Origin of the sequence: Methylobacterium sp. PvP105 (assembly GCF_017876975.1) — a bacterium.
GTDB lineage: Bacteria > Pseudomonadota > Alphaproteobacteria > Rhizobiales > Beijerinckiaceae > Methylobacterium > Methylobacterium radiotolerans.
Genome location: NZ_JAGIPA010000001.1, coordinates 4407798 through 4638483, shown reverse-complemented (window position 1 = coordinate 4638483; position 230686 = coordinate 4407798). Strand labels below are relative to the sequence as shown.

The window sequence follows — 230686 nt, the reverse complement described above, 5'->3', positions numbered from 1 at the left end:
GTCCGCGTGGCCCGTCATGACGATGACCGGCGGCAGGCCGCCCCGTTGGCGCAGACGGTGCAGGAGCTCGACGCCGTCGATGCCGGGCATCCGCACGTCGGTGACGACGCACCCGACGCGCTCGGTCTCCGCGGCCAGGAAGGCGGTCGCGGAGTCGTGGACGCGGACGGCGAGCCCGTCGGTCGCCAGCAGGAAGGCCAGCGCCTGGCGCACCGCGAGATCGTCGTCCACGATGTGCACGGGCGCGTCACTCGACATGAGCCATCTCCTCGCGGTCGAGGGTGCGCAGGGTGAAGCGGAAGGTGGTCCCGCCGTCCGGGCCGGGGCCGGCCTGGATCTTGCCGCCGTGGGCCTCGACGATGGTCCGGCAGATGGACAGGCCGACGCCCATGCCGTTCGCCTTCGTGGTCACGAAGGGCTGGAAGAGCTGCTCGGCGATCTCTGGGGCGATGCCGGGTCCGGTATCCGACACGCGCACCTCGACCAGGCCCTCGGCGGGGAGCGCCCGCGTGGCGACGGTCAGGTCGCGCCGAGCGACATCCTGCATGGCCTCGATCGCGTTGCGGATCAGGTTGAGCAGGACCTGCTGCACCTGGATCCGGACCGCCATCACGAGGGGCGCGTCCGGGTCGAGGTCGAAGCGGACGCGCACGCCCTTCTCCTTGGCGCCGACGAGGGCGAGGGCGCTCGCTTCCTCGATCAGCTTGGGCAAGCCCTCGATGTGCCGCTCGCTCTCGCCGCGCGACACGAAATCCCGCAGGTGCCGGATCACCTGCCCGGCTCGCAGGGCCTGATCGGCAGCCTGGTTCACCGCGTCGGCGAGCAGGGGCACCTCGGGACCTTCCATGCGCCCGAGGAGGCGGCGGCAGCCTTTCAGGTAGCTCGCGATCGCCGTCAGCGGCTGGTTGATCTCGTGGGCCAGGGTCGATGCCATCTCGCCGAGGGCGGTGAAGCGCGACATGTGCACCAGCTCGGACTGCAGCTCCTGCAGGCGGGTCTCGGTCTGGTTCCGCTCGGTGAGGTCGCGGATGAAGCCGGTGAAGTAGCGCTCGCCGCCCGAGCGCATCTCGCCGACCGACAATTCCATCGGGAAGGTCGAGCCGTCCTTGCGCTGCCCGACCACGACTCGGCCGATGCCGATGATCCGGCGCTCACCCGTCACGAGGTAGCGGGACATGTAGGCGTCGTGCTGGCTGCGGTACGGTTCCGGCATCAGCAGGCTGACGTTCCGGCCGACCACCTCGTCCGAGCCGTAGCCGAACTGGCGCACGGCGGCCGCGCTGAACGATTTGATCTGCGCCTGCTCGTCGATGACGATCATCGCATCGGGCACCGTGTCGAGGATCGAGCGCAGGTGGGCCTCGCGCGCCCGCAACTCCTCGTCGGCCTGCTTCTGCTCGTGGATGCTGAAGACCACGCCGCGGTGCCGGCACGGCCGACCGTCGGCACCGACCTGCACGCGCCCGCGCGAGCGCAGCCAGTGAACGCGTCCGTCGGGATGCACGGTGCGGAAGTCGATCTCGTAGCTCCCGCCGTCCGTCAGCGCCCGCCCGATCGCCGCCGCCCTGGCGGCGCGATCGTCCGGATGCACGAAGGCCTGCGTCTCGGCAAAGGTGGTGAGACGCTCCGGCGGCACGCCGAACAGGCGGATGCAGGACGGGAGGATCGTGACGCGCCCGGTCGGGATGTCGAGGGCCCAGCCGCAGATGCCGGCTTCGTCGAGCGTCAGCCGCAGGCCGTCCGCGTCGAACGGGTCGCCGTTGCCCGCGGCGGGCACGTATGGGGGTTCAGGCGTCGTCATGTCGGCCGCGCAGGGGGACGGCACCGTCATCCGTCCAGGTCGTCGGCGCCCGTCTTACACCGCCGGTTGCATCGGAAAACAGCCGGCGCGCGGGGATGTCCGCGGTCCGGCGTCATCACCGCGCGCGGCGCTGCCGGCTAGGCCGCGCGGCTGTGCATCGCGGCAGAGGTGCCGAGATGCGCGTCGAAGGCGGCGGCGACGCTTCTCACGAAGGCCCTCGCGTCGTCGGGGACGTGGAGGGTGGCGCCTTCCCGGCGGACCAGCCCGTCGGCCAGGAGCCGCGGCAGGCGAGGCAGCGCGGCGAGGAGCGCGTCCGGATCGCGCCGATGCGCGCGGCACACGGCACCGACGTCGACTCGGAACTCGCACATGACCCGCTCGATCAGGTCGGCCCGGAGACGGTCGTCCGGCGTGAGGGCGTAGCCCTTCAGCGTCGCGAGCGCCCCCCGGGCGACCCGGTCCGCGTAGCCGCGCAGGGCCGGGTCGTTCTGGGCGTAGCCCTGCGGCAGCCGCCCGATCGCCGATGCCCCGAAGCCGATCAGCAGGTCGCTCGGATCCGTCGTGTAGCCCTGGAAATTCCGGCGGACCGCACGTCCCGCCCGCGCCAGCGCATCCCCCGGCAGCGCGAAGTGGTCGAGCCCGATCCGCGCGTAGCCGGCCTCACCGAGCAGGGCGGCGATGGCCTCGGCTTGGGCCTGCCGGACGCGGCCATCCGGCAACGTCGCGTCCTCGATATGGCGCTGATGCTTCTTGAACGTCGGGACGTGGGCGTAGCCGAACACGGCCAGGCGATCGGGCCGCAACCGCAGGGATTGCCGGACCGTCTCGACGCAGGACGCCACCGACTGATGCGGGAGGCCGTAGATCAGATCGAGATTGATCCCGTCGACGCCAGCGGCCCGGAGACCCGCGACGGCCGCCGCGGTCTCCGCGAAGCTCTGGCGGCGCCGGATCGCGTCCTGGACCACCGGGTCGAAGCTCTGGACACCGAGGCTGGCCCGCGAGACGCCCGCGGCGCCGAGCGCCCGCGTCATCGCGGGGGTCAGGGTGCGCGGATCGATCTCGACGGCGATCTCGGCGTCCGGGTCGACGGGGAAATGGTCGCGGAGGAGCGCGACGAGCTCGCGGAAGCCGTCCGGCGTCACGATGGTGGGCGTACCGCCCCCGAAATGCACGTGGCGGACGCGCGGAGCCCGGTCGAGGTGGCGCGCGACGAGCACCGTCTCGGCCCGCAGGGTGGCGAGGTAGGCGGCGATGGGCGCGTCGTGCTGGGTGATGGTCGTGTGGCACCCGCAGTACCAGCACATCGACCGGCAGAAGGGGACGTGCAGGTAGAGCGACGCGGTCGCGTCCGCGGGTATCCCGCGCAGCCAGTCCCCGTAAGTTCCGGCATCGACCGCGTCGGTGAAATGGGGACTCGCCGGGTAGCTCGTGTAGCGAGGCAACCGCTCCGCGCCGTAGTGCGTCCGCAAGACCTCGCGCATGCGCGTTTCCTCATCGTCCGCGCCGGGACCCGCACGGGCCCGCGCTGTCGAAGCAGCCGTATCGTCTGGCTGCCTGCGCGACCTTGATCTGACGCAATCGCCCTGACGGCAGGACGTGCGGTGGCGCGCGCCTCCGGGTTGGCAGACTGAACCGCTCCGGATGCCGCGGCCGCGTGACGTCGGCCGTCGTGCAGGACGCGGGACTCCGCGCCTCGGCGATTTTCGCCAGCGCGGTCGCCATCGGGCGCCGGCCGGAGAGGGCGATCCGGTGAGGGCCTCTGGCTGTCCGCTTCAGCGGAGTCCTACCGAGGGACCACGGTTGCGCATCTGATTAGGGACATCAGGCCGAGGGTCTGAAATTCTCCTGTCCTGTGCCGAACAAGGCCCGTCATCGCGTCGACAGGGCGTCCCGCTTCGGCGCGGTGACCTGCCGGAGCAGGCGTCCGAGCTGCTCGGCCGAGTACGGCTTGTGCAGGACGGAGAACCCGTGCGTGCCGTCCTGTGCGAGGACGTGGCTGTAGCCCGAGGCCAGGAGCACCGGCAGTCGCGGCATCCGGCGCCTGAGCTCCTGCGCGAGGGCCAACCCGCCCATCCCCGGCATGACCACGTCCGAGAACACGACGTCGAAATCCGCCCCCTCGGATCCGAGCCGGTCCAGAGCCTCCTCGGCATTCGCCGCCCAGCTGGTCTCGTAACCGAGATCCTCCAGGATCTGGGTGGCGAAGGTGCCGACCTCGACATTGTCCTCGACCACGAGAACGCGCTGTCCGGAACCGATGGGAGAGGCCGGCTCCGCGGCGGCGACGGCCACGTGCGGCAGGGTCTCGGCCGCGACTTCGGGCAGGTAGAGCGTGAAGGTCGTCCCCGCGCCGAGCACGCTCTCGACCGCGACATCGCCGCCCGATTGCTTCGCGAAGCCGAACACCTGGCTCAGGCCCAGGCCCGTCCCCTTGCCGACCTCCTTGGTGGTGAAGAAGGGCTCGAAGATCCGGTCCAGCACCTCCGGGGCGATGCCGGAGCCGGTATCGGTCAGCGCGATCGCGGCGAAGGGCTGGGCGCTGGCCGCGTGGCCCCGGATCGCCGGCAGCGGGCAGGTGCAGGTCAACCGCAATGTGAGGGTGCCTTCGCCGTCCATCGCGTCGCGCGCGTTGACGGCGATGTTCACCAGCGCCGTCTCGAACTGGCTCAGGTCGGCGCGCACGGCGCAGGAGATTTCTGGGACCTCGGTGACGACGCGGATCCGCGCACCGGTCACCGTGTCGAGCAGCTCGGCCACGGCCCGCAACCGGTCACCGAGGTCGAAGACCTGCGGGGCCAGGGTCTGGCGGCGGGCGAAGGCGAGAAGCTGGCCGGTCAGCTTGGCGGCGCGATCGACCGTGTCGGACACCGCGTCGAGGTAGCGGGCCTTGCGCGCCTCGGGCAGTTCGGGCCGGCGCAGGAAGTCGACGGACGAGCGGATGATGGTGAGCAGGTTGTTGAAGTCGTGCGCGACGCCGCCCGTGAGCTGACCCACCGCCTCCATCTTCTGCGACTGGCGCAGCGCTTCCTCGGTCTTGAGCAGCTCCCCGGTGCGTTCCGCGACACGGCTCTCGAGCGTCTCGTTCAGCTCGCGCAGACCGTCTTCGGCGAGCTTGCGGTCGTGGATGTCGGTCGACGTCCCGAACCAGGCGGTGATGGTCCCGCCGGGATCGCGCAGCGGCTCGGCCCGGGCCATGTACCAGCGATACGCCCCGTCGTGCCGGCGGTAGCGGACCTCGATCTCGTAGGTGACGCCGCGCTCGCGCGCGTCCGACCAGACCGCCGCCGTCCGCGCGCGGTCGTCCGGAGAACCGCCTCGATCCAGCCATCGGGCAGCGACGCCCGCGTGTCGAGGCCGGTATACGCGCACCAGCGGTCGTTCAGGAAATGCAGCTGGCCGTCCGGCGAGGCGAACCAGACGAAGGCTGGCACGACGTCGGTCAGCGTACGCAGCCGTGCCTCGGCCTCGCGGCGCTCGTCGATGTCGATCACCGACCCGAAGTAGCCGAGAAACGCGCCGTCGGCGTCGAATCGCGGCGAGGCGGCGTCGAGCGCCCAGCGGTAACGTCCGTCCCTGTTCCGGAGGCGGTATTCGAGGCGGAACGACGTCCGGTCCGCGTTCGCCGCCAGGAACGCCTGTTCGGACCGGATGCGGTCGTCGGGATGGATCGCGTCGAGCCAACCGAGCCCGAGTGCCTCGGCCTCGGCCTGCCCCGTGAACTCGTACCAGCGGCGGTTCAGGTAGATGCACGCGCCGCTCTCGTCGGTGATCCAGGTCATCACCGGGGCGTCGTCCGCCATGGCGCGGAACCGCGCCTCGCTCTCCCTGAGCCGCGCGTCGGCCTCGTGCCGGAACGTGACGTCGCTCGCCATCCCGAACCACTCGGTCACGGTCCCGTGCCGATCGATCACCGGCACCGCGCGCGACAGCGTCCAGCCGACGCGGCCGTCGGCGCGCCGGACCCGGTGCTCGAGCTCGAACAGGCCCTTGCGGCGGACCGCGTCGTTGACCGCAGCCTTGACCGCCGGCCTGTCGGCCGGATCGACGTAGTGATCGAGCCAGCGCACGCTCGGCTCCGCCAGGTCGGACAGGAAGCCGCGGCCGTCGAGCTGGCGCATCTCCTGCCAGTCCGAACTCATGTGGTAGACCACGTCGGAGGTGGCGTGGACCAGGGCCCGGAGCCGCGCCTCGCTGACCCGCAGGCTCGCCTCGACCCCGACACGCTCGATATGCGCCCAGCAGCGCTCGGTGACTTCGCGGATGAGCGCGAGCTCGGCGTGCGACCAGCGGTGGGGGTGCGCGTGGTGGATGGCCATCAGGGCCGCGAGCCGGCCGTCCTTCACCAGCGGCATGCAGATGGTGGCCGCGATCCCGATCGCCCGGAAGGTCTCGGCCTCGTGCGGGGCGAGCTCGGCGACGTTGTCGTTGACGATGAGGGGCCGACCGGCATTCAGCTCCCGGACGGCCAGCGCGCCGAAATCGGCGAGGCTGTAATGCCCCAGGATCGAGGGCGATGTCGGGGCGTGCCAGTTGCCGCGGATGGTGAAGCCGTCGCCGTCCGGATCCATGTCGGCGTAGGCGCAGTTCGACAGGTTCAGGTGCGCGCCCACGCAACGCGTGGTGATCTCCAGGATCGCGCCGGCGTCGCGAGCATTCGCGGTTGCCTGACCCAGCTGGTCGAGGAAGCGGAAGCGGCTCTCGTTCTCGGCGATCCGGCGCGCGCTGAGGACGCGTTCGGTGATGTCGAGCGCCGTGGCGAGCGTGCCGATCGGCGTGCCCCGATCGTCCAGGACAGGGGTGTATTCCAGGTCCATCCAGGCCGTCTCGGCGCGCCCGTGCCGCCAGAGCTCGAGTTCGTGGGCGCGGAAGCTGAGCGGGCGACCGGACAGGCCGCTCGCGATCACGTGCGCGTTGAAGGCGCGGGCTTCCGGCCAGAGCTCCAGGAGGCGCCCGCCGAGGGCCTCCGGATGATGGGGGCCGCAGATCTCCGCGTAGCCCTGATTGTAGACCAGGATGCCGTCCCGGCCCCAGATCGCCACAGTCGGGACCGGCGAGAGCAGCAGGGTCTGGACGATGGTGCGGACGGGCGCGGGCCAGGTGCCGATGGCTCCGAGCGGTGTCGCCGCCCAGTCGTGGCTGCGGATCAGGTCGCCGAGCGCCCCGCCTCCGACCGGAGACCAGTTCTGCGGGACGGCCGCGCCCGTCATCGATGTGAATACGGAAACCAATGCATCGCGGTGCTTGTCGACGCGCGGGCGCGCGTCGTCAACGGGGCGGGCGCCTCGGGGCAGGCGGCGCCCTGATGGCGCGCCGCGCGAGTCCCGCCTTCGCACCCAGCGGGGCGACCGGTCGGCCTCGGGCGTCCCGACGTTCCCTCCCGGGGGCGAATCCGCTAGGCGTGGTCGCCGGTCCAGAACGCGCTTTCGCTTTCCCACGACGCTGGCGCGCTCGCACCGAAAAGGGTTTCGTTTTCGTCGCGCGGAGGTCTGCCGGTATGCTCTCGGAGCGTCAGAACGCGATCATGGACATCGCGCGGACCGAAGGGCGCGTCTCGGTCGACGCCCTGTCCGGTCGGTTCGCGGTCAGCGTGCAGACCATTCGGAAGGATCTCAACGACCTGTGCGACGCGCGTCTGCTTTCGCGCATCCACGGCGGGGCTGTGCTCGGCGCGGGGGCCGAGAACCTCGACTACGAGGCCCGCAACGCGCTGGCGGCGCCCGAGAAGGCGGCGATCGCGCGCGCGGCCGCCGACCTGATCCCGGACCGCTCCTCGCTGTTCATCAATATCGGTACCACCACCGAGGCCGTCGCCCGGGCGCTCCTCGGCCATTCCGGGCTCATGGTGATCACCAACAACCTCAACGTCGCGCTCGCCCTGCGGCCGAGCCCCGAGATCGAGTGCATCGTGGCGGGCGGCCTGATCCGTCGCTCGGACGGCGGGATCGTCGGGGAGGCGGCGGTGGACTTCATCCGCCAGTTCAAGGTCGATTTCGCGGTGATCGGAGCCTCGGCGATCGACGAGGACGGGGCGCTCCTCGATTTCGATTATCGCGAGGTCCGGGTCGCCCAGGCGATCATCGCCAACGCCCGCCACGTCGTGCTGGTCGCGGATTCCACCAAGTTCGAGCGGAGCGCCCCGGTCCGGCTCGCCCAGCTCGGCCAGATCGGAACCTTCGTCACCGATCGCTGCCCCAGCGAGACGCTGCGCGACCTCTGTCGCGCGTCCGGCGTCCGCCTCGTCGAAACCGGTCGTTGAGCGTATCGCTTTCGATTGACTTTCCTTTGGTTTCGTATTCAATTCCTCTGCTTTCGCAGTCGCGCGCCGGACGCCGCGACACGAAAGGGGGAGGATCATGCGCACGTTCGACGTTGCCGTCATCGGCGGGGGGATCAACGGCTGCGGGATCGCGCGGGACGCGGCCGGCCGCGGATACTCGGTCTCGCTGACCGAGCAGAACGACCTCGGCAGCGGCACCTCGTCATGGTCGACCAAACTGATCCACGGCGGCCTGCGCTACCTGGAGCACTACGAGTTTCGCCTCGTGCGCGAGGCGCTGGCCGAGCGCGAGGTGCTCTGGGGCATCGCGCCCCACATCGTGCGCCCGCTGCGCTTCGTCCTGCCGCTGCATACCGGCCTGCGTCCGGCCTGGCTGCTGCGGATCGGGCTGTTCCTCTACGACCATCTCGGCGGCCGCAAGCGCCTGCCCGGCACGCGCCCCGTGGACCTCTCCGGCCCGATCGGCGCCCCGCTCAAATCCGAGTTCCGGCGCGGCTTCGAGTATTCGGACGCGCGCGTCGACGACACGCGGCTCGTGGTGCTCAACGCGCGCGATGCCGAGGCGCGGGGCGCCGAGATCGCGGTGGGAACCCGCGTCGTCTCGGTCCGCCGCGAGGGCGATCTGTGGCGCATCGTCCGGCGCGAGCTGCAGACCGGCCGCGAGGACGAGATCGCCGCGCGCTTCCTCGTGAACGCGGCCGGACCCTGGGTCGACCGGGTGATCCAGGGGCCGCTCGGCCGGAGCGAGGCGAAGCACGTGCGCCTCGTGCAGGGCTCGCACATCGTGACGCGCAAGCTCTACGACCACGACCGGGCCTTCATCTTCCAGAACGCGGACGGGCGCATCATCTTCGCGATCCCCTACGCGAACGACACGACCCTGGTCGGCACGACGGACCGTGATTTCTCCGGCGATCCCGCCGACGCGGCGATCACCGAGGAGGAGACCGCGTATCTGCTGAGCGCCGCCAGCGAATACTTCGCGACGCCGCTGCGCCGCGACGACATCGTCTGGTCCTTCTCGGGCGTGCGCCCCCTCTACGACGATCACGCCTCCGCGGCGCAGGAGGCGACGCGCGACTACGTGCTGAAGACGGACGGCGCGGCCGGCGAGGCGGCGGTGCTCAACATCTTCGGCGGAAAGATCACGACCTACCGCAAGCTGGCCGAGGATGCCCTGAAGGAGATCGGTCAGCGCCTCGGCGCGCGCGGCCGCTCTTGGACCGGAAGCGCCGCGCTGCCGGGCGGCGATTTCCCGGTGGACGGGGTGGCCGAGCTCGAGGCGCGCCTCGCCCGCGCCGCGCCCCAGCTCGCGGCCGCCACGGTCCAGCGCCTGGTGGCCGCCTACGGGACGGACGCGCTGCGCATCGCCGCGAATCTCGGGCCCGACCTCGGGCACGGCCTCCACGAAGGCGAGCTGCGCTGGATGATGGACCGGGAATGGGCCCGCACCGCCGAGGACGTGCTCTGGCGTCGGTCCAAGCTCGGCCTCGCCTTCTCGGCCGACGAGGTCGCGGCGCTGCGGGCGCGGATCGCGACCATGACCGGCCGGCACGCCGGCGCGATGGCCGCCGGCTGAGCCGGCCGCCCCGCGCGGGCGGCAGGGGAACCGCACGACGGCGACCCGGCCGAGCCGGAGATGCGCCGCACCACAAGGAGGAAACGATGCCGCGACCGGACAACGCCGTCCACCATCGCCAAAGGTCGAGACCGGACGCGCGGATCGCGCGTCGGCACGCCGCGGGATCCGCTTCGGCGCGACGCTGAGCGCGGCACGTCACCACCCCGTCCAATCCGAGATGCGCCCGGGATGAGCCCGGGCCCGTCCGCGATCTCACGAAGGCGCGCCATGATCGGCTTCCTCGCTCCCGCGGCCCATCGGCCACCCATTCAGACGGATCGCGTCGATCCGACCTACCGCAAGCTGCGTTGGCAGATCTTCGCGGGAATCTTCCTGGGCTACGCGGGCTATTACCTGCTGCGCAAGAACTTCTCGCTGGCCATGCCCTACTTGGTCGAGCAGGGCTACAGCCGCGGTGAGCTCGGCACCGCGCTCTCCGCGGTGGCGATCGCGTACGGCCTGTCCAAGTTCCTGATGGGCATGGTCTCGGACCGCTCCAACCCGCGCTACTTCCTGCCGATCGGCCTCGTGCTCTCGGCGCTGGTGATGTTCCTGTTCGGCTTCGTGCCCTGGGCGACGTCCAGCGTCGGCATCATGTTCGTGCTGCTCTTCCTCAACGGCTGGTTCCAGGGCATGGGCTGGCCGCCGAGCGGTCGCACGATGGTGCACTGGTGGTCGCAGAAGGAGCGCGGCGGCGTCGTCTCGGTCTGGAACGTGGCGCACAACGTCGGCGGTGGCCTGATCGGGCCGCTCTTCCTGCTCGGCCTGGCCTGGTTCAACGACTGGCACGCGGCCTTCTACGTGCCCGCCGCCGTGGCGCTCGGCGTCGCGGTCTTCGCCTTCCTGACCATGCGGGACACGCCGCAATCCTGCGGGCTGCCGTCCGTGGAGACCTGGAAGAACGATTATCCGGAGGGCTACGACGCCAACCACGAGCGCGAGTTCTCCACGCGCGAGATCTTCGTCGAGCACGTGCTGAAGAACCGGATGCTCTGGTACATCGCCTTCGCCAACGTGTTCGTCTACCTGCTCCGCTACGGTGTGCTGGACTGGGCGCCGACCTACCTGAAGGAGGCCAAGCACTTCTCGGTGGACAAGACCTCCTGGGCCTACTTCCTCTACGAGTGGGCCGGCATCCCCGGCACCCTGCTCTGCGGCTGGCTGTCCGACAAACTGTTCCGCGGCAATCGCGGCGCGACGGGCGTGGTGTTCATGTTCGGCGTCATGGCGGCGACGCTGGTCTACTGGCTCAACCCCGAGGGCAACCCGGGCGTCGATCTCGCGGCCCTGATCTGCATCGGCTTCCTGATCTACGGGCCGGTGATGCTGATCGGTCTCCAGGCCCTCGAGCTCGTGCCCAAGAAGGCGGCCGGGACGGCGGCGGGCTTCACGGGCCTGTTCGGGTATCTGGGGGGCTCCGTCGCGGCGAGCGCGCTGGTCGGCTACACGACCGACCATTACGGCTGGAACGGCTGCTTCATCCTCCTGCTGGCGGCCTGCGTGCTCGCGATCGTCTGCCTGGCCCTGACCCTGCGGCACACCGGCACGGCGGCCCCGCAATTCGCCTGACCGCCGGTCCTGTCGGCGCGGCAGGGAGGCTGAAGCCCCCCTGCCGATCCCGTGCCGGCGGATCAGGCCGGAGCGCCCAGAGCGGCCGACTGGCCCGCGCGGCGGTCGATCAGGCGCGTGGTGACGGGGCCGCAGGTGCCCCTGATCGCCGTCCACAGGCCGCGCGGTTGCCGTCGGCTTCGGTGAGCCACGTCGTGACCGGGGGCGTGAAGCCGCCGGGCAGGGCGGTCGCCAGCGGGTCGGCGAGGACGAAGCCGGCCGTGCGCACCCTCGCCGGGACCACCTCGGTCGGCGCCACCACCATCGCGCCGTTGCCGCTGCCGTACAGGAAGGACAGCCGAGGAGCGCGATCAGCACGTTGCCGACGCTCGCGTTGGCCGCGGGCCAGCCCAGCACCGGTTAGGCGGTGCGCAGGGTGGGCGCCGAGATGACGAGCAGGATCGGCTTGCGCCCGATCCGGCCGGACAGCGCCCCCATGACCGGCAGCCAGAACAGGTTCGACAGGGCGGTGCAGAACGGCAGCAGCAGGCTGTCGGTCTCGGACAGCTCGGATCGGCGGAGCGGTCGCGCTCGCATCTGCTGCCGAGCGGGCGGGGCCGGTGGCGCGCGTCGATCTGCGCGTGCCCCGGGCGCCGCAACGCCGGCCGAGCCCGGGGCTGCACCCGCGCGGCGCGCGCCCGTCACATCGCCCCGAGCGCCCGGGGAAGCCACAGGGACAGGGCGGGCCAGTAGGTCACCAGGACCAGAAAGGCCAGCATCGTCAGGAGCCAGGGCAGCACCGCGACCGTCAGCTCGGAGATGCCCATATGGGCGATGCCGCTGGCGACGTAGAGGTTGAGCCCGACCGGCGGATGGCACAGGCCGACCTCCATGTTGACCGCCATGATGATCCCGAAATGGATCGGGTCGATCCCGAGCTTGACGGCGATCGGGAACAGGATCGGCGCCATGATCAGCAGGATCGAGGACGGCTCCATCACGTTGCCGGCGATCAGCAGGATGATGTTGACCACGAGCAGGAAGATCAGCGGGCTGAAATTCATGGCGATCAGCCACGCCGCCATCGCCTGCGGGATGTTCTCCGAGGTCATCAGGAACGAGAACAGCACCGCGTTGGTGATGATGTAGAGCAGCATCGCGCTCATGTTGGCGGAGGCGAGGAGCACGCGCGGCACGTCCGACAGCTTCAGGTCGCGGTAGACGAACACCGCGATGACGAAGGCGTAGACGGCGGCGGTCGCGGCCGCCTCGGTCGGCGTGAAGATGCCCGCGTAGATGCCGCCGATCACCATCACCACGAGGAACAGGCCCCACGCGCTCTCGCGGAAGGCGCGCAGGCGCTCGGCCCAGGAGGCCTTCGGCATGCGCGGATAGCCGCGGCGCTTGGCGATGACGAAGGTGACGGTCGCCAGCATCGCCGACAGGACGATGCCGGGCATCACCCCGGCGAGGAACAGGTTGCCGATCGAGGAATTCGTCGACACGCCGTAGAGCACGAGGATGATCGAGGGCGGCACGAGGATCCCGAGCGCCCCCGACGTGGTGATCACCCCGGCGCCGAAGCGCTTTGGGTAGCCCTCGGCCACCATGGCCGGCAGGATGATGGAGCCGATCGCCACGACCGTCGCCACGCTCGATCCCGACACGGCGGCGAACAGCGCGCAGGCGACCACGCCGGCGAGGCCGAGGCCGCCCGGCCAGTGCCCGACGAGCGAGGTCGTGAAGGCGATCATCCGCCGTGCCACGCCGCCATGGGCCAGGAAGTTGCCGGCGAGGATGAAGAACGGGATCGCCATGATCGAGAAGTTCTCGATCCCGGTGAACAGCTTGAGCGCGACGCTCTCGATCGGCACCTGCGTCAGGGTGAACAGGAAGGTCAGCACCGTCAGGCCGAGCGCGATCGAGATCGGCATGCCGGTGAGCATCAGGGCGATGAGCAGCCCGAAGATGATCAGGCCGCTCATGCGGGGCCTCCCTCGCGGCCGAGCTGGACCGGGTCGACGCCCTCGACGGTCGGGACGCCGTCGACATGGGCGTGGTCGCGGGCGGGCAGGTGCCCGGTCGTCCAGTAGCCCCACGCGACCTGCAGGAAGCGGAAGCACATCAGGTAGGAGCCGAGCGGGATCGCGAGGTAGACGATCCAGACCGGGATCTCCATGTCGGGCGTCGTCTGGTCGGTGTGACCGATGCGCCAGACGAAATTAGCGCCGAGCGTGCCGACGATCCCGGTGAACAGCGCGCCCGCCGCGAGGCTGACCAGGACCATGATCCGACGCGCGCCCGGCGGCAGCCGGTTGACCAGCACGTCGACGCCGACATGGATGCCGGTGCGCACGCCGTAGGCCGCGCCGAACTTCGCGACCCAGATGAACATGTAGATGCACAGTTCCTGCGACCAGCCGAAGTCGATCCGGTCGGTGTAGTCCTGGAGCGCGGGGATGCCGGAGAGGAACCGGTGCACCACCGTGGCGAAGGTGATGACGGTCGCGGCCGCCATCAGCGTTCCGATCAGCACCTCTTCGAGCCGATCGAGAAGTTTCAGCAACATGGTCGGTCCGGGCGGCGCGGCGGCAGGATCAGTTGTTCGGCGCCGCCTCGGCTTCCTTGTTGAGCGCCGTGACGAGATCCTTGCCGACGCGGGAGGCCATCTCGCGCTGGACCGGTGCGAGCGCCTTGCGCCACGCGGCGTTCTCGGCCTCGGTCGGGGTGTAGACCTCGGTCTTGCCCGTGGCGCGGATGTCGGCGAGCGCCTTCTCGTTCTGCTTGTCGGCGATCTCGTGCTCGTAGGCGGTCGCATCCTTCATCGCGCCCTCGAGCGTCGTGCGGATGTCGGCGGGCAGGCCGTCCCAGAAGCCCTTGTTCACGATCACCGCGTAGCCGATGTAGCCGTGATAGGTCAGCGTGGCGTGCTTCTGCACCTCGTTGATCTTCTGGGTCGTGACGTTCGACGGCGGGTTCTCCTGGCCGTCGACCACACCGGTCTGCAGCGCCTGGTAGAGCTCGGAGAAGGCCAGGACCTGCGGTAGCGCGCCGAGCTGCTTGAACTGCGCCTCCAGCACCTTCGAGGACTGGATGCGGAACTTCAGGCCCTTCACGTCCTCGGGGGCGTGCATGGGCTTGTTGGCGGTGAGGATCTTGAAGCCGTTGTCCCAGTAGCCGAGGCCCTTGATCCCCTTGGATTCGAGCTTCTTGAACAGGCCCTGGCCGATCGGCCCGTCCTGGACGCGGCGGAGCACCTGCTCGTTGGGGAAGATGAAGGGCAGGTCGAAAGCCTCGAATTCCTTCACGCCGAGGGGGCCGAACTTGCTCGTGGACGGCGCCAGCATCTGCACGGCGCCGAGCTGGAGCATCTCCACCTCTTCCTTGTCCTTGTAGAGCGTGCTGTTCGGATAGATCTCGACCTTGACCCCGCCCTTGGTGCGCTCCTCGGCGAGCTGCTTGAACCGCTCGGCGCCCTGACCCTTGGGCGTGTCCGTGGTGACGACGTGGCTGAACTTGATGACGATCGGACTCTGCGCCGCGGCCGGCGCCGCGAGGGCGAGCGCACACACGAGCGCACCGAGAATCCGAGCCATCATCGCGTCCTCCCAGACTGATTCCGCGTCGTTGCGCGGATTGAATTTTGGATAGACTTGCAGGTAGTCGCGGTGGCGACAAGCATGAAAGCGTGATGCCCGGGGGGAGATGTTGTTCGCGCCGGTGGTTCAGCCCCTGTCGCGCTGGCCGATAAAGGCCTGCACCGCCTCCCGATGCTCGAGGGTCGCGGTGACGACGGCGTAGTGCGAGGAGATCAGGTCGAGGTTGGTGCGCAGGTCGTTGCGCAAGCCCTGATAGACCGCGCGCTTGATCAGGCTCAGCGTCAGCGGCGGCGCCTGGGCAATCTTCCGCGCCAGCGCCGCGACGGCCGGCATCAGGTCGGCGTCGGCGTGAACGCCGTTGACCAGACCGATCCGCAGGGCCTCGTCGGCATCGACGAAATCGCCGGTGAAGAACAGCTCCAGCGCCTTCGCGGTCCCGACGAGCCGGGGCAAGAAATGGGCGCCGCCCGCGCCCGGGACCAGGCCGACCCGCACGTAGGTCTCGGCGAAGCGGGCGCTCTGCGCGGCGTAGCGCAGGTCGCACATCAGGGCGAGGTCGAGGCCCGCGCCGGTGGCCACGCCGTTCAGCGCGGCGATCACCGGCTTGTCGAGATCCTCCAACGTCAGCGGGATGCGCTGGATCCGCCCGTGGAGCTCGTCCTTGCGCCGGGCGGGCGGCTGGTCGAGGCGCTCGCCCATCTCGACGATGTCGCCGCCGCTGCAGAAGGCCGAGCCCGCTCCGGTCACGACCACGACGCGGATCGCCGCGTCGGTGCGGCAGCGCTGCAGGGCCGCCGTCCAGGCCTCGATCATCGGGAAGGTGAAGGCGTTCTTCCGCTCGGGCCGGTTCAGCGTGATGGTCGCGACCCCCTCGGCGACGGAGAACAGCAGGTCCTCGCCCGCGTCGCGGGTCCTAGTCTCGGCACTCATCGGGCGGCCTCCAGGGGCGCGGGGTGGGTTTCGCCCGGCGCGTCGATCAGGGCCGCGATCTCGGCCGGGTCGAGCCCGGCCTCGGCCAGGACCTCGGCGGTGTGCTCGCCGTGCCGCGGGGCGTGGCGGCGGATCGCGAACCGGCTGCCGCTGAACGAGACCGGCCGGCGCATGGTCCGGTAGGCCCCCTCGCTCGGGTGCTCGGCGGTGCCGAAGAAGCCCACCGCCCTCAGGTGTTCGTCCTCCGGCAGGTCCTCCAGCCCGAGGACCGGCATGCACGGGATGCTCACCGAGTCGCAGAACGCGACCCACTCGGCGGTGGTCCTGCGCGGCGCCTCCTCCTCGACCAGCGCGTAGAGGATCTCGATGTTCTCCACCCGCACGGCGAGCGGCGCGAAGCGCGGATCGTCCACGAATTCGAGCCGGCCGGTATGGATGAAGAAGTCGCGCCAGTTCCGGTCCGAGTAGGGCAGGATGCAGGCGTAGCCGTCCCGGGTGCGGTAGGGCTTGCGCTTCGGGCTCAGCACCCGGTTGAAGCCCGGCGGCCCCAGCGGCGGCTCGAAGGCGTAGCCGACCATGTGCTCGACGAAGTTGAACTCGACCATGGTCTCGAACATCGGCACCTCGACCGCCTGCCCGCCACCGCCGGCCCGGCGCTCGTAGAGGGCGGCGAGGATCGCGCAGGCGATGGCTTGGCCGGCGATCTTGTCGCACAGCACGGTGGGCAGGTAGCCGGGCCGGCCGGTGGCGGCCGTCTGGAGCGCCGCGAGGCCCGAGCCCGCCTGAATCAGGTCGTCGTAGGCCGCCTTGTGGGCGTAGGGGCCGTCGGCCCCGAACCCGTAGGCGCCGCAGAAGACGATGTCGGGCTTGAGCGCGCGCACGCGCTCGTAGCCGTAGCCCAGGCGCAGGATCGCGTCCGGCCGCATCGAGTGGACGAACACGTCTGCGGTGGCGATCAGCTGGTCCAGGGCGGCCCGCGCCGCGGCCCGCTTCAGGTCGAGGCGCACGCTGCGCTTGTTGCGGTTGAGGTGCAGGAAGTTGCCGCCCATCCCGGCGCCCCGGGCGGGCCGGTAGTGCCGGAAGGAATCACCCTCCGGCGTCTCGATCTTGATCACGTCGGCGCCGAGATCGGCGAGGATATGCGTCGCCGAGGGGCCCATGATCACGCTGGTCAGATCGACGACCCGCACGCCCGCGAGCGGCCCGGCCTTGTTCGTCTCGGCAGAGTGAGTCTCGGCGGAGTGATCCGGCACGCAAAGGTCTCCCATCTCAGCCGGCACCGCCCCGGAGCCGGACCAGCATCGGCCAGAGGGCCGCGCCGCCGCACGCGCAGACCGCGCGCCCGATCCGCTCCTGCCAGAGGGCGTCGGATCCGAACTCGTCGCGCCAGGACCACAGCCGCCGCGTCGCGCGGTGGAGCGGGTGCTCCTGAGTGAAGCCCATGGCCCCGTGGATCTGATGGCCGATCGCCGCGACGTGGCCCGCCGCCTCGCCGCAGCGCGCCTTCGCGATGGCGGTGGCGAGGACGAAACGCGGGTCGCCCCAGCAGGCGGCCGCGAGGTCGGCGGCCGCACTCGCCGCCGCGACGTGGCCCGCGGCCTCGGCCAGCATGTGCTGGATCGCCTGGAACTTGGCGAGCGGCCGGCCGAATTGCTGCCGCTCCTGCGCATGATCGAGGGCGGAGCCGAGACAGCTCTCCAGGGCACCCACCATCTGCTGCGCCCGGACCCAGGCACCGACCGCCTCGACGGCCGGCACACCCGCTCCGGTGGCCCAGCCCGGCGCAGCCCGGACTTCGTCGGTGGAGACGGTGCAGCCGGTCAGGTCGAGCGTGTCGCGCGGCTCGCCGGCGAGGTTGTGGTGCGTGTCTCGGATCGTGCCGGGCGCGGCGATCCGCACGAGGTGCGGCTCGCCCGTCGCGTCGACGGCATCGAGGAGCAGGGACGCGACTGAACCGCCCCAGGGCACCTGCGCGACCCGGCCGTCCAAGACGAAGCCGTCCGTGTGGGGTGCGATCCGCACGGGGCCGCCCGGGACAAGCGACAGGGCGTCCGCGTTCGCGTCCCCGCCTGCCGCGCTCCAGAGCGCCGCGCCCACGACGGTCTCCGGCAGCGGCAGGGGCAGGGCGGCCCAACCGCAGCGCCGGATCAGCCGGGCGGCCGTCGTCGCGGCGAGGCCGATCCCGTCCTCCGCCTCGGGCACCAGCGCCAGCGGCAGGCCGCTCTCGGCGAGCGCCGTCCAGAGATCCGCCGGCCAGGCTGTCGCGTCCACGGCCCCATCGCACGCCGCCAGCAGCGCCGGCGTGAGGTGCTGGGCGAGCAGCCGCTCGACCTGATCGAGGACGATCCCGTCGACCATGTCGCCGGCCTCCACCGCGTGGTCCATCCGGCTCATCGCAGCCCCAGCCCCCGGGCGATGACGCCGCGCAGGACCTCGCGGGTCCCGCCGCGCAGGGTGAAGGACGGCGCCCGCAGGGTCACGCCGCCGAGCGCCTCGCGGAAGGCGTCGCCCTGCGCCGACAGGCTCGGCTCGACCGGCACGAGCCGCCGGGCGATCTCCGGCACCGCGCGCTCGAAGCCGTTGCCGACGTCCTTGACCAGGGCCGCCTCGACGCCCGGCACGATGCCCTGGTCGAGGAGGCGGGCCACCGAGGCCGACATGCCCAGCAGCGCGGTGAGCTGCGCCACCATCCGCCCGGTCTCGACCGCCTGGAAACGGTCCGGTTCCGGCCCGATCCGGTCGACGAGTTCGACGAGCAGGCGGTAATCCGACAGGAACCGGTCGGGTCCCGAGCGCTCGAAGGCGAGCTCCTCCGTGACGAGATTCCAGCCATCGCCCTCCGCGCCGACCCGCATCGCGTCGGGAACGCGGTAGTCGGTGAAGAACACCTCGTTGAACTCGTGATGGCCCGACAGGTCGAGGATCGGGCGCACCGTCACCCCGGGGGCGGCCATGTCGACGATGAACTGGGTCAGCCCGCCGTGCCGGTCCGGCCCGGGCTCGCCCGTCCGAACCAGGGCCAGCAGATAGTCGACCTGATGGGCGTTCGTCGTCCAGATCTTGGAGCCGTTGATGACCCAATCGTCGCCGTCGCGCACCGCGCGAGTCCGCACGGCGGCGAGGTCCGAGCCGGAATTCGGCTCGCTCATGCCGATGCCGAAGGCGCACTCGCCCCGGCAGATGCGCGGCAGGATCGCCCGCTTGGCCGCCTCGGTGCCGTGCCGCAGGATCTGCGGGCCGGATTGGCGGTCGGCGATCCAGTGGGCGCCGCAGGGCGCGCCGGCCGCCAGCATCTCCTCGGTGACGACGAAGCGGACGAGGCCGGAACGGGCGTGGCCGCCATAGGCCTCCGGCACGGTCAGGCCGATGAACCCGGCCGCCCCGGCGCGCCGGCTGAAGGCGGCGTCGAAGGTCGTCCACGAGGTCCGGTGCGGCACGAAATGCCCGGCCTCCCGTTCCGCGTCGAGGAAGGCGCGGATGGACGCGCGGGCGGCCTCGACCTCGGGCGGGAGCGGCTCGGCGCTGAAGCGGAAGCTGTGCATCCGAGGTTCCATGAGCGATGGGACGTGTGGGCGGCGCCGGATCCGCGTCGCTCAGCTCCCGTCGCGGCCCTGGAGGCCGGGGAAGAAGATCTCCTGCCAGTCGCCCGGCACCTTCCGCAGGAAGCCCTGCGTCGCCATCGCCTTGGCGAGGTTCACCATCCCCTTGGGCGCCACGTCGTAGACGATGGAGCCGTCGGTCAGGATCGTCTCGACCTGCGCGCGGTCGATCTGCACTTGTTCGGAGGCGAGGTAGATCGTCGCCGCGCGCTTAGGGTCGCTCCGGATCAGCGCCACCGCGTCCTCCATCCCGGCGCGGATCGCCTGCGCGACCTTCGGGTTCGCGTCGACGAAGCCCTGCTTGGCGTTCAGGGTGGCGGCGGTGATGTCGCCGCTGCCGATCAGGCCGGTCGAGGTCATGATCGCCCGGATCTTGGGGTCCGCCTGCAGGACCTGCGTGAACGGCGGCGTCGCGAAGTAGCCGGCGATGCCCTGTCCGGCGCGCATCGCCGCGGTGGCGTCCGGATGGGGCAGGCTCACCATCAGCGCGTCGGCCTTGGCCGCGGCGCCGAGCTGCTGGGCCGCCGCGACCCGCAGCAGGATCGCCTGGGGCGAGTTGAAGGCCGGGACCGCGATCTTGTCGCCGAAGGTGAAGTCCTTCAGCGCGGCGACGCCGGGCTTGCCTGTGAACAGCGTGTAGACGACCGAGCTCAGGGCGGTGAGGCTCTTGATCTGCTGGCTCCCGCGCGTCTTGTCCCAGGCGATCAGGGCGCCAGCCGAGCCGAGGGTGCCGAGCTCGACGCTGTCGGAGAGCAGCGCGTCGTTCATCGCCGTCGAGCCGCTGAAGCGGGTCAGCGTCACGGTCAGCCCTTCGAGCCCGGCTTCCTTGGCGCGCTTGTCGAACAGCCCCTCGCTCTGCGCGATCATCACCGGCAGGTAGACGAGGCCGTATTGCAGGCCGATGCGGACGGAGGCCGTCTCGGCCCGCGCCGCCCCGGCGAGGGCCGGAAGCGTCAGCGCGGCGACGAGGAGGCGCGCGGCGACGGCCGCGTGGCGGATCGACATCGGCATTCCTCCCGGACAGGGCCGCGCTTGCCGCGCGGTCTCCCGGTGCCGGTTGGTCAGACCGACGCGACACCGCGGACGAATAGGGCAGAGCGCGGACCCGGCTTCAACCGCCATCGCCCATCTGCTGAAGAATATCACATCCGTGATGGTGGCCACCGATCGTGCCGGCGCTATACTGCCGATCGACGACGATCCGGGGTCGCGTCGCAGCAACGGGGACGCGCCGGCGATGCGCCGCGATCACCACGGCTTCGGGCAGGGACGCGCAGGGCCGTCTTGCGCCATGCGGCTTCCGGGGACCCCGTTCCGCGGGTCCCGGCATGGGTGAGCGCGTCGGCGAGCGGGGCGCCGCGTGCACGGATCTGACGGTCGGGGCCGATCCCGCCGGCTCGGATCTGGCCCTGGTGAAGTCCGCCGGACGGGTGCTCCAGATCCTGGAGATGTTCGACGAGATCCAGCGCGAGGCCCGTGTCTCCGAGATCGCCGAGCGGCTGAAGGTCCCGCAATCGTCGACGTCGGTGCTCCTGAAGAGCCTCGTCCGGCTCGGGTACCTCGACTACGACCCGGCGAGCCGCAGCTTCCTGCCGTCGCCTCGTGTGGCGCTCCTCGGCGCGTGGCTCGACAAGGGGCCGGTGCGCGACGGCAGCCTCGTGCGCATGCTCGAGCACCTGTCGGAGCGCACGGGCGGCACGGTGATCCTCGCCGCGCGCAACGCGATCTTCTCGCAATACGTCCACGTCCTGCAGGCGCGCACCGCCATGCGCTTCCACGTCCCGCCCGGGACGCGCCGCCTCGTCGTCTGGTCGGCGACCGGCACCGCGCTCCTTGCCGACAGCCCGGAGGCCGAGATCGGTCCGCTGGTCCGCCGCACGAACGCCGAGGCGCCGGCCGGGCAGCCGCCGATCGCGCTCGCGGCCGTCCTGGCCAATCTGGCCCAACTGCGGCGGGACGGGCATTTCTTCTCCCGCGGCCTCGTCACGCCGGGCGCCGGCTCGATCGCGGTCCCGCTGCCCAAGCGCATCGACAGCAGGGGCCGCCCGCTGGCGGTCGCGGTGTCCGGCCTGCTCGATGAATTCGAGCGTCGGGAAGCGGAGTTCGCCGCGACGATCCACGACGCGGTCGCGCGGTTCCTGCCCGAGGATCCCTTGAGGTCTTGAATCCCAATTGCCGTCGCAATCGCCGCGACCTCCGAAGCGCGCGCACGGCTGCAGATCAAGGATTGCGGGGCTGGAGCGCCCGGCGGCGCGCTAGTGAAGGGTGAGGCCCTGCAGCCTCGAACGCGACCCAGCGGAGACATCATCATCGTGCCCGGCGCCCCATTTGCGCGCAGTTCCGAGCCAACCGAGGTGCCGCCGCGGCCGACCCTCGCCGGCAACACCGCCCTCGGCGTGACGCAGATCGTCCTGTGGGGCGGCACCTTCTTCCTCACCGCGGTCGTCTCGGACCCGGTCGTCGCCGAGACCGGCTGGCCGCAGGCGATGGTGGTGGGTGCCCTATCGCTGGCGATCTTCGTGTCGGGTCTGCCGGCGCCCTTCGTCGGCCGCATGATCCGGCGCCACGGCGGGCGGCCGGTCCTGGTCATCGGTGCCACGATCATCGCGGCCGGCCTCGTGCTGATGGCGGTCGCCCAGACCCTGCCGGTCTTCCTGCTCGCCTGGGTGGTCGCCGGTCTCGGCATGTCGGCCGCGCTCTACGATCCCCTCTTCGCCGCGATCGGCCAGGCCTACGGCCCCGCCGCACGCGGGGCGATGACGCAGATCGCGATCTCGTCGGGCTTGGCGGTCTCGCTCTGCTGGCCGGCGACGCGGTTTCTGGTCGATCATGTCGGCTGGCGCGGGGCCTGCCTCACCTACGCGATCCTGTCCGTCGCCTTCGTGGCCCCGCTCTTCGCCTGGGCGCTTCCGGCGCGGAGCCGGGCTGCTGCAGGACCGACGCCGCCGCGGCCTGCCGGGCCGGCGGGGTCGGCCGAAGCCGCGCGCCTGCCGGCCGAGCGCCTGCTCGCGGTGACCTTCACGATGGCGGCGATGATCATGACCGCCGCCTCGGTGCAATTGCTCAACCTGCTCCAGACGCTGGGCGTCGGCGGCACCGCCGCCGTGGCCCTGACCGGCCTGATCGGTCCGGCCCAGGTCGGCGTGCGCGTCGTCGAACTCGCCTTCGGCCGCCGCGCCCATCCGGCCTGGTCCCTGCTCCTGTCGAGCGCCAGCGTCGGGCTCGGCCTCCTGCTGCTGGCGACTTTGCCGTCGCTGGCGTGGCTCGCGATGCTGCTCTACGGCGCCGGCAACGGCATGCGCACCGTCGTGCGGGGCATGCTGCCGCTGGCGCTCTACGGACAGCGCGAATACGCGGCCGCGATGGGCCGGCTCGCCCGCCTGCCGCTCCTCGGTCAGGCGGTCACCCCGCTGGCCTGCGGCTACATCGCCGAACGGTTCGGCCTCATGCCGCTGCTGGACGTCATGCTGGCCGTGGCGGCGATCAATCTCGGCCTGTCCCTCTGGGTCTTCGGCTTCGCGATGCGCCGCCCGAACGAGCAGGCGTGATCGGCTCCGCGGGCCGGTCACGGAATCGAGGCAGCATTCCGCGGCAGCTCGCCCGGGCCGTCCGTCGCGATTCCTGATGCCGCGTCCGGGAGTGCCCGCGGGGTGCTGACAGCCGCCATCCCCGTCGAGCTAGCCGGTTCCACCCCACGCGAACGATCTGATGGCGCTTGGCATCGCTGAGCGGGGCGATCGACTGGGGCTGTCAAAATCGGTATCGCCTGATTGACAGATTGTCGGACGATATGCTCAATTCGAGTCGCGGATGAGATGCACCCGCGAGGAAGAGCCGGTTCAACCGGCCGCCTGAAGGAAACGCCCGCATGGACGCAGAGATCTACAAGATCTACGCGATCAAGTACGCGCATCATCACCGTATGGCCCGCGAAAACTTCATCGGCGGGGACATCCACGATGGGCCAATGCCGATCGACTACTTCGTGTGGGTCGTCGCGGGCGCTGGCCGAACGATCGTCGTCGACACGGGCTTCGACCGGGCGATGGCGACGAAGCGGGGTCGCGACATCGTCCGGCCGGTCGAGGAGGGTCTGGCGCGGATCGGGGTCGACCCGCTTCAGGTCGAGGACGTCGTCCTGACCCACCTGCACTACGACCATGCCGGCAACCACGACCTGTTCCCGAAGGCCCGCTTCCATGTCCAGGAGCGCGAGATGGCCTTCTGCACCGGCCGCTGCATGTGCCACCCGGAGGTCCGCCACCCCTTCGCCGCCGAGGACGTGAAGGCGATGGTGGACCGGCTGTTCGAGGACCGCGTCCGCTTCCGCGAGACGACCGACACGCTGTATCCGGGGATCACCCTCCACCGGGTCGGCGGGCACTCGGATGGCCTGCAGATCGTCCGGGTCCGCACGGCGCGCGGCTGGGTCGTTCTGGCCTCCGACGCCGCGCACTTCTTCGCCAATATCGGCCGCCGGCTCGCCTATCCGATCGTCTTCAACGTCGGCGACATGTTCGAGGGCTACCGGACCGTCCGGCGCCTGGCCGAATCCGAGGATCACATTGTCCCGGGCCACGATCCGCAGGTTCTCGCGATCTACCCGCCGGCGGCCGAGGATGTCGCCGGATGGATCGCGCGCGTCGACCTGCCCCCGACCGCTTCACCGACCTATTGACCGGAGGATTCCATGATCGTCGAGATGCGTGTCTACTACTGCGCCCCGACACGTCTGCCGGCCCTGCTGGAGCGGTTCCGCTCCACGACGCTCGGCTTCTTCCAGAAATACGGCATCGAGCAGATCGGTTTCTGGACCACGCTCGTCGGTCCCGACAACCACGCGCTCACCTACCTGCTCAAGTGGGACGACATGGCCCAGCGCGAGGCGCGCTGGAACGCCTTCCAGGCCGATCCGGACTGGATCGCCGCCCGCGCCGAGACTGAGAAGGACCGGCCGATCGTCGCCCGGATCGAGAACACCTTCCTCACCCCCACGGACTTCTCCGCCCTGCGCTGACGGGGACACGCGGCGTCGGGCCGCTCCGGCTGTCGCTCAGAGGGACATTCACGGCATGGAACAGAGAACCATCGGCGTCATCGGTCTCGGCATGATGGGCGACCCCATGAGCCGGTGCCTCGCCAAGGCGGGGCACGTGCTCCGCCTGCTCGACGCGGACGTAGGCCGGACCGACGCGCTCGCCCGGGACCTCGGCGCGACGGCGCTCACGCGGGAGAACGCCGCCGGGCTCGACCTGCTGATCACGATGCTGCCGAACTCGGCCATCGTCGAGGCGGTGCTGCTCGATGATGGCTGGGCCGACGCGCTTCCGGCCGGCGCCACCGTGATCGACATGAGCTCGTCGGAGCCGGTGCGGTCCCGCGCGCTCGGCGAGACGCTCGCCGGGAAGGGGCTCGGCTACCTGGACGCGCCGGTCTCGGGCGGCGTGAAGCGGGCGGTCAACGGCACGCTCGCCATCCTCGTCGGCGGCGCGGCGGACCTCCTCGCCCGCTGGCGGCCGGTGCTGGAGGCGATGGGCACCTCCGTCCTGCATATCGGCCCGGCGGGATCGGGCCACGCCGCCAAGGCGCTGAACAACTTCGTCTCCGCCGCGGGCCTGCTCGCCACCGTCGAGGCGCTCCACGTGGCCCAGCGCTTCGGCATCGCGCCGGAGGCCATGACCGACGTGCTCAACGCCTCGTCCGGGCGCAGCAACACCTCCGAGAACAAGGTCAAGCAGTTCATGCTCAGCGGCAGCTTCGCCTCGGGTTTCTCGCTGAAGCTGATGGACAAGGATCTCGGCATCGCCGGGGCGCTGGCCGAGTCGGTCGACTACCCGCTCGGCTTCGGCCGCCACTGCATCGAGACCTGGCACGCGATCGCCGGGGAGGTCGGGCCCGCGGCCGACCACACCGAGATGTACCGCCTGCTGGCCAAGGGAGCCTGAGACGATGGCACTCCCGGACCTGAGCCGCTTCTACATCGACGGCGCCTGGGTCGAGCCGGTCGCGGCCCGGCCGTTCCCGCTGATCGATCCCGCCACCGAGACCGCGTTCGGCACCCTCGCGCTCGGCAGTGCCGAGGATGTCGACCGGGCCGTCCGCGCGGCCCGCGCCGCCTTCCCGGCCTTCTCGGAGACGGCGCCCGCCGCGCGCGTCGCGCTGCTGCGCCGGATCCTCGCGCTGTTCGAGGAGCGGTTCGAGACCTTCGCCGAGACGATCCGGCAGGAGATGGGCTCGCCGATCGGCTTCGCCCGCAAGGGGCAGGCGGCGCGGGGACCGGCGCACCTCAACGCGCTCATCGAGGTGATGGAGCGCTTCGCCTTCGAGGAGGACCGCGGCACCACCCGGATCCGGCGCGAGCCGATCGGCGTCTGCGGCCTGATCACCCCCTGGAACTGGCCGATCAACCAGATCGTCGTGAAGATTGCCCCCGCGCTCGCGGCCGGCTGCACGATGGTGCTGAAGCCCAGCGAATACTCGGCCGTCAGCGCGATGCTGTTCGCGCAGGTCCTGCACGACGCGGGCGTGCCGCCGGGCGTGTTCAACCTCGTCAACGGGGACGGCCCCGGCGTCGGCGCGGCGATCGCCGCGCATCCGGGGATCGACATGGTCTCGTTCACCGGGTCGACCCGCGCCGGGATCGAGATCGCCCGGGCGGCGGCCCCGACCATCAAGCGCGTCGCGCAGGAGCTCGGCGGCAAGTCCGCCAACATCCTGCTCGAGGACGTCGACTTCGATCAGGCGGTCCGGCGCGGAGTCGCGGCCTGCTGCACCAATTCCGGCCAGTCCTGCTCCATCCCGACGCGGATGCTCGTGCCCAGAGACCGGATGGACGAGGCGGCCGCCATCGCGGCCGAGGCGGCCTCCGGCTTCCGGCTCGGCCCGACTGCGGACCCCGAGACGGATCTCGGCCCGGTGGTCAACCGCACCCAGTACGAGCGCGTCGTCGGGCTGATCCGCACCGGCATCGCGGAGGGCGCGCGGCTCGTCGCCGGCGGCCCGGAGCGGCCGGACCACCTGGACCGCGGCTTCTACGTCCGTCCGACGGTGTTCGCCGACGTGACCCCCGACATGACCATCGCGCAGGAGGAGATCTTCGGCCCGGTCCTGTCGATCCTCGCCTACGACAGCGAGGACGACGCCGTCGCGATCGCCAACGGGTCGCGCTACGGGCTCGCCGCCTACGTGCAGGGGCGAGACCGCGACCGGGCGCGCGCCGTGGCGCGGCGGCTGGTCGGCGGCCAGGTCCACATCAACTACCCGCCCCCGGACGTCCACGCGCCGTTCGGCGGCTACCGCCAGTCCGGCAACGGCCGGGAATGGGGCGAGGCCGGTCTCCAGGAATACCTCGAGACGAAGGCGATGATCGGCTTCGGCCTCGACTGATCCGTCCCGCGTGATGCGGCCGGCGTCTTCGCGCGTCGGCCCCGACCAGGAGAAGTAGATGTCCGACGAGAGCGAGCTGTTCGGTAAAGGTTTCGAGAACCGCAAGACCGTCCTCGGCGCCGCCCATGTCGAGAAGTCCTGGGCCAATGCCGACGCGTTCAACCGTCCGGTCCAGCGGCTCGTGACCGAGTATTGCTGGGGCGCGGTCTGGGGCGACGAGACGCTGCCGTTCAAGACCCGCAGCATGCTCAACATCGCCATGCTGACCGCGATGAACCAGCACCACGAGCTCGGCGTCCACGTCAAAGGCGCGCTCAACAACGGCGTGACCAAGGACGAGATCCAGGCCGTGCTGATGCAGGCCCTCGTCTATTGCGGCGCCCCGGCGGCCCTGGCCGCCTTCCGCACCGCCTCCGCGGCGATCGCCGCGTGGGACGCGGAGCAGGCCGGCGGGCGCTGATCCCGCGGACGACCGCGCGGGCTCGGCGCCCGCGCCCACGCTCCGACGCAGTCAAAAAAGTTGCGCGGCAGTACAACAGGGAGGGAGACGCCATGTCGGTCACGTCGGCGGCCTTGGCAACGGACGCAGCGGGCGCGCGCCCGGCCTCGTCCCAGTCGATCGAGGAGAAGCGGAAGAGCGCCATCCGCGGCGCGTTCTTCTCCGAATACATCGACATGTTCGACATCTACCTGCCGGTGGTCGCGCTGGCGCCGGTGATGTTCATGTTCCAGCCGAAGAACCTGTCACCCCAGATGGAGACGGTGCTGGCGTCGCTGGTGTTCATCACCACGCTGCTCGGCCGCCCGATCGGCGCGCTGATCTTCGGGCTGATCGCCGACAAGGTCGGGCGCCGCGCCGCGTCGATCTACTCGGTGGCGGGCTTCGGCGTGATCACGCTGCTGATCGGCCTGCTGCCGGGCTACGAGACGCTTGGCCTCGCCTCGTACATCCTGCTGGTCCTGCTGCGCTTCCTCGACGGGATCTTCCTCGGCGGCGGCTACACCGGGGCGATGCCGCTCGCCATCGAGTACTCGAAGAAGGACAAGCGCGGCTTCGTCGGCGGCCTGATCATCGCGGGCTTCCCGGCCGCCTATGTCAGCATCAACCTCATCACGATGCTGATGTTCTACCTGTTCCCGCTGGACGGGCCCGGGTCGCCCTACACGGTCTGGGGCTGGCGCATTCCCTTCATCGTCGGCGCGGCGCTCGCCGGCCTGCTCGCCCTCTACTACGTCCACAAGGTCTCGGAATCGGAGGTCTGGAAGAAGGAGGCGGCCGGCGGCGCGGCCCAGGCCGAGACATCGCCCATGGCGGGCCTGCTTTCCGGGAAGGGCGGGCGCGACCTGCTGCAAGTCCTGCTGCTGATGACCGGCTTCTGGACGACGCAGAACATCATCACGATCTACATGCCGACCGGTCTGCTGGTGAAGACCCTGCACCTCGACGGCTTCGCGCTGACCGCGACGCTGATGATCTGCTACACGATCCTGTTCTTCAGCTACATCGGCTCCGGACTGCTGGGACAGCTCATCGGCCGCCGGCGCTTCTTCGTGATCGTCGGCCCGCTGATCGCGACCGTCGGCGCGTACATCCTCTACACGCTGACCGTCACGCCCGGGATGGCGTTCGGCACCCGCGTGCTGCTGGTCAGCTTCCTGGCGGTCATCGTGACGTCGCCCTGGGGCGTCATCGTCACCTACATCAACGAGCGCTTCGCCACGGATGTCCGCGCCACCGGCTTCGGCATCGGCTTCAGCCTCTCGGTGGTGATCCCGTCCTTCTACGCCTTCTACATGGACTGGCTGAGCGCGCTGATGCCGCTCGCGCTGACGCCCGTGGCCCTGCTGATCGTCGGCGGGCTGATCGGCACCGTGGGCGCGCTCATCGGGCCGGAGACCAGGGACGTCGATTTCGGCACCGGGCACTGAGCCGGACGCCGCGCGGAGGTTGCAGCATGAACGGGAACCGGATCGGCTTCATCGGGCTCGGCAACATGGGCGGCCGCATGACGCGTCGCCTGACCGGGGCGGAGATCGACGTCGTCGGCTTCGACACCGACCCGGAGGCCGCGGCGCGCTGGGGCGCGACGGAAGCGGCCTCGATCGCCGCGGTCGTCGAGGCGGCGGACGTGGTCCTGATGTCCCTGCCCGACAGCAAGGTGGTCGAGCGCGTCGTGCTCGGCGAGGGCGGCGTCCTCGCGGGCTGCCGGGACGGGCAGATCGTCGTCGACCTCAGCACGGCCGCGGCCAGCTCGACACGCCGCATCGCCGGGGCCCTGACGGAGCGCGGCGTCGCCTACGTCGACGCGGGCATCTCCGGCGGCGCCGCCGCGGCCGAGACGGGCACGCTGACCCTGATGGTCGGCGGCGATCCGGCGATCATCGACCGGCTGGGCTGGGTGTTCGCGCCGATCGCCCGGAAGGTCGTCGTGATGGGCGGCTCCGGCGCCGGCCACACGACCAAGCTGCTCAACAACTTCCTGAACGCGGTCAGCCTCGCCGCCACCGCGGAGGTCATGGTGGCGGGCCGGAAGGCCGGGCTCGACCTGCACCGGCTCCTGGAGGTGCTGAACGCCTCCAGCGGCGTCAACTTCGCGACGCTGAACCGCTTCCCGAAGATCGTCGACGGCGACTACCTGGAAGGCGGCCTGACCGGCAAGCTGATGACCAAGGACGTCGTCCTCTACACCGACCTCCTGCACGAGCTCGGCGTCGCCTCCCTCAACGCGTCCGGCCCGATGGCGAGCTTCGGGCTCGCCACGGCGCTCGGCTACGGCGACGTCATCTCCAACCGCGTCGTCGACGCCATCGGCGACGTCTCCGGCGGCGTCCGGCTCCACGAGAACTGACACGAGAACTGAGAGGATACGATGCAGATCTTCCACGGTCGCGAGAACAGCGCGAGATCCGAGAGCCGCGGGCCGACCTTCACCGGGCAGGTCTGGGCCGATCCGGTCATGCCGTCGACGGGCGGCGTGATGATCAACAACGTCTTCTTCACGCCCGGCGCGCGGACCTTCTGGCACGCGCACGCGCAGGGTCAGATCCTGCAGGTCACCGCCGGCAAGGGCTGGATCTGCGTCGCGGGCCAGCAGGCGCAGCCGATCCGGGCGGGCGACACCGTCTGGATCCCCGCGGACGAGCGGCACTGGCACGGCGCGGCCGCCGACAGCTACCTGATCCACACGGCGATCTCGCTCGGCAAGACCGACTGGCAGGACGAGGTGGTCGAGGCCGATTACGCCGGAGCCACGGCATGACCGGAACCGCCCCGAACCCGGAGAGCCTCCGGCACACCGTGCAGGGCGAGCTCGGCTACTGGGATCCCGAGCAGGCGGCTCTGGCCGAGCTGGCCCCGGGCTTCCTCGACGCCTGGGCGCGGCTGGCGACGGTCCCGGTGCGCAAGAACCATCTCGGCGCCAAGGACCGCGCCCTGATCGCGCTCTCGGCCGCGACGGCCGCGACCCATCTCTACGCGCCCGGAACCCGCCGCCAGATCCGCAACGCCCTCGATGCGGGCGCGACGGCCGACGAGATCACGGAGGTGCTCGCGCTCACGGCGACGCTCGGCATCCATGCCTGCAACATCGGCGTGCCGCTGCTGCTGGAGGTGCTGGAGGAGGCCGGTCAGCGGAGCGGCCCCGAGCCGCTGACGCCGCGCCAGGAGCAGCTGAAATCCGACTTCACCCGCGACCGGGGCTACTGGCACAGCTTCTGGGACGGCCTTCTCGAACTCGATCCGGACCTGTTCGAAGGTTATCTCGATTTCTCGGCCTGGCCCTGGCGTCACGGCGTCCTCACGCCGAAGATGAAGGAGTTCGTCTACTGCGCCTTCGACGCGGCGGCGACCCATCTCTACGTGCCGGGACTGAAGATGCACATGAAGAACGCCATCGGCTACGGAGCGACCAAGGAGGAGATCATGGAGGTTCTGGAGATCGTCAGTCTGATCGGCATGCACGGCGCGGAACTGGCCGCGCCGATCCTGCGCGACGAGCTGGAGGCTCGGGGCCGGGGCTGACGGGCGCGCTGCGGGGCATGCCTTGCCACCCGAGGCCGCGCCATGTCACCCGTGCGGCCCAGCCGCGATCCCCGAACACCCAGCGATGAACAAGATCAGCGCCATCCAGCCGGACACGCTCCGTCGCAAGGTCGAGGACGCCGTCCGCGAGGCGATCACCTCGGGCGTCTACGCCCCCGGCGAGCGGCTGATCGAGCGCGAATTGTGCGAGGGGCTCGGCGTCAGCCGCGCCTCCGTGCGCGAGGCCCTGCGCCGGCTCGAGGCCGAGAAGCTCGTCCACACGGTGCCGCATCGCGGCCCGGTCGTGGCCTCGATCTCGGTGGAGGAGGCGCGTCAGCTCTACGCACTGCGCGCCGTCCTCGAGGGCTACGCGGCGCACGAATTCGCCACGCAGGCCGCGGATGCCGCCATCCTGCAGTTCGGGCGGGCCGCGGCGGATCTGCGCGAGGCCGCCGGCAGCGGCGACACGGACCGCGTCCTGCGCGCCAAGGGCATCCTGTACGACGTCATGCTCAGCCATTGCGGCAACGATCTCGTCCGCGAGATCCTCCGCGGCTTCTACTCCCGGATCAACCTGCTGCGGGCGACATCCCTGATGCATCCGGAGCGGCTGCCGCACAGCCTCGCCGAGATCGACGCCCTCGTGGCCGCTTTCCAGAAGCGGGACGCCGCGCAGGCGGAGCAGCTGGCCCGCCTCCACGTCACCAACGCGTGCGCGGTCGCCCTGAAGCAGCTCGCGTCTCGGACCGCGCAGACGCCTCTCGACGCGGTGAGCTGAGCCGAAGCCCCTCGGCCGCGAGCCCGCCCGTCCTTCGGCCGACCCGCTGACAGGATCCGGTGCCAGTCGCCGGCGATGGCCGACCAGCCATGCCGCCAGGCCGGGGAGAGGCGGCGGGGCGCGCCGCAGCGCGCGTTCGCCGCCGATGCGCCTCCCGGCGACCCATGGAACGCGATGATTTGTGCAGGGGATGCTACCGGAAGCGGCAGGTCTCGGCTTGCAAATGATCTAAAAGTTTCTCAATCTCGGCTCAGTTGAGAATTTTCGATCGGGCCTGGCGCCGTGGCACTGCAACCTGGGGAAGCATCTGTCGCCCAGCGCATCGCGCAGGCGTACCCGTCCCTCAGCGCCGCCCATCGGCAGGTTGCCCGCTTCGTCCTCGATCACCCGCTCCGCGCCGCGACGCTCCCGGTCAACGAGCTGGCGGATCTCGTCGGCGTCTCCGTCGCGACCGCCAACCGGTTCGCCCGCGCTGTCGGCTACGCAGGCTACGCGAAGTTTCGCGCGGCCCTCGTCCTGGGCTACGAGAAGGCGCTCGCCCCGGTCGAGAAGCTGCGCGGCGGCCGGGAGCAGCCCACGACCGTGTCCGGGATCCTCGACGGGGCCCTGGCCGACATCGTCCGCAACATCGAGGCGACGCGGCGGGGGCTCGACGGCGAAACGTGCGGCCGCGCGGTCGAGGCGATCCGGCAGGCCCGACGGGTCTACGTCGTGGGCCTGGGCAGCAGCAGCTGGCCGGCCGGCATCCTCGCGCGCAACCTCGACGTGAACCGCGAGGACGTGCACCTGCTGGCGACGCTGGAGGGGCCGGGCTTCGCCGCGCGGACCCTGCGCCGGCTGACGGCCGACGACCTCGTCATCGCCCTCGCCACGCCGCGCTACTTCGCCGACACGGTGCGGCTGGCCGAGATCGCCCGGAAGCACGGCGCCGCGGTGCTGGCGCTGACCGACGGCCCGCACTCGCCCCTCGTGGCGACCGCCACCCTCGCGCTCTACGCCCAGACGGACTGCCACTACTTCGCGGCCTCGGATGCCAGCCTGACGGCCCTCGTCGAGGCCCTCGCGAGCGCCTTCGCCCACGCGACCGTGGATCTCGTCCCGGCCGCGACGCGGGTGACGGAAGCGGTGCTGCCCTGGCTCGACCGCGACTACGCCGCCTGGCCGCCGCAGGGCGGAGCCGACGACCTGTCCGACACCCCGCCTCCGGGAACCGTTCCATGAGCGACCACCGCCCCGTTCTCGTGATCCACGGCGGCGCCGGGACGATCGCGCAGGGTCAGGATGATCCGGGCGAGGCGCGCTATCACGCGGCCCTCGCGGACATCCTGGCGGCCGGAGCGGCCTGCCTCGCCGACGGCGGCAACGCCCTCGACGCCGTGAGCGTCGCCGTAGACCTCCTCGAGGAGTGCCCGCTGTTCAACGCCGGCCACGGCGCCGTCTTCACCAGCGCCGAGACCCACGAGCTCGACGCCGCGATCATGGACGGTGCCACCCTGCGGGCCGGCGCCGTCGCGGGCGTCGCGCGGGTCCGCCGGCCCGGCCGCGCGGCCCGCGCGGTGATGGAGGCGGGCGAGCACGTCCTGATGGCCGGGGCCGGCGCCGAGGCCTTCGCGGAGCAGCACGGCCTGGAGATGGTCGAGCCGGACTTCTTCTCGACGGAAGCCCGCCGCGACCAGCTCCGCCGGGCCCGGGCCGCCGGGCAGGTGGCCCTCGACCACGACGCGGCGTCGGGCCCCCTCGACGAGACCCGCAAGTTCGGCACGGTCGGTGCCGTCGCCCTCGACCGGGACGGCCATCTCGCCGCCCTGACCTCGACCGGCGGCATGACCAACAAGCGTCCCGGCCGGATCGGCGACTCACCGCTGATCGGCGCGGGCACCTACGCGGACGACCGGACCGCCGCAATCTCCTGCACCGGCACGGGGGAAGCCTTCATCCGCGTCGCGGCGGCGCACGATGTCTGCGCGCGCATGGCCTACGGGGGCCAGGACCTCGCGGCGGCGGCTCGGGCGGTGGTCGAGGACGCTCTCCCGGCGGTCGGGGGCCGCGGCGGATTGATCGCCGTCGACGCGCGCGGCCGGGTCGCGATGCCGTTCAACACCGAGGGCATGTATCGCGGTGTCGTCCGCCCCGGCGAGGTGCCAACCACCGCGATCTTCGGCGAATCCCGCCGCGTCCCGGCTCCCGCGCGCTGAGATCCGCCATGCCGACCATCCCAGCCGGAACCGGCTCTCCCACCGCGATGCCCGACGGGCGGGTCGTCTCCGTCAGCGGCCTCACCGTCCGCTTCGCGACCTCCGAGCGGGTCGTGGAGGCGGTCCGCGACCTGTCGTTCCACGTCGATGCCGGCGAGACCCTGGCGATCGTCGGCGAGTCCGGGTCGGGCAAGTCCGTGACCTCGCTGAGCCTGATGCGCCTCGTGGAGCACGGCGGCGGCCGGATCGCGGCCGGGCAGATGCTGTTCCGGCGCGGCTCGGGCGAGGTCCTCGACCTCGCCGCCGCCCCGAACGCCCGGATGCGGGCGATCCGCGGCGCCGAGATCGCGATGATCTTCCAGGAGCCGATGACCTCCCTGAACCCAGTCTTCACCGCCGGTGACCAGATCGCGGAATCGATCCGCGTCCATCAGGGAAAGAGCGCCTCGGCCGCCCGGGCCGAGGCCCTGCGGATGCTCGACCTCGTGCGCATCCCCGAGGCGCGCAACGTCCTCACGCGCTACCCGCACCAGCTCTCCGGCGGCATGCGCCAGCGCGTGATGATCGCCATGGCCCTGTCCTGCAAGCCGCAACTGCTCATCGCCGACGAGCCGACCACGGCCCTCGACGTCACGATCCAGGCCCAGATCCTCGAGCTGATCCGCAGCCTTCAGGCCGAGATGAAGATGGGCGTCGTCTTCATCACCCACGATATGGGCGTCGTGGCCGAGATCGCCGACCGCGTGCTGGTCATGTACCGCGGCGACAAGGTGGAGGAGGGGGCGGCGCCCGCGCTCTTCGCCGCGCCGCGCCACGCCTACACACGGGCGCTGCTCGCGGCCGTGCCCCGGCTCGGCGCGATGGCGGGCAGCGACCTGCCGCGGAAGTTCGACCTGCTGCGGGCCGGAGCCCGGGAACAACCGGCAGGGGAGGGGGTGCCCGCCGCGGCCGATGCGCCCCACGATACCGTCCGCGTCGGCGCCGGGCCGATCTTGCGTGTGCGCGACCTCGTCACCCGGTTCGACATCCGCGGCGGCCTGCTCAACCGCGTGCGCCGCCGCGTCCACGCGGTGGAGCGGGTCAGCTTCGATCTCCATCCCGGCGAGACCCTGGCCCTCGTCGGCGAATCCGGCTGCGGCAAGTCGACGACGGGCCGCTCGCTCCTGCGCCTCGTTGAGAGCGAGAGCGGCCTGATCGAGTTCGACGGCGGCAACGTCCGCGACTTGCCCCCCGGACGGCTCCGCGGCCTGCGGCGCAACATCCAGTTCATCTTCCAGGACCCTTACGCGTCCCTCGATCCGCGCCTGACCGTGGGCTTCTCGATCATGGAGCCGCTGCTGGTCCACGGGATCGCGACGCGCCGGGAGGCCGAGGCGCGGGTGGCGTGGCTTCTCGAGCGCGTCGGGCTGACCCCCGACCAAGCCCAGCGCTACCCGCACGAATTCTCGGGCGGGCAGCGGCAGCGCATCGCCATCGCCCGGGCTCTCGCCCTGAACCCAAAGGTCATCGTCGCCGACGAGGCGGTCTCGGCCCTCGACGTGTCGATCCAGGCGCAGATCGTGAACCTGATGCTCGACCTCCAGCGGGAGTTCGGCCTCGCCTACCTGTTCATCAGCCACGACATGGCCGTGGTCGAGCGGATCAGCCACCGGGTGGCGGTGATGTATCTCGGCCAGATCGTCGAGATCGGCCCGCGCCGGGCGATCTTCGAGAACCCGCAGCACCCCTACACCCGCAAGCTGATGGCGGCAGTGCCGGTCGCCGACCCGGCCCGCCGGCACCTGCGCGCCCGCCGGCTCCTGACCGACGAGATCCCGAGCCCGGTCCGGGCCATCGGCGACGAGCCGCAGGTCGCGCCCCTCGTCGAGATCGGCCCCGGCCATCTCGTCGCCCGCCACACCGTCGGCGGCCTCGCCGCCTGACATTGCCTATCCCCGCCAGCAGGATCGTCCCATGCCCCGAGGTCTGACCATGTTCGAGCGCTTCCTCCTCGCCGCCGGCCTGCTCGCCGTGGCGGCCGCGCCCGCCGCCGCGGCGGGCGACCCGATCCTGGCGATCAGCGGCCAGCCCGAGACTCTCGACCCGTACAACACGAACACGACGCTCACGACCGCCGTCACCAAGTCGTTCTACGAGGGCCTCTTCGGCTTCGACAAGGACCTGAAGGTCCGCAACGTCCTGGCCGAGAGCTACGAGACCTCGCCCGACGGCCTGGTCTACACGTTCAAGCTGCGCGAGGGCGTCAAATTCCACGACGGCACGACGTTCGACGCCGCTGCGGTGAAGGCCAATCTCGACCGCGTCCTCGACCCGGAGAACCACCTCGCGCGGTACAACCAGTTCAACCGCATCAAGACGATCGAGGTGCTCTCGCCCACGAGCCTGCGCATCACCCTGAAGGAGCCCTTCGGGCCGTTCATCAACTCGCTGGCCCACGCCTCGGCGGCGATCATCTCGCCCACGGCCCTGAAGAAGTACGGCAAGGACATCGCCTTCCACCCGGTCGGTACCGGGCCGTTCACCTTCGTCGACTGGAAGCAGACCGACTACGTCAAGGGCGCGAAGTTCGCCGATTACTGGCAGGCCGGCTTCCCGAAGGTCGACACCATCACGTGGAAGCCGGTGCCCGAGAACGGCACCCGCGCCGCCATGCTGCAGACCGGAGAGGCCGACTTCGCCTTCCCGCTGCCCTACGAGCAGGCCAAGATGCTCGAAGCCAGCAAGAAGCTGAAGATCGAGGTCCACGCCTCGATCATCGAGCGGTATCTCAGCATGAACGTGCTGCAGAAGCCGTTCGACGACCTGCGCGTCCGCCAGGCGATCAACTACGCGATCAACAAGGAGGCGTTGGCCAAGGTCGCCTTCTCGGGCTACGCCTTCCCCGCCCAGGGGATCGTCCCGCAGGGCGTGCGCTACGCCCACAAGATGGATCCCTGGCCCTACGATCCGGCCAAGGCGCGCCAGCTCCTGAAGGAGGCCGGCTACGCCAACGGCTTCGAGGCGACCCTCTGGAGCGCTTACACCACCACCACGGCCCAGAAGGCGATCCAGTTCCTCCAGCAGCAGCTCGGGCAGGTCGGCATCAAGGTCCAGACCCTGGCCCTGGAGCCCGGCCAGCGCACCGAGTGGGTGCAGACCGCTCCGGATCCGAAGACCGCCCGCGTCCGCCTCTACTATGCCGGCTGGTCGTCCTCGACCGGCGAGGCCGATTGGGGCCTGCGGCCGCTGCTGGCGACGGAGGCGTGGCCGCCGAAGCTCAACAACACCGCCTATTACAGCAACGCCGAGTTCGACGCCCTCCTCGCCAAGGCGCTGGTCTCAACGAACGACGCGGAGCGGGCCGAACTCTACGCCAAGGCCCAGGAGATTGTCATGAAGGACGCCCCCTGGGCGCCGCTGGTCACCGAGCAGAACCTCTACGCGACCTCCGCGCGGCTCTCCGGCGTGTACGTCATGCCCGACGGCAACATCGATTCCGGCGCGATCGCCGTCGCTCAGTAGCCGCCGACAGCGGACCTCCGCGCCCGGCGGCCCGGACGATGGCCGTCCCGGCGCGGAGGTCCCGCGCGATCGCTTCACGAAAACCCCGGATCGCGGGCGCGAGCCTATGCTGACCTTCCTGCTCAAGCGGCTCCTCGGGCTGCTGCCGACGCTGCTGATCGTCTCGGTGCTGGTCTTCCTGTTCGTCCACCTGCTGCCCGGCGATCCGGCGCGGCTGGCGGCCGGGCAGGATGCCGACGCCCAGACGGTGGCGCTGGTGCGCACCGAACTCGGCCTCGACCGGTCCCTGCCGGAACAATTCGTGCGCTACTTCGCCAACCTCGCCCGCGGCGATCTCGGCGTCTCGATCCGCACCCGCCGCCCGGTCTCGACCGAGATCGGCGAGCGCTTCCTGCCGACCCTTCTGCTCACGCTCACCAGCATGGCCTGGGCGGTCGCCTTCGGGCTGATCATCGGCATCGTCTCGGCGGTCTACCGCAACGAGTGGCCCGACCGGGTCGGGATGACGCTCGCCGTGTCCGGCATCTCGTTCCCCGCCTTCGCGCTGGGCATCCTCCTGATGCAGATCTTCTCGGTCGAGCTCGGCTGGCTGCCGACCGTCGGCGCCGACACGTGGCGGCACTACGTGCTGCCGTCGCTGACGCTGGGCGCGGCCGTGGCCGCCGTGATGGCCCGCTTCACCCGCGCGGCCTTCGTGGAGGTCATCGGCGAGGATTTCGTCCGCACCGCGCGCGCCAAGGGGCTCAAGGAGCGCGTCGTCATCGCCAAACACTGCCTGCGCAACGCCCTGATCCCGGTCGTGACCATGATGGGCCTGCAGTTCGGCTTCCTGCTCGGCGGCTCGATCGTCGTGGAGGCGGTGTTCAACTGGCCCGGCATGGGCCGCCTGCTCGTCGATGCCGTGAACCAGCGCGACTACCCGGTGATCCAGGCCCTGGTCCTGCTGTTCTCCCTGGAGTTCATCCTGATCAACCTGGTCGTGGACGTGCTCTACGGCCTCATCAACCCGACCATCCGCTACAGGTGAGCCGGCCGTGACCGACATCCTCGTCCCCGCCGCCCCCACCGTCGCGCCCGTTCCCACCGGCATCCGGACGCCGTGGTCGGAATTCTGGCGCAAGTTCCGGCGCCAGCGCGTCGCCGTCGTTGCCCTGGGCTTCATCGGCCTGCTGGTCGTGGTCGCCGTGCTGGCCCCGTGGATCGTGCCCTACGACCCGGTCAACGACTTCGACTACGACCGGATCAACGAGGGCCCCTCGCTCGCGCACTGGCTCGGCGTCGATCCCCTCGGGCGCGACATCCTGAGCCGCATCGTCGAGGGGGCGCGGATCTCCCTCGCGACCGGCTTCCTGTCGGTCGCCGTCGGCGGCCTCGTCGGGACCGTGCTCGGTCTCCTCGCGGGCTATTACGGCGGCTGGTGGGACCGGATCGTCATGCGCATGTCCGACGTGCTGTTCGCCTTCCCGGGCATCCTCCTGGCGCTCGGCGTCGTCGCCATCCTGGGCTCCGGGCTCGTCAACGTCGTCGTGGCGGTCTCGGTCTTCAGCGTCCCGGCCTTCGCGCGCCTCGTGCGCGGCACGACCCTGGTCCTGAAGAACAGCACCTACATCGAGGCCGCGCGGAGCATCGGCGCCCCCGACCGGACGATCCTCCTGCGCCACATCCTGCCGGGCACGATCTCGGGCATCGTGGTCTACTTCACCATGCGGCTGGGCACCTCGATCATCACGGCCGCGAGCCTGTCGTTCCTCGGCATGGGCGCGCAGCCGCCGACGCCCGAATGGGGCGCCATGCTGAACGAGGCGCGCGCCGACATGGTCTCGGCGCCGCACGTCGCGCTGTTCCCGAGCCTCGCGATCTTCTTCACGGTGCTGGCCTTCAACCTCCTCGGGGACGGCCTGCGGGACGCCCTCGATCCGAAGATCGATCGCCTGTGACGCCGACCGCCCCTCCGCGCCCGGCGCCCCGCGTCGGCCGCCTGCCGCGGGGCCCGCGCGATGCCATCACGGACGTCCCGGGCGTGACGGTCGGCCATTGCACGCTGGCCGAGGGCGACGTGCAGACGGGGGTGACGGTCGTGCGCCCGCACGGCGGCGATCCCTACCGCGACCGCGTTCCGGCGGCCGGCGTCGTGCTCAACGGCTTCGGCAAGTCCGTCGGCCTGATGCAGGTCGAGGAGCTCGGCGTGCTCGAGACGCCGATCGCCCTGACCAACACCTTCTCGGTGCCGGCGGTGGCCGCCGCCCAGATCCGCGCCGCGATCGCCGACAATCCGGAGATCGGGCGCGCGCTGCCGACGCTCAACCCGCTCGTGTTCGAGTGCAACGACGGTTACCTCAACGACATCCAGCGCATGGCGGTGTCGGCGTGCCACTACCGCGACGCCCTTGACGCGGCCGGTTCCGCCGTCGCGGAAGGGTCGGTCGGGGCCGGTCGCGGCATGTCGAGCTTCGGCCTCAAGGGCGGCATCGGCACCGCCTCGCGTCGGGTCCGCACGCGCGCGCGCGGCCGGTTCACGCTGGGCACCCTCGTCCTGTCCAATTTCGGCAAGCCGTCCCAGATCCGGGTGTGCGGCACGCCGCTCGCCGCCCACCTCCGGGCGACCGCCGGGGAACCGGAATCCGGCGCGGAGCCGCCGGAGAAGGGCTCCATCATCATGATCGTCGCCACCGACGCGCCCCTCGACGCGCGCCAGCTCCGCCGCCTCGCCCTGCGGGCCGGGGCCGGCCTCGCCCGGACCGGCTCGGTGTTCGGCCACGGCAGCGGCGACATCGCGCTGGCCTTCACGACCGCCTACACGGTGCCGCAGGATCCCGCCCGCCCGATGCCGGCGCCCGCCCTGCTGCACGACGCGGAGCTCGATCCATTGTTCGAGGCCGCCGCGGACGGGGTCGAGCAGGCGATCATCCACGCCCTCTGGCGGGCCCAGGCGGTGACGGGCCGCGACGGCCACCGGCGGGACGCGCTGACGGATCTCCTGCCCGGCTGGGCCGAAATTCTCGGAGCCTGAGCGATGCGCGTCCTGATCTCGACGGATATCGAGGGCGTCGCCGGGATCTATCACCGCGTCCAGACGACGCCGGGGAATCCCGAGTACGAGCGCGCGCGGGTGCTGATGACGCGGGAGGCCAATGCCGCCGTCGCGGGCGCCTTCGACGGCGGCGCGCGGGCGGTGCTGGTCAACGACTCGCACGGCGACTTCCGCAACATGCCCCCGGACCTCCTCGACCCCAGGGCGCAGGCCGTGCAGGGCAAGCCGCGGCCCCTCGGGATGATGGCCGGGATCGATCAGGACATCGATGCGGTCTGCCTCGTCGGCTACCACGCGCGGGCGAGCGGCCGGGGCATCCTGGCTCACACGGTCAACAGCTTCGCCTTCGCGCGGATCGCGATCAACGGCCAGGAACTCGGCGAGGCCGGCCTCTACGGCGCGCTGGCCGGCGCCTACGGCGTGCCTGTGGCGATGGCGAGCGGCGACGACGTGTTCGTCGCGGAGAACCGCGCGCTGCTCCCGGGCACGCGCTTCGTCGAGACCAAGCGCGCGACGGGGCAGAACAGCGGCATCAGCCTCTCGCCGGCGCAGAGCTGCGCGGCGATCGGCGAGGCCGTCGCAGCGGCCCTCCGGGAGTCGAGCGCGCGGCCCTTCCGCCTCGAGGGTCCGCTGGAGGTCCGCGTGCGCGCGCAGACACCGGCCCTGGCGGACCTGTTCTGCCTGTGGCCGAGCCTGCGGCGGGGGGAGGGCAGCGAGGTCGTGTTCGCGGCGGCGCACGTCGCGGAGGCGGTCCAGGTGATCAACGCCCTCTCGGCGATGTCGAGCGCGCTGCGCTGAGCCCTCGCGGCCGGCGCGACGGCGACGATCCGCCCGGCGTCGCCCGAGAGGCGGCGGCATGCGCGCCTTGCGGTCTTCCGGCCGAAGGCCCAGAACCGCACGGTCCTTGCTTCCCCATGCTGGCGCCACGGGAGTTCGTCGCTTGGTCCGGACCGTCTGCCCGCACGATTGTCCCTCTGCCTGCAGCCTCGACGTGCAGGTCGTGGACGGGCGCGTCGTGTCGGTCCGGGGCGGCGACAATCCCTACACGGCCAGGGTGATCTGCGCGAAGGTCAGCCGCTACGGCGAGCGCGTCCACCACCCGGACCGGATCCTCCACCCGCTGGAGCGCGTCGGGCCGAAGGGCAGCGGGGCGTGGCGCCGGATCTCCTGGGACGCGGCGCTCGACCGGCTGGCGGCGGCCTTCTCGGAGACGGCGGACCGTTGGGGGGCGGAGGCGGTCTGGCCGTACAATTCGGGCGGGACCATGGGCCTCGTCCAGCGCGACGGTATCCACCGGCTCACCCACGTGATGGGCTACTCGCGGCGCAAGCGCACCATCTGCACGGCGGTCGCGATCGCGGGCTGGAGCGCCGGGGTCGGCCGGATCGCCGGCCCGGATCCCCGCGAGATGGCGCTCTCCGACCTGATCGTTGTCTGGGGCGGCAACCCGGTGAGCACCCAGGTCAACGCGATGACCCACATCAGCCGCGCCCGCAAGACGCGGGGCGCCAAGCTGGTGGTGATCGATCCGTACCGCACCGGGACCGCGGCGGCGGCCGACCTCCACCTCGCGCTCCGGCCCGGCACCGACGGGGCGCTCGCCTGCGCGGTGCTCCACGTCCTGTTCCGCGACGGCCACGCGGACCGGGCCTACCTCGCCGCCCAGGCCGAGGACACGGCGGCGCTGGAGGCGCATCTGGCGTCGCGCACCCCCGAATGGGCGGCGGCGATCACCGGCCTGGAGCCCGCCGCGATCGAGGCCTTCGCGGCCCTCTACGGGCGCACGCCGCGCAGCTACATCCGCTGCGGCTTCGGCTTCACCCGCAGCCGCAACGGCGCGGTGAACCTGCACGCGGTGACCTGCCTGCCGACCGTCACCGGCGCCTGGCAGCACGAGGGCGGCGGCGCCCTCTGGCAGCACGCCGCGATCTTCAACTGGGACAAGACCCTGACGGAGGGGCTCGACGCCAGGGCGCCCGGCGTGCGCGAGCTCGACATGAGCCGGATCGGCGCCGTGCTCACCGACGATCCCGACGCCCTGCTGGGCGGCCCGCCGGTCCGCGCCATGCTGATCCAGTCGGCCAATCCCGCGGTCTCCGCGCCCGACAGCGCCCGGGTGCGCGCGGGGCTGACGCGGCCGGACGTGTTCGTGGCCGTGCACGAGCAGTTCATGACCGAGACGGCCGCGCTCGCCGACCTCGTGCTGCCGGCCACCACCTTCCTGGAACACGACGACATCTACGGCGCCGGCGGCCACAGCCACATCCAGGCCGGGCCGGCGATCCTGGAGCCGCCGGGCGAGTGCCGCTCGAACCACGCGCTCCTGTCGGGGCTCGCCGCCCGGCTCGGCGCGGACCACGCGGGCTTCCGCCTGACCGCCCGGGACCTCGCCGACGCCACCCTCGCGCGCTCCGGCTGGGGCGGTCTCGACAGACTGGAGGCGGAGGGCTGGATCGACGCGCAGCCGGATTTCGCCGAGAGCCACTTCCTGACCGGGTTCGGCCATCCCGACGGGCGCTTCCGCTTCGCCCCCGACTGGGCGGCGCTGGGTCCGCGCGCGGCCGGCATGCCGGCCCTCCCGGATCACTGGCCGGAGGCCGAGCCCGCCGACGCGGAGCACCCGTTCCGGATGATCGCCCCGCCGGCCCGTCAGTTCCTCAACGCGACCTTCACCAACGTGCCCGAGTCGCTCCGTCGCGAGGGGCGGCCGACCTGCCTGATCCACCCGGCGGACGGCGTGCGGCTCGGGATCGGTACGGGCGACGCCGTCGAGGTCGGCAATGCCCGCGGTCGGGTCCGGTTGCACGCGCGGCTCGCCGAGGGGCAGCAGCCGGGCGTCGTGGTGGTCGAGAGCCTGTGGCCGAGCGCGGCCTTCGCGGGCGGGGACGGGGGCATCAACACGCTGATCGGGTCGGCGCCGGCCGCGCCCAACGACGGTGCCGCCTTCCACGACACTGCGGTCTGGGTTCGAGCGGCCTGAGCCGGGCGCTCGGGCCGTCGAAACTCACGCTCCTTTTCCGGTGCCCCCCTCGCAGAAGCCGGGGACGGACAATCGACAGCAATCCGTTGCCCGGAATCCCGGTCAGGCGCACGGCCGGTCGGGGTCGACGGGGTCGGGCGGCGCTCTCCCGCGCCCGCGCTTTCCCGCCCGCGGGCGGTGATCGTGACCGCGGGCCGGGCTAAGGCTCGGCCCTCGTCGACCCCGCCCCGCAGATGCCCTGGAGCGCGGTCCACGCGGCGCCCGACAGGATCTGCCGTTCGGGCGCCGCGGGTCCCGCCTGGGCGCGGATCGCGGCCGCGCGCTCGCGCGTGAAGGGATGGCTGCGCAGCAGGTCCAGCACGTCGCTCTTGCCGTCGTGCTTGTCCTTGGCGATGCGCTCGAGGATGTCGGCGAGCGCCGCGCCGTTGCCGCCCGCGCGCGTCATCAGGTCGACCGCGAAGGCGTCCGCCGCCCGCTCGGCGTCGCGGCTGTAGCCGGCCGAGAGCACCGCGTCGCCCAGCGCGATGATGATGGTCGAGCCGGTCAGATCCCCGAGGACGAGGCTCAGGAGGAACGAGGTGCCCGATGCCCGGATGAGGGAGCGGGTCGGATCGCGTCTGCGGACATGGCCGAGCTCGTGCGCCAGAACCGCCGCGGCCTCGTCGGCCGATCGCGCCCGCGCGATGAGGCTCGAGAGCACGATCACGCGGGCGCCCGGCAGGGCGAAGGCGTTGGCCATCCCGTGCCGGCGCACGCTCACGGCGAGAGCCGGCGGCAGCGAGCCCTCAGCCTGCCCGGCCGCGACGAGGCGACCGACGAGCTTGTCGAGGGCCTCGCGCCCGGCGGGCTCCGCACAGGCCGGCGGGTCGCCGAGGAAGCGCAGGACTTGCGGCTCCGCCACCGCCCCGAGCCGCGACTCGGCCGCGTCCGGCACGAGCGGGGCGAGCAGGCCGGCGATCTGCGGGACGCCGAAGACCGCCACGAGCAGGACCGAGAGACCCGCCGCCAGAGACCAGAGCACGAGCCGCACCGTGCCGCCCGAACCCTCCCGAAGGTGCAGGTCCGGGCAGCGCGCGGCGAGCGCCGCGGCGAGCGTCGCGTCCGAGAATTCCACGCGGGCCGGCTCGTCGGCCGGACCGATCCGCATCAGCGGCGGCACCGAGACGGCGGCGCGCAGGTCGAGCAGGTTCCAGTCCCGGGCGACGTCCGGCCCGGAGACGCGGAAGCGGTCGTCGAGGCGCAGGGTGACGGGATGAGCCCGCGCGCTGACGCCGTCGAAGTAGCGGCCTTCGACCTCGATCGGCGCCCCGGCGGTCGCTTCGGAAGGGCGGATCAAGTCTCAGAAGCCGATCTGGAGGGCGCCCCCGACGTCGAGCGCGTCGGCGAGACCCTCCTGCAGGCCGCTGCCGGCGCCGCGGGACGAGGCGAGGACACTGTCCAGGGCTCGCGGATCCACGACCTTCGTGCTCGTCGCCACCGCCGCCCACAACCGGGCCTGCACCACGCGCACGTACAGCACCGCGAAGAGCGGCGCGCCGACGAGGTAGATGAGGACGACGAGCCCGTGGAGCATCCCGAGATCGCCCGCCGCCCGCGCGGCGAAGATCAGCAGCGCGGCGACGAGGCCCAGCACGACGAGGAAGCCGAGAAGCGACAGCATGTAGACGATGTAGGGCCAGTAGAATTGGCGCGCCTTGAGGCTCGAGGCGAGGCGGGCGTGACCGAGGCCGGCGGCGGCCATGAAGGCCCGCGTCTCCCGGGCGCGGTAATAGGGGATCAGAAGCAGCGCCGCGGGCACGCAGATCGCGGCCGCGAAGCCCATCGTCCGGAGGAGGACGCCGATATGCGAGGCCGCGTAAGCGGGATTGAGGATCGTCTCGCCGGCCTTGCCGCCGGGCTTCGGCACCAGCAGGTCGCTGGGCAGCGAGAAATCCGCCGCCGCCAGGAGGGCGATGCCGAGCCCGATCAGCGGCCCGAGCCCCACCACGTAGAGCAGAAGCCAGGGGCCGAGCACGCTGCGTCCCCGCGCCGTCGAGTGCATCCGGCTGGTGCCGACCAGGGTGTGACCGATGCGGTAGCGCTCCAGGCTCGCCCGCATGAACGGGACGGCCAGGCCGACGGTGACGAGTGTGAGCAGCCACCAAGCGCCCGCGCGTGCCGCGTAGGCGAGCCCGGAGCCGTCCTGTCCGAGGCGTATGCCGCGCCACAGGGTCCGCATCGCCCGGTAGCGGCGTCCGCGGTAGATCGCGAACTGGCTCAGGAGGAACAGGAACACGAAGGAAATCACCACCGAGAACGGGGCGAGCGCGGGCGCGACGAGCGAGACCGCGAACAGCGCGACGTAGATCGGCACCAGGATCGCGAGCGCGACGAGGAAGCCCAGAAACAGTTCCTTGCCGGTTCCGGTGTACTCGGCGGGCGAGCCGTCGAGCGCGGTGCGCTCCCAGAAGAAGCGGCGCAGATTGGTGACGTACCAGAACCGGTAGATGCCGAAGGTCACCACCGAGAGCAGAAAGCCCTTCAACGCGAGCCACGTGAGTCCTTTGACCCGCGGATCGAAGGTTACGGCGGCCACGCGCGTGGCCGGAGCGCCGCTCCGCGCGTCGAACTCGGTGCCGGTTGCGGGATCCATGGATTCGTCGATCGTCCCGTCGCGTTTCGCGGCGGGACACTACGAAGTGAGACCCGCGGTGACCAGTTCCGCGCGGACGCAATTCAATTCCGTCCCCGCACTGTCGTGCGGCGACCGCACGAGACCTGCGGCGTCGTTAACGAGCGACTTCCGGGTTCGAGGCGGTCATCGCAGGGTGTCGCGGCCGAGCCGGCCCGGTGAGGGAGGCGTCGCGCTCGGCCGGAGCGGCTCGACGGCGGCGCAGAACCGGCGCGACCGCCACGGCCTGAGCGCCGTCAGCCCAGGACAGCGAGGGCCGCGGCCAGATCGGCGACGAGATCGTCCGGGTGCTCGATCCCGATCGACACCCGGATCGTCGCGTCCGTGATCCCGAGCCGGTCGCGCACCGCCTTCGGCACGCCGGAATGGGTCGTGGAGGCCGGGTGGCTGGCGAGCGACTCCGTCCCGCCGAGGCTGACGGCGAGCTTGAACAACTGGAGGTGGTTGAGGACCTGGAACGCCTCGGCCTCGCCGCCGACGATGTCGAACGAGAATGTCGAGCCCGGTGCCGCGCACTGCCTGGCGTAGACCTGCGCCTGATGCGATCCGGGCTCGAGATGCGCGAGATGGTGAAGGCGCGCCACCTTCGGGTGCTCCGCCAGCATCCGGCCGACGATCTCGCCGTTGCGGTTCGCGGCGCTCATGCGCAGCGACAGGGTCTCGAGCGAGCGCCCGAGCATCCAGCAGGAATGCGGGTCGAGACCGGTCCCGATCGCCGAGCGCAGCAGCCGCACCGGCTTCATCCGCGCCGCCGAGCCGAGGGCGGCGCCGGCGATCAGGTCCGAGTGGCCGCCGACATACTTGGTCAGGGAGTAGACCGAGATGTCGGCGCCTTCGCGCAGCGGGTGCTGGAAGAGGGGCCCGAGCAGGGTGTTGTCGCAGACCACCATCGGCGCCGCGCCGCCCTGCCGGGCACCGATCTCCTCGGCGACCGCGCGGACAAGGCTGAGGTCGACGAGGGTGTTGAGCGGGTTCGAGGGGGTCTCGACCATGACGACGCTGACCCGTCCCGCGTCGGCCGCCCGGTGGGCCGCGGCGCGCACGCTCGCCGGGTCGGTCCCGTCCGAGAACCCGAGCGGCGCGATGCCGAACCCGGCCAGGGTCTTGGCGATCAGCGTCTCGGTGCCGCCGTAGAGGGGCTGCGAGTGCAGGATCGCGTCGCCGGGCCGGGCGAACGCCAGGATCGTGGTGGCGATCGCCGACATGCCGGAGGAGAAGACCAGCGCCGCCTCGGCTTCCTCGAAGACGGCCAGCCGATCCTCGACGATCTCGCTGTTCGGATGATTGAAGCGCGAGTAGACCAGCCCCGCCGCCTCGCCGACCGGCGGTTCGCGCCGCCCGGAGACGTAGTCGAAGAAGGCTTTGCCGTGCTCGGCGGAGGTGAAGACGAACGTCGATGTCAGGAAAACCGGCGGCTTCACCGCACCCTCGGACAGGGCCGGATCGTAGCCGTAGCCGAGCATCAGCGTCTCGGGATGGAGCGGGCGGTTGCCGAGTTCCTTCTTGTGGTAGCGGTCGTCCGACATGCTGACCTCGCTCCGACAGGACGCCAGCGCGGAGCTGGACAGCCCGGATGCGCTCCGGGTGCGGGAGCACGGCACAGCCGTGCCGATCTTCCCGTACGGGCGCAGGGGCAGTTGAATGCGTGCCCGCGAGCCCGATCAATCTCGACTCCGGTCTTGAGCCGATCTGGAAATGTTCCGACCGATTGCTTGGTCTGCAGAGTGATATTAAATTTCACGATGATTTACATTCAAAGTGTTCGGCACACGTTCCGGAGCACGGACCGGTTCTCGACCGCGTCGCGGAGTTCGTTCCGATAGGCTGCCGGGCCGAGATACTGCCCGAGGGGCAGGTCGGGCGCCTCCTGAATCGCCCGCGCCTGGATGCCGTGCCGTCGACACCCGCTTCAGCGAGGATCCCGCTAACGTCCCGGCAAGCGTCGAGCTCGCGGCGGTCCGGGCCTCGCCGCGAGCTCCATGAGTTCGCGACCGCGGCTCATCGCAGCCTTTCACGACCTTCGATAGCGACCCGCTGACCCCCTATCGCGCTTCAGCCCCGTCCTTTCACCCGCGGTCACGTTGTCGCTGCCCGATCAGGTATGATCCAAGTGATGGAATTTTACCGCGAGAGACGCGAGCATGTGATCTTTCCGTGCGGCAGAAGACCATGTTTTTCGACCAAAAGGCGCTGATAGGTCGCCATATTCTAGTCGTGGAAGATGATTATTTTGCCGCAGCACACGTCAAAGACTGCCTGCGCACACATGGTGCAACCATCGAGGGGCCCTGGTCGAACGTCGAACATGCCATGTCATCGCTCGATCGGAGTATCGATCGCATCGACTCGGCCGTTCTCGACATCGACCTTCAGGACGGGAAGAGAAGCTATCCGATCGCCAAACGCCTCGATTGGGCCGGAATACCTTATATATTCGCGAGCGCCCATCCGCTATCGCAGATCCCGGAAGAATATCGAGACTGCCTCAACATCGGAAAGCCCCATTCAGATCACAGGCTGATCTGCGGCCTCAGCCAGCTTCTAGAGGGCACCTTCGAGAGCAAGCTCTATCGGGCGCTGACAAGGCTGGGGGCGGTGAGCCGACATATCCAAGCAGGAGAGCGGCGCGTCGCTCAACAGCGAGAGCGGGTTGCTCGATTCCGAGGCATGCGGCACAGCCTCAATCTTGCCGAAGAATTGCTGGAGGAGCTGTTGAATAGTCTATCCGCCCTGGAAGACACCCGTGCAAAATTTCTTGACGAACTTCGCCTGATACAAGCTGGTGCGCTTTGATCCCGGGCGGGTAGCGTCGAATTCTATTCAGCGCGAGGAGCAGGCGTCACGCTGCTCGTGGCGTCGCCTTCAGGATTCGGGGAATTCACGTCGTCGTCGCTGAGCTCGGAACAATTGATCGACGGCGGAGGGTCGGGGCGACGAACGAGATGCTCCGTCTGATCCAGCAACGTCCGTGAGCGTCGGATCGCCTGCAACGAGGTCTCCAGGAGCCACTGATCGTATCCAGCCGACAGTCGAGCTTTGGGGGACGAGTTTGCCAAGAGGCTGCTCCGCGTCATGCAGGCGGGAGCACACGTATCTCTCAGCCACCAGCGCCCACGGGTTCGAGAACCGGCTGGTGATCGCGACATCCTACGCCGGTCTGGCTGGAGCGCCTAATCGCAGGCGGTCCCGACGCTCGGCGCGCATCAGCCAATGGGCGTGCTCTCGACGCTGGTCGTCAGCCCCGATGCGAAGTCGCGCGGCGGCCGACGGATCGACGCTCTCGGGAAGCGTCGAGGGCGTCCCCTGCGGCCGCCCTGCCGCGACCCGGACCGGCCGCTAGCGGCCGGACCGGGCCGATCGCCGGGCATGCGCTGTCGTCGGACCTGCGCCCGAGACCCTTGCACCACCGGCCGCTGGTCAGGGGGGCGGATCTCGAAAGCAGCCACCACCGGCCGTTCGGCAACCTCGGCTCGGGGCGGTGAACGGACGTTTGTTCGACGCCGGGGATCGGAGATCCTGCTGCGCGCCGCTCGCGATCCTACGCAATATGCCGTCTCGCGTGTCGAAAGGTGCGCGCTGCGCGCAGCACATCCGAGCACAACTCGGTTCCGGCGCTGTAAAACCTCGGCCGGTAATCCATACCTTAGAATAAATTCACTTTTGAATCGTTGTAAGTGTGTGATCTATAACACGTTTTCGGCTTGATCAACGATCCGTGAACGGCGAACACGTGGGCACTGCGCCGCCGGAGGCGCTCGTCAGCGTGATCTATGTCGTATCGCTCGCTCCTCACCCTCCTCCTCGCCACCACTGCTCTCGCCGGGCCCGCGAGGGCGCAGGACGGCTCCGTTCAGCTCAACGAGATCTCGGTCGAAGCGGCGTCGCCCGGCAATTCCGCCCCCGGCCTGACGGGCTCGGGCGGCCTCAACGTGAGCGGGGGCGACGGCGGTACGGCAAGCACCAGCGGCGGCGGTGGCGGTCCGTCCGGGATCACCGGTTACACCGCCCGGGTCGCCACGACCGCAACGAAAACCAACACGCCGCTGATCGAGGTCCCCCAGTCCGTGTCGGTGGTCACCCGCGAGCAGCTGAACGACCGCAACGTTCAGACCTTCACCGACGCGGTCAACTACGTCCCCGGCGCCGTATCCGCCCGGTCCGGCTTCGATCCGCGGTTCGATCAGATCTTCATCCGCGGCTTCGACGTGCTGACCAATCAGGGAATCTACCGAGACGGGTTGCGCGTGATCGGGACCGGCTTCGCCTACCCGAAAAGCGAGCCCTACGGCGCGGAGGCGCTCACCATCCTGCGCGGGCCCGCCTCCGGCCTCTACGGCCTCGGCTCGCCCGGCGGCATCCTCGACATCACGACCAAGCGTCCCGTCTTCGCGCCGTTCGGCGAGGTGCAGTTCCAAGCCGGCAGCTTCGACCGCTTCCAGGGCAACTTCGACGTCGGGGGGCCGATCGAGGGTTCGGGCGGCACCATGGCCTACCGTCTCACCGGCGTGCGCCGCGAGGCGGGCACCTTCATCGGTCTGGGCACGACCGACGACCAGCTCTATCTCGCTCCCGCGTTCACCTGGAAACCGTCGGCCGATACCACATTCACGTTCCTCAGCGAGTTTCAGGTCACGAATACGCCGGCGGCGACGTTCTTTTACAATGACCCGGGCTTTCGGGTGTCCAAGTTCTACCAGGGCGACCCGCGCTTCATCGGCCTCGACCAGACGCAGTACCGGGTCGGCTACGCCTTCGAGCACTTCATCACGCCGGACCTCATTTTTCGCCAGAATTTCCGGCACTACGGGCTCTTCCTGAGCGCCAAGTACGTCGACATCAACAACATCAACGAAGCACGCACGATCGGCACGCGCGATACGGGCTACATTCGCGAGGGCCTGGTGCAGCAGACGCTGGACAACCAGCTGGAAGCCCGCTTCGCTACAGGCCCGGTCGCGCACACCGTGGTCGGCGGCGTCGACTACGCCCGGTACAGCCTGAGCGCACGCTTCGGGTTCGGGCTGGCTCCGGACCTCAACCTCGTCACGCGGAATTACGGCCAGCAGTTCATCCCGACGCCCCCCCTGGCGCCCGCGTCGCGCCAGAGCCAGGACCAGATCGGTGTCTACCTGCAGGATCAAGCCAAGTTCGGAAACTTCATCCTGACGCTGAACGGGCGGCACGACTGGGTCTTCCAGAACAACTACGCGACGCCGGACAGCGCGGTCTCACGTCAGGACAACAGCGCCTTCACGGGCCGGGTCGGCCTGGGCTACGTCCTGGCACCGGGGCTGGTGCCCTACGCCAGCTACGCCACGACCTTCACGCCGCAGGTGGGCATCGACCGGAACGGGCAGGCGTTCAAGCCCGCCACGGGCGACCAGATCGAGGCCGGGGTCAAGTACCTGATCCCCGGCACCAATATCCAGACGGCGTTCGCCGGCTTCGACATCAACCAGTCGAACATCCTGATCCCCGACGCGGGCAACCTCGCATTCCAGACCGCCGGCGGCGCCGTGCGCTCGACGGGCTTCGAGGCCGAGGCCACGGCCAACCTCGCGCCGGGCACGAACCTGACGATCGCCTACACACACGTCGACATCCGGTTCGTGAACTCGGTCTCGGCCACCGGTCAGTCGATCGCCGGGAACCGCGTGTCCGGCATCCCCAGCGACACCTACGCGTCGTTCCTGACCTACGCCTTCCCGCCTTCCTCGGCCCTGCGCGGTCTGCAGATCGGCGGCGGCATCCGCTTCATCGGATCCAGCTTCGCCGACGACCAGAACACGGTGCGCAACACCGCGGTCACCCTCTACGACGCGCTGGTCGCCTACGACTTCGCGGCGCTGGATCCGAAGTACAAGGGCTTCCGGGCGCAGATCAACGCCTACAATATCTTCGACCGTAACTACACGACCTGCTCGTTCGGGTTCTGCAACTTCAACCAGCCGGCACGAGTCATCGGTAGCCTGATCTATCGCTGGTGAGAGCGTCCATCTCCGGCGCCTGCGTGTTCCGAGGCAGGGCCTCCAGGAGGACACGACGATCGTGGCCCGCCGCGCGGCGGGCCACGATCGCGATGGCGGGGGCGCGGATCGACGTCCGCCCGGGCGATCTGCGACCGCTGGATCACTCATCGACGGCGCAGGTCTTGAGGCGCTCCGATACGCCGGAGGGCGCGGGCCCCGGCGATGGGGCTCCGATCTACACGCGCCGAATGACCGACCCGGCCTTCCTGGCGGGTCGGGCGCCTACGCTCAGGCGGGTGTCGCCAAGTCGCCGGCGATAGGCCGCCCGGCGTTCGGCACCACAAGGGCGCTGTGCGGCCACCGCGACATTCGCGCCGTCGACCGACGGTTCTCCACATCCTGACCGCGGCCTCGAGCGCGATCCGAACCCGATCGTCGTCTGCCTCAGGATTTCCGATCCAGACGCTTCCGGAAATCGTGCTTGATGAGCGGGTGCGGCCATTTAGCCTTTCCTATCGAGATCTGCTCGGGTTGAGGACGAACAGCTCTCCACGTGACGTCGGCAGGACGTCCTGAGCGGGCGTGACGCAGAAGCTCGAGGCAGACGCAGCGCCCGCGTCCGGAGAGACATGTCCGGGATAGGCGCCGATAGTCCGTGCGGCCGTTTCCGGGAGGGGGCGCTTGGATGATCGATCGGCGTGAAATGATCGAAAATCGAGACCGCGCTCTGACGGGGCGAATCTCGATCGAAACCGGAACAGTTTCTCCAGGATAAAATACATCTCTGGCATTCGATTTGCTCGGCGCGCGGTACTGCAGAGAAAGGAACTGTCGACGTGATGCGTCTTCTGACCCCGCTCCTCGCGGCCTCCGCCCTGGTCGCATCCATCATCCCGGTGCAGGCGGCCGAGAAGCTCGTCGTCAGCACCTGGGGCGGCAGCTTCCGCGATCTGATCGACGAGGCCATCGCCACGAAGTTCAAGGCGGAGACCGGCGCCGAGGTCGAGTACATCACCGGCGGTACCATCGACCGGCTCAACAAGGCCAAGCTCGCCAAGGACGCGCCCGAGAGCGATGTGACCTTCACGACCGCCCATGTCGGCTGGCTCTACGTCAATGACGGCCTGTTCGAGACGCTCGACATGGCCAAGATCCCGAACGCGGCGAACCTCGTCGAGCAGGCCCGGGTCAGCCCGGCGCATCTCGGCACTTGGGGCTACGTCTACACGATCGGCTACCGCGCGGACCTGACGCCCAAGGGCATGACCTTCGGCTCCTGGGCCGATCTCTGGGACCCGAAGCTCAAGAACAGCCTGGCCGCGCCCGATTTCGACCCGAGCCACATCATCGCCGTCTCGGCGCTGCTCTCGGGCGGCGACCCGGCGACCTGGGAAAAGGGGCAGGCCAAGCTGGAGGCGCTGAAGCCGAACTTCCGGGCCTTCTACACCAACGACGCCAACAGCCAGCAGCTGATCGCCACCGGCGAGACGCCCGTTCAGGTCGTGCTGACCATGAACGCCTACTACATGAAGGGCCAGGACGTGCCGGTCACCGTGGTGATCCCCAAGGAGGGTGGGGTTCTCGGCATCGACACGGTCGCGATCAACAAGGGGTCCAAGAAGGCAGAGCTCGCCTACAAGTTCATCAACATCGCTCTCGATCCCGAAGTACAGGCCAAGATCGCGCAGCTGAAGAAGGGCAGCCCGACCGTCACCAACGCCAAGGTCGATCCCGAGATCGCCAAGCTGCCGGGTGTGTTCACCACCGCCGAGCAGTGGAAGACCCAGGCGATCAACATCGACCCGAAGCTCCGGGCCGAGAAGACCGCGCTCTGGCGCAAGTGGTTCGCCGAGAACATCATGGCGCGCTAGGGCCCGCGCCATGCGCCTCGCTCGACGGGAAGCCTCATGACACCCGCGATCCGCCGCCGGCCCTTCCTGCCGCTGTTCGTGACGCCGGCGGTGCTGGTCGCCGCCGCCATCGTGGCCGCCATGGCGGCGATCCTGCGCTACAGCCTGCACGCCTACGTGCCGGGATCCCTCGACGTCGGCGGTCTCACGCTGGAGAACTTCTCCGATCTCGGCCGCCCGATCGTGCTCCGGGCGCTGCGCGACACGGTGCTGATCTGCTTCGAGACGGCGCTGATCACCCTGGTCGTCGGCTACCCCGTCGCCTACGCCCTGGTGCGCACCCGCTCGCTGCTGCTGAAGTCCGTCATCCTGATCGTCGCGGTGACCCCGCTCTTCCTCGGCGAGGTGGTGCGCACCTATGCCTGGACGGTGGTGCTCGGCAATTCCGGCTTCGTGAACGCCACCTTGCGCCAGCTCGGCCTGATCGAGCGGCCGATCCAGCTCATGTTCACCGAGCTCGGGGTGATCGTCGCCCTCGTGCACGTCACGCTGCCGGTGATGGTCATCATGCTGGCCGCGGCCCTCGCGCATATCGACCGCGACTACGAGCGCGCGGCCCAGAGCCTCGGCGCCGGGCCGGTGCGCACGTTCCTCACCGTGACGCTGCCGCTCTCGATGCCCGGCGTGGTGGCGGGCTTCACCACCGCCTTCGCCTGGACGTTCAGCGCCTTCGCGACGCCCCAGGTGATCGGCGGCGGAAAGGTCGGGGTCGTCTCGACCCTGGTCTACCAGCTCGGCCTGTCCTCCTTCAATTTCCCGGTCGCGGCGTCCCTGAGCCTCGCCGGCCTCGTCCTGGCGCTCGGAACGATGTGGCTCGTGCGCCGCTGCGCCCGCCCGCTCGAAGCGTTCGGAGGCCACTGATGCGCCGCGGCCTCCGCACCCGGCTTCTCGGGATCTCCGGCAGGGTCCTCGTCGGGCTGATCCTCGCCTTCATCGTGCTGCCGGCCTTCGTGGTGACGCTCGCCGCGTTCAACGACCGGGCGATCCTGAGCTTCCCGCCGGCCAAGTACTCGACGCGCTGGTTCACCCGGGCCCTGACCTACCGGGATTTCCAGACGGGCCTGTGGAACAGCCTCGTCGTCACCGCCTGGGCCTCCACGCTCGCGCTCGCCGTGGGCACCGGCTTCGCGATCGCCCTGAAGCGATACGCTTTCCGCTTCAAGGCGGCGCTGGAGGGCGTGCTGCTCTCGCCGCTGATCGTGCCGCACTTCACCATCGGCCTCGGCCTCCTGGTCCTGGCCACCGGCATCGGTGCGGCGCGGGGCTTCTCCGTCGTGGTCCTCACCCACGTCGTGGTGGTGCTGCCCTTCGTGATCCGCTCGGTCTACATCTCGCTGCAGAACATCGACGAGCGGCTGGAGCTGGCCGCCGCGAGCCTCGGCGCCCGGCCGGGCCGCGTGCTCACCACCGTGACCCTGCCGCTCCTCGCGCCCGGCCTCGCCAGCGGCTGGCTGTTCGCGGCGATCCTGTCCTTCAACGAGTTCACCGCCTCGCTCTTCGTGACGGGGCAGGCGACCCAGACCCTGCCGGTGGCGATGTACGGCTACGTCCGCGAGTTCGCGGACCCGACGCTCGCGGCCGTCTCGGTGATCTACATCGCGGTCACGGCCCTCGCCCTGATTGTCGCCAACACGTTCCTCGGGCTCGGCAAGGTTCTGAATGTTGAGCAAGGCTCTTGATCTCACCGCGCCGGCGACCCTCCCCGGCACAGCCGCGGCCCCCCGGGCAAGACCGGCGGTCCGCCTCGACGGCGTGGTCAAGCGCTTCGGCGCGGTCACCGCGCTGGAGGAGAGCTGGCTGCAGGTGGAGCAGGGCGAGTTCCTGACGCTGCTCGGACCCTCGGGCTGCGGCAAGACCACCCTGCTCAACCTGATGGCGGGCTTCCTGGAGGCGGATGCGGGCGAGATCTTCATCGGGGACGACCTCGTGACCGCCACTCCGCCCTACGAGCGCGAGGTCGGCATCGTCTTCCAGAACTACGCCCTGTTCCCGCACATGAGCGTCGCGAAGAACGTCGGCTACGGTCTGCGCGTGCGCGGCGTGCCGAAACGGGAGATCGCCGCGCGCGTGGAGGAGGTTCTCGCCCTCGTGAAGCTCTCGGGCTTCGCGGACCGCTCGCCCCGGCAACTCTCCGGCGGCCAGCAGCAGCGCGTCGCGCTCGCCCGCGCCCTCGTCATCCGCCCGAAGGTCCTGCTCCTCGACGAGCCGTTCTCGGCGCTCGACAAGAACTTGCGCGGGGCGATGCAGGTCGAGCTGAAGGAGATCCAGCGCCGGCTCGGCGTGACGACGGTCTTCGTCACGCACGACCAGGGCGAGGCACTGAGCATGTCGGACCGGATCATCGTGATGTCGGCCGGTCGCGTCCGGCAGATCGGCACGCCGGATCAGGTGTACCGTCACCCGCAGGACCGCTTCGTGGCGGGCTTCATCGGCGACGTGAACCTCCTGCCCGGCCGCCTCGAAGCGCGGGCGGGCGAGCGCGCGACGGTCGCGGTCGGTGACCTGCGCCGCGAGGTCGAGGCCGACACCCTGCGGGACTGTGCGACCGGCGCCGCGGTCGACGTGTTCGTGCGGCCGGATCACCTCGGCGTGCGCCCGGCGGGCGAGAGCGGCACCCTGCCGGCCCAGGTCGCGGCCCTCGTCTACCAGGGCTCGCACATCGACCTGCATATCGACCTGCACGCCGACCTCCGTTCCGGTCCCATGAGCGGCGGGCGGGTGGTGGTGCGGATGCCGGGGCACGGGGCGCTCGCCACCTACGCCCCCGGATCGCCGGTGGCCCTGCTCGTGCCGCAGGCAGGCCTCGTCGCCTTCCCGGCCGAGCCGGGTAGCCCGAATGGACAAGCGGGCCGGACGGGCTCGTGACAGGACGATCCGGTCCGATGAAGCTCCTCTACGCGCGAACCTCGCCCTATGTCCGCAAGGTCCTGGTCCTGGCCCACGAGACCGGTCAGGCCGAGGCGATCGAGATCGTTCCGGTCACGGCCACGCCGACAGAACGGAATCCCGAGACGGTGGGCCACAACCCGCTCGGCAAGATCCCGGCCCTGGTGCTGGCCGATGGAACCGCGCTGTTCGACAGCCGGGTGATCTGCGAGTACCTCGACGCGCGCTCCGTCGGTCCTCGCCTCTTCCCGGAGGGCGAGGCCCGTTGGGACGCGCTCGCCCGCCAAGCCCTCGCCGATGGGCTGCTCGATGCCGCGCTGCTGCTCCGCTACGAGCGCGTGATGCGGCCGGCCTCGTCGCGCTGGGATGCCTGGGAGGTGGGGCAGATCGCGAAGGTCGCCGGCGCCCTCGACCGGATCGAGGCGACCCGCGTCGGGCCTGCGGGCGCGCTCGACATCGGCACGGTCGCCACGGCCTGCGCTCTCGGCTACCTCGATTTCCGCTTTCCCGACCTCGGCTGGCGCACCGGACGGCCCGCTGCGGCCGCGTGGTACGAGGCGTTCGCGCGGCGTCCGTCGATGCAGCGCACGAAGCCGGAGGATTGATGCGCGGCCTCGAACGCGGCGCTCGCGCCCGCCCCCGGAGCCCTCGGCGGCTTCGGATTTTCCGAACTACGACCCCAGCAAGTGCTTGTTGTTGAGACCGACCGGATTGCTATCCTCAATGCGCTCAAGCCTGAAGGCGAGCGCCACCGTTCGATCCCGATGCGTCGCGCGGCCGGGTGCGTGCCCTCTGCCTGCCATGGCGGGCCGCCCTGTTCTCGGGGCGCCCCTCGGCGCCGCAGCGACAGGCAGCCTGCGCTCTTGCCCGAGGTAGGAACGACCCGATGACCGTCCACAAGCGGATCCGTCCCTTCAACACCCGCGACACCTATCCGGAGCAGCAGCTCGACAACGATCTCTGCCAGACCGTGGTGGCCCGGGGCCAGATGGTCTTCGTGCGCGGCCAGATCGGTCAGGACCTCGACAGCTCCGAGAGCGTCGCGATCGGCGACGCCGCCGGTCAGGCCGAGAAGGCGATGGCCAACATCGCGATGCTGCTGGAAGAGGCCGGATCGCGGCTCGAGCACATCTGCAAGATCACGATCTACCTCGTCGACCCGCGCTACCGTGAGCCGGTCTACCGCACGGTCGGCCGCTGGTTGAAGGGCGTCCATCCGGTCTCAACCGGGATCGTGGTCTCCGCGCTCGCACGGCCCGAGTGGCTGGTCGAGATTGACGCCATCGCGGTGATTCCGGAGGCGGCATGACGTTCTCGATCGTGGCGCGCTGCGCGTCGACCGGCATGTTCGGCGTCGCGGTCTCGTCCTCCTCGCCCGCCGTCGCGGCGCGGTGCGCCCATGCCCGTGCGGGGATCGGCGCGGTCGCGAGCCAGAACGTGACCGACCCGCGGCTCGGCCGGCGCGCCCTGGACCTGATGGCGCTCGGCGTCGACGCCGAGGAGACCGTCGCCGTCCTGCGGCGGACCGGCGGCCCGATGGCGTACCGCCAAGTGCTCGTCGTGGACGCGGCTGGCGGCACGGCGATCCATTCCGGGCCCAAGGCGCTCGGGACCTGGGCCGAGGCGCGCGCCGAGAACGTCGCCTGCGGCGGCAACCTGCTGGCCGACGCGCGCGTGCCCGCCGCCATGGTCGAGGCTTTCCTCGGCACGTCCGGCCATCTCGGCGATCGTCTGCTCGTCGCGATGCGGGCGGCCCTCGCCGCCGGCGGGGAGGCCGGCCCGGTGCGGTCGGCCGGCCTGATGCTGGTGCGCGAGGTCGCGTGGCCCGTCGCGGACCTGCGCGTCGACTGGACGGAGGATTGCCCGATTGCCGGCCTCGCCGCGCTGTGGGACCTCTACCGGCCGCAGCTCGAAGCCTACGTCACCCGCGCCCTCGACCCGGTCTCCGCCCCGAGCTACGGAGTCCCGGGCGACCTATGATCGAGGACGGGACGCGAGGCGGCATCGAGGTCGGGCCGGCCGCTCGCTGAAGGCAGCGAATGCGGTTCACCCTGCGCCAGCTCGAATACTTCATCGCCGCCGGCCAGACCGGCAGCATCACGCTCGCTTCCGAGCGCATCCACATCTCGCAGCCCTCGATCTCGACGGCCATCGCGCATCTGGAGCGGGAACTCTCCGTGCAGCTCTTCGTCCGTCACCACGCGCAGGGGCTCACGCTGACGCCGATCGGCCGCGAGGTGCTGCGCGAAGCCAAGGCCCTCGTGGAGCAGGCCGAAGGCCTCTACACCCTGGCGTCCGAGGCGGGAGGACAGGTGCGGGGCCCCCTCTCGCTCGGCTGCATGGTGACGCTCGCGCCGATGCTGGTGCCCGAACTCGCCCACGCCTTCACCACCGCCTTCCCGGCCACGCAGATCCGCTACGTCGAGGGCGACCAGGAACAGCTCATCATCGGCCTGCGCCGCTCCGAGACCGAGGTCGTGCTGACCTACGACCTGCACGTGCCGGACGACATCCACTTCACCCCGCTCGTCGACCTGCCGCCGCACGTCCTGGTGGCGGAGGGGCACCCGCTGGCGGAGCATGCCGCCGTTGCGATGGCCGACATCGTGGACGAGCCGATGATCCTGCTCGACCTGCCGCTGAGCCGCGAATACTTCCTCGCCCTGTTCATGGCCGAGGGCCTGCAGCCGAAGATCGCCGCGCGCTCCGCCCACCAGGAGGTGGTGCGCACGATGGTGGCCAACGGCCACGGCTACACCCTGTTCAACGTGCGCCCGCGCTCCGACCTCGCGCTCGACGGGAAGCGGCTCCGGCGGGTGCGGCTCGCCGGCACGCATCGCCCGATGCGCATCGGCCTCGCGCGCCTGAAGCAGCTCAACCGCTCGCGCCTCGTGGAGGCCTTCGAGACCCATTGCCGGGCCTTCATCTCGGACGCCTACATCCCCGGCATGGTCGCGCCCGTCATCGAGCGGCGGGTGCCGCGCTGAAGCCGTGCCCGGCGCAGCGAGCCCCTGAGGAACGCCCGAGGAAAGACCCGAGGAAAGCTCCATGACCGCGCCGATCCCGATCCTCTTCCTGAACGGCCCGAACGCCAACCTGTACGGGCTCGACCCGAGCGGCACCTACGGCACGGAGAGCTTCCCCGCGCTCAAGGCGCGCTGCGAGCGGCACGCCGAGAGCGTCGGGGTCGGCCTCGACTTCCGGCAGTCGAACCACGAGGGCGTGCTCGTCGATTGGATCCAGGAGGCGCGGGGGACGGCCGCGGGCCTCGTCATCAACGCGGCCGGGCTCACCTACACCTCCGTGGCGATCCTCGACGCGCTGCTGGCCTTTCCCGGCCCCATCGTCGAGGCTCACATGAGCAACATCTGGAAGCGGGAGCCTTTCCGTCACCATTCCTACGTCTCGCGGGCGGCGACCGGCGTGGTCGCGGGGCTCGGCGGCCTCGGCTACGAGCTCGCCATCACCGCCCTCGCCACCCTGGTGCGGGAGGCCCGCGCGTGACCGAGACCCTGGTCTTCGCGAGCGCCGTCGACCCGATCGAGCCCTGGCGCGCGGCGCTGGAGGCGCTGCTGCCGGACGTGCGCGTCAGGACGCCGGACGAGATCGGTCCGGGGGACGATGTCCGCTACGCGCTGGTCTGGAAGCCGCCGGCCGGCTTCTTCGCGCGGCATCCCGGCCTGCGGCTCGTCACCATCCTGGGCGCGGGCGCCGACGCGCTCGTCGGCCGGGACGACCTGCCCGACGTGCCGATCACCCGCCTGTCCGACCCCGAGATGGCACGGATGATGACCCACTACGTGCTGTTCGCGGTGCTGCGCTACGCCCGCGACATCCCGGCGTTCGAGGCGGCCCAGCGGGCCGGCCGCTGGCACTACGTCCATCCGCGCGAGGCCCGGGGAATCCGGGTCGGCGTGCTGGGCCTCGGCGAGCTCGGCGGCGCGGCGGCGCTCGAACTTGCGCGGCAGGGGTTCTCCGTCGCCGGCTGGTCGCGCACGCCGAAGGCGCTTCCCGGAGTCGACTGCCACGCGGGACCGGACGCGCTGATCCCGTTTCTCGCGCGGAGCGAGATCCTGGTGGTGATGCTGCCGCTGACCCCTGAGACCCGGCGCCTGGTCGGAGCGGCCGAGATCGCTGCGCTGCCGCGGGGCGCCGCGCTCATCAACGTGTCGCGCGGGGCCGTGATCGACGAGGCGGCGCTGGTTGCGGCTCTGGCGGCCGGCCACCTCGGCGGGGCGACGCTCGACGTGTTCGAGACCGAGCCGCTCGCGGCGGGACACCCGCTCTGGGGGATGGAGAGCGTCCTCGTCACGCCTCACCTCGCCTCGGTGGCGATCCCCGCCTCCGCGGCCCGGCAGATCGCCGAGAACATCCACCGGGTGCGCGCGGGCCGCGCGCCCGAGCACCGCGTGGACCTGACGCGGGGCTACTGAAAGGCTGGCACGGGCGATCTCACGGCCGACGGCCGTTTCCTGCGGCGGCTCCGGCCCGGTTCCGGCCCGTCAGGCCCGGGTATAGGCGTCGTAGTTGCGCTGGATGACGATGTGATCGGCGATGTGCTTCGCGTCCTGCCAGCAGCCGTAGATGAAGGCGGAGGCGCGGTTGGTCAGGTCGGGCAGGCCGAGGAAGTAGATGCCGTTCTCCGCGGAGACGCCGCGCTTGTGCAGGGGCATGCCCTGCTCGTCGAACGCGTCGACGTCGAGCCAGCTGAAATCGTACCGGAAGCCGGTCGCCCACAGGATGGTGCCGATGCCGGCTCTGCCCAAGTCGAGGCTGAGGATCGGCTCCTTGAGGCAGTCCGGGTCCTCGTAGCGCTGCCACGCCTCGGGCTCGGGCGGCAGGTCCATGCCCTTGCGCGCGATATAGGCGTCGGCGTCCCGGAGGACCTCGAAATAGGCCTCGTCGCCCTCGGCGATGTTCCGCACGAGGTCGTCCGCGAAGTGGAGCGTGCCGTTCTCGTAAGCCTGGGTCACGCCGACCAACGTGACGCCCATATGCGCCAGGCGCCGGAAATCGACGGTCCGGCCGCCCTCGTAGCCGCTCACCGCGAAGGCGACGTGGCGCTTCTTGCGCTTCGACTTGACTTCGTCCCAGAGGCCGAGCGCACCCAGCCACCAGCAGTAATCCCGCTGGCGATAGGCGCGGGGCGGCCGGTAGTGCTCGCCGACGGACAAGTAGACACGCCGTCCAGCCTTGCAGAGCTCCTCCGCGATCTGCGAGCCGGACGCGCCGCATCCGACGACCAGCACGGCGCCGTCCGCCAGCTGGCCCGGATTCTTGTACGCTGAGGAGTGTAACTGATGGACGGCCGCGTCCCCGGGAACGATGTCCGGGAACGAGGGCACTTGGAACGGCCCGGTCGCGGCAACGACGCGCCGCGCCTCGAAGATGCCGTCCGACGTCGTCACGGTGTAGCCGGGGCGACCCTGGCTGTGCCTGACGAGCCTGACCTCCACGCCGGTCCGTATGGGAGCCTCGATCATCGCGGCGTAATCGTTGAAGTATCTCGCGACGCGATCTTTGCCCGGAAAAGCGTCCGGATGCACATCCTCGAACTCTAGGTTCGGGAAGCGGTCGTGCCACGCCGGCCCGTTCGCCACGAGCGAGTCCCAGCGCATGGAGCTCCAGTTCTCCGCGATACGGCTCCGCTCCAGCACGATGTGCGGGATCTTCAATGCGCTGAGATGCTCGCTCATCGCGATCCCCGACTGGCCCGCTCCCACGACCAGGGTGTCGGTGGTTTCGACTGCCATGTCAGCTCCCGAAAGCTCGCAGACTCTTCAATCACGAGATCCGCCGGCGGCGTCGGAACCGGCAGGATTGGACCTGCTGTACGCGGGGTCGGCGACGGTGATTGGTGAGTCGGGTCTGCTGGAACGGGCCGCAGATGAGAAGTACGATTATCGTATGGTGTGCTTCGGAAAATGCGAATTGCTCATCCGAGCTGACGTCTGCGGTGCGCGGTCGTCCTGCCGGCGCGGGCGCGCGCGCTGAGATCCCGAGGCAACCGACCCCGACCGGTCGCCGAAAGCGGATGATCGCACGGCAACGTCCGAGCGCCCTCATCTCACCGCGTCCGCTCGCGAGCACCCAGGACGGCGACGGCCTCTGCCGATCCGCCGCGCCCCATTCGATCCTAGAGACGGCATGCGGTTCTTCCGAAGATCCCCTCTCGGGCACTCTCCGACTCGCGCCTGGGCCAAGCGAGCATCCACTCGCTCACGGTCGGGCGTCGCAGCGAACAGACCGGTATCGGCCAGGATCAGCCGGTTGCTCCGCGCCCGTCGGGAGGTTCGCCGGTCGCCCCCGGCAGCTCCCAAGCAGACCTCAGCCCGGCACGCGTTGCCGGATGCGAATGTCCCTTCCTGTCGATTCCGGATGCTGTGAGGGACGGATCCGTCCCCGACAGGGGTGCGGGCCCGAACCGAGCAAGTGTCGCTGGTCTCCCGCGCGATTCAGAGTGAATAGATCCCGCCTGAACACACCAGCCTGCGGGCTCAATATTTGAGCGACCGTGACGCACAATGAGGCGCCGCGTGACGTCTTTTTCCGCCGCCTCGGTTTGACAAATCACTGATTCGGAAATGATATACCGATATATCGCTAAGCGCCGCCGGGGGCGGGACAGCCTCGCCCACCCGTTCGGGTCAGGCCGCCGGCCTTCGGGCGGCGAAGAGTAGATCTCGAGCACGACAAGATCAGAGCGAATAGGGTTTTCACGGGTTCGATTTTTCCGCGCATGTCGTGGCAGTGTACGGAGCTTTCATGTCGAACATTCTTCGAGCCTTGCTCACGATATCGGTTCTCGCCCTGCCATCTGTCGGACAGGCGCAGCCCGTCTCGGGCGGTCGCGCCAACCTGATCGTTCAGCCGGAACCACCCAGCCTGATGCTCGGTCTCGTGACCAACGCGCCGACGCAGCTCGTGGCCGGGCAGATCTACGAAGGATTGCTGCGCTACGACGACAAGCTCAAGCCGTTGCCGTCCCTCGCGAAGAGCTGGGATATCTCCCCTGACGGACTGCGTTACACGTTCCACCTCAATCAAGGCGTGACGTGGCACGATGGAAAGCCATTCAGCTCCGCGGATGTCCTGTTCTCGGTCAACGAATTCCTGATGAAGACGCAGCCGCGTCACAGGAACACGATGACGCGTGTGGCCGATGTCGGTGCGCCGGACGATCACACGGTGGTCTTCACCCTCAAGGAGCCCTTCGAGCCCTTCATCCGCAGCTTCGCCTTCTGGGTGATGCCGATGGTGCCCAAACATATCTACGCGGGTACCGACTACGCCTCCAACCCGGCGAACGACAGGCCGATCGGCACCGGGCCGTTCAAGTTCGAGAGCTGGCGGAAGGGGAGCGCGATCCACCTCGTGAAGAACGAGGCTTACTATCTAGCGGGCAAGCCGTATCTTCAGGACATCTACTATCACGTCATCCCGGACGGCGCCTCGCGCGCCGTTGCCTACGAGACCGGCAAGGTCGACGTGCTGCCGGGCGGGTCGGTCGAGAATTTCGACGTGCCGCGGCTGACGGCCCTGAAGAACACCTGCGTCTCGCAGAAGGGTCAGGAGTTCGACTCGCCCCTGTCGTTTCTCTGGCTCAACAACCGGAAGCCGCCGATGAACGACGTGCGGTTCCGCCAGGCGGTCATGTACGCCATGGACCGGCAGTTCGCCCTCGACGTCCTGTGGAACGGGATCGGCAAGGTCGCCACCGGTCCGATCGCCGGGACGACGCCGTTCTACAAGTCCGTCCAGCCGCAGTATCCGCACGATCCGAAGAAGGCGAAGGCGCTGCTCGCCGAGATGCACTACGACGGCAAGCCGCTGAAGCTGCTGCCGCTTCCCTACGGCGAGACGTGGCAGCGCTGGGCGGAGGCGGTGAAGCAGAATCTCGGCGAGGTCGGCATCCCCGTCGAGATCCAGGCCACCGACGTGGCGGGCTGGAACCAGCGCGTGTCCCAATGGGACTACGACATGGCCTTCACCTTCCTGTTCCAGAACGGCGACCCGGCCCTCGGCGTCGAGCGGAACTACATCACCTCGCAGATCTCCAAGGGCAATCCCTGGAACAACGTCGAGGGTTACTCGAACCCGACCGTGGACGCGCTGTTCGCCAAGGCGGCGCTGGCGACGCCGGCCGAGAAGCGCCAGGATCTCTACGACGAGGTCCAGAAGGCGGTTCAGGCCGACGTGCCCGTGGCGTGGCTGCTCGATCTGCGCTTCCCGGTCATCTACCGGTGCAACGTCCAGGACCTGATCACCACCGCCAACGGTCTCAACGACTCGCTGCGCGACACGTGGATCAAGCGCTGACGGCGCCGGACCGGCCCGCACGACGCCTCATCCAGCGGCCCCGATCGCGGGGCCCCGTCCGACCCCGAGCCGCCGGCCGTTCCGGCGGGGCTCCCGCGCGCGGAGGACCACACCCGTCATGCCCCGCTTCATCGCCTCGCGCCTGGGCAAGATGGCGCTCATCCTGGTCGGGATCGTCATCCTCAACTTCGCGCTCATCCACGCGGCGCCGGGGGATCCGGCCTCGGTGATGGCGGGCGAGGCCGGCGATGCCGACGCCGCCTTCCTGCAGCAGTTGCGCGAGCGCTTCGGCCTCGATCGGCCGCTCCCGATCCAGCTCCTGACCTACCTCGCGAACGTCCTGCGGCTCGACTTCGGCTATTCCTACCGCCAGGGCATGCCGGTGATCGACCTGATCGCCGACCGGCTGCCCGCCACCCTGCTCCTGTCGGGCTCGGCCTTCCTGATCTCCCTCGTCCTCGGCGTGGCGGCCGGGGCGCTGGCGGCCTCGCGCCAGGGCAAGATCTCCGACTCCGTCATCTCGACCCTCGCCCTTCTCTTCTACGCCACGCCGCTGTTCTGGCTGGCGCTGATGGCGGTGCTGCTGTTCTCGGTGCAGCTCGGGTGGTTTCCCGGCTTCGGCTACGAGAGCGTCGGCTCCGGCTATAGCGGCCTCGAACGGGCGGCCGATATCCTTCATCACCTCGTGCTGCCGGCCCTGACGCTCGGCCTGTTCTTCATGGCGGTCTACGCCCGCATGACCCGGGCCTCCGTGCTGGAGGTGAGCCGGCTGGACTTCGTGCGGACCGCCCGCGCGAAGGGACTGCGTCCCCGCGTCGTGCTGGTCCGCCACATCCTGCGCAACGCCATCCTCCCGGTCGTGACACTGGCGGGCCTCCAGGCGGGGCAACTCGTCGGCGGCGCCGTGCTGATCGAGACCGTCTTCGCGTGGCCGGGCATCGGCCGGCTGATGTTCGAGGCCCTCGAGCAGCGCGACTACAACCTCCTCCTCGGTATCTTCGTCGTCTCCGCCGCGATGGTGCTGGCCTTCAACCTCATCACCGACATCCTCTACCGGCTGGTGGATCCCCGTATCGGAGCTGCGGCATGACGGCGTTCTGGGCCCGATACGCCCGCAACCGCGGCGCGGTGGTGGGAATCGTCATCCTCGTCCTGGTGCTCGTCCTGGCGATCGCGGCGCCGGCGCTCTACCCGCGCTCCCCCTGGGCGATGGTGCAGCGCCCGTTCCTGCCGCCCTTCACCAACGGCGGCTACCCGCTGGGCACCGACACGATGGGCCGGGATATCGCCTCCGCGGTGGCCCACGGGGCCGGGGTGTCGCTGCTGGTCGGCTTCGTCTCGACCCTCGCGGCCCTGCTGATCGGCATCCCGATCGGGGCCGTCGCGGGCTACTTCGGTGGCCGGGTCGACGACCTGCTGATGCGCTTCACCGAGTTCTTCCAGAGCGTGCCGAACTTCGCCCTCGCGGTGGTGCTGGTGGCGATCTTCCGGCCGAGCCTCGTCTCGATCGTCACGGCCATCGCGATTGTGAGCTGGCCGCCGGTGGCCCGGCTCCTGCGCGGCGAGGTGATGGCGCTGCGCGGGCGGGAATTCGTGCAGGCCGCGGTGCTGTCGGGCCAGCGCAGCGGCCCGATCATCCTGCGGCAGATCCTGCCCAACACGCTCTCGCCGGTCATCGTCCTCGGCACCATGATGGTGGCGGCCGCCATCCTGCTGGAGAGCGCCCTGTCGTTCATGGGGCTCGGCGACCCCAACATCATGTCGTGGGGCTACGTCATCGGCGCCGGGCGCACGGTGATCCGGCAGGCGTGGTGGGTGAGCCTCTTTCCCGGCGTCGCGATCCTCCTGACGGTGCTCGCCCTGAACCTCGTCGGCGAGGGGCTGAACGACGCCCTCAACCCGCGCCTGTCGCGCAGGACGCGATGAGGGGCGCAGCCATGACCGTCGCCCCCCGAAACCACGCGCCCCAAAACCACGCCCCCGGCGAGCCGGTCCTCGTCGTCGAGAAGCTCGCCGTCGCCCTGCCGTCCGGCGCGGACCGCCCCTACGCCGTCGACCGGGTCAGCCTCACGCTGAGGGCCGGCGAGATCCTCTGCATCGTCGGCGAGAGCGGCTCGGGCAAGTCGATGTCGGCCAACGCCGCGATGGGCCTTCTGCCGGAGACGGTGCGGCTGGTCGGCGGCCGGATCCTCCTCGGCGGGACCGACCTGCTCACCCTCGACGAGGCGGAGCTCTACGCGATGCGCGGGCGGCGCATCGCGATGATCTTCCAGGAGCCGATGACGGCCCTCAACCCGCTGATGCGGATCGAGGCGCAGATCGCCGAGGTCTTCGCCGCGCACGGCCTGCTGACGCCCCGGACGCGCCGGAGCCGGGCCCTCGAACTGCTGGCCGAGGTCGGCCTGCCCGACCCGGCGCGCGCCGCCGCCGCGTACCCGTTCCAGCTTTCGGGCGGCCAGCGGCAGCGCGTGATGATCGCTATGGCGCTGGCCCTCGAACCGCAGGTGCTGATCGCCGACGAGCCGACCACGGCCCTCGACGTCACCACGCAGGCGCAGATCCTGCGCCTGATCCGCGATCTCCAGGCCCGGCGCGGCATGGCGGTGATGTTCATCACCCACGATTTCGGCGTGGTCGCCGAGATCGCCGACCGGGTGGCGGTGATGCAGCACGGCCGGATCGTCGAGGAGGGCCGCGCCGCGGACGTCCTCGAGCGGCCGCAGCACCCCTATACCGCCAAGCTGATCGCCGCGATCCCCGACATGGAGGCCGGGGCCGGCCGGGCGGCGCGGGCGGCGCCCCGGGACTCGGTCCTCGACGTCGAGGGTCTGACCAAGAGCTACACGCTCGGCGGCGGCCTGTTCCGGGCGCCCCGGACGGTCGCGGCGGTGCGCGACGTCACGTTCACCCTCGTCCGCGGCGAGACCCTGGGCATCGTCGGCGAGAGCGGATCGGGCAAGTCCTCGGTGGGGCGGTGCCTCGTGCGGCTCCAGGACCCGGACGGGGGACGGGTGCGCCTCGGCGGCATCGACATGGCCGGCCTGTCGGGCGAGGCCCTGCGGCAGGCGCGGCGGCGGATCCAGATGGTCTTCCAGGATCCCTACGGCTCGCTGAACCCGCGGGTGCGCGTCGGGCGGGCCATCGCCGACGGCCCGATCGCCTACGGCGAGGATGTCGGGACCGCCCTGAAGGCCGCGTCCGCGCTCCTCGAGCGCGTCGGCCTCGATGCCTCGGCGGCGGACCGCTACCCCCACGAGTTCTCCGGGGGGCAGCGCCAGCGCATCGGCATCGCCCGGGCCCTGGCGCTCAAGCCCGAGATCATCGTGGCCGACGAGGCGGTCAGCGCCCTCGACGTCTCGATCCAGGCCCAGATCCTCGACCTCCTCGACGAATTGAAGCGGGAGCTGCACCTCTCGCTCCTGTTCATCACCCACGACCTGCGGGTGGCGGCCAAGATCTGCGACCGCGTGATGGTGATGGAGAAGGGCGCCGTCGTGGAGATCGGGCCGGGGCCCGAGATCTTCTCGAACCCGCGCGAGCCCTACACGCGCAGCCTCGTGGCGGCGATCCCCGGCCGCAGACCGCGCACGACGCCGCTGGAGGCGCCCGCTTCCGCGCCCTCTGCCTCCGTCTCCCTCGCCTCCGTTTCCCTTGCCCCCGTTCCCCTTCCGGCCGCGATCAGGACACCCGTCTGATGACCTTCATGCCCAACTCCGTCGAGGCGCGCGACATCGCCTACCAGCTCCATCCGCTGGTCGACCTGCGCAACTACGACAAGACCGGTGCGCTCGTGATCGAGCGGGGGGAGGGGATCTACGTCTACGACAATGCCGGCCGACGCTACATCGAGGGGCTGGCGGGTCTCTGGTCGGTCGCCGTGGGCTTCGGCGAGCGGCGCCTGTCGGACGCCGCCAAGCGGCAGATGGACCAGCTCTCGTACTACCACATCTTCGCGCACAAGACGCACGGCCCCTCGGTCGACCTCGCCGAGAAGCTGATCAGCCTGGCGCCGGTCCCGATGTCGAAGGTGCACTTCACCTCCTCCGGGTCCGAGGCCAACGACCTCGTCGTCAAGCTGGCGTGGTACCGCTCGAACGCGCTGGGCAAGCCGGAGAAGAAGAAGATCATCGGCCGCCTGAAGGGCTATCACGGCGTCACCATCGCGGCGGGCTCGATCACCGGCCTTCCGCGCAACCACGAGAGCTTCGACCTGCCGCTCGACCGGATGCGGCACGTCTCCTGCCCCGACTACGCGGGGTCGGCCCTGCCGGGCGAGAGCGAGGCCGCGTTCTCCCGACGCATGGCGGACGAGCTCGAGAAGCTGATCCTGGCCGAGGGGCCGGACACCGTGGCGGCCTTCTTCGGCGAGCCGGTGATGGCCTCGGGCGGGGTCTACGTCCCGCCGGAGAACTACTGGGCGGAGATCCAGGCGGTGCTGCGCCGCTACGACGTGCTGCTGGTGGCCGATGAGGTGATCTGCGGCTTCGGGCGCACGGGGGCGATGTTCGGCTGCGAGACCTTCGGCATCGAGCCGGACGTGATGGTGCTCTCGAAGCAGATCTCCTCCTCGTACATGCCCCTCTCGGCGATCCTGATGAACGCGAACTTCTACGAGCCGATCGCCGACGAATCCGCCCGGCTCGGCGTGCTCGGCCACGGCTACACGGCCTCGGGCCATCCCGTCGCCAGCGCGGTGGGCCTGGAGAACATCCGGATCATCGAGGAGCGCGACCTCGTGGGGAATTGCCGGCGCCTGAGCCCGCTCTTCCTCGAGCGGCTGGCGGGGCTCGCCGAGCATCCCCTGGTGAAGACGTGGCGCGGCGTCGGCCTGATCGGGGCCCTCGAGCTGAAGCCCGCGACGGCACCCGGCGCGAAGCCCGGCGCGGCCGGTGCCGCGATCCAGGCCGCCGCCCTCGAACAGGGGGTGATCGCCCGCGCCATCGGCGATTCCCTGTGCTTCTGCCCGCCGCTGATCATCACGGCGGAGCAGATCGGCGCGATGTTCGACGCCGTCGGCCGTGCCCTCGACACGATCGCCGCGTGAGCCCGATGGACCAGATCCGCACGACCCGGACCGATCTCGGCGAGATGGACGCGGTGGAGCTCGGGGCGCTGTTCGCGTCCGGCCGGGTCTCGCCGGTGGAGGCCGCGCAGGCGGCGCTGGCACGCATCGAGCGGTTCAACCCGCAGGTGAATGCCTTCGCGTATGTCGCGCCCGAACCGGCGCTCGAGGCCGCGCGGGCCTCGGAGGCGCGCTGGGCGAAGGGCGAGGCGCTGAGCCCGATCGACGGGGTGCCGACGACGATCAAGGAACTGACCGCCGTCAAGGGCATCCCGTGGCGGCGGGGCTCGAAGCTCACCGGCGAGGCCCCGGCCACCGACGAGATCCTGGTGATGCGGCGCCTGCGCGCCGCCGGGGCGGTCATCCTCGGCACGACCACGTCGCCGGAATTCGGCTGGAAGGGCGTGACCCACGGCCCGGCCTTCGGCAACACCGTCAATCCCTGGGGCACCGATCGGGCCTCGGGGGGCTCCTCGGGCGGGGCCGGCGTCGCCGCCGCCCTGAACATGGGCGTGCTGCACGAGGGATCCGACGGGGCGGGCTCGATCCGCATCCCGTCGTCGTTCTGCGGCGTCTTCGGGATCAAGCCGACCTTCGGCTGGCTGGCCACCGACGCGCCGACGCCGCTGCGGGACATGGCCCATCGCGGCCCGCTCACCCGGACGGTGGCGGATTCCGCCCTGTTCCTGAACGCCGTCACGGGCCCGTCCCCGGACGGCCTGTACGGCGACTGCCCGAGCCCCGTCCCGGACTGGACGGAGGCCGCCCGCGGCGGCGTCGCGGGCCTGCGCATCGGCTACAGCCGGACCTTCGGCTACGCCCGCGTCGATCCCGAGGTCGCCGCCGCGGTGGACCGGGCCGCCGCCCGCCTCGCCGCGATGGGCGCCGTCGTCGAGGAGGCCGATCCCGGCTTCGCCTCGCCCCTGGAGGCGCTGCGGGTGATCTGGTTCTCCGCCATGGCGGTCCTCGTGGATCGCTTCGCCCCCACCGAGACGGATCGCGCGCGCATGGATCCCGGATTCGTCGCCGTCGCCGAGATCGGGCGCCGCACCAGCGCGGCGGACCTCCTGGCGGCGGAGCAGGTCCGGGCCGAGCTGAAGGTCACGATGGCGCGCTTCCACGCGCGCTACGACCTGCTCCTCTCCCCGACCATGCCGGTCACCGCGATCCCGGCGGGCATCGACTTCCCCGAGGGGCAGGGCATGACCGACTGGACCGACTGGAGCCCCTTCACCTACCCGTTCAACATGACCGGCCAGGCCGCACTCTCGGTGCCCTGCGGCTTCGATTCGGGCGGCCTGCCGATCGGGCTGCAGATGGTCGCCGCCCGGTTCCGGGACGACCTCGTCCTGCGGGCCGCCGCGGCCTACCAAGCCGCCTACCCGGAGGCGTTCCCGGACGCCCCTGTGGTCCGGCCCGCCTGAGGGCGCAGGGCGCGCCGGTCTCGAAGCACCTGTCTGGATCCCCGATGTCCCATCCCACGATCGACGCCCCCGAGAGCGGCATCGGCGCCGGCCTGTCGGTCGTGGCCGAGCCGGTCGATGCCCGCACCGCCGAGGGCATCGCCGCCGCGCATTACGGCATCGCCGGCGCGGCGTCGTGGCTCGCGGGGGAGAAAGATTCAAACTTTCGCCTCGATGCGGGGGCGGGGATCGCCTACTTCCTGAAGATCCTGAGCCCCGGCGAGGATCCCGCGGTGTCCCGCCTGCACAGCAACGCCCTGATCCACGTCGCGCGGGCCGCGCCGGACCTGCCGCTGCCGCGCATCGTGCCGACCCGCGCGGGCGAGCCCGACGCGCGCATCACCGTCGCGCCGGAGGATCTCCGCACCGTGCGGCTCACCACCTTCACCCCGGGGCGCTCGCAGGCCGCCGGCCCCCGGACCGACGGGCAGCGCCGGGCGGCCGGGGCGCTGCTGGCCCGCCTCCAGGGTGCGCTTGAGGGCTTCACGGACCCGGCGGCGGACCACGTCTCCTCCTGGGACCTGCGACATGCCGGGCGGCTGCGCGCCGTGCTCGACGTCTTCCCCGAGGGCGGGCAGCGCGACCGCCTCGCCGGCATCCTCGACGCGTTCGCCGCGCGGATCGTGCCCGCCCTGCCGGACCTGCCGCATCAGGTGGTCCACAACGACCTCGGCGGCGACAACATCCTCGTCGATCCCGACGATCCGGACCGGATCACCGGGGTGATCGATTTCGGCGACACGGTCCGCACGGCCCGGATGTTCGACGTGGCGATCGCGGCGGCCTACCAGCTCGGCCTCGATGCCCATCCCCTCGGGCCGGCCCTGGCCTTCCTGCGGGGCTACGCCTCGGTCGCGAGGTTGTCGGAGGCCGAGGTCGCGCTGCTGCCGACGGCGATCCGGACGCGGATGGCCCTGCGCCTCCTGATCCCGGAATGGCGCGCCCGCCGCTTCCCCGAGCGCCGGGACTACCTCACCCGCAACAGCGCCGGCGTCTGGGAGCAGTTCCGGCACCTCGACGACCTGGCGCCGGAGGCGATGGATGCGGCGATCGCCGAGGCCTGTCGTTCCTGAGGCCACGCCATGACCGCGTCTTCCACGTCCGCCCCGGCCGCTTCCGCCGAGGCCCTGATCGCCCGGCGCCGCGACCTCCTCGGCGCCTCGTACCGGCTCTTCTACGAGCGGCCGGTCCACATCGTGCGCGGCGAGGATGTCTGGCTGTACGACGCCGACGGGCGCCGCTACCTCGACGCCTACAACAACGTGCCCTGCGTCGGCCATTGCCACCCGCGGGTGGTGGAGGCGGTGACGCGCCAGATGGCCACCCTCAACACCCACACCCGCTACCTGCACGAGGCGGTGCTCGACTACTCCGAGCGGCTGCTGTCCACCTATCCGGCCGCCTTCGGCCACGTCATGTACACCTGCACGGGGTCCGAGGCGGTGGACCTCGCCCTGCGGATCGCGCGCTACCAGACCGGCGGCACCGGTCTGGTGATCACGCGGAACGCCTATCACGGGACCACCGAGGCCACGGCGGGGATCTCCCCGTCGCTCGGCCCGGCCGTCCCCCTCGGCCGCGATGTCTGGACGGTGCCGGCGCCGGACGCCTACCGGAATCCCGGCGTCGACGTCGGCGCGCGGCTGGCCGAGGACGTTCGGGCGGCCTTCGCCGACATGCGCCGCCACGGCGTGCGGCCCGCGGCGTTCATCGCCGACGGCATCTTCTCGACGGACGGGACCCTGGCCGAGCCCGCCGGCTTCCTCCGGCCGGCCCGGGAGGCGGTCTCGGAGGCCGGCGCGCTCTACATCGCCGACGAGGTGCAGCCGGGCTTCGGCCGGACCGGGGCAGGCATGTGGGGCTTCGCCCGCCACGGCATCGTTCCCGACATGGCCGTGATGGGCAAGCCGATGGGCAACGGCCTGCCCATCGCGGGGGTCGCGATGCAGCCCGAGGTGGCGGAACGGTTCGGCCGGGACGTGCGCTACTTCAACACTTTCGGCGCCAACACCGTCTCGATCGCGGCGGCCGGCGCGGTGCTCGACATCCTGGCGGATCAGGACCTGGTGGCGAAGGCCGCCGCCACCGGCGGCCTGATGCTGGAGGGGATGCGGGCGCTGATGGCGCGGACCCCGGCGATCGGCGACGTGCGGGGGGCGGGCCTGTTCCTCGGCCTCGACCTCGTCGCCTGCCGCGAGAGCCGCGCCCCCGATACGGCGCTGGCGAAGCGGGTCGTCAACGCGTTGCGCGAGGAGGGCGTCCTGATCAGCGCGTCCGGCCCCCACGACAACGTGCTGAAAATCCGCCCGCCGCTGACGTTCTCCGCCGAGCACGCCGCGCTCTTCCTTGAGGTCCTGGGAAAAACCCTGGACGGTGCGGCCTGACAAGAAGAACGACAGATCTGGCAGGAGACGACCCATGCATCCGGCGGAAGCCCTGGATCCGAGTCCGACGGCGGGATCGGCCCTGCGCGCCGATCTGCCGAAGGCGGCGCGGGTCTACGCGACCCTGCGCGAGGCCATCATCGCCATGCAGCTGAAGCCGGGCACGCGCCTCGTGGAGAAGGATCTCTGCGACGAGCTCGGCGTGTCGCGCACGCCCCTGCGCGACGCGATCCTGAGGCTCGCGCAGCAGCGGCTGGTGACGGTGGTCCCGAGCGACGCCACCTTCGTCAACAAGATCATCCTGGACGAGGTGATCGAGGGCCAGCTCGTGCGCGAGAGCTTGGAGCTGCGGATGGTGGCCCTGGCGGCCGAGCGCTTCGAACCCGCCCGCCAATCCGCCTTCGAACTCGTCCTCTTCCGCGAGGCGGACGCGGCGCGGCGCGGCGACAACGCCGAGTCGTTCGCCCTCGACAACGATTTCCACCGGCTCCTGTGCGCCTGCGCGGGCTTTCCCCGCGTCTGGGACACGATACACCTCGCCACCGGCCAGCTGGACCGGGTGCGGCGCAACGCCTTCCCGCTGCAGAACTATCACGTGGAGGTGCTCGACGAGCACCGGGCGATCTTCGAGGCGCTCTGCCGGCGGGACGCGGAGCATGCGGTCTCGCTCCTGCGCACACATCTGGGCGGGACGCTGAACTCGTTGCGGATCCTGCTCGCCCGGGAGCCCGATTTCGTCGCGTTCGACCCCGCCTCGCCGGCCTTCGCGCTGCTGAGGCGATCCGAGCAGGCCGGGGACGCTGCGCCGCCCGGAGGGGCCGAAGGATCGCCGAGGCGGCGCGCCCGGCGCAGCGTCGCGGACCGCCGAACTGCGCCGGGAGCCGTGTAGGGCGATGGTGATCCCCGTCGTTCTCAAGACCGTTCCGGAGCACGCCCGCGTCTGGCACCGCGTGTTCGCCCAGGAGGCGCCGGAGCTGAGCCTGATCGACTGGGCGCACGGCACGCGGTTTCCCGGCGCGAGCGCCTTCGCCGGTTGGCAGCCGCCCGCGGACTTGGCCGCGCAGATGCCCGACCTGCGCCTCGTGTTCTCCGTCGGCGCCGGGATCGATCACCTGCCGCTCGATGCCCTGCCGGAGCCCGTGCACATCGTCCGCATGGTCGCCCCCGACGTGACGCGCTCCATGGTCGAGTATGTCACGCTCGGCGTGCTGGCTCTGCACCGGGACCTCGTTCCTTACGCGAGCGAGACCCGTCGGGGCATCTGGAAGCCGCGGGCGATCCGCACGGCCCGGACCACCCAGGTCGGAATCCTCGGCCTGGGCGTGCTCGGGAGCGCGGCGGCCGCGGCCCTGGCCGGGATCGGCTTCCAAGTTCGCGGCTGGGCGAGAAGCCCCAAGACGCTGGACGGCGTCACGTGCTTCGCCGGCCGTGCGGCGCTCCCGGATTTCCTGTCCGGCTGCAACATCCTCGTGTGCCTGCTGCCCCTGACGCCGGAAACGCGCGGACTGCTCGACCGGGACCTGTTCCGGCATCTGCCGGCCGGGGCCGCGCTCCTGAATGCAGGGCGCGGTGCTCATGTCGTCGAGCGCGACCTGATCGCGGCGTTGGACACGGGCCAGCTCGGGGCTGCCATTCTCGACGTGCTGTCGGAGGAACCGCCGCCCGCGGATCATCCGCTCCTCGGCCACCCGCGGATCCTCGTGACTCCTCACAGCGCCAGCGCGAGCCAGCCGGACGATGCGGCGCGTCAGATGATTGCGGCGGTTCGAGCCCTTCGCGACGGGCAGCCGCTGCTCAACCGCGTTGACCGTCGCCGCGGTTTCTGAGCGCCGTCGACGATTTCCGGATCAAACCGGTCCGGCCGACGTCCGCACCGTGCGGCGCGGAGAATCGGGCGGCGGGGTGCGGCGGCCCGAGTTCCTGTAACGTTGTCGTCCTCTGGGGCACGTTCGGGAACGGGCACGTTCGGTGCTATTTGCGGCTTACCCGGGGGGCGCGTCGTCGACGAGGTCTCGCGCGCAACTTCTATCCCAGCGCGCTGCATTGACGATCACAGGACTCGGAGAGTCTCCGGTTCAGTCCGGCTCACAGCCTACGCCAGCGAAGAACTTGGCGCGAGGTTCTAGCGGCGGCTTTCACTCCCCCCGCTCGCGCAGATCCCGACTGCAGGGCCGTCCCATCGGTCGTTCCTCACCCGGAGCGTCCGATGAATCAGCCCGTGACCTCTGTGTGGACCCAGCCGTAGCGACCCAGCGCAGACCGAAAACGCTCGTGCGCCTCGTTTAGCCGAAAAGCTCGCATCTGCGAGCACGCTTCAACGCGATCGTCGCTGTCGGATCTCTCTACCGGTCTGAGCTCACGACCTCATCCGTCTCGCCGATGAGTCCCCTCAATATTTCAATCAAATCCGCCGCTCGATATGGCTTCTGCAGCAGAGCGAAGCCGTTCGTGTCCTGGTTTTCTTTCAGATAGCCTGACGACAGCAGGATCTGTATCTTTGGCCACCGCTGGCGAACCAAGTGTCCGAGGTCTATTCCGGTCATCGCCCCGGGCATGTTCACGTCGCTGAAGACGAGCGCGATATCCGGAACATTCTGCAGCATGTCGACGGCCTCGGCTCCGTCAGTCGCGCTCAAAACCTTGAAGGCAAGCGCCTCGAGCGTCGAGACAACAGTGGAGCGAACGTCGGCGTCGTCCTCGACGACGAGCACGGCCCTGCCAGCGCCGTCTAGCGGGTCCGGCACTCCCCTGGTCGCGTGCGGGTGCGCATGCTCCGGCGTGAAGTTACCTTTGACGATTTCAGGTAACGTGATGACGAACCGCGTGCCCTGGTCCGGATTGCTATTGACGGTGATGGTTCCGCCGCTCTGCTGCACGAAGCCGTAGACCATGCTCAGACCCAGGCCGGTGCCTTTGCCGGTCTCCTTCGTCGTGAAGAAGGGTTCGAACACGCGGGCCAGGACGCCCGGCGACATCCCCGTTCCCATGTCGGTGACCGTGATCTCCACGCAGCGGACCGGCTCGATTCCGTCCTGTACACCGGGCTCGCCACGCCTGATGGAAATGCTCAACGTACCTCCGTTCGGCATCGCGTCCCGCGCATTGACAGCGAGATTGATGAGAGCGGCTTCGAACTGGGCATGATCGACGCAGACTTCCGGCAGGTTCTCCTCCAGCTTCGCCGAGATCGTGATCTGCTCGCCGAGCGTGCGCTCGAGCAGCTTGACCAGGCCAGGGATGAAGCTCGTGAAGTCCAGCGCTCTCGGCTGGAGCGGAGAGCGCCGGGAGAAGGCCAGCAGCCGGCTGGTGAGCTCTGCGCAGCGATGCGCTCCCTCGATGGCACTCTCGACGCGGCGGAGCGCCTTCTCGTTCCCCTGGAGCGAGCCCTTCATCAGGTCGAGATTGCCGATCACGATGCTCAACATGTTGTTGAAGTCGTGGGCGATCCCGCCGGTCAGACGGCCGACGGCCTCGAGCTTCGAGGCGTGCTGCAAGCTGAGCTCGAGCTCCTTGCGCTCGGTCACGTCGAACCACATGCCGAAGAGCTCGACCCCCGTGCCGCTCTCATCGCGGTTGACCGCGATCTGGTCGAGGATGTGCCGCTCCGTGCCGTCCGCGTTGCGCCAGCGATATTCCAGAGCCACGGCACCGACCTCGGAGACGGTGCGCAGATCCGCCAGCACGCGGTTCCGGTCTTCCGCTTCGAGGCGGGACTCCCAGAGGCTGGATCCGGCAAAAGCCTCGCGCGAGAAGCCGGTGATGCGCTCGATGCTGTCGTTGGTGAAGTGGAGCCGCCGGTCTTCCACGCCGAGCGGTGAGGTGTAGAGCGCGATGGGAAGGCCGCGCAGCACGGCGGCCTGATGCTCCGCCTGCCTGCGCAGCGCCTGCTCGGCCTCGAGCTTCTCGCCGCGCACGCGCAGGTTCTCCAGGAGCAGCTGCTTCTCAGCCGCCGCCTTGCGCTTGATCTCTTCGGTCTTGCGGTACAGGTCGACGAAGACGTCGACCTTCGACTTCAAGACGAGAGGTTGGATGGGCTTGAACACATAGTCCACCGCTCCCGCCGAGTAGCCGCGGAAGATGTGCATGTCGTCCTTGTTGTGCGCCGTGAGGAACAGGATCGGGACGCGCGACGTGCGCGAGCGGCTGCGGATGAGCGCGGCCACCTCGTAGCCATCCATGCGCGGCATCTGCACGTCGAGCAGGATCACGGCGAAATCCTCCCGGAGGGCCCGGCGCAGGGCTTCCTCCGGGGAGTTTGCCAGGACCATGTCGATTGCCGGATCAGCGAGGATCTCCGAAGCGGCGAGCAGATTGCGCTGATCGTCGTCGACGATCAGGATTTTCGCTCGGACTGCATCCGGAGTAGCGAGCCCGGCAAGCTGTTCGGCGGCGGCAGCGGCACCAGTCGGACGGAACTCCAGCCGGTCCGTCATTGTGTTTGCCGTTCAAGGCCCTGTGCGCCGCTCACCGGCGCGGCGCTGTCTACGACCTCACCACGCCTCGCCAATTGCACGCGCAGCACGGCGAGGAGTTGGTCCATGTCGATCGGCTTCGAGACGTAATCGGACGCGCCCGCGTCGAGGCATTTCTCGCGGTCGCCTTTCATGGCCTTCGCGGTCACCGCGATGAGCGGCAGGCTTCGGAAGGCAGACTGAGCCCGGATCGCCCGCATCGTCTCGTAGCCGTCCATCCCGGGCATCATGATGTCGATCAACATCGCGTCGATGTTCGGGTTGGTCTGGAGCAGCGCGATGCCGTCCTGGCCGTTCTCCGCAAACAGGACCTCCAGCCCGTGCTGCTCGAGGGCGCTCGTCAGCGAGAAGATGTTGCGCAGGTCGTCGTCGACCAGGATGACGCGACATCCCTGGAGAGACTCCGCGTCTTTCCGCTCGACGCGGATCTGCTCGTCGGGCGGAACGCTGGCGATGGCGCGATGCAGGAACAGGGCGGTCTCGTCGAGGAGCCGCTCGGACGAGCGCGTGTCCTTGAGGATGATCGTCGAGGCGGAATGCTTGAGCTGCTGCTCCTCGGGAGCCGTGAGTTCCCGGCCGGTATAGACGATGATCGGCAGCTCCTCGCCCTCCTGCGTGGCCCTGATCCGCTCGATCAGCTCGGAACCGCCGATATCGGGCAGGCCGAGATCGATGATCGCGCAGTCGAACCGGCCGCCGGTCAGGGCTTCCAGCGCGGCCGTGGCCGTACCGACCCCGAAGATCTTGACGTCCTCCTCGTCGAGCAACGCCGTGATGCTGGCGCGCTGGTTCTCGTCGTCCTCGACCAGCAGGAGGTTGCGCACCGGCCGCGTGATGAACTCCTTCGAGCGCTCCAGGGCCCGCATCAGTCCCTCGCGCTCGACGGGCTTCTCCAGGAAGCCGAAGGCGCCCGCGCGCAGCCCGCGCTTCTTCTCGTCGTTGACCGAGATGACGTGGATCGGGATGTGCCGGGTGCGCGCATCGTTCTTCAGGAGGTCGAGCAGGGCCCAGCCGTCCATGTCGGGCAGGCCGATATCGAGGGTGATGGCATGCGGCTTGAAGCGGTGGGCGAGGCTCAGCGCGCCGGCGCCATCCTGCGCGATCAGACCCTTGAACCCGCGCTCGCGCGCCAGTTCCAGCAGCACCGAGGCGAACATCGCGTCGTCCTCCACGATGAGCACGATATGGTCGCCCGGATGGATGGCATGACGGTCATCCGCCGAGGCCGAGAGCGCCATCGCGGCGTTCGGCTGCCGGCCCATCAGCGCCGACGTTCCGTTGCCCTCGGATGTCTCCGCCCCGCGCGTCGTGACCGCCTGCACAGGCGGTTCGAAGGGCAGGAACAGGGTGAAGGTGCTGCCCGAACCGACGCGGCTCTCGACCACGATCTCGCCGCCCAGCAGACGGGCGATCTCGCGGCTGATCGCCAAGCCGAGGCCGGTGCCACCGTATTTGCGGCTCGTGGTCCCGTCGGCCTGCTGGAAGGCCTCGAAGATGATGCGCTGCTTGTCCTCGGCGATGCCGATGCCGGTATCGGTCACCGACAGGGCCAGCCACTGGCTCCCGGCGCGCAGCGGTGACCCCTCCGCGGAGCCGATCCTCAGGGAAACGCTGCCCTTCTCGGTGAACTTGAAGGCGTTGGAGAGGAGGTTCCGGAGAACCTGCTGCAGGCGCTTGGAGTCCGTGCGCACCGCGCGCGGCAGGCCCGGCTCGACGTCGATCACGAAGGCGAGGTGGCGCTCCTCGGCGAGCTGCCGGAAGGTCCTGTTGAGGTTCTCGACGAGGTCCTGCAGCGTCACGTCGCCGATCTCGACCGACACGGTCCCGGACTCGATCTTGGAGAGGTCGAGGATGTCGTTGATGAGCGACAGGAGATCGGTCCCGGCCGCGTTGATGGTCTTGGCGAATTCCCGCTGCTTCTCGGTGAGGTTCCCGTCCCGGTTCTCGGAGAGAAGCTTCGAGAGGATCAGCAGGCTGTTGAGCGGCGTGCGCAGCTCGTGGCTCATATTGGCCAGGAACTGCGACTTGTAGCGCGAGGTCAGGCTCAGCTGCTCGGCCTTCTCCTCCAGGGCCGTCTTGGCGATGGAGACCTCGCGGTTCTTGCCTTCGACCTCGCGCTTCTGGATCTCGAGGAGGCGGGCCTTCTCCTCCAGCTCCTCGTTGGTCTGCTGCAGGCGCTCGCGCTGGCTCTTCAGAAGATCCTCGGATTGCTGCAGCGAGGCGGCCTGGAGTTCCAGGCGATCGTTCGTCTTCTTGAGTTCCTCCTGCCGGCTCTGCAACTCGCCGGTCAGGAGCTGCGACTGCTTGAGCAGCCCCTCCGTCCGCATGTTGGCGGCGATCGTGTTGAGCACGATGCCGATCGACTCGGTCAGCTGGTCGAGGAAGGATTGATGCGTCTCGCTGAACCGGTTGAACGAGGCCAGCTCGATCACCGCCCGGACCTCCTGCTCGAACAGGACCGGCAGCACGATGATGTTAAGCGGCGGCGCCTCGCCGAGGGCCGAGCCGATGGTGATGTAGTCGCCGGGCACGTGGGTGAGGAGGATGCGCTTCTTCTCGAAGGCGCATTGGCCCACGAGGCCCTGGCGGAGGCGGTACCGGTTCGAGAGGTTCTTGCGCTCCGTGAAGGCGTAGCTCGCCATCAGATCGAGGACGGGCTCCCCGCCCTCGTCCTCCACCATGTAGAACACGCCGCGCTGGGCGTTCACGAGCGACGCGATCTCGGACAGGATCAGGTTCGACACGGTGGCGAGGTCGCGCTCGCCCTGCAGCATGCGGGTGAACTTGGCGAGGTTCGTCTTCAGCCAATCCTGCTCGGCGTTCTTGAGCGTCGTGTCCCGCAGGTTGCGGATCATCTCATTGATGTTGTCCTTCAGCGAGGCGACCTCGCCGGAGGCCTCGACCGAGATCGAGCGAGCGAGGTCGCCCTTCGTCACGGCGGTCGCGACTTCGGCGATGGCGCGGACCTGGGTCGTCAGGTTCGCCGCGAGCTGGTTCACGTTGTCGGTGAGATCGCGCCACAGGCCCGCGGCACCCGGCACCCGGGCCTGACCGCCGAGCTTGCCCTCGACACCCACCTCGCGGGCCACATTGGTGACCTGATCGGCGAAGGTGGCGAGCGTCTCGATCATCTCGTTGACCGTGTCGGCCAGGGCGGCGATCTCGCCCTTGGCATCCACCGACAGCTTCCGCTTGAGGTCGCCCTGCGCCACGGCCGTGACGACGTCCGCGATGCCCCGCACCTGTCCGGTGAGGTTGGCGGCCATCATGTTCACGTTGTCGGTCAGGTCTTTCCAGGTCCCGCCGACGCCGCGGACCTGGGCCTGACCACCCAGTTTGCCCTCCGAACCGACCTCGCGGGCGACGCGCGTCACCTCGGAGGCGAAGGAGTTCAGCTGATCCACCATCGTGTTGATGGTGGATTTGAGCTCCAGGATCTCGCCCTTCACGTCGACGGTGATCTTCTTGGACAGGTCGCCGTTGGCCACAGCGGTGGTCACGTCGGCGATGTTGCGGACCTGACCCGTCAGGTTGGCCGCCATCATGTTCACGTTGTCGGTCAGGTCCTTCCAGGTCCCGCCGACGCCGCGCACCTGCGCCTGACCGCCGAGCTTGCCCTCGATGCCGACTTCGCGGGCGACGCGGACCACCTCGGAGGCGAAGGAGTTCAGCTGGTCCACCATCGTGTTGATGGTGGATTTGAGCTCCAGGATCTCGCCCTCGACGGCGACGGTGATCTTCTTGGACAGGTCGCCGTTGGCCACCGCGGTGGTGACCTCGGCGATGTTGCGCACCTGACCGGTGAGGTTGGCGGCCATCATGTTCACGTTGTCGGTCAGGCCCTTCCACACGCCGCCGACGCCCTTCACCTGCGCCTGTCCGCCGAGCTTGCCCTCGGTGCCGACCTCGCGGGCGACGCGCGTCACCTCCGAGGCGAAGGAGTTCAGCTGATCCACCATCGTGTTGATGGTCGACTTGAGCTCCAGGATCTCGCCCTTCACGTCGACGGTGATCTTCTTGGACAGGTCGCCGTTGGCCACCGCGGTGGTCACGTCGGCGATGTTGCGCACCTGACCGGTCAGGTTGGCCGCCATCAGGTTGACGTTGTCGGTCAGGTCGGCCCAGGTGCCCGCCACGCCTTCGACGCGGGCCTGACCGCCGAGCTTGCCCTCCGAGCCGACCTCGCGGGCGACGCGTGTCACCTCGGAGGCGAAGGAGTTCAGCTGATCCACCATCGTGTTGATGGTGTTCTTGAGCTCCAGGATCTCGCCCTTCACGTCGACGGTGATCTTCTTGGACAGGTCGCCGTTGGCCACCGCGGTGGTCACGTCGGCGATGTTGCGCACCTGACCGGTCAGGTTGGCCGCCATCAGGTTGACGTTGTCGGTCAGGTCGGCCCAGGTGCCGGCGACGCCGCGCACCTGCGCCTGACCGCCGAGCTTGCCCTCCGAGCCGACCTCGCGCGCGACGCGCGTCACCTCCGAGGCAAAGGAGTTCAGCTGATCCACCATCGTGTTGATGGTGTTCTTGAGCTCCAGGATCTCGCCGCGCACGTCGACGGTGATTTTTTTCGACAGGTCGCCGTTGGCCACCGCGGTGGTCACGTCGGCGATGTTGCGGACCTGACCGGTGAGGTTGGCCGCCATCATGTTCACGTTGTCGGTCAGGTCCTTCCACGTCCCGCCGACGCCTTCGACCTGCGCCTGACCGCCGAGCTTGCCCTCGGTGCCGACCTCGCGGGCGACGCGCGTCACCTCGGAGGCGAAGGAGTTCAGCTGGTCCACCATCGTGTTGATGGTCAGCTTCAGAGCCAGGATCTCGCCTTTGACGTCGACGGTGATCTTCTTGGACAGGTCACCCCGCGCCACCGCGGTGGTGACCTCCGCGATGTTGCGGACCTGCCCGGTCAGGTTCTCGGCCATCATGTTGACGTTGTCGGTCAGGTCCTTCCAGACGCCGCCGACGCCCTTGACCTGCGCCTGCCCGCCGAGCTTGCCCTCGGAGCCCACCTCCTTGGCGACGCGGGTCACCTCGGAGGCGAAGGAGTTGAGCTGATCCACCATCGTGTTGATGGTCGATTTCAGATCGAGGATCTCGCCCTTCACGTCGACGGTGATCTTCTTGGACAGATCGCCGTTGGCCACGGCTGTCGTGACCTCGGCGATGTTGCGGACCTGACCGGTGAGGTTGGCCGCCATCAGGTTCACGTTATCCGTGAGATCCTTCCAGGTGCCGCCGACGCCCTTGACCTGGGCCTGGCCGCCGAGCTTGCCTTCCGAGCCGACCTCGCGCGCGACGCGTGTCACTTCGGACGCGAAGGAATTCAGCTGGTCGACCATCGTGTTGACCACTTTGCCGATGCGCAGGAACTCGCCCCTCAGCGGGCGGCCGTCGATCTCGAGCTGCATGGTCTGACCGAGATCACCCTTGGCTACCGCCCCGATGACCCGCGCGACTTCGGTGGTCGGTTGCACGAGATCTCCGATCATCGTGTTGACCGAGTCCACGCAGTCGTTCCAGCCGCCGGTTGCCGCCGGCAGCTTGCCGCGCTCATTGATGCGCCCGTCCTTGCCGACCGCGCGCGCGACCCTGTCGAGTTCCCGCGCGAGTCCTTGGTTCAGCTCGACGATGTCGTTGAACGCTTCCGCGATCTCGCCATCGATGCCCGTCAGATCGAGCGGCAGGCGGGCCGAGAAATCGCCCTTCCGGAACGCGCGGAGGCTCTTCAAGAGGAGCTTCGGCTCCAACTGCGACGTGGTCGGCGTCATTCGGATACACCTTCAGGGTAGATGCACAGGCCCGATGAGGCCGCCGTTCGGATCGCGGGCGCAGCGAGGAAGCACCGACGGCGAAGAACAGCAATAGGGCTCAATGTAGATGGTTGCCCTTTCGTTCGATCCGCGCACCGGGCCAGCACGTTGCAATTCCTGATGGACAGCAATTGGACCGAAAATGGAGCGACGGGTCGCCGAGCGTTGCTGCTTAGCTTCCTCCGCGCGCTCCCGAATTAATGCATGTTAGGAGCGTTCAACTTTGGTTCTGAGCTCCTCCCGTGGCGTGCGGGACTGAGATCGCATCGGCTTGTATTCGCGGCTCTGACGCTACTTCAGCGAGCGCTCACGGAGATCGACGGTGGGCCATATGATGGCGTTGTCGGCCGAGGGGCGCCGCCGCGGGCTGTCGTTCGTCAGTGGAAGGCCGCGTCGCGACGTAGGTATCCGCTGCTGCTCCTGCCTGAGCGTGTCACACCAGGCTGTATGTCCAGCCTGGTCGAAGGCAGCGCGTCTGCCTCTGTTGCGAGCCTGCTCCGAAACGGGGCGGCAGCTTCTAGCCAGCGTCTGCCGGCACGAATCGTTCGCCTGAAGGTCTCAGATGGGTGGAAAGGCGCCCGTCTGCTTTCGGCCGATCCCTCGCGAATGCGGACGCTCTCAGAGCAGAAAGAGCAGGCCCGTCGGACGCGTGTCCCCGTGCACACCGGGCAGCCCGTTGACAACGTCGTTCACGCGTGAATGATTATTGTCTGAACGGAGGGCCGTCAGTGGCGACATCGACCGGGCAACGCGGGCTACGGCTGGACGACCAGCTCTGCTTCGCCCTCTACGCCGCGACGAACTCGGTCGTGCGCGCCTATCGACCGCTCTTGGGCGAACTCGGGCTGACCTATCCGCAGTACCTCGTGATGCTGGCGCTCTGGCAGGACGGCGTGACGGCGGTGCACGACCTTGCCGCCCGTCTGCAACTCACGTCCAGCGCGATCACGCCCCTGGTCGACCGGCTGGAGGGGGCGGGCTTCGTCACCCGGGCCCGCGCCTCGGACCGGCGCGTCGTCCTCATCGCTCTGACGGAGGCGGGCCGGCTGCTGGAGGAGCGGGTCGCCACGGCGCAGCAGGCCGTGGTCTGCCGCACCGGCCTCGGCGACCGCGACCTCGCCGACCTGCGCCAGGAACTGAGGGATCTCGCCGACCGCGTCGCCGCGACGGGCACGGCCCGTGGTGACGTGACGGGTTGAGGATGCACCGCGCGCAGGCGTGCGGGTGAGGCTCCCCACGGGGGCGAACTGAAACCGCGAGGGTTCGAGGCCGGCGTGGCTGACGACCCTGGCGGACCGATCGAGGGCCTGCGCGCACGCACGCGCCCTCCAACCTGTCGGCTCGCGAAGGGCCGGACGGTGCCCGCACGCCATGCGGGTCGAACACGAGGAGGAGACATGGACGCGCAAGCGACCGGGGACCCAGGGGGCGGACAGCCCTGGGGGTCCCACAACACGGTGACGGTGGTCGATCCGTCGCCGGTGAACTGGCTCTCCATCACCTGGAACACGATGGAGGAGGCCAACCGCGTCGATCACGACGGCATCGGCCAGCCGAGCCTCGCCGAGAGCTGGCGCTGGCTCGACGGGGAAACCCTCGAACTCACGATGCGGGACGCCGTCTATCAGGACGGCGAGCCGTTCAACGCGGCGATGTTCAAGCTCGGCTTCGACAAGGTCCAGGAATGGACCAACCCGCACCCGCCGGGCGCCTTCCTGAACTTCGCTCGGGACGTGACCTGCGAGGCAGTGGACGAGCGCACCATCCGCATGCGCTTCCCAGGCGGGGACTCCGCGGCTCTGATGAAGCTGCGCGGCATGCACCTGCCGTCGACACGCTTCTGGAACGAGTGGGGTTTCGTCGATCCGAAGACGGGGTCGGCCGAAGGTCATTGGTGAGTCATCGACGCGCCTGGTCCGTGGGGGACTGGCCCGTTCGTGCTCACCGAGGGCGTCTCGCTCATCGATAGCCGCTCCGACCGCGTGGTCATGGAGCCCAACTCGACGTACTGGAACCCGGCCCGGAGGCCGACGGTCCGGATCGTCTACGACAACGTGATCGGCAAGGCCGAGGGCATCCGGTCGGTGGCGGCCGGTGACGGCCGCGTCGACGTGGTGTTCGACCTGACGCCGGAGGAGGCGCACGCCTTCCCGGCCAGTGAGCACGGCAAGATCCAGACGAAGACCGCGAAGACGATCCTGACGGGCGTCTTCAACGAGACCCGTCCGGATTCGCCCTGGCGGCACGCCGAGGCCCGGCGGGCCCTCAACCTCGCCATCGACCGGCAGTTCGTGCTCGCTCACGGCGCGCACGGCTACGGCACGGTGATCCCGGCCTTCATCCAGCCCGGCCGCTACGGCGCCGATCCTGGCATGAGCCCGTTCCCGCACGACCCCGAGGCCGCGAAGGCGGCGCTCGAAGCGGCGGGGGTGAGTGGGCGGGACATCGTGATCGTCTCGTCCCCCGCCTGGAAGGGTGTGGTCGAGGCGATTGGCCAGTGCCTCGCCAAGGTCGGCCTGGGCTGCCGCTTCGTCAGTGACCGGGGCGACCTGCCGGAAGAGTTCGACGTCAAGCTCGAATGGTACTTCGACTGGACGCCGCAATATCCGGTGGCGTGCGTGCACCGGGAGTTCTTCGGGAAGGACGCGACCCTGCGCCAGGGTCCGGAAGATCCGAAGTTCGACGCCCTCTACGAGAAGCTCCTGCATACGCCGGAGACCGAGACCGAGGGGGTGGTGCGCGAGGTGGAGCGCTACCTGCAGGACGAGGCCAAGGCCCTGTTCCTGTACTCTCCCTTCACCCTGTTCGCGGTGTCGGACCGGGTGGCGTTCACACCCTACGACACCTGCATGTCCGAACTCGCCGAGACCCGGATCAAGGGTTGATGCCTCCGGACTGACGGGAATGCCGGCGCGGGGTGACCTGCGCCGGCCCTCCGCCTCCAACGCCGCTCGGTCGAGGGACAGCATGATCGTCGCGACCGCCGGGCACATCGACCACGGCAAGACGGCCCTGGTGAAGGCGTTGACGGGCGTCGACGCCGACCGGCTCCCGGAGGAGAAGGCCAGGGGCATCACCCTCGATCTCGGCTTCGCCTACGCGCCGGCGAACGGTCGCCTGCGGGTCCCGCTCGGCTTCGTCGACGTGCCGGGCCACGAGCGCCTGGTGCGCACCATGGTCGCGGGCGCCACCGGCGTGTCCTGCGCGCTCCTGGCGGTCGCCGCCGACGACGGGGTGATGCCGCAGACGCGCGAGCACGCCGCCATCCTCGACCTTCTCGGCGTCGACCGCGGCGTCGTCGCGGTGACGAAGGCCGACCGCGCCGATCCCGACCGTATCGCGGCGGTGACCGGGGAAATCCACGCCCTCCTCGCTGGAACGGGGCTCGCGGCGGCGCCGGTCGTCGCCTGCTCGGCGTTGACGGGCGGGGGCATCGACGACCTCGCCCGCCTGCTGGAGGCCGCGACCGGCTCCCCCGTCCCGGCAGATGCGGAGCGCGGCTTTCGGCTTGCCGTCGACCGACGCTTCACCGTGCCCGGTGCCGGCTTGGTCGTGACCGGGGCGGTGCATGCGGGCACGGTGCGCGTGGGCGACCGGCTCCTCGTCTCGCCCGGGGCACGCGAGGTCCGGGTGCGCGGCGTGCGGGTCCACGACGCAGTGGCCGAGACCGCGCGCGCCGGGGAGCGCTGCGCCCTGAACCTGGCCGGTCCTCGCCTGTCCCTCGACGACGTGGGCCGGGGCACGTGGGTCCTGGCGCCGGATCTGCACGGGCCGGCGACCCGCCTCGACGTCTCCGTGCGCGTGCTGCCGCACGAAGCTCTGCCCCTGCGCCACCGGACCCCGGTGCATCTCCATCTTGGCGCGGCGGCGGTGACGGGACGGTTGCTCCTCCCCGGGGCCGGGTCCGTCGAGCCCGGCGCGTCCGCCCGGGCGGTGATCGCCCTCGACCGCGAGGTCGGCGCCCTCGCCGGGGACCGCTTCATCCTGCGCGACGTCTCGGCCGCTCGCACGCTCGGGGGCGGTCGGGTGATCGACGTGGACGGACCGCGTCGGGGTGCCTGGACGCCGGCACGCCGGGCGGTCGTCGCCGCCCTCGACACCGCGGATGACGGTCGCGCGCTCCGGGGACTTCTCGCCACCTCCAAGCCCGGGGTCGACCTCGCCCACCTCGCCCGCCTGCGCAACTTGCCCCCGGCCGCCCTCGATGCACTCGTCGCGGCTGCGGGGGCGGTCGTCGCGGAGGATGGCCCGCGGCTCGCGTTCCAGGGGGCGCGGGTCGCGGCGCTGGCCGCGGGGGCGGTGTCCGACCTCGCCCGGACGCACATGGCGCAGCCCGACAACCCCGGCCTGACCCGCGACGAGATCGCGTCGGCGGTCGAGGCCGGGGAGCGTCCGGCCCTCAAGGCCGCCCTCGATGGCCTCGTGCGGACGGGTCAGGTCATGCGGCGCGGCCCGCTCCTGCACCTGCCCGGCCACACGGCGCGCCTGCGTCCGGCCGACGCCGTCGTCTACGAGGCCGTTCGGGCCGTCTTGGAGGAGGCTGGCCTGGATCAGCCCCGCCTCGCCGTCCTCGCCGACCGCCTGGGCCGCGAGCCGGACGATCTCCGCCGCCTCCTCGACAAGGTGGGTCGCCTCGGATGGCTCCAGCGCATCTCGAAGAACTACTACGTGCTGCCCGACGTGGTCGCCGAACTGGCGCGGATCGCGGACGTGGTGGCGCGGGAACATCCCGACGGCCTGCTGACGGTTGGGCGCTTCCGCGACACGGCCGGCATCGGGCGTAACATGACCATGCCGCTTCTGGAGTTCTTCGACGAGAGGGGCTTCACGGTGCGGATCGCGGAAGGACGGCGCATCCGGGCCGACTGGCGCGTCCTGGCCCCCGCGAACCTGCATGCCTCGCCATTGGAGGCTCCGGGTTCGGCTCCGACGGACCTGCGGGTGTCAGCATGAAGGTGGGGGCGCTTCTCGTGTTTCCGGCTTAAGCGTCCCGGAACGCGCCCTCGTACAGAGCAGCGTGCATCAATTTATCCCACGTCCCGCGTTGACGACTGCTTTTGGGTTTCGTTCGACACAAGTCTGACGGCCGGGTTGGGTCGATAGAAGGCAGTCCGCTTCTCAAATCGACCTTCCGAAGCGTCGTTCCGCTAACGGCCAGACTTGAACACGTGGATAACACGGCTAATCATACGCCGGTCGTTCACGCGCCCCTTGTTCAGGGCGTCGTTCGACACATGCGGTGCCTCATGGGCACGGGTGCTGTCGGTAGCGTAACGTCACTGAATGAAACTCCGAATAATCCTAATTGCAACGATCGTATCCTTAGTGGCAATTATAGTATTTTTCATGACGTATAAAAGCCCTAAACATCCCGCGAGAAACCCGCTTTCCGTCAAGCGCTATGATGTCATCGCCACGTCAAACGCTCCCGAGCCGTGGGATTCTATCGAGGGATACATTGGATATGAGATTGTAAACAGAGAGTGTCTGCCGATTAGTTCGTTCCTGGGTCAGCAAGACGTGCCGAACTTTGGAATCTCCATTGAAATGAAACGCGTAGATGACCATACTTGGAAAGGATATTTCTTCCGTGATGCGTGGCAGGATGCGGATCTATACAACCTCGGCATCTGTCATTGGGACGTCACAAGCGTAGGCATTTCTGCGATTGCCAGGAAAGTGAGGTTCAACTGGAGCCACACGTTAAATACCCTTCTGCGCGACGGTCTTAAAACGAGCTACTTCAAGAAAAGTCTATACGGAGATGCTGGTGCCGTGCGTTATGGTGCGCAGACCTTAACCGTCGAAGACCCCGAAGTACTGCAAAGCCCTAGTGCGTATTTTCCTGTCACTATCGCGGTCAAAACAGGCGTCCATTGAGACGCGCCAATCAAAATATTCACCCAACATTGTGACGCGGCAATATGTTCAAATATGAAGCAATGACTTCATATTTGTTGTAATAGTTAGCCGATCTTAATTGCATACTATACTGAGCATTTCTCTAATATCGATCGGTACTTCGATCATCATGCGTTTTGGAAGTCAAGCTTCCAGAAATTGGTCCGGGCGGCATACAGCTGAATGTCGGCTTTGAAGGACGTCGCGATCCGCGTTGAGCGTCAAAATTGGGTCGGTAGCTGCCGGTCCGCTTTTCCGCTGAACCCTCTCCGAAGCGGACGGGCCGCTTACGGCTGGAGCACGTCACGCCGAACCATCAGTGTACGAAAAACCGGACATTCGGCTTCACGCCCATTGCCGCCGTCCAGCCAAATCCGGCAGCACCCCGCAAGCGGACGCGGGCTGCTCGTCCGGGCGGCTGTCTGGACCGATCCGTGAAACGGGGCTTGAGAAAAGCTGCTGAGCGTCAGGGCGTGCTCCGCGGCTGGACTTGGTGGTATCGCGTCGCACGCGACGTTCGGAGACCACGCCCTTCGGCGGCCGTGAAACGTACGAATTGAAGACCGCCAACCTCTCGCCATTGTCCTTCGAGGTGCATCCACAATCAGGGCTACAAGGGCGAGAAGCGGGCCGCGGCAGCACGCTCGCACGGCATTGCCTTGGAGGGGGCAAGCTGCCAGAGGCCAAGCGCGACTTCGTGCTGCTTCCCCGCCGGTGGGTGGTCGAGCGCTCCTTTGTCGAGGCCAGGTGCTTCCGCCGCCTCGTCAAAGACTATGAGCGCTGTGCCAGACCCCTGGCAGACCTGCACCTCGTCGCCTTCGTCCGCGTCACGCCCAGACAGTTCGCTCGACACGCCACGGGTCTAAAACAGAGTCTAGCTCTGTCAGCAGTTACCTTAACTCAGCATCGGTTGGCGAAGACCGCATACTACTGGGCATAAAATTTCGGATCGAGCGCGGCCAATGCAAGGAGTGGTGGCGGGAGGGCCACACCGTGCGTCCGCATCGTCCGCGCGGCCGAACGGCATCCGAGCTGGTCGTCGGCTGCGGCAGCGGCCTCGACCGTCGCGATGGTGGCCGCGTCCGGGTGAGGTGATGAGGCCGGTTTGGCGGCACTCGGCGCATCCTTCGCCGCCTGGTTCCCCTGCCCGCGCTGGGCATCGGTGCCCGCCTGATTTGGCGAGCCTCCCGGGGTCGGCCCGCTCAAGCCGGATTTCTGCTGGACGTCGCCGCCGGCGGCCGATGGCGTGCCCTGGCTCGCTCCCGAAGGATTCGAGACGGCGGTCGCCTGTTGCGGAGGCGTCGCGGCGGCCTCCTTCGCTGGATTCGGCTGCTTCACGAAGGCCAGAAGCTCCTGGCAGAGATTGGCTGGACGCCCGGTGGGAACGGCTGTGCCGCTCTCCTGCGCGAGGGCGTTGTCCGCTGCGAGCAGGGCCCCTGCCAGGCCGATTGCCTGGGCGAAAGTGCTCAGTCGTCGCTTCATCGGATGCGCTCCTCCTGAAAGCCTGGTCACGTCGCAGTGGTGCTCGAAGGCTGGGCCTCAGGAACGCTTCGGCTGCGAGGCGGCACCCTCGGCTTTTCCATGTGGCTCGCCGGCAAACTCATCGGGAGCGGGGTCGCCGTTCCAACGCGGGCCGACCAAGTTGGTGCCCGGCTCGGAGACCCGCGCACCGGAGGTGGCGAACGCTTGGTAGGCGAACTTCTGATTGCTCGTGAGCGCCAGCATGGCCGCGACGCCCAGGAGAACGGCGGCAAGGACGGCGGCGATGAAAGCTTTCATGTCAGTGGTCCCTGATAGGAGTCCGGAGCATCCGGTGTGACGCTGGGAGGCCAACCCGGCCCGTCACTCGGCCGGTGCCGGGCGGGATCCGAGCTGCGGGCCGCTGGCGGTGCGGGCCTGCTCCTGCTCGACCCAGAGGTCGTGGTGCGCGCGCGCCCAGGCCAGATCGACCTGACCGCTGCCCATCGCGTCGTAGGCGCCCTTCATCCCGAGCGTGCCAATGTAGATGTGGGCCAGGATACCGGCGATGAAGACGATGCCGATCAGGGAATGGATCACCTGCATGATCTGCATCCCGTTGACGTCGACGAGCGCGAACGGGAAGAGCATCATCAGGCCGGTGGCGCCCATGGCGGCGCCGAAGCCGGCCACCATCCAGAACACGCCCTTCTGGCCCGCGTTGAAGCGGCCCGCATGCGGGTGCTTGCTGCCGATGAAGCCGCCCCCCGCCTTGAGCCACTCCCAGTCGATCCGGTTCGGGATGTTGTCCCGGATCCAGACGACGATCATGAAGGCGACACCCAGCATGAAGGGCCAGGCGAGATAGACGTGGCTGTACTTCGCGTACTGGGCCAGCGCGCCGAAGGCCTCCGGTCCGATCACGGGCATCAGCAGCCGTTTGCCGAAGATGTAGTTCAGGCCGGACAGCGACAGGATGATGAAGCACACGGCCGTCATCCAGTGCGTGAACCGCTCGAACGCGTTGAAGCGGAGGATCTTCTTGCCGGATTCCTGGCTGTGATCCGTGATGATGCGGCCGCGCCACAGGAAGAACAGCGCCAGGGCCCCGAGCATGCCGAGGATCACGAGGGCCCCGATCCAGGGCAGCCAGCCCTCGCGGAACATCTGGTACGTGCGGCCCTGCGGCTGGATCAGGTTGGCGGCCTTGCCGTCCGGGATGCTGATGCGCCCGCTGATCTTGGGGGCCTGCCGGAACAGAAGCTCCTCATTGATCGAATCCGCCGTGGGGTTCGCCCCCGTCGGGTTCCGGCCATCGGCCTGGATCGGGTTCTGCGCCTGCGCGGCCCCGCAGACACCCGGTGCCGTCCAGAGCGCCGTTGCCAGGACGAGAGTGCTGAGAATCGTCCATGCCCGCCGCATCGGCGTTCCTTTCAGATCGGTCGAGCGGTCCGCGGACGCTGCCGCGGTCCCTGTTCCGGCGCGCCCCTCAGCCGAGGAGCAGCCCCACATCAGATCGCGATCGTCTCGCGATAGGCCGTCTTCCAGCCCCAGGCCCCCGAGCCGTACCCGCGCTTGATCACCCGCTGCTTGTAGATCTCGGCGATCATCTCGCCGTCGCCCGCGAGCAGGGCCTTGGTCGAGCACATCTCGGCGCAGAGCGGCAGCTTGCCCTCCGCGAGCCGGTTCGAACCGTACTTCTCGTACTCGGCGGTCGAGAGATCGGGCTCGGGGCCACCCGAGCAGTAGGTGCACTTGTCCATCTTGCCTCGGGACCCGAAGTTCCCGACGCGCGGGTACTGCGGTGCGCCGAACGGGCAGGCATAGAAGCAGTAGCCGCAGCCGATGCAGATGTCCTTGGAGTGCAGCACCACCGCGTCGGCGGTGGTGTAGAAGCAGTTGACCGGGCACACGGCCGCGCAGGGCGCGTCGGTGCAGTGCATGCAGGCCATCGAGACCGAGCGCTCGCCGGGCTTGCCGTCGTTGAGCGTCACCACCCGCCGCCGGTTGATGCCCCACGGCACTTCGTGCTCGTTCTTGCAGGCGGTGACGCAGGCGTTGCACTCGATGCAACGATCCGCGTCGCAGAGAAACTTCATGCGCGCCATGATCAGGTCGCTCCTCTCAGGCCGCTCGGATCTGACACAGGGTGGCTTTCGTCTCCTGCATGCCGGTGACGGGATCGAAGCCGTAGGTCGTGACGGTGTTGACGCTCTCGCCGAGCACGACCGGGTCGGTGCCCTTCGGGTAGTAGTCGCGCATGTCCTTGCCCTGGTACCAGCCGGAGAAATGGAACGGCATGAACGCGACGCCTTTCCCGACGCGGTCGGTCACGAGGGCCTTCACCTTCGTCTTGGAGTTGTTCTCCGCGCCCGTGACCCAGACCCACTGACCATCCTTGATGCCGCGCTCGGCCGCGTCACCGGTGTTGATCTCGACGAACATGTCCTGCTGCAGCTCGGCGAGCCACGGGTTGGAGCGGGTCTCCTCGCCGCCGCCCTCGTACTCGACGAGGCGGCCCGAGGTGAGGATGATCGGGAAGTCCCGGGCGACGTTGCGCTCGACCGCGGATTTCTGCACCGAGAACCCGATATTGGGCATGCGGAACTGCCGCTCGTCGGGCCGGGTCGGGTACTTGGCGACCAGATCGGGGCGCGGTGAGTAGATCGGCTCGCGGTGGACCGGCACCGGGTCGGGCAGGTTCCAGGCATTCGCGCGCGCCTTGCCGTTGCCGAACGGCGAGACGCCGTGCTCGAGACAGACGCGCTGGATGCCGCCGGAGAGGTCGGTCGCCCAGCTCACCGTGTCGGGCTTGTCGCCGCCGATCTTCAGGATCGTCGCCAGTTCGTCCGCCGTGAGATCCTTGTCCCACCCGAGCTTCTTGAACACGCCGAGGGTGAATTCCGGATAGCCGTCGGTCAGGTCGGAGCCGTTGGAGTAGGAATCCTCGGCCAGCAGGGTCTCGCCGTTGCGTTCGGTGCCGAAGCGCGCGCGGAACGTGCCGCCGCCCTCCTTCACGTGCAGAGCCGTGTTGTACAGGATGGCCGAGCCGGGATGGCGGATCTCGGGCTTGCCCCAGCAGGGCCAGGGCAGGCCGTAATAATCCCCGCCGACCTCCGGATCGTCCTTCGGCGCCCGCAGGGTGACGAGATCGAACTTCTGCTGGTTGCGCATATGCGCCTTCAGGCGCTCGGGCGACTGCCCGCAATAGCCCGTCGACCAGCCGCCGCGGTTGATCTCCCTCAGGATGTCCTCGGCCAAGGGGACGTTGTTCTCGACCTTGATGTTCTTGAACATCGGGTCGGCGAAGCCGAGCTTCTTCGAGAGCAGGTAGAGGAACTCGTAGTCGTTCTTGGACTCGAAGGCGGGCTTCACGATCTGCTCGCCCCATTGCAGCGACCGGTTGGACGCCGTGCGGCAGCCGTCCATCTCCAGCGAGGTGCAGATCGGCAGCAGGTAGGTGTTGTCCTGCCGGGCATCGAGCGCCGCGAAGGTGGTCGGATGCGGGTCCGCGACGACCATCAGGTCGAGCTTGTTCAGGCCCTCGAGGGCCTCCGGCAGCCGCGTGACGGTGTTGCCGCCATGGCCCGAGATCATCATCGCCCGCGTGGGGCTGCGCTGATCGATCTGTTCGGGCGGGAGGTTCACGGAGTCGAACCAGCGGGTCGAGGTGATGCCCGGGGTCTCCATGTTCTCCTTGCGGGACCGCGCCTTGCGGCCGGCGACCGCGGGAACCTCATCGAAGCGCGACTGCAGCCACGCGTAGTCCACCTCCCAGACGCGGGCCCAGTGCCGCCAGCCACCCTCGACCAGCCCGTAGTAGAGCGGCAGGGTCGTCACATCGAGGCCGAGGTCGGTCGCGCCCTGCACGTTCGTGTGCCCGCGGAAGATGTTGGCGCCCGTGCCCGGCTTGCCGACATTGCCCGTGGCCAAGCACAGGATGCACAGCGCGCGCACATTGGCGGTGCCGACCGTGTGCTGCGTGTTGCCCATGCACCAGATCATGGTGGCGGGCTTCTCCTTGGCGAACTTCTCCGCGATGCGGCGGAGCTGCTCGCCCGGCACGCCGGACACGCGCTCCACTTCCTCGGGCGTCCATTTGGCGACCTCCTTGCGGACGTCGTCCATCGCGTAGACGCGCTGGCGGATGAAGTCCTTGTCCTCCCAGCCGTTCTGGAAGATGTGCCAGAGCATGCCCCACGCGACCGGGATGTCGGTCCCCGAGCGGATGCGCACGTAGTCGGTGGCGTGCGCCGCCGTGCGGGTGAAACGGGGGTCGATGACGATCAGGTTGGCGCGGTTGATCTCCTTCCCGGACAGCACGTGCTGCATCGAGATCGGGTGCGCCTCGGCGGGATTGCCGCCCATGATGATCATGGTCTTGGCGTTGCGGATGTCGTTGTACGAGTTGGTCTGGGCGCCGTAGCCCCAGGTATTCGCCACGCCCGCCACGGTGGTCGAGTGGCAGATGCGCGCCTGGTGGTCGACGTTGTTGGTGCCCCAGAACGCCCCGAATTTCCGCAACAGGTACGCGGCCTCGTTCGTGTACTTGGCCGAGCCGAGCCAGTAGACGGAATCGGAGCCCCACTTCTCGCGGATCTGCAGCAGCTTGTCGCCGATCTCGTCGATCGCCTGATCCCAGGAGATCCGCTGCCACTGGCCGCCGACGAGCTTCATCGGATATTTCAGGCGGCGGTCCGACGAGACCAGTTCGCGGATGGCGGCCCCCTTGGCGCAATGGGTTCCGCGGTTGATGGGACTCGCCCAGGACGGCTCCTGGCCGACCCACACGCCGTTCACGACCTCGGCGGTCACCGTGCAGCCGACCGAGCAGTGCGTGCAGATGTTCTTCTTGATGACCGTCCCCGGCCCGACCGCCGACGAGCCGGCCGCCTCGGCCCTGCGGACGGCGCCGAGCTGAATCGAGCCCGCGGCGGCGAGCGCGCCGGCGGTGAGCCCGGACTTGCGCAGGAACGCACGTCGATCGAGCACGCCGGCCGCGAGACCGGCCGCGACCGCCTGATGCTTGCTGCGGCTGGCCTCGCCGCTCTTCCGCTTCGTCAGCATGGCAGCCTCACTTCGTTCCCGGAGCGGGATCGGGATTCTTCAGGAGCGTCTCGTAGCCGTTGGTCCGGTAGAACGCCTTCACGTGGTCGCTCAGGCGGTACCGGCTGCGCGTCTCGTCCTGGCCCGGGTCAAAGGCCTGGGCCTCCGTCGCAGCCATCGGCGACCCGACCGCCGCGGCGGCCGCCACGGTGCTGCCGCCGAGCGCCCGGAAGAACTGGCGACGACCGAGCGTCTTTGGATCCTGCCGCATCATCCAACTCCCTGAGCGACACCCGCTTGATGAGAAACCCACGTCAGGCGTTTCGGTCACGCTCCGACCGCCACGACCTGCATCCCCGTCACGCATCCATCGCGAAGGCTTCCGCCTCCACCTCCATGAAGGTGCGGCCGAGGCCCCCCACCGCCCGGTAGAAGCGCGCGTTCTTCGCCCGCTCGAGATCCCCGAAGAAGCGCTCGACCCAGGGGGCGAGATGCCGGCCGAAGAAGCGCGCCTGTGCCGCCGGCTCGGCCGCGAACCGCCCGCCGGCGAGCCCCGCCATCACGTCCAGCAGGAAGGCCAAATGGTCCTCCGGCTCGCTCATGGCCTCGTCCCGCGAGAGGCCGAGGGCCGCGAGATCCTCTCGGACCAGCGCGAGCGGGCGCTCGTTGAGGAAGCCGGTGAGATAGTAGGAGGCGTAGGGGAGAAGCTCGCCCCGGCCTACGCCGATGAACAGCGCGAAGAACTCGCGCTCGACCCCCGCGCCCGTCGCCTCTGCCGCCGCGCGGCTCAGATCCGCGACGTGCTGGCCGAGGATCCCGTCGCCGCCCGGGAGGCCGGCGAGCGTATCGAGCAGGTCCTGGCCGGGCGGGCGTCCGAGCAGGACGGCCAGGAGGTCGTAGTGCCGCGCGCGGAGCCCATCGACGTCGTCCACGCGGCCGCCGCCGAGCGTCTCCGATTCCACAGGTCCGAACGCCGACGCCACTGGAGTTTTCTACTCGCCCGAGATCGTACCGATCTCACTCTCTGGAACAAGATTAAGAAGGGTTCTTATCTCCCGCAATCCAAATCTCCTAGCTCGAATTGGGCATCGCGCCGCCGTGGCGCCGCAGGCGCGGCCCCGGACTCGGCTCCTGTTGCTCGGCCGCAGGCACGGCATCGCGCCCGCGCTCCGGATCGGGGGAGGCCGGAGCGGCCTGCTGGACCGTGGCCGCCGGGGCGGAGAGGGCCGGCGCTTGCTCCTGCGGATCGGGTCCGGGCGTACCGCGATCGGCTGCCGGGGGACATTCCGGCGTCTGGCCGGGCTCCGGCGAACCGTCGGGCTCACTGTCACGGGTCTCACCCGGCACCGGCGTCGCTTTGGCGGCCCCGCCCAGCAAACGCCCGAGCATCGCCTGGACTTCGTCGCTCGGCAGGAGCGGGCCGAGGCCGGGGACGCCGCCTGGGCTGTTCCAGTCGTATGCGTATTCCCGCGCCTCGCTGACGAAGTCGCGGATGGCGGGGTCGAGCGACCACATCCGGCGCAGGGCCGCGTTGCGCAGGGCCACCGGAACGCAGGCCCGCAGGAACGGGGCGAGGTCGGTCTCCGCGGTCAGGGCTTCGAGGGAGGGGAGATCCAGCACGGGATCGTCCGCCGGCTCCGGTTCCGGCGGCCGCGCCTCGGGGCCGGTCTGCGGCGCGATGAGATCCGCCTCGGCGCCTTCCGCGTCCGGCTCCGGGAGAGGCGCCCTGGCGGAGACGGCCGGCGCGGCCCGTTCCGCCAGGGCGGCCGCGCGCACGGCGCGCTTGCGCCGGGTCCACCGCGAGAGGAAATTCTCGCTCATTCGCGCCGCTCCCGAGTCCCCTGCGCCCGGTGGGCCAGCGCCTCGGGATCGGCGCGGTCGCGCTTGCGCTTCTCGAACTTGCGCTCGACGTGGAAGGCCTCGAAGAAGGCCAGCAGCTTCGCCTGCACCTCAGGCGGCATCGGCACCGGCTCGACGATCTCGCCGACCCCTTCGGCCATGGATTCCCCCTCATAGGGGTCGGCCGTGACGCTCGCGACCGCGTAGGTCTCGTCGCCGTTGTTGCGCAGGGCGACCCAGAGGGAAGGGCGCCCGGAGACGAGATTGTCGCGGTAGTGCCCGGTCTCGCCCGGATGCAGCGCGACTTCGTACGAGCCGGCATAGAAGGTCGCCTCGTCCTCGGTCTCGGAGAGCTTCGTCCAGGGCGAGGCGGCCGCCGCCGCCGGCAGGGCCCCGACCGGGAGCCAGGCATGGCTCGCCCAGGGCCCGGTCAGGCGCCGCCGCGCGACGATGATGCCGACCTCGAAACGATGCTCGGGCGTCGTGGACATGTCAGGCGGCCTCCCGGCCTTCGGCGAGGGGCAACCCGACGACGAGATTGTGCGGCTTGAGCTGCACGCTGCGATCCGGCGCCGCCGCGAGCAGGAGGTAGACCGGGCGATCCCCCACTGTCGGCAGGACCTGCGCGGGGTCGTCGAAGGTCAGGCTGAACACGGCGAGCACCCGCTCGCGCGTTCCGGCATCGAGCGTGTCGCCGCGCCAGAGCGCGTTGCCGATGCGGGTCGCCTCCTGGTCGAGACCGACGAACCAGCGCCAGTCGGGGTCCTCCAGCCGGTCGAGGGGCGTCACGCGCACCGCGACGTTCAGCAGGTGGCCCACGAAGGTCTCGATCACCCGGGCCAATCCCGCGCGGCTGCGGGGATCGGAGCCGAGATTGAGCGCCATCGTGAAGGCGTCCGACCGGCTCCAGTACGTCCAGGCATTCTCGGCCGTCAGCACGTCCAGCTCGTTCGCCGCCTCCTTGCCCAGCATCGTCAGCAGGGGCGAGAGCGGCGCACTGCCTTCGCGGGCGGCGATCACCTCGGCATCGGCCAGGAGCACGGCGCCTTCGTGAAAGCTCACGCGCTGGGGGCGGAAGAACAGCTCGGCCGCGCGCAGGACGAAGGGATCGTCGCAGCCGTCGAGGGCGTTGCGCAGGATCAGGTGGACGAGCTGGTTCAGGAACAGGGACGGCACGCCCTGGAGGTCGCCGCGCACGAGCGACAGATATCCGGCCTCCACGGAGCGGGCCGCGAGCAGTCGATCGCGGAAGGCGAGGATCACCGTCCAGTTCTCCCGAGCGTCGGAGTCGGCGATGGCGGCGATCTCGGCGGGCTCCACGCGCCGCCGGGGCGCGTCCAGGAGGGCGGCATGGAGGGCGATCTCGGACGCGCAGGCGTCGTCCGGCGGCACGAGTTCGGGCCGCGCCAGATACGCGAGGATCAGTTCGTCCGTGACCGCGAGGCCGCCGCCGGCCGTACGCTGCGTGAGGTGGTGGCCGCTTGAGACCCAGAACTCGGTCATCCGCTTAACGTCCCGCCGTCGTATCACGCAGAAGGCCGACGAGGTCGGCCTGTTCCTCCGGCTCGTCGTCCTCGACGAAGAGAAACGCGCGTCCGTGGGACCGGTCGAGGCCGGGCCGGTGGTGCAGCGTCCGGAAATCCTCCCGGATCGCCCCGTCCGTCGCGACGCGGCGCAGCGCGACGACGCTGCCGACCGGCAGATCGCAGAGGGATGCGGCGACGTCGAGTTCCTCGCGGGCAGCCGCACGGGCGGCCTCCCGGTCGGGCGCGCCGAAGCGCTCGTGGATGTGGCGGGCGAGCAGCTCCTCGGCCCCCGCGCGCTCCTCTTCGCTCGCCGCGCTCACCACCACCAGGGTGGAGAAGCCGAGCGAGCTTACGCCGACGAACCCCGAGCGGAAGGCCGTCAGGGCCTTGCCGGTCAGATGCGACGGATCCCCGTCGAGGAACAGGAAGGTCCCGGTGACGGCCCATTCTCCGGGTTCGGCGGCCTGCGCGAACACGAAGGTGTCGGAGGGATCGAGCCGCAGGGTTCGGGGGAGCTTGAGCGTCACAGCCGGACCCCGCCGGTCTTCGGATCACGCCAGTCCGGCGCCTCCAGCTTCGCGCGCAGCGGGAGGTGCTCGACCCGCCCATCGGGCCAGGTCAGCCGTCCGTCGCCGCCCGGCTCGATCGCGGCCCGCACACCGGATTCCCGCGGCAGATGGGCGAGGTAAAGCGCCGCGACACGGTCGAAGCCGTCCTCGCGCCAGATCTCGAAGGTCTTGGTCAGGTGGCGCGCGAAGCTCTCGACCAGGGGCACGCGCAGGTTCGCGCCAAAACCTTCCTCCTCCAGGGCGGTGGAATCGGGCGTGTGTCCGGGGTCGCCCGCCGCCAATTTCGAGGTGAGCAGCATGCCCGAGAAGACCAGCCAGTCCGGCTCCTCATCCTCGCGGCACGCTTCAGGCCAGCTGAGGCGCCCGCCACCCAGGCGCGCGCCGTTGAACAGCAGCGTCCCGGGCCACGTGAACGTCACCGGGATCTCCGGCGGCCCGAAAGCGCCGACGGCATTCGCCAGGGCGACCATTCCGGCGAAGTGGGCGCGGCGCGCGGTGGCGAGCGGCTCGGCCGGGGCGAGCACCACGGCGAAGTCGATCAGGTCGTCGCGCCGGCCCAGGACGAGCGTCGCCGCGTCCGCCTCGCCCGACGCGGCGAGCCGGCAGGCTTCCGCGTGCGCGTCGGATGGCGGCTCCGCTGCGCGCGCGCTGAAGCCGGGGGGCAGGACCAGCCTCGACGGGCCGGCATCGACAGGGACAGTCATGGAGCGGCTTTGGCGGGGGGCCGATGAGAGTGCGGGACAGGGTTGCGACCTGCGCCCGCATGCCGGATCGTTGTTTCGAATGGTTCGAGTATAAGGGACGGGCCCCGCCGCGCGAAGGGGCCATCCATTTGCACTTGTACCCGGGTCCGATCTTGTCCGACCGCCTCGTATTCGCCTGCTCCTGCGAGCGGACGATGTCCCTCGATACCGCCGCCCTGGGCCAGGCCTGCGGCGGCGAGCTTCGCACCGCCGACCAGCTCTGCGGCCGCGAGCTTGATCGCTTCCGGGAGGCCCTGGCGACCGGGCGGCCCGTCACCGTGTCCTGCACGCTCCAGGCGCCGCTGTTCGACGAGGTCGCCGAGGAGGCAGGGGCGGAGGACCGGGTGGTCTACGCCAAGATCCGGGAAACCGCCGGCTGGTCGTCCGACGCCGCGGCGGCCGGACCGAAGATGGCCGCTCTGCTCGCCGCGGCGGCCGAGCCGCTCCCCGACGCCGCTACCGTCTCCCTGGAGAGCCGCGGCGTCGCCCTGATCTATGGGCAGGACGAGGTGGCGGTCGAGGCCGGCCGGCGGCTCGCCGAGCATCTGGACATCACCGTCCTGCTGACGCGCCCCGGCGAGATCTCGCCGCTGCACCGCAACGCCTTCCCGGTCCTGCAGGGCACGATCCGAACCGCCAAGGGGTACCTCGGTGCGTTCGAGCTCGGCATCGACGATTATGCCCTCCCGGCCCCGTCCTCGCGCACGCATCTCGTCTTCGGCGCGCCGCGCAACGGGGCCGTGTCGACCTGCGACCTCGTCATCGACCTCTCGGCCGGCGCGCCGCTGTTTCCGGCACACGCGGTGCGCAGCGGTTATCTGCGCGCGGATCCCGGCGACCCGGCCGCCGTCGAGCGCGTGCTGGCGGAGGCGTCCCATCTGGTCGGCACGTTCGACAAGCCGCGCTTCATCGACTTCCACGGCGACTTGTGCGCGCACAGCCGCTCCCGCATCACGGGCTGCACGCGTTGCCTCGATGTCTGCCCGACCGGCGCGATCGCGCCCGCGGGCGACACCGTGCACATCGACCCATACGTCTGCGCGGGATGCGGCTCCTGTGCCGCACTCTGCCCGACCGGGGCCGCCGCCTACGCGCTGCCGACCTCCGACGCGCTGATGCGCCGGCTGCGCAGCCTGATGCGCGCCTACCGGACGGCGGGCGGGCAGAACGCCCTCGTCCTGCTCCACGATGGCGACCACGGCGAGCCGCTGATCGACGCGCTCGGCCGCTACGGCGACGGCCTCCCCGCCCACGTGCTGCCGGTGCAGGTCAACGAGGTCACGCAGATCGGACCGGAGGTGATCGCGGCCCTGTTCGCCTACGGCGCGGCCGGAATCCGGGTCCTGGTCCGGGCTCGTGCCAAGCACGACCTCGAACCCCTGTACCGGACCCTGACCCTCGGGGAGACGCTGGCGCAGGCGCTGGGCTACGGTGCGGAGGACGGCGGGCGCGTGGTCGAGACCATCGAGACCGATGACCCGGATCTGCTGGGCGCCGCCCTCCGGCAGGCCAGGCTGGGGCGGCCAGCCGCGGTGCCGGCCGGTCTGCTGTTTCTGGGGAACAAGCGTGAGGTGCTGCGCCATGCCTTCCGCGGCCTGCACAGTGCCGCCCCGGCACCCGTCGACCGGGTTCCGCTCGCGGCCGGCGCCCCCTTCGGCGGCCTCGATTTCCGGGTCGCGGACTGCACCCTGTGCCTCGCCTGCGTCAGCGCCTGCCCGACCCACGCCCTCTCCGACAGTGCCGAGCAGCCGCTTCTCGGCTTCGAGGAGAGCCTCTGCGTGCAGTGCGGCCTCTGCGCGGCGACCTGTCCCGAGGACGTCATCGCCCTGCGTCCGCAGGTGGATTTCGCGGCCTGGGCGGCGCCCCGCCGGGTCGTCAAGGAGGAAGAGCCCTTCTGCTGCACGCAATGCGCCAAGCCCTTCGGCACGCGCTCGACGATCGAGCGCATCGTCGAGCGGCTGCGCGAGCGGCACTGGATGTTCAGCGGGGCGGGCGGCGAGGCGCGCCTGCAAGCGCTGTCGATGTGCGAGGATTGCCGCGTCGAGGTCGCGGTGAACCAGGGCTTCGATCCGCACGCGGCGCCGGAACGCGACAAGCCCCGGACGACCGAGGATTACCTGCGCGCGCGCGCGGGCGGCTGACGGGCGCCTCAGCGAAGCGCGGTGGCGCGTTCGAGGAATTCGATCAGCGCCGCGCGGTCCGCGTCGTTGCCGATCGTCTGCTCGGGCATCTTCGTCCCGGGCGTGTAGCGGGCGGGGCCAACCTCGAAGAGCCGTGAGACGGTCTCGGGCGTCCAGACGATGTCCAGCCGCTTCAGCGCGTTCGAGTACCGGTAGCCGGGCACGCTGGCGATGCGGCGGCCGAACAGGCCGGCGAGCGTCGGCCCGGCCCGCTCGCCCGCGTCGGATGTCAGGGTGTGGCAGGCGACGCAGGCCCCGAACACCTCGGCGCCCCGGCCGCCCTGCCGGACCGCGAGGGGATCGGCCGGGCGCCGCATGATCAGCGCGCCGATCGGTTCGCCGCTCTTCGCGTCCCAGCGCCGGACGAGGCGGTCGCCGCCACCCGTGAGGAGCTCGGCCCCGTCCGGACGCCACGCGAGCGACCAGACCGGAAGGCCGGGCCCCACGAGCCGCAGCTGGACCTGACCCGTCGCCCGGTCGACCACCGCGATGGTCCCGCCCGCCGTCGCGGCAGCCACCCTGGTCCCGTCCGGAGACAGGGCCAGGGCGATCACCGGGTTCGGGCCGAGCTCGGCGGCGGCCCGGACCGAGCCGTCGGCTCGAACGAAGCGGAGGATCGCATCGGCCCCGGCGGCCGCGATCTCGCTGTCCGAAGCGACCGCGACGGCGTTGAGGCCCGTGGGTGCGGTGGCGATGACCTGGGATGTGCCCTCGGCCGCCCAGATCCGCACCGCCCCGTCGGCGCCGGCCGTGACCGGCGCGCCGCCCGGCAGGAAGGCCACCGCGTTCACCGGGCCGCGGTGCGGATCGAGCAGCCGGCTGTCCCCTCCGGCGAGCGGCCAGATCCGGGCCGTGCCGTCCCAGGAGGCGGAGGCGAGCGACAGGCCGTCCGGCGAGACCGCGAGGGCGACGATCGGGCCGGTATGGCCCTCCAGCACCCGTTCCGGCTCCGCGCGCCCCAGGCGCCACAGGGCGATCCGCCCGTCCTCGGAGGCCGTGGCGAAACGGCCGTCCGGCAGTGCGGCGACCGCGTTCACCGCACCGTCGTGGAAGCGCAGCACGCCGAGCGCGGCACCGGTCTCGATGGCCCACACGATGGCGGATTGGTCGAAGCCGCCCGAGATTGCGAGGCGCCCGTCGGCGGTCACGGCGAGCGCCCGGACCGGACCACCGTGGCCGCGCATCTGCGCGCGTGCCGGCGCGCCGCAGAGCAGCAGGACGGCGATCACGCCTAGGATCCGCGCAAAGCTGGTCATCGGGGCTCCGCTTCAAATGGATCGCCCCGCTATAGCACAGTCCCCACCGCCAGCCGCGGCGGTTCTAGCTGCGATCGGTTTGGCTTTTGGGCGTCGGATACAAGATGGTGAGCCATAGTCGGGGCGGCGCACGCGTCTAATATTGATCATCAACACAGGTTTGGGCATTGTTCCAGGACGACGGCGAGCCGCTGTTCTTCCCGAGTGCCGCGTCCGTAACACGCTAACTCGACATCAGCGGGTTGGAGGGCCGGATTGGCGTCGACGCGCGATGTACCAGAGACCCAGGACCACGACGGCCACGAGCAGGCTCAGCCAAACCCAGTTGAAGTCTATCGCCGCGGCCGTGGCTGCTCCCGAGCTGGATTGCGAAGGGCCCGTTTCCGAAATTGGCGGGGCTGGGTTGGTCTGCTGAGCCACGGACCCCTGAAGGCCCGAAGTCCATAATAACCCGGTGAGGATGGCGCTTCTCATAGAATTCCTTTGGTCAAACATGGACGGCTAAGGGCGAGATTTTCCGGAGCGGAAGGCCGGAGCCGCTTGCAGCTGCGCCCGGGTGAGGCGGACCTCGGCGCGCCACGGCTTGTCGCCAACGAGGACCGTGGCCGTCGTGCTGCTGGGCCGCTGTGCCTCCACTGAGCCGGTCGCGCCAGTCACGCGACCGCTATGCTGATTTTGAACTGCGCCGAGCGTGTCGCGGGTTGTCCGTGCACCCGGCATGGTATCCGGCCCCACCTGCGCGGCTGCCTCAGCGCTGGGCGCCGTCTTGGGCGTCACGACCGAACTCGGTCCGTCCATCAGCGGCACATCGCTGAAGTTCCAGCCGAGCTGGTCGAAAGGAAGCGCCACATATTTCTCGCCCACGCCCAGGAAACCGCCGACGCCGATGATCACGGCGCGGACCTGCCCGCTTCCGTCGACCAAAACGTCCTCGATCTTGCCGATCTCGACATGATCCATTCCGATGACCGGAACCCCGATCATCTCGGAGGCACGTATAGTTCCCGGCTCGGGTCCCTCGATGAACGGTGTCGCGGGTGCATCCGACTGCACCGCCGACGAGGCCGCCGCTAGGGGTAGCGAGGCGCCGGTGACGAGAAGGACAGCCAGCGTCGCGATTTTGAGCGGGGCACCGCGCATTCAAGGCTCTCCAGACTCAGGCAAAAACACTTGAATCGAGAACAAGGGCCGCGCGTTCGGGTTCATCGCAGGCGCAAATGGGCCGGAACGGGCATCCCTCTGGCGCGGGACGTCCCTTTTGTCGGTGCCCGCGGGTTGAGGGCCGCGACCCTCAAGCACGCCCATCACGAGTCTGACAATGACCGGCCCGTTAAGGTCTCCTACAATCATCTCGGGGCATGGGCAAGTGAGGTCTTGATCAAGCCGGGCCGACGGTCAGACCAAGGATGATCTCCATGGGTCTAGCGGCAGTCGTAGCCCTGCCTACATCCAGGCATTCAGGCGCGTTTTCAGGCCAGGTGAGTAGAACCGGTCGCACGCGACCATGAAGGTTCACATCATCGAATCGGTCTCAGACTATAGGCTGCCTCGTCGTGCTGAAAAGCAGTTCGGCGTCAGCCGGAGTGCCTCTGCCAACCTGCTCGAATGGTTACCTGAATTCGCGGGGCCGAGGGGAAGGCGCCCTTGTTTTCCACGATCATCTTCATCGTGGCTGCGCTGAACCCCGATCATGAACATGACTGCCGCACCGGGGGTTGAACCCTGAAAGAAGCCGCGGGTCCGGGAGAGTCCGGGATCCGGTGTCGGAAGCGAAAGGAAACGCGAGATGGCTGCTCGCCGAATTACGCTGAGCTCGCGGGACCGTTACAAGCTCCGGCTCTCAGTGAGTGAGAACCGCTTCTACATGGCCGACCTGAGCCTGCTCAGCTTGGCGCGGCGTGGGTTCGTTGTGCCGACCGGGCGCATTGATGCATGGGACCGAGCGGAGTGGACGATTACCGCGGCAGGCCAGGACGCGCTCTCGGCAGCCGAAAGCCACCTCACCGATGCCATAGATCTCGGCGCGCGGCTCCAGGCGTAGAAGAAGTAGGCGATGCGCCGGAAAACCGGGTACTGACGACGTTATCGCCGCGATAAACCGCGCGTCGGAGCTAAATTGCGAATCTGCGTACCGACCAGACGATGCGAATCCCTATGTTATATTTTAACCGGTGCGTCCGGGCACAGGCGGGCCTGTTCGTCGACGAGGCAGAGTCAAAGATTATGGCGGCGTGGGAACAGCTGAGTGCTCACCACCGCTGCAGCCAGAGCGTCTGCTTCCAGGATCGGTGGCAAGATTGTCTCTGCAACGTGATTGAAGTGGTAAGAGCGTCCGCTTTCCCGCGAACCTCCTCCAAATCGGAATAGCGGCTTTCGCCAATACCGGTCTCATCGGTAGGTGCCGCTGAACGGCTGGGATGGGTGGTTTTGCGACCGTCCGCTTACGAGGAGCGCGAGCTCGAAAGCCGACGCTGCTAACGAACTCGCGGCCCGCCAAGCCATAATTGTGCGGACATGCCCGATCGGCAGGCTTGGGCTGCTGCCGATGCTAGGGCGACGGGACCGTCAGAACCAATGGACCGTTGCGGGTTGCGACAACCGTGTGCTCGTATTGCACGGTTGGTGCTCTCGGCTGGCTATACAGGGTCCATCCGTCGTCACCATCCTCGGCGAAGTTCGCGCCGAGAGACAAGAATGGCTCGACGGTGAAGACGAGCCCGTCCGTCATGACCCGCCGCTCGGAGGCGTCGGGCCAAGTCGCGATCTCAGTCGGTTCCTCATGCAGCGACAGACCGACCCCATGGCTGGCGAGGTTGCGCACGAGCGTGTAGCCGTTCTGCCGAGCGAAGGTGCCGACCGCTCGACCGATGCCAGCGAACGGCATGCCGGTGCCAACCTGACGCAACCCGGTCCACATCGCCCGACGCCCGTCTCGGCAGAGCCTTTCAACCGCACGCGCCACCGGAGGCACAGCGAACGACGCGCCCGTATCCGCGAAGTAGCCGTCCTTCTCAGCGGAGACGTCGATGTTGACGAGGTCGCCCGCCCGGACACGACGATCGCCGGGTATGCCATGCGCGATCTTGTCGTTGACGCTGATGCAGGTCGCGCCCGGGAAGCCGTAGACCAGTTCGGGAGCCGGACGAGCACCGGCTGCGCTCAGGTAGTCCCGGCCGATTTGATCCAGTTCTCGTTCAGTGATCCCGGGCTCGATGGCTCGGCCCATCACCTCGAGCGTGTCGGCGACGATGCGTCCGATCGTCTTGAGCCCCACGAGGTCATCGTCACTCGATACGGTCATGCGGTATCTCTGGCCAGGCCCAAAGACGCTGTAGCGGAGTGAACCTCGAGAGTCCGCGATTTTCACGCCGATGCTGCGCGACCACGGCGCAGAGCGTCCAGCGAGCGCTCCCCCAAAATGACCGCTTCGGGACGTATGGGATGACTTGCCGCAAGGCCGACACGGGCCGAGATCGGACGCTCGCCTAGCTTCGAGTGAATGTCCGGGTCCGGGCGGTGCGTCGAAGTCCGCTGATGGCGCAGAGCCGAACGCTCGCCAAAGCGCCTCGAGAGCGGCAGCTGAAGCCCTGCTCGTGCCGGCCTGTTCGTCTGAGCAAATTTTCTGGTTCAGTCTCGCCTGCGGCCCGATGAGTCCGCCCGCAGCAGATCGGCACTCCTACCGCCAAGCTCGATCCCGCAGGCAGGCCTCGGCCGAGCCGAAGGGGCTTCTCAACGCTATGGGGAACGGCGGGGAACACCATGAGGAACATGGGGAACACCTCGGCCGGTCAGGGCACGAGAAATCTCAAAAGCTACAATGAGTTAGGTGGAGCGGGCGATCGGGATCGAACCGACGACATTCAGCTTGGGAAGCTGAAGCAGACCGTTGAATTCATTCGCATGTGTTCCTCGAGGGAATATGTTTTCCTTCGCGGTCTGCCGTCTACGGTCGTCTGCTATCGACAGCGTCCGTCGTTCCACGAGGCCGGTAGAAGGTCGTCATTGCCGCCCTCGAGGGCATGCTGACCTCACCCCTGGATCGCTCATCCGAGGCTCGTCGGATGTTGCCACCGCACCGTGAGAGTTCATCGGATTTCCGGTCGGGAGAGGGCTCTATCGAAGGGTTGAGTAATTCAAGCTTGGCGTTCTCGGGATATCTGAAGCGGCGTATCATGTGCCGGCCTCGGTACGGGAAGCCTTGAGGTCCGAAGCGGCTCTTCCGCTTTGCGCCCATCCCAGTCATGCGGCACAGTTTGAACATATCTCCGAAGCGGACATCACGGGAGCTGGATCGATAGGTTGAAGTTAACAACGCTATGAGATATTCGACAAAACGGCTCGGGCTTACATCTTATCCTTTGAATGTGACTCTTGACCGGCGTCCGGCGTTGCCCTGTGCCGCAGGAGAGCAGAGGCAACCCACCTCCGTTTGTGTTCTCAAAACTTCGACCGCGTATTGGAACGCGCCGGCGCCGAGCCCCACACCGTCGCCAGGAAGGTGGTGAAGGCTTCAAGGCTGGTGGATCGGGCCGGCTTCATCCAAGTGGCGTAGGTTGCGATGGTATCAGGCACGTCGTCGAGGGAGCGGATTACGATCCCGCGCCGCTGCACGTTGCGCACACAGCTCGCATAGGTGCTCACACCAGTTCCCGCCGCGACGAGGCCGAAGATACCCTCGCTCGACGAGGCCTCCTGGCTGATGGTCGGGTGAAAGCCGCGCCGATGGCAAATCGCGAAGAAGGCTTCGCGATAGGCGCTCCAGCTCCCGCCAGACCCCAGCACGAACGGCTCGCCGGCGAGATCCTTGAGGGTCAGGCTGCGCGCGTTCGAGAGTGGATGGGTCACCGGCAGCAGGGCCACATAGGAGTCGCGGTCGAACAGCAGGCTCTCGAAGTGCTCGTTCTCGACCGCGCTGAGCGTGAAGCCGACGTCGATGCGGTCGTTAAGCAGGGCCTCGCGCTGGGATTGCGAGGGCACGTGCGACAGCTCCAGCCGGATCGCCGGTCGAAATTCGCTGAACGCTCGGACCAGCTCCGGCAACCGGCCGTTGATCGCGAAATCCATGTAGCCGACGCGCAGGACGCCGGCCATGCCGGTCGCCGTGCGCCGCGCCAGCGTCACGGCCCGCTCCAGATGGTCGATACCGATCCTACACTCGGCCAAGAAGGCACGCCCGGCCTCCGTCACCTCGACCGTTCGAGTCGTACGGCGGAACAGCTTCACGCCGACCTCGGCCTCCAGTTCCGCAACGAGCCGGCTGAGACCCGGCTGCGTCGTCGCGAGGCGCTGCGCAGCCCGCCCGAAATGAAGCTCCTGCGCCAGCACAAGGCAGCTCGAGATGTGCCTGACGTCAAACCGCATTGATGTCCAAATCCGTATCAATCACGCCAAACTCATCATTTCACACCGGAGGCCGTCTGCAACATCCTCTCTCCATCCCCGCTGCGGCGGGCTGGAACGAACGATGCAAGGGACGAGGCAGATGGCTTTCAACACCGAACTCGACAGCGCTCTCGAAGCGGCCTTCGCGGAGGCGCGCGCTCTGTACAAGGAGCGCGGTTTCCAGCGCCGCGTCGGGTTCGGACGGCGTCCCGCCCTAATCAATGTCGACCTCGCCAACGCCTGGACGCGGCCGGGCAATCCCTTCACCTGCGAGAACATCGACGAGCAGATCATCCCCGGAGTTCAGGCGCTCTTGGCCGCCTGCCGCCGCAACAACCACCCGGTCGTGCACGTCACCACCTGCTACCAGGTCACCGACGTCGACAGCCCCAAGACCGACATGGGCCTGTGGCACCGCAAGATCCCGGTCGAGGTCGTGGATCAGAACAAGCCCGAGCTCTGGGCGATCGACAGCCGCATCGAGCCGGTGCCGGGCGAGCAGGTCCTGGTGAAGAAGCGGGCGAGCGCCTTTCACGGGACCTACCTTGCCGGGTTCCTGCGCGCCAACAACGTCGACACGATCCTGGTCACGGGCGTGACCGCCTCGGCTTGCGTGCGCACCACGCTCTGCGACGGTCTCGCCGAGGGCTTCCGGACCATCGCGGTGCGCGAGTGCATCGGCGACCGCGTGCCGGGCGCCGTCGCCTGGAACCTCTTCGATATCGACGCGAAGTTCGCCGACGTCGAGCCGCTGGAGCGCTGCGTCGCCTACCTCGACGAGGTCGGGCTGCGCAACGCCGCCTGACGACCCGGGCCATCGTCCGACGCGATCCGATCCTCGACCCGCCGCCCATGCAGGAGTGTGAGCCGATGCGTGCTGACTTGTCTCTCGATCGATTCTCGCCGACGCGCCGGCAGGCGCTCCTCGGCGGCGCGGCGGCCATCCTCACGGCGGGGGCGGGACGCGAGGCGCGCGCGGCGGCCGGAACGGTCGTCGTCTCCAACTGGGGCGGCGACTGGAACCAGCGCACGGTGCGCTTCGTCGAGACGCCCCTGGTGGAGGCGCAGGGACTGACCGTCGTGCGCGATCTCGGCATGGAACCGGAGCGCAAGGCCAAGCTCCTCGCCGAGCGCCGCCTGCGCCGGGGCAGCATCGACGTGATTCATCTGAACGACTCGGACGGGTTCGAGATGATGAAGCAGGACGTGCTGGCCGACCTCGACCGGTCGCGCATCCCGAACTACGGCGACGTGGTACCGGCCCTGCGCAAAGATTATTTCGTCCCGTGGCTCTACAGTGGCGTGGTGCTTATCTATAACAAGGACAAGATCAAGGATCCGCCGAAATCTTACGCGGAACTCTGGGACAAGAGGTGGGCCGGCCGCCTCGGTCTGACCAATCAGCTCTACTTCAACTACATGATGATGTCCGGCCTGATCCAGGGCGGCAACCTGACGAGCGTCGAGACCGGCCGCGAGCGGCTCGTCGCGCTGAAGGAATTGGTCCAGCCCCGGCTCTACGCCGCGCATCAGCAGCTCGGCGCGGCGCTGGCCACCGGCGAGGTCGACATCGCCCTGAACTACAAGGCCCGCGGCCTGCAATGGATTGGCGAGGGCTCGCCGCTGGCCATCCAGTATCCGAAGGAGGGCGCGATCGCGATCACCTTCGGCGCCGGGATGCCGAAGCGCGCGCCGAACCCAGACGGAGCCTACGTCTACCTGAACGCGATGCTCGACCGGAAGGCGATGGCCGAGCTCGCCGCGGCGAGCTTCTACGCGCCGGCCAACGGCGCGGCCGAGCTGAGCCCCGAGCTGCGCGCCCGGATCGACTTCTCCCCCGAGGAGCGCGAGCACCTCAACTTCCCGGATTATGCCTACGTCTCGAAGAACACCGCCGAGTGGCTCGAGTGGTGGAACAAGACGATGGCGCGCTGATCCGATGGCCACCCTCGCACGCTCGGAGGTCCTGGCGCTCGATCGCGCAGCGCGGGCCCGGCCGCGCATCCCCTCGGGGGTCGGCGGCGTCCTGCCGGGCACGCTGCTGGTCGTCCTGGCGCTTCTCGGGCCGCTCGCCCTGATGCTCCGCTACAGCTTCAACCGGTTCGTCCCCGGTGAGCTGATGGTCGAGGGGCTCACCCTCGCCAACTACGCCAAGTTTCTGCACGACAGCTTCTATCGGGACGTCTTGCTGACGACCCTCTGGGTGGCGGCCCTCTCAACGCTGATCTGCCTCGTGCTCGGCTTCCCGGTCGCCTATGCCCTGGTGCGGCAGGTCGGGCCACGCTGGAAGTCGAAGCTCCTGATCCTCATCATCCTGCCGCTCCTCATGGGCAACGCGGTCCGCACCGCCGCCTGGATGGTCATTCTCGGCGACAAGGGCCTTCTCGCCGCCCTGCTCTCCGGGATGGGGCTCACGCCGCCCCGGTTGATGTACACCCCCAGCGCCGTGGTGATCGGCCTCGTCTCGGTGACGCTGCCCTTCATGATCGTGACGCTGCAGAGCGTGCTCGAGCGGATCGATCCGGTCCTGGAAGAGGCGGCCGAGAGTCTGGGCGCCGGGCACCTCACGATCCTGCGGCGGGTCGTGCTGCCCCTCGCGCTGCCCGGGCTGCTCGCTGGCACGATGCTGTGCTTCATCCTGTCGATGAACGCCTACGCCACGCCGGTGCTGATCGGCGGACCGCAATTCCACATGATGGCGCCCGAGGTCTACCAGCAGGTCGCCAAGGCGATGAACTGGCCGTTCGGTGCGGCCCTCGCCTTCGTGCTGATGACGGTCACCCTCGTGCTGACCACCACCGCCAACGTCCTCGTACAGCGCCGCTACCGGCGCTGGTCGGAGTAGGGCCATGTCGCGCGCAGGCATCCGCCGGACCTACGGCGCCATCTCGGGCGCGGTCCTCGTCTTCATCGTGCTGCCGCTGGTGGTCATCGTCTGGGTGTCATTCTTCGCCAACCGCATCCTCGCCTTCCCGGCGAGCGGCTACACCCTCGACTGGTACGCGCGCGCCCTCGACACGGACGCCTTTCGCGATGGCTTCGTCACCAGTGTGGAGACGGCGCTGTTCGCCACGGCGGCGAGCCTCACCCTCGGCGTGCCGGCGAGCCTCGGCCTGGTGCGCGGCCGCTTCCCCGGCCGCGACGCCGTGCAGGCCCTGCTGCTTGCACCGATGGTCGTACCCGGCATCGTCGGCGGCGCCGCCCTGTTCATAGCCTTCATCGAGGTCGAGGCGCTGCTCGACATCCAGGTGGCCGGCACGCTCGGCGGTCTGCTCGTGGCGCACACGCTGATCGCGCTGCCCTGGACCATCCGTCTGGTCAGCGCGTCCCTCGCGTCGGCCGATCGGGCGATCGAGGAGGCCGCGGCGAGCCTCGGAGCCGACCCGCTCACCGTGCTGCGGCGCGTGACCCTTCCGGCGATCCGGCCCGCGATCGTCGCGGCCGCCCTGTTCTCCTTCGTGATCTCGTTCATCGATCTGGAGAAGTCGATCTTCCTCGTCGGCCCGGGACGCACGACGCTGCAGATCGCCCTGGTCAACTACCTCGAATGGAACCTCGACGGGACGGTCGCGGCCGTCGCCGCCGTCCAGATCCTGATCGTCGGGACGGCGCTCCTCGTCAGCGACCGCTACGCGCGTCTCGCCCAAGCCTTCTGAGACTGCATTCTGAGCCTGCCTGCTGAGACTGCTACCTGACAGCCCGGAGATCGGACCATGTCGACAACGGTCGCCCTTCGCTCCCTGATCAAGCGCTACGGCAGCTTCACGGCCGTGGACGACATCACCCTCGATGTGCCCGAAGGCCAGCTCGTCGCCCTGCTCGGCCCCTCGGGCTGCGGCAAGACCACGACGCTGCGGATGATCGGCGGGTTCGTCGAGGCGGATGCCGGCAGCATCCTGATCGGCGGCCGCGACGTGACCCGTCTGCCGCCGGCCAAGCGCAACATCGGCTTCGGCTTCCAGAGCTACGCCCTGTTCCCGCACATGAGCATCGCCCAGAACGTCGCCTTCGGCCTGGAGATGCGTCGCCTTCCCCGGGCCGAGATCGCGTCGCGCGTCGCTCGGGCGCTCGACCGGGTGCGCCTGTCGGCGATGGCGGATCGGCTGCCCAAGCAGCTGTCCGGCGGCCAGCAGCAGCGGGTCTCGCTCGCCCGCGCCCTGGTGATCGAGCCCTCGGTGCTGCTCCTAGACGAGCCGCTCTCCAACCTCGACGCGCAGCTGCGCGGGGAGATGAAGCTCGAGATCCGCCAGATCCAGAAGGCAATGGGCATCACCACGATCTTCGTCACGCACGATCAGGACGAGGCGCTCTCGATCGCCGACCGTATCGTCGTGATGCGCGCCGGGCGGATCGAGCAGGACGGCAGCCCGGAGGCGGTGTTCGGTGCGCCACGCTCGCGTTTCGTGGCGGAATTCATGGGCGTGACGAACCTCCTGCCGGGGACGGTGGAGGGACCGGGCACGTTCCGGCTCGCCGACGGCAACGCGATCCGCGTTCCGGTCGCTGGCGCCGGCCGCGGGGCGACGGTCCTGGCGATCCGGCCCGAGCGCGTCCGGATCACGCCCTCCGGCGCGGACACCGCGCCCGACACGCTGGATGCCGAGATCGAGGCGGCGACCTACCGGGGTCTTGCCGTCGAGTACAGGCTGCGGACCCCGTCCGGCCTGTGCCTGACGGCGCGCCGGGCGACCCCTGCAACCGGCGGCCCGGCCATGCTCGAACCCGGCGCGCGCGTTCACGTCGCCGTCCCGCCGGACGCCTGCCACTTCGTCCCTGTCGAACTCTGAGAGGACGCCCCATGGCCATCCGGCACGACGACCTGATCGTGATCGACGGGCTGATCGTCTCCGACTTCGGGCCCGAGGTCTTCGCCGACATGCGACGTGGCGGCGTCACGGCGGCCAACTGCACCTGCTCCGTCTGGGAGGATTTCGCCACGACCATGCGGACGATGGCCCGCTGGCGGCGCTGGTTCCGCGAGCACGCCGACCTGATCACCCCGGTCCACGACGTCGCCGATATCCACCGCGCGAAGGCGGAGCGCCGCACCGGCATCATCCACGGCTGGCAGAACACCAGCGCGATCGAGGACCGCATCGAGTACCTGGAGCTGTTCCACGCGCTCGGCCTACGGATCGTCCAGCTGACCTACAACACCCAGAACCTCGTCGGCTCGGGCTGCTACGAGTCCCGCGACAGCGGGTTGTCCGATTTCGGCCGCGACGTGCTGGCCGAGATGAACCGCCTCGGCATCCTGTGCGACCTTTCGCATGTCGGACCGAAGACCAGCGAAGACGCGATCCGCGCCTCGCAGCGACGCGTCGCCTACTCCCACTGCCTGCCCGCCGCCCTGAAGGATCATCCGCGCAACAAGACGGACGCGCAGCTGCGCTTCATCGCCGAGCGGGGCGGCTTCGTGGGCGTGACCATGTTCCCGCCGTTCCTGGCCCGGGGCGCGGCCGCGACGATCGAGGACTATCTCGACGCCATCGCGTACGTGATCGACCTGGTCGGCGAAGAGAACACCGGCATCGGCACTGACTTCACCCAGGGCTACGGACAGGCCTTCTTCGACTACATCACCCACGACAAGGGTGACGGTCGCAAGCTCACGGATTTCGGTGAGGTCCTGAACCCCGAAGGCTTCCGCGTCATCGGCGACTTCCCGAACCTCACCGCCGCGATGGAGCGGCGCGGCTGGCCCGCCGCCCGCATCGAGCGCGTCATGGGCGGCAACTGGCTCGCCCTGCTCGGCGACGTCTGGGCCTGAGCGCGTCTCGCCCAACTTCGGAGATCTCACGATGTCAGCGAACACCTACGACGTCATCGTGCTCGGCGTCGGCGGCATGGGATCGGCCGCCTGCTGGCATCTGGCCCGCCGGGGCGTCCGGGTTCTGGGCCTCGAGCGCTTCGACATCCCGCACGCCATGGGGTCCTCGCATGGCTTCAACAGGATCATCCGCCTCGCCTACTTCGAGGACCCCTCCTACGTGCCGCTGCTGCGCCGCGCCTACGAGAACTGGCGGGAACTGGAGGGACGCTTCGGCGAGCAACTCCTCTTCATCACCGGGTCGATCGATGCGGGGCCGGAGGGCAGCGCCATGGTCGAGGGCTCGCTCGCGGCCTGCCGGATGCACGACCTCCCGCACCGTCTGCTCGACGGCGCCGAGCTGCGGCGCGTGGCGCCGGGCTACAACCTGCCCGACACGCACCGGGCCGTTCTCCAGCCGGACGGCGGCTTCGTCTCGGCCGAGCGCGCGATCGTCGCGCACGTCACGCAGGCGCAGGCGGCCGGCGCCGAGATCCGGGCGCGGGAGCCGGCGCTGAGCTGGGAGCCGACAGCCTCGGGCGTGCGCGTCCGGACGGAGCGAGGCACCTACGAGGCGGGGCACCTGATCCTCTCGGCGGGTTCGTGGATGGGCAAATTCGTGCCGCAGCTGAAAGCCGTCGCTGTGCCCGAGCGGCAGGTGCTCGGGTGGTTCCAGCCACGGGAGCCGGCCCTGTTCGCGCCGGACCGCTTCCCGGTGTTCAACATGGAGGTCGAAGAGGGCAAGTTTTACGGCTTCCCGGTCTGGCACGTGCCGGGCTTCAAGATTGGCCGTTGGCACCATCTCGGCGAGACGGGCGGTGCCGATACCTTGTCGCGGGAGTGCGGAGCCGAGGACGAGGCAGTGCTGCGCCCCTGCGTCAGCCGCTACTTCCCCCAAGCGAACGGTCCGACCATGGCGATGCGGGCCTGCTTCTTCACCAATACGCCGGACGAGCACTTCGTGATCGACACGCTGCCGGACCTGCCGCAGGTCGTCGTCGCCTCACCCTGCTCAGGCCACGGTTACAAGTTTTGCAGCGTCGTGGGCGAAGTTCTTGCCGACCTCGCCACGGGCGGAAGGCCGGGCTTTGACCTCAGCCTGCATGCGCTCGACCGCTTCGCACCACGTTCGTATGCGAGCACTGTCCAAAGCTCCGTATGATCTGAGGCTTGGACCCGTTCAGCCCCAGCTCTGTTCGCCCTGGCTTGCCAGCCCATAAGATGATGGGTTGGCCCTCGCTGGCGCTTTACGTCTGTTCTTTCAATATGCGGGCCTATGAATAGACCGGCGGGTTTTGGCCAGACTATGCCGCGCCGGATCACCGCGATCCGCAACACCAGACGGTCGGCTTCGCGCCCATTTCAGCCGCTCAGCCGAGTCTGGCGGATTCTCCAAAGCGGACGCTGTAGGAGCTCAGCTTCTAGGTCTCAGTTGCGCCATCAGCTGACCTCCGACCGAAGACATTGGAATAGCCGCTTGGAGGCCAACAGCTGTTGTTGAGATGGAATGGTTGCTCCGACCACCATAACGTCCTCGGCAACGAACCGCTGCCGAAGCAACACGAACAAGAACGCTCCACCGTGATCGGTGGCTGGTCCAACAGCAAGGCACTCAACAACCCTTCGAAAGCAGTCGTCGGGTTACTTGGCGGGATGACCGGGGGCGCGGTCACGTCCGTGCTTGGCTGGCTGCCGTCGGTGCAGCAAACATCTTGCCCTGGAGCAGTAAAGCCACGGTCAGGATGGTAAGGCCGACGACGAGGCCGTTCGCTGCCAGGAAAAGCACCGGGGCGAGGACGGCGACCGCTCCGGCATCGCCATGGTCTACCAGGCGAACCGGGGCCATTGCCATGGCAGTCGCGCCGAAGCTGAAGGCCCAGAGCCCGGGGACAGCGCCGGCCTTCGCGATCCACGGCGAGAGCCGGGCCAGAACCAGAACCTGGAGCAGACCATAGCCGATCAGGGCATGCGCGAAGAGGTCCGGCGCTCCGCCCCCGACCGAGAGGTAGGCCACCGCCCCCACCGGCGCGGGCGCCAGCTGGATGCCCAGGGTCGGGCGCAACGCGACGGGCTTCTCAGGCCCGGTCAGCAGTCGGTGGAGCAGAACCGATTCCATCGCAAGCCAGGAGAACAGGCCGGCGCCGAAGGCGAGCTGACCCCAATCCTGGTAGCCCAGGGCCGACGCCCCGGTCGCCGAGACGAAGCTTCCGGCCACGGTCGGCAGGTACAGCACCGCGGTGGTGGTGCCGTGGTCCCGGCCGCCTTGCCAGAGGCCGCCCGTCCGCCAGACCGCGAAGCCGAGCGTGAACAGGAAGCCGAGGCCGAACAGGACGGTTGCGGCTCCGGCCGAGTAAGGGATGAGCCCGCTCGCGACGAGCATGGTCGCCACGCCGGCGAGGCCGATGAAGCAGCACTGGACCGCATGGGCCGCCTCGACCGCCAGCTTGTCCGGGGCGAGGAGGGCCTTGAGGGCATAGAGGACGACGAGCACGGCCCAGACTGCGCCGGCGAGTACGTAGACCGCCTCCCCGACGACCGTGGGCAGGTGCCAGGCGAGCGCGGCCGCGCGCCAGGCCCCGCCCAGGCCGGATAGCCCCAGGACGATGCCGAAGTAGGCGGCCGGCGTGTTCGCGGCGACTTCCCTAATGCGCTGCGCGAGGTGGAGGCGTGGGCTGGCGACGATAGAGACCGTGGTCATGACCGTTCTCCTGTGAGGTCGGGATGTTGTCGGGCGGGCGCTGCGCCCACCGCTTCTCGACAAGGATGATAATGGACGACGGCCCCGATCTTTATTCCTCTCTCGGCAATGGAGAGGTTCGCGACGCGATGCTTGAGGGCAGCCGCTCAGCCACCGATCTCGGCGTCTTCGAAACATGAAGAAGCGGTGGTGAAGATGGATAGGACCTGGTTCGTCACGGGCTCGTCACGTGGCCTCGGCCGGGCCTTGGCCCAGGCCGTCGTCGCGGCGGGCGAGCGGCTCTGCGCGACGGCGCGCGACCCTGCCGCGCTCGTGGACCTCGTCGAGGCCGGCGGCGAGCGCGTGCTCGCGTTGCCCCTCGACGTCACCGACGAGGAGGCGGCGCGTCGGGTAGTCGAGGCTGCCGTAGAGCGGTTCGGACGCGTCGACGTCGTCGTCAACAACGCCGGGTACGGCGACGTCGCGCCCATCGAGGACACCGACCTCGCCTCGTTCCGGGCGCAGGTCGAGACGAACCTGTTCGGGGTCGTCAACGTGACCAAGGCGGCCATTCCCCTCTTTCGGACGCAGCGCCGTGGCCACTTTCTGCAGGTCTCCTCCATCGGGGGGCGAACCGGCGCGACCGGTCGCGGCCCGTACTCGGCCGCGAAGTTCGGCGTGGAGGGGTTCTCCGAGGTTCTCGCCATCGAGATGAAGCCCTTCGGCGTGCACGTCACCATCGTGGAGCCCGGCGGCTTCCGGACGGACTTCGCGGGATCGTCGACGCGCATCGCGGAAGGCAGTCCGGCTTACGCCGAGACCGTCGGCCAGGTCGCCGCCATGCAGCGGGCCTACGACGGCAAACAGCCCGGCGACCCAGAGCGCGCCGCCCGGGCGATGATGACCGTGGTCTCGGCGAAGGCCCCACCGCTGCGTCTGGTGCTGGGTAGCGACGCCTACGCGCGGGCCGAGGCCGGCGACGAGGCGCGGCTGGCCGAGTTGCGTGCGTGGCGCGAGCTCAGCCTCTCGACCGACTTCCAACCTTGACGCCAGGTCTCCCCCGCAGATGCCCCGCTCTCACGGTCACCGAAACGCGGCGGGAATGCCAAGGACCGCACCCCCATGTAAGGGGCGCGGTCCGCGTCGCGCCTGCCAGCCAGGCCCGTCGAAAGGGTCAGCGCTTCGCCACCTGCTTGTCGAGGAAGCCGCGGATGAGGGGCGCCATCTCGTCCAGCTTGTCCTCCAGCGCGAAGTGGCCAGTGTCGAGGATGTGCAGCTCCGCGTCCGGCAGGTCCCTCAGGTAGGGGTGCGCCCCTTCCTCGGGGAAGATCTTGTCGTTCTTGCCCCAGACGATCAGCGTCGGCGGCTTGCGCTCGCGGAAGAATGCCTTGAATTGCGGGTAGAGCGGCACGTTCGTCCGGTAGTCGTAGAACAGGTCGAGCTGGACATCCTTGTTGCCGGGCCGGTCGAGCAGGGCTTGGTCGTGGACCCAGTTGTCCGGGCTGATCCTGGAGACGTCCCGCACGCCGTCCGTGTACTGGAAGATCGTCGTGGGGAGGGTCACGAGACCCGACAGCGCCTCGCGGCTCTTGGCCGAGCCGTCGGCCCAGTACGCCTTGATCGGATCCCAGAACTCGCGCAACCCCTCGTCGTAGGCGTTGCCGTTCTGGACGATCAGGCCGGTCACCCGGTCGGGGTGCTTGAGGGCGAGGCGGTAGCCGACCGGCGCGCCGTAATCCATCACGTACATCGCGTAGGAGGTGGCGCCGAGTTGGCCGAGCAGGCCGTCCACCAGGTCGGCGTAGTGGCCGAAGGTGTAGGCGAACTGGGTGTGGTCAGGCGCGTCGCTCTGGCCGAAGCCGGGGTAGTCGGGCGCGATGACGCGGTAGCGGTCCGCGAGCGTCGGGATCAGGTTGCGGAACATGTGCGAGGAGGTCGGGAAGCCGTGCAGGAGCAGCACGACCGGGCCGTCGGCCGGGCCGGCCTCGCGATAGAAGACCTTCACGCCGTCGACCGTCGCGGAACGGTAGTGGACCGTCGCCGGTGTCTGGGCGGCGACCGGGGCCTGCTCCGCCTTGGCATGAGGGGGAAGGACGATGCCGGCCGTCGTGAGCATCAGGGCAAGCAGAACGTGTTTCATCGGTGTCTCCTTTCGTGGGGGCGTCGAGGAGCTCGCCGCCTCATGGAGACATCATCGGTCTTCAGCTTGCAGGCGTTAATCGGCATCGTGTGGAAGGCATTGTTGTCGCCTGCGGAATAGATAGGACCGCTTGGTGCCTTTAACCTCGGCTAGGTCGAACTGACCCCGACCGACGCCTCGCATCGACCTTGCGCCCGCTCAGTTGAGCAGGCGGTTGGCCCGCAGCCGCGCTACGGCCAGGTCGACGAAGGTCCTTACCTTGGCCGGCGCCTGCCGCCCCTCGGGGTAGACCACATGGATGGGCAGCGGCTCCTCCTCGTAGTCGGCGAGCACGACCTGCAGGCGGCCTTCCAGCAAGGCGGAGCCGATCTGGTAGTGCAGCACCCGGGTCAGGCCCCAGCCCGCGAGCGCCGCGGCGATGCCGGCCTCGTTCGTGTTGCTCATCAAGGCGGGATGGACCGTCACGCGCTGATCCTGCGCGAACCGCCACTCCGTCGAGGCCCAGGCGCCCGTGGACATGGCGACGCGGTGGTCCCTCAGGTCCTGCGGTGTCTGCGGGACGCCGTGCCGCTCGAAGTAAGCCGGCGAGCCGCAGACGACGCGGCGCACCGACCCGACCCGCGCGGCCGTGAAGCCGGAATCCGAGAGGTGGCCGATGCGCACGGCGACGTCGATGCCTTCCTCGACGATGTTCACCTGCCGGTCGACGAACAGCGTCCGTGCCGCCATGGTCGGGTAGGCGTCGAGGTAATTGGTCACGATGGGCAGCACGTGCATGTGGCCGAACAGGTCAGATGCCGTCACCGCGAGCGTGCCGGACGGCGTCGCGTAGGAACCGGCGGCGGCGGCCTCGGCCTCGACGATGTCGGCCAGGATGCGCCGGCAATCCTCGTAGTAGCGCCCCCCCGCCTCGGTCAGCTTCACAGAACGGGTAGTGCGCACGAACAGCCGGGCGCCGATGGTCTCTTCCAACGCGGCGACGGCCCGCGTCACGGCCGGCGGGCTCATGTGCATCAGGCGCGCGGTCTCCGCGAAGCTCGCCGTCTCCGCGACCTTCGCGAAGATCCGCATGGCCTGCCAGCGGTCCATGTCCCTGCTCCCCCGTCCCCAGCGGCCCGGCCATCCTGGCCTTGACGAATACAGCTGTTCGAGCAGGAGCGCCGCCAAGCCGTCGCGCCATGGTGAACGGCATGCCGGGCCTGGCCGTCTAGCCTTCGCGGGCGACAGTGGGTTCGGGGTCCGGCGCCGCTCCGGCGCCAGCGAGCTCTACGGCGAGGCTCTCGATCTCGCGGCAGACCTCGGCGGGGATGCCTGACCACACCGCCCGCGCACGCGCCTCGTGAAGGCACTCGCCGTCCCGGGAGGCCGCCGCCAGGGCCAGGACCAGCGCCCGCGACGTGCGCGCGTCGAAGCTCCGGCCGCGACGCGCGGCGTCGACCTCGGCGCCGCACAGCCCGAGCCCGCGGGCCTCCGCTTCCCGCCCTGGAGAAACGGGCGGGTCGCGGCCGTCGTCGGCCAGGGCGAGCGTGACGGACAGGCGCACGCGCCCGTCCAGGGTGAAGGAAGACATGGCCGCATTCCCACGCTTCGAAGGTCGGTTCAGAAGCCGAAGTGGTTGAGACCCGGATGATCGTCGGGCCGGCGCCCCAGCGGCCAGCGGAACCGGCGCTCGGCCTCGCTGATCGGGTGTTCGTTGATGCTGGCGTGGCGGGCCCGCATCAGCCCGTCCTCGGCGAACTCCCAGTTCTCGTTGCCGTAGGCCCGGAACCACTGGCCGCTGTCGTCGCGGTACTCGTAGGCGTAACGCACCGCGATGCGGTTGCCGGTGAAGGCCCAGAGCTCCTTGATCAGGCGGTAGTCGAGTTCGCGGTTCCACTTGCGGGTGAGGAAGGCCTGGGCCTCCTCCCGGTTCGTGACGAACTCTGCCCTGTTCCGCCAGCGGGTGTCGGTCGTGTAGGCCAGGGCGACCTTGGCCGGATCGCGGCTGTTCCAGCCGTCCTCGGCGAGGCGGACCTTTTCGACGGCGCTCTCCTCGGTGAACGGCGGCAGCGGGGGACGGGACATCGGCTTCTCCTCGGGGTTTCGGGGTGGACGCGTGTTGGGAGGTCGGTCGGCAGGCCGGCGGGACGTGACCCTCGGCCATCGCCGCCGGTCAGAGGGCGAGGTGCACGGGGTCAGTACCCGCGGCCGGGGTGGCCGAGCAGATCAGCACCTCATCGGCCGCGTGAGGCGCGGTGGGCGCCTTCGCGTAGGTGACCGCACCTTTCAGGAGCTTCGTCCGACAGGTGCCGCAGGTCCCGGTACGGCAGCTGAATTCCGGGCTGAGGCCGCGGGCCTCGGCGAGTTCGAGCAGCGTTCCGGCGTCCGGCGTCCAGCGCGCCTCCTTCGACGAGTTCAGGAAGGCGACCGGAACCGGCTCCGTCGACGCCGGCGGCAGCGCGGCCGCCCCGGCATCCGCCGGCATGCTCCGGACCAGGGACGAGGGACCGAAGGTCTCGGCGTGGATACGGTCGTCGGAGACGTTCAGGCCCCGCAGCCCGTCGTAGAGCGCCTGCGTGAAGGCCGCCGGACCGCAGAGGTAGAAGTCGTAATCGCCGAACGGCAGCACGCGGGCGAGCAGCGCCATGTCGATCCTGCCAGCGACGTCGTAGTCGACGCCCTCCACGGCATCCCCGGGCGCGCTCAGCACCCGCACCACTCGGACCGCGCCATGGGCCGCGTCCGCAAGCTCCGCCACCTCCCGGTCGAAGGGACGCTCGTCCTTGGAGCGGGCCGCCTGGACCAGGGTTGTCGGCCGGATGCCCCGGGTGCGCAGGCCCTCGTAGACGACGTGGCGCAGCATCGCGAGGAGCGGTGTGATGCAGATGCCGCCGGCGAGCAGCACGGCCGGCCGCCTGGCGTGGGCATCGATGACGAAGCCGCCGGCCGGTGCCCGCGCCTCGACCACGTCGCCGACCCGAAGCGTGTCGTGCAGGTGGCGCGACACCATCCCGTCGCGCTTGACGCTGATGCGGTACATCGCGTCCGAGGGCGCAACCGAGAGGGTGTAGGTGCGGATGATCGGTTTGTCCGCGCCGGGAAGGGTCAGGCGGATGGGTAGGTGCTGCCCGGCCTGGTGCGGGATCAGCCCGGCACCGTCGGCCGGCAATAGGTGGAAGGAGCGGATCGTGCGGCTCTCGTCCACGATCTTGGTGACCGTGAGCGGGCGCCAGCGCGTCGCGAGGTCGGCGGCACGGAGCCGGTCGCCGGCCTCGCGCCAGTCGCCGGTCATCAGGGAGTTCGGCGACCAGCCGTCCTTCCGGAAGGTCCAGCGCAGGGGCAGCGCGCCCCGCCGCCGCACGACGCGGCGCGGCTGGAAGGTCCAGAGCCGCTCGGCACCCTGGAAGGCCGCGATCTCGGGCGAGGACAGGATGACCTCGGCGTCGCCGGTCATCTGCAGGAGGTCGCCCGTCTCGAAGTCTGCGAAGACCAGGCCGGCCTTGCCGTTCAGGAGGATGTTGCCGAGCGTCGCGAAGAACAGGTTGCCGGCGAAGTCGGGGACCGTGAGCGTGCCGTCGGCTGCGACTCGGACGAAGCCGGCCTTGCCGCCCCGGTGGGAGACGTCGACCTGGCGTCGGTCGTCGCGCTCGGCGTAGGAGGCGACGAAGAAGGTGTCGGCGGCCTCGATCATGGCGCGCGCATCGGCGTCGAGCACGGCGCTCTCTTCGACGGAGCCCGAGAAGGGCAGCTGCGGGTCGTGGACGAAGGTGAGATCGCGCAGCTGGATGTACTGCGGGCAGTTGCCGAAGCTCTGGTCAACGGCGACGTGCAGGATGCCGTCCGCCGCAGCGCGGATGAGGCCGTTCACGCGGTTGCGTCGGCGGGTGTGAAGCTCGATCCCGAGGAGGCCGAGCGCGTCGCCGTCGCGCAGGCCCGCGCTCGCCGGGTCGCTCGGGTCGGGGCGGGCCGCGATTTCCAGGGCCGTCGGGCTGGGGGAGCCGATGAAGCCGGGAGCCCCCGCGATCAGGGTCGCCCAGGCGTCGCCCTGCGGGTCGACGGTGCCGGCCACGATGAAGGGGATCTGCTCGTAGAAGGCGCGGTGCTGGTCGGGCATGAAGTCCCGCACCACGCGGCGACCCACGTCCTCCATGCGCTCGGCGACGCCAACCTGCTGCTGGATGGCCGTCTCGCCCGGGTGCCAGGTCGAGAGCTTCGTCATCGTCGTACCATCGCTCATGGTGCTCTCCCATCCATTCCGGTCGGGCGCACCAAGAGGTGCGCCCGTACCCGCGAGGTCACGCGGCGGCGGTGAGGCCTGCCGGCGTCTGGACGAACGGGACGAAGCCCGGCAGGGCCTCGATCCGGCGAAGGTACGCGTTGACGGTAGGGTAGCCGGACAGGTCGACGTTGCCTTCCGGCGCGCGCGCCAGGTAGCTGTAGAGCGCGACGTCCGCGATGGTGGGGCGCTCGCCGACCAGCCAATCACGCCCGGTGAGATGGGCCTCCAGGCGACCGAGCAGCGTGTGCGCCCGGCCGATCACCTCCTCGGGCCGGAAATTGGCACCGAAAACGGTGACGAGGCGCGCGGCGGCCGGGCCGTAGGCCAGTTCGCCGGCCGCCACCGACAGCCAACGCTGCACGGCGGCCTCACCCTCGGCATCCTCCGGCAGCCAATCGGTCCGCCCCAGCTTGCGCGCCACGTAGACGAGGATGGCGTTCGAGTCGGAGACGACGGTTCCGTCGTCGTCGAGGACCGGCACCTGGCCGAACGGATTGAGGGCAAGGAACTCGGGCCGCTTGTGGGCGCCTGCCTTGAGGTCGACCTCGATCGCCTCGTGCGGCACGCCGAGCAACGAGAGGAACAGCCGCGCCCGATGCGCGTGGCCCGAGAGGGGGTGGTGGTAGAGCTTCATGACCGCGTTCCCTGCTTTCTGTCCGGGTGAAGCCCGAACCACATTGGCAAGGTGACGCGATCAGGGGGTCGGGAGAATGCTCGACCTCCGCAGTTCATTGTTGTCGCGAGCGGAACAATCCATTCTGACGGGCCCGGCCGGTGCGGGATGCACGGCCGGGTCCCTCGAAACGGGTCACGCCTGACCTTTGGCGGCCAGGAAGCTCGCGTAGATGTTGCCGGCGAAGGGCAGGTGGTCGCCCATCAGCCTGGCGTGCGCCTCGCCGGTGGCCGATTGCCAATGGCCGAGAAGCTCGGCGCCGACCGCGACCCAGGTGATCGGCACGACGCCTGCCTGCACCATGCGGGCGACGGCCGCTTCCTCGACGAGCTTGCTCCAGGTGCCCGATGCATCCAGCACCGCGTAGACGTCGTAGCCCGCCTCGCGGGCCGCGAGTGCGGCGAAGGCCACGCAAACCTCCGTCGAGATGCCGGCGATCAGGAGCTTCTTCCGGCCCGTCGCCTTCACGGCGGCGGCGAAGTCGGCGTTATCGAAGGCGTTGATCTCGCCCGGCCGGTGCACGACGGTCGCGTCGGGCAGGCCCTGGGCGACGACCGGCAAGACCGGCCCGTTCGGGCCGTCGGCCGCGCTGGTGGTGACGATGGCCGGCAGCTTATAGATCTGGGCGATGGTGACGAGCGCCTTCACGTTGTTCAGGAAGTCCGCGGGCGTCTGGGTCTGCACGCCGTTGGCGAGACCGGTCTGGTGGTCGACGAACAGGACGGCGGCGTTCTCTGCGGTCAATCTCTCGTAGGACATGGTGCTCTCCTTCGGTGGGGATGGTCCCGCTTCGGAGCCACCCGGCACGATGAAGATGCCGTTCCATGAGAAGGGCCACTAGCCGCCACTTCCGGCACTCTGCGTCCCTGAAACCGGAACGCCGCCGGAACGCTTGCCAGGGCGGCACCTGTCGCTGCAAGGGGGCCTTACCGGCCGAACCGCTCGATCAGCAGGTCGGTGAGCGCCTGAACCTTGCGCGAGGAGTGCTGCCCCGGTGGGCGCACGACGAACATCCCGATGGAGGGAAGCGCATAGCGCGGCATGACCGGTATCAGGGTCCCGGCCGCGACGTAGGGTTCCGCGATGACATCGGGCAGGGCGGCGATACCCGCACCCGCGGCTGTGGCCTCCGCGATGGCGATGGCGCTGTCGGCCTTGAAGCGACCCGTCGGGCGGACCGGGTACGGCTTGCCCCCGGCGCTGAACGTCCAGGTTTCCGTCGCGATCATCACGGCGGGATGGCGGGGCACGTCCTCGGGCGTCTCGGGGGCGCCGTGCGTGGCGACATAGTCCGGGCTCGCGAACAGCCGCACGGAGAAGGACCCGATGCGGCGCGCGACCAAGTTCGAATCCGGCAGGTACCCGACCCGGATGCCGCAATCGAAGCCTTCCGTGACGAGATCCACGTAGCGGTCGCTGTAGCGGCAGTTGATCTGCAGTTGGGGATGGCGACGGGTCAGCTCCGCGATGGCCGGCGCGAAGTGCGTCGGGCCGAACGTGGAGGGTACGGCAACCCGCAGGAGGCCGCGGAGCTCGCCGCCAACCGCAACCGCCTCCAGCGCGGCGTCTACCTCCGTGCAGATCCGTGCCGCATGTTCCCGGAACGTCGTGCCCGCCTCGGTCAGGGCCGCGCCCCGGGTGGTACGGGCGAGGAGTTGTGTTCCGAGCTCGGCCTCCAGCCGCAGAAGCCGCCGGCTGACAATCGACTTCGCCAAGTTGAGGCGGCGTGAGGCGGCCGAGACCCCTCCCGCGTCGGCGACTTCCACGAAGGTCCTCAGGTCGTCCACGTCCATTGCGTTCCGCTTCCCGGGACGGAGCTTGCCCGGATTGGACGATACCGTCCCTCACACGACGACGCTACGTTCCTCGGCGAAGGCGGCCTACCGAGAGGCGAAGACGACCATGAACGCGACCAAGCTCAAGCGCGGCGACCGGAAGGGCGATCCGGCCCGCGGCTTCGCCGTCGAGATCATCCACCCTGGGCTGAGCCTCGGAGGCTCGGACAGCGGCCTGGGAGCCATCGGGCGGATCGACCGCGCCACCGTGGCGCCCGGGCACGTCATCGGGATGCACCCGCACCGCGACGACGAGATCCTGACCTACGTCCGGGCCGGGCGGATGCTTCACCGGGACACGGTCGGCAACGCGGAGGAGATCACGGCGACGCGGCTCATGATGATGAACGCCGGCCACACCTTCCAGCACGAGGAGCGCATGCTGGACCACGGCCCGGTCGAGGCACTGCAGATCTTCCTGCGGCCGCGGGCGGCCGACCTCGGACCCAAGGTCCAGTTCCACGACTTCGGGGAGGTGTTGAGCCACGGCAAGTGGCGCCTCATCGCGGGGCCCGAGGGCGCGCCGCTGGAGGTCCGAGCCCAGGCATGGGTCTCCGACGCGCATGTTGCGGCCGGGGCAGCGTTGTCCCTGCCGCCGCTTCCGGCGCCCGATGCGGTTCGCCTGCTCCACGTCTTCGGCGGCGACGTCGAGGTCGGCGGCTTGACGCTGCGGGCGGGTGATACGGCGTACCTCAAGGGGGACGGCGGGAGGGTGCTGGCCGGCTCCGACGCCGACCTCGTCCTCTTCGTGACCGATCAGGGCGCACCGGTCTTCCGCGGTGGCATGTTCAGCGGGAACGTACTCGCTGATTAATCGCGCGTTCCGCGCGCCGGTCGTGTCCCTCGATGGAATTATCGAACTCGACTGGCGCGCGCAGCGGAAGGTGCAACGGTGGAGGTCGGTTGCGAGGCCGGTGCGCGTCGAGAGCCGGACCCATAGCCTTCCACCATGTAGTGAACCGCACTGACATGCCTGCTACCCGTCGGTCGCTAATGTGCCCGTAGCTGCTGATGTCGTGGCCGCCGCTCATAGGTCCGCTTCTTCCTACCAAGCGGAGTTCTGGGCTCGCAGGCTTGAAGGTCTGCAAGGGGTCAGAAGCTCGGGTACATCAAGGACACGCCTAAAGTCCGAGTGGGGTCGCTTTGACGCCTTCTCCTGAACCGCACCGAACGTCTGCTCTCCCACTTCTCAAGCCTCAAAGCGGACGAGCCGCTTACGGCCAAACTACGTCACACCGGACCGTCATCGCACGCAGAACCGGACGTTCGGCTTGGCGCCCAAGCCAGTCGTTCGCTGGGATCAGACGGCATCCCCGAAGCAGACATGGCGGGTGCTGATACCCGTATTCTCGCTCCACGTGTGGACAGAGCCGTTCGGGCCACGACCGGACCGACCCGCCTCCGACCACTGGATCGCCCGGAACCCGCCGGAGAACATCTGAAGCGTCGGACCGGCAAACGTCCGCAAGCTCGGGGCGCTCGGCTGCGAGAGCGCCGCTGACGTGCGCGACCTCGACACCTGCCTCGTGCGCAAGGCCATGACGGTGGTCGGCGAGCGCCTGGTGCGGGAGCTGCGCGGCGTGGCCTGCCTCGACCTGGAAGAGGTCGCCGCGACCCGGAAGGGCTGCGCCATGACCCGGAGCTTCTCCGACCGGGTCGAGGATCGCGCGACGATGGAGCAGGCGGTGGCCGCCCACACGACCCGGCTCGGGTAGAAGCTCCGCCGTGAGGGGCTCGGGATCGACCACGTGACGGTCTCCCATACCTCCGAGCACGACCGGCCCCAGCCGCAGCGGTCGGTCTCGAAGGTGGTGACCCTGCCGGAATCGTCGAACGACACCCTGCTGCTGGTGAAGACTGCCCTGCACAGCGTCTGGAGAACCTGGCGCGACGGCTTTCGCTATTCGAAGGCCGGCGTAGTCACGATGGATCTGCTGCCCCTCCACGCCTCCCAGCGGGCCATGCCAGGCCTCGACCAACTCGACCGCGAGCTGGGTGCCGCGCTGATGGCGGCGCTCGACGCATGCAAACGGTGCTTCGGGCGCGGGGCGGTGGTGCCGACCGCAGCCGGGTTTGCCCCGGCGCGGGCATGGTCGACCAAGTTCGAGATGCGATCGCCGCGCTACACGACCCAGCTGGAGGAGATCTCGGTCACGGCGGCCTGAGCGGGCCGCGGCGCCCGGGGCGATCAATCGAAGGTGTCCTCGGTCGGCAAGCGCGAGCGCGGGTTCGAGACGACACATCGCTCAAGCCACATCGTTTTCCCGCCGGGGAAGCCTCGACCTCAAGAAGCGAATGCGACGGATTTCTTCAAAGCTTGATAGGCGCCCGCGAGGACATAGCCCTGGCCGGACGATGTCTCCGCCCAGCCGAAATGGATATTGCCCGAGCGCGGTCAGCAGTCGCATCAGGCGCAAGACCGAGTAATCCTTGACGAGGCCGTTCACGATCCGGGACAGTTCCGCCCGTGCCGGACCGGAGCGCTCGGCCGCTCTGGCCTGCGGGCTGACGGCGCCGGATCGATAACGAAATCAGCCTGCGGCCGGGTGCATGAACTCGATGGTCGCCCCGTCCGGACCCCGGGCGTGGACTACACGGGTTCACGCCCGCGGCCCGGCCGCGATCGATTGCGGCGTGCATTGGGCCTTCCACCCGTAGCCCGCGATGCGTGATAGGACGGCGTCGAGATCGTTGACGATCAGGGCGAGATGCGCGAAGCCCGGATCGAACGGCGCCGGCGGCGCTGCGGGTCGCGCGCGCGCCCCCCGGTACTCCAGCAACTCGATCGTCTGCCCCGCGAGCGCCACCACCGCCATGCGCACCTGTGCGCCCTCGGCGCCCGTCACCGGCTCCAGGAACTCGCCCCCATCTCCCCGGTTCTCTCAAGACAGGCGCCCATGCCCTCGACCCAGAAGCGCAGGGCCTCGTCGAGGGACGCGACCGAGAACTCGACGTAGTCGACGCGGCGAACCCTCGCGCTCGTTCGCTCAAGCGCGTGACCATCCTACGGGCGAAGTTGCGATGGGGCCCCTCGGGATTGCGATGCCCGAGAACCGCTGGCAGGCGTCCAAGAGTGCATCTTGCAAGGAGACGTCCCGCGCCGCCGGATCCGCCTCACGCATTACCTGATGGAAAAAGTACCGGCCCGTCGAGCGGGCCAGCGGTTCGTCGCTCGCCGCGAGCCACGCTTGCGTCAGGTGAGCCTTCGCGAGGTCGTCCGGCGCCCCCGCCCCACCCATGCGGGTCGCCACCCAGCCGGGCTCCAGCGCGTTCGAGAGCACGTCCGGCCATTGCCGAGCCATCGCGAAGGCGAGCAGCACGTCGTGCAGCTTGCTCTCGGCGTAGGCCGGAAGCCCCTGCCAGCGCCGCTTCCGCCAAGGGAGGTCGTCGAGGCCGGTCCCGGCGCCGCGATGCAGGCCGGAGCTCAGGTAGATCAGGCGTGACGGTCGCTCGATGAGTGCGGTGAGCAGGTAGGGTGCCATCGTGTTGACCGCGAACACATGCGGCAGGCCGTCCTCGGTCTCGATCCTTGCCGGTTCCCGGTAGCCGATCCCGGCATTGTGGATCACCGCGTCGAAGCGCCCGAGGCGGTTGGCTTGCGCGGCCAGGTCGTGGGTCTGCCGCTGCGAGGCGAGGTCGCCCGTCACGACGTCGGCCGCGCCGGGCGCGGCCGCCATCGCGGCGTCGGAGCGGGCTCCGTCTTTCCCGTGCAGGACGACCGTGTGCCCCTGCGCGATGAGAAGCTGGCCCGCCATGAGGCCGAGCCCGGTCGAGGAGCCCGTGATGAGGATGCGCGCCATCGGTCCTTCCCGTCCGCCTACCAAGCCCGTCCGACGATCCGTCGGATCACGGCGTCGATCTCCGTGGCGCCCTTCAACGGCACGCCCTCGAAGGCGATCCAGCCCGCGTTGAACCCGTCGATCATGCGGGCGCGGGGTCCGGGGTTGCGGGCGCCCGCCGCCCGGAACGAGGTCTCCCAGATCTCGCGGGGCACCGCCTCGACCCGGACCTGATGGCCCAGGGCGTCCGAGAAGGCGGAGGCGAGGTCGTTCGGCGAAACCCGCCGCGGCCCTTCCAGCTCGACCACCCGAACGCCGGACCACGACGCGCGCATGGTCTCGGCGGCGACGCGGGCGATGTCCGCGACGGCGACCATGGGCACCGGCCTGTCGAGGGGCTGCAGGTGGCTGGGGACGAGCCCGGCCCGCGCGGCCGCGAGATCCCCCGCGGCGTTCTCCATGAACCACGCGGCCCGGAGGAAGGCGACTGGCATGGAGAGCCCGCCGAGCGCCCGCTCGACGAGCCCGAGCTGGCTGAGAAGATTCGGCTCGGCGGCCTGGGCACCGATGGTCGACAAGCAGACCACCCGGGCGGGCCGGGCTCGTGCGAGGGCCTCGGTGAGGGCGGCGATGACGGCGCGGACCTCGGGGAAACCGGGCGCCGGGTCGAACATCGGGGGGATCACGATGAACGCGGCCTCCGCGCCCTCGAACGCCGCCGCGAGGGCGTCCGCGTCGGTCATCTCCGCCAGGGCGACGGCACAGCCGCGTTCCGCCCAAGGACCGCCCCTCGCCTCGTTCCGGACGATGGCCCGGACCGCCTGGCCCGCTTCCAGGAGCCTCGTGGCGACCGCCCCGCCGACCTGACCCGTGATGCCCGTGACTGCGTACATGCGACCGATCCTCCGCTCCTTCGATGCCGGGACGTTGACATCCACTGATCATTGAGGCGAACGCATTCTCGTCAGTTAAAGAATGCGCTGGTGTCATCATGGTCTACGACGCGCGTGCACTCAGCGGGATCGGCGTCCTCGCCGCCATCGTTGAGGCCGGGGCCTTCTCAAGGGCGGGCGAGGCGCTCGGCCTCACGCAATCCGGCGTGAGCCGGGCGGTAGCGCGGCTTGAGGAACGGCTCGGCATCCGCCTGTTCCACCGCACCGCGCGGGCGGTGACCCTCACTGACGACGGGCGCCGGTTCTACGAGGAGGTGCGTCCCCTGCTCGACGGCCTGGAGGAGGCCGCGAACCGTGCGACGGGATCGGCCCAGGCCGTCCGCGGGAACCTGCGGATCACCACCGACGCCGCCTTCGGGCATTTCGTGCTGGCACCGAACATCCACCGGTTCCTGGAACGGCACCCGGGGCTGTCCGTCGAGGTCGCGGTGAGGGATCGCATGGGCGACGTCGTGGCCGAGGGCTTCGACGTCGCCGTGCGCTTCGGCGAGCCCGAACCTTCGGCCTTGATCGCCCGTCTCGTCCTGAGGACACGCGTCCTGACCTGCGCCTCGCCCGGTTACCTCGCGCGGCACGCGCATCCCGCCCATCCCTCCGACCTCGACGATGGGGGGCACGCGTGCATCCGGTTCAGGAACCCGGCGACGGGCCGGCCCTTCGCGTGGGAGTTCCACCGGGGCGCGGAGCGGGTCGCGGTCCGGGGAGAGGGGCGGCTCACGGTGAACGACACCGGGGCCCTGCTCGGTGCCTGCGTATCGGGCCTCGGCATCGCCCAGCCGCTGGAGTTGTACGCCCGCGGCTACATCGAGGACGGTCGCCTCGTCCCGTTGCTGGAGGACTGGGCGGAGGAGTCGTTCCCGCTCCACGCCTACCTGCCGACACGGCAGCTGACCTCCGCAAAGGTCCGTGCCTTCCTAGCCTTCATGGCTGAGCTCGCCGAGGAGCCGAAACCGTGAGGAACCGGGTCGCGCCGCGGATGAGGGCCGAGAAATCCGACCGGCGCCGGATCGGCCTAGCGTCATCCCGCCCGCGACGAATGCCGCAGGATCAGCTCCGCGACCCGCGAGGGGGCCTCGCGAGCGGGAAAGTGCCCGACCCCGTCGAGGACGACGCGGTCGTATCTCCCGGTGAAGAAACGGTGGTCCCCCTCCGTCTCGCCCGGCGGGTCGCAGAGATCGGCTCCGCCCTGGATCAGGAGCGTCGGCGTTGCCAGCGTCTCGGTCGCCGCGACCCTGGCTCGCATGGGCTCGTAGTCGGGATCGACCGGGTCCGGCATCCACCGGCTGCGATAGCCGCTAAGGGTGACCCCGACCCAATCGGGATTACGGAAGCTCTCAGCGGTGGCGTCGAACTCCGCAGCCTCGAACCAGCCGGGTGGGCTCCACGTCTCCCACTGGATGCGGGCGAACCCGATCGGGTCGGCCGCCACGGCCTTCGCGCCGCCGTCGGTCGCCATGAGCCACTGGTACCACCAGTTCCGAGCCTGATCGAAACCGGGAACTGTGAAACGCCCTCGCGGCGCGTAGCCGATGGCCAGCGTCGCGAGCGTCTCGATCCGCTCCGGCTGGAGAGCCGCCATCTGGTAGCCCGCCCGGCCGCCCCAGTCGTGCCCAACGACGGAGAACGTGCCCCACCCCAGCGCATCGGCGAGGTCGAAGGCATCACTGGCCAGGGCGACGGTCGTCCCGTCCCGCACGATGCCCGGTGAGCGGAACCGCGTGGGACCGAAACCCCGGAGCCAAGGCGCCACCCAGCGATAGCCGGACTCCTCCAGTCGGGGCGTCACCCCACGCCAGCCCCTGACGTCGTCGGGCCACCCATGCAGAAGGAGGATCGGTCGACCGTCCGGCGGACCGCCGGCCTCGTAGGCGATGTCGAGCCGCGAAGTCGTCGCCGTATGCATGGCTACCTCGAATGGTCGTCGCGTGAACGAGGGCGGTGTGTCGCTCGTTCCGCTACCCGTGGAGCGCCGCAGCGACGGCCTCGTCGAGCGCCGCCCGTGGAGGATCGCCGATCAACGCCGACAGGCGCCGCCCGTCGAGGCGCACCGGGAACGTCCAGAACGGGCGAACCTCCATGACCTCGCGCGGGAACCCGCCGAACGCTGCCAGCGCCCGCATCAGCGCCCAGGGAAAGCGGCGCTCGGGCAGGTCTAGGCGGCCCGAGGCTTGACGGATCGCGGCGACCATCCCGGCGCCGTCGGCGTCATAGTGCCCGGGGAACTGGAGCCGCTCGCAGGGCAGCAGGCGATCCGAAGGAAGTTCGAGCAGCCGCAGTACGGTCTCGGCGAGGTCGGGCAGGTAAGCCCAGGCGTGACCTACGCCCGGCGTGCCGGGATTGACGATGCGCGTCAGCGGTGGCTTCGCCAGGGCCTGCGCGAACCAACTCTGGCCAGCCCCGGGACCGAAGAAGTCGCCGGCCCTGACGACGAGGCTCCTCACCTCCGGGGCGGCCTCCGCCAAGCGCCGCTCCATCTCGACGCGGATCGCGCCCTTGCGCCCGCGCGGGTGCTGCGGGGTCGCCTCGTCGATCACCGGGACGTGGGTCGGGTCGTAGTTGTAGACCGTACCGGGCAGGACGATCCGGGCGCCCGCGTCCCGCGCCGCCGCCAGCGTGTTGTCGAGCATCGGCAGGACCAGCCGATCCCAATTGCGGTACCCGGGCGGGTTCACCGCGTGTACGATGACGCCCGTCCCCTGCGCCGCGCGGACCACGTCTGCCCGGTTCATGGCGTCACCGGCTCGCCATTCCGGCGCGACCGAGGCGCCCCAGGCAGCGGCCGCCCGAGCCGAATCCCGCACGAGCGCGACGACGCGCCAGCCGCGCGCCAACATTGCCTGGGTCACCGCACCGCCGACACCGCCAGTCGCCCCGAGCATCAAAGCCGTCTTCATCGCCAAGTCCCTCCGTTCGTCGCCCGGTGATGCGCCGAACGGAAGTCCGAGGAAATTGACGAGCCTTGACGGTCTGCCTATCGAATTTCGATGAGCGATGCGACCTTCGCCTGGGATGACCAGCGTGCCTTCCTGGCGGTGCTCGACACCGGCAGCCTCTCGGCCGCGGCGCGGACCCTTGGCCTCACCCAGCCCACCGTCCGCCACCGGGTCGAGGCGCTGGAGCGGGCCATCGGGCAGCCGCTCTTCGTCCGTGGCGTGAACGGGCTGGCGCCGACACCCGAGGCGGTGGGCCTGGCCGGGCACGTCCGGCGGATGGCCCATGCGTCCGAGGCGTTCCGGCGCGAGGCCGAGGGCGCGGCGTCCGAGGTCGCCGGCCCGGTGCGCCTCAGCGTCTCGGACTTCGTCGGCATCGAGGTCGTGCCACCGATGCTGGCTGCCTTGCGCGAGCGCCACCCTCGCCTGACGGTCGAGCTGGTCCTCACCAACGCCAACACCGACCTGCCCGGGCAAGAAGCGGACGTGGCCGTGCGCATGGCGCGGCCGAGCCAAGGCTCGCTCATCGCGCGCCACGTCGGTAGCATCCCGCTCGGATTCTTCGCGTCTCAGGCCTACCTCGACTGGAACGGCATTCCCGAGACCGTCGCGGACCTCACCCGGCACGCGATGGTCGGACCCGACCGCATGCCGGCCTACGTCGCGGTTCTGGATGCCCTGAGCCGGGAGGCGGGCGGGCCTCTGCCCATCGCCTTGCGCAGTGACAGCCATCCCGCGCAGCTCGCCGCCGTGCGAGCCGGCCTCGGCATCGGGGTGGTGCAGGTGCCGGTCGGCGAACGGGATCTCGTGCGCGTCCTGCCTGACCGCGTCGTGTTCGACCTCGACACCTGGATCGTGGCGCACGAGGACGTGCGGCGCAGCGCCCGCATCGACGCCGTGTTCAACCACCTCGTCGAAGCCTTCCGTGCATACTGCTCTGGGTAGAGGCCGCCTTCAGTCACTGGGCGCCGACGACACCAGGAGATCCCGCAGCCATGCCTGGGCCGGATGCTCGTCCGAGCGCCTGTGCCAGAGCAGGTGGAACTCGACCGGGGTCAAGGCGACCGGACAGGGCCTGACCGTGAGGAGAGGCGTCAGGCCGGACCCGGTCACGACGCCTTCCATCAGCGTCGCGACGAGATCCGTGCACGCCACGAGAGCCGGCACCGCGTACATCTGCGGCAGCACCACCCCGAGCCTTCGCCGAAGGCCCAGTCTGGCAAGGGCCTCGTCGACGGCGCCGAACCCATCGCCCACGGGGGAAACCAGGACATGCCGGGCGGCGGCGAAGGCCGCCGGGTCGTCGAGGCATTCAGCGGCCGGCGAGCCGGCCCTGGCGATGCAGACGAAGCGCTCGCGGAACAGGGGCCGGGCCAGGATGCGCGCCTCGGTTCCGGGGGACACGCCTACCGCCGCGTCAGCCAATCCCTCGTCCAACAAGCGGACCGCGTCGCTTCGGTCCGTGAAGCCCCGCACTCGCAGGTCCACCCCCGGCGCCGCCGTCGCCAACGCCTCCACGAGAATCGGCAGCAGGACGTGGGCGGGGTGCTCGGACAGGGCCAACGTGAAGACATCGGACGCCTCGTTCGGGCGGAAATCGTCGCGCAGCGCCAAGGCATCGCCAACGGTCCGCAAGGCGGTCTTCAACGGAACCGCGAGATCTTGCGCCCGGGGGGTCGGGGCGAGCCCCCTTGGGCCTCGCACGAACAACTCATCGCCCGTCGCCTTCCGCAGCCGCGCGAGCGCCGCGCTCATCGCGGGCTGGGTCAAGCCGATCCGGCGCGCCGCGCGCGTGACGTGACGCTCCTCCATCAGGGCGTCGAAGGCGACGATCAGGTTGAGGTCGAGCCCACGGAAATCCATGTCATGAATGAATGCACATTGACGTCATGCGTTTCAATGATGGATGCGCGGGCCTTACGTCGGGGGCCTCGGAATGGAGACCAGACATGCCAATCCCCCGCATTCCCGACGGCACGGCCCTAGCTCTCACGCCCGGCCAGCACGGAGCGCTCGAAGCCTTCTATGGTGCCCTCGGCGGCCACGACGTCGACCTCCTCGACGAGGCTACGACGGCGGACTGGGAGGACATCCCGCTCGCACCCGGCCAGGGCCCCGGGCCGGAGGGCGCCAAGCCAATCTTCCGGATGCTGCTGACGGCGTTCCCCGACCTCGTGGTCGACATCGTCGACGTCATGGCCGAGCGGGACCGGGCCGCGGTCCGCGCGATGGTCTCCGCCACCCATGTCGGCCCGCTCTTCGGCGTCCCGGCGAGCGGCCGCCGGGTGACCTTCGCCCTTCACGAGTTCCACGACTTCGAGAGCGACCGGCTCCGCCGCACCTGGCACCTGGAGGACCTGTTCGGCCTGTTCTCGCAGGTCGGGGCCTTCCCTGCGCTGCCGGGGGAGACCGCCTGATGCGCGCGCTCCTGATCGACGGCTACGCGCCGGTCCCCTCCGCGCACTCGGCACGGTGGCGGATGGTCGGCCCGGGCCCGGGGAGGTCCACGTCCGGGTGGAGGCCGCCGCCCTCAACCCCCTCGACGCCAAGCTCGCGCGAGGCGACATGACCGGGTGGTTCCTCCTGGTCTTCCCCTATGGGCCGGGCACGGATTTCGCCGGCGAGGTAGTCGAGGTCGGCGAGGGCGTCATCGACCTCCATGTGGGCGACGCCGTACTCGGTCGGAGCGACCCGGTGGCGGGAGCCGCCATGGCGGAGGCCGTCGTCGTCCCGTCCCGGTTCGTGGCCCGCCGCCCCGCGGGGCTCGACGCGGTGACCGCCGCGTGTCTGCCGACCCCGGCCGGCATCGCGCACCAGGCGCTGTTCGATCACCTCCACGTCTCGGAAGGAGGGACCCTTCTGATCCTCGGGGCCGGCGGCGCGGTCGGGAGCGCGGCGCTCCAACTGACTCCAGGGGGCGTCGAGGTCATCGCCTGTGCCGGTCGACAGGGTGGGAGCGCCCCGACCTCCCCCGCCCAATGGGTCCGCCCCGAGGAACCCGATGTCCTCCGGGCGGTGGCTGAGGCTGATTACGTCCTCGATTGCGCCGGCGGCGACTTGCAGCGCCGAGCCTTCGCGGCGATGCGTCCGGGCGCCAAGCTCGCGGCCATCGTCACGCCCCCGGACGAGGCCGCCGCCGTCGCGCGCGGCATCGAGGCGACCTTCCTCGTCTTGGAGACGCGCCCGGACACGCTCGCCGCTGTCGCGGATGCCGCGGCGCTAGGTGTCCTGCGGCCGGAGCCCCCGGCCTTATTCAGGTTGGAGGAATCGGCGGCGACCTATCGCGACTACGTCGCCGGGCGCAGGACCGGCAAGCTCGTGATGACGGCGGGAGGCGGGCGATGAGCGGGTTCGGACATGGGCGCTGGCCAATAGTGATGGGCGCCTCCCGCGGCATCGGCGCGGCCATCGCCCGGTGTCTGGCCGCCGAAGGCGATGGCTCGGTCGTCGGGTTCGTCTCCGATGCCGGTGCCGCCGAGGCCGTTACGGCCGCTATCCGCGATGGCGGCGGGGATGCGGTCGCGGCGGGAGGCGACGTCGCACCCCTGTTCGACGGGGCCGAGGCGCGCTTTGACGGTCTCGACGTCCTGATCAACAACGCCGGCGTGATGTCGCTTCAGCGCCGGGCCAGTGCAGCCTCGATATCGGCCGCGATGCGGTCCATGCCAGCCTGCGTCGGATGGTACGGCACCGGCGCCCGCCAGCCCGGGTTGCGCGGTGGCCGGTAGCCCGCGACGTATGGATGCTCGGCGCAGGCATCATGCCCGGCCCCGATCATCGAGGACCGCACGATTCCGACGCCCGTCCTCGCGGCGGCTCCGCCGATGGCCTGCGCGAGGCGCACCGCCACCTCGCGCATCCGGGCGGCATCGTCCGGGCCGAGCGGCAGGTCCGGGCAGGTTCCGACGCCGGAGGTTGGTATCGCCGGCAGGTAGCCGATCAGGACCACGGCGGCCTTCGGCGCGCGGTGGCGAACCTGATCGACGACCTCCTGCAGTTCGGACGGCAATGCGGCCAGCTTCCTGTCGACCTCACCATCCGGGACCACCTTGCAGTCGGCGCCGCCGGTGTCCCGGCAGGACAGACCAAGGAGATTGCCGACATAGGCGACGTCGTTACCGCCGATCAGCACCGTCACTACCCGCGTGTCCGGCGTGACGGCCTCGATCTGCGCGGGAAATCCGTGCTGCCCATGGGAAAGGATGTTGCGCGTGGTCGCCCCCGAGCAGGAGACGTCCACGAGATCGAGCTGATGTCGTGCCGCGACCTGGCGCGCGAAATTCGACTGCGAGCGTGCGCATGCGCCGCTTGCCGGGTCCGGCGAGCCGACGCCGGGGCCGGCGGCGTAGGAACTGCCCATCGACACGTAGCGGCCCCCGGGTTGCAGGGAGCTGGCCGACGCCGTCCCGCACGAGACGGCCGCCGCAGCGGCCAGGAGAATGGTTCGGATCACGGCATCACTCCCCCGCGGAACCCTTGAACGTCACCGCCGCGTTCGCCGGCAATGCGTATCCGAAACTTCTACCGCCCAGCGCCAGACCGATCCGTCGGTTTGCGGAGCCCGCGTTGTAGACCACCACGACAAGACCGCCGTCGGGATTGCGAAACGCGATTGCCAGCACGTCCGGGTTGCTGGATCGCGCCGTGACGACGCGGGCCCCGGGCCGTACCGAGCCGCCGACCTGGGCGAGCGCGTAGAAGGATGGATCGTAGGTCGCACCGCCCCCCGGCCCGACGGTGACGACGCCGAGGCAGTTCCCGCACCCGCCGATCCTGGGGCCACCGGAAGGGTCCAGGGCCAGGTTCCACATCACGACGCCGCTGCCGCCGTTCAGGACCGTGCCCATCACGAGCGTCCTCATGGTGTAACGGAAGCCAGTCGCGAAGCCCCCTCCGCGCGTCGGGCTGCACTCGGTGGTCAGCATCGTCTGACCGCTCCTGAGCAGCGGGATCAGCGCGTCCATGTCCGACGGGTCGCCCCGGTAGCAATGGAAGGCGTATCCCGAAAAGTCGGCGGCGGCGGGGGAGTTAGCCAGGGCGCGCGCGTAAGGGAGGTCAGCCCAGTTGTGGTCGAGGCCGAGGATGCCGACCCCGCCGAGGCCGGCCCGATGCAGCGCGGGTGCCAGGAAGTCGTGCACGAGCCGCGCCTCGCCCGAGGCGGATAGCGTCGCGGTCGGATAGTCGCCGCGCGAGAGCAAGGGCTCGTTCTGCGGCGACAGGGCCGCGATGGGCAGGCCCCACTCGCGATACTGCCTCGCGAACCGCACGAGGTAATCGGCGAGCGCCGGGTACGCCTCAGGCGCGATCTCGCCCCCATCGAGACGGCCGGACGCCTTCATCCAGGCGGGTGGGCTCCACGGCGCCGCGAGAAGGCTTAGGGCCGGCTGGATGACCTGGGCCTCGTGCAGCACCGGCACGATGGTGGATAGGTCGTGGGACAGGTCGAAGGCGCCGGGCCGATCCTCGTAGGTATAGTCGCCCGATGCGGAGAAGTCGCTCGCCCCGACCGTCAGCCGAACGAGGTTGAAGCCCCCTCGTCGCGGATCGAAGACCTGCCTCAGCAGGGCGGCTCGCGCGCCCGATGGCATGGCCGCGAGCACGGTCGCGGCGGAATCCGTCAAGGCGGCACCGACGCCGTCCCAGCGCTGCAGGGCGCGGTCGGGGTCTACGACGACGGTCACCTCCGGCGGTGCCCCGACGGGCGCGACGGCGCGCAGTTCGAGGCGCGCCGTGCCGTCACCGTCGGTCTCGATGGCACTCACCCCGGCATGGGCCGGACCGGAGGCTATCAGGGCCAGAAGAACCGCCATACCGGCAAACCGAGCGGCGTCGTTTTGGTCGGGCACCCGCATCGCCACACCTTGACGTCGAGGACGTTCCACGGGGCCATCGGCCCCGTGGGGTTTCATCCGGCGGACTCGGGGACCGCGAACATCGGCAACTCCATCACCAGCGGTGGTGCCAGCCGCCGTGCCGGAACCCGGCCCAGCGCCGACCGCCGCCATGCCAGCCGAAGCGGCGGTGCCAGCTGTAGTGATACGAATAGTGCCAGCGGTAACCCCCGCCCCACCGGCGATAGCCGAACGGACGATAGGCGGGGGCGTAGACGAACGGGCGATACACGACGTTCGGCCGGCACCAGCCATAGAAGCCGCGATGGAACCCCGGGCCGCAACCATCGCGTGCCTCGGCACTCGAACCGGTCAGCAAAAGCCCTCCGACGAGGGCAAGAGGCATGGCGATCCTACGGATCATGACGCACTCCATGCGCGTCCGGCGACCCGGACGCTGGGTTAGGGAAAGGAAGGGGCGGGCTGGGGCGGCTCAGTTCGGCCAGCAGCGGCGGCCATAGGGGCCGATGTGGAAGCCGGCGGGGCAGGACGCGCTGCGGACGTACCCGCCCCACTGCCCGCCCGTCCGGCAGCCGCCGTAGGGGCCGCGGTGAGCGTAGGGGCCACAGCCGCCGTAGACCTGGATGATCTGCGCTCCGTCCGACCTGTCGGACACCGCGTTCTGGACCAGCGGCATGGCCGAGGCCGGAACCGCGAGAGCCGCCAGCAGCGTGGCGAAGACGAGGACCTTCAACATCGGTGATCTCCTTCTCGAATGGACCGGGAAAGGCACTGCGCCGTCCCGCCCCGGCGGCCGGAGGGCCGCATCGGATTGAGGAGAAGGTTCGCGCTGGCGGTGATCCTGCGTGTGACGGGTGGGCGCCGGAACGTATCGTCGTGTAACGGTCGTTGTCGCAGCGTCGCCCGGTGTCAGGCGAGGGCGGGCAGCCTCACCACGAGCCGGGCCCCTCCGGACGAGGCGGCCTCGGCGACGATGGTGCCGCCGTGCGCCTCGGCGATCTGCCGAGCGATGGCGAGGCCAAGCCCGGTCCCGCCGGTGCGCCGATTCCGCGACCGCTCGACCCGGTAATATGGGCTGAACACCGCCGACCGTTCGTCCTCCGGGATGCCAGGCCCGTCGTCCTCGACCACGACCTCGCAGGCCGGCCCGGCCCGCCGCACCGCGACGGCGACGGAGGAGCGTCCGAACTTGACGGCGTTGCCGATCAGGTTGGCCACCACCCGGCGCAGGGCGACGGGGTCGCCGGCCACGGTGGCGTCCGCCACCTCCTCGCCCGACAGGCTGATCCGTGCCCCCTGGGCGGCGTGCTCGGCGACCTCGACCGCCACGATGTCGGCGAGGTCCACCGGGGCGCGGCCGACCTCGGTGGCGGTGCCCCGGGCGAAGCCGAGGGAGGTCTCGATCAGCGCGGTCATCGCATCGACGTCCTCGACCAGCCGGTCGCGGCGCTCTGGCTCGGCCACGCGCTCGGCGCGCAGGCGCATGCGCGTCAGGTTGGTCTTGAGGTCGTGGGAGATGGCGCCGATCAACATCGAGCGCTCGCCCATCAGCCCCACGATGCGCTCCTGCATCGCCTGTACCGCTTGAGCGAGGCGCCGAATCTCCGGGGCGCCCTGGCGAGGGAGTGCCGGTTCCGCCGCGCGGCCGTCGAACCGCGAGACCGCCTCGGTGAGGCGGCGCAGGGGGCCAAGCTCGTGCCGTGCGCCGACGGAGACGAGGCCGGCCACCGCCAAGCCCAGGACGGCCACCCACAGGCTGAGCGGCTGGCCGAGGAGCCACGGCATGAGGGAGCGGTGCCTCGTGATCGCGGAGACTACCAAGGTGCGCCCGTCCGGCAGCCGGTAGGTCGCCTGGGCGAGGCTGCCGATGGCCTTATGTCGGTTGCCGGCATCCACCGGCCCGTTGCCGCGGTAGAGCATGTCGGTCGTGGTGAAGGCCCGGATGCCGTCGCCGGCATCGCCCGACAGGCGGTGGAGGCGCGCTTCGAGGACCGGCTCGCGGATCAGCGCGTCCTCGTCCGGCGGAGCGTCGACGATCTCGGCCTTGAGGGCCTCGCCGCTCACCGCCCGCAGGATGGCCGGCCATTGTACCGGGTCGGCGTCCTTCATCAGGGATATGATGCCTGCCGCCTGGTCGAGGCGGGGGAAGCGCGAGCCGTAGGGCGAGCGTTCCTGGCCGCGCTGCCACTGGTCGATGCCGAAGGTAACGACGACCAACAGCGAGAGTGCCCCCAGGAGCACCAGCATGATCCGCCCGAGCAGACCGACCCGGGCCATCATGGGGCGGCCTTCACCGGCGCCGCGAGGATGTAGCCGGCGTTGCGAACGGTCTTGATCAGGGACGACGCAGTGCTCCCGGCGTCGTCGAGCTTGTGCCGGAGGCGGCTCACCTGCACGTCGATGGTGCGGTCGAAGGCGTCGGCGGTCCGGCCGCGGGTCCAGTCGAGGAGCTGGTCGCGGGAAAGCACCCGCCGCGGTCGGGTGACGAAGCAGTGCAGGAGGTCGTACTCGGCGCTGGTGAGCGGGACTTCCCTCGCCGGCTCGCCGAGGGTGACGGCGCGGCCCGCGAGATCGACCACGAGGTCGGCGACGGCGAGCCGTTCCGTGGCGGCCTCCGCGGCGGCCGGCGCGCCGTTCGCCCGGCGCAGCACGGCACGGATGCGGGCCAGGAGAACGTGGGAGCTGAAGGGCTTCGACACGTAGTCGTCGGCGCCCATCTCAAGCCCCAGCACACGGTCGATGTCCTCGTCCTTGGCGGTCAACATGACGACCGGAGGCCCTCCCGTCTCGCGCAGGCGGCGGCAGATCGACAGCCCGTCCTCACCTGGAAGCATCCAGTCGAGCACGACGAGGTTCGGCCTCGGACCCGTCGCGATAAGGCGGTCGAGGCCAGCGCCCCCTTCGAGGGAGACCACGCGGAAACCCTCGTCTTCCAGGTAGCTCGCGAGTTGGCAGCGGATGTCGTCGTCGTCCTCGACGATGGCGATGGTGGCGGCGTCGGTCATGCCCCGAGGATAGGTCGGCAGGGCGGAGCGGCAACACGAAAACCGATGTCGTTACACATCGTTACATGCCTCCGGCATCCCGTCACATCGCGGAACGGCCCGGGCGCGATGGTCGCACGTATCGAAACCGGCCCTTCCCCGGGGCGAGAGGAACGGAGGCAAGATCAGCATGGCGACATCCCCGATCTGGCACGTCGTGTCGGCCCTGGCCGTGGCCGGGACATTGGCGGTCCACGGCGGGCCCGCGCACGCGGCCCCTCGACAGGCGACCGCCGGGGCGCTGCACTTCGACGACGGCGGCGAGACCTATCGCGGCTACCGGATCGAGATGGCCCAGGACGTGCCCAACGCCGAACTCGGCCAGTTGCGTCAGGCGGCCGAGCATCAGGTCGACATCGTGGAGGCGACGAGCCTGGACGAGGGCACCAAAGCCTTCCTCCGCCGCTTCCCGGTCGTCGTCCGGTCAGGCACCGGCGGGGAAAGTCACTACAGCGGGGGCGACAGCGTCACCATCGCGGTCGAGGATCCGAAGGACGACCGGCCGATCCTGCTGCACGAGTACATGCACGTCTACCACTTCCGGAAGATGCCGGGCGGCCGGGACAACCCGGACATCCTGACGTTCTACGGTCGCGCCAAAGACGGCGGCTTTTACCCGGCCAACGCCTATCTCCTGAAGAACCAGGGCGAGTTCTTCGCCATGACGGCGAGCGTCTACTTGCACGGCAGGCTGGCGCGCGAGCCCTTCACCCGCGACGAGCTCCGTCAGAAGCAGCCGGTCTACTATCGCTTCCTCACCAAGCTGTTCGGTCCAGTCGGAGCCTGAGCTGCGCCCTTCAATTGTGGGGCGCACTTACAACCTGATTTCCAAGGGGATGACCGATGATCGTTCGAAACATCGTGGCCTGCGTTCTGCTGCTGGGAGCTGGTCCAGTCCTGGCGGACACCCTGCCTTTGCGCCACGGCGCCTATGTCGCCATGGGCACCGACTGCAAGGACCCGCCGAACGTCGCGCTGCGAACCTACGACGACGGCGGCCTGGGCAGCTCGAAGGCGAATGACTGCCGGAGCCGGGTGTTGTCCAAGAAGGGAAACGTGTTCGAGATCGAGCAGGATTGCCGTCAGTTCGGCGGTCCCAAGGTCGAGCGGGCCACCGAACGCTCCACCATCCGCGTCGATGGGCCGGACCGGTACACGGATCTGACGGGCGGCGGTAACGACGGCTTCCGTCTTTGTCCGGGCCTCAAGCCGTGAGCCCGGGCACCCTGATGGCGAGCGGCATTTGAGGCCGGGGCCTGAGGCTGTTTTACGTTCTCATGCGGCGAAGGGGGCGCCGAATGGCTGGGCTGGCTCGGAAGCGAGTGGGCGGCTTGGGGTGGATTTCTGCCTGACTGCTCTCGAGCGGATAAGCGAAGAAGCAGACATCGCCGTCGCACCCGATCCCGATACTTACAGCAACTGTAACGTCAAAACGTCGCTTTAGGGCACCGCGCTGGGCCCGTGCAGCGGTGGGATCGCTCTCTGAACTCGGCCGAACGCCTGGAGGGAGCGTGGCGGGGGAGAGCGAGTCGATGGCCCCGACACCGTCAGAGTGGCCAAAACTTGATTGTGCGCTAACTGGTCATCGAGTCCGTCGCGGACGGGGGGAACGATCCATGACTAAACGCCTTCGGACCATCGCCACCGGTCTCGCGGTCTTGATCGCCAGCACGGGCGCAGGCCTCGCGGAGGACCATGGAACGCACGGCGCGGTTACCCTGCCGGATGCCGCGAGCGCGGCCTATCAACCGGGACCGCCGAACCTACCGAAGGGCACGCAAATCAGCATGGTCTCGGGCGATCCGAGCAAGCCCGGCCCCTTTGTCCTGCGGGTGAAGTTTCCCGCCAACACGGTGATCGCGCCCCATACCCATTCCGAAGCCGAGACGCTGACGATCCTCTCGGGCTCGATCTATCACGAGCACGGCACGACCATCGACAGGGCGAAAGGCAAGGAGTTGCGCACGGGCGGCTTCGTGTTCCTGCCTAAGGATATGCCGCATTCGCTCTGGACCACCGAGCAGCCGGTAGAGCTTCAGGTGAATGGCTCTGGGCCCTTCGGGTTGAATTACATCAACCCCGCCGACGACCCGAGCAAGTCGGTTCAGTAGATCTGATCCGTCGTGGGGATGGCTCCTGCATGAGCGTGGCTGCTGCTTCGACAGCGACCACATCTTGGCACCGAGATGCCGTCAGTCGGAGCGGGAGCCATCCACCCCATCTGCTTTGATGCGGCCTGGCGCTGATGCGGACATTGCTGCCGCTGCCCTCTGTCCTTTGCTCGGTCCAAGTGGGCTGGCAGCGGATTGGCTCTGGGCTTGCCGTCATATCCAGACAGATATAGCGATAGGTTGGATTGCCATCAATCAGTAGGCTCTGAGGAACGAGATGAAGATATCCGCTCGTAACCGGCTCAAGGGTAAGATCGTCGAGATCACCAAAGGCGCAACAACCGCCCACGTGCGCATTGATGTCGGTAACGGTACGACGGTGACGTCCTCCATCACAAACGAAGCCGTTGACGAGCTAGATCTCAAGGTTGGCCAGGATGCCTATGCCGTTGTGAAGGCATCCGATGTCATGATCGCGGTCGACTAACGATGATCATCTCCCGCGCCATCCTCGCCGCCGGGCTCGTGGCCCTCTCAGTCAACACGGCCAGGGCTGAGGATGCCCCGGCCTGCGCGAGCTTCGCATGGTCGGTGGCGCGGGAGCGTGCCGCTTTCGGCGCGCCGGGCCTGCCCGCGCTCGCGTCCGGCTCAGCGCTATCGGGCAGTGTCGGCGCGGCGCAAATCGCCCTTAAGCCAGCCGCGGAAGTCGCGCTGCCGGTCCCATCCGAGAAGGAAGCAAAGCCCGAAACCTTTGCAGGCTTCGTGACCGCTACGGTGCCAGCCGTTGGGATGCATCAGGTGACGCTTTCGGACGAGGCCTGGATCGATGTCAGCCAAGATGGCCGCTCCACCATCAAGCCCTCGGCCCACAGCGGAAAGAAGGGCTGCCCAGAGGTGCGCAAGAGCGTTCGCTTCGCCCTGGACGCCGGTGCTGTGACGATCGAGATCAGCCGCGCGTCGAGCCCGCAGATCAAGCTCGACCTCCTAAACGCCGAGTAGCTGCACCCCTGCGCGGGGGATCCTCGGCGAGCCTACCTGGGTCGAAGAGTGAATGGCCGCTTTGCAGAAGCGCCGACTGCGGTTCTGGCGGCTGGATTGGGTCGCTATCGGAAGGACGGCTCAGGGTGGTTTACTGCCGTTCCGTTTCCGAGCAGCAGAGGCATCGGAACGGACGTACTCGTCCTGCACGCGTTCCACCCATCTGCGGCATCGGAGATGGACGCCGTCGATATCTGCTTGTCTTGGTCGAGCCGACGTTCAGGCCGCTCCGAGCCGTGCTGCCGCTCGCAACTCAATCCGAGCTGCGCTCCGGAAAACCAGAACCGGTTGAGTTATCAAGGCTTGCGGATGCTCGTCTGTCGATTGGCTGAACTTCTGCCCGATGTTTACCAAGCCATTCGATGTCCCGTGCAGCCTCGGAGTTAGGTTGCGTAGACGAGTTGATATGCAACCACAGAATGCATAACATCTGGGCATGCGCATTCTATCCGCCGTTGCCTTAGGCTCTGTGATGGCCTCAGCTGGGTCAGCCGTAGCCCTTGCCTCTGTCCTGTTTCCAGTGGAGCCAGCTCCCTTGGCCCCGCCGTGTACCGAACGTGCAGGGACCGTATATTGCGCGAACGGTTATGCGGGCTTTCGAGGCCCCTCAGGGAACCTCTGGATGGGCAGAGGTCGCCGAGGGACCGTGATCGTCAACATGGATGACAATCGGCAGGATCAAGAAGCACCCTGGCGCAAGCAAGATCGCGATAGTTCCACTAATCATCAGGAGTGGTGAGGCTCCCCAACTCCACGCCGAAGTTGCCGAACGGCGGACGAACGGCTGCTTTGGAGAAGCGCGGAGCGCGATCCGGGTAGCCGGGTTGGGTCGCAAGCGGAACGTCCGCATACGCCCCCATCTTCAGAGCCTTCGTTCGGGTGTCTCTTCGCCTCGTCGGCATGGGCCGGCGAGGAGACAGACGATGGGACACTCAGCACACGATCCGGCAACGAAGGGGCGGCCAGCCTGGAACGCTGGCCGCAAGCTCGGCGCCAAGCGCGCCCTCAAACCTCAGCAGGTTTGGGCCATCCGGTTCTGGCTCGACCGCGAACGGCGTACACGCGACCGGGCTATGTTCGACCTCGCCATCGACAGCAAGCTACGTGGCTGTGACATCGTCAAGCTTAAGATCGGCGACCTGATCAGCGGTGGTCGCGTCCGTAGCCGGGCCATCGTCATCCAGCGCAAGACCAGCCGGCCGGTCCAGTTCGAGCTGCTCGAACCTGCACGAACCAGCATTCTGACATGGCTGGAAGCCAGGGGTGGTACGCTCGACGACTATGCCTTCCCGAGTCGGCTCGACGGCGTCACGCACATCAGTACCCGGCAGTATGCGCGCCTAGTCGATGAGTGGGTCGCAGGCATCGGGCTGCGCAGCGAGGACTATGGCACCCACTCCCTGCGCCGCACGAAGGCGTCGTTGATCTACAAGCGGACCGGCAACCTACGGGCGGTTCAGATCCTGCTCGGCCATACCAAGATCGAGAGCACGGTCAGGTACCTCGGTGTTGACGTCGAGGATGCCCTGACCCTGGCCGAAGGAACTGAGATTTGAGCGCTCGGCCCCTCGGCTTCTGCGTCGAGGGGCTCCGAGACCAGCCCAGCAGCAATGCGCCCATTGCTGCCACTCGGCCGAACCGGGTAGCAACCTAAAAGCAGACGTTCTATCGGCAGCTGAGCGATGGCCTGGTTGTCGATGTATCCGACAGTGCATCGCCGTAGGGAGGCTTCGCAGGTGCCTTCACGAATATCGCTCCGATGCGCACAATCCCCCGGTGGACCTTTGACGACACCATCTTGAGGTCAGCCTTGCCCTCGCGCCGTCACCAACGGCCTACGCCCCTTCGTGCCCCAAGCTAAGCTGAGTTTGCTCAACTGCCGCGAAAGACCGCTATCGGGATGCGCCAACTCCGCCCGAGATGGCAGACATGGGTCGCGAGGAGTATGTTAGCTTTCTCGGCTAGCCAGCGACTCAATGGCTATCCCACGCAACGTCGATACAAATGCGCTCTGCTAACATGCCGACCCATTTCATCGTCAAATTTTGCAGGCAGTCGAGTACACAACGACCTATAACGTCTATTATTTCTGTAAAACCGATCTAATGTGAATCCAAATCAATATAAAGACGTTTCTTGACCTGCCGCACCCTGCTAAGGGTGCGCTTTATATTAATCATCGTGCTGAATCAGATAATCTGATGGCGCCGATCAAATCAGAATATTTGTCCGCTTCCTTCTCAAAATCTAATTTTCCCCGCAATGGCCGTTGCTTCTCGTTCGTGCGAGGAAAGCTGCGGCCTCGAATGATTTCGGAGGAAACATGCTGGGGTCCCTTGGCGCCCAGGCACTACGGCGTCGCCGTTAGGCCGCACCCATGCAGCCAAACTGGATCGTTCTCTCCCTGACCCTGGCCTACATGGCGGCGATGGGGCTGATCAGTTTCTCTGTGCGACGCCATGCGAGGAGCGCTGGAAGCTTTACCTCCGGCGGCACGCGCTATCCGGCGTTCCTGATCGGCTTTCTGCTGATGTCGGAATTCATCGGGACCGCCACGAGCGTCGGCACGACACAGACGGCCTACAGGGTCGGCGTGTCGGCCGCCTGGAACGTCCTCGCCCTCGCCGTCGGTTTCGTTCTCTACGCCATTCTCCTGGCGCCCCGCTTCAAGGAACTCGGCGAGAACACGATCTCCGGGGCGTTGGCCAAGGCCTACGGTCGCCCGACCAAGCTCGCGACCTCGGTCATCATGATCTTCGCGCTCCAGATCGTCGCGGTCTCGACCTATGCGGGCGGCGGTACGATCCTGGCGGGCCTCCTCAACGTCGACCGGACCAGCGCCATCGTCATCACGGGTATCGTCGCGACGCTTTATGTCAGTGTCGGGGGGATGCGCTCGGTTATCTATACGAACGTCCTGCATGCCGTCGTGAAGTATCTTGGCATCCTCGCGGCCGTGGCCTTCGGATTGTCTCAGGTCGGCGGCTTCGACAACCTGCGGGCCCACGTGCCCGAAGCGATGTTCGCGGTCGATACGGTCGGCTGGTCACAGATCTTCGCGTGGATGGTCGCCGGCATCGGCGCGGTCTTCTCGACGCAATACGTGATCCAGGCCATCAATACCGTGCAGGACGGGCGCACGGCGCGGCAGGCCAGCTTTTATTGTGCCTTCCTGCTCGTGCCGTTCGGCATCGGCGCTGCCCTGGTCGGTGTCTGCGCGGCGGCGCTGCTGCCGGGAATCCCCGCGATCCAGGCTTTGCCGGGCCTGATCGCCCGGATGGACGATCTTTTGGCCGCCATCGTGGTGGCGGGATTGGCGGGATCGCTGTTCGGCACGATCTCGGCCCTTAGCATCGGCGCTGCCACCCTACTGTTCAAGGATTTCTATCATCCCCGCCGTCGGAGCGAGGATGGGACGTCGTCCCTGCGGTTCGTCCGCAGCATGACGGTGCTCGTGGGCCTGATCCCGATTCCCCTGGCGATCTTCGCGCCGGATATCCTGAAGGTGACGTTCCTCGCGAAATCCCTGCGGGCGACCCTGGCGGTCTTGGTCATCTTTGCCTTCTACGCTCCGCGCTTCGGCACACCGCGGGCCGCCGTCGTCAGCATCCTGGTTTCCCTCGTCCTGACGATCGGCTGGTTCCTCGCCGGCGATCCCGGGGGAATCGACAACGCCTATGTGGCCCTCGTCATTCCCCTAGCGGTGATGGGTACAGCCGAACTCCGGAAGAGGACCACGCTCCGGAACGAACAGGTTGCGGCGCCCTGACGGGACGGGTGTCCCGGCGGCGATCTAGCTGCCCCCCGCGGACCATGCTAAATAGTGCAGATGTCCGAGGCTCTTGAGATCGCCCATGGCGCCTTCGGCCGCGTCGCGCTCCTCGACATGGACCGCAGCCTTGTCCGCCACGCGCACCCGCATTGCCACGTGCTCCTGAAGGTCGAGGGAGACGACACGCAGTTCCTCGTCGGTGATCAGGTTGTGGCGCTCACCGACGATCAGGCTGTCCTGATCAACGCCTGGGAGACCCACGCCTACCTGCACGATCCCCGGCGGGCCAAGGCGATGATCCTGGCCCTGTACATCGAGCCCAACTGGCTCGGCGCGTTCCGGCGGAATTGGGCTGCGAGCGGGGCGCCCGGTTTCTTCGGACAACCGTCGGGCGCCGTCACACCAACGATTCACCGGCTCGCCCACGACCTCGCCGCCGAGATGGTCTATGCACCGCTTTCCTCCCACATCCAGGACGAGTTACTGTCGAACCTGATGGTTGCCGTGATCGAGCGGTTCACGGCTTGGCGCGAGGAGCCCCTCTCCCTCCGTGCCGCCGCCCGGCGCAACGCTGGCGACTGGCGCATCCGACGCACCATCGCACGGGTGCGGGCAGAGCCAGGCGCCATGCTGGGCACCGAGGCGCTGGCACGCGAGGCGGGCCTCTCCCGCGCCCAGTTCTACCGCCTGTTCGAGCAATCCACCGGGGCCCCGCCTCATGTCTTCCTCAACGCGATCCGGATCGAACAGGCCGTCGAGGCCATCGTGAGCAGCGAGGAGCCCCTCACCGCGATCGGCATGCGCCTCGGCTTCGCCGCGCCCGCACATTTCTCGCGCTTCTTCCGGGACCACGTCAGCGTACCCCCGAGCATCTTCCGCGGTATCGTCCGGCGGGGCGGCCAGCCCACTGCCTGACGGCGCTGTCATCAAAGAATGAGACGTTTCGGTAAGTCGCGAGACGCCTCGGCATCGCTGCGCCCACACGGAGCCGCCATTCTCCCCGAGATATGGACCCCATCGAGAGGTCCGGCGGAGGAAGCGGCTTGGGCATCGTGTCAACGAGCTATGTCGGACGATCGGTCGAGCGCGTCGAGGACGCAGCCCTGCTCTCCGGGCTCGGGCGCTACATCGACGACCTCGGCATGCGGCCCGGCACGCTGCACGCGGCGATCCTGCGCTCGCCCCACGCCCATGCGGACATCCTTGGCTTCGATGTTCAGGCGGCCAAGGCGCTGCCCGGCGTCACCGCCGTGGTCACGGGCCGGGACCTCGACGCCGTCACGACCGGCCTCGTCCCGGCCTTGCGGGCGGTCGTCGATGCCCGCGCCATCGCGGTGGACCGGGTGCGTTATGTCGGCGAGCCCGTCGCCATCGTCGTCGCCCGAGACCGCTACCTCGCGGAGGACGGCTGCGACCTGATTGAGGTGCAGTACCGGGTGCGCCCCGCGGTGGTCGATCCGCTGGCGGCCCTCGCCCCCGACAGCGAGATCCTGCACGAGGGCGTCGGCGCCAATTGCGTCAGCGACCGACGCTTCCGCTACGGCGATCCCGAGGCGGCCTTCGCGGAGAGCCCGCGCAGCCTGTCCGTGACCGTGCGCTACCCGCGCAACACCGGCTCGCCGATGGAGACCTACGGCGTCGTCGCCTCCTACGATCCCACCGACGATTCCTACGACGTGCTCGCGAACTTCCAGGGGCCATTCAGCATCCATGCAGTGGTGGCCCGGGCGCTCAAGGTGCCGGGCAACCGCCTGCGCCTGCGCACGCCCCCCGATTCCGGCGGCAGCTTCGGGGTCAAGCAGGGCGTCGCGCCCTACGCCGTCCTGATCGCCGCCACGGCGCGCCTCGTGGGCCAGCCGGTGAAGTGGATCGAGGACCGGCTGGAGCACCTCTCGGCCTCCGTCTCCGCCACCAACCGGGTCACGACCCTCCGCGCCGCCTTCGAGGCGGACGGGCGCGTCACCGCCCTCGATTGGGACCAGATCGAGGATTGTGGCGCCTACCTGCGGGCGCCCGAACCCGCCACGCTCTACCGGATGCACGGCAACCTTACCGGCGCATACGCCATCCGCAATGTCGCCGTGCGCAACCGGGTGGTGCTGACCAACAAGACGCCGACCGGCCTCGTGCGCGGCTTCGGCGGGCCGCAGGTCTACTATCCGCTCGAACGGCTTATGCAGCGCATCGCGCTGACGCTGGGCCTAGAACCCTTCGCGGTGATCCGCCGGAATCTGATTCCGGCCGACGCCTTTCCCTATCGCACCGCGACCGGCGCCCTCTACGATTCCGGCGATTACCAGCGCGCCCTCGACGAAGCCGCCCGGGACGGCGGGCTCGATGAGCTGAAGCGGCGGCGGGACGCCGCCCGCGCCGAGGGCCGCCTCTATGGGATCGGCCTGACGGCGGCGGTCGAGCCCAGCGTCTCCAACATGGGCTACATCACCACCGTGCTGACGGCGGAGGAACGCGCCAAGGCGGGACCGAAGAACGGCGCGCAATCGACGGCCACCATCACCCTCGATCCCGTCGGCTCGGTGACGGTTCAGGTCGCCTCGGTGCCGCAAGGCCAGGGGCACCGGACGGTGCTGGCCCAGGTGGTGGCCGACGTGCTCGGCCTCCCGATGGAGCAGGTCCGCGTCACGGCCGACCTCGATACCGCCAAGGATGCGTGGTCGATCGCCTCCGGCAACTACGCGAGCCGCTTCGCCGCCGCCGTGGCGGGGGTCGCGCACCTCGCCGCCACCCGCCTGCGCGACAGGCTCGCGCGGATCGCGGCGGCGCAGCTGAACCTGCGCCCGGAGGATCTCGTCTTCGCGGGCGGGCGCATCGCCTCGCGGGTGAACCCGGATGCGGGTCTGCCCTTCGCGCGGGTCGCCGCCACGAGCCACTGGTCGCCCGGCCTCGTGCCCGAGGAGCTCGGCGCGGTGATCCGCGAGACGGTGTTCTGGACACCCCCGGAGCTGACGGCGCCGGACGCGGAGGACCACATCAACTCCTCCCTGTGCCACGGCTTCATCTTCGACATCTGCGGTTTGGAGATCGACCGGGTCACCGGCAAGATCGCCATCGACCGCTACGTCTCGATGCACGATTGCGGGCGCATCCTGCACCCCGGCATGGTCGAGGGGCAGGTGCGCGGCGGCTTCGCGCAGGCGCTCGGCGCGGCGGTCTACGAGGAACTCGCCTACGGCGACGACGGCGCCTTCCTGTCGGGCACCTTCGCTGACTACCTGCTGCCCACCGCGACCGAGGTGCCGGACCTGCGCATCCTGCACGTCGAGAGCCCGTCTCCCTTCACGCCGCTCGGCGCGAAGGGGGTCGGTGAGGGCAACTGCATGTCGACGCCGGTCTGCCTCGCCAACGCGGTGGCCGACGCCCTGGGCCTGGAAGCCATCGACCTGCCCCTGACGCCCGCCAAGCTCGCGGCCCTCGCGGCGGGCGGGGAGGAGCGGGGGCCCCCCTCCGGCCACGCCGCCCCGAAGCCCGCCGCCAAGGCGGGCGACCGCACCCTGCGCGGTGAGGGCTCGGCCGCCGTCACGGCTCCGCCGGAGACGGTGTGGGCGATGCTCCTCGACCCCGACGTGCTCGCCTCCGTCATCCCCGGTTCGCATGGGGTGCGGAAGCTCTCCGACACGCGGTTCCAGGCCGACGTCACGCTCGGCGTCGGCCCGGTGAAGGGCCGCTACAAGGCCGAGGTGATCCTCTCCGACCTCGACGAGCCCCGGGCGGTGACGCTCACCGGCACGGTGACGGGCGGCCTCGGCAGCGGTGGCGGCACCGGCCGCCTGACCCTGGAGCCCGACGGCACGGGGGGCACGCGGATCGCCTACGTCTACGAGGCGGCGGTGGGCGGCAAGGTCGCGGCGGTGGGCGGACGCCTCCTCGACGGGGCCGCGCGGGTGATCATCGGCGGGTTCTTCACGGCCCTCGCTCGGCGGGCCGGCGGGTCCGGCGTGCGCGGGCGCCGCCTTCCGGCCGCCCTGCGGTGGCTCCTCGCGCGCCTGGGAGTGTCCGCATGAAGCCCGCGCCCTTCGCCTATCTGCGCGCCACGTCCCTGGACGACGCCTTGGAAGCCTTGCACCAGCACGGCCCCGAGGCCCGGATCATCGCGGGCGGCCAGTCCCTGATGCCGATGCTCAACATGCGGCTCACGAAGCCCGCCGTGCTCGTCGACGTGATGCGCATCCCCGCCCTCAAGGAGCCCCGCCCCGACAAGGGCGCCCTCGTCATTCCGGCGGGCGTGCGGCAGGCGATCCTGCTCGACCGGCCGGGTCTCGCCCGGGACCTGCCGCTGCTGGCTGTTGCCCTGCCGTGGGTCGGGCACATCCAGACCCGGGCACGGGGGACGCTGTGCGGCTCCGTCGCCCATGCCGATCCGAGCGCGGAAATCCCCCTCTGCCTCGTGGCGCTCCAGGGCGAGATTCACCTGCGCAGCCGCCGGAAGGTCCGGCGCGTGGCGGCCGAGGACTTCTTCACCGGCATGATGGTCACCGACCGGGCCGACGACGAGATGATCGAGGCCATCGCCTATCCCCTGCGCCGGGAGGGCACCGGCACGGCCTTCGCCGAGGTGGGGCGTCGGCACGGCGACTACGCCATCGTCGCCTGCGCCGCCGTGGTGGACGGCACCCGGATGCGGCTCGCGGTCGGCGGCGTCGCCGACCGGCCCACCGCCCGCGACTTCCCCCACCTCGACGGGTCGGCGCTCGACGATGCCCTCAACGCCTTCGCCTGGGACCTCGGCGCGGGGGACGATCTCCACGGCACCGCCCGCTACCGCCGCGAGCTCGTGCGCAGCCTCGGCCGCCGGGTGCTGGAACAGGCCGTCAAGGTCGCCCGCGGCGACACCCATCAGGAGGCCGTGCCATGCCACAGCTAGACGCGAAGGGCCGTCACACGGTGGCCTTTACCCTCAACGGGCGCGAGACCACGGTCGAGGTCGAGACCCGCACCCTGCTGACCGACGCCCTGCGCCACGGGCTCGGGGCCACGGGCACGCATGTCGGCTGCGAGCACGGCGTCTGCGGCGCCTGCACGGTGTCCATCGACGGGGTTCCCGCCCGGGCCTGCCTGACGCTCGCCGTGGGGGTCGAGGGCTGCGCCGTGCGGACCGTCGAGGGTCTGGCTCCGGAGCCCGGCCGCCTCGGGGTGCTGCAGGCGGCGTTCCGGCGGCGGCACGCCCTGCAATGCGGCTTCTGCACCGCCGGCATCCTGATGTCGCTCGACGCCTATCTCGCCTTCCGGCCGAACCCCTCGCGCCGGGAGATCACGGAAGTGATCGGCGGCCATCTCTGCCGCTGCACCGGCTACGCGCCGATCATCGAGGCCGCCCTGGAGGCGGCTGCGGAACTCAGGGGCGACATCCCGGCCCCGTCATCCCCGGAGGCCGCCCATGCTTGATCTCGGCACCAGCTTCCTTGCGAGCGTCTCCCGCGATCCCCGCGCCCTGGCCCTCGTCGACGGGGAGACCCGGCTGAGCTACGCGGAGTGGTTCGGGGTCATCTCCGCAACCGTGGCCGGGCTCGACCGGCTCGGGCTGAAGCCCGGCGACCACCTCGTCACGGTCCTCCAGAACCGGCACGAGGCGGCGACCCTCCACTGGGCCTGCCAGTTCGCGGGCATCGTGATCACGCCGATCAACTGGCGGGCCAAGGCCGAGGAGATCGATTACGCGGTCGAGAACGCGCAGGCCCGCGCCATCGCCTACGAACCGGTCTCGGCCGGGAGCCTGCGAGACAGCGCGGCGTCGCAGCGAATCCCGCGCATCGCCGTCGGCACGCCACCCGGCCCCGGCGAGACGGCCTTCGCCGACCTCGCCGCCACCGAGGGGCCTCCGGTGACGCCCCGGGCCGACGCGGAGGCGATCTCGCTGATGCTCTACACCTCCGGCACCACCGCCAAGCCCAAGGGGGTCCCGCGGCGACACCGGGCGGAGCGCGCGGCGGCCGTGGCCCATGTGGCGCAAAACCTCTACGGGCGCGGCGAGCGCACCCTCGGCGTGATGCCGCTCTATCACACGATGGGGGTGCGCTCGCTCCTCGCCATGTCGCTGATCGGCGGGACCTTCGTCTGCCTCCCCCGGTTCGACGTGGCCGGCGCGCTGCGGCTGATCGCGGCCGAGCGGATCACCAACCTCTACCTCGTGCCGACCCTCTATCACGACCTCGTGCACCATCGGGATTTCCCGGCGACCGACACGACCTCCGTGCGCAAGCTCGGCTTCGCCGGAGCGCCGATGACGGACGGCCTGCTCGCCCGCCTGACCGAGGCGTTCCGGCCGGATCTGTTCGTCAATCATTACGGCTCGTCGGAGGTCTACACCTTTACGATCAACCACGAGGCGGCGGTGAAACCCGGTTCGGCCGGGCGGGCGGGCCTCAACACGATGGTGCGCGTCGTACCCATGGGGGGCGACCCAGGCCGAACCGCCGCGCCGGGCGAGGAGGGCGAGATCGCCGTCATCGCCAAGGGCGACGAAGCCTTCGAGGGCTACTGGCATCGCCCCGAAGCCGACGCGAAGGCCTTTCGTGATGGCTGGTACTTCACCGGCGATACCGGCTTCGCCGACGCCGATGGCGACCTCTACGTCACCGGCCGGGTGGACGACATGATCATCACCGGGGGCGAGAACGTTTCGCCCGTCGAGATCGAGAGCCGCCTCTCCTTGCATCCGGCCGTGTCCGAAGTCGCCGTTGTGGGCCTGCCCGACGAGCGCTGGGGTCGGATCGTCGCGGCCTTCATCAAGCGGAGCGGCAGCACCGACGAAGCGGCGCTCGATGCCCATTGCCGGGCGGGCGGCCTGCCGAGTCACAAGCTGCCGCGCCGGTACGTCTTCGTGGACGAGATCCCGAAATCGCCGGTCGGCAAGCTGCTGCGCCGCCAACTCGTGGCCGGCGAGTACGTCCTGGAAGGCGGGGCCGAGCCCCATGCCGAAGGTCACGAGGCTGCCTGACGGTCCCGCCCCCACTCCGAATCACAAGCGAGAGACCAAACCCATGACGAGCGACACCCACACCATCGACCCGCGCCTGACGAACCTCGACGGGTTCCGCGTCGAGATCGACTCGGAGCGCGAGCGCGCCGACGTGATCCTGGCGCGGCCGCCCATGAACGTCATTGCGATGCCCCAGCGCGATGAGATCCGCAAGGTCTTCGAGGCGCTGGACGAGGATCCCCGCGTGCGGGTCATCGTCCTGCGGGCGGAGGGCGAGCACTTCTCGTCGGGGGGCTACATCAAGGGCTTCCTCGACGCCTCGCCCGAGCACGTTTCGAAGCTCGCCTGGAACATAGCGGCGCCGGCCCGCTGCTCGAAGCCCGTCATCGCCGCCAACCGGGGCTACACGTTCGGTGTCGGCTTCGAGATCTCGCTGGCCTGCGATTTCCGCATCGTCTCCGAGACCTGCCGCTACGCGCTTCCCGAACAGAAGCTCGGCCAGATTCCCGGCTCCGGCGGCTCGGCCCGGCTCCAGAAGATCGTCGGCATCACCCGGACCAAGGATATCGTGATGCGCTCCAAGCGCATCCCCGGGCGGCAGGCCCTCGACTGGGGCATCGCCACCGAATGCGTACCCGATGCGGACCTGGAGAAGGCCACCGACGCCCTCGTGGAGGAACTGCGCGCCTTCTCGCCCATCGCCCAGCGCACCGCCAAGAAGCTCCTCAACGACACCGAGGACGCGAGCCTGTCCATCGCCATCGAGCTCGAAGGACACTGCTACAGCCGCCTTCGTCAGGCCGACGACTTCCGCGAGGGCGTCGAGGCGTTCCACGCCAAGCGCGCGCCGCGCTTCACCGGCTCATAGTCCGGCCGCGCCGGGGGGGCTGCCGAGCGGTTCCCCCCATCCTGTGACGCCTACCGCACCGCTTCGATCCCGCCCAGGCGGGAAACGACGACGCACGCCCGAATGGCTCCCGCCCAGACCCAGAGCCCGAACCGGCCCCCCGCGGCAACGACCGCATCCCCCGGAGGAAATCTATGCAGACCGCCGCCACCTTCGCATCCGATCCCCCCGCCCTCGCCAAACCCACAGGCCGGCAGACGGTGACCGCCGCCATGGCCTCGCTGTTCGGCTGGGGGCTCGATCTCTTCGACCTGTTCATCCTGCTTTACGTCGCGCCGGTCGTTGGCACGTTGTTCTTCCCGGCGGACAAGCCGATGCTGTCGCTGGCCGGCGCCTATGCGTCCTTCGCGGTCACGCTGCTGATCCGGCCCCTCGGCTCGGCCCTGTTCGGCTCCTATGCGGACCGCTTCGGCCGCCGTCGCGCCCTCATGGTGGCGGTGGTCGGCGTCGGCATATCGACCGCGGTCTTCGGTCTCCTGCCGACGGTCGGCCAGATCGGATGGCTCGCGACTGCGGTCTTCCTTTTCTTCCGCCTCGTCCAGGGCATCTTCGTCGGCGGCGTCGTCGCGGCATCCCACACGATCGGGACGGAATCCGTCCCGGAGCGGTGGCGGGGGCTGATGTCCGGGGCGGTCGGCGGTGGCGGCTCGGCCATCGGCGGCCTGCTTGCCTCCCTGGTCTTCTATGTCGTCTCGCTCATGGCGCCGGGAGAAGCCTTCGCCGAGTGGGGCTGGCGGCTGATGTTCTTCTCGGGTCTCCTGACCTCGGTGATCGGCCTGATCCTCTTCCGCAATCTCGAGGAATCCCCGATCTTCAAGGAACTGCAGGCCCGGAAGGCGGCGCTCCGGGCAGGCGCTCCGGCGGAGGCCTCGCCGATCCGCTCCCTGTTCTCACCGTCCAACCGGGGAAGCTTCGCGGTCGCGACTCTCATCTCCTTCGGTGGTGGCGCAGCCTACTACCTTACGTCCGGCTACCTGCCGACCCTCCTCAAGCTCGTGAACGGCGTGCCGAACGCCACCGCCTCGATGATCCTGATCGGCGCCAACGTCGCGGCGGCGATCGGCGCCTGCGGCATGGGCGAACTGAGCCAGCATATCGGGCGCAAACGGTCGTTCCTTCTGATGGGCGTCATCCGCCTGCTCGCTTTTCCCGCCCTGTTCCTGACCATGGCGAACACGACGAGCCTCGTTGGGGTCGCGGCCTGCGCCTTCCTGCTGGCGCTCATCGCCAACGGCAGCTACGGGCCGCTGCTGATCTTCCTCAACGAAAAATTCCCGACGGCGGTGCGGGCCACGGGGACGGGCCTGACCTGGAACATCGGCTTCGCGCTGGGCGGCATGCTGCCGACGCTCGTCTCCCTTGTCGCCGACGGGCCGACGCAAATTCCGATGGTGCTGGCCGTCATCACGACCGGCGTCACCCTGGTCTATCTTGTCGGTGCCTTCCTGACCGACGAGACGCAGGGCAATCTCGACCGGGCCTGACGATACGGTTCTGCGCGGGCGGAGGCCTCCCATGACGAGTGATCCCCTCTGGACCTTCGCCTGCGCATTCTATGGCCGGCCCGGCGTCGCCGCGGCCTGCCTCGCCCTCCAGGACGAGGGCGGCGCCGATGTGCCCCTGCTCCTGTACCTGATCTGGTGCGGGAGGACCGGACGAAGGCTAGACGCCTCGGCGCTCGCCGGAGCGGAAGCCCGGATTGGCCCCTGGCGCGGACAGGTGATTATTCCCTTACGGGCGATCCGCCGGGCGATGCGGTCTGACCTCATGCCGGGCCAGGGGACGGAGGCGCTCCGGGAGCGGATCAAGCTCGCGGAGATCGAGGCGGAGCGCCTCGCCCTCGCGGCTCTCTTCGAGGCCGCGCCGGTCCCAGATATGCCGGTGAGTTCGGGCGGCGAGGCGCTGGCCCTCTATGCCGCCTATCTCGGCCGGACCTGGCCGGAGGCACCGCTGCGGGTTCTCGCGACGGCGCTGGAGGGCTGAGCGCCGGTCAGCCTTCTCCGCTCCGCCAACGCCGGACGCCGGGTGCATCGATGTCGAACAGGTCGAGAACCCGCCCGATCGTATGGTCCACCATTTCGGCGAGGCTCTCCGGACGCGCGTAGAAGGCCGGAACCGGAGGGGCGATGATCGCCCCCATTTCCGAGAGCGCCGTCATGGTGCGGAGGTGGCCGGTGTGGAGGGGAGTCTCCCGCACCATCAGGACGAGGCGGCGGCGCTCCTTCAGGGTCACGTCGGCGGCCCGCGTCAGCAGGCCGGATGTGACGCCGGTCGCGATCTCGGCCTGGCTCCGCATGGAGCAGGGAGCCACGACCATGCCGCGGGTCCGGAAGGAGCCGGAGGCGATTGAGGCGCCGATGTCCCCCTGGGCGTAGGTCTTGGCGGCCAGGGCGCGGACGTCGGCGACCTTGAGGTCGGTCTCATGGGCCAGCGTCACCTCGGCCGAGCGCGACATCACGAGATGGGCCGGGATCGCGAGGTCGCGCAGGATTTCCAGGAGACGGATCCCATAGATCACACCCGAAGCACCCGAGATGCCGACCACGAGGGGCAGCGGTGTCATCGTTCCTCCCGGCCGCAACGGGCGCGGCGACCTTGCCGGTGACAGTATCGGGGTGTGCTCGCCCGTGTCGAATAACGTCGGCTGATCGCTGCCATCAGTCCGGGGGGCTCAACCGGTGATGATATGGGCCTGGAGTGCGGCCGCCGCCGCGTTCAACTCCTCCTCAAGGATACCGATGAGGAGCTGCGCCGCGTAACTGAGCGGTTTCTGCGGATGGTGGATGATCACCAATTCGCGGGCGATGCGCGGCGCGACGATGCGGTAGGCCTTGAGGGACCCGTCGGCGAGCTGTCGGCTGACGGCGATGCTCGGCAGCACAGTGAAACGCGTCGAGCGCGCCACAAAGTCCGCGATCGCGGGGGGCAGGTCGAGTTCGAGCTTCGGGCACAGGGTCACGTCCGCGGCGGCGACACGGCGGTCGAGTTCGACGCGCAGGCCGTGTCGGGTCGAAGGCAGGATCAGGTTAAGGGCGGCGAGGTCCGCCATCCGGATGGGCAGGGGCACCGGCAACGGTGTGTCGCGCCCGCCGACCACGACCATTTCCTCGTCGAGGAGGGGGGCCATGACGAGGCCGAGGCGTCGGGCCGGCCGGTTGATCACAGCGAGGTCAAGGGCGCCGGTGCCGACGCCCTCGATGAAGGTGCTGCTGTAGCCATCGGCCAGCGATAGCTCGACCTCTGGGTAGGCCGCCGCGAAGCGAGCGAGGACGCTGGGGATCACGCTCATCGACAGGGACGACAGGATGCCCGCCGTGACGCGGCCCGACACTGTTTGGGACAGGCGCGCCATGGCCGCCCGGGCGTCGGCGACATCCCGCTGGATCGGGTGGACCAGCCGGTGCAGCGTCCGGCCGGCGGCTGTCGGCACCATGGCCTTCGGCTGGCGGTCGAACAGGCGCTGGCCGAGTTCCCGTTCCAGCTTGGCGATCTGCATGCTGAGCGCGGGCTGGACGACGTTCATCCGCTGCGCGGCGCGGGTGACGCTGCCCTCCTCGAACAGGGCGACGAAGTAGGAGATCTGACGGAGATCCATACACGGGACCCAGGCGACACGAGCAACGCGCCAGAGGACCATGTGCGGGCCGGTCGGCGCAATTCAAACCGGCTGATGGGCGGCATCACCAATCGTTATTTTTCCCGCCTGCGAGAAGAGCTTAACGCTTACTCCCATGGCAAGCTTGGTTGAGAAGACCCCGCCGTGAGGACAGCATGAACGCGCCCACTCCCGTTCGTTCCCTCCGCGACTGGCTCGATCGGCTGTCCGGGGATGGGCGCCTCGCCATCGCGCGGCCGGGAATCGGCTTGCGCCACGAGGCAGCGGCGGTGGCGAGCCGCCTCGACGGCCGGCAGGCCAGCCTATTTCCGCAGCCCGGGGGGCATCCGGGCACCATCGTCTCCGGGCTCGTGTCGAGCCGGGCCTGGATGGCGGAAGCCCTCGGCACCACGCAGGATCACCTCGTCGCCCATTTCCAGCAGGCCGCCGCCCAGCCGCTCCCCTGGCACGAACACAACTCCGCCCCCGCGCAGGAGGTCGTCCACCGGGAGGGACTCGACATCCTGAAGATCCTGCCGGTGCCGACTCTGAACGAGCACGACAGCGGGCCCTACATCTCGGCGGGCCTGATGATCTCCCGGGACCCAGAGACCGGCCTGCAGAACGTCGCCATCCTGCGCTGCCAAATCAGCGGTCCGGACAGGATCGGCGTGCTGGTCCTGCCCCGGCATACCGACAATTTCTACCGCAAGGCCGAGGCCCAGGGCCGGGGCCTCGAAGTCGCCCTCGTGGTCGGCGTCGATCCCGCCTGCCTCCTCGCCTCCCAGGCCATCGTGCCCCTTGGCCACGACGAGTTGGAGATCGCCGGGGCGCTCACCGGCCAACCCCTCGACGTGGTCAAGTGCCTGACGAACGGCGTGCGCGTTCCGGCGAACGCAGAGATTGTGATCGAGGGCCGCCTCCTGCCCGAAATCCGCGAGCCGGAAGGGCCGTTCGGAGAATTCCCGCAATATTACGGGGAGCGGGCCAAGCGGCACGTCATGCAGGTCGATGCGGTGACGCACCGGCGCGATCCGATCTTTCATATGATCGTCGGCGGCGGCCTTGAGCATCTGCTGCTGGGGGCGATCCCCCGGGAGGCCACGATCCTCGCAACGCTGCAGCGCAGCTTCCCCGGTGTCGAGGACGTGCATCTGTCCCTGGGGGGAGTTGGCCGTTACCACCTCTACGTCCGCCTGCGGAAGACACAGGAGGGTGAGGCCAAGAACGTGCTGCTCGGGGCCTTCGCGGCCCACTACGACATCAAGCACGCAGTCGTGGTCGATACGGATGTCGACATCCACGTCCCGCAAGAAGTCGAATGGGCGGTCTCGACGCGGTTCCAGGCGGACCGAGACCTCGTCGTCATCCCTCACGCCCAAGGCTCGAAGCTCGATCCATCAGGCCGCGAGGGGGTCGGCGCGAAGATGGGTCTCGACGCGACCGTTCCGCTGGACGCGCCCCCCATGAAATTCAAGCGCATCCGTGTTCCCGGCGAGGCCGAGGTCGATCTCGACGCGGTGCTCGCGTCCGGCGCCGACTGGCGCGCGGCGATCGGCTGATCCCATGAACGCCTTGCCCGAAACGGTCGACGTGTTGATCGTCGGCGGGGGCTCTGCCGGCTGCGTGATGGCCCACCGGCTCTCCGCCGACCCGCGGCGCCGGGTGCTCCTCGTCGAAGCCGGCATCGATACACCGCCGGGCCGGGTGCCGGCGGAGATTCTCGACAGCTATCCGATGCCGCTGTTCCATGGCGACACCTACATCTGGCCGGGGCTCGACGCGGCGGTCACCCGCGACTCCCGCGGTCGCATGCGGCGGCGGGCCTACGAGCAGGGCCGGGTGATGGGCGGCTCGTCCAGCATCAACGTCCAGGCGGCCAACCGCGGGCTGCCCCGCGATTACGAGGCCTGGGCCGCGCTCGGCGCCGAGGGCTGGGCCTGGGACGACGTACTGCCGTATTTCCGCAGGCTCGAGACCGACCTCGATTGCGGCGGTCCGCTGCACGGCCATGATGGGCCGCTCCCGATCCGGCGCATCCTGGAGCCCGCATGGCCTCCCTTCGCCCATGCGGTCGCCCGCGCCTTCGATGCGACGGGGCTGCCCCGGCGCGTCGATCAGAACGGCGAGTTCGAGGACGGGATCTTCCCGCCGGCCTTCTCCAACCGGGACGACGCGCGGGTCTCGGCCGCCGCCGCGTATTTGGACGTGGGTACGCGGGCCCGGCCGAATCTCACCATCGCCGCCGGCCTCGAGGTCCGTTCGCTGGTGATGGACGGGCGCCGCGCGACCGGGGCCGTGCTGCGGCGGGGCGACGGATCCGAGCAACAAGTGAGCGCCGCCTCCGTAGTCCTGTGCGCCGGCGCTCTTCAATCGCCGGTGCTCCTCCTGCGTGCCGGGATCGGCCCGGGCGATGCGCTCTCCGCCTGCGGGATACCCGTCCGGCTGGATCGTTCGGGCGTCGGCGAGAACCTGCGGGACCATCCCGCTTTGACGATGGCCCAGGTCCTTCCCCGCCCGCTCCGGCTGCCCGAGACCTTCCGGCGCGCGAGCTTGCTGGCCCTGCGCTATTCGTCCGGCCATCCCGAAGGCTGCGCCTCCGATATGTATCTCACTGCCTCCGCCCGTGCCGGCTGGCACGCCCTCGGCGGACGCCTTGCGCTCTACTTCCTCTGGGTGAACCAACCGCACTCGGTCGGGCGCCTGCGCCTCGATCCGGCGAACCCGTCCGGCCCGCCCGACATCGATCTCGGCCTGCTCTCGGATCGCCGCGATCTCGAACGCCTCGCCTCGGGGATTCGGCTGCTCAGCGACCTCGTGGTCTCGCCCACGCTGAACCCCCGCTCCGACGACCTCTTCCCCGCGAACTATTCGCCGCTGATCCGCCGGTTGAGCGCCGTCTCCCCTCGCAACCGGCGGCTCACCGGCCTCCTCGCCCCCGTGTTCGATGCACCGGCCATGCTGCGCGCCCCGCTGCTGCGCGCCGTCCTAGGCGGCCACGCTTGGGAGACAGTGCTTCAGGACGATGGCGCTCTCGACGACTTTGTCCGGGACAACGTCTTCGGGGTCTGGCATGCGAGCGGTACGTGCCGCATGGGCCGGGCCGACGATCCCGGCGCGGTGGTCAATCCGGGGGGACGCGTCATCGGAACCGACAACCTGTCCGTCGCCGACGCATCGGTGATGCCCCGCCTTCCTAGCGCAAACACGAACGTCCCGACCTTGATGATTGCGGAAAAGATCGCGGAGAGGATGATGGTGGAGATGGGATGATCCCTCTCGACACATTCGGCGCCTTTGCGGTGGCCGACCTACGGCTGGAATACCGTTTCGTCGGTCCGCAGCCGGACTTGGCGCCGACGCTGGTGTTGCTTCATGAGGGTCTCGGTTCTGCCACGCAGTGGGGCCCGCTGCCGGAAATTCTGGTCGAGAAGACCGGATGCGGTGTCCTGGCTTTCTCGCGCCAGGGTTATGGGGCCTCGAGTCCGGTGCCTCTGCCCCGCCGGACCGACTTTCTCGAACATGAAGCCTGCACCATACTTCCCCAGGTCCTCGACCTCGCGGGACTGCGAAGCGGCCTGCTGATCGGCCATTCCGATGGCGCCTCGATCGCGGCCCTCGCGTTGGCGGAGGGCGACACCCGCGTGCGGGGCGGCATCCTCATCGCGCCCCATTTTTTCGTCGAGGAGGCGACGCTGGCCGGGGCCCGACGGGCCCGGGACGCCTACGACAATGGCGATCTGAAGGTCCGTCTCGGCCGTCGGCATACCGATGTCGAGGGAGCCTTTCGCGGCTGGAACGACGCCTGGTTGGATCCGGCTCGGCGCGGATGGACAATCGAGACAGCCCTCACGCGATGGACCGTCCCGGCAATCATCATCCAGGGGACGAAGGATGCTTACGGAACTAAGGCCCAGATTGGTGCCGCTCGCAGACTTTGCCCCGCCGGTCTGCTGACTGTTTATGAGATGCCGAATGTTGGGCATCACCCACATCGCGAAGCGTTGGCAGAAACTGCCGACGTCATCGCCCGCTTCGTCACACCTGTCTTGAGCAGAAATTAAGTCTCCACAAGACAATGTCTGATTGGCCTTGAAACACACAGTCGCGAGGCCGGGTGCCGGCCCCCTTTCCCGTGGGGGGGGCAGGAGGCGGTGTCAGGTTCGTTGACAGGGTTATTTGGAGTCACCTGCCTCCCAGGCCTCACCCAGATCGAGCTTTCCAAATCCGGGCGAGGACAAAGCCCAGCCGTGGTACTGGGCACGTTCGCCCACGTTGCCGCCCGACAGCTTTCAGCGAATGCGCGTCCTCGACGGTATGACCGGATTGGATCGGGTAAGACGCTGTCCGTTTTTCCAGCAAGCCCCCTCCAGAGCGGACCGGCCGCTTTCGGCCAGCTCCAGTCGCGCCGGCCGACGCCTTCGAATGACAAGGATGGGTGGTTTTCCGCCGGTCCGCTTCCGAGAGGCGTATGCATGGAAGCGGACGTCGACATAGCTGGAGTCCCAGCCGAGACGCGGAGGCACCTGCCGCGTCAAACGTCTCGTTCCCTCGGTGTGAAACTCCGGGCCAACGCTCGTGCTGCCGCACCGTGGCCCGCGTTTCAGGCGAGTACGATAGGACCACGCGCAACGTTTTGGTCAGGCTATGCTGGCAGTGTCGCCGCCTATAGAGGCCTATAAGACAAGTGACTGGACGAGAACGATGCGGATCGTGTCAGGCGGCGAAGTGGAAGCCACGACGATCCAGCTCTCAGAAATTCTAGGCGCCCTAAGCCACGCCCTTGATCTTACGGAGGGTCAGCCCGTTGGCCATTGCGTCCGCGCGACTTGGATCGGCTTCCACATCGGTCGTGAGCTAGGCCTTCCAGATCTGCAGCTCTGGGAACTCTACCATACGGTGATGTTGAAGGACCTCGGGTGCTCCAGCAATGCCGCGCGCATCTGCGAGCTCTATCTCTCTGACGACCTCAGCTTCAAGCGCGACTTCAAGACGGTGAGCGACAGCCTGCCCAAGGTGCTCGGCTTCGTCTTTTCTCACACCGGTCTCAAGGCAGGCCTCGCCGAACGCTTCCGCGCTGTGCTCAACATCCTGCAGAACGGCGGCACGATCGTCGACGACCTCATCCAGACGCGCTGCCAGCGCGGCGCGCAGATTGCCCGTCAGCTTCGCTTCCCGGCAAGCGTCTGCGAAGCCATCCACGCGCTGGACGAGCATTGGAACGGCAGTGGTCGGCCGGACCGCCTCGCCGGCCCCGCGATCCCGCTCTACGCACGCGTGGCGCTACTTGCCCAGGTCGTGGACGTGTTCCACACCGCAGCCGGTCCCGCGGCCGCGATAGCCGAGGTCCGGGCGCGCTCGGGCACATGGTTCGATCCTCAGGTCGTCGCCTGCTTCGAGAAAATCGCCTCCGAAACCGGGTTCTGGGATACCCTGGCCTCGGAAGAGGTCGAGGAAGCAGTGGTCGCGTTGGCGCCGGCCAGCCCGATCGTGGTGGACGAGGATTACCTCGACGATATCGCCCGTGCCTTCGCACAGATCATCGACGCCAAAAGTCCGTTCACTTCTGGCCACTCTGAGCGCGTCGCGGTCTACGCCGACATGATCGCGGCTGAACTCGGCTACTCGCCGGAACGACGCCGGTGGCTCAAGCGAGCTGCGCTCCTTCACGATGTCGGCAAGCTCGGGGTATCGAACGCGATCCTCGACAAGAACGGCAAGCTGGACGAGGCGGAGTGGCGCGATATGCGCAACCACGCATCTCTGTCCGAGACCATCTTGGCCCGCGTCGCGGTGTTTCATGAGATGGCCAGCATAGGTGGTGGTCATCATGAGCGGTTGGACGGCAGGGGCTATCCACGCGGGCTCGCTGGCGATGCGATCGCGCCCGAGACCCGCATTGTCTCAGTAGCCGATGTGTTCGATGCGCTGACCGCCAACCGGCCTTACCGCGCAGCTATGTCGCTTGAGAAAGCGCTCGGCATCATGCGCGCGGACCTTGGAGCGGCGTTCGATCCAGTCTGCTTCGCGGCGCTGGAGCGGGCGCTCGTCGCCATCGAGGGTGATCTCGCCCGCGCGGCTTGAATGACGCTCGGCCGACCAATTGCCTACCGGACTGGGACCATCTTGCCAGCGCCGCCGTGGGCGGCCTTGCCACGGGGTGACGCTTCTCTAGACGCCCAGATAATCATCGTCCGCACCACCCATCCGCAGACTGGCGAGCGCAAGGCCAGGAGGCAGAGCGAGGTGAGGAGGCGGGAGAACATGTTCTGAGCGTCCTAGACTTCTGTTGAGCGGCGAGCTTAGATCGCTGGTGGAGCTATCAGCGGCGCCTTGCGAAAGAGTGCACCGTCCAACAATACATGCTGATAGCAATTTCGATCGCATTTGATACAACCTGAATTGCACCTTCTAGATGTACAGATCTTCCGGTGACTCCAGCGAGACAGCGCCTCCGTCGGCTTTTTAAGACCGCCCAAATTGAGATCGATGGCGGAGTCAGGTCCGGCCTAGAAAGGCCGCTCGGGGTGGTTTTCCGCCGGTCCGCTTGCGGGCTGCAATGCATGAGAGCAGACGCCGCCGCCGCTCAGACGCACGGTCCATCTGAGCTGCCAGCCGGCCTTCTTGCTCAGGTTGACGGCGACGGCGGAGGCATCCCATCGAACGACGGGTGGCCAGTGCCAACCGTCAGATTTTCTCCACTAGGTCGCGGACTCATTAAGCTCGCAGCCAGACCCGCAGGGCTGCGAGCTTGACGCTGGCTAGGAAGTTGTCGGGATCCTTGTCGTAACGGGTGGCGACGGCCCGGAAGTGCTTGATCTTGCTGAAGAAGCGCTCGACCAAGGTACGCGTCCGGTGAAGGCCGCCCCCGGAGGCATCGCGCGCTCGGCTGAAGCCTGACCTTAATGCTGGCGTTAAGGTCGGCGGGTCAGGATGATGCGGGTCGAGGTACTGGAGGGGATCGAACGACGGCGGCGTTGGTCGTTCGAGGACAAGGCGCGGATCGTCGAAGCCTCGTACGAGGCCGGCGTGTCGGTGTGTTCGGTGGCCCGCCGGAACGGGATCGCTCAGGGCCTGCTGTTCACGTGGCGACGCCAGGCTCGGCAAGGCCGTCTGGGCGGGGACGGGCAGGCTCCGGTGTTCGTCCCCGTGGCCATCACTCCGGAGCCGTCGTCGGCGGTTTTGGCGCCGCGGTCGGATGATCCGGGTGCTGCGGCCCAGCCCCGTCGCGCACGGCGCAAGACCGGTGTCATCGAGATCGATCTCGGCGGCGGCCGTCGTCTCAAGGTCGACCGGGATGTCGATGCCGCGGCGCTGCGCCGGGTGCTCGATGCCCTGGAGGGCCGATGATCCCGCTGCCGGCCAATGTCCGGGTCTGGCTGGCCACCGGCCACACCGACATGCGCAAGGGCTTTTCCAGTCTCGGCCTGATCGTCCAGGAGACGCTCAAGCGCGATCCCCATGGCGGGCATCTGTTCGTGTTCCGCGGACGGCGCGGCGACCTGATCAAGGTGATCTGGCACGACGGCCAGGGCGCGTGCCTCTACACCAAGCGGCTCGACCGCGGCCGTTTCCTGTGGCCCTCGGTGGCGGATGGAGCCGTGACGATCTCGACGGCGCAACTCGGCTACCTGCTCTCGGGTATCGACTGGCGGATGCCGCAGGAGAGCTGGCGTCCGAGCGCTCTCGGCTGAGGATAACGCGTTACAGCGCTTGAAGAATATGTTCTTCTCTCAAGCGTGCCGAACGCGCCCGAGCCCCCGCCGCTTCCCACCGATCTTGCCGCCGCCCATGCCATGATCCTGGCCGAGCGGGCGGCCCGGCTCGCCTCGGAGATCGCGGTCGAACGGCTGAAGCTGGAGGTCGCCCGGCTGCGGCGAGAACGGTTTGGGACCTCCTCGGAGCGCAGCGCCCGGATTGACCAGCTCGAACTCGTCCTGGAGGATCTGGAGGAGACGCTGGCCGAGACCCAAGTGCAGGCGGCCGCCGAGCCCGAAGCGCTCTCCGGTGCGGCTTCCTCTCGGCGCAAGCCCGCCCGCCGGCCTCTGCCCGAGCACCTGCCGCGCGAGCGCGTCGTCCATCCCGGCCCGACGACCTGCGCCTGTTGCGGCGGAGCGCGCCTTCGTCACCTCGGCGAGGACGTCACCGAGACCCTGGAGCGGATCCCGGCGCGCTGGGTCGTGATCCAGCACGTACGCGAGCGCTTCTCGTGCAGCGACTGCGAGACGATCGCGCAGACACCGGCCCCGTTCCATCCGATCCCGCGCGGACGAGCGGGCCCAAACCTTCTGGCCGAGGTGATGATGGCCAAGTTCGGCCTGCACCTGCCGCTGCATCGCCAGAGCCAGCGCTTCGCCCACGAGGGCGTACCGATCGACGTCTCGACGCTGGCCGGCTGGGTCGGAGCGGTGACCACCGCCCTGTCGCCCCTGGTCACCCGGATCGAGGCCCATGTTCGAGGGGCTGAGCGCCTGCATCTCGACGACACGCCCGTCCCGGTCCTGGCCAAGGGCAAGACCCGCACGGGCCGGCTCTGGACGGTGGTGCGTGACGACCGTCCCTTCGGCGGTCCCGAGCCGCCGGCTGTGGCCTACTTCTACTCCCCCGACCGCTCCGGCGCGCATGCCGAGACTTGGCTGGGCGACTTCCACGGCATCGTGCAGGCGGATGCCTTCTCCGGGTTCGGTCGGCTGTACGAACCCGGCCGTAAACCAGGCCCGCTGCGCGAGGCGGCCTGCTGGGCGCATGCCCGACGCAAGTTCTTCGAGCTGGCCGAGCTCAGGAAGGCTCCGATCGCCATTGAGGCGGTGGCGCGGATCGATGCGATCTTCGCCACCGAGCGCGCCACCAACGGTCTTGCCGCCGATGAACGCCGCGCGCACCGTCGCACCCGCTCGGCCGCCCTCGTCGCCGAACTGGAAGCGTGGCTACGGGAGAACCGCGCCAAGCTCTCCGCCAAGGCTCCGGTGGCGCAAGCGATCGACTACATGCTCAAGCGTTGGAGCGCCTTCATCCTTTTCCTCGACGACGGGCGCGCCTGCCTGTCGAACAACGCCGCCGAACGGGCGATCCGGCCGATCGCGGTAGGCCGCCGCAACTGGACCTTCGCCGGCTCGGATGCCGGCGGCCATCGCGCGGCCGCCCTCTACACGCTGATCGAGACCGCCAAGCTCAACGGCATCGATGCGCAGGCCTGGCTCGCCGATGTGCTCAGCCGGCTGCCCGACCATCCGGCTCGAGGCCTCGACGACCTGCTCCCCTGGAACTGGACCGAGACCCACCCTCAGCCGATCGCCGCCTGACACGCCGCCTCAACGAAGATCGCGGCCTTCACCACAGGCGTACCGACCAAGTTGCGGTACTTGTACAGGAACGGGCTGAACGCCGGCACTCGCTTGCGGTTGGGCATCGGCTTCACGTTCGCCCACGCGCCCTGCTCCGCCATCCGAGTGCGAAGCGCGTCGCTGTCATAGGCTCGATCCCCCAGCAGGATCTGGCCCGTGCCCAGACCGCCCAGCATGTCGGCCGCCGCGCGCCCATCGTGCGCTTGACCCTCGGTGATCTTGAGCGCCACCGGACGGCCGTCGGCATCTACTAGCGCGTGGATCTTGCTCGTCAGGCCGCCGCGCGAGCGACCCATGCCACTGGATCGGCCGTCTTTTTTTGGGCGCAGGCGGCATGCTGGTGCACCCGCACGCTGGTGGCGTCGATCATCTGCAGGTCGCCGTCGTAAGCCTTTGACACCGCATCCAGAAGCCGATCCCAGATGCCACGCTTGCGCCAGCGCCGAAAGCGGTTGCCGCAGGTCGTGTGCGGGCCGTAGCGCGCCGGAATGTCGGCCCAGGGCGCGCCCGTGCGCAGCCGCCAGAAGATCCCGTTGAGCACCCGCCGATCATCCACGCGCTCCTTGCCGCGCACGTCCGTCGGCAACAGCGGCTCGATCACCGCCTACTCCGCATCCGTCAGATCAAACCGCGCCATCAAGGCCCTCCTGCTCAGAGGGCTAACGACGCCGCGGTTCAACCGTGCCAGCCGTTATGGGTTCGCGACCTAGTTCACGAGTACAGAATGGCCGCCTGATGTCGCGCTTGGCAACGTCGAGCCGAACGTGAAGGCCGAGTTGCCGGTGAAGTGCACCTGCGAGGCAATCACCGACCCGAAGCGAGCAGGGTTCGTGGTCGTCCCATTGCCTGTGAACGTAACCGACGTGGCCGGCGCATACAAAATCCCGTCTAGGAACACGGTGGAATTGCCGCTGATCGAGAGTGAGGCGCCGGTCGCGGAGCGCGACTGGAATAGCACAACGCCTTGGAGAGCACCGTTATTCGGAGCCGTCAGGCTGATCGACGGTGTGCCGACGATGTCGAGTGAGGAGGTCGCATCGAGAAACAGAGTCACGCCCGATCCTGATATAGTGGAATTACTGTTTATCTTGATCGAGGCGCCTTTGAAATAGTAGGTCCCCGCCGCTAGTGTGACACTCCCCCTGAACGTTGTCGCACCTGTGAAGCAGCCTGCCGTCACAGTGCCGTTCAACGTGCCGCCTGCCTTGCAATTGACGGGGGTGGGTTCGGCGACATTTGCGAGCGGGTCTGCCGTAGGGGAGCCGCACTTCGTGATGGCTGGGCTGTAGCCGCGCGGGCTCTGCGACGGCGACGTCGTCTGGCAGATCGACGTCGCTGTCATCTGCGCAGCGTTGCCGTTCGACGAGATTGCAGTTGCTGCGGAAGACTTTGCGCGCGCCGCGCAGTTCAGCTTAACCGTCGTGCTGCCGACAATCGTAAGTGTATCTGAGTTCGTGGGGTCAAGCGCGTACAGGCAGGCCGTACCAGCGCCACCATCCCCGTCGGTGGCCATGATCGCGATTGAGTGGGCCGACAAGCTGAATGGGCCGGCAGAGCCGGCAAAGCGCGAGAAGAAGCCGAGCACCCGGTTTTGATGCGCCTCGTCCCTGGACGCGGTCACCCGCACGGCGTTCGCGGGTGCATTGGCATCTGCCGTCCGGTACGTCTTGGTCGAGGCGTCGTAGACGACCAATTCGACGTCGCTGGCGAGCGTGACCTGCCCGGCATTGGGAGGGGCATTCAGATTTGCCAGCGAGACTGCGGTCTGAGTGGCCTTTGCCGTGTCTGGCAGCTGGCGCACGCCTGCCACCGCTCCTGCGTCGGCGGCGATCTGCAGGCGCATGGCGTTGTAGCGCAGCACACCCAGATCCACGGCGAAGGCGCCGACGCCGAGCATGACCGGCATGGTCAGTGCGGAAACGAGCGTTATGCCTCCCTCTTCATCGCGCCAGAACCCCCGCATCACTGCGTTTCCTGGGGCAGGGTTGCGGAGGCGGTCATCGATCGGGTGCCGTAGAGGCTCGCGAAGAAGTTCGTCGGCGCCGCGCTGGTGAGGGGTATCGCGGCTGTGACCAGATAGCGGGTGGCGTCAGCGGGATCCTTGTCGGCTGTTACCGTCGCTCGGCCCTGCGCCCAGCGTGGGAGGGCCGCCACGACGGCATCATGGGCGGTAGTCGTTGTGACGCGACCGAGCGCGAGCTGGCGCGCTTCCGTCCATACCGCTTGCTGCGCGGAGGTCAGCGTGAAGAAGGCGAACGAGAACTCGCAGATGGCCATCATCAGGCCGACGAAGAGGGGCGCTACGAGGCTGAACTCGACAGCGGACGCACCCGAACGGTCAGTGCGCAGTTTCCAGAGCAAACGCGATACCATTGTCAGTGTCTGAACCGTAATGCCTGGAATGCTATACGAGCTCGGATACAGCGTCGGCCTTGTTGGACTGGTTATACGCAGCCAAATTGACTCAATAATTAACAGGCTATGACCAGCATGACGTTTACTGATGGCTGGTTCGCGCGGCCTGGCGACGCCATTATGCTGCACTTGCCGCCCTCTGAAGGTCGCGGTCCCGCTGGTCGCGCAGCCGGAAGAGCCGCTTCAGCTTCGTCACCAAAAGACCTGCGGCCTCCGATTTGTCCCGCCCCTCCCGGTGCAACACTCGCAGCCGATGCAGCAGTGCAGCGACTTCCTGATCAGCCGCTATGATCTCCGCATTCTGTAGCAGCAACTGATGGATCAAGGTCTCCGGCATGCTCCCTCCAAAGCTACTCCTGGCGCTCGTCGCCTAGTGCCTCCGGAACCCGCGACGATCACCCTGGTCAATCTGCGTCGAACCACCGGCGGACCTCACGCCATCGCGAGATATGGATTTTGCTGTACATGATATCTGCTAGGCACGAGGGAAGTCTACCATGCTCGAAAAGACGCCGGCTGCGATGGCTATATCCGTCCGCACCCTACTCGATTGCGCCTATATCGACGGCGGTGATACTGTCGCAGTCCGCTTCGAAGCGGCTGACGGCCAGATCATCGGCGTGCTGATCCCGCGAAGGGTGTTTGCCGCGCTGCAGTCGGCTACTGCTAGCGGCTCGGGGCAAGAACAATGAGCCCTCCGAAGCGGCACCAACGTCACCAGAGAGAAACGAGGCGCGGTACGTTCGTTCTGGGACGGAGAAACAACTTCCGGCAGTCGGGCCGAGCAGCACTCCACAGAGGCTCACAAACGGCTGCTCAGGAGAAGCGACGACGGCGGTCGAAGCAACTGGGTCAGGTCGGTAGCAGGCCGTCCGCTCAGGGTGGTTTCGCGACGGTCCGCTTCTGGTCGCCAATGCATTGAAGCGGACGTCACCGCTGCGTCCACTTTCGACCTTTGGGGGGCTTGTAAAGAACTGCCTTCCAGTGCGTTCATGGCTGAAACAAGTTGGGCTGTTAATGAGAAATTTAGTCTGTTCCTCCTGCCCGCGAATGCAAATTCCACGCAGCAGCCTAGACGTCTAGGTCGCTAACTACCTTGAGACAGCCTGTTTCTAACGGCCGCTTGGCCGCAGCTCTGATCGCTTCGGTGCTCCTCGCCGGTCCCGCACATAGCTTGCCCATCGGCGAGGCGACCGAGGACATCATTGGTGGGTGCAACCAGTTCATCAAGTTAGCACGCAAGGGGCGCTCGCGTCAGGACCCAGACTCTATGCGCCAGCTCGGTGAGTGTGTCGGCGCGGTTCGCGCCATGCTCGCGACGGAGATTGCCGCTGATGCCATTTGCCCGACTGAGAGTACTAAGCTGATCGACGCCGTGACCGCGTTCTCCCTATACGTAATCCAGAACCCGGCCGAGATGAAGACCCCCTACGTGGTGCCTCTACGCCGAGCTCTTCGCGCCGCATACCCGTGCTCAGCTGTACGTCAGTAGCCCGCAGCAAGCAAAGGTGCTGTCGGCGTTAAGCATAGTGGCGCTATGCCTCAGATGCCACGGGCGTATCAATCGCTATTAACTAGTGCATCATAACCATGTGCGAAGACCCGGCACGCTATGAGGCTGAGGTCAATCAGATGTTTGGGTCCGAGAACGCTGCTTATCTTCGGCTGCGTGTCTCACTGCGGCAGCTGAATAAACTAGCGGTTGCGCTTCGTACCGAAAAGCACGGCGGGGTTGTGCTCATTTTTGCTTTAGGTTCGACGGCCTTGCTCGGCCTTGCCGGTGGCGGCATCGACTACGCGCATATCGCCTCAAGGCGTAGCCAGCTCCAAAACGCCGTCGATGTAGGTGTGCTGTCTGGTGGAAACGCTATGAAGCTCGCCTCATCCAGTATCGATGCGGTGAAAGGTGTGACTGAAGAGTCGATCCGCACCAGCGCGTCGCCATCGCCCGACCGGCCATTCACAGTGACGGTAGAGGTGGCTAGCGACAAAACCAGCGTGTCGGCGCACGTTCAGGAAACGATGAAGCTCACCTTTGGTGCCTTTGTTGGTATTCGCGCCCAAACCATATCGGTGCAAGCCAAAGCCAGTGTTGTTGGTAAGATGCGGCTTTGCATGCTCACCCTAGACCCCTTATCGCCGGGCGCCTTTAATCTGCGGAAGAGCGCCCAGGTCACCGCTAACGGCTGCTCGCTCTACTCCAACTCGACCAATCCGATCGGCATGGTCGGAGGCGATAGCTCGATAGCGCGCGCCGACACGATCTGCTCGGCCGGCGGCTATCTCGGCGTCCGCGCGAACTTTGCGCCGCCGCCGCAGACGGGATGCCCGGTTATCACGGATCCGCTTAAAGGACGTGCTAATCCGCAGATCGGCGCCTGCGCGAACCTGCCGTTCCCTTTCAACTTGCTGCCGCTCACAAAGATACAGACCATTGACCAGAACCTGACCCTCGATCCTGGCACCTATTGCTACGGCCTTCAGATCAAAAAAAACGCCGTGGTGACTATGAAGCCCGGAGTCTATATTTTCAACAATGGCCCGCTGATCGTGAAGGACAAGGCTACACTCAACGGTACGAATGTTGGATTGTATTTCGCCGGAGACAAAGCAGGTCTTCTGTTCGACAAAGATACGACTGTCAGCCTTACTGCGCCAACCACGGGAGAGATGGCGGGCCTGCTAATGGCCGAGCAGACAACAGTTTCAGATCCGCTTGATCCGGCGCTCCTCGCCAACGCCATTGATCTGGGCGTCACGATACCCCCAACGCCTGCCCCACTCGGTCAGTCGAAACCAATGCGGATCTACCGGATCATCAGCAATAATGCCCGCACGATGCTGGGCACGATCTATTTGCCCGCTGGACGTCTTGTAATTGACGCCGACAAGCCAGTGGCTGACCAGTCCGCTTACACCGTCGTGGTGGCCCAGCAGGTGAACCTCTACGAGGGTCCAAACCTTTACCTCAACGCCAACTACGATGCGACGAGCGTGCCGGTTCCAAAGGGAGTGGGGCCAATCGGTGGCAAGCTGCTGATCACGAAGTAGCATGGCCCCCGTCCACGGGTTCCGAAGCTTCGCCATCGGCTACGTTGGCCTTTAGAATTCCGCGTCCCGACGGTACGTGAAGATCCGGTCACCGCCCTTAGCCGATCTTGTCGGTCGGCCGACAAATGTCGGCTTTCGGGAAATTCCGACAGCGGTCCGAATGCCTGGGTTCGGTCACGAGCCGAATGGCAGCTCCCGGCACAAGCTTGTTACTCTGTTCTCTGCGGGGAACCGGTGAATACGGCACCTTTCACAAGCCAAACGGTGGCGGTCTAGCCGGTACGCTCTGGCTCGATGACCCGTCAGGCCACCTCACGCTCGATTAAACCTTCTCGTTGTACCCCCTGGCAGCCTCAAGGCTTGAGCGGGGTCGCGTCGTGTTGCAGGGGAACGGGTCGAACACGCAGCGCGAGGCACTCCGCCAACAGGCGCTGATCGAGATCGCTCTGCTCGACACGCCGCCAGAGCGAGAGTTCGACGCACTCGCCAAGCTCGCACAACGCATGCTCGGCACCGGCATGTCCTCGATCACTCTGATCGACCCGGAGCGCCAGTGGTTCAAGGCGCGTTGCGGCCCCTTGGCGGCCGAGACCCCGCGTGCCCAGGCGTTCTGCCCCGTCGTGTTCGAGACTGAGGCTCCGCTGATCGTGGCAGATGCCAAACTCGACCGTCGCTTCGCGGCCAGCCCTTTCGTCACAGGTGCCCCGAACATCCGCTACTACGCGGGCGTGCCGGTTCGCGTCCGGCGAGCAGACGGCGACACAATCACGATCGGCACGCTCTGTGTCCTCGATGAACGACCCCGCGAGCCAACGGCGGCAGACTTGGAGGTGCTCACAGAACTGGCCTGTCTTGCAGAGGCCCTGATCGAGGCTCGCGCCGTAGCCCTTCGAGCTACCGAGACCGCCGAAGAGCGCCGTGTCGCCGTTGAGGGTCTGGAGCGTGAGCGCCGCCAGTTCAAGCAAGCGGAGCGCATGGCCGACATGGGATCGTACCGCTACGATATCGAGAAGCAGACAACCTCCTGGTCGGATGGGGTCTTCGCCATTCATGAATTGCCCGTCAGCGGCGGCGTGCCGACAGGTGAGATCATGAACTTCTTTCCTGAGACTGATCGCGCCCTCTTCCGCGCGGCAGTCGAGCGCGTGCTAGACACGGGCGAGCCCTTCGAGATGGACGCCGACTTCGTGACAGCCAAAGGCAACGCCCGGCGCGTGCGATGCTCCTGCGAGATCGAGCTGGCCAAGGGTAAGCCTGTCGCACTCGTCGGCTTGATCCAGGACATCACCGAACGGCATGGCCTGGAGGAGCGTCTTCGCCATCGGGCCCGCACCGATGACCTGACACAGCTGGCCAACCGAGCCGAGTTCCACCGTGTTCTCGACGCGCGGCTGCGCGAGGCCCGCGCTTCGGATGTCGACGTGGCCGTTCTCCTGATCGACCTCGACGGCTTCAAGGGCGTGAACGATCGCCTCGGGCATGCGGCTGGCGACGACGTTCTGCGTCGCGTCGCCGAACGGTTGCGCGCATCCAGCTACACCGGGTGCTTACCGGCGCGATTGGGCGGCGACGAGTTTGCGATCCTGGCACCTGCCGCGTGCGACGGCGCGCGCCTGAGCTCGATAGTGCAACGCCTCTTGCACGACCTTGAGATCATCGTGGACGGACAGGGTCAGATCGCGCGCGTGACGGGAACGATCGGCCTCGCGTGGTCCCGTGAGGCCGGACAGGATCGTGACGTTCTCCTGCGCCACGCTGATGCGGCACTCTACGCCGCGAAGCGTGCGCAGAAGGGAACGGCTCAAAGCTACTCGGTTCAAGCGGGCCAGGCGGCCGTGCAAGGCCGCCGCGTGTCCGCTTCCAAGTTCGCCCCAAAATGACGCCTATGACTGACGTGGGTCGACACCGGACGGACGGTCGCCTGAAACTAAATGTCTGCTACCGGGCGGTCAGCAGATGTCCGCTCATGGCGCAGAGCCGAACGCCCACTCCGGGAGGCTTGAGCGCGGCAGTTTAATCCTATGGGCGTGCCGGCCAGTTCGTCACGGCACACCGTCTGGTCCAGTTTGCCCTGCTGTCCATGAGTAAGCCGACATCAAACGGCACTCATACCGCTAAGCTGAATCCCGCTAGTAGACCGCGGACGAGCCGAAGCAGCTTCTCGGCAGCATGGGGAACGGCGAGGAACGCCATAGGGAACATGGGGAACACCTCGACCGCTCAGGGCACGAGAAACCGTAGCATGAGCAAGAGGTTAGTTGGAGCGGGCGATCGGGATCGAACCGACGACATTCAGCTTGGGAAGCTATATCGAACGCTTCCGGCACCTGTGGACAGGTCGTTAACCCCGTCCCGTAAATCACTGAAATCTTTGTGGTTATGCCGGGCCTGAGTCCCTTCTGCGGATAGCCAGCGCCGGACCTGCCGTGTTGTATCCCCGTTGTATCCATCGGAGGACACCATGGCGGCGAGCCGCGGGACATACAGCCGGACGCGCACGAGGCTCACGGCGCAGACCATCGCGACGGCCGCCCGGATGATCGCAAAAGGCCAGGTCCAGGGGCGCGGCGCCGAGTTCGCGGACACCGAGACGACCGGCCTGACGCTGCGGGTCACGAGCGCGGCCGGGGTCTGGTACCTGCGCCACCGCAAGGGCACGGTGCGCCTCGGCTCGATGGATAGGCTCGACCTGCCGGCGGCCCGGCACGCGGCCCACGTCGCTCGCACGGACCTGGAGCGCGGCGTCGATCCGCGTCAGGACCTGCAGATCTTCGAGATGCGCCGGGAGATCGGCGACTCCATCGACGAAGCGCATGACGCCGCCTTCCCTGCGGTGATCGAGCCGCCGTCGGAGGCGCGCCGGCGCAAGCACGGGCCCTGGATCTGGAGCGACCTGATGGCCGAGTTCCTGGCCGCGAAGGAGAAGGGGTTCAAGGACGGCTACGCCTCGAAATACGCCGCCTACCACCGGGGCCCGGAGTTCCGTGACATCGAGCGGCGCGAGATCGCGAGCCTGCGGATCGGGGACCTGGAGCGGCTGCGCGACCGCGTCGTCGAGGCCCGGACCGTCTCGGCCGCGGCGCGGGTCGTGGCCCAGAACCGGGAGGCCTTCAACTGGGCCTACAAGTTCCACCAGGCTCGGTCCGGGCTCGAATCGGTGCGGTCCCCGTTCTGGCGTGACTGGGATATCGAGTATCAAGCCGGGACCCGGGACCACATCCCGACCGTCGCGGAGCTGGCACGGACGCTCGTCGTGGCGGAGCTCCACCGCGACCTCGGATCGACCGGTCGCCGCACCGAGAACGGCATGTTGGCCGCCCTGTGGGGCGTGGTCCTGACCGGGCAGCGGACCGGGGCTCTTGGGCGGACGCGGCGCGCCGGCATCATCGAGATGCCAGACCGCCCCGATTGGCAGGTCTGGACCTGGACCGGTTTGGAAATGAAGGGCGGGCGCAAGGCTTCGCGGCCGCACGCGCTCCCGGTCCCGCCGGAGGCCCTCGCGGCGATCGCCCGGTTCGGCGGCGATCCGGATTCGAAGTGGATCTTCCCGTCGCGGTTCGACGGCAAGCACGTCACCCCGGCCGGCTTCACGGGCCTGTTCCACCGGCTCGAAGGGATCACGAAGGCCGGCAAGGGCGGCAACGAGATCCGCAGGCCGGAGGGGGATCTGTTTGCCCGCTACGGGATCCGTGTCTGGACCCCGCACGACGTGCGCCGGTCGCTCGCCACGTTCCTTGACGAGGAGGGCCTGGGCGGGGCCGGCAGCGCGATCCTCGCTCATAGCCGCGGCAAGGGCACGGATGAGGAGAAGGTCGAGGACATCACCAGGAGGGTCTACATCAAGGCGCAGAGGCTGGAACTCAAGGCCAAGGGTATGGCTTTGTGGGTGCCGCGCGTCCTCGCCGCCTACGAGCGGGAGCGCGCGCGGCTGGCCGGGCCTAAGCCTTGAGGTGCCCCCAGGTTTTGCCTGACCTGAGCATCGAAATCGTCGACTTGGCGACGCCGAAGCGCTGGGCCAGGGCCTTGAGCGTCCCTGGCGTCCTGCGGATCTCGATGACGTCCGCTGGCTTCAGCTTCGCCGCGCCGAGCATGCGGGGCGCCCGGCCCCGCGCGACCTTGTCGTCGGCGTTATCTTGGTGCGTCCCGGCGCTGAGATGGCCGGGGTTGCAGCACGGGGGATTGTCGCAGGCGTGGCGGATGACGTCCGACGAGTCGATCGGTCCGTTCTCGCAGGCGAAGGCGAAGCGGTGCGCCCCTACCTGCGGGACGCCCCGGCCCCCGACCGTGAAGCGGCCGTAGCCGTCTCGATCGACCGAGGCCGTCCAGGGCCAGCATTCGTCGGGGCCGCGCACGTCGACCTTCGCCCAGAATCGGGCGCGCACCTGCTCGGTGAGCAGCATGGGGCATTCCTCATCGCAAGGTTGAGATGAGGAGTGCCCGACATAGGCTTCCCCGAGCCCGGACTTACGCGATACCGCGGCCGGTGGGCGGGCGTCTCCAGGGCGCCACTGGTTCGATTAGAGCACCAAATTTGGATTCGTGAAGGCCTACGCGGCGAGCCACTCACCCGCGGCATGCGCCTCTTCCTCCGTGGCGAACCGCTGCTGAGTGAACCGGAAGATCGGCAGGTCGGCCTTCTCGCCGCCCTCTTTGTCGAGCCAAGCCTTCCCATCCCAATAGTGAGCGGACCCGAAGGCCCCCTCGTATTCGAGGTCCCAGGCATGGATCGTTCCGTACCAGCCCGGTTCGGATGGCTGATCAACATCGACGTCAAGGGGCTCGGTCGCCATGCTCGTCTCCGTGACAAACCGCTCGCGGCCGCGACAAGCCGCATGATTCAGGGGCCGAAAACGACAAACCGCGCGCGTTAGGCAGCCAGTCCTGCCAGCGCCTCGGCGTCCTCGGCCGGCGGAGGCGGCTCCTCGGGCCGGCCGCCCCCGCCGAGGTGGATGAGGTAGCAGCGCAGCTCGGCGATCCAGCGCACCTGGCGTTCGGCTGGCCAGTCTCGATGGACATCCCGGATGAGGCCCGAAGCCTGCCTGAGCGTCCACGACGACATGTCCCGCGAAACGAACTCGTAGATGATCCACCGATCCGGAATCGCGCTCTCCGGCGAGAGGTCCAGGATCTCCGCCAGCAGGCGCTCGATGATAGGCTTGGCGAACTCGGCGTGGCGGCTGTCGAGCGGGCTCCTGCCGCGGACCTCCGGCAGGCGTAGGCACCCCCCGTTGTAGAAGCGGCGGTAGTGCAGCCTGTCAGGATCGATCCGGTGGATCCGGAGGTCGGGCCCCCTGCCGACGATGCGCAGCAGGCCGAGATGCAGACCGTTGCGGGCAAGATCCGAAGACTCTACGACCTTCGTTGTATCGAGGATGACGTAGCCGAAGCCGCGGCGCTCTGCCTTCCAGCGCATCCACCCCTCGATGAAGTCGATCGGCTTGACCCCATCGAGCTCGGTTTCGGCGAGTTGCGTCGCGAAGAGTTCGTGCAGGTCGAGTTCGATCGAGTGGACCGACTTGTGGAGGGTCATCCACTGGCCGCGAAGATAAACTTCGAAGCGCTCGGCTGCGATCTCGGGCAGCAGGCGATCCGCTCGCTTCACGCCAGCCTCCTCTTCCTCGCCGCGTCCGCCCGGCGCTGCGCCCGGTTCGCCCCGGGTACGGGTGGCTCGGCATGCCGGGCCGGCTCGCGAGTCGTGGAGACCATGGACGTGAGGCGCCCCATGAGACGGGCGAACTCGGCCGCGGCGGCCTCTGTCTCCGCCCGTTGCTCGGCATAGTAGCTGGCGGGATCCACCGCCTGGCCCCGCTCCAGGGCATCGGCCTGCTCGGGGGTGGCGACGTAGATCCGCATGCCGACGATCGAGACGTCGCCGTCCATGTGGTACTCGACGGGAGCGCCCCGAAGGCGCGATGAGTCCATCAAGCGCTCGAAGGTCGCCTCGTCCTTGCAGTAGATCCCCGGCCGCATCGCGTCGGGCCGGAGCTCGCCCGTCGCCGGGTCGCGGTCCTCTCGGGTGAAGGCGGGCTTGAACCAGCAGGTCGTCATGTCAGGCTCCCCACGTATGGGCGACGGCGGACCGCCGCTTGTCGATCTCGGCCGCGATCGCGGCGTCGATGATCGCCAAGGGGTCCGTCGAGACGTGGGGGCCCGAGGATCCGGACCAGCGTTCGAGTGGGTTACGGCTTGAGATCGTGAAGTGGCCGCCGTTATCCCGCGACCACATCAGGCCGACGGCGGGCTTCAAGATTTCCGTGGCAAGGACGAGCGCCCCCTCGATCGAGGCAAACCAGCTGAATTGGCCTGCGCTGACGCCCGGGAGGAACGCGTACCGTGCGTACATCCCCGATCCCATCGGCACGAAACCATCGGGGAGAAAGCCTGTTCGGGTCAGCTGGCAGACCTAAATAAACATCTTGCCGAAAATAATGTGCTTGCCAATCCTCCGCCAACGACCCCCGGCAGAAAATAAACTCGCGCCGACATTGGGTCCAACCCAGCTTCTATGGCCAAGTCAGAGGCTGCCAGCACCTGTGAACCCCGCCGCAGACATGGATGTCCGCATAGGATCGAGATAAAGTGGGAGCAGAAAAATGACTCGCAGCAGCCACTACGGCATCAATATGTGCCGTGGTCCGAGATCTAAGTCCTTGTTTTTGCTGCGTTGATTTGAAAAATCGTAGCGCCCGCTTAACCGAGCAGGCAATCTGATCGACCGCCATTTTGCTCAGGCTAATGCGCACCTCGAGTTCAGTGACATAATGACGTCACCGTCACAAGCAGACCGGACCACCCGACGCCTAGTTCGGCTCGGCGTGAACCATCACTCGGGCGACCTCTTCCCTCAGTACAGGCAGCAGCTCCGCCTCGAACCAGGGCTCGCGCTTGAGCCAGCCGTTGTTGCGCCAGGACGGGTGGGGCAAGGGCAGGACCCGGGGGCGGCGCGGCTCGGACAGGATCTCGCGCCAGCGCCGCACCGTGCCGGTGAGGCCACCCTCCATCCGCCCGAGATGCCACGCCTGCGCGTACTGGCCGATCACCAGGATCAGTTCGAGGTTCGGCAGGCCGGAGAACAGCTCCACCCGCCAGCGCTCAGCGCATTCCCGGCGGGGCGGCCGGTCACCGCCTTTCGCGTCCAGGCCTGGAAAGCATGCGCCCATCGGCAAGATGGCGACGCGGTCGGCATCATAGAATTCTGGCTCCCTCAGACCAAGCCAGTTGCGTAGGCGAACACCCGACGGGTCCTTGAAAGGCACACCTGATCGATGCGCCCGACTGCCCGGTGCCTGACTTGCGATACAGAGCCGTGCCTTGCCCGAGCCCTGCACAATAGGTCGGGGCTCCTGTGACCAGCCCCCACGCGGTGGTCCGAGTTCAAATTTAGTGCAGGGTCGGCCTCTGCTCTACGGGTAGCTTGGCCGACGGAGCCGGTCGGGCGAGCGCAGTCGGCCAAGCGGTCATGGCTGGCACGAACACCTCCGGCGCTGGTGGCTTATAACCAAGCGCACCGTGCGGGCGGATCGTGTTGTAGTGCCGACGCCAGCTTTCGATGATGATCTGTGCCTCCCTCAGGGTGTAGAAAATCTCGCCGTTCAGGAGTTCATCCCGCAATCGCGCGTTGAAGCTTTCGACAAAGCCGTTCTCCCATGGTGAGCCCGGCGCGATGTAGGCGGCCTTTGCGCCAATGGCCGCAATCCAGGACTGCACCGACTTGGCGATGAACTCGGGTCCGTTGTCTGAACGAACGTGCTGGGGCACGCCGCGCAGGATAAACAGGTCCGAGAGCACGTCGATCACGTCAGCTCCCTTCAGCTTGCGCGCAACGCGGATCGCCAGACATTCGCGGGTGAACTCGTCGACGACGTTCAGCATCCGGATTTTGCGCCCGTCATGGGTGCGCGCCTCGACGAAGTCATAGGCCCAGACGTGGTCGCGCCGCTCCGGTTTGAGCCGGAGGCAGGAACCATCCCCGTCCCACAGCCGGCCCTTCTTCGGCTGGCGGCCGGGCACCTTCAGCCCCTCGCGCCGCCAGATCCGCTCGACCCGCTTGTCGTTGACCAACCAGCCGGCCGCCTTCAGCAGCGCGCCGATCTTCCGGTAGCCGTAGCGCCCGTACCGGCGCGCCAGCTCCACAAGATCGGCGGACAGCGCCGCCTCGTCGTCTCTGCCCCGCGGCACCTTGCGCTGGGTCGAGCGATGCTGCCCGAGCGCACTGCAAGCGCGGCGCTCGGAGACGTCCAGGACGTCCATGACATGCTCGATGCAGGCGCGTCGGCGCGCGGGGCTGGTCAGTTTCCCCGGGCAGCCTCCTGCAGGATCAGCTTGTCGAGCGTGAGATCGGCGATTGCTTTCCGGAGCCGCTGGTTCTCGGTCTCCAGGTCCTTCATGCGCCGGACCTGGTCGCTCTTCAGGCCGCCGTACTCCTTGCGCCAGCGGTAGTAGGTGACCTCCGTCACGCCGATCGTGCGGATCGCGTCCCCGACGCTCTGGCCCTGCGAGACCAGCACATCCACCTGCCGCAGCTTGGCGACGACATCCTCCGGCTTGTGCCGCTTCGTTCCCATCTGTCCGTCCTCATCCTGGCCCGAAAGCCATACCTCAGGGCGGACCACTTCATTGGGGGCAGATCAGCGGTCCTCCCGGTCAACGTCAACGTCGGCCAGCCGATCTCGCACCGGCTCGACCACATGCTCTCGGGCGTGCGCGCCGAGATCGCGCTGAAGATCTTCGGCGAGGACCTCGACACCCTGCGGTCCCTCGCCGAGGACATCCGCGGGCGGCTCGCCGACATCCCCGGGCTGGCCGACCTGCAAGTCGAGAAACAGGTGCTCATCCCGCAACTGGAGATCCGCGTCGACTACGCCCGGGCCGCCCTCTACGGGGTCCAGCCGGCAGCACTGGTCGAGCAGCTGAGCCGGCTCTCGAACGGGCAGGTGGTCTCACGCGTAGTCGACGGGTACCGCCGCTTCGACGTGGTGATGCGCCTGTCCGACGCCATGCGCACCACCCAGCGGCTCGGCGACATGCTGGTCGAGACGCCGTCGGGCTGGGTCCCCGCCCGGCAGATCGCCGACATCCGCGAGACCGACGGGCCGAACCAGATCCTGCGCGAGAACGCCCGCCGCCGCATCGTGGTCCAGGCCAATACGCAGGCCGGCTCCGACATGGGCAAGATCGTGAAGGCCATCCAGGAGAAGGTGGCGGCGGTGAGCCTGCCCAATGGGTACACGCCGAGCCTGGAGGGTTCGTTCCAGGCTCAGGCGGAGGCAAGCCGGACCATCGGCCTGCTCTCGCTGCTCTCGCTCGCGCTGGTCTTCGCGCTGCTCTACAGCCGCTACCGCTCGGTCGTGTTCACGGCCATCATCCTGGGCAGCATCCCGCTCGCGCTGATCGGCTCGGTCGCCGCCCTGTGGCTGGTCGGGCAGCCGCTCTCGGTGGCCTCGATGATCGGCTTCATCACGCTGACAGGCATCGCCACCCGCAACGGCATCCTCAAGATAAGCCACTACCTGAACCTGGCGATCCACGAGGGCATGCCGTTCGGCCGGGAGCTCGTGATCCGCGGCAGCCTGGAGCGGCTGGCGCCGGTGCTGATGACGGCGCTCTCGGCCGGCGTCGCCCTGGTGCCGCTGCTGGTCGGCGCCGACGCGCCGGGCAAGGAGATCCTCCATCCCGTGGCGGTGACGATCTTCGGCGGCCTGATCAGCGCCACGCTCCTCGATACGGTGCTGACCCCGGTCCTGTTCCTGACCTTCGGGCGCGCGCCGCTGGAGCGGTTGCGGGACGATGCCCGTCACGGTCCCGAGGCTTCACCCGCGGCCCCGCGAGGCGCGCCCGCCGAGGCGTTCTGAACCTTCCCCACCATCCGAGAAAGGACACCGACATGCGCTCCCCCCTCCCCAGCACCATCCTCGCCCTCGCGCTCGCCCTGGCGTCGCCTTGCCTCGCCGCGGGCCCGAACGGCGGCCAGACGACTGTCGCCGACGGCCATCCCATCGAGTTCGTCTCGACCGACACGGGCCTCACGTTCTTCGTGACGGGCGAGGACGGCAAGCCGGCCGACACGGCCAGCCTCTCGGCCAAGGCCTTCGTCCAGGCCGGGGGCAAGACGGAGACCCTGGCCCTGAAGCCGGCGGCACCGAACAAGCTCGTCGCCGACCTGAAGGCGCCGTTGACGACGGGCGCGAAGGTCGTGCTGTCGGCGAAGGTGCACGGACACAACATCCAGGCGCGTTTCGAGAAGCAGTAGGACCGGGGTCCGGGCCGGCGGCACACGCCCCTCCGGGCGAAGCCCCCGGGCCCGGCGCCTCTCGTCAGGTGAAGCGGACCAGGATCACCAGAAACCCGATCATCAGCAGGACCAGCGCCATCTCCTTCAGGAGGTCACGGCCCGCCGCGCGCCTCAGGTGCTCGGCCGCCCGCCGCTTCCTCCGATTCTTGGGGCCCCAGTAAAGCTGCTGGCGGCCGAGCTTCTTCCCTGCCATGCTCGCCCCCGTCACACCGGCAGGGGAACGGCCTCGGCCGCGAGGGCCTCGTCCTCGACCTGGATGGTGACGTGCTCGATGCCGTGGCGTTCCTTCAACATGGCGCGGACGCCCCGGATCACGTCCGGGCTCCGGGCAAGGTCGTCCACGACCACGTGCCCGCTCATCGCGTCGAAGCCCGAGGTCAGCGTCCAGGCATGCAGGTCGTAGGCCCGCCGGACATTCGGCATCGCCTCGATCCTGGCCTTCAATGCATCGAGGTCGACGCCCGGCGGCGTGCCCTCCAAGAGGACGTGCAGCGCCTCGGCCAGGAGGCGCCAAGTGCGCGGCACGATGAACAGGCCGATACAGGCGCCGACGAGCGGGTCGACCCAACGCCAGCCGGTTCCCATCACGACGAGCGCGGCGACGATGACGCCGACTGAGCCCAGCATGTCCGAGAACACCTCGAAATAGGCGCCCTTGACGTTGAGGCTTTCCGACGAGCCGCCGGCGAGCAGCTTCATGCTGGCGAGGTTCACGCCGAGGCCCACGAACGCCACCAACATCATCGGCCAGCCGAGGATCTCGGTCGGCTCCACGAACCGGCGGTATGCCTCGTAGAGGATGTAGGCCGTCACCCCGAGCAGCACGACCGCGTTGGCAAGCGCCGCCAGGATCTCGAAGCGCATGTATCCGAAGCTCTTGCCCGGTGTCGGCGCCTTGGCGGCGTAGTGTATGGCGAGCAGGGATAGGGCGAGGCCGCCGGCGTCGGTGACCATGTGCGCGGCGTCGGCCAGGAGCGCGAGGCTGCCGGTGAGCAGGCCGCCCACGACCTCCGCGGCCATGTAGGTGAGAGTCAGCGCGAGCGCCCAGGCGAGGCGCCCCTTGTTCCGGGCCGCCGCCGAGCCGGACGGGATGCCGCCCCCGTGCGAATGTCCATGTCCCATGTGGCGTCCAGTCCTTCGCGTTCGATGGGGCACCCGCCGACCGGCGGAGCCGAACGGGTTAGCCGGGGTCGCATGACCCTACGTTGGTTCGCTCGGCCCTGCCCGCGGAGATCAGGGACGTTCACGGACCCCGACATTGCGGGCGAACTGGGCGCGCGACGCACTGATACAGGCGAGAGATCAGCGCTCGAAGTCTACGAGGCAGTCGGTGCAAGGTGCGCCGCCTCATTCGCGCTCCGGTGATGGGTCCTGCCATACCTGGATGTCGATTAACCCGATGGATGATCAGATCAGCATGCCCTATGGCTGGAACTCATCCTAAAACACGTCGCAGATTGCTCGCGAAGTCCCGCGCAAGCCCGGGCGCCCGCACGGCGATATCCTCATAAAATTGTTTCCCAACCGTGCTTTCCTGGGAATAGTCCGGAGGGATATTCCCTATCGTGCGAGCGATTTCCGGGATTACCGCCTCCCTTTCTTCGCACGGAAGCTTGTTGATGACAAATGTCATCATCGCGATTGTCGATGTTTTGAGAACCGCGATCATCGCCGCCGTCGTAACGGACAAATGATAGATCTGTTTGTCATTCATGGCCCCACCTTTGACTCTCGCTGTGATGTCATGATTGGCTTTGATCCCGTGATGCTCGCTTGCGGCCATCGGGAACTCGTCGACCGTCGGCCGGCCGTCTCAATGGTCGGGTGTGCCGACGAGATCGGCGATGTGGGCGCCGGCCGGATGACCGGTCGACATGCGATGTGATTGCGAGCAGGCCGCGAACTTCGGCATTGCCGTCGGCCTGGAGGCGGTGTTCCTGGCGACGACGGAGGCCGGTCTCACGGGGCGCTGGCCTGCGATCCTGGCCGACATCGGCGCCACGGTTCTCATGACCGCGAATGCCCTCCGGCCCCCGCGGACGCCGGCTGGATGACCCCGAGGTCCCGCACGCACCCGTCGCAGGACCGTCAGGCAGCGCGGGCGATGCGGGGGCTCATGCGTCGAACGTACGTGGAGGGCGGTATGGCGAATGAGGTTTCGATGAAGCGGCGCGCGCTTTTCGGCTGTGCAGGTATCCTTCTGCCGTTCCTATCGGGATGTGGGGGAAGTGCGCTACCGGGCATCCAACTTGGCTCGGACGATGGAGGCAGCACGCTCGGCTTCGACTCCCTGCCTTTCCGGATCGAACGCGTCGACGGAAGCGTCCTGACCGGCCATGCGTCGGTCCGCCTCCTAGGGGTCAGCTTCTTCGCGCGCGACGCCACGGGGTACGTCGCGTGCAGCGGCAGCTTCACGTTGGATCTCAAGCATGCGGCCGTGCCGGTGAGCGTCGACTGCACCGGCGCGGGCATCTTGCATGGCACCGTGACGACGGCGCGGGCCGACCATGGGGAGGGGGCATTCACCGAGCGGTCCGGGGACACCTCGACGTTCCGCTACGGCGCGCCGCTCTCGCCGGCCACGGGTAGTTGAGTGCCGTCCCTGTGACCGGTGCGGCTCCCCGGTCGGCTGCGGCATCTCAGTCATCCGCCCGCTCGGACAGCATCGCCCCCGTCCGCGGATCGACATGGAACCTCACCTCCATGCCGTTTTTGATCCCCTTGCCGTCCCACAGCCCGTCATCGGGTTTGAGCTCCGTGACCGACGTGTAGCCCGTGTCCAAAAGCCTTTGGCGGATTTCCGCGGCCGGCATCCAGTCCGCGCCGACACGACCGTCGGCAAGGGCCGTCGGCGGGATCTGTCCCGTCTCGCGTGGCGTCATCCAGGACCAAAGCCCGAGGCCGCCGAGGGCGGCGAGGATGAGCAGCCCGCCGGCGAGGGCGGGACGTCCCGACAGCCGGTGCGCCGCGGGCCGGACCCGGATCGCAGGTTCGGTCTCGCCTTCATCCTCGGCCGGCATCGACAGTATGGCCGCGGCGGGCAGCGCGAACATGCCGACCGGCCGGGCGATGTTCTTCAACGCCTGCTTGCCTCGATCCTCGAATGGGTAGCCGAGCTTGTCCCGTACCTGATCGTGGACCGTGTGCGAGATGCAGATCCCGCCCGGCTCCGCGAAGGGTTCGAGCCGAGCCGCCACGTTGACGCCGTCGCCGTAGAGGTCGCCGTCCGGCTCGGCGACGACGTCGCCGACGTTGATGCCGATGCGCAGCCTGAACGCGTGGTCGTCGGACACGCCGGCTTCACGCGTCAGCATCGCCCGCTGGATCGCGACGGCGCAGGACACGGCCCGGACCGGGCTGGGGAATTCGGCGATCAGGCCGTCGCCGGTCGACTTCACGACGCGGCCCCGGGCTGCCTCGATGCGTGGATCGAGCAATTCCCGGCGCAGGCCCCTGAGCCGGCGCAGCGTCCCCGCTTCGTCGGCACCCATAAGGCGGCTATAGCCGACGACATCGGCGACCAGGATGGCGGCGAGCCGTCGCTCGTCGACCTCGTCCATGCGTTTCTCCCGGGACAATCTCCTCCAGCCTGCACCGCGCCCGCCGCGGATGGAAGGTCATGTCCCGAAGGAATCGTGCGGGCGGGCGTCCGGGATCACGACAGACCGAAACTGGGTTCATCGTCGATCCGTCTCTCCGCGCGGACTTGCCGGCCGATGGCGGCCCCGACGCGGCCTGCGGTCCGCTTGTCAGCCAAGATGCCAGCCGCCCCGGCGGCGGAGCGGCCGGCTTGCAGGTCCAGGAGCCAAGCACTGGGTATCGCGATTGCCGTGTCGGCTTGTTGGTCGGGTCCGAAGCCCTCTCAAGGACCTGAACGTCACCCATGCCGCGGCCCGCCTCAACGTCAGTCCGACGTCCGCGCATCCGGAGCGATCCGGCCTATACGTGGCTGCGGAGGCAGGTGCATCGCTGCGCTGAGACGGCATCGGGGAAGGCTGCCCCCTCTACTCGGACATGAGCGATGGCAGCTCCGGATGCGGAAGCGGACCCGGGCAGCCTGACCACGAGACGTCCGAAACCCACGGAGGCTGAGCGAAAACGCCGCGGCGGTGGAAGGATCTCCCCTCAAGCACTCCGGATGGCGCAGGAATTCATGTTGTGCCGGCATCCGAACGGCCTCTTGGCGGGCTGGAAAAGCCGGCGGACAAGAAATTGTTCTCCGGGTGCGGGACGTGCCCGCGTTTTCACGCGGCTTCCACGCCGTTCGGACTTCACGTGCGGGTGCAAAGCGCCGGATTTTGCCCGCCCGGCCGACGTGTAGGGCTTTCATCGGGGCCCGGATTTTGGCATCCTAATCCCGTGACCCTCTGGCTCGCCCTCCGGCGATTGTTGCCGCTCCTCGCGGTCATCGGCTTCGCCCTGACGCCTGTCGCCATCCCTGCGGCGACCACGGGTATGCGCGCCTTCGCGGCGCCGTCGGCCCACGTCCACCACCGCGCCATGCCTGACATGGACATGGGCCCTGACGCGGACGGCATGGCCATGGACGACATGCCCTGCTGCCCGCACGAGAAGGCCGCCAAGCCCGATTGCGGCAAGGGCTGCCCGCTGATGGCGCTGTGCCTTGCCACCGCGGTCTCGCTCCTGCCCGCGTCGGTCGCCGTCCCGGTCCCCGGCGCGACCCGTGCATCGCCGACTTGGCCCGGCGCTGCGGCGCTCGCCAGCGTGCGGGCGCCGCCGCTACCGGAGCCTCCCCGAGCCTGAACCGATGACGCCGGCGCCGCATGCGCCGGCACGGTGACGCGCGCCCGCGCGGCCCTCCCCATCGTGTTCAGGAGACATCCCAGTGACCAGGAATTCCCTCGCGCGCGCCGTTGCGGCCGCGCTGCTCGGCGTCGCCCTGTCGACCCCGGCCCTGCCGGCGCTCGCCGACGTCAAGGACTACCAGTTCCAGCTCGTCCAGGAGGAGGCGAAGGTCGGCGACGCGGTCCTCGCGGTCCGGCTCCTCGACAAGCGCACCGGCAAGCCGGTGACCGACGCGGTGATCTTCGCCAAGCGCCTCGACATGGCCCCTGACGCCATGGAGGAGATGGCCACCAAGGTCGAGCAGGTTCCCTCGACCGAGCCCGGCATCTACCGCTTCAAGGCCCATCTCGGGATGCAGGGCCGCTGGCGCCTGTCTCTGGCCGCGAAGGTCGAGGGCGAGACCGGGACGGTCGAGGACAAGCTGATCGTCCGGGCCGCGAAATGAGCCGATCCGCATGGTTGGCCGGGTCCCTCGCCGCGCTCGCGGCCTGGGGCGCCGGGCTCTGGGTCGGGCACGACGGACCGGCCGTGTCCGACCTCGTGGCGAGGGCGGCATCGAGACTGCCGGTCGCGTTCGTCGATCGGGCGCGGGACGGGTTCGCGCGCTGGATGCCGTCCGCGCCGGGGCCGGCTGCGGCCCGTCTCGCCGCCGCGTCCGGTCCGGTCGTCTACTACCAGGATCCGGACGGGAAGCCGTCCTACTCGCTCGCGCCGATGGTGACAGGGGACGGGCGGGAGTTCCGAGCGGTCCATGCCAGCGAGGACGTGCGGTTCGACGGCGAGGACGCCGAGGCCGGAGCCATGGCCGCCGGGATGGCGGGTGAAGATATGACTGGCCACGACATGGGCAAGGGCGGGATGGAGGCCGGGGCGGCCGGTCCCGGCAGTCGGCGCGTCCTGTACTACCGCAACCCGATGGGGCTGCCGGACACCTCGCCGGTGCCGAAGAAGGACTCGATGGGGATGGACTACATCCCCGTCTACGCGGGCGAGGACGAGGACGGCAGCGTCGTGACCGTCTCGCCCGGCAAGGTCCAGCGCACCGGGGTCCGGACCGAGGCCGTCGAGCGGCGAGCCGTCGCGCAGCCCGTGCGCGTGCCCGGCACCGTGACGCTCGACGAGCGGCGGGTCACGGTCATCGCGACCCGCTCGGATGCGTATGTCGACCACGTGGAGGACGTCACCACCGGCGACCGCGTCCGCAAGGGCCAGGCGCTGGTCCACGTCTACTCGCCCGAGATCAACGCGGCAGCCGCGCAGCTCATCGCCAACCCAGGCTTCGACGGCGCTCGGCGACGCCTGCAGAACCTCAACGTCTCCGAGGCGGTCATCGACGAGATGGAGCGCACCCGGAAGGTGCCGATGGCCATCACGTGGTCGTCGGCCCGGGACGGCATCGTCCTGCAGCGGACCGCCGTGGAGGGCATGAAGGCGGCGGCCGGCGACACCTTGTTCCGCATCGGCGACATCTCGGTCATGTGGGTGCTGGCCGACGTGCCCGAGCGCGACCTCGCGGGTGTGCGCGTCGGGCAGCCGGTGACCCTGCGCTTGCGCTCGGCTCCGGGGCGCACGTTCTCGGGCAAGGTCGGCGTCATCTATCCGCAGGTGAACCCAGAGACCCGCGCCACGCGGGTCCGCATCGAGCTACCGAACCCGGACGGCGCCCTGCTGCCCGACATGTACGCCGAGGCCGAGATCGCCACGGGGACGGGCAAGCCCGTCGCGGCGGTCCCCGACGACGCGGTCATCGACACGGGCGCGCGGCAGGTGGTGCTCATCGACCGTGGCGAGGGCCGCTTCGAGCCGCGCGAGGTCAAGGTCGGAATCCGCGGCGGCGGCTACACCGAGATCCGCGACGGCGTCGTGGTCGGCGACCGGGTGGTCACGGCAGCGAATTTCCTCATCGACGCCGAGAGCAACCTGAAGGCGGCGCTTCAATCCATGGCCGCCCCGAAGGCGAGCGACCGGCAAGCCTCGAACCTTGGGGGCAAGCCATGATCGCGCGCCTCATCGGCTGGTCCGCCCGCAACCTCGTCCTGGTGCTGGTCGGCACCGTATTCGCCGTGGCCGCGGGCGTCATGGCGCTGCGGACGCTGCCGCTCGACGCCATCCCCGACCTCTCGGACGTGCAGGCCATCGTCTACACCGAGTACCCCGGCCAGGCTCCCCAAGTGGTCGAGGACCAAGTCACCTACCCGCTGACCACCGCCATGCTGACGGTGCCGAAGGCCAAGGTGGTGCGCGGCTTCTCGTTCTTCGGGGTCAGCTTCGTCTACGTGATCTTCGAGGACGGAACCGACCCGTACTGGGGCCGAAGCCGAGTGCTGGAGTACCTCAACGCGGCCGGCAGCCGCTTGCCGGCGGGCGTGACCCCGACCCTCGGGCCGGACGCCACCGGCGTCGGCTGGGTCTACCAGTACGTGGTCGTGGCCAAGGAGCGCACGCTCGCGGAATTACGCTCCCTCCAGGACTGGGTCGTCCGCTTCGGGGCCTCGCGCGCCGAGGGCGTCGCCGAGGTCGCGGGCGTCGGCGGCTTCACCAAGCAGTACAACGTCGTGGTCGACCCGAACCGCCTACGGGCGCAGGGGATCTCGCTCAACAAGCTCCGCGACGCCATCCGGGCGAGCAACGCCGACGTCGGCGGGCGCACGGTCGAGCTCTCCGAGTTCGAGTTCATGGTGCGCGGACGCGGCTACCTGCGGAGCGTGGCCGACATCGAGGACATCGTCCTGAAGACGTCCGGCGGCGCGCCGCTGCGGGTACGGGACGTCGCCCGGGTCGAGCTCGGACCCGACGAGCGGCGGGGCATCACCGAGATGAACGGCGAGGGCGAGGTCGCCGGCGGCATCGTGCTGCAGCGCTTCGGCGCCAACGCCCTCAACGTCATCGAGAACGCGAAGGCGAAACTCGCGGAGGTGGCGAAGAGCCTGCCGGCCGGCACCGAGATCCTGCCGGTCTACGACCGCTCGCAACTCATCGACGCGGCGATCGAGACGCTACGGCATACGCTGGTCGAGGAGAGCGTCGTCGTCTCCCTCGTGTGCATCGTGTTCCTTCTGCACGTCCGAAGCGCGCTGGTCGCCATCCTGATGCTGCCGGTCGGCATCCTGATGGCCTTCGCCGGGATGAAGGCGCTGGGGCTGGGCGCCAACATCATGTCGCTCGGCGGCATCGCCATCGCGGTCGGCGCGATGATCGACGCGGCCATCGTGATGATCGAGAACGCCCACAAGCACCTGGAGCGGGCGCCGCCGGGCAAGCGACGGGTCGAGATCCTGATCGAGGCGGCGGGCGAGGTCGGCCCCTCGCTGTTCTTCTCGCTCCTCATCATCACCGTGAGCTTCCTGCCCATCTTCACCCTGGAGGGCGAGGAGGGGCGTTTGTTCGGCCCACTCGCGCTCACCAAGACCTTCGCCATGGCGGCGGCGGCGCTCCTGTCGGTGACCCTGGTGCCGGCGCTGATGGTGTTGTTCGTGCGCGGACGGATCATCCCGGAGCATCGCAACCCGGTGAACCGGCTTCTGATCCGGCTCTACCGTCCCGTCATCGCCGGCGTGCTGCGCGCCCGGGTGTCGACCATCCTGCTTGCCCTGGGCGTCCTGGCGGCCACCGTCTGGCCGGCGCGCCAGCTCGGCTCGGAGTTCATGCCGGAGCTGAACGAGGGAACGCTGATGTACATGCCGACGACCCTGCCTGGCATCTCGGTGACGAAGGCCGGCGAGTTGCTGGCGACCCAGGACCGGATCATCAAGTCGTTCCCGGAGGTCGCCTCGGTCTACGGCAAGGCGGGGCGCGCCGGCACCGCGACCGACCCGGCGCCGATGGAGATGTTCGAGACCATCATCAGCCTCAAGCCGAAGGCGGAGTGGCGCCCGGGCGTGACGCTGGCGAGCCTCAAGGCCGACATGGACCAGGCGCTGCAGTTCCCGGGCGTCTCGAATGCCTGGACGCAGCCGATCCGCGCCCGCATCGACATGCTGTCGACGGGCATCCGCACCCCGGTCGGCATCAAGGTGCTCGGGACCGACCTCGGCGCCATGGAGAAGGTCGCCCGCCAGGTCGAGGCGGTGGTGCGGGCCGTGCCGGGCACGTCGAGCGCCTACGCGGAGCGGGTCATCGGCGGGTACTTCCTCGACATCGCGCCCGACCGGGAGGCGCTCGGCCGCTACGGCCTGACGGTCGGCGACGTGCAGGACGTCATCGCCTCGGCGCTCGGGGGACAGTCCGTGACGAACACGGTGGAGGGGCGCGAGCGCTACACCGTCAACGTGCGCTACCCGCGAGCCTTCCGCTCGGATCCCAAGGCCATCGCGGACGAGGTGCAGGTACCGCTGCCCGCCGGCGGGACGGTGCCGCTCGGCGAGGTCGCGAAGGTCGAGCTCACGCGGGGGCCGACCTCGATACGGACCGAGAACGGCCAGCTCGCGGTCTACATCTTCGTCGATCTCACGGGGCGGGACCTCGGCGGCTACGTCGCCGATGCGCGGGCCGTGGTCGACAGCGAGGTCAGGTTGCCCCAGGGGACAACGCTGCAGTGGAGCGGGCAGTACGAGTACCTGGAGCGCGCCGAGGCGCGTCTCAGGATCGTGGTGCCGCTGACGCTGCTGGTCGTCTTCCTGCTGCTCTACCTCAACTTCCGCAGGCTGACCGAGACCCTCATCGTGATGCTGTCGCTGCCCTTCGCCCTCGTCGGCGGCGTCTGGCTGATGTGGTGGATGGGCTTCAACATGTCGGTCGCGGTTGCGGTGGGGTTCATCGCGCTAGCCGGCGTCGCCGCCGAGACCGGCGTGATCATGCTGGTCTACCTCGACCACGCCCTCGACGAGGTCCGGGCGGAGTGCGTGCGCGAGGGACGCCCGTTCACGAGCGAGGATCTGCGGCGGGCCATCATGGTCGGCGCGGTCGAGCGGGTCCGGCCCAAGATGATGACGGTGGTCGCCATCATGGCGGGTCTCCTGCCCATCCTCTGGAGCACCGGCTCGGGCTCCGAGGTCATGCAGCGCATCGCGGTGCCGATGATCGGCGGGATGGTCTCCTCGACCTTGCTGACCCTCGTCGTCATCCCGGCGGTCTACGCCCTGGTGAAGGGACGGGGGCTGCCCCCGGCCGGCGCGGTCCGCGAGGGGACGAGCGGTGAGGCGATGCGGCTGCCGCAGGCGGCCGAGTAAGAGCGAACGGGAGATGACGATGAGGAACGATGCGATGCCATCCCGACGTGCCGTGCTCGTGGGCTTGGCGGCGGGGCTTGCGCTCGGACGGGGCGCCTTGGCGGAGGGGCTGCCGACGGTCGCGGTGACCAAGGACCCAAGCTGCGGCTGCTGCGAGAGGTGGGTCACCCACCTGCGTAGGGCCGGCTTCACCGTCACCGTGACCGAGGGCCCGGTGAACCCGCTCAAGATCCGTCTGGGGGTGCCACGCGAGCTTGCCTCCTGTCACACCGCCCAGGTCGGCGGCTACGTGGTCGAGGGGCACGTCCCGGCCGGAGCGATCAGACGGCTTCTGACGGAGAAGCCCAAGGGCACGGGACTGGCCGTGCCAGGCATGCCGGTCGGGTCGCCCGGCATGGAAGTCGAGGGCATGGAGCCGGACATCTACGAGGTCGTCCTGTTCGGCCCAGAGGGACGCAGTTCCTTCGCCCGGTACCGCGGGAGTGCAGTGGTCTGAGAGCAAAGTCGGGGTGAACGCGCTTCTCAAGGCGGCGAGACAGGCGCACGCGACGCGGAGGCGGGATGGACGAGACGAGCATCACGCTCCGGGTCGAGCTGCGGGCCGATACCCTGCTCGGACCCGGCAAGGCTGCCCTCCTGCAGGGCATCCGCGAGAGCGGATCTATTGCCGCCGCCGGACGCCGCATGGGCATGAGCTACAAGCGCGCGTGGTACCTGATCGACACTCTGAACAGGTCCTTCCGCGCGCGCCTGGTCGAAGCAAGCAAGGGCGGCAAGGCCGGCGGCGGGGCGCGCCTGACCGCAACCGGCCATGCCGTAATTGAGGGCTATCGGCGGATGGAGGCGGCTGCATCTTCGGCCACGGCCGGCGAACTGGCCCGGCTCGAAGCTCTCCTGAGACCTGCCGAAAACTGAGAAATTGCGCTCAAGCGTTCGGGCTTGCGAGATAGCCGCACGGCTATATCGCAAGCCCATGAGCCTAGCCACGCACCAATCCACCATCGGCCTCCGGGCATGACCGCCGCAATCCGGTCGGCTCCGCGCCGTAGCTCGGTCCGAGCCTTCCTCGGAGGTGGGCTGATCGACCCTCGGCGGCCTGATCGGCCTCGGTGGCGCCGAGTTCCGGCTGCCGCTGCTGATCGGCACCTTCGGCTTCCCGGCCCTGGAGGCAGTCATCGTCAATAAGGCGTCGAGCCTGGTGGTGGTGGCGTGCGCCCTGCCGTTCCGGGCGGGCACCGTGACCATCGGCGAGGTCGCCGCGCACTGGCCCGTCATCGCCAACCTGCTCGCCGGCAGCCTGGTGGGCGCTTGGCCCGGGGCGGGGTGGGCGACACGGTTGCGGTCGGCGACCCTGCACCGGGTCTTCGCGGTCCTGCTGGTCGCCATCTCGACGCTGCTGTTCGTCGGCCACGGCCACGGCTCGGGCGCGCAGGCGCTGTATGGCACGGCGCTCCTCGCGGCGGGCGTCGCCGTTAGCCTCGTGATCGGCGTCGTGGCTGCCCTGCTCGGCGTCGCGGGCGGCGAGCTCCTGATCCCGACGCTGGTGCTGCTGTTCGGCGCCGACATCAAGCTCGCCGGCAGCCTGTCGCTGGCGGTGAGCCTGCCGACGATGGTAGCGGCGTTCGCGCTCTACAGCCGCGATGGCAGCTTCAACGTACTGGCCCGCGAGCGGTCCTTCGTGCTTTTCATGGCGCTGGGCTCAATCTGCGGCCCCTTCGTGGGCGCGTCGCTGCTCGGTCTGGTTCCGGCGGTCGTGCTTCTACCGGCGCTCTCCGTGATCCTGCTGCTCTCCGCCGCGAAGGTGTGGCGGTACGCCTGAACCGACCCAGCGGCAACCAGTCCGTCTCCGACGACCGCCCGACGGGGGGCTATGCTCCATGGATCGGACACTTCGGCGCGACACCTCTCAGGGCTTGCTGGAGCCGCACGACCGGCCATCCATAGACGGCGATCGATCACGCAGGCCGGCCGCCTGCCTCCGCTGGCCGACCTTGCGGACGCGCCGGGCAGGCATAGCGGCAAGAAGGATGGACCCTTGACCTTCCCATCATGGGAAGCCCCATCTGGGTGTGACGCCATCCAAGGGAGTGCGTCATGCTTCGCTTCAAGGTCGAGAAGATGGGCTGCGGCGGCTGCGCCAAGTCGGTGACCCGCGCGGTCCAGGATATCGAGCCGAACGCCCGGGTCGAGGTCGACCTGGGGGCCAAGCTCGTGACCGTATCGGATGCCGCGGGCCCGGCGAGCCGGATCGCCCATGCCATCGCCGCGGTGGGCTACCCGGCCGAGTTGCTGCTAGCAGCTTGAAACGCCGCCACGGCAACTAAATCTTCGTTTGCGGCATTCACGTCCCATCGGCGGACATAGTCCCGCCACTCGAACCGGTGTAAGCTAGATTTCATGAGCCTCGACCGGCATATCGTGCGCCTGATGGCGGCGATGATCCTCGCGATCATCGCCTACGTCGCGCCGTCCGCCGTCCAGGCCCACGAGGGTCACGCACATCACGGCCACCACATGGCCGCGGCACCCGTGGCCCGCGCCGCCCCGCCGACGGCAAAGGCGGCGCCCGTGCCCGCCAAGCCAGAGGCCCGATCCGAGGCTCCGATCTGGACCAAGGTCGCGCTTCCGTTCGCTGCCGTCGAGCCGGCCCGCATAGAGCCGACCGAGAGCGGTTGCTGCCAGCCCGGCTGCAAGACCCGCTGCTGCGGTCCGATGGCCTGCTGCGCGACTGGCGTCCTGTCCGCGCCCTATGCCTTGTCGCCGGTCCTGTTCCGGATCGTCATGCTGATCCCGCGCGACGTCGCCGGCCGTCCGGGCCCCGGCCCCGAAGCCCTGCCCAAGCCCCCACGAACCCTCGCGTGAAGTAGGGCGCGCCTGAGGCGCGCGACGCCCGGATTGCGTCCGCGAACGCCGCAGTCCGGACTTCTCGACGCGAGGATTCCCATACATGTCCACCCGTTTTGCCGCCGCCTACGGCGCGGTGGCGCTTCTTGCCGCCGTCCTGGCGGAGCCCGCGCATGCCCATGGCGGGCACGACCACGGCGCCGCGCCCCCGCCCGTCACCAAGACCATCGCCCCGCGCGGCGAGGCGCTCTCGGACGCCTTCGAGCTCGTCGCCATCCCGCGCGACGGCACTCTGACGCTGTTCCTCGACCGCTTCCGGACGAACGAGCCGGTGACCGGCGCGACCATCGAAATCGAGACGCCCGAGGGCCCGAAGGTCGCGACCGCCGCGCCCGACGGCGGCTACGCGCTGCCGGCCCCGTGGCTTTCGAAGCCCGGCCGGCACGAGCTCCTGGCCACCGTCACGACCGGCGACGCCGTCGACGTGCTGACCGTTGCCGTGACCATGCCAGAGCTTGCAGGCCACGCGTCCGCGCCCCCCCCCAAGTCGGCACCGGCGCAAGCGGCGCTGGGACGCGTTTCCGAGGTCGCCCATGGCATCGGGGAGCGCCTGACGGCCAGGGACCCGGCCCTGATGGCCGCGGTCGCCGTGGCCTTCCTGCTCGGCGTGCTCGTGACGGTGCTCGCGCGGGGTCGCCGCACCGCGCCAGCGGTGGCGTTGCTCGCGATCGGCATCACCATCGTTCTCGGCACGGCCGCCTTCGCGCACGGTGACGAGGACCACGGTGCTCCAGTTCAGGGGGCGGCCCTGATCGAGCCGCGGCCGGGCGCGCCGGCGACCAACGACCTCGCGCAGCGCCTGCCAGATGGCTCCGTCTTCGTGCCCAAGCCCACCCAGAGGCTTCTTGTCCTGCGCACCGCCATGACCGAGCAGGGCAGGTTCCACCGCTCGGTCGAGCTCCCGGGCCGGATCATCCCGGACCCGAACGCCAGCGGCGTCGTCCAGTCCTCGGTCGGTGGCCGCCTGTCGCCGCCGCCTTCCGGCATCTTCCCGCGCCTCGGCACCAGGGTGCGCAAGGGCGACGTGCTCGCCACCGTCACCCCGCCGATCCAGGCGGTCGACGTCTCGGACATGCGCCAGACCCAAGGGAACCTCGACCAGCAGATCTCCATTGTCGAGCGCCGGGTCGACCGCTACAAGCGGCTCGCCCTCACCGGTGCGGTGGCCCAGACCCAGCTCGACGACGCCCAGGCCGAGCTCCAGGGCCTCCAGGACCGGCGCGCGGCCCTCGACAAGATCCGGCAGCAGCCCGAGCCGCTCGTGTCGCCCGTCGACGGGGTGGTCGCGCAGGCCGCGGCGGTCGCCGGCCAGATGGCCAGCCCCGGGCAGATGGTCTTCCAGGTCGTCGACCCGAACCGCCTCTGGGTCGAGGCGCTCAGCTTCGACGCCCTGACGGCGGCCGAGAACGCCACCGCCCGGCTCGCGGATGGGCGCACCTTGAAGCTCGCCTACCAGGGTGCGGGCCTCGCCGACCGCAACCAGGCCATCCCGGTGCAGTTCGCGATCCAGGGCGACGCCTCCGGCCTGCGGGTCGGACAGTTCGTCACCGTGCTGGCCGGGACCGACCGCGAGCAGTCTGGCTTGGCGCTGCCGCGCTCGGCGGTCGTGCGCACCGGCAACGGCCAGGACGTCGTCTACGAGCACACCACGGCGGAGCGCTTCGAGGCGCGGCCGGTTCGTACCGAGCCGCTCGACGGCGGCCGCGTCCTGGTGGCGGAGGGGATCGGACCCGGCAAGCGGGTCGTGACCCAGGGCGCCGAACTCCTCGACCAGGTCCGCTGAGGAGGCCCGCCCGATGTTCACCTTCCTCGTCGGCCAGTCGGTCCGCAACCGCCTGCTCGTCCTCGCGCTCGCCGCGGTGCTGGTGCTGTACGGCGCCTTCACCGCCACCAAGCTGCCTGTCGACGTCTTCCCCGACCTGAACCGCCCGACCGTTACCATCATGACGGAGGCGGAGGGCTTCGCACCGCAGGAGGTCGAGCAACTCGTCACCTACCCCATCGAGACCCGGATGAACGGGCTGCCGGGGGTAACCCGGGTACGCTCGGTCTCGGGCGTGGGGCTCTCCATCACCTACGTCGAGTTCGACTGGGGCACGGACATCTACCGGAATCGCCAGCAGGTCGCCGAGCGGCTTTCGCTGGTGCAGGACCAGCTCCCGCGCGGCGTCACGCCGGTGATGGGTCCGATCTCGTCCATCATGGGTCAGATCCTGCTGGTGGCAGTCACCGGCGAGAGCGCGAGCCCGATGCAGGTGCGCGAGATCGCCGACTTCACCATCCGGCCGCGGCTGCTGACCATCCCGGGCGTGGCGCAGGTCATCCCCATCGGTGGCGAGGTGCGCCAGTTCCGGGTCAGCCCGAACCCCGCGGCGATGCGGGCTCTCGGGGTGACGAACGCGCAGCTCGAGACGGCGCTCGCCCAGTTCGGCACCAACGCCGGCGGCGGCTTCACCGACCAGAACGCGCGCGAGTACCTGATCCGGAACATCGGCCGGACCATGAGCCTCGACGACCTGCGCAACCTCGTGGTCGCGACGGTCAACGACGCGCCCGTGTACCTGCGCCAGGTCGGCGAGGTGTCCTTCGCCGCGAAGGTGAAGCGCGGCGACGCCGGCTACATGGCCAAGCCCGCGGTCATCGTCTCGGTCGAGAAGCAGCCGGACGTCGACACGGTGCGGCTGACCCGCAGCATCGAGACCGCCCTGAAGGAGCTCAACCCGACCCTGCCCGGCGGGATCAAGGCCGACCAAGTCCTGTTCCGGCAGGCGGACTTCATCGAGACCTCGATCCGCAACGTTGAGCGTGTCCTGGTCGAGGCCGTGCTGGTGGTGGCGGTCGTGCTGTTCGCCTTCCTGCTGAACGTGCGCACCACCGCCATCTCGCTGCTCGCCATCCCGGTCTCGGTGCTGACGACCGCGCTGGTCTTCCACCTGTTCGGCCTGTCGATCAACACGATGACGCTCGGCGGCCTGGCCATCGCCATCGGCGAACTCGTCGACGACGCGGTGGTCGACGTCGAGAACATTTATCGCCGGCTGGGCGACAACCGGCGGGCGGGCAACCCGCAGAGCGTGTTCCAAGTGGTGGTGGAGGCCTCGAACGAGGTTCGCTCCGGCATCGTCTACGCAACCTTGATCATCATCCTGGTCTTCGTGCCACTGTTCGCGCTCTCCGGCATCGAGGGTCGGCTCTTCGCGCCGCTGGGGCAGGCCTACATCATCTCGATCCTGGCGAGCTTGCTCACCTCCATCACCTTGACCCCCGTGCTGGCGTCCCTGCTGCTGCCGGGGCTCAGGAACCTGGAGGAGCACGACAGCCGCTTCCTCAGGCTGCTCAAGCGGGGCAACGCCGCCCTCCTGCGGGCCGCCTTCCGGCACCAGGGCTTGCTAGTCGGCACCGTCGCCGTGGCCGTGATCGCCGCGGGCGTGGCGGCCTGGAACCTGCCCCGGGCCTTCCTGCCGCCGTTCAACGAGGGCTCGTTCACGGTCAACATGACCTTCAACCCGGGCATCTCGCTGGCCGAAAGCAACCGGGTCGGGCTGATCGCCGAGAAGCTGCTCCTGGACATCCCGGGCGTGAAGGCGGTGGGCCGCCGGACCGGACGGGCCGAGCTCGACGAGCATGCCGAGGGCGTCCACGCCTCGGAGATCGAGGTGGCACTGGACGAGGGCACGAAGCGCCCGAAGGAGGCGCTCGTCGCCGACATCCGTGGCCGTCTCGCCGCGCTGCCGGTCGCGGTCAACGTCGGCCAGCCGATCTCGCACCGGCTCGACCACATGCTCTCGGGCGTGCGTGCCGAGATTGCCCTGAAGGTGTTCGGTGACGACCTCGACGCCCTGCGCCGGGTGGCCAATTCCCTGCGCGAGCGGATGGCCACGATTCCTGGCCTCGCCGACCTGCAGGTCGAGCGGCAGGTGCGCATCCCGCAGTTGGAGGTGCGCGTCGACTACACCAGGGCAGCCCTCTACGGCGTCCAGCCGGCGGCGGTGGTCGACCAGATCAGCCGCCTCTCGAACGGGCGTGTGGTCTCGACGGTGGTCGACGGCGTTCGTCGCTTCGACGTGGTGCTACGCCTGTCGGAGGACCGTCGCACGACCGCAGGACTGAGCGACCTGCTGCTGGAGACGCCCTCGGGCTGGGTGCCGGCCCGGCAGGTGGCCGACATCCGCGAGACCGACGGGCCGAACCAGATCCTGCGCGAGAACGCCCGGCGCCGCATCGTGGTGCAGGCCAACACCGACGGCGCGAGCGACATGGCCACCATCGTGGCGGCCATCCGCGAGGCCGTGGCGAAGGAGCCGCTGCCGCCGGGCTTCTTCACCAGCCTGGAGGGTACCTTCCAGGCGCAGGAGGAGGCGAGCCGGACCATCGCGGCGCTCTCCGCGCTGTCCCTGGCCCTGGTCTTCGCCATCCTCTACAGCCGCTACCGCTCGGCCGCGCTCGCCCTCATCATCATGGGCAACGTGCCCCTGGCGCTGATCGGCTCTGTCGCGGCCCTGTGGCTGGTCGGGCAGCCGCTCTCGGTGGCGTCGATGATCGGCTTCATCACGCTGACCGGCATCGCGGCGCGCAATGGCATCCTGAAGATCAGCCACTACCTGAACCTGTCGCTCCACGAGGGGGTACCGTTTGGGTCGGACCTCGTCGTGCGCGGCAGCCTGGAGCGGCTGACCCCCGTGCTGATGACGGCGCTCTCGGCGGGCGTGGCGCTTGTGCCGCTGCTCTACGACGCCGCGAGCCCGGGCAAGGAGATCCTGCACCCGGTCGCGGTGACGATCTTCGGCGGCCTCGTCAGCGCGACGCTGCTCGACACCTTCCTGACCCCGGTCCTGTTCCTGCGCTTCGGCCGCAGGCCGCTGGAGCGGCTGCGCGCCCTGCACGCCGAGGCGCCGGCCCAGCCATCCCCGGACGGCGCGCGCCCGCGCCCGGCCGGGGCCTACTGACCCGCACATCCCCAGGAGACCCAAGATGTTCCTACCCAGACTGGCCCTGATCGCCGTCCTCCTCACCGCGTCCGCCGTCTGCGCCCACGAGGCCGCCGGCCAGCACGGTGGGCGCGTTGCGGACGCGGGCGACTTCCACGTCGAACTCGTGGCCAAGGGCGAGAGCGTCGACGTCTACGTCTCGGACGCCAAGCAGAAGCCGGTCGCGGCCGCCGGCTTCAAGGGTACTGCCATCCTCGTCGTCGGCGGCAAGCCGGCCCGGGTCGCGCTGGAGCCCGCCGACGGCAACCGCCTGACCGGCAAGGCCGCAGCGGCTCTCGGCGACAGCCCGAAGGGCGCCGTGCAGCTCACCGGCCCGGACGGCGCCACCGCCAGCGGCAAGTTCAACTGACCCTTCGACAGGAAATGCCTCAATGAAGACCCTCACTACGACCCTCGCCGCCGCAGCCCTGGCCCTCGGCTTCGCAGGCTCGGCGGTCGCCCACGAGATGAAGGGCGACGAGCACATGGATCATGCCGGCCACCACCCCGTGCCGGCGGCCACGTCCCAGACGGACACGCCTGCGACCAGGGCATTCCGCGACGTCGACGCGGAGATGCACCGGAACATGGACATCCGCTACTCGAACGACGTCGATGTCGACTTCGTGCGCGGCATGATCCCCCACCACAAGGGGGCCGTCGCCATGGCCAAGGTCGCCCTCCAGTATTCCAAGGACCCCGAGATCCGGAAGCTGGCCGAGGACATCATCAAGGCCCAGGACATCGAGATCACGCAGATGGAGGCGTTTCTCAAGAAGAAGGGCACCAAGTGAGCCGTCACCTCCGCGCGAGGCGGCGCTCCCAAATCCGTGAACGTCCACAGTATTTATTTATGAACTATTCTCTAATTTGAGAGTTTTATATCCAGGTAATAGCTTCTGATTAAGTTAATACTTAATCAGATCTCTAGCCGTGCCCAAGCCCGCCAACAAAGTCGAGATGGAGACCAGAATGAGCCACGTGTCGAGCGAGATGCAATCCTGCATCGACGAGTGCCTGCGCTGCTACCAGACCTGCCTGGGGATGGCTTCGGCCCACTGCTTGCCGGCCGGCGGCAAGCACATCGAGCCGGGACATTTCCGGCTGATGATGGCCTGTGCGGAGATCTGCCGGACCTCGGCGCACTTCATGCTGATCGGCCTGCCGGAGCACAAGCACACCTGTCGGGCGTGCGCCGAGATCTGCGAGGCATGCGCGAAGAGCTGCGAGCAGGTCGGCGACATGCAGGACTGCGTCGCGCAGTGCCGGGCCTGCGCCGAGAGCTGCCGGAAGATGGCCGCCTGAACCCGACCGGGCGGCCCGGCCGGCCGCCCCCGCAAACCGACCTGAGGAGGCATTCTTGTTCGTTCGCACCCTGACCCTCGCCGCGACCCTGGCGCTCGCCGGCACAGGGGCGGCCTTCGCCGCCGACCACGACCGCGGCTCCATGCAGGAGCCCTCGTTCGAGATGCCCGCGGCCTGCAAGGCGGCGTCGGCCGCCAAGGAGGGCTCGATGAAGGACATGCAGGGTCACATGTCCCAGGCCATGCAGGGCATGGGCGGCCAGATGACCGAGGCGCAGAAGGGCCTGCAGCAGGCCATGATGTCGATGAACGGCCCCATGATGCAGGGAATGATGGCCAAGGACGCCGACGTCGCCTGGATCTGCGCGATGATCCCGCACCACCAGGGCGCCATCGCGATGGCCCAGGTCGGCCTGAGGAACGGCGACAATCCCGAGGCGAAGAAGATCGCCGAGAAGACCATCCAGGAGCAGGAGAAGAGCATCGCCGAGCTCAAGTCCTGGCTCGACAAGAATGCCCAGAAGGAAGGCCGCCAGTAAGCCGCCGGCTGCCGTCGGGTCGCTCAAGGCCCGGCGGCGCCTCCTCGGCCATGCGGAAGGAGCGGTCATGAACGACGCGCCACAGGGACACCACCCCGCTTCGGGAGGCCACGCCTGCGCGGGCGGCCACGGCCATGCCGGTCACGGTCACGGTCACGGGCACGCTCATAGCCATGCGCACGGCGACCAGGCCGGCATCGCGGCGAACGACGCGGGTGCCTACCGTGTGAAGGACCCGGTCTGCGGGATGATGGTCGACCCGCATACGACGAAGCACCGGGCAGAGCACGGCGGCCACCCGTACTACTTCTGCTCGAACGGCTGCCGGACCAAGTTCGAGGCCGACCCGGTCCGCTACGTCGACCCCGGCCAAGCCGCGACGAAGGCCGACCCGGTGCCCGAGGGCACGATCTACACCTGCCCGATGCACCCGGAGGTTCGGCAGGTCGGCCCCGGGGCATGCCCGATCTGCGGCATGGCCCTGGAGCCGGCGATGGTCGGCGCCGACGAAGGCCCGAGCGAGGAGCTCGTCGACATGACCCGGCGGTTCTGGGTCGGGCTCGTCCTGACCCTGCCGGTGTTCGCGCTGGAAATGGGAGGCCACCTGTTCGGCCTCACCGAGCGCCTCGGCCAGCAGACTTCCAACTGGATCCAGTTCGCGCTGGCGACCCCGGTCGTGCTCTGGGCCGGTTGGCCGTTCTTCGAACGGGGCTACCGCTCCGTGGTCTCGCGCAACCTGAACATGTTCACCCTGGTCGCCCTCGGGACGGGGGTGGCCTGGGCCTACAGCGTGGTCGCGACGTTCGCGCCCGGGCTCTTCCCGGAGGCGCTGCGCGGGCACGGCGGGGCGGTGCCGGCCTATTTCGAGGCGGCCGCGGTCATCACCGTGCTGGTGCTGCTCGGGCAGGTGCTGGAACTGCGCGCCCGCGAGAGCACCGGTGGCGCGCTCCACGCGCTGCTCGATCTCGCGCCGAAGACGGCCCGGCGCATCCACCCCGACGGTACGGACGAGGAGGTGCAGCTCGACGCCATCGGCGTCGGCGACCGTCTGCGCGTGCGCCCCGGCGAGAAGGTGCCGGTCGACGGCGCCGTCGTGGAGGGCCGCAGTTCGGTCGACGAGAGCCTGGTGACGGGGGAATCCATGCCCGTCGGCAAGGAGGTCGGCGCCAGCGTCATCGGCGGCAGCCTCAACCAGTCCGGCTCGCTCGTGGTCGAGGCGACCAAGGTCGGGCGCGACACCATGCTGGCCCGTATCGTCCAAATGGTGGCCGAGGCGCAGCGCTCGCGCGCGCCCATCCAGCGCCTCGCCGACCAGGTCGCCGGCTGGTTCGTGCCGGCGGTCATCGGCGTGGCGGTGCTCGCCTTCGTCGCCTGGATGGCGTTCGGGCCGGAGCCGCGCTTCACGTTCGCGCTGCTTGCGGCGGTCGCGGTGCTCATCATCGCATGCCCCTGCGCGCTCGGCCTCGCCACGCCGATGTCGATCATGGTCGGGGTCGGCCGCGGCGCCCAGGCCGGGGTGCTGGTCAAGAGCGCCGAGGCCCTGGAGCGCATGGAGCGGGTCACCACGCTGGTGGTCGACAAGACAGGGACGCTGACGGAGGGCAAGCCGGCGGTGACGCGGGTCGTGGCGGCGGCCGGCTTCGACGAGGCTACAGTGCTGCGCCTCTCGGCGAGCGTCGAGCGGGCGAGCGAGCACCCGCTCGCCCTGGCCATCGTGGCGGCCGCCGGGAAGCGCGGGATCGCGGCCTCCCCCGTCGAGGATTTCGACAGCCCGACCGGCAAGGGCGCGCTCGGCACCGTCGAGGGGCGGCGCGTGGCCCTCGGCAACGCCACCTTCCTGCGCGAGCAGGGCGTCGATGTCTCGGCTCACGCGGCCGAGGCCGACGAGCTCCGGCGCGATGGCGCCACGGCGATCTTCGCGGGCGTCGACGGGCGCGTGGCCGGCGTCATCGCCATCGCCGACCCCGTCAAGGCGACGACGCCCGAGGCGCTCGCCGCGCTTCGGGCCGAGGGCATCCGGGTCGTGATGCTGACCGGGGACAACCGCACGACCGCCGATGCCGTGGCGCGCCGGCTCGGCATCGAGGAGGTCGAGGCCGAGGTGCTGCCCGATCAGAAGGCCGCCGTGGTCGAGCGCCACAAGGCCGCCGGTCAGGTCGTCGCGATGGCCGGAGACGGCGTGAACGACGCTCCCGCGCTCGCCGCGGCGGACGTCGGCATCGCCATGGGCACGGGCACGGACGTGGCCATCGAGAGCGCCGGCCTGACGCTGCTCAAGGGCGACCTCGTCGGCATCGTGCGGGCCCGGCGCCTGTCGCAGGCGGTGATGGGCAACATCCGCCAGAACCTGTTCTTCGCCTTCATCTACAACGCCGCCGGCGTGCCGGTGGCGGCGGGCATCCTCTACCCGTTCCTCGGTATCCTGCTCTCGCCGGTTATCGCGGCCGCGGCGATGGCGCTGTCCTCGGTCAGCGTGATCGGCAACGCCCTGCGCCTGCGGGCGACGAAGCTCGATCCCTCGTCCGCCCGCTAGGAGCCTCCATGTTCCCGACCTGGCTCCACGCCCTCGCCGTCGCGTCCCTGCTGCTGGGGGCCGCGTGCGCCGTCCTGCTGTCGGTGCAGGTCATCCGCCACCCGCAGCACATGACCGTGATGAACGTGGTCTGGCCGGTCAGCGCCCTATTCGGCACGGTGGCCGTGGTCTGGGCGTACTTCCGATACGGGCGCCTCGCCACGATGGAGTCGCACCACCTCGCCAAGGAGCGGGGCGAGGAGCCGCCGAACATGACCGGCACGCCGTTCCCGGTGATGGTCGGCAAGGGCGCTCTCCACTGCGGCAGCGGCTGCATGCTGGGCGACGTCGCCGCCGAGTGGCTCGCCTTCCTGGTGCCGGCCGTGGCGGTCTGGTTCGGCTGGCACTCGCTGTTCGAGGAGAAGATGTACGCGGTCTGGGTGCTGGACTTCGTCTTCGCCTACGCGCTCGGCATCGTGTTCCAGTATTACGCCATCGTGCCGATGCGGGGGCTCTCCCCCGGCGAGGGACTCGTGGCGGCCGTGAAGGCGGACACCGCCTCGCTGATCGCGTGGCAGGTCGGTATGTACGGGTTCATGGCCTTCGCGCAGTTCTACCTGTTCCCGCACCTGACGGGTCAGCGGGCGCCGGTGAACTCGGTCGAGTTCTGGGCCGCCATGCAGCTCGCCATGGTCACGGGATTTCTGACGAGCTACCCGGTGAACTGGTGGCTCGTCGGCACCGGCATCAAGGAACGCATGTAGGCCGGCACGCCCTCCCATCCGGCTTGATTGCGCGGCGGGACCTGTTCCGCCTGCATCCACCTTCCCGTCGCGGTGCCATCGTTGTTCACGCCCATCGTCGTCCACAACCTGATCCACCGTGTCGCCGGCCTCGACGGACCCCACGGCCATTGGTGGATGGAGCTCGTGTCGCTCTTTGTCCTCGTCTTGGCGCCGGCCTGGACGGGGTGGATGGCGCTGCGCCTCGCCTGGCGCACGCTGCGCGAACGGCGCCGGCGCGGCGCGGGAAGTCCGGAAGAGTGGCGCCTTGAGCGCTACGTCCTGTGGGCGACGCTGCGCCCGCAGTTGCGGCTGCTGCTGCTCTCGCTCCTGACGCTGCCGGCCGCGTGGCTCCTCCTGGAAATCCCCAAGCACATCATCAACCACGCCCTCTCGGACGCGGAGGGCGACGGCCATCCCGGGATGGCCTTCCTCGGGCTCGAACTGGGACGTGTCGAACTCCTGTTCGCGTTGTGCGCGAGCTACCTCGCCGTGCTGACGCTGGGCGGCCTCGCCAAGTACGCGGTCAACCGGACGCGCGGCGGCCTCAACGAGCGCCTCGTGCGCCGGTTGCGCCTCGCCGTCTTCCGGCGGGCCCGTGGGGAACGGTCGCCCGAGCGCCGCGCCGCGCTGGCCGCCGTCGCCGTGCAGGAGGTCGAGCCGATCGGCTACGCCGGCGCGGGCCTGGTGGCCGTGCCCTTCGTCCAGGGCGGCACGCTCCTGACCAGCGTGGCCTTCCTACTCCTCCAGGATGCCGCCCTGGCGCTGGCCGCGTTGGTGATGCTGCCGGTGCAGCTCACGCTCCTGCCGCGGCTGCAGCGGCGCCTGAACGCCAAGGTGCGTGAGCGGGTGCACGCGACCCGGACGCTCGGCGGCCTCCTGACCGCGCCTGAAGCCGGGACCGCGGAACATCCTCCGGTCCTCCTCCGGCAGATGCGCCAAGCCGAGGCGCTGGAGCGGGTGCGCGTCGAGATCGCCGATCTGAAGGGCCGGCTCAAGGGCCTCTACAACTATACGGCCAACCTGACGCCGTTCTTCTTCTTCTCGGTCGGCGGCTACCTTGTCATCCAGGGCCGGCTCTCGCTCGGCGCGCTGGTCGCCGCACTCGCGGCCTACAAGGAGATCTCGCCGGCCCTGCGGGAGCTGTTCGACTTCGCGCAGGGCTGGTCGGACGCGCGAGCCCGGTTCGAGGAGGTAACCAGGGCGCTCAGTTTCCCAGGCTCGTCGCGGGGTTGGTCGCGCATTCCTGGCCTAAACACTGGCGTCGCGCAACAATCACAGAGGAATTTCGCCCCCGTACCGATTGCGTCGAAGTAGTCGCTCGGCTTCCGCTTATGCGGGCGTCGCAGATCCCCTCATGCCTAGCCGCGCCTGGACGAGGCGTCGGCTTGGTGGTCGACATCTGCCAGTCCTCGAAATTACTTCGCGGTGGCAGGTCGAACTTACATCTCACCGCAAATCCGCCTCTCGGTTTCAAGGCGGAGCTAGTGCCTAGCGGGCGTCGTGATGGCGAAATCGTGACAAGCCTGCACGTCCGGAAAGGCCGAGCTAGTGATGAAGGAACGCCATTCCTGAGGCCGGAGGAACGCAGGTCGCCGCCGTTGCGTCAGACCGCACGTCCGGACCGCCGCGCGCCGAGTCTAAGTCGCGGCTACGGCCGCTGTTCTCGCCGTAGCGTGCTGCCGGTTCGTGGCAAAGGGGCAGTTCGAGCGCCGTGTGCTGACGGCCTCCCACGTCGCTCGCTGACCTGGGCCTAGATCCCTTACGCGGGCTCACCCAATGGCGACAGGGCCTCGATGATGCGGCAATCCGCGACCGACCCGCAGCCGCACTGGCCGATGACCTCGCGCAGCTCCGAGGCGAGCCGGGTCAGATCGGCCAGCTTGCGCTCCACGTCGGCGAGATGGGCGCGGGCGATGGTGTCGACCTCGCCGCAGGAGCGTTCCCGGTCGTCCGCCAGGGCGAGCAGGTCCCGGATCTGCTCCACGGTAAAGCCCAGGGCGCGACCGCGGCGGATGAAGCTCAGTCGGCGCAGGTGCTCGGGCCCGTAGAGCCGGTAGTTCCCGCTCGACCGCGCCGGCGGGGGCAGCAACCCGACCTTCTCGTACCACCGGACCGTCTCGACACGGGTCTGCGTGGCCTCCGCGAGGCTGCCGATCGTCATGGAAGAGGCGGTCCGCACGGCCTTGACCCTGTAGCGACTACAGGGTGCATCTAGGGGGCCTTCCCAGTCCGGACCAGGAGCCCGGCGAACGGAGCGCACCATGAACCAGGCCGCCGGCGCGGACCGCACATCCTTCCCCACGAACGGACCGCAGGCCCTGCGCTACAGGGTCAAGGGCATGGACTGCCCAACCTGCGCCGGGAAGATCGAGACCGCCGTCTCCCGGCTGCCGGGCGTCGCGGACGTGCGCGTGAACTACGGCAGTCAGGTCCTCGACCTCGCGCTCGACGAGGCCGCGACGCCGAGGACCGAATTGGAGGGGCGGATCGAGCGCCTGGGCTACGGCGTCGCGCCGCTTCCCACGGCCGCGGACCTGGCCTTGGCGCAAGCCTCGGGCGGCGCCCCGCCCGTCGAGACCGCGGAGGAGCCCGAGCCGCCGCTCTGGCGTAGCCGGAAGGCGCTGCTGGGCATCCTGATCGGCGCCCTGTTCGCCGCCGGCTTCTTGGTCGAGCGGATCGCACCGGGCGTGGCGGGCGAGTACGCCTACTGGCCGGGGGCGCTCGTCGGCCTCGCCTACTACGGCCGCCGCGCGGCCGTGGCGGCGTTCGCCGGCACGCCCTTCTCAATCGAGATGCTGATGACGGTCGCGACCGCGGGTGCGCTCGCCATCCACGCCGCCGAGGAGGCCGCCATCGTCGTGCTGCTGTTCACGGTCGGCGAGATGCTGGAGGTCGTGGCGGCGGGCCGGGCGCGGGCCGGCATCAAGGCGCTCGCCGCCCTGGTGCCGAAGATCGCCCGCCTGGTCGACGAGGTCGATGGCACCATCCGCGAGGTGGCAGCCGCGTTGCTGGCCATCGGTCAGGTCGTGATCGTGCGACCGGGCGACCGCGTGCCCGCCGACGGGGTGATCACCGACGGCGCGTCGAGCCTCGACGAGTCCCCCATCACAGGCGAGTCGGTCCCGAAGCCCAAGGAGGTCGGCGACCATGTCTACGCCGGCAGCGTCAACGCCGATGGCGCGCTCCAGGTTCGGGTCACCAAGACGGCGGCCGACAACACGGTCGCCCGCATCCTGCACCTCGTCGAGGAAGCGCAGGCGTCGAAGTCGCCCACGGCGCGCTTCATCGACCGGTTCAGCGCGGTCTACACGCCCATCGCGTTCGCGTTCGCGGCCGCGGTCGCGGTCGTGCCGCCGCTGCTGGGCGCCGACTGGGGCACCTGGATCTACCGGGGCCTGGCGCTCCTCCTCATCGCCTGCCCCTGCGCGCTGGTGCTCTCGACCCCGGCGGCCATCGCCTCGGGACTGGCCGCCGGAGCGCGGCGCGGGCTGCTCGTGAAGGGCGGCGCCGCACTGGAGGTCATCGGGCGGGTGCGCACGGTCGCGTTCGACAAGACCGGGACGCTGACCGCTGGACGGCCGCGGGTCTCGGACATCCTGGCCTTCGCACCGGACGCGTCGGAGCGCTCGCTTCTCGGGTTGGCCGCCGCGGTCGAGAGTGGAAGCAGCCATCCCATCGCCCTGGCCATCCTCGACCGAGCGAGCGCGGACGGGGTGCCGCTGCGCCCGGCGCGGGACGCACGCGCCATCCCCGGCAAGGCGGTGTCGGCCACGGTGATGGGTCAGACGGTGCTCGTCGCCTCCCCGCGCCACGCCGCCGAGCGTGCGCAGCTCACTTCCGAGGCCGAGCGCGCGGTCGCGGACCTGGAAGCCGGCGGCAAGACAGTGGTCATCGTCGTCCGCGGCGCCGAGGCCTTGGGCGCCATCGCGGTCCGGGACGAGCCCCGCGCCGACGCGGCGGCAGGCATCTCGGCCCTGCGGAAGCTCGGCGTCCGCAGCGTGATGCTGACCGGCGACAACCGGCGCACGGGCGAGGCGGTCGCGTCCGAACTCGGGCTCGACGTGAAGGCCGAGCTCCTGCCTCAGGATAAGCTCGCCGAGATCGCGGCCCTGAAGGCGGCAGCTCCGGTGGCGATGGTCGGCGACGGCATCAACGACGCGCCGGCGCTCGCCGCCGCCAGCGTCGGCATCGCGATGGGCGGCGGCACCGACGCGGCCCTGGAAACGGCGGACGCGGCGGTGCTGAACGACCGGGTGGGCGACGTGGCCGCGCTGGTCTCCCTCTCTCGGGCGACCCTGGGCAACATCCGGCAGAACGTCGCGATCGCCCTCGGCCTGAAGGCCGTGTTCCTGGTGACGACCATCGCAGGCGTCACCGGCCTCTGGCCGGCCATCCTTGCCGACACCGGCGCGACCGTCCTGGTGACGGCCAACGCGCTCCGTCTCCTGAGGGCCTGATGATCTCCTGGTCAGGGTGGGCCAGCCGGGCCGCGACCGTGGCCGGGGTGGCGGTGGTCGCCGCGGCCATCGACCTCGGCGCGAAGGCGGCGGCCGAGGCGTGGCTGGAGGAAGGCGCCGTCAGGGGAGCGCTGCCCTTCGTCGACCTGAGCCTGTCGTTCAACCACGGCATCAGCTTCAGCCTGTTCCCGGCGCACGACCCGTCCTCCCTGGCGCTGCTCCTCGCCATCCAGGGCACGCTCACCTGCCTCGTGGCCGGCTGGGCCCTGGCCGCGGGCGGCGGGCTCGAACGCCTCGGGCTCGCCGCGATAGCGGGCGGGGCCGCCGGCAACTTCGTCGACCGGCTCATGGACGGCGTCGTCACGGACTACCTCGACCTGCACACCGGCGGCATCCGCTGGTTCACCTTCAACTTGGCGGACGTCTGGATCTCGGCGGGCGTGGTGCTGCTGCTCCTCGACGGATTCCTCGTGTCCGATCGGCGGCGCGCCGCCGCCGAGGGGGAGATTTCGTGAGGGCTCGAGCCGGCGGTCGCCGCCCTGCGGACCGGGTGCGTCCTCGGCTCACGCCAGCCGTTCGGCGCGGCCGCACCGTCCCTGTCGGAGAGCCGAACGGAGTACCCTCCAATCGGCCGATCACGCACCTCGGGTGAGCGCCGCCAGCGTGATAGGGGCGGGATTGGTCGCGGCCGCCAGACACATCGGGTAGGGCGCCCGGCGAGGTTCGGTCACCCCGCCGCGGCCGTGGGCCCGCCCGACGGCGGCGCCCGCCGACGGAGACCGCCCGCGCCCGGCTGCCACGGCCCGTGAGTGTGACGAGGAGGGACGAGTGGGACACTTCCTGATGCTGGTCGCCCTCGCGGTCGCGGCGGCGACGCCGGCCCTTACCTTGCGGCTGACCGGCCTGCAGGTCGGGCCCATCGGCGAGACGGCGGCCTTCGGGGCCGCCATTCTCGCGGCGGGCTTCCTGCTGTCCTGGGGGGCGGAAGCCGCCGAGCGGCACGTCTCGCAGGGGCTGATCATCGCCGTCGTCGCCCTCGTGACCGTGCTGCCCGAATATGCGGTCGACCTCTACTACGCCTACCAGGCCGGCAAGGTGGGGCCGGGCTCGCAGTACGTGCACTACGCCGCCGCCAACATGACGGGGGCCAACCGGCTGCTCGTCGGCTTGGCCTGGCCGCTCCTGGTCGCCATCCATTGGGCGCGGGGCGGTGGCCGCGCGGTGGAGTTGACCCGAGCCAACGCGGTCGAGGTCGCCTTCCTGCTCCTGGCGAGCCTGTACGCCTTCGTCATCGTGCTCAAGGACGGCATCGGGCCGCTCGATTTCGTGGTCCTGGCGGCGTTCTTCGGCGCCTACGTCTGGCGCACCCGCAGCGCGCCTGAGGACGAAAATGAGGATGAGGATGAGGAGCCCGGCCCTGCCGCCGCCCTGAACGCGTTGCCCGTGGCAAGGCGGTGGGCCGCGACGGCGGCCCTGACGTTGGTCGCCTGCGGGATCATCCTGATCTCGGCCGAGCCGTTCGCCGAGGCGTTGGTCGGCGCCGGCCGGGTCCTCGGCCTCGACGAGTTCCTCCTCATCCAGTGGCTCGCGCCGCTGGCGAGCGAAGCCCCGGCCATGACCGTCGCGGTCCTGTTCGTGCTGGCGGGCCGGGCCGCCAACGGTCTCGGCACCCTCGTCAGCGACAAGATCAGCCAGTGGACGCTACTGGTCGGCATGCTGCCGCTCGCGATGAGCGTCGGCGCGGGCTCGCTGGCGAACCTGCCGCTCGACGCCCGCCAGGTGGAGGAGTTCTTCCTGACCGCCGCGCAATCGCTGTTCGCGTTAGGCCTGCTGCTGCGGCTACGTCTCGACCTCCTCTCGGCATTCGCCCTGGCCAGCCTCTTCGGCCTGCAGGTGGTGCTGGCCTTCGCCTACCGGGACGACGCGGCGCGCACGGTGGCGACGCTGGCCGCGCTCGCATGGATCTATCTCGGGCTCGCCGCCATCCTGTTCCTCGTGAACCGCCGCCACCTCGTCGACCTCCTGCGCGTCGCCTTCCTGCCGCCCGCGGCGGGCGCCCCGGGCCGGCCGGAGCGGCCGGATTGAACGCTTGGCCGCTCGGGCCTACCGGGGTGCAGGGTCGGGCGGAGCGGGGCGGAGCGCCGTCGTGACCTCCTCGAAGCGGGCGTTCGCGTCGGACCAGCTCTGGACAAAATCGAACACCTCGCGCATCGCCGGCGCGATCTCCCTGTAGGCCGCCAGCGCGGCGACGAGCGCGCCGAGCGAGAGGCGCTCCTGCACGACCAGGTAGCCGCCGATCGCGAAGAAGAAGAACGGCGTCAGGTTGGAGGTGTAGTTGTACAAGCCTTTGAGGCGGCCCTTGAGGTCGTTGATCTCGACGCGCACGCGCTCAAGGTCCTCGGCCAAGCGCATCTGCCGCGGCCGGGCCGGCGTCGGTGCGGGCCGGTCGCGTGGCGGCGTGGCCTCCCGACCGGCCGGCGCCGCGGTCAGGAGACCTCCCAAGGCCCGCGTCGCGTGAACCCGCTCGCGCACCTTCGCGTTCAGGCGCCGCTGCAGGGGCGGCAGCAGCGTGAGCTGGACCGGCAGCATCATCAGCGCCGCCAACGCGAGGGCGGCGTTCTGGAGGAGCAGGAAGACGATGCTGGTCGCGAGCGTTCCGCCCTGCACGAGCGGCACGACAACGAGGCTCCCGCCGAAATAGCCGATCGGCTCGACTTCCTGCATGGCCACAGCCGCCAGCGCGGCCCGTCGATCGGGCGAGGGCTCGTCGCGCGCGCGACGGAGGATGGCGAGGCGCAGGCGGCGCACGAGACGCTCGTTGACGCGGCCGCGCGACCGGTTGACCGCATACTTCGAGAGCCCGCCGAGCGTGAGCACGGCCAGATAGCTCCCGCACAGGGCGAACAGTAGCTCCACCTGGCTCAGGGTGAAGCCGAGGACCACCATCTCCGGATGCCCATCCCCATCAGCGTCGGTGATGGCGCGATTGATGATGTGCTTGGGGATTTCGAGGAGGAGCCACGCCGCGGGCAGCGTCAGCAGCGAGAGCAGCACGAGACGCAGCTGGAAGCGCAGCGTCGCACGGACGACGAAACGCTCCAGGCGCCAGCCATAGGTGCCCTCGCGGGCGCCGCCCGAAGACGGCACCGATCCGGTCCGGGGCTGGCGCGACGGAACGGCAACCGGGTGGACCCGTCGACGTCCTCCCGGCTCCAGCCATCGCAGGCCGAGCCGGACCAGCAGCCATACTGTCCAGGCCGGCGCGACCACGAAGGCGAGCAGGGCCAGGAGGTCGACCCACCAGCGGCTGTGGGGGTAATCGACCCCCGTCATCCGATGGGCCAAGGCATGAATCAGGGAGGGCGTGACCAAGAAGGGCTCCGACATGGTGTCCGGCCCTCTCTCGTGAGGGCCTCTGGGCTTCCGGCGCCGTTCCGTGTCGGCGGCAGGGTTGGAAGCAGGGTTGGCGCAGGGTGGCCGGGCCGCGGGCGATCCGGGGGGAGGAAGGGGGACCCGGACTGGGCGTCAGCGGCCGTCGGGCGTGCGCAGGCCCGCCCAGAGGTTCTCGACCTGGTCGTAATGGGCCTTGGCGCCGTAGGGGGCCACGGGCAGCTCCGCGAAGCGCGCGGTGAGGCGGCCGAGCGCCTGGACCAGGCCGTAGGAGAACACGACGCGGTCGCGCTGCGCCACGACCAGGCCCACCCGGGCGTTGAGCAGTTCCTGTTGGGCGTTCAGGACATCGAGGGTGGTGCGCTGGCCGGCCCGCGCCTCGTCCCGCACGCCGGCCAGCGCCACCTCGTTGGCCTGGACCTGGGCTTGTGAGGCGGCGACCTGCGCCTTCGAGGCCTCAAGCTGTGCCCAGGCTGCGACGATGCCGGCGCGGACCGCGTCGCGCACCTGCTCCGCCTCGATGCGCAGCTGCCCGGCCTGCTCCTTGGCCCGCCGGACCTGGGCGTAGACCTGCCCGCCCTCGTAGACGGGAACCGTCACCTGCCCGGTGATCCCGGCCGCGAGGACATCGTCCCCCGGCTCCTCCTCGTCGCGGCGCCTCTGCACGACGCCGGAGGCGCCGGCCCGAGGGTAGAGCCTCCCCTCGAAAACCTTCGCCTGCGCCTCCGCGGCATCGACCGCGTGGAGCGCGGAGAGGATCCGTGGATGTTCGGCCAGCCCTATGCCGAGCGCGAGTTCGAGACGTGGCGGGACCAGGCGGTCGAGCGGGCGTCCGGGGGCAAGCCGGTGCGGGTCCACGCCGATGACTTGGCGGAAGACGCCTGTGCGGGCACGGAGCTGCGCCTCCGCCGCGCTCAGCTGCGAGCGGGCTCCGGCCAAGCGGGCGTCGGCCTGCGCGGCATCCGTCCGGGTCAACTCGCCGAGCCTGAAGCGCAGGCTCGTCTGGCGGCGCTGCTCCTCCAGAACCGCGATGTTGTTGCGGTTGAGCTCTACGGTCGCGGTGTCGCGCAGGACATCCATGTAGGCCTGCGCGGCATTGAACAGGATCGTGTTCTCGGCGGAGCGCAAAACCTCGCGCTGTTCGAGCACGTTCGATTCCGCACGACGGGTGTCGTTGTCCGTCTGGAAGCCGTTGAAGAGGGTCTGTTCGACGGTCAGCCCCGCACCTCGCGGGAACGAGGTGCGCGCCAAGCGCTCGCCACCTGAGGCCCCCTGCACGTTTTGTACCCCGATGTCCGCGTCCGCGGCGACGGTCGGGCGGTAGCCGGCCCGCGCCATCGCGACCTCCTCGTCCGTCGCCCGCAAGCCCGCCCGCGTCGCGTTCAGCTCCGGGTTCGCGCGGTAGGCGCGCCCCAGCGAGCCCTCCAGCGTCTCGGCCCGTGGGCTGCCGGCCGCGGCCGCGAGTGCCGCGAGCGCTACCGCGAGGGCGCGCCGACCGAGCCGACATGGCCCGAGCCTCGCTCCGGGCGGGCAGACCGCTTTCGGGGTGTCCGACGGCTGTCGGCTTCCTCGCACTGAGGGGCCCGAGACGTTCGCCGAAGGGCGTGATCGGGCTGGCCGGAGGCCGTCGGCTCCCGGGCCGACAGTCGGCCGTGCGGGGTTGGTCAAGGGGGGACTGGGAACGCGCATCGCTCCACCTGATCTCGTAGGCGGTTCCGACCTGCGGCTCCGTCACGGCGACGGGCCACGCGCTCACGCGAGGCAAGCGCACTCACATCCGGGTCACGGGACGGGGCTCTTCGACCCGGGGCGCCGCCGCGGCTCGCGGCAGCCGAGCGGTCAGGCGCGTGGCGGCTCGTGGGGCGGGTCGGCCTTCCGGGACCGGAAGCCGTCGCCGGAAATCGGAAATTCCAGGGCCCGCGCGACGCGCGCGGGCACCGCAAGGCCGCAGTCGGGCCGAATGGCCGAATGGCAGGGGCAGCAACCGTTGCACCGGGCCGATCCAGGGCGCCCTCGGTCCGAGCGGTCGTCCGCGGCCGACACGGTCGCATTCGTCTCGAACAGGGACGACGTGCCGAGCCCATTCCCGTGGTCCGGCCCGACCCGGGGCGATGCCAGGGCCGGGTTCACGAGGGCTATGATCAGGGCAAAGGCGAGCAGGCACGCCAACGCACGGCGCCAGGCGCCGTCGGTACCCCGGTCCCGAGACCGCCGAAGCCCGATCAGGGACGCGGCCAAGGACCGAGGCGTTCCGGCAAGCGTGGAACTGGCCAAGGCGGCCGGTGCCGACGGACCGCCCGGTGCAGGCTGCAGGCGCGCGATGCATCCCCCGCTTTCGAGCACGCCGGCCCTGGCCGTCCGGCCCCGCACGCGGCTCCTCTTGGCAGGGGGCTTCATCCCGGCCTCGTCGCTTCGCCCCGCCGTGCCGTACCGAAACGCCGCGAGGTCAATGCCGGCCATGCTCGTCGTCCGGGCGCCATCGAACGGGCTTCCGACTTCGAGTGATCCGCGCCCGCGCATGCCGTACCGGTCGGGATGTGCACCGGGGAGCCTCATCAGGGGACGTCGACACCGATCAGTTCGGCGACATGCACGCCGGCCGGGTGTCCGGTCGCGTCGCGATGGGCCGCCGAGCAGGCTGTGTAGCCGGGGCCGAATGCGGTCATGACGAGTTCGCGCCGCCCATCCGTGACCTCGCGGCTGGCCAGGAGCGCTCGGCCGCCCGGCCAGAGCTCGGAATCGGCCATCGGCCCCGGTGCGGGCTCGCCATAGCGGCGCACGCCTTCGTCGTGGATGGCGCGCCGCGTCCTCGCCAGGGCCTCGCCCGACATCGGCAGGCCGACCCAGACCACTTGTTGCAGCCCTTCGTCCCGGCAGACGACGAGGACCACCTCCGCGGTGCCCGCCCCGAGGGCCGGCGGCCAGCCATGCGGATAGTAGAGGGCGGTCAGGTTGGCCTCGCGGTCTACCTTGAGCGGACGCGGCACCGTGTCGACCGGTCCCCAGGACGACCCAAACGGTGCGTCGCCGCCCTCGACCCCCACCGCAGGCGATGCGGGAGTGGTGGCGAAGGTGGACAGGGAGGCAATGGCGGCCGTGATCGCGAGGACGCGCACCGGGGCTACTCCGCCGCCTTGAGGTGTCGCGACACCGCCTCCGTCGGCCGCTTGGCGGCCTTCGGCATCGCGGCTTTGCCGAAGCGGGCGTAGAGCGCCGGCAGCACTATCAGCGTCAGCAGGGTCGCGCTGATCAAGCCGCCGATGACCACGGTTGCGAGCGGCCGCTGGATCTCGGCCCCCGTCTCGGTGGCGATGGCCATCGGCACGAAGCCGAGCGATGCGACGAGCGCCGTCATCGCCACCGGACGCAGGCGGGTCATGGCACCCTCCAGGATGGCCTCGCGCTTCGATCGGCCCTCCGCCACGAGCTGCTTGATGAAGGTCAGCATGACGAGGCCGTTGAGGACCGCCACGCCCGAGAGCGCGATGAACCCGACCGCGGCCGGAACCGAGACCGGCATGCCGCGCAGCCAAAGGGCGAAGATCCCCCCGGTGAGGGCGAGCGGCACCGCGCTGAACACCAGCAGCGCGTCCCGCGGCGAACCCAGGGCCGAGTAAAGCAACAGGAAGATCAGGAAGAAACAGACCGGCACCACGACCGTCAGCCGCCGCTTGGCCGAGGCGAGGTTCTCGAATTGCCCACCCCAGGTCGCGTAGTAGCCCGGCGGAAGCTGGACTTGGCTGCCGACCTTCGCCTGCGCCTCGGCCACGAGCGAGCCGATGTCGCGGCCCCGGACGTTGGCGGTAACCACCACCCGGCGCTTGCCGTTCTCCCGGGAGATCTGGTTCGGTCCCTCGCTCACCGAGAAGGAGGCCACCTGCTTCAGGAGTACGGAAGTCGCGCGCCCGTTCGGGCCCGGCGGCAGCGGCACCGGGATGTTCTCCAAGGCCTCGCGGTCCTCGCGGACCTTGTCGGTTAGGCGCACCACGATGGGAAACCGCCGGTCGCCCTCGAACACGACGCCGGCCTCCCGGCCGCCGATGGCGGCCCCGATGACCTCCTGGATCGCCCCGGTGCTGAGCCCGTATCGTGCGGCCTCGGCCTTGTTGATCTTGATCTCCAGGAACGGGAGGCCCGCCGCCTGCTCGACCTTCACGTCCTCGGCGCCGTCGATGCCGCGGAGCAAGGCGGCCACTTGGTTGGCGGCCTTGAGCATCGGCTCGAACTCGTCGCCGAACACCTTCACGGCGAGGTCGCCGCGGGTCCCGGCCAGGAGTTCGTTGAAGCGCAGCTGGATCGGCTGCGAGAACTCGTAGACGTTGCCGGCGAGCGCGCCGACCGCCTTCTCGATCTGCTCCTGCAACTCGGCCTTGGATAGGCTCGGGTCGGGCCACTCCTCCTGGGCTTTCAGGATGACGAAGGTGTCGGACGAGTTCGGCGGCATCGGGTCGGAGGCGACCTCGGCGGTGCCGGTCTTCGAGAACACGTAGGCGACCTGCGGGAACTTCGAGACCGCCCGCTCGACGTTGAGTTGCATCGTCTGCGACTGGGTCAGCGACGTCGACGGGATCCGGGTGGCATTGAGCGCGATGCTCTTCTCGTCGAGCTGCGGAATGAACTCGGTCCCGAGGCGGGTGAACAGCACGCCGGCCCCGACGAAGAGGAGCAGGGCCCCGCCGACGAAGAGGAATGGCGCCCGGACCGCAGCGCCCAATACCGGCCGGTAGAGGGCTTTGAGGGCGCGGATGATAAGGTTGTCCGTCTCGGTCACCCTGCCGGTGATGACGATGGCGATCAGCGCCGGCACGAAGGTCAGCGACAGCACGAAGGCCGCGACGAGCGCGATGATCACGGTCAGCGCCATCGGCTCGAACATCTTGCCCTCGACCCCCGTGAAGGTCAGGAGCGGGACGTAGACCAGGATGATGATCGCCTGCCCGTAGAGCGACGGCTTTATCATCTCCTCGGCCGATGCCCGCACCGTCTCCAGGCGCTCCTCGGTGTCGAGGGCCCTGCCCAGCCCATGCTGCCGCTCGGCGAGGTGGCGCAGCGCGTTCTCGGTGATGATCACCGCCCCGTCGACGATGAGGCCGAAATCGAGGGCGCCAAGCGACATCAGGTTGGCCGAGATCTTCGCCTCGACCATGCCGGTCATGGTCATCAGCATGGCGACCGGGATGACGAGCGCCGTGATGACGGCCGCCCGGATGTTGCCGAGCAGCAGGAACAGGACGAGGATGACGAGGGCCGCGCCTTCCGACAGGTTCTTCACCACCGTCCTGACCGTGGCCTCGACCAGCACCGTCCGGTTGAGCACCGTCTGGACCTCGACGCCCGGCGGCAGGGACTTGCGGATCTGCCCCATCTTGGCGTCGACGGCGGCCGCGACCGTGCGGCTGTTCTCGCCGATCAGCATCAGGGCGGTGCCGACGACGACCTCCTGCCCGTCCTCGCTGCCCGAGCCCGTGCGCAGGTCGCGCCCGATGCGGACGTCTGCGACGTCCTTGATCCGGACCGGCACGCCGCCACGCGTGGCCACGACCACGTCGGCGATCTCGTCCATGTTCTCAAGGCGACCGGCCGCGCGGACGACGTAGCCCTCGCCGTTGTCCTCCAGGTAGCGGGCGCCCTGGTTGGCGTTGTTCGTCTCCAACGCTCGGGCGACGTCGGAGAAGGACAGGTCGCGTGCGGCGAGTTTCGTCGGGTCGGGCTGGACGTGGTACTGCTTCTCGAAACCGCCGATGCCGTCGACGCCGGCGACGCCCGGGACCGTCTTGATCAGCGGACGGATGATCCAGTCTTGCACCGTGCGCAGGTAGGCGACCTGCTCAAGCTCGGTTCGGAGTGCCTGTCCCTCCGGGGTCAGGTAGCTCCCGTCCGGCTGCCAGCCTGGCTTGCCCGACACCGAGACCTTCCGTTCGGCGGGCTGCGCGTAGTGGATCGACCACATGTAGATCTCGCCCAGGCCGGTCGAGATCGGGCCCATCCGCGGCTCGGCCCCCGGTGGCAGGTCCGCCCTCACCTGAGCGAGACGCTCGGCGACCTGCTGGCGGGCGAAGTAGATGTCGAGCTTCTCCGCGAAAACCGCGGTGACCTGCGAGAAGCCGTTGCGCGAGAGCGAGCGGGTGTATTCCAGGCCCTTAATGCCGGCGAGCGCGGTCTCGACGGGGTAGGTCACCTGCTTCTCGACGTCGACCGGCGAGAGCGACGGCGCCGTCGTATTGATCTGCACCTGGTTGTTGGTGATGTCCGGCACCGCGTCGATGGGCAGCCTCGTCACCGCGTAGCCTCCGAAGCCGGCGGCGAGCAGGGAGAGCAGCAGGACGAGCCAGCGCTGGTGGACCGAGATGGCGAGAATTCGACTGATCATGTCCCGCCCCTCAGTGGTCGTGGTCGGCTTCGGCCTTGCCGAGCTCGGCCTTGAGCAGGAAGGTGTTGGCCACCGCGATCTCCTCGCCGGGCTTGAGCCCCGCCTTGACCTCGAAGGAATCGTCGTCGGAGCGCCCGAGCTCGACCTCGCGCTTCTCGAAGCCTTCCTCGGTGCGCACGAAGACGACGCGCTTGCCCTCGATGGTCTGCAACGCCGCCTTGGCCACTCGGACGGGGACCTGCTCGGTCGCGATCTCGACCTCGGCGGTGACGTAGGTACCGGGCCGCCACGCCATGTCCTTGTTCGGGAGGGCGACCACGACCCGGGCGGCACGGGTGTCGGCGTTGAGCAGCGGACTGACGAAGATCACCTTGCCGCGCTCGTGCTTCTCCTCGCCTCCCTGGCTCGGCGTGACGGTGACGATGGCGCCCTCCCTGACCTTGGCGAGATCGGAGGTCGGCACCGAGAGCTCGATCCAGACCGTTCCAAGGTCGGCCACCGTGTAGAGATCGGCCGGGTCGCCCTGACTGCCGACAGTGGTCCCGACGTCGACCTTGCGCTCGACGACGCGGCCTGCGAACGGCGAGCGCAGTTCGTAGCGGCGCAGGCTGGACTGGTTCGGGGTGGCCTCGTCGCGCTTCTGCGCAGCCTGGACCTCGGCGGCGTTCAGCCCGAGCGCCGACAGCTTCTGGCGGGCTAGGTCGACGCGCAGTTGGTTCTCCAGGAAGGTCGCGCGCGCGTTTTGGAACGCGGCCTCGGACGCGGCCTGGGAGGCGAGCAGCTTCTGCTGGCGCTCGAAGTTTATCTTCTGGAGCTCGGCCTGGACCTGAGCGGTCAGGTAGTCGCTCTTGGCGTCGGCGACCTCGCGGCTGTCGAGCACGGCCACGATCTCGTCCTTCTGCACGGCGTCGCCGAGGCGCTTGCGCATCTCGGCCACGGTCCCGACCACCCGGGCCGGGACCCGGGCGATCCGGTCAGTGTCCGGCGTGATGGTGCCGGGGACGAGAAGATGGCGCGCCAGGGTACCGCCGTCGGCCTTGGCGACCTGGATGCCCTGCGTCTCGACCTGCTCCGCCGTCATCCTGACGTGGCCTTCCTCGCCCTCCGCCTCGGAATGCGCGTGCTCGCCGTGGCCATGACCGTCCATGACTTTCGCGGCGGGCTTGGTCGCGGGCTTGGCATGGGCGTGGCCGTCGCCCTCGACATGGTCGGGCTCGGTCGCCGGCGCCGCGGCACCCGGCCCGTCGGTGAACGCGAACAGGGTCGGCGGTACCCCCGCCGCCGACAGGGTGTTGCGGACGAAGCCCGAGACGGCGGGCACGGTCGCGCCGACGGCTATGCCGACGGCCAGGACGACCGCGAGAACGAGGATGCGCATGGGAACCACTCGACCGGGACGCCGGGCGGGCATGCATGCCACCGCGGTCGTTCCGCTGCTTTCAAGAAGGGACGGGTCCGGAGCCTATGAGGCGGCCAGACGAAAATCCGCGCGCGGATGCGCGCGGCGTCACCTCAGGTGCGGGGCGGTCGTGCCGGACGGCCGGGCGCGATGGCGACGGGGGCTTCCGCGGTCCGTGCGTAGGACGGCCGCGGGCGCTCCGGTGCGGGTGCGAGGGGGGCGCCATCGAGGTAGGCCAACTGATGGCAGCCGCAATGGGCGTGGCACGCGAGGCCGGGGTCGGCGGACGACGGCGCGGCGGAGGCCTCGACCACCGTCAGCTCCGTGGCTCGATGGTGATCGCCGGCATGGAAGGTCAGGTCCTCGGCGAACCCCGCGGACGGGGCGACGAACGCGAGCGTCAGGACGAGCATGAGCGTGCGGACGGCCAGCGCCCACCCGTCACGCGCCGCTTGCCGGCGCCTATGCCATCCACCGAAGTCCATCGTCGCCCTTATCCGCGATTCCGGCCTGTCGACACAAGTGGTGCCGCCTGCGACTTGAACTCACGATGAACGCCACGGCCTGCCAAGTTCATCGACGGCTCCCGTTGGTCAACACGCGTGATCGCGCGATGCCCCACAGCAAATCGCGCATATACGACGGAATCATCCTCGATCCGCCAAGCACAATCCAATCGCTCGGTCCCTACTGTTCGGCCCGGACATGAACGGAAACCGACCGGAAATCATTCCGGAACGGTTTCGCGGAGAGGTGCATTCCGAGATCGATCCGAACCGAAGGAGATGCGGATGAAGCTCACGATTGCCGCCCTGGCCGCCTCGGCTGCCCTCGTGCTCAGCCCAGTCGGCGCGTTCGCCCAGCACGTGGACGTCGGTCCCGGCGGTGTCGCGGTCCACGGGGACCGTCATCACGACGAGGTCGAGCACACCCATTCGACCGTCGAGCACCATCACCGCGAACGGCCGGTCGTTCACGACCACCACGACGACGTCCACGAGCGCACCGTGGTGGAGGAGCACCGGCACTGACTCGCATGCAGGAAGGGGCCGCGGTGCCGGGTGGCAAGCTCGCGCCGCGGCCCTTCGCTTCCTGGGACGCGCGAAGGTTGCCGGTTGCTGAACGTCGGTCTCAGGGCGCGTTCAATCCCGTCGTCCCAGGATGCCCTCATATGATCGAGCGTCGGAGTGCCCCATGAGAACGATCTTCGCCGGACTGGCAGTGGCCCTGGCCTTCGCGCCCATAGCTGCGTCGGCGCAATACTACGAGGGCGGTTACGGCCAGCGGCGGCCGCACGACCACGTCGATGTCTACCGCCATGGCGACCACGAGGACATCGTCGTCCGGCACCATCACCCCCGACGCTACGAGGATCGGCCGTACTTCGAAGGGCGGGGCCATCACCATCATCACCACCACGATGACTGAGCCGGGTTTCGCCGGGGCCGACGACGCTGGTGCCTCGGGGAACGCGTGTTCAAGAAACCGCCTCGTCGAGGAGCAGAAGCAGTAGGAACCCGGCGAAGAACATCGCCGTGACCCAGGGCCGGTCCTCGGTCTCGTGCGCCTCGATGAGCAGTTCCTCCGTAACGAGGTAGAGCCGCGCGATCAGGCCGAACGCGAGGAAGCCGCCCTGGACGGCCGCGGGCATCGCACGGATCGGGCCACCGAGCAGCGCCCCAAGCGGCAGCAGCAGGACAAGGCCCGCGGTGGAGCCGACCACCTTCCATTTCGAGGCGCCGCCCTCGCCGAGCTCGCTCGCGACGGTGAGCCCGAGGAACAGCACCTCGACAGTCAGGGCCACGGTCAGGAGGATGCCGGCCTTGGCTCCAGCCGTGAATGCGTTGCCGGGGACGAGGCCATCTACCAGGATGTCGATGCCCATGACCGACATTAGCCCCACCGGCCCCTTCATCCTCCTTTCCAGCGTTCGCACTTCGAGCATGGCTGGGATGCCAGCTACGCTGCCGACGAGGGTAGCCCAGGGCAACCCGGGCCCTCGGAAGCCTCCTGACGGCCCCGGATGACGCGATGGCCGGGCAGCCCTCGGCCCTCGTCCGGCAGATGCGCCAAGCCGAGAGCCTGGAGCGGGTGCGCGTCGAGATCGCTGACCTCAAGGGACAGCTGAAGGGTCTCTACAACTACACGTCCAACCTGACGCCGTTCTTCTTCTCCGTCGGCGGCTACCTCGTCATCCAGGGCCGCCTCTCCCTAGGTGCGCTCGTCGCGGCCCTGACGGCCTACAAGGAGATCGCGCCGGCCATGCGCGAACTGTTCGACTTCGCGCAGGACTGGTCCGACGCGAGGGCCCGCTTCGAGGAGATCGAGAAGGCGCTCGGGCCCCCTGAGCCGACGCTCGCTGTCTCTGGTGGGGCGGCCGGGCGTGCGATGACGAAACTCCGTGGCATCGAAGCCAACGTGCGCCGTTCGGCCCATGGCGTGCCGATGAGTTCGAACGAAGCTACGAGGTGAGAGCGACAGCTTGGCCACTTTGGTGCTCGTTGGCGTCCGCTGTCGTCTTCGCGCAGTTCGCATTCCCGACGACCTATTTTCGAAAAATCAACAAATCGAACAGGACGGCGCACCAAACTGCGACGATGGCGATCCAGTATTCCAATTGAGATATTTCGGATCGGTCAGAGTTGTTGGCGGCGATGCCGCAGCTCGGACATCGCTCAGTGTCGGCGCAGATCGCTCGCCCGCAAGAGGTGCATTTCGATAGGAGCACAGGCGCCTACCTTGTATACTGCTTGGATATCTAGGATTGACTGCATCTACACTGTGAATAATACTCTGCAGCCAGGCTACCCGATTCCCTGAAACGAATCTATAAAGCGCCGAGGCCTGTAGCTGAAGTACGTATTTTGGATTAGACACGTCCGCGTTCGAAGCCCATGAAGTAATACTAAGTTTCCTTCCAGCATTTCCTGACCTTAGATTGTCTGAGGTGCGTCATGCTGCATCTAAGCGAACTGTCGCTCGCGCACTGCTGGAAACGCGAAAAAGTACCGGCCGCTTCGAGCAGGCTTCGAACGCTTGCCATGCATGCGCTTTCTTCGGTTCTTCTACCGGATGCGCATCGGCAGAGATCCGTCCACAGGCGTCATCCAGACCTGTCCGATAGGGATCGGCCAGCGGACAGGGGGGACGCGACGCCTGGGATCCGCCCGAACAAAGGGGATTTCCGTCTCATAAGACCCGTACGCTAATCCTTTCAATGGCGGGGGGCCAAACGCACACTCTCGGCCATGACGACGTTCCTGATCGGCTACGCCCGCTGCTCAACCGACCGACAGGATCTACACCGACCACGGGCTGACTGACACCAACAGGTACGGCCCCGGCTTGGCGCAGGCGCTGGCCGCTGTCCGCTGTCCGGATGGGCGATACGCTCGTCGTCCCAAAGCTCGACCGGCTAGCCCGCTCAGTCCCGGACGCTCGCGCCATAGCCGATGCATTGGCGGGGCGAGGGATCAAGCTGGCCCTGGGGGCAAGCGTCTACGATCCCACGGACCCGACGGGCCGCATGTTCTTCAACATCCTGGTGACTTTCGCCGAGTTCAAGGGCGACCTGATTCGTCTCCGAACCCGCGGGGGAATGACGATAGCCCGGTCCCGGGGCAAGCTGCGCGGCAAGAAGCCCAGGCTATCGGAGAAGCAGCAGCGGGAGCTGCGCTGGATGAATGACACGGGCGAGTATGCGATCGCGGATCTGGCCGAGCTGTTTTCGGTGTCTCGTCCGACGGTCTATCGAACGATCGCCCGCCAGCCAGGTCTGTCGGGTTGATCGATTTCCCGGACCGAAGGGCTCGTATAGGTTGCGGTCCGACCAGGCATCGGTCTTTACTAGGTCGCCTCCGAAGGGCAGGCGCTAGGCCGAGCATCCTTCCTGGATCGGGATCGTGAAAAGCCTCGCCATAAGCCTGAAAGAGCTGGAGGATGACCAGCTTGAGGAGTTCATCGAGCTGTTCGTTGAGCGCATCGGCGAAGGATACGTCGCCGTCCATCGGCTGGGGCAGGCCAACGACAAGGGACGCGACGTCGTCGGATTCCTGACTGATGCGAAGCACGAGGGCGCTTGGCATCTCTACCAGTCCAAGCGGAAGACGTATGCCAGCGCGCTCGGGGTGGGGGAGGCGCTCGTCGAACTTGGCAAGGTGTTTTACCACCACGCCGGGGGCGGCGCGTACAAAACGCTTCCCACGAAGTACGTGTTCGTCTCTCCCAGGGGCGTCTCGGGGACCCTGCGCGACCTGATCCTCAATCCTTCGGACTTGAGGGCCGAGCTCTTGGCGAAGTGGGATACCCACTGCAAGACCGGCATCACCGCGCGCGGCGGCAAGCCGACCCCAATGACTCCGGAGATCAAAGCGCTCATCGAGGCCTACGACTTCAGCCAGGTCTCGTACCTGTCCGCGACCGACATTGTGAAGCATCCCGCCGCAGGGCCGGCGTTGGGCCGTGTGCTGAGGCTACCTCCCGGGGAGGCACCGGCCGGAGAGGCGCCTGCGGATCTGCAACCGGAGGAGGTCGAGTATCTCGACCAGCTTCGCCGGGCCTA

The 230686-nt window shown here is 69.0% G+C and carries 199 protein-coding genes and 11 pseudogenes (2 of these 210 only partly in view); 126 read left to right on the top strand and 84 right to left on the bottom strand.

The annotated features are described in order from the left end of the window. From fixJ to J3A75_RS37280, 4 genes and pseudogenes are all read right to left on the bottom strand, one after another. Window positions 1-258 carry the 5' portion of a response regulator FixJ gene (gene fixJ, locus J3A75_RS22750; protein WP_012320218.1) on the bottom strand. 360 nt of this gene lie to the left of the window's left edge, so the window shows 258 of its 618 coding nt (coding positions 1-258); it begins with the start codon at window positions 256-258; its stop codon lies beyond the left edge, outside the window. Then, window positions 248-1801, bottom strand: a complete 1554-nt coding sequence (locus J3A75_RS22745) for a PAS domain S-box protein (protein ID WP_024829407.1) — start codon at window positions 1799-1801, stop codon at window positions 248-250. Before J3A75_RS22745 ends, fixJ begins: the two co-directional genes overlap by 11 nt. Window positions 1802-1938: 137 nt before the next feature. Beyond that, on the bottom strand, window positions 1939-3285 hold the full coding sequence (gene hemN, locus J3A75_RS22740; RefSeq protein WP_070999911.1) for an oxygen-independent coproporphyrinogen III oxidase: 1347 nt from the start codon (window positions 3283-3285) through the stop codon (window positions 1939-1941). A 388-nt stretch (window positions 3286-3673) separates the two neighbouring features. Then, window positions 3674-7011 (bottom strand): annotated as a pseudogene (locus J3A75_RS37280) (PAS domain S-box protein). Window positions 7012-7298: 287 nt separating this feature from the next. On the opposite strand from J3A75_RS37280, the gene J3A75_RS22730 reads away from it, so the two are divergent. From J3A75_RS22730 to glpT, 3 genes are all read left to right on the top strand, one after another. After that, window positions 7299-8060, top strand: coding sequence for a DeoR/GlpR family DNA-binding transcription regulator (locus tag J3A75_RS22730; protein ID WP_012320213.1), 762 nt, complete (start codon window positions 7299-7301; stop codon window positions 8058-8060). Between the two features lie 97 nt (window positions 8061-8157). Beyond that, complete coding sequence (gene glpD / locus J3A75_RS22725; RefSeq protein ID WP_070999910.1) at window positions 8158-9660, top strand: glycerol-3-phosphate dehydrogenase; 1503 nt, start codon at window positions 8158-8160, stop codon at window positions 9658-9660. A 270-nt stretch (window positions 9661-9930) separates the two neighbouring features. After that, the gene (gene glpT, locus J3A75_RS22720; protein WP_012320211.1) at window positions 9931-11271 is read left to right on the top strand and encodes a glycerol-3-phosphate transporter; all 1341 of its coding nucleotides are present in this window, start codon (window positions 9931-9933) and stop codon (window positions 11269-11271) included. A gap of 109 nt (window positions 11272-11380) precedes the next feature. On the opposite strand, the gene J3A75_RS37275 is transcribed toward glpT, so the two are convergent. The 10 genes from J3A75_RS37275 to J3A75_RS22675 all read right to left on the bottom strand — a co-directional run bounded on the left by J3A75_RS37275 (window position 11381) and on the right by J3A75_RS22675 (window position 20383). Further along, window positions 11381-11569, bottom strand: a complete 189-nt coding sequence (locus tag J3A75_RS37275) for a hypothetical protein (RefSeq protein ID WP_306419131.1) — start codon at window positions 11567-11569, stop codon at window positions 11381-11383. 101 nt (window positions 11570-11670) lie between these two features. Continuing rightward, window positions 11671-11847 carry a hypothetical protein gene (locus J3A75_RS37270; protein WP_312892750.1) on the bottom strand — a complete coding sequence of 59 codons (177 nt, stop codon included), beginning with the start codon at window positions 11845-11847 and terminating at the stop codon, window positions 11671-11673. Window positions 11848-11951: 104 nt separating this feature from the next. Further along, window positions 11952-13235 (bottom strand): TRAP transporter large permease, encoded by a 1284-nt coding sequence (locus J3A75_RS22710; protein ID WP_070999909.1) that lies wholly within the window; start codon window positions 13233-13235, stop codon window positions 11952-11954. Further along, window positions 13232-13819, bottom strand: coding sequence for a TRAP transporter small permease (locus J3A75_RS22705; RefSeq protein WP_053621018.1), 588 nt, complete (start codon window positions 13817-13819; stop codon window positions 13232-13234). Before J3A75_RS22705 ends, J3A75_RS22710 begins: the two co-directional genes overlap by 4 nt. Window positions 13820-13847: 28 nt before the next feature. Next, window positions 13848-14849, bottom strand: a complete 1002-nt coding sequence (locus J3A75_RS22700; RefSeq protein ID WP_083374378.1) for a TRAP transporter substrate-binding protein — start codon at window positions 14847-14849, stop codon at window positions 13848-13850. Window positions 14850-14975: 126 nt separating this feature from the next. Further along, window positions 14976-15779 (bottom strand): enoyl-CoA hydratase/isomerase family protein, encoded by an 804-nt coding sequence (locus J3A75_RS22695; RefSeq protein ID WP_070999908.1) that lies wholly within the window; start codon window positions 15777-15779, stop codon window positions 14976-14978. Then, the gene (locus J3A75_RS22690; RefSeq protein ID WP_245295803.1) at window positions 15776-17032 is read right to left on the bottom strand and encodes a CaiB/BaiF CoA transferase family protein; all 1257 of its coding nucleotides are present in this window, start codon (window positions 17030-17032) and stop codon (window positions 15776-15778) included. Before J3A75_RS22690 ends, J3A75_RS22695 begins: the two co-directional genes overlap by 4 nt. Before the next feature lie 16 nt (window positions 17033-17048). Continuing rightward, the gene (locus J3A75_RS22685) at window positions 17049-18164 is read right to left on the bottom strand and encodes an acyl-CoA dehydrogenase family protein (RefSeq protein WP_070999907.1); all 1116 of its coding nucleotides are present in this window, start codon (window positions 18162-18164) and stop codon (window positions 17049-17051) included. 5 nt (window positions 18165-18169) lie between these two features. Beyond that, entirely contained in the window at window positions 18170-19321 is a 1152-nt protein-coding gene (locus tag J3A75_RS22680) for an acyl-CoA dehydrogenase family protein (RefSeq protein WP_070999906.1), read from the bottom strand. 51 nt (window positions 19322-19372) lie between these two features. Further along, window positions 19373-20383 (bottom strand): ABC transporter substrate-binding protein, encoded by a 1011-nt coding sequence (locus J3A75_RS22675; RefSeq protein ID WP_024829417.1) that lies wholly within the window; start codon window positions 20381-20383, stop codon window positions 19373-19375. A gap of 323 nt (window positions 20384-20706) precedes the next feature. Between J3A75_RS22675 and J3A75_RS22670 the strand changes: the two genes are divergently transcribed. The 21 genes from J3A75_RS22670 to J3A75_RS22570 all read left to right on the top strand — a co-directional run bounded on the left by J3A75_RS22670 (window position 20707) and on the right by J3A75_RS22570 (window position 43270). Further along, window positions 20707-21543, top strand: a complete 837-nt coding sequence (locus J3A75_RS22670) for an IclR family transcriptional regulator (RefSeq protein ID WP_209650782.1) — start codon at window positions 20707-20709, stop codon at window positions 21541-21543. Between the two features lie 189 nt (window positions 21544-21732). Continuing rightward, window positions 21733-22926, top strand: coding sequence for an MFS transporter (locus tag J3A75_RS22665; RefSeq protein WP_312892747.1), 1194 nt, complete (start codon window positions 21733-21735; stop codon window positions 22924-22926). Between the two features lie 320 nt (window positions 22927-23246). After that, complete coding sequence (locus J3A75_RS22660) at window positions 23247-24056, top strand: N-acyl homoserine lactonase family protein (protein WP_043074087.1); 810 nt, start codon at window positions 23247-23249, stop codon at window positions 24054-24056. Between the two features lie 12 nt (window positions 24057-24068). Continuing rightward, window positions 24069-24395, top strand: a complete 327-nt coding sequence (locus tag J3A75_RS22655) for an NIPSNAP family protein (protein WP_012320199.1) — start codon at window positions 24069-24071, stop codon at window positions 24393-24395. Window positions 24396-24450: 55 nt separating this feature from the next. Then, on the top strand, window positions 24451-25323 hold the full coding sequence (locus J3A75_RS22650; RefSeq protein WP_012320198.1) for an NAD(P)-dependent oxidoreductase: 873 nt from the start codon (window positions 24451-24453) through the stop codon (window positions 25321-25323). A 4-nt stretch (window positions 25324-25327) separates the two neighbouring features. Then, the gene (locus J3A75_RS22645) at window positions 25328-26764 is read left to right on the top strand and encodes an aldehyde dehydrogenase family protein (protein ID WP_076729084.1); all 1437 of its coding nucleotides are present in this window, start codon (window positions 25328-25330) and stop codon (window positions 26762-26764) included. A gap of 58 nt (window positions 26765-26822) precedes the next feature. Further along, window positions 26823-27224: a carboxymuconolactone decarboxylase family protein gene (locus tag J3A75_RS22640; protein WP_059408311.1), complete on the top strand. Its 402-nt coding sequence runs from the start codon at window positions 26823-26825 to the stop codon at window positions 27222-27224. Between the two features lie 92 nt (window positions 27225-27316). Next, window positions 27317-28693 carry an MFS transporter gene (locus J3A75_RS22635; RefSeq protein WP_209650780.1) on the top strand — a complete coding sequence of 459 codons (1377 nt, stop codon included), beginning with the start codon at window positions 27317-27319 and terminating at the stop codon, window positions 28691-28693. Between the two features lie 26 nt (window positions 28694-28719). Further along, window positions 28720-29613, top strand: coding sequence for an NAD(P)-dependent oxidoreductase (locus J3A75_RS22630; RefSeq protein WP_209650779.1), 894 nt, complete (start codon window positions 28720-28722; stop codon window positions 29611-29613). A 21-nt stretch (window positions 29614-29634) separates the two neighbouring features. Beyond that, window positions 29635-30024 (top strand): cupin domain-containing protein, encoded by a 390-nt coding sequence (locus tag J3A75_RS22625; RefSeq protein ID WP_043074082.1) that lies wholly within the window; start codon window positions 29635-29637, stop codon window positions 30022-30024. Next, on the top strand, window positions 30021-30785 hold the full coding sequence (locus tag J3A75_RS22620; RefSeq protein WP_209650778.1) for a carboxymuconolactone decarboxylase family protein: 765 nt from the start codon (window positions 30021-30023) through the stop codon (window positions 30783-30785). Before J3A75_RS22625 ends, J3A75_RS22620 begins: the two co-directional genes overlap by 4 nt. An 85-nt stretch (window positions 30786-30870) precedes the next feature. Next, entirely contained in the window at window positions 30871-31563 is a 693-nt protein-coding gene (locus J3A75_RS22615) for a GntR family transcriptional regulator (protein WP_024829429.1), read from the top strand. Window positions 31564-31845: 282 nt separating this feature from the next. Continuing rightward, entirely contained in the window at window positions 31846-32784 is a 939-nt protein-coding gene (locus J3A75_RS22610) for a MurR/RpiR family transcriptional regulator (protein WP_012320190.1), read from the top strand. Further along, on the top strand, window positions 32781-33758 hold the full coding sequence (locus J3A75_RS22605) for an isoaspartyl peptidase/L-asparaginase family protein (protein WP_209650777.1): 978 nt from the start codon (window positions 32781-32783) through the stop codon (window positions 33756-33758). Before J3A75_RS22610 ends, J3A75_RS22605 begins: the two co-directional genes overlap by 4 nt. Window positions 33759-33766: 8 nt before the next feature. Beyond that, window positions 33767-35680, top strand: a complete 1914-nt coding sequence (locus J3A75_RS22600) for a dipeptide ABC transporter ATP-binding protein (protein ID WP_209650776.1) — start codon at window positions 33767-33769, stop codon at window positions 35678-35680. A 31-nt stretch (window positions 35681-35711) separates the two neighbouring features. Beyond that, on the top strand, window positions 35712-37259 hold the full coding sequence (gene gsiB / locus J3A75_RS22595) for a glutathione ABC transporter substrate-binding protein GsiB (RefSeq protein ID WP_245364404.1): 1548 nt from the start codon (window positions 35712-35714) through the stop codon (window positions 37257-37259). Between the two features lie 106 nt (window positions 37260-37365). Further along, window positions 37366-38286 carry a glutathione ABC transporter permease GsiC gene (gene gsiC, locus J3A75_RS22590; RefSeq protein WP_058608377.1) on the top strand — a complete coding sequence of 307 codons (921 nt, stop codon included), beginning with the start codon at window positions 37366-37368 and terminating at the stop codon, window positions 38284-38286. Window positions 38287-38293: 7 nt separating this feature from the next. Further along, a complete protein-coding gene (gene gsiD / locus J3A75_RS22585; protein WP_012320185.1) occupies window positions 38294-39196 on the top strand; it encodes a glutathione ABC transporter permease GsiD in 903 nt (300 codons plus the stop codon). Next, the gene (locus tag J3A75_RS22580; RefSeq protein ID WP_070999896.1) at window positions 39193-40269 is read left to right on the top strand and encodes a P1 family peptidase; all 1077 of its coding nucleotides are present in this window, start codon (window positions 39193-39195) and stop codon (window positions 40267-40269) included. Before gsiD ends, J3A75_RS22580 begins: the two co-directional genes overlap by 4 nt. Window positions 40270-40272: 3 nt before the next feature. Further along, on the top strand, window positions 40273-41088 hold the full coding sequence (locus tag J3A75_RS22575; RefSeq protein ID WP_024829436.1) for a M55 family metallopeptidase: 816 nt from the start codon (window positions 40273-40275) through the stop codon (window positions 41086-41088). Between the two features lie 142 nt (window positions 41089-41230). Continuing rightward, a complete protein-coding gene (locus J3A75_RS22570; protein ID WP_070999895.1) occupies window positions 41231-43270 on the top strand; it encodes a molybdopterin-dependent oxidoreductase in 2040 nt (679 codons plus the stop codon). Window positions 43271-43469: 199 nt separating this feature from the next. On the opposite strand, the gene J3A75_RS22565 is transcribed toward J3A75_RS22570, so the two are convergent. The 3 genes from J3A75_RS22565 to J3A75_RS22555 form a co-directional block, all read right to left on the bottom strand. Continuing rightward, window positions 43470-44606 carry a M48 family metallopeptidase gene (locus J3A75_RS22565; RefSeq protein WP_070999894.1) on the bottom strand — a complete coding sequence of 379 codons (1137 nt, stop codon included), beginning with the start codon at window positions 44604-44606 and terminating at the stop codon, window positions 43470-43472. 3 nt (window positions 44607-44609) lie between these two features. Further along, window positions 44610-45902, bottom strand: coding sequence for a YjgN family protein (locus J3A75_RS22560; RefSeq protein WP_070999893.1), 1293 nt, complete (start codon window positions 45900-45902; stop codon window positions 44610-44612). Window positions 45903-46177: 275 nt separating this feature from the next. Beyond that, a complete protein-coding gene (locus J3A75_RS22555) occupies window positions 46178-47467 on the bottom strand; it encodes a cystathionine gamma-synthase family protein (protein WP_070999892.1) in 1290 nt (429 codons plus the stop codon). Window positions 47468-48095: 628 nt separating this feature from the next. Here J3A75_RS22555 and J3A75_RS22550 point away from each other — a divergent pair. The 12 genes from J3A75_RS22550 (at window position 48096) to J3A75_RS22495 (ending at window position 61139) form a co-directional block, all read left to right on the top strand. Next, window positions 48096-48734 (top strand): hypothetical protein, encoded by a 639-nt coding sequence (locus tag J3A75_RS22550; RefSeq protein ID WP_139342574.1) that lies wholly within the window; start codon window positions 48096-48098, stop codon window positions 48732-48734. 977 nt (window positions 48735-49711) lie between these two features. Next, window positions 49712-51928, top strand: a complete 2217-nt coding sequence (locus J3A75_RS22545) for a TonB-dependent siderophore receptor (protein WP_070999891.1) — start codon at window positions 49712-49714, stop codon at window positions 51926-51928. An 821-nt stretch (window positions 51929-52749) separates the two neighbouring features. Then, window positions 52750-53781 carry a polyamine ABC transporter substrate-binding protein gene (locus tag J3A75_RS22540; protein WP_012320176.1) on the top strand — a complete coding sequence of 344 codons (1032 nt, stop codon included), beginning with the start codon at window positions 52750-52752 and terminating at the stop codon, window positions 53779-53781. A gap of 36 nt (window positions 53782-53817) precedes the next feature. Continuing rightward, window positions 53818-54681: an ABC transporter permease gene (locus J3A75_RS22535; protein WP_051475870.1), complete on the top strand. Its 864-nt coding sequence runs from the start codon at window positions 53818-53820 to the stop codon at window positions 54679-54681. Next, window positions 54681-55499, top strand: a complete 819-nt coding sequence (locus J3A75_RS22530; RefSeq protein ID WP_012320174.1) for an ABC transporter permease — start codon at window positions 54681-54683, stop codon at window positions 55497-55499. The genes J3A75_RS22535 and J3A75_RS22530 overlap by 1 nt, the downstream gene beginning before the upstream one ends. Next, the gene (locus tag J3A75_RS22525; RefSeq protein WP_070999890.1) at window positions 55480-56685 is read left to right on the top strand and encodes an ABC transporter ATP-binding protein; all 1206 of its coding nucleotides are present in this window, start codon (window positions 55480-55482) and stop codon (window positions 56683-56685) included. The genes J3A75_RS22530 and J3A75_RS22525 overlap by 20 nt, the downstream gene beginning before the upstream one ends. 17 nt (window positions 56686-56702) lie before the next feature. Further along, entirely contained in the window at window positions 56703-57311 is a 609-nt protein-coding gene (locus tag J3A75_RS22520) for a glutathione S-transferase N-terminal domain-containing protein (protein ID WP_053621042.1), read from the top strand. Window positions 57312-57592: 281 nt separating this feature from the next. Continuing rightward, window positions 57593-58015: a RidA family protein gene (locus J3A75_RS22515; protein ID WP_024829447.1), complete on the top strand. Its 423-nt coding sequence runs from the start codon at window positions 57593-57595 to the stop codon at window positions 58013-58015. Next, window positions 58012-58686, top strand: a complete 675-nt coding sequence (locus tag J3A75_RS22510) for a DUF1028 domain-containing protein (protein ID WP_127992683.1) — start codon at window positions 58012-58014, stop codon at window positions 58684-58686. Before J3A75_RS22515 ends, J3A75_RS22510 begins: the two co-directional genes overlap by 4 nt. Before the next feature lie 59 nt (window positions 58687-58745). Next, the gene (locus J3A75_RS22505) at window positions 58746-59693 is read left to right on the top strand and encodes a LysR family transcriptional regulator (protein ID WP_127992684.1); all 948 of its coding nucleotides are present in this window, start codon (window positions 58746-58748) and stop codon (window positions 59691-59693) included. Between the two features lie 61 nt (window positions 59694-59754). Next, window positions 59755-60210, top strand: a complete 456-nt coding sequence (locus J3A75_RS22500) for a type II 3-dehydroquinate dehydratase (RefSeq protein WP_127992685.1) — start codon at window positions 59755-59757, stop codon at window positions 60208-60210. Continuing rightward, a complete protein-coding gene (locus tag J3A75_RS22495; RefSeq protein ID WP_083460953.1) occupies window positions 60207-61139 on the top strand; it encodes a 2-hydroxyacid dehydrogenase in 933 nt (310 codons plus the stop codon). Before J3A75_RS22500 ends, J3A75_RS22495 begins: the two co-directional genes overlap by 4 nt. A gap of 69 nt (window positions 61140-61208) precedes the next feature. Here J3A75_RS22495 and J3A75_RS22490 read toward each other — a convergent pair whose 3' ends face one another. Next, complete coding sequence (locus J3A75_RS22490) at window positions 61209-62459, bottom strand: flavin-containing monooxygenase (protein WP_043074072.1); 1251 nt, start codon at window positions 62457-62459, stop codon at window positions 61209-61211. Between the two features lie 1012 nt (window positions 62460-63471). Between J3A75_RS22490 and J3A75_RS22485 the strand changes: the two genes are divergently transcribed. The 10 genes from J3A75_RS22485 to J3A75_RS22440 all read left to right on the top strand — a co-directional run bounded on the left by J3A75_RS22485 (window position 63472) and on the right by J3A75_RS22440 (window position 75760). Then, a complete protein-coding gene (locus J3A75_RS22485; protein ID WP_012320165.1) occupies window positions 63472-65025 on the top strand; it encodes an ABC transporter substrate-binding protein in 1554 nt (517 codons plus the stop codon). A gap of 118 nt (window positions 65026-65143) precedes the next feature. Next, the gene (locus tag J3A75_RS22480; protein ID WP_024829453.1) at window positions 65144-66115 is read left to right on the top strand and encodes an ABC transporter permease; all 972 of its coding nucleotides are present in this window, start codon (window positions 65144-65146) and stop codon (window positions 66113-66115) included. Further along, window positions 66112-66951, top strand: coding sequence for an ABC transporter permease (locus J3A75_RS22475; RefSeq protein ID WP_012320163.1), 840 nt, complete (start codon window positions 66112-66114; stop codon window positions 66949-66951). The genes J3A75_RS22480 and J3A75_RS22475 overlap by 4 nt, the downstream gene beginning before the upstream one ends. An 11-nt stretch (window positions 66952-66962) precedes the next feature. After that, on the top strand, window positions 66963-68720 hold the full coding sequence (locus J3A75_RS22470; RefSeq protein ID WP_070999888.1) for an ABC transporter ATP-binding protein: 1758 nt from the start codon (window positions 66963-66965) through the stop codon (window positions 68718-68720). Further along, complete coding sequence (locus J3A75_RS22465) at window positions 68720-70069, top strand: aspartate aminotransferase family protein (protein ID WP_024829456.1); 1350 nt, start codon at window positions 68720-68722, stop codon at window positions 70067-70069. The genes J3A75_RS22470 and J3A75_RS22465 overlap by 1 nt, the downstream gene beginning before the upstream one ends. Window positions 70070-70074: 5 nt before the next feature. Then, window positions 70075-71511 (top strand): amidase, encoded by a 1437-nt coding sequence (locus J3A75_RS22460; RefSeq protein WP_012320160.1) that lies wholly within the window; start codon window positions 70075-70077, stop codon window positions 71509-71511. 44 nt (window positions 71512-71555) lie between these two features. Next, a complete protein-coding gene (locus tag J3A75_RS22455; protein ID WP_070999887.1) occupies window positions 71556-72623 on the top strand; it encodes a phosphotransferase in 1068 nt (355 codons plus the stop codon). A gap of 9 nt (window positions 72624-72632) precedes the next feature. Continuing rightward, window positions 72633-73934, top strand: coding sequence for an aspartate aminotransferase family protein (locus tag J3A75_RS22450; RefSeq protein WP_070999886.1), 1302 nt, complete (start codon window positions 72633-72635; stop codon window positions 73932-73934). Window positions 73935-73968: 34 nt separating this feature from the next. Beyond that, the gene (locus tag J3A75_RS22445; RefSeq protein WP_063110912.1) at window positions 73969-74823 is read left to right on the top strand and encodes a GntR family transcriptional regulator; all 855 of its coding nucleotides are present in this window, start codon (window positions 73969-73971) and stop codon (window positions 74821-74823) included. Window positions 74824-74827: 4 nt separating this feature from the next. Beyond that, window positions 74828-75760, top strand: coding sequence for a 2-hydroxyacid dehydrogenase (locus tag J3A75_RS22440; protein ID WP_070999885.1), 933 nt, complete (start codon window positions 74828-74830; stop codon window positions 75758-75760). A gap of 516 nt (window positions 75761-76276) precedes the next feature. Here the strand turns inward: J3A75_RS22440 and J3A75_RS22435 are convergent. Both J3A75_RS22435 and J3A75_RS22430 read right to left on the bottom strand, forming a co-directional pair. Beyond that, window positions 76277-78367: a response regulator gene (locus J3A75_RS22435; RefSeq protein ID WP_209650775.1), complete on the bottom strand. Its 2091-nt coding sequence runs from the start codon at window positions 78365-78367 to the stop codon at window positions 76277-76279. Then, window positions 78364-84174: a HAMP domain-containing protein gene (locus J3A75_RS22430; RefSeq protein WP_209650774.1), complete on the bottom strand. Its 5811-nt coding sequence runs from the start codon at window positions 84172-84174 to the stop codon at window positions 78364-78366. The genes J3A75_RS22435 and J3A75_RS22430 overlap by 4 nt, the downstream gene beginning before the upstream one ends. Before the next feature lie 770 nt (window positions 84175-84944). Here J3A75_RS22430 and J3A75_RS22425 point away from each other — a divergent pair. The 5 genes and pseudogenes from J3A75_RS22425 to J3A75_RS22400 all read left to right on the top strand — a co-directional run. Further along, window positions 84945-85415: a MarR family winged helix-turn-helix transcriptional regulator gene (locus J3A75_RS22425; protein ID WP_070999868.1), complete on the top strand. Its 471-nt coding sequence runs from the start codon at window positions 84945-84947 to the stop codon at window positions 85413-85415. A gap of 198 nt (window positions 85416-85613) precedes the next feature. Next, window positions 85614-87101: pseudogene (locus tag J3A75_RS22415) on the top strand (ABC transporter substrate-binding protein). An 82-nt stretch (window positions 87102-87183) separates the two neighbouring features. After that, complete coding sequence (gene selB / locus J3A75_RS22410; RefSeq protein ID WP_070999865.1) at window positions 87184-89169, top strand: selenocysteine-specific translation elongation factor; 1986 nt, start codon at window positions 87184-87186, stop codon at window positions 89167-89169. Between the two features lie 393 nt (window positions 89170-89562). Further along, a complete protein-coding gene (locus tag J3A75_RS22405) occupies window positions 89563-90096 on the top strand; it encodes a hypothetical protein (protein ID WP_083374374.1) in 534 nt (177 codons plus the stop codon). A gap of 623 nt (window positions 90097-90719) precedes the next feature. Next, window positions 90720-90979 (top strand): annotated as a pseudogene (locus tag J3A75_RS22400) (transposase); the annotation flags it as partial. 65 nt (window positions 90980-91044) lie between these two features. On the opposite strand, the gene J3A75_RS22395 reads toward J3A75_RS22400, so the two are convergent. From J3A75_RS22395 to J3A75_RS22340, 12 genes are all read right to left on the bottom strand, one after another. Further along, complete coding sequence (locus J3A75_RS22395; RefSeq protein WP_083374373.1) at window positions 91045-91599, bottom strand: hypothetical protein; 555 nt, start codon at window positions 91597-91599, stop codon at window positions 91045-91047. Window positions 91600-91656: 57 nt separating this feature from the next. Next, window positions 91657-91896 (bottom strand): hypothetical protein, encoded by a 240-nt coding sequence (locus tag J3A75_RS22390; protein WP_012320151.1) that lies wholly within the window; start codon window positions 91894-91896, stop codon window positions 91657-91659. A 63-nt stretch (window positions 91897-91959) separates the two neighbouring features. Continuing rightward, on the bottom strand, window positions 91960-92997 hold the full coding sequence (locus J3A75_RS22385; protein ID WP_070999876.1) for a formate dehydrogenase subunit gamma: 1038 nt from the start codon (window positions 92995-92997) through the stop codon (window positions 91960-91962). Between the two features lie 89 nt (window positions 92998-93086). After that, complete coding sequence (gene fdh3B, locus J3A75_RS22380; protein WP_012320149.1) at window positions 93087-93683, bottom strand: formate dehydrogenase FDH3 subunit beta; 597 nt, start codon at window positions 93681-93683, stop codon at window positions 93087-93089. 16 nt (window positions 93684-93699) lie between these two features. After that, window positions 93700-96642, bottom strand: coding sequence for a formate dehydrogenase subunit alpha (locus J3A75_RS22375; protein WP_070999875.1), 2943 nt, complete (start codon window positions 96640-96642; stop codon window positions 93700-93702). Between the two features lie 7 nt (window positions 96643-96649). Continuing rightward, window positions 96650-96892 carry a formate dehydrogenase gene (locus tag J3A75_RS22370; protein ID WP_059408429.1) on the bottom strand — a complete coding sequence of 81 codons (243 nt, stop codon included), beginning with the start codon at window positions 96890-96892 and terminating at the stop codon, window positions 96650-96652. Between the two features lie 88 nt (window positions 96893-96980). Then, window positions 96981-97553, bottom strand: coding sequence for a molecular chaperone (locus J3A75_RS22365; protein ID WP_245295798.1), 573 nt, complete (start codon window positions 97551-97553; stop codon window positions 96981-96983). A 139-nt stretch (window positions 97554-97692) separates the two neighbouring features. Continuing rightward, complete coding sequence (locus J3A75_RS22360; RefSeq protein ID WP_209650772.1) at window positions 97693-98442, bottom strand: DUF3306 domain-containing protein; 750 nt, start codon at window positions 98440-98442, stop codon at window positions 97693-97695. After that, entirely contained in the window at window positions 98439-98951 is a 513-nt protein-coding gene (locus J3A75_RS22355) for a DUF3305 domain-containing protein (protein ID WP_053621055.1), read from the bottom strand. Before J3A75_RS22355 ends, J3A75_RS22360 begins: the two co-directional genes overlap by 4 nt. A gap of 1 nt (window position 98952) precedes the next feature. Beyond that, window positions 98953-99963 carry a DUF6352 family protein gene (locus J3A75_RS22350; RefSeq protein WP_070999873.1) on the bottom strand — a complete coding sequence of 337 codons (1011 nt, stop codon included), beginning with the start codon at window positions 99961-99963 and terminating at the stop codon, window positions 98953-98955. A gap of 4 nt (window positions 99964-99967) precedes the next feature. After that, a complete protein-coding gene (locus tag J3A75_RS22345) occupies window positions 99968-100513 on the bottom strand; it encodes a DUF6505 family protein (protein WP_070999872.1) in 546 nt (181 codons plus the stop codon). Beyond that, complete coding sequence (locus tag J3A75_RS22340; RefSeq protein WP_070999871.1) at window positions 100510-101259, bottom strand: biotin/lipoate--protein ligase family protein; 750 nt, start codon at window positions 101257-101259, stop codon at window positions 100510-100512. Before J3A75_RS22340 ends, J3A75_RS22345 begins: the two co-directional genes overlap by 4 nt. A 194-nt stretch (window positions 101260-101453) precedes the next feature. Here J3A75_RS22340 and J3A75_RS22335 point away from each other — a divergent pair, with 194 nt between their 5' ends. Next, entirely contained in the window at window positions 101454-103439 is a 1986-nt protein-coding gene (locus J3A75_RS22335; protein WP_071000706.1) for a 4Fe-4S binding protein, read from the top strand. Between the two features lie 8 nt (window positions 103440-103447). On the opposite strand, the gene J3A75_RS22330 is transcribed toward J3A75_RS22335, so the two are convergent. Together J3A75_RS22330 and J3A75_RS22325 are read right to left on the bottom strand one after the other, a co-directional pair. Further along, entirely contained in the window at window positions 103448-104734 is a 1287-nt protein-coding gene (locus J3A75_RS22330) for a c-type cytochrome (protein ID WP_058607796.1), read from the bottom strand. A gap of 501 nt (window positions 104735-105235) precedes the next feature. After that, entirely contained in the window at window positions 105236-105874 is a 639-nt protein-coding gene (locus J3A75_RS22325) for a PRC-barrel domain-containing protein (protein WP_059408380.1), read from the bottom strand. Window positions 105875-105904: 30 nt separating this feature from the next. On the opposite strand from J3A75_RS22325, the gene J3A75_RS37400 reads away from it, so the two are divergent. Then, window positions 105905-106144, top strand: coding sequence for a molybdopterin-guanine dinucleotide biosynthesis protein MobB (locus J3A75_RS37400; RefSeq protein ID WP_083374372.1), 240 nt, complete (start codon window positions 105905-105907; stop codon window positions 106142-106144). A gap of 376 nt (window positions 106145-106520) precedes the next feature. Next, entirely contained in the window at window positions 106521-106775 is a 255-nt protein-coding gene (locus J3A75_RS22315) for a hypothetical protein (RefSeq protein WP_209650771.1), read from the top strand. A 507-nt stretch (window positions 106776-107282) separates the two neighbouring features. On the opposite strand, the gene map is transcribed toward J3A75_RS22315, so the two are convergent. Both map and J3A75_RS22305 read right to left on the bottom strand, forming a co-directional pair. Next, window positions 107283-108035: a type I methionyl aminopeptidase gene (gene map / locus J3A75_RS22310; RefSeq protein ID WP_029357720.1), complete on the bottom strand. Its 753-nt coding sequence runs from the start codon at window positions 108033-108035 to the stop codon at window positions 107283-107285. A gap of 1136 nt (window positions 108036-109171) precedes the next feature. After that, on the bottom strand, window positions 109172-110095 hold the full coding sequence (locus J3A75_RS22305) for a LysR family transcriptional regulator (RefSeq protein WP_058607808.1): 924 nt from the start codon (window positions 110093-110095) through the stop codon (window positions 109172-109174). Between the two features lie 121 nt (window positions 110096-110216). Here J3A75_RS22305 and J3A75_RS22300 point away from each other — a divergent pair, with 121 nt between their 5' ends. The 7 genes from J3A75_RS22300 (at window position 110217) to solA (ending at window position 117087) form a co-directional block, all read left to right on the top strand. Further along, window positions 110217-110921, top strand: a complete 705-nt coding sequence (locus tag J3A75_RS22300) for an isochorismatase family protein (protein WP_058607807.1) — start codon at window positions 110217-110219, stop codon at window positions 110919-110921. 65 nt (window positions 110922-110986) lie between these two features. Then, complete coding sequence (locus J3A75_RS22295; RefSeq protein ID WP_058607806.1) at window positions 110987-112051, top strand: PotD/PotF family extracellular solute-binding protein; 1065 nt, start codon at window positions 110987-110989, stop codon at window positions 112049-112051. 4 nt (window positions 112052-112055) lie between these two features. After that, window positions 112056-112961, top strand: a complete 906-nt coding sequence (locus tag J3A75_RS22290; RefSeq protein ID WP_083374370.1) for an ABC transporter permease — start codon at window positions 112056-112058, stop codon at window positions 112959-112961. 4 nt (window positions 112962-112965) lie between these two features. Beyond that, window positions 112966-113772, top strand: coding sequence for an ABC transporter permease (locus J3A75_RS22285; protein WP_058607805.1), 807 nt, complete (start codon window positions 112966-112968; stop codon window positions 113770-113772). A gap of 57 nt (window positions 113773-113829) precedes the next feature. Beyond that, window positions 113830-114903, top strand: a complete 1074-nt coding sequence (locus J3A75_RS22280; RefSeq protein ID WP_058607804.1) for an ABC transporter ATP-binding protein — start codon at window positions 113830-113832, stop codon at window positions 114901-114903. A gap of 11 nt (window positions 114904-114914) precedes the next feature. Next, window positions 114915-115886, top strand: a complete 972-nt coding sequence (locus J3A75_RS22275; protein WP_209650770.1) for a dipeptidase — start codon at window positions 114915-114917, stop codon at window positions 115884-115886. A gap of 31 nt (window positions 115887-115917) precedes the next feature. Next, entirely contained in the window at window positions 115918-117087 is a 1170-nt protein-coding gene (gene solA, locus J3A75_RS22270; protein ID WP_063110378.1) for an N-methyl-L-tryptophan oxidase, read from the top strand. A 507-nt stretch (window positions 117088-117594) separates the two neighbouring features. Here solA and tehA read toward each other — a convergent pair. Beyond that, entirely contained in the window at window positions 117595-118623 is a 1029-nt protein-coding gene (tehA, locus tag J3A75_RS22265; protein WP_029357873.1) for a dicarboxylate transporter/tellurite-resistance protein TehA, read from the bottom strand. Between the two features lie 195 nt (window positions 118624-118818). Here tehA and J3A75_RS22260 point away from each other — a divergent pair, with 195 nt between their 5' ends. Continuing rightward, window positions 118819-119649: an oxidoreductase gene (locus tag J3A75_RS22260; RefSeq protein ID WP_029357874.1), complete on the top strand. Its 831-nt coding sequence runs from the start codon at window positions 118819-118821 to the stop codon at window positions 119647-119649. A gap of 127 nt (window positions 119650-119776) precedes the next feature. On the opposite strand, the gene J3A75_RS22255 is transcribed toward J3A75_RS22260, so the two are convergent. From J3A75_RS22255 to J3A75_RS22220, 8 genes are all read right to left on the bottom strand, one after another. Continuing rightward, window positions 119777-120742, bottom strand: coding sequence for an alpha/beta fold hydrolase (locus J3A75_RS22255; RefSeq protein WP_070999870.1), 966 nt, complete (start codon window positions 120740-120742; stop codon window positions 119777-119779). Between the two features lie 198 nt (window positions 120743-120940). Then, window positions 120941-121831, bottom strand: coding sequence for a LysR family transcriptional regulator (locus J3A75_RS22250; RefSeq protein ID WP_209650769.1), 891 nt, complete (start codon window positions 121829-121831; stop codon window positions 120941-120943). A gap of 118 nt (window positions 121832-121949) precedes the next feature. Continuing rightward, window positions 121950-122312, bottom strand: coding sequence for a hypothetical protein (locus J3A75_RS22245; protein WP_051252211.1), 363 nt, complete (start codon window positions 122310-122312; stop codon window positions 121950-121952). A 29-nt stretch (window positions 122313-122341) separates the two neighbouring features. Then, window positions 122342-122806 carry a DUF1348 family protein gene (locus tag J3A75_RS22240; protein ID WP_029357881.1) on the bottom strand — a complete coding sequence of 155 codons (465 nt, stop codon included), beginning with the start codon at window positions 122804-122806 and terminating at the stop codon, window positions 122342-122344. A gap of 88 nt (window positions 122807-122894) precedes the next feature. Beyond that, complete coding sequence (locus J3A75_RS22235; RefSeq protein ID WP_070999869.1) at window positions 122895-124958, bottom strand: pyridoxamine 5'-phosphate oxidase family protein; 2064 nt, start codon at window positions 124956-124958, stop codon at window positions 122895-122897. Window positions 124959-125016: 58 nt separating this feature from the next. Then, window positions 125017-125634 (bottom strand): glutathione S-transferase family protein, encoded by a 618-nt coding sequence (locus J3A75_RS22230; RefSeq protein WP_063110925.1) that lies wholly within the window; start codon window positions 125632-125634, stop codon window positions 125017-125019. A 174-nt stretch (window positions 125635-125808) separates the two neighbouring features. Further along, entirely contained in the window at window positions 125809-126432 is a 624-nt protein-coding gene (locus tag J3A75_RS22225; protein ID WP_012321606.1) for an isochorismatase family protein, read from the bottom strand. Window positions 126433-126599: 167 nt separating this feature from the next. Continuing rightward, window positions 126600-127466: a LysR family transcriptional regulator gene (locus J3A75_RS22220; protein ID WP_029357887.1), complete on the bottom strand. Its 867-nt coding sequence runs from the start codon at window positions 127464-127466 to the stop codon at window positions 126600-126602. Between the two features lie 109 nt (window positions 127467-127575). Between J3A75_RS22220 and J3A75_RS22215 the strand changes: the two genes are divergently transcribed. Further along, window positions 127576-128322: a pirin family protein gene (locus tag J3A75_RS22215; protein WP_029357889.1), complete on the top strand. Its 747-nt coding sequence runs from the start codon at window positions 127576-127578 to the stop codon at window positions 128320-128322. Window positions 128323-128911: 589 nt separating this feature from the next. Next, window positions 128912-129673, top strand: a pseudogene (locus J3A75_RS22210) (DUF4113 domain-containing protein); the annotation flags it as partial. Window positions 129674-130108: 435 nt separating this feature from the next. Here the strand turns inward: J3A75_RS22210 and J3A75_RS36635 are convergent. The 3 genes from J3A75_RS36635 to J3A75_RS22195 all read right to left on the bottom strand — a co-directional run bounded on the left by J3A75_RS36635 (window position 130109) and on the right by J3A75_RS22195 (window position 132180). Continuing rightward, a complete protein-coding gene (locus J3A75_RS36635; protein ID WP_312892722.1) occupies window positions 130109-130354 on the bottom strand; it encodes a VOC family protein in 246 nt (81 codons plus the stop codon). 141 nt (window positions 130355-130495) lie between these two features. Next, window positions 130496-131308, bottom strand: coding sequence for an SDR family NAD(P)-dependent oxidoreductase (locus tag J3A75_RS22200; protein WP_209650768.1), 813 nt, complete (start codon window positions 131306-131308; stop codon window positions 130496-130498). Between the two features lie 17 nt (window positions 131309-131325). Continuing rightward, the gene (locus J3A75_RS22195; protein WP_209650767.1) at window positions 131326-132180 is read right to left on the bottom strand and encodes an NmrA family NAD(P)-binding protein; all 855 of its coding nucleotides are present in this window, start codon (window positions 132178-132180) and stop codon (window positions 131326-131328) included. A gap of 98 nt (window positions 132181-132278) precedes the next feature. Between J3A75_RS22195 and J3A75_RS22190 the strand changes: the two genes are divergently transcribed. After that, window positions 132279-133196, top strand: a complete 918-nt coding sequence (locus tag J3A75_RS22190) for a LysR family transcriptional regulator (RefSeq protein ID WP_209650766.1) — start codon at window positions 132279-132281, stop codon at window positions 133194-133196. Between the two features lie 62 nt (window positions 133197-133258). Here the strand turns inward: J3A75_RS22190 and J3A75_RS22185 are convergent, their stop codons facing one another. Both J3A75_RS22185 and J3A75_RS22180 read right to left on the bottom strand, forming a co-directional pair. Next, window positions 133259-134143: an alpha/beta fold hydrolase gene (locus J3A75_RS22185; RefSeq protein WP_209650765.1), complete on the bottom strand. Its 885-nt coding sequence runs from the start codon at window positions 134141-134143 to the stop codon at window positions 133259-133261. Between the two features lie 52 nt (window positions 134144-134195). After that, a complete protein-coding gene (locus tag J3A75_RS22180) occupies window positions 134196-135134 on the bottom strand; it encodes an NAD(P)H-binding protein (protein ID WP_209650764.1) in 939 nt (312 codons plus the stop codon). A gap of 90 nt (window positions 135135-135224) precedes the next feature. On the opposite strand from J3A75_RS22180, the gene J3A75_RS22175 reads away from it, so the two are divergent. After that, complete coding sequence (locus J3A75_RS22175; RefSeq protein ID WP_209650763.1) at window positions 135225-136115, top strand: LysR family transcriptional regulator; 891 nt, start codon at window positions 135225-135227, stop codon at window positions 136113-136115. A gap of 9 nt (window positions 136116-136124) precedes the next feature. On the opposite strand, the gene J3A75_RS22170 is transcribed toward J3A75_RS22175, so the two are convergent. After that, window positions 136125-137033, bottom strand: coding sequence for a LysR family transcriptional regulator (locus J3A75_RS22170; protein WP_209650762.1), 909 nt, complete (start codon window positions 137031-137033; stop codon window positions 136125-136127). Window positions 137034-137119: 86 nt separating this feature from the next. Between J3A75_RS22170 and J3A75_RS22165 the strand changes: the two genes are divergently transcribed. Genes J3A75_RS22165 through J3A75_RS37395 form a run of 3 tightly spaced genes read left to right on the top strand, consistent with a single transcriptional unit; the run spans window position 137120 to window position 138898 of the window. Next, window positions 137120-137587 (top strand): ester cyclase, encoded by a 468-nt coding sequence (locus J3A75_RS22165; protein ID WP_209650761.1) that lies wholly within the window; start codon window positions 137120-137122, stop codon window positions 137585-137587. A gap of 55 nt (window positions 137588-137642) precedes the next feature. After that, the gene (locus J3A75_RS22160; protein ID WP_312892721.1) at window positions 137643-138515 is read left to right on the top strand and encodes an alcohol dehydrogenase catalytic domain-containing protein; all 873 of its coding nucleotides are present in this window, start codon (window positions 137643-137645) and stop codon (window positions 138513-138515) included. After that, a complete protein-coding gene (locus tag J3A75_RS37395) occupies window positions 138512-138898 on the top strand; it encodes an SDR family NAD(P)-dependent oxidoreductase (RefSeq protein ID WP_209650759.1) in 387 nt (128 codons plus the stop codon). Before J3A75_RS22160 ends, J3A75_RS37395 begins: the two co-directional genes overlap by 4 nt. On the opposite strand, the gene J3A75_RS22150 is transcribed toward J3A75_RS37395, so the two are convergent. The 6 genes from J3A75_RS22150 to J3A75_RS22125 all read right to left on the bottom strand — a co-directional run bounded on the left by J3A75_RS22150 (window position 138787) and on the right by J3A75_RS22125 (window position 144027). Continuing rightward, complete coding sequence (locus tag J3A75_RS22150) at window positions 138787-139623, bottom strand: SGNH/GDSL hydrolase family protein (RefSeq protein ID WP_209650758.1); 837 nt, start codon at window positions 139621-139623, stop codon at window positions 138787-138789. The two genes, J3A75_RS37395 and J3A75_RS22150, sit on opposite strands and share 112 nt — an antisense overlap. Window positions 139624-139627: 4 nt before the next feature. Then, window positions 139628-141022, bottom strand: a complete 1395-nt coding sequence (locus J3A75_RS22145) for a glycoside hydrolase family 30 protein (protein ID WP_209650757.1) — start codon at window positions 141020-141022, stop codon at window positions 139628-139630. Window positions 141023-141116: 94 nt separating this feature from the next. After that, window positions 141117-141425, bottom strand: coding sequence for a GCG_CRPN prefix-to-repeats domain-containing protein (locus J3A75_RS22140; protein ID WP_209650756.1), 309 nt, complete (start codon window positions 141423-141425; stop codon window positions 141117-141119). Window positions 141426-141494: 69 nt separating this feature from the next. Next, window positions 141495-141758, bottom strand: a complete 264-nt coding sequence (locus J3A75_RS22135) for a GCG_CRPN prefix-to-repeats domain-containing protein (protein ID WP_209650755.1) — start codon at window positions 141756-141758, stop codon at window positions 141495-141497. Between the two features lie 173 nt (window positions 141759-141931). Beyond that, a complete protein-coding gene (locus J3A75_RS22130; RefSeq protein WP_245364405.1) occupies window positions 141932-143302 on the bottom strand; it encodes a sensor histidine kinase in 1371 nt (456 codons plus the stop codon). Further along, window positions 143299-144027: a response regulator gene (locus J3A75_RS22125; protein WP_209650754.1), complete on the bottom strand. Its 729-nt coding sequence runs from the start codon at window positions 144025-144027 to the stop codon at window positions 143299-143301. The genes J3A75_RS22130 and J3A75_RS22125 overlap by 4 nt, the downstream gene beginning before the upstream one ends. Before the next feature lie 169 nt (window positions 144028-144196). On the opposite strand from J3A75_RS22125, the gene J3A75_RS22120 reads away from it, so the two are divergent. The 15 genes from J3A75_RS22120 (at window position 144197) to J3A75_RS22050 (ending at window position 160811) form a co-directional block, all read left to right on the top strand. Further along, on the top strand, window positions 144197-144853 hold the full coding sequence (locus tag J3A75_RS22120; protein WP_209650753.1) for a hypothetical protein: 657 nt from the start codon (window positions 144197-144199) through the stop codon (window positions 144851-144853). Window positions 144854-144909: 56 nt separating this feature from the next. Next, window positions 144910-145281 carry a hypothetical protein gene (locus J3A75_RS22115; RefSeq protein ID WP_209650752.1) on the top strand — a complete coding sequence of 124 codons (372 nt, stop codon included), beginning with the start codon at window positions 144910-144912 and terminating at the stop codon, window positions 145279-145281. Between the two features lie 401 nt (window positions 145282-145682). Next, window positions 145683-146177: a cupin domain-containing protein gene (locus J3A75_RS22110; RefSeq protein ID WP_059408522.1), complete on the top strand. Its 495-nt coding sequence runs from the start codon at window positions 145683-145685 to the stop codon at window positions 146175-146177. A 277-nt stretch (window positions 146178-146454) separates the two neighbouring features. After that, the gene (locus J3A75_RS22105) at window positions 146455-146664 is read left to right on the top strand and encodes a molybdopterin-binding protein (RefSeq protein ID WP_059408523.1); all 210 of its coding nucleotides are present in this window, start codon (window positions 146455-146457) and stop codon (window positions 146662-146664) included. 2 nt (window positions 146665-146666) lie between these two features. Next, the gene (locus J3A75_RS22100) at window positions 146667-147176 is read left to right on the top strand and encodes a hypothetical protein (protein WP_209650751.1); all 510 of its coding nucleotides are present in this window, start codon (window positions 146667-146669) and stop codon (window positions 147174-147176) included. A gap of 962 nt (window positions 147177-148138) precedes the next feature. Then, on the top strand, window positions 148139-148771 hold the full coding sequence (locus tag J3A75_RS22095; RefSeq protein ID WP_012322182.1) for a tyrosine-type recombinase/integrase: 633 nt from the start codon (window positions 148139-148141) through the stop codon (window positions 148769-148771). A gap of 821 nt (window positions 148772-149592) precedes the next feature. Next, a complete protein-coding gene (locus tag J3A75_RS22090; RefSeq protein ID WP_012321635.1) occupies window positions 149593-150984 on the top strand; it encodes a sodium:solute symporter family protein in 1392 nt (463 codons plus the stop codon). A gap of 60 nt (window positions 150985-151044) precedes the next feature. Next, window positions 151045-151902, top strand: coding sequence for a helix-turn-helix transcriptional regulator (locus J3A75_RS22085; protein WP_012321636.1), 858 nt, complete (start codon window positions 151045-151047; stop codon window positions 151900-151902). A 128-nt stretch (window positions 151903-152030) separates the two neighbouring features. Next, window positions 152031-155006, top strand: a complete 2976-nt coding sequence (locus tag J3A75_RS22080; protein ID WP_245372137.1) for a molybdopterin cofactor-binding domain-containing protein — start codon at window positions 152031-152033, stop codon at window positions 155004-155006. Next, window positions 155003-155866 carry an FAD binding domain-containing protein gene (locus J3A75_RS22075; protein WP_012321638.1) on the top strand — a complete coding sequence of 288 codons (864 nt, stop codon included), beginning with the start codon at window positions 155003-155005 and terminating at the stop codon, window positions 155864-155866. Before J3A75_RS22080 ends, J3A75_RS22075 begins: the two co-directional genes overlap by 4 nt. Then, window positions 155854-156387: a (2Fe-2S)-binding protein gene (locus tag J3A75_RS22070; RefSeq protein ID WP_012321639.1), complete on the top strand. Its 534-nt coding sequence runs from the start codon at window positions 155854-155856 to the stop codon at window positions 156385-156387. The genes J3A75_RS22075 and J3A75_RS22070 overlap by 13 nt, the downstream gene beginning before the upstream one ends. Beyond that, the gene (locus tag J3A75_RS22065) at window positions 156380-157939 is read left to right on the top strand and encodes an AMP-binding protein (protein ID WP_059408544.1); all 1560 of its coding nucleotides are present in this window, start codon (window positions 156380-156382) and stop codon (window positions 157937-157939) included. Before J3A75_RS22070 ends, J3A75_RS22065 begins: the two co-directional genes overlap by 8 nt. Window positions 157940-157982: 43 nt before the next feature. Beyond that, window positions 157983-158789, top strand: coding sequence for an enoyl-CoA hydratase/isomerase family protein (locus J3A75_RS22060; RefSeq protein WP_012321641.1), 807 nt, complete (start codon window positions 157983-157985; stop codon window positions 158787-158789). Between the two features lie 173 nt (window positions 158790-158962). After that, window positions 158963-160312: an MFS transporter gene (locus tag J3A75_RS22055; RefSeq protein WP_012321642.1), complete on the top strand. Its 1350-nt coding sequence runs from the start codon at window positions 158963-158965 to the stop codon at window positions 160310-160312. 31 nt (window positions 160313-160343) lie between these two features. Then, window positions 160344-160811 (top strand): TIGR02444 family protein, encoded by a 468-nt coding sequence (locus J3A75_RS22050; RefSeq protein WP_012321643.1) that lies wholly within the window; start codon window positions 160344-160346, stop codon window positions 160809-160811. Window positions 160812-160818: 7 nt separating this feature from the next. Here the strand turns inward: J3A75_RS22050 and J3A75_RS22045 are convergent, their stop codons facing one another. Together J3A75_RS22045 and J3A75_RS22040 are read right to left on the bottom strand one after the other, a co-directional pair. Beyond that, a complete protein-coding gene (locus J3A75_RS22045) occupies window positions 160819-161391 on the bottom strand; it encodes a UbiX family flavin prenyltransferase (RefSeq protein ID WP_012321644.1) in 573 nt (190 codons plus the stop codon). 108 nt (window positions 161392-161499) lie between these two features. Continuing rightward, entirely contained in the window at window positions 161500-162423 is a 924-nt protein-coding gene (locus tag J3A75_RS22040; RefSeq protein WP_012321645.1) for a LysR family transcriptional regulator, read from the bottom strand. A gap of 176 nt (window positions 162424-162599) precedes the next feature. Here J3A75_RS22040 and J3A75_RS22035 point away from each other — a divergent pair, with 176 nt between their 5' ends. The 4 genes from J3A75_RS22035 to J3A75_RS22020 all read left to right on the top strand — a co-directional run bounded on the left by J3A75_RS22035 (window position 162600) and on the right by J3A75_RS22020 (window position 168507). Then, the gene (locus J3A75_RS22035) at window positions 162600-163985 is read left to right on the top strand and encodes a UbiD family decarboxylase (protein WP_012321646.1); all 1386 of its coding nucleotides are present in this window, start codon (window positions 162600-162602) and stop codon (window positions 163983-163985) included. A gap of 4 nt (window positions 163986-163989) precedes the next feature. Next, complete coding sequence (locus J3A75_RS22030) at window positions 163990-165696, top strand: GMC family oxidoreductase (protein ID WP_209650749.1); 1707 nt, start codon at window positions 163990-163992, stop codon at window positions 165694-165696. Continuing rightward, window positions 165693-166487 (top strand): alpha/beta fold hydrolase, encoded by a 795-nt coding sequence (locus tag J3A75_RS22025; protein ID WP_012321648.1) that lies wholly within the window; start codon window positions 165693-165695, stop codon window positions 166485-166487. The genes J3A75_RS22030 and J3A75_RS22025 overlap by 4 nt, the downstream gene beginning before the upstream one ends. Window positions 166488-167127: 640 nt before the next feature. Next, window positions 167128-168507 (top strand): HD-GYP domain-containing protein, encoded by a 1380-nt coding sequence (locus J3A75_RS22020; RefSeq protein WP_063110381.1) that lies wholly within the window; start codon window positions 167128-167130, stop codon window positions 168505-168507. Between the two features lie 633 nt (window positions 168508-169140). Here the strand turns inward: J3A75_RS22020 and J3A75_RS22015 are convergent. Next, window positions 169141-169284, bottom strand: a pseudogene (locus tag J3A75_RS22015) (IS5/IS1182 family transposase); the annotation flags it as partial. 72 nt (window positions 169285-169356) lie between these two features. Between J3A75_RS22015 and tnpA the strand changes: the two are divergent. The 3 genes from tnpA to tnpC all read left to right on the top strand — a co-directional run bounded on the left by tnpA (window position 169357) and on the right by tnpC (window position 171725). Then, window positions 169357-169773 (top strand): IS66-like element accessory protein TnpA, encoded by a 417-nt coding sequence (gene tnpA, locus J3A75_RS22010; protein ID WP_070998920.1) that lies wholly within the window; start codon window positions 169357-169359, stop codon window positions 169771-169773. After that, the gene (gene tnpB, locus J3A75_RS22005) at window positions 169770-170117 is read left to right on the top strand and encodes an IS66 family insertion sequence element accessory protein TnpB (RefSeq protein WP_024827170.1); all 348 of its coding nucleotides are present in this window, start codon (window positions 169770-169772) and stop codon (window positions 170115-170117) included. Before tnpA ends, tnpB begins: the two co-directional genes overlap by 4 nt. A gap of 102 nt (window positions 170118-170219) precedes the next feature. Beyond that, a complete protein-coding gene (tnpC, locus tag J3A75_RS22000) occupies window positions 170220-171725 on the top strand; it encodes an IS66 family transposase (protein ID WP_024827169.1) in 1506 nt (501 codons plus the stop codon). A gap of 44 nt (window positions 171726-171769) precedes the next feature. Here tnpC and J3A75_RS21995 read toward each other — a convergent pair. The 4 genes and pseudogenes from J3A75_RS21995 to J3A75_RS21980 form a co-directional block, all read right to left on the bottom strand. Continuing rightward, window positions 171770-172368 (bottom strand): annotated as a pseudogene (locus J3A75_RS21995) (IS5 family transposase); the annotation flags it as partial. 105 nt (window positions 172369-172473) lie between these two features. Then, window positions 172474-173730, bottom strand: coding sequence for a pilus assembly protein TadG-related protein (locus J3A75_RS21990; protein WP_209650748.1), 1257 nt, complete (start codon window positions 173728-173730; stop codon window positions 172474-172476). Next, entirely contained in the window at window positions 173730-174140 is a 411-nt protein-coding gene (locus J3A75_RS21985; RefSeq protein WP_070999880.1) for a TadE/TadG family type IV pilus assembly protein, read from the bottom strand. Before J3A75_RS21985 ends, J3A75_RS21990 begins: the two co-directional genes overlap by 1 nt. A gap of 160 nt (window positions 174141-174300) precedes the next feature. Next, window positions 174301-174519 (bottom strand): hypothetical protein, encoded by a 219-nt coding sequence (locus J3A75_RS21980; RefSeq protein ID WP_070999879.1) that lies wholly within the window; start codon window positions 174517-174519, stop codon window positions 174301-174303. 160 nt (window positions 174520-174679) lie between these two features. On the opposite strand from J3A75_RS21980, the gene J3A75_RS21975 reads away from it, so the two are divergent. The 5 genes from J3A75_RS21975 (at window position 174680) to J3A75_RS21960 (ending at window position 181182) form a co-directional block, all read left to right on the top strand. Continuing rightward, window positions 174680-174874 (top strand): hypothetical protein, encoded by a 195-nt coding sequence (locus J3A75_RS21975; RefSeq protein ID WP_070999878.1) that lies wholly within the window; start codon window positions 174680-174682, stop codon window positions 174872-174874. A 455-nt stretch (window positions 174875-175329) separates the two neighbouring features. After that, window positions 175330-175674, top strand: coding sequence for a Rap1a/Tai family immunity protein (locus J3A75_RS37390; RefSeq protein WP_354405070.1), 345 nt, complete (start codon window positions 175330-175332; stop codon window positions 175672-175674). A gap of 98 nt (window positions 175675-175772) precedes the next feature. Beyond that, entirely contained in the window at window positions 175773-177233 is a 1461-nt protein-coding gene (locus tag J3A75_RS21970; protein WP_245364406.1) for a Tad domain-containing protein, read from the top strand. 377 nt (window positions 177234-177610) lie between these two features. Further along, window positions 177611-179113, top strand: coding sequence for a diguanylate cyclase domain-containing protein (locus J3A75_RS21965; protein ID WP_209650747.1), 1503 nt, complete (start codon window positions 177611-177613; stop codon window positions 179111-179113). 581 nt (window positions 179114-179694) lie between these two features. Beyond that, window positions 179695-181182, top strand: a complete 1488-nt coding sequence (locus tag J3A75_RS21960) for an integrase arm-type DNA-binding domain-containing protein (RefSeq protein ID WP_063111257.1) — start codon at window positions 179695-179697, stop codon at window positions 181180-181182. On the opposite strand, the gene J3A75_RS21955 is transcribed toward J3A75_RS21960, so the two are convergent. The 7 genes and pseudogenes from J3A75_RS21955 to J3A75_RS21925 all read right to left on the bottom strand — a co-directional run bounded on the left by J3A75_RS21955 (window position 181172) and on the right by J3A75_RS21925 (window position 185797). After that, entirely contained in the window at window positions 181172-181633 is a 462-nt protein-coding gene (locus tag J3A75_RS21955) for an HNH endonuclease signature motif containing protein (RefSeq protein WP_063111258.1), read from the bottom strand. The two genes, J3A75_RS21960 and J3A75_RS21955, sit on opposite strands and share 11 nt — an antisense overlap. A gap of 147 nt (window positions 181634-181780) precedes the next feature. Then, window positions 181781-182023 (bottom strand): hypothetical protein, encoded by a 243-nt coding sequence (locus J3A75_RS21950; RefSeq protein ID WP_063111259.1) that lies wholly within the window; start codon window positions 182021-182023, stop codon window positions 181781-181783. A 77-nt stretch (window positions 182024-182100) separates the two neighbouring features. Further along, window positions 182101-182835: a hypothetical protein gene (locus tag J3A75_RS21945; RefSeq protein WP_063111260.1), complete on the bottom strand. Its 735-nt coding sequence runs from the start codon at window positions 182833-182835 to the stop codon at window positions 182101-182103. Next, the gene (locus tag J3A75_RS21940) at window positions 182832-183281 is read right to left on the bottom strand and encodes a hypothetical protein (protein WP_063111261.1); all 450 of its coding nucleotides are present in this window, start codon (window positions 183279-183281) and stop codon (window positions 182832-182834) included. The genes J3A75_RS21945 and J3A75_RS21940 overlap by 4 nt, the downstream gene beginning before the upstream one ends. Before the next feature lies 1 nt (window position 183282). Continuing rightward, on the bottom strand, window positions 183283-183576 hold the full coding sequence (locus tag J3A75_RS21935; protein WP_063111262.1) for a hypothetical protein: 294 nt from the start codon (window positions 183574-183576) through the stop codon (window positions 183283-183285). Window positions 183577-184033: 457 nt separating this feature from the next. Continuing rightward, window positions 184034-184582 (bottom strand): annotated as a pseudogene (locus J3A75_RS21930) (uracil-DNA glycosylase family protein); the annotation flags it as partial. A gap of 31 nt (window positions 184583-184613) precedes the next feature. Then, a protein-coding gene (locus J3A75_RS21925) for an IS3 family transposase (RefSeq protein ID WP_209650745.1) occupies window positions 184614-185797 on the bottom strand; the annotation gives its coding sequence in 2 pieces (ribosomal slippage) (window positions 184614-185533 and window positions 185533-185797; 1185 coding nt in all). Between the two features lie 24 nt (window positions 185798-185821). Between J3A75_RS21925 and J3A75_RS21920 the strand changes: the two are divergent. Together J3A75_RS21920 and J3A75_RS21915 are read left to right on the top strand one after the other, a co-directional pair. Beyond that, a pseudogene (locus J3A75_RS21920) lies at window positions 185822-187084 on the top strand (efflux RND transporter permease subunit); the annotation flags it as partial. Window positions 187085-187116: 32 nt separating this feature from the next. Next, on the top strand, window positions 187117-187482 hold the full coding sequence (locus J3A75_RS21915; protein ID WP_063110628.1) for a hypothetical protein: 366 nt from the start codon (window positions 187117-187119) through the stop codon (window positions 187480-187482). 64 nt (window positions 187483-187546) lie between these two features. On the opposite strand, the gene J3A75_RS21910 is transcribed toward J3A75_RS21915, so the two are convergent. From J3A75_RS21910 to J3A75_RS21900, 3 genes are all read right to left on the bottom strand, one after another. Beyond that, window positions 187547-187717, bottom strand: a complete 171-nt coding sequence (locus tag J3A75_RS21910; RefSeq protein ID WP_209650744.1) for a hypothetical protein — start codon at window positions 187715-187717, stop codon at window positions 187547-187549. Between the two features lie 11 nt (window positions 187718-187728). Beyond that, a complete protein-coding gene (locus J3A75_RS21905; protein WP_063110626.1) occupies window positions 187729-188646 on the bottom strand; it encodes a cation diffusion facilitator family transporter in 918 nt (305 codons plus the stop codon). A gap of 313 nt (window positions 188647-188959) precedes the next feature. Next, window positions 188960-189307: a hypothetical protein gene (locus J3A75_RS21900; RefSeq protein WP_209650743.1), complete on the bottom strand. Its 348-nt coding sequence runs from the start codon at window positions 189305-189307 to the stop codon at window positions 188960-188962. A gap of 91 nt (window positions 189308-189398) precedes the next feature. Between J3A75_RS21900 and J3A75_RS21895 the strand changes: the two genes are divergently transcribed. Then, entirely contained in the window at window positions 189399-189578 is a 180-nt protein-coding gene (locus tag J3A75_RS21895; RefSeq protein ID WP_063110625.1) for a hypothetical protein, read from the top strand. An 89-nt stretch (window positions 189579-189667) separates the two neighbouring features. Next, complete coding sequence (locus J3A75_RS21890; RefSeq protein ID WP_209650742.1) at window positions 189668-190117, top strand: hypothetical protein; 450 nt, start codon at window positions 189668-189670, stop codon at window positions 190115-190117. A 46-nt stretch (window positions 190118-190163) separates the two neighbouring features. Here the strand turns inward: J3A75_RS21890 and J3A75_RS36630 are convergent, their stop codons facing one another. Both J3A75_RS36630 and J3A75_RS21885 read right to left on the bottom strand, forming a co-directional pair. Beyond that, a complete protein-coding gene (locus tag J3A75_RS36630; RefSeq protein WP_245364883.1) occupies window positions 190164-190337 on the bottom strand; it encodes a PepSY domain-containing protein in 174 nt (57 codons plus the stop codon). Window positions 190338-190400: 63 nt separating this feature from the next. Then, window positions 190401-191084 (bottom strand): annotated as a pseudogene (locus tag J3A75_RS21885) (adenylate/guanylate cyclase domain-containing protein); the annotation flags it as partial. A 799-nt stretch (window positions 191085-191883) separates the two neighbouring features. Between J3A75_RS21885 and J3A75_RS21880 the strand changes: the two are divergent. The 18 genes and pseudogenes from J3A75_RS21880 (at window position 191884) to J3A75_RS21795 (ending at window position 211823) form a co-directional block, all read left to right on the top strand. After that, window positions 191884-192288 (top strand): hypothetical protein, encoded by a 405-nt coding sequence (locus J3A75_RS21880; protein WP_063110622.1) that lies wholly within the window; start codon window positions 191884-191886, stop codon window positions 192286-192288. 82 nt (window positions 192289-192370) lie between these two features. Continuing rightward, window positions 192371-192775, top strand: a complete 405-nt coding sequence (locus J3A75_RS21875) for a FixH family protein (RefSeq protein ID WP_063110621.1) — start codon at window positions 192371-192373, stop codon at window positions 192773-192775. After that, window positions 192772-194328 (top strand): efflux RND transporter periplasmic adaptor subunit, encoded by a 1557-nt coding sequence (locus tag J3A75_RS21870; protein WP_063110620.1) that lies wholly within the window; start codon window positions 192772-192774, stop codon window positions 194326-194328. The genes J3A75_RS21875 and J3A75_RS21870 overlap by 4 nt, the downstream gene beginning before the upstream one ends. Then, window positions 194325-197498 (top strand): efflux RND transporter permease subunit, encoded by a 3174-nt coding sequence (locus J3A75_RS21865; RefSeq protein WP_063110619.1) that lies wholly within the window; start codon window positions 194325-194327, stop codon window positions 197496-197498. The genes J3A75_RS21870 and J3A75_RS21865 overlap by 4 nt, the downstream gene beginning before the upstream one ends. 19 nt (window positions 197499-197517) lie before the next feature. Then, window positions 197518-197994, top strand: coding sequence for a DUF411 domain-containing protein (locus J3A75_RS21860; RefSeq protein ID WP_063110634.1), 477 nt, complete (start codon window positions 197518-197520; stop codon window positions 197992-197994). A gap of 65 nt (window positions 197995-198059) precedes the next feature. Next, window positions 198060-198413: a winged helix-turn-helix domain-containing protein gene (locus J3A75_RS21855; protein WP_063110618.1), complete on the top strand. Its 354-nt coding sequence runs from the start codon at window positions 198060-198062 to the stop codon at window positions 198411-198413. Between the two features lie 99 nt (window positions 198414-198512). Beyond that, window positions 198513-199317: pseudogene (locus tag J3A75_RS21850) on the top strand (sulfite exporter TauE/SafE family protein). Between the two features lie 275 nt (window positions 199318-199592). Continuing rightward, window positions 199593-199802, top strand: coding sequence for a heavy-metal-associated domain-containing protein (locus J3A75_RS21845; protein ID WP_063110617.1), 210 nt, complete (start codon window positions 199593-199595; stop codon window positions 199800-199802). A 93-nt stretch (window positions 199803-199895) separates the two neighbouring features. After that, the gene (locus J3A75_RS21840; RefSeq protein ID WP_063110616.1) at window positions 199896-200360 is read left to right on the top strand and encodes a hypothetical protein; all 465 of its coding nucleotides are present in this window, start codon (window positions 199896-199898) and stop codon (window positions 200358-200360) included. Between the two features lie 85 nt (window positions 200361-200445). Next, window positions 200446-202185, top strand: a complete 1740-nt coding sequence (locus J3A75_RS21835) for an efflux RND transporter periplasmic adaptor subunit (protein WP_063110615.1) — start codon at window positions 200446-200448, stop codon at window positions 202183-202185. A gap of 13 nt (window positions 202186-202198) precedes the next feature. Then, complete coding sequence (locus tag J3A75_RS21830; protein ID WP_063110614.1) at window positions 202199-205348, top strand: efflux RND transporter permease subunit; 3150 nt, start codon at window positions 202199-202201, stop codon at window positions 205346-205348. Window positions 205349-205373: 25 nt separating this feature from the next. Next, the gene (locus tag J3A75_RS21825) at window positions 205374-205739 is read left to right on the top strand and encodes a hypothetical protein (RefSeq protein WP_063110613.1); all 366 of its coding nucleotides are present in this window, start codon (window positions 205374-205376) and stop codon (window positions 205737-205739) included. Window positions 205740-205761: 22 nt separating this feature from the next. Then, a complete protein-coding gene (locus J3A75_RS21820; RefSeq protein WP_063110612.1) occupies window positions 205762-206163 on the top strand; it encodes a DUF305 domain-containing protein in 402 nt (133 codons plus the stop codon). A 178-nt stretch (window positions 206164-206341) separates the two neighbouring features. Then, entirely contained in the window at window positions 206342-206674 is a 333-nt protein-coding gene (locus tag J3A75_RS21815; protein WP_063110611.1) for a four-helix bundle copper-binding protein, read from the top strand. Between the two features lie 55 nt (window positions 206675-206729). After that, the gene (locus J3A75_RS21810; protein ID WP_063110610.1) at window positions 206730-207212 is read left to right on the top strand and encodes a DUF305 domain-containing protein; all 483 of its coding nucleotides are present in this window, start codon (window positions 206730-206732) and stop codon (window positions 207210-207212) included. A 67-nt stretch (window positions 207213-207279) separates the two neighbouring features. Next, window positions 207280-209745, top strand: a complete 2466-nt coding sequence (locus tag J3A75_RS21805; RefSeq protein ID WP_063110609.1) for a heavy metal translocating P-type ATPase — start codon at window positions 207280-207282, stop codon at window positions 209743-209745. Window positions 209746-209753: 8 nt separating this feature from the next. Next, window positions 209754-210488 (top strand): DUF4396 domain-containing protein, encoded by a 735-nt coding sequence (locus tag J3A75_RS21800; protein ID WP_063110608.1) that lies wholly within the window; start codon window positions 209754-209756, stop codon window positions 210486-210488. Between the two features lie 72 nt (window positions 210489-210560). Beyond that, window positions 210561-211823: a multidrug ABC transporter ATPase gene (locus tag J3A75_RS21795; RefSeq protein ID WP_312892709.1), complete on the top strand. Its 1263-nt coding sequence runs from the start codon at window positions 210561-210563 to the stop codon at window positions 211821-211823. 445 nt (window positions 211824-212268) lie between these two features. Here the strand turns inward: J3A75_RS21795 and J3A75_RS21790 are convergent, their stop codons facing one another. Beyond that, entirely contained in the window at window positions 212269-212670 is a 402-nt protein-coding gene (locus tag J3A75_RS21790; protein ID WP_063110606.1) for a MerR family transcriptional regulator, read from the bottom strand. 100 nt (window positions 212671-212770) lie between these two features. Here J3A75_RS21790 and J3A75_RS21785 point away from each other — a divergent pair, with 100 nt between their 5' ends. The 3 genes from J3A75_RS21785 (at window position 212771) to J3A75_RS21775 (ending at window position 217051) form a co-directional block, all read left to right on the top strand. Then, window positions 212771-214966 carry a heavy metal translocating P-type ATPase gene (locus J3A75_RS21785; RefSeq protein WP_063110605.1) on the top strand — a complete coding sequence of 732 codons (2196 nt, stop codon included), beginning with the start codon at window positions 212771-212773 and terminating at the stop codon, window positions 214964-214966. Beyond that, window positions 214966-215481 (top strand): signal peptidase II, encoded by a 516-nt coding sequence (gene lspA, locus J3A75_RS21780; protein ID WP_209650741.1) that lies wholly within the window; start codon window positions 214966-214968, stop codon window positions 215479-215481. Before J3A75_RS21785 ends, lspA begins: the two co-directional genes overlap by 1 nt. Window positions 215482-215794: 313 nt before the next feature. Next, window positions 215795-217051, top strand: coding sequence for a sodium:proton exchanger (locus tag J3A75_RS21775; RefSeq protein WP_209650740.1), 1257 nt, complete (start codon window positions 215795-215797; stop codon window positions 217049-217051). 18 nt (window positions 217052-217069) lie between these two features. Here the strand turns inward: J3A75_RS21775 and J3A75_RS21770 are convergent, their stop codons facing one another. The 6 genes from J3A75_RS21770 to J3A75_RS21745 form a co-directional block, all read right to left on the bottom strand. Then, on the bottom strand, window positions 217070-218353 hold the full coding sequence (locus J3A75_RS21770; RefSeq protein ID WP_063110603.1) for a hypothetical protein: 1284 nt from the start codon (window positions 218351-218353) through the stop codon (window positions 217070-217072). Between the two features lie 138 nt (window positions 218354-218491). Then, complete coding sequence (locus J3A75_RS21765) at window positions 218492-220045, bottom strand: TolC family outer membrane protein (RefSeq protein WP_063110602.1); 1554 nt, start codon at window positions 220043-220045, stop codon at window positions 218492-218494. Window positions 220046-220911: 866 nt separating this feature from the next. Then, window positions 220912-221445: a hypothetical protein gene (locus tag J3A75_RS21760; protein ID WP_063110632.1), complete on the bottom strand. Its 534-nt coding sequence runs from the start codon at window positions 221443-221445 to the stop codon at window positions 220912-220914. A gap of 32 nt (window positions 221446-221477) precedes the next feature. Continuing rightward, complete coding sequence (locus tag J3A75_RS21755; RefSeq protein ID WP_063110601.1) at window positions 221478-224726, bottom strand: efflux RND transporter permease subunit; 3249 nt, start codon at window positions 224724-224726, stop codon at window positions 221478-221480. A 10-nt stretch (window positions 224727-224736) separates the two neighbouring features. After that, window positions 224737-226104, bottom strand: a complete 1368-nt coding sequence (locus tag J3A75_RS21750; protein ID WP_063110600.1) for an efflux RND transporter periplasmic adaptor subunit — start codon at window positions 226102-226104, stop codon at window positions 224737-224739. 134 nt (window positions 226105-226238) lie between these two features. Continuing rightward, window positions 226239-226610 (bottom strand): hypothetical protein, encoded by a 372-nt coding sequence (locus J3A75_RS21745; protein WP_063110599.1) that lies wholly within the window; start codon window positions 226608-226610, stop codon window positions 226239-226241. Between the two features lie 306 nt (window positions 226611-226916). On the opposite strand from J3A75_RS21745, the gene J3A75_RS21740 reads away from it, so the two are divergent. Both J3A75_RS21740 and J3A75_RS21735 read left to right on the top strand, forming a co-directional pair. Next, window positions 226917-227156, top strand: coding sequence for a hypothetical protein (locus J3A75_RS21740; protein WP_063110598.1), 240 nt, complete (start codon window positions 226917-226919; stop codon window positions 227154-227156). Window positions 227157-227319: 163 nt separating this feature from the next. Further along, window positions 227320-227553: a hypothetical protein gene (locus tag J3A75_RS21735; RefSeq protein WP_063110597.1), complete on the top strand. Its 234-nt coding sequence runs from the start codon at window positions 227320-227322 to the stop codon at window positions 227551-227553. Window positions 227554-227602: 49 nt separating this feature from the next. Here the strand turns inward: J3A75_RS21735 and J3A75_RS21730 are convergent. Next, window positions 227603-228118, bottom strand: a pseudogene (locus tag J3A75_RS21730) (transporter); the annotation flags it as partial. Window positions 228119-228156: 38 nt separating this feature from the next. Here J3A75_RS21730 and J3A75_RS21725 point away from each other — a divergent pair. The 3 genes from J3A75_RS21725 to J3A75_RS21715 all read left to right on the top strand — a co-directional run. After that, a complete protein-coding gene (locus J3A75_RS21725) occupies window positions 228157-228597 on the top strand; it encodes a hypothetical protein (RefSeq protein ID WP_063110596.1) in 441 nt (146 codons plus the stop codon). A 907-nt stretch (window positions 228598-229504) separates the two neighbouring features. Continuing rightward, window positions 229505-229912: a recombinase family protein gene (locus J3A75_RS21720; RefSeq protein WP_245364407.1), complete on the top strand. Its 408-nt coding sequence runs from the start codon at window positions 229505-229507 to the stop codon at window positions 229910-229912. 115 nt (window positions 229913-230027) lie between these two features. Continuing rightward, window positions 230028-230686 carry the 5' portion of an ABC-three component system protein gene (locus J3A75_RS21715; protein WP_063110595.1) on the top strand. Its footprint extends 355 nt past the window's final position, so 659 of the gene's 1014 nt are visible here — the first part of the coding sequence; the start codon lies at window positions 230028-230030; the stop codon falls past the right edge of the window.

Coding starts and splice junctions, on each gene's coding strand:
- J3A75_RS22520 (WP_053621042.1), top strand. CDS start 56,703: ATGAAGCTCCTCTACGCGCGAACCTCGCCCTATGTCCGCAAGGTCCTG.
- J3A75_RS22745 (WP_024829407.1), bottom strand. CDS start 1,801: ATGACGACGCCTGAACCCCCATACGTGCCCGCCGCGGGCAACGGCGAC.
- J3A75_RS22480 (WP_024829453.1), top strand. CDS start 65,144: ATGCCCCGCTTCATCGCCTCGCGCCTGGGCAAGATGGCGCTCATCCTG.
- J3A75_RS22675 (WP_024829417.1), bottom strand. CDS start 20,383: ATGTCGATCCGCCACGCGGCCGTCGCCGCGCGCCTCCTCGTCGCCGCG.
- J3A75_RS22530 (WP_012320174.1), top strand. CDS start 54,681: ATGCGCCGCGGCCTCCGCACCCGGCTTCTCGGGATCTCCGGCAGGGTC.
- J3A75_RS22030 (WP_209650749.1), top strand. CDS start 163,990: ATGAACGCCTTGCCCGAAACGGTCGACGTGTTGATCGTCGGCGGGGGC.
- J3A75_RS21835 (WP_063110615.1), top strand. CDS start 200,446: ATGTCCACCCGTTTTGCCGCCGCCTACGGCGCGGTGGCGCTTCTTGCC.
- J3A75_RS22215 (WP_029357889.1), top strand. CDS start 127,576: ATGAACGCGACCAAGCTCAAGCGCGGCGACCGGAAGGGCGATCCGGCC.
- J3A75_RS21735 (WP_063110597.1), top strand. CDS start 227,320: ATGAGAACGATCTTCGCCGGACTGGCAGTGGCCCTGGCCTTCGCGCCC.
- map (WP_029357720.1), bottom strand. CDS start 108,035: ATGACCGTATCGAGTGACGATGACCTCGTGGGGCTCAAGACGATCGGA.
- J3A75_RS22355 (WP_053621055.1), bottom strand. CDS start 98,951: ATGTCCACGACGCCCGAGCATCGTTTCGAGGTCGGCATCATCGTCGCG.
- J3A75_RS22055 (WP_012321642.1), top strand. CDS start 158,963: ATGCAGACCGCCGCCACCTTCGCATCCGATCCCCCCGCCCTCGCCAAA.
- J3A75_RS22360 (WP_209650772.1), bottom strand. CDS start 98,442: ATGAGCGAGAATTTCCTCTCGCGGTGGACCCGGCGCAAGCGCGCCGTG.
- tehA (WP_029357873.1), bottom strand. CDS start 118,623: ATGACCACGGTCTCTATCGTCGCCAGCCCACGCCTCCACCTCGCGCAG.
- J3A75_RS22465 (WP_024829456.1), top strand. CDS start 68,720: ATGACCTTCATGCCCAACTCCGTCGAGGCGCGCGACATCGCCTACCAG.
- J3A75_RS22340 (WP_070999871.1), bottom strand. CDS start 101,259: ATGACTGTCCCTGTCGATGCCGGCCCGTCGAGGCTGGTCCTGCCCCCC.
- J3A75_RS22635 (WP_209650780.1), top strand. CDS start 27,317: ATGTCGGTCACGTCGGCGGCCTTGGCAACGGACGCAGCGGGCGCGCGC.
- J3A75_RS22065 (WP_059408544.1), top strand. CDS start 156,380: ATGCTTGATCTCGGCACCAGCTTCCTTGCGAGCGTCTCCCGCGATCCC.
- J3A75_RS21860 (WP_063110634.1), top strand. CDS start 197,518: ATGAGGAACGATGCGATGCCATCCCGACGTGCCGTGCTCGTGGGCTTG.
- J3A75_RS22280 (WP_058607804.1), top strand. CDS start 113,830: ATGTCGACAACGGTCGCCCTTCGCTCCCTGATCAAGCGCTACGGCAGC.
- J3A75_RS22195 (WP_209650767.1), bottom strand. CDS start 132,180: ATGTACGCAGTCACGGGCATCACGGGTCAGGTCGGCGGGGCGGTCGCC.
- J3A75_RS22615 (WP_024829429.1), top strand. CDS start 30,871: ATGAACAAGATCAGCGCCATCCAGCCGGACACGCTCCGTCGCAAGGTC.
- J3A75_RS22620 (WP_209650778.1), top strand. CDS start 30,021: ATGACCGGAACCGCCCCGAACCCGGAGAGCCTCCGGCACACCGTGCAG.
- J3A75_RS21820 (WP_063110612.1), top strand. CDS start 205,762: ATGAAGACCCTCACTACGACCCTCGCCGCCGCAGCCCTGGCCCTCGGC.
- J3A75_RS22175 (WP_209650763.1), top strand. CDS start 135,225: ATGAGCGATGCGACCTTCGCCTGGGATGACCAGCGTGCCTTCCTGGCG.
- J3A75_RS22295 (WP_058607806.1), top strand. CDS start 110,987: ATGCGTGCTGACTTGTCTCTCGATCGATTCTCGCCGACGCGCCGGCAG.
- J3A75_RS22630 (WP_209650779.1), top strand. CDS start 28,720: ATGAACGGGAACCGGATCGGCTTCATCGGGCTCGGCAACATGGGCGGC.
- selB (WP_070999865.1), top strand. CDS start 87,184: ATGATCGTCGCGACCGCCGGGCACATCGACCACGGCAAGACGGCCCTG.
- J3A75_RS22290 (WP_083374370.1), top strand. CDS start 112,056: ATGGCCACCCTCGCACGCTCGGAGGTCCTGGCGCTCGATCGCGCAGCG.
- J3A75_RS22050 (WP_012321643.1), top strand. CDS start 160,344: ATGACGAGTGATCCCCTCTGGACCTTCGCCTGCGCATTCTATGGCCGG.
- J3A75_RS21935 (WP_063111262.1), bottom strand. CDS start 183,576: ATGTACGCACGGTACGCGTTCCTCCCGGGCGTCAGCGCAGGCCAATTC.
- J3A75_RS22125 (WP_209650754.1), bottom strand. CDS start 144,027: ATGACCGACGCCGCCACCATCGCCATCGTCGAGGACGACGACGACATC.
- J3A75_RS22625 (WP_043074082.1), top strand. CDS start 29,635: ATGCAGATCTTCCACGGTCGCGAGAACAGCGCGAGATCCGAGAGCCGC.
- J3A75_RS21905 (WP_063110626.1), bottom strand. CDS start 188,646: ATGGGACATGGACATTCGCACGGGGGCGGCATCCCGTCCGGCTCGGCG.
- J3A75_RS22315 (WP_209650771.1), top strand. CDS start 106,521: ATGGCTGCTCGCCGAATTACGCTGAGCTCGCGGGACCGTTACAAGCTC.
- J3A75_RS22115 (WP_209650752.1), top strand. CDS start 144,910: ATGATCGTTCGAAACATCGTGGCCTGCGTTCTGCTGCTGGGAGCTGGT.
- J3A75_RS22655 (WP_012320199.1), top strand. CDS start 24,069: ATGATCGTCGAGATGCGTGTCTACTACTGCGCCCCGACACGTCTGCCG.
- tnpC (WP_024827169.1), top strand. CDS start 170,220: ATGATCCTGGCCGAGCGGGCGGCCCGGCTCGCCTCGGAGATCGCGGTC.
- J3A75_RS22660 (WP_043074087.1), top strand. CDS start 23,247: ATGGACGCAGAGATCTACAAGATCTACGCGATCAAGTACGCGCATCAT.
- solA (WP_063110378.1), top strand. CDS start 115,918: ATGTCAGCGAACACCTACGACGTCATCGTGCTCGGCGTCGGCGGCATG.
- J3A75_RS22540 (WP_012320176.1), top strand. CDS start 52,750: ATGCGTCTTCTGACCCCGCTCCTCGCGGCCTCCGCCCTGGTCGCATCC.
- J3A75_RS22695 (WP_070999908.1), bottom strand. CDS start 15,779: ATGAGTGCCGAGACTAGGACCCGCGACGCGGGCGAGGACCTGCTGTTC.
- J3A75_RS22060 (WP_012321641.1), top strand. CDS start 157,983: ATGACGAGCGACACCCACACCATCGACCCGCGCCTGACGAACCTCGAC.
- J3A75_RS22650 (WP_012320198.1), top strand. CDS start 24,451: ATGGAACAGAGAACCATCGGCGTCATCGGTCTCGGCATGATGGGCGAC.
- J3A75_RS21765 (WP_063110602.1), bottom strand. CDS start 220,045: ATGCGCGTTCCCAGTCCCCCCTTGACCAACCCCGCACGGCCGACTGTC.
- J3A75_RS22245 (WP_051252211.1), bottom strand. CDS start 122,312: ATGTCTTCCTTCACCCTGGACGGGCGCGTGCGCCTGTCCGTCACGCTC.
- J3A75_RS22255 (WP_070999870.1), bottom strand. CDS start 120,742: ATGAAACACGTTCTGCTTGCCCTGATGCTCACGACGGCCGGCATCGTC.
- fdh3B (WP_012320149.1), bottom strand. CDS start 93,683: ATGGCGCGCATGAAGTTTCTCTGCGACGCGGATCGTTGCATCGAGTGC.
- J3A75_RS21980 (WP_070999879.1), bottom strand. CDS start 174,519: ATGCCGGAGACCTTGATCCATCAGTTGCTGCTACAGAATGCGGAGATC.
- J3A75_RS22485 (WP_012320165.1), top strand. CDS start 63,472: ATGTCGAACATTCTTCGAGCCTTGCTCACGATATCGGTTCTCGCCCTG.
- J3A75_RS22700 (WP_083374378.1), bottom strand. CDS start 14,849: ATGATGGCTCGGATTCTCGGTGCGCTCGTGTGTGCGCTCGCCCTCGCG.
- J3A75_RS21975 (WP_070999878.1), top strand. CDS start 174,680: ATGCTCGAAAAGACGCCGGCTGCGATGGCTATATCCGTCCGCACCCTA.
- J3A75_RS22680 (WP_070999906.1), bottom strand. CDS start 19,321: ATGCACAGCTTCCGCTTCAGCGCCGAGCCGCTCCCGCCCGAGGTCGAG.
- J3A75_RS22395 (WP_083374373.1), bottom strand. CDS start 91,599: ATGAAGCGACGACTGAGCACTTTCGCCCAGGCAATCGGCCTGGCAGGG.
- J3A75_RS22390 (WP_012320151.1), bottom strand. CDS start 91,896: ATGAAAGCTTTCATCGCCGCCGTCCTTGCCGCCGTTCTCCTGGGCGTC.
- J3A75_RS22275 (WP_209650770.1), top strand. CDS start 114,915: ATGGCCATCCGGCACGACGACCTGATCGTGATCGACGGGCTGATCGTC.
- J3A75_RS22445 (WP_063110912.1), top strand. CDS start 73,969: ATGCATCCGGCGGAAGCCCTGGATCCGAGTCCGACGGCGGGATCGGCC.
- J3A75_RS22225 (WP_012321606.1), bottom strand. CDS start 126,432: ATGTCCTACGAGAGATTGACCGCAGAGAACGCCGCCGTCCTGTTCGTC.
- J3A75_RS22200 (WP_209650768.1), bottom strand. CDS start 131,308: ATGGCGCGCATCCTCATCACGGGCTCCTCGACCGGGCTCGGCCTCATG.
- J3A75_RS21725 (WP_063110596.1), top strand. CDS start 228,157: ATGGCCGGGCAGCCCTCGGCCCTCGTCCGGCAGATGCGCCAAGCCGAG.
- J3A75_RS22440 (WP_070999885.1), top strand. CDS start 74,828: ATGGTGATCCCCGTCGTTCTCAAGACCGTTCCGGAGCACGCCCGCGTC.
- J3A75_RS22250 (WP_209650769.1), bottom strand. CDS start 121,831: ATGGACCGCTGGCAGGCCATGCGGATCTTCGCGAAGGTCGCGGAGACG.
- J3A75_RS22330 (WP_058607796.1), bottom strand. CDS start 104,734: ATGACCAGCTTTGCGCGGATCCTAGGCGTGATCGCCGTCCTGCTGCTC.
- J3A75_RS21825 (WP_063110613.1), top strand. CDS start 205,374: ATGTTCCTACCCAGACTGGCCCTGATCGCCGTCCTCCTCACCGCGTCC.
- J3A75_RS21870 (WP_063110620.1), top strand. CDS start 192,772: ATGAGCCGATCCGCATGGTTGGCCGGGTCCCTCGCCGCGCTCGCGGCC.
- J3A75_RS21855 (WP_063110618.1), top strand. CDS start 198,060: ATGGACGAGACGAGCATCACGCTCCGGGTCGAGCTGCGGGCCGATACC.
- hemN (WP_070999911.1), bottom strand. CDS start 3,285: ATGCGCGAGGTCTTGCGGACGCACTACGGCGCGGAGCGGTTGCCTCGC.
- J3A75_RS21800 (WP_063110608.1), top strand. CDS start 209,754: ATGTTCCCGACCTGGCTCCACGCCCTCGCCGTCGCGTCCCTGCTGCTG.
- J3A75_RS22085 (WP_012321636.1), top strand. CDS start 151,045: ATGTCCGAGGCTCTTGAGATCGCCCATGGCGCCTTCGGCCGCGTCGCG.
- J3A75_RS21805 (WP_063110609.1), top strand. CDS start 207,280: ATGAACGACGCGCCACAGGGACACCACCCCGCTTCGGGAGGCCACGCC.
- J3A75_RS22135 (WP_209650755.1), bottom strand. CDS start 141,758: ATGTTGAAGGTCCTCGTCTTCGCCACGCTGCTGGCGGCTCTCGCGGTT.
- J3A75_RS22470 (WP_070999888.1), top strand. CDS start 66,963: ATGACCGTCGCCCCCCGAAACCACGCGCCCCAAAACCACGCCCCCGGC.
- J3A75_RS22435 (WP_209650775.1), bottom strand. CDS start 78,367: ATGACGGACCGGCTGGAGTTCCGTCCGACTGGTGCCGCTGCCGCCGCC.
- J3A75_RS21745 (WP_063110599.1), bottom strand. CDS start 226,610: ATGGACTTCGGTGGATGGCATAGGCGCCGGCAAGCGGCGCGTGACGGG.
- gsiB (WP_245364404.1), top strand. CDS start 35,712: ATGCCCCGAGGTCTGACCATGTTCGAGCGCTTCCTCCTCGCCGCCGGC.
- J3A75_RS22405 (WP_083374374.1), top strand. CDS start 89,563: ATGACGTATAAAAGCCCTAAACATCCCGCGAGAAACCCGCTTTCCGTC.
- tnpA (WP_070998920.1), top strand. CDS start 169,357: ATGATGCGGGTCGAGGTACTGGAGGGGATCGAACGACGGCGGCGTTGG.
- J3A75_RS21970 (WP_245364406.1), top strand. CDS start 175,773: ATGTGCGAAGACCCGGCACGCTATGAGGCTGAGGTCAATCAGATGTTT.
- J3A75_RS22075 (WP_012321638.1), top strand. CDS start 155,003: ATGAAGCCCGCGCCCTTCGCCTATCTGCGCGCCACGTCCCTGGACGAC.
- J3A75_RS22230 (WP_063110925.1), bottom strand. CDS start 125,634: ATGAAGCTCTACCACCACCCCCTCTCGGGCCACGCGCATCGGGCGCGG.
- J3A75_RS21900 (WP_209650743.1), bottom strand. CDS start 189,307: ATGGCCGCAAGCGAGCATCACGGGATCAAAGCCAATCATGACATCACA.
- J3A75_RS21770 (WP_063110603.1), bottom strand. CDS start 218,353: ATGTCGGAGCCCTTCTTGGTCACGCCCTCCCTGATTCATGCCTTGGCC.
- J3A75_RS21950 (WP_063111259.1), bottom strand. CDS start 182,023: ATGGCGACCGAGCCCCTTGACGTCGATGTTGATCAGCCATCCGAACCG.
- J3A75_RS22385 (WP_070999876.1), bottom strand. CDS start 92,997: ATGCGGCGGGCATGGACGATTCTCAGCACTCTCGTCCTGGCAACGGCG.
- J3A75_RS22510 (WP_127992683.1), top strand. CDS start 58,012: ATGACGTTCTCGATCGTGGCGCGCTGCGCGTCGACCGGCATGTTCGGC.
- J3A75_RS22430 (WP_209650774.1), bottom strand. CDS start 84,174: ATGACGCCGACCACGTCGCAGTTGGAGCCGAAGCTCCTCTTGAAGAGC.
- J3A75_RS22645 (WP_076729084.1), top strand. CDS start 25,328: ATGGCACTCCCGGACCTGAGCCGCTTCTACATCGACGGCGCCTGGGTC.
- J3A75_RS22685 (WP_070999907.1), bottom strand. CDS start 18,164: ATGGACCACGCGGTGGAGGCCGGCGACATGGTCGACGGGATCGTCCTC.
- J3A75_RS22460 (WP_012320160.1), top strand. CDS start 70,075: ATGGACCAGATCCGCACGACCCGGACCGATCTCGGCGAGATGGACGCG.
- J3A75_RS22575 (WP_024829436.1), top strand. CDS start 40,273: ATGCGCGTCCTGATCTCGACGGATATCGAGGGCGTCGCCGGGATCTAT.
- J3A75_RS22475 (WP_012320163.1), top strand. CDS start 66,112: ATGACGGCGTTCTGGGCCCGATACGCCCGCAACCGCGGCGCGGTGGTG.
- J3A75_RS22730 (WP_012320213.1), top strand. CDS start 7,299: ATGCTCTCGGAGCGTCAGAACGCGATCATGGACATCGCGCGGACCGAA.
- J3A75_RS21985 (WP_070999880.1), bottom strand. CDS start 174,140: ATGGTATCGCGTTTGCTCTGGAAACTGCGCACTGACCGTTCGGGTGCG.
- J3A75_RS21740 (WP_063110598.1), top strand. CDS start 226,917: ATGAAGCTCACGATTGCCGCCCTGGCCGCCTCGGCTGCCCTCGTGCTC.
- J3A75_RS22110 (WP_059408522.1), top strand. CDS start 145,683: ATGACTAAACGCCTTCGGACCATCGCCACCGGTCTCGCGGTCTTGATC.
- J3A75_RS22260 (WP_029357874.1), top strand. CDS start 118,819: ATGGATAGGACCTGGTTCGTCACGGGCTCGTCACGTGGCCTCGGCCGG.
- J3A75_RS21785 (WP_063110605.1), top strand. CDS start 212,771: ATGAACCAGGCCGCCGGCGCGGACCGCACATCCTTCCCCACGAACGGA.
- glpD (WP_070999910.1), top strand. CDS start 8,158: ATGCGCACGTTCGACGTTGCCGTCATCGGCGGGGGGATCAACGGCTGC.
- J3A75_RS21720 (WP_245364407.1), top strand. CDS start 229,505: ATGGGCGATACGCTCGTCGTCCCAAAGCTCGACCGGCTAGCCCGCTCA.
- J3A75_RS22130 (WP_245364405.1), bottom strand. CDS start 143,302: ATGATGGCCCGGGTCGGTCTGCTCGGGCGGATCATGCTGGTGCTCCTG.
- J3A75_RS22515 (WP_024829447.1), top strand. CDS start 57,593: ATGACCGTCCACAAGCGGATCCGTCCCTTCAACACCCGCGACACCTAT.
- J3A75_RS22525 (WP_070999890.1), top strand. CDS start 55,480: ATGTTGAGCAAGGCTCTTGATCTCACCGCGCCGGCGACCCTCCCCGGC.
- J3A75_RS21845 (WP_063110617.1), top strand. CDS start 199,593: ATGCTTCGCTTCAAGGTCGAGAAGATGGGCTGCGGCGGCTGCGCCAAG.
- J3A75_RS22705 (WP_053621018.1), bottom strand. CDS start 13,819: ATGTTGCTGAAACTTCTCGATCGGCTCGAAGAGGTGCTGATCGGAACG.
- J3A75_RS21910 (WP_209650744.1), bottom strand. CDS start 187,717: ATGGCAGGGAAGAAGCTCGGCCGCCAGCAGCTTTACTGGGGCCCCAAG.
- J3A75_RS22070 (WP_012321639.1), top strand. CDS start 155,854: ATGCCACAGCTAGACGCGAAGGGCCGTCACACGGTGGCCTTTACCCTC.
- J3A75_RS22035 (WP_012321646.1), top strand. CDS start 162,600: ATGAACGCGCCCACTCCCGTTCGTTCCCTCCGCGACTGGCTCGATCGG.
- J3A75_RS22285 (WP_058607805.1), top strand. CDS start 112,966: ATGTCGCGCGCAGGCATCCGCCGGACCTACGGCGCCATCTCGGGCGCG.
- J3A75_RS22375 (WP_070999875.1), bottom strand. CDS start 96,642: ATGCTGACGAAGCGGAAGAGCGGCGAGGCCAGCCGCAGCAAGCATCAG.
- J3A75_RS21830 (WP_063110614.1), top strand. CDS start 202,199: ATGTTCACCTTCCTCGTCGGCCAGTCGGTCCGCAACCGCCTGCTCGTC.
- J3A75_RS21755 (WP_063110601.1), bottom strand. CDS start 224,726: ATGATCAGTCGAATTCTCGCCATCTCGGTCCACCAGCGCTGGCTCGTC.
- J3A75_RS22240 (WP_029357881.1), bottom strand. CDS start 122,806: ATGTCCCGTCCCCCGCTGCCGCCGTTCACCGAGGAGAGCGCCGTCGAA.
- J3A75_RS22505 (WP_127992684.1), top strand. CDS start 58,746: ATGCGGTTCACCCTGCGCCAGCTCGAATACTTCATCGCCGCCGGCCAG.
- tnpB (WP_024827170.1), top strand. CDS start 169,770: ATGATCCCGCTGCCGGCCAATGTCCGGGTCTGGCTGGCCACCGGCCAC.
- J3A75_RS21960 (WP_063111257.1), top strand. CDS start 179,695: ATGGCGGCGAGCCGCGGGACATACAGCCGGACGCGCACGAGGCTCACG.
- J3A75_RS22350 (WP_070999873.1), bottom strand. CDS start 99,963: ATGACCGAGTTCTGGGTCTCAAGCGGCCACCACCTCACGCAGCGTACG.
- J3A75_RS22180 (WP_209650764.1), bottom strand. CDS start 135,134: ATGAAGACGGCTTTGATGCTCGGGGCGACTGGCGGTGTCGGCGGTGCG.
- J3A75_RS22370 (WP_059408429.1), bottom strand. CDS start 96,892: ATGCGGCAGGATCCAAAGACGCTCGGTCGTCGCCAGTTCTTCCGGGCG.
- J3A75_RS21815 (WP_063110611.1), top strand. CDS start 206,342: ATGAGCCACGTGTCGAGCGAGATGCAATCCTGCATCGACGAGTGCCTG.
- J3A75_RS21840 (WP_063110616.1), top strand. CDS start 199,896: ATGAGCCTCGACCGGCATATCGTGCGCCTGATGGCGGCGATGATCCTC.
- J3A75_RS22020 (WP_063110381.1), top strand. CDS start 167,128: ATGCGGATCGTGTCAGGCGGCGAAGTGGAAGCCACGACGATCCAGCTC.
- J3A75_RS22220 (WP_029357887.1), bottom strand. CDS start 127,466: ATGGACGTGGACGACCTGAGGACCTTCGTGGAAGTCGCCGACGCGGGA.
- J3A75_RS22190 (WP_209650766.1), top strand. CDS start 132,279: ATGGTCTACGACGCGCGTGCACTCAGCGGGATCGGCGTCCTCGCCGCC.
- J3A75_RS22305 (WP_058607808.1), bottom strand. CDS start 110,095: ATGCGGTTTGACGTCAGGCACATCTCGAGCTGCCTTGTGCTGGCGCAG.
- J3A75_RS22145 (WP_209650757.1), bottom strand. CDS start 141,022: ATGCGGGTGCCCGACCAAAACGACGCCGCTCGGTTTGCCGGTATGGCG.
- J3A75_RS22105 (WP_059408523.1), top strand. CDS start 146,455: ATGAAGATATCCGCTCGTAACCGGCTCAAGGGTAAGATCGTCGAGATC.
- lspA (WP_209650741.1), top strand. CDS start 214,966: ATGATCTCCTGGTCAGGGTGGGCCAGCCGGGCCGCGACCGTGGCCGGG.
- J3A75_RS22095 (WP_012322182.1), top strand. CDS start 148,139: ATGGGACACTCAGCACACGATCCGGCAACGAAGGGGCGGCCAGCCTGG.
- J3A75_RS22300 (WP_058607807.1), top strand. CDS start 110,217: ATGGCTTTCAACACCGAACTCGACAGCGCTCTCGAAGCGGCCTTCGCG.
- J3A75_RS22605 (WP_209650777.1), top strand. CDS start 32,781: ATGAGCGACCACCGCCCCGTTCTCGTGATCCACGGCGGCGCCGGGACG.
- J3A75_RS22545 (WP_070999891.1), top strand. CDS start 49,712: ATGTCGTATCGCTCGCTCCTCACCCTCCTCCTCGCCACCACTGCTCTC.
- J3A75_RS22535 (WP_051475870.1), top strand. CDS start 53,818: ATGACACCCGCGATCCGCCGCCGGCCCTTCCTGCCGCTGTTCGTGACG.
- J3A75_RS22090 (WP_012321635.1), top strand. CDS start 149,593: ATGCAGCCAAACTGGATCGTTCTCTCCCTGACCCTGGCCTACATGGCG.
- J3A75_RS37270 (WP_312892750.1), bottom strand. CDS start 11,847: ATGCGAGCGCGACCGCTCCGCCGATCCGAGCTGTCCGAGACCGACAGC.
- J3A75_RS22640 (WP_059408311.1), top strand. CDS start 26,823: ATGTCCGACGAGAGCGAGCTGTTCGGTAAAGGTTTCGAGAACCGCAAG.
- J3A75_RS21790 (WP_063110606.1), bottom strand. CDS start 212,670: ATGACGATCGGCAGCCTCGCGGAGGCCACGCAGACCCGTGTCGAGACG.
- J3A75_RS22170 (WP_209650762.1), bottom strand. CDS start 137,033: ATGGATTTCCGTGGGCTCGACCTCAACCTGATCGTCGCCTTCGACGCC.
- J3A75_RS22235 (WP_070999869.1), bottom strand. CDS start 124,958: ATGAGCGATGGTACGACGATGACGAAGCTCTCGACCTGGCACCCGGGC.
- gsiC (WP_058608377.1), top strand. CDS start 37,366: ATGCTGACCTTCCTGCTCAAGCGGCTCCTCGGGCTGCTGCCGACGCTG.
- J3A75_RS22490 (WP_043074072.1), bottom strand. CDS start 62,459: ATGGCAGTCGAAACCACCGACACCCTGGTCGTGGGAGCGGGCCAGTCG.
- J3A75_RS22040 (WP_012321645.1), bottom strand. CDS start 162,423: ATGGATCTCCGTCAGATCTCCTACTTCGTCGCCCTGTTCGAGGAGGGC.
- J3A75_RS22455 (WP_070999887.1), top strand. CDS start 71,556: ATGTCCCATCCCACGATCGACGCCCCCGAGAGCGGCATCGGCGCCGGC.
- J3A75_RS22600 (WP_209650776.1), top strand. CDS start 33,767: ATGCCGACCATCCCAGCCGGAACCGGCTCTCCCACCGCGATGCCCGAC.
- J3A75_RS22325 (WP_059408380.1), bottom strand. CDS start 105,874: ATGCGCGGTGCCCCGCTCAAAATCGCGACGCTGGCTGTCCTTCTCGTC.
- J3A75_RS37395 (WP_209650759.1), top strand. CDS start 138,512: ATGAGCGGGTTCGGACATGGGCGCTGGCCAATAGTGATGGGCGCCTCC.
- J3A75_RS22335 (WP_071000706.1), top strand. CDS start 101,454: ATGTCCCTCGATACCGCCGCCCTGGGCCAGGCCTGCGGCGGCGAGCTT.
- J3A75_RS22140 (WP_209650756.1), bottom strand. CDS start 141,425: ATGATCCGTAGGATCGCCATGCCTCTTGCCCTCGTCGGAGGGCTTTTG.
- J3A75_RS22120 (WP_209650753.1), top strand. CDS start 144,197: ATGGCGACATCCCCGATCTGGCACGTCGTGTCGGCCCTGGCCGTGGCC.
- J3A75_RS22560 (WP_070999893.1), bottom strand. CDS start 45,902: ATGGATCCCGCAACCGGCACCGAGTTCGACGCGCGGAGCGGCGCTCCG.
- J3A75_RS22100 (WP_209650751.1), top strand. CDS start 146,667: ATGATCATCTCCCGCGCCATCCTCGCCGCCGGGCTCGTGGCCCTCTCA.
- glpT (WP_012320211.1), top strand. CDS start 9,931: ATGATCGGCTTCCTCGCTCCCGCGGCCCATCGGCCACCCATTCAGACG.
- J3A75_RS22025 (WP_012321648.1), top strand. CDS start 165,693: ATGATCCCTCTCGACACATTCGGCGCCTTTGCGGTGGCCGACCTACGG.
- J3A75_RS22165 (WP_209650761.1), top strand. CDS start 137,120: ATGCCAATCCCCCGCATTCCCGACGGCACGGCCCTAGCTCTCACGCCC.
- J3A75_RS21890 (WP_209650742.1), top strand. CDS start 189,668: ATGGCGAATGAGGTTTCGATGAAGCGGCGCGCGCTTTTCGGCTGTGCA.
- J3A75_RS21865 (WP_063110619.1), top strand. CDS start 194,325: ATGATCGCGCGCCTCATCGGCTGGTCCGCCCGCAACCTCGTCCTGGTG.
- J3A75_RS22185 (WP_209650765.1), bottom strand. CDS start 134,143: ATGCATACGGCGACGACTTCGCGGCTCGACATCGCCTACGAGGCCGGC.
- J3A75_RS21915 (WP_063110628.1), top strand. CDS start 187,117: ATGCGCTCCCCCCTCCCCAGCACCATCCTCGCCCTCGCGCTCGCCCTG.
- J3A75_RS22450 (WP_070999886.1), top strand. CDS start 72,633: ATGACCGCGTCTTCCACGTCCGCCCCGGCCGCTTCCGCCGAGGCCCTG.
- J3A75_RS22555 (WP_070999892.1), bottom strand. CDS start 47,467: ATGTCGGACGACCGCTACCACAAGAAGGAACTCGGCAACCGCCCGCTC.
- J3A75_RS21990 (WP_209650748.1), bottom strand. CDS start 173,730: ATGCGGGGGTTCTGGCGCGATGAAGAGGGAGGCATAACGCTCGTTTCC.
- J3A75_RS21940 (WP_063111261.1), bottom strand. CDS start 183,281: ATGACGACCTGCTGGTTCAAGCCCGCCTTCACCCGAGAGGACCGCGAC.
- J3A75_RS22710 (WP_070999909.1), bottom strand. CDS start 13,235: ATGAGCGGCCTGATCATCTTCGGGCTGCTCATCGCCCTGATGCTCACC.
- J3A75_RS36630 (WP_245364883.1), bottom strand. CDS start 190,337: ATGCCGGCCGCGGAAATCCGCCAAAGGCTTTTGGACACGGGCTACACG.
- J3A75_RS21895 (WP_063110625.1), top strand. CDS start 189,399: ATGCGATGTGATTGCGAGCAGGCCGCGAACTTCGGCATTGCCGTCGGC.
- J3A75_RS21750 (WP_063110600.1), bottom strand. CDS start 226,104: ATGCGCATCCTCGTTCTCGCGGTCGTCCTGGCCGTCGGCATAGCCGTC.
- J3A75_RS22500 (WP_127992685.1), top strand. CDS start 59,755: ATGACCGCGCCGATCCCGATCCTCTTCCTGAACGGCCCGAACGCCAAC.
- J3A75_RS22045 (WP_012321644.1), bottom strand. CDS start 161,391: ATGACACCGCTGCCCCTCGTGGTCGGCATCTCGGGTGCTTCGGGTGTG.
- J3A75_RS22670 (WP_209650782.1), top strand. CDS start 20,707: ATGGGTGAGCGCGTCGGCGAGCGGGGCGCCGCGTGCACGGATCTGACG.
- J3A75_RS21955 (WP_063111258.1), bottom strand. CDS start 181,633: ATGCTGCTCACCGAGCAGGTGCGCGCCCGATTCTGGGCGAAGGTCGAC.